This is a genomic window from Dietzia sp. IBK-p2-15D (assembly GCF_057773105.1).
Genome location: NZ_JBYMTK010000005.1, coordinates 55,549 through 224,833, shown reverse-complemented (window position 1 = coordinate 224,833; position 169,285 = coordinate 55,549). Strand labels below are relative to the sequence as shown.

Annotated in this window: 136 protein-coding genes, 3 tRNA genes and 2 pseudogenes (1 of these 141 cut by a window edge); 77 read left to right on the top strand and 64 right to left on the bottom strand. The window is 68.8% G+C overall.

All coding sequences use genetic code 11. The annotated features are described in order from the left end of the window. Positions 1 to 186 (top strand): annotated as a pseudogene (locus tag AC3DEV_RS09390) (hypothetical protein); the annotation flags it as partial. Between the two features lie 37 nt (positions 187 to 223). Here the strand turns inward: AC3DEV_RS09390 and AC3DEV_RS09385 are convergent. After that, positions 224 to 829 (bottom strand): nuclease-related domain-containing protein, encoded by a 606-nt coding sequence (locus tag AC3DEV_RS09385; RefSeq protein WP_488371926.1) that lies wholly within the window; start codon positions 827 to 829, stop codon positions 224 to 226. 759 nt (positions 830 to 1,588) lie between these two features. Here AC3DEV_RS09385 and AC3DEV_RS09380 point away from each other — a divergent pair. Beyond that, on the top strand, positions 1,589 to 2,839 hold the full coding sequence (locus AC3DEV_RS09380) for an LLM class flavin-dependent oxidoreductase (RefSeq protein WP_096905167.1): 1,251 nt from the start codon (positions 1,589 to 1,591) through the stop codon (positions 2,837 to 2,839). Beyond that, positions 2,836 to 3,537, top strand: a complete 702-nt coding sequence (locus AC3DEV_RS09375) for a CE1759 family FMN reductase (RefSeq protein WP_488371925.1) — start codon at positions 2,836 to 2,838, stop codon at positions 3,535 to 3,537. The genes AC3DEV_RS09380 and AC3DEV_RS09375 overlap by 4 nt, the downstream gene beginning before the upstream one ends. 57 nt (positions 3,538 to 3,594) lie before the next feature. Here the strand turns inward: AC3DEV_RS09375 and AC3DEV_RS09370 are convergent, their stop codons facing one another. Both AC3DEV_RS09370 and mca read right to left on the bottom strand, forming a co-directional pair. After that, on the bottom strand, positions 3,595 to 3,873 hold the full coding sequence (locus AC3DEV_RS09370) for a hypothetical protein (protein WP_488371934.1): 279 nt from the start codon (positions 3,871 to 3,873) through the stop codon (positions 3,595 to 3,597). A 44-nt stretch (positions 3,874 to 3,917) separates the two neighbouring features. Continuing rightward, positions 3,918 to 4,841: a mycothiol conjugate amidase Mca gene (gene mca / locus AC3DEV_RS09365; RefSeq protein WP_488371924.1), complete on the bottom strand. Its 924-nt coding sequence runs from the start codon at positions 4,839 to 4,841 to the stop codon at positions 3,918 to 3,920. A gap of 137 nt (positions 4,842 to 4,978) precedes the next feature. Between mca and AC3DEV_RS09360 the strand changes: the two genes are divergently transcribed. The 7 genes from AC3DEV_RS09360 to AC3DEV_RS09330 all read left to right on the top strand — a co-directional run bounded on the left by AC3DEV_RS09360 (position 4,979) and on the right by AC3DEV_RS09330 (position 13,668). Next, positions 4,979 to 5,437: a DUF4307 domain-containing protein gene (locus tag AC3DEV_RS09360; protein WP_488371923.1), complete on the top strand. Its 459-nt coding sequence runs from the start codon at positions 4,979 to 4,981 to the stop codon at positions 5,435 to 5,437. A gap of 147 nt (positions 5,438 to 5,584) precedes the next feature. Further along, positions 5,585 to 6,082, top strand: coding sequence for a transcription elongation factor GreA (gene greA, locus AC3DEV_RS09355; RefSeq protein WP_067715687.1), 498 nt, complete (start codon positions 5,585 to 5,587; stop codon positions 6,080 to 6,082). A gap of 94 nt (positions 6,083 to 6,176) precedes the next feature. Beyond that, positions 6,177 to 8,417 carry an AAA family ATPase gene (locus AC3DEV_RS09350; protein ID WP_488371922.1) on the top strand — a complete coding sequence of 747 codons (2,241 nt, stop codon included), beginning with the start codon at positions 6,177 to 6,179 and terminating at the stop codon, positions 8,415 to 8,417. 56 nt (positions 8,418 to 8,473) lie between these two features. Then, entirely contained in the window at positions 8,474 to 9,841 is a 1,368-nt protein-coding gene (locus tag AC3DEV_RS09345) for an McrC family protein (protein ID WP_488371921.1), read from the top strand. Further along, a complete protein-coding gene (locus AC3DEV_RS09340; protein WP_488371920.1) occupies positions 9,838 to 11,052 on the top strand; it encodes an SGNH/GDSL hydrolase family protein in 1,215 nt (404 codons plus the stop codon). Before AC3DEV_RS09345 ends, AC3DEV_RS09340 begins: the two co-directional genes overlap by 4 nt. A 41-nt stretch (positions 11,053 to 11,093) precedes the next feature. Continuing rightward, a complete protein-coding gene (locus AC3DEV_RS09335; protein WP_325767566.1) occupies positions 11,094 to 12,314 on the top strand; it encodes an acetyl-CoA C-acetyltransferase in 1,221 nt (406 codons plus the stop codon). Positions 12,315 to 12,495: 181 nt separating this feature from the next. Beyond that, positions 12,496 to 13,668 (top strand): alpha/beta hydrolase, encoded by a 1,173-nt coding sequence (locus AC3DEV_RS09330; protein WP_488371919.1) that lies wholly within the window; start codon positions 12,496 to 12,498, stop codon positions 13,666 to 13,668. A gap of 365 nt (positions 13,669 to 14,033) precedes the next feature. On the opposite strand, the gene AC3DEV_RS09325 is transcribed toward AC3DEV_RS09330, so the two are convergent. The 5 genes from AC3DEV_RS09325 to AC3DEV_RS09305 form a co-directional block, all read right to left on the bottom strand. After that, entirely contained in the window at positions 14,034 to 14,897 is an 864-nt protein-coding gene (locus AC3DEV_RS09325) for a Bax inhibitor-1/YccA family protein (protein ID WP_488371918.1), read from the bottom strand. A gap of 223 nt (positions 14,898 to 15,120) precedes the next feature. Next, entirely contained in the window at positions 15,121 to 15,945 is an 825-nt protein-coding gene (locus AC3DEV_RS09320) for an excalibur calcium-binding domain-containing protein (RefSeq protein ID WP_488371917.1), read from the bottom strand. A gap of 140 nt (positions 15,946 to 16,085) precedes the next feature. After that, a complete protein-coding gene (locus tag AC3DEV_RS09315; protein ID WP_488371916.1) occupies positions 16,086 to 16,919 on the bottom strand; it encodes a hypothetical protein in 834 nt (277 codons plus the stop codon). Beyond that, positions 16,916 to 17,647 (bottom strand): ABC transporter ATP-binding protein, encoded by a 732-nt coding sequence (locus AC3DEV_RS09310; RefSeq protein ID WP_488371915.1) that lies wholly within the window; start codon positions 17,645 to 17,647, stop codon positions 16,916 to 16,918. The genes AC3DEV_RS09315 and AC3DEV_RS09310 overlap by 4 nt, the downstream gene beginning before the upstream one ends. 1 nt (position 17,648) lies before the next feature. Continuing rightward, positions 17,649 to 18,044, bottom strand: a complete 396-nt coding sequence (locus AC3DEV_RS09305) for a GntR family transcriptional regulator (protein ID WP_069390092.1) — start codon at positions 18,042 to 18,044, stop codon at positions 17,649 to 17,651. 147 nt (positions 18,045 to 18,191) lie between these two features. Here AC3DEV_RS09305 and AC3DEV_RS09300 point away from each other — a divergent pair, with 147 nt between their 5' ends. Together AC3DEV_RS09300 and AC3DEV_RS09295 are read left to right on the top strand one after the other, a co-directional pair. Then, a complete protein-coding gene (locus AC3DEV_RS09300) occupies positions 18,192 to 18,812 on the top strand; it encodes a flavodoxin family protein (RefSeq protein ID WP_488371914.1) in 621 nt (206 codons plus the stop codon). A gap of 86 nt (positions 18,813 to 18,898) precedes the next feature. Beyond that, positions 18,899 to 19,069, top strand: coding sequence for a hypothetical protein (locus tag AC3DEV_RS09295; protein ID WP_096905156.1), 171 nt, complete (start codon positions 18,899 to 18,901; stop codon positions 19,067 to 19,069). 452 nt (positions 19,070 to 19,521) lie between these two features. Here the strand turns inward: AC3DEV_RS09295 and AC3DEV_RS09290 are convergent, their stop codons facing one another. Further along, positions 19,522 to 20,904 carry a family 1 glycosylhydrolase gene (locus AC3DEV_RS09290; RefSeq protein WP_488371913.1) on the bottom strand — a complete coding sequence of 461 codons (1,383 nt, stop codon included), beginning with the start codon at positions 20,902 to 20,904 and terminating at the stop codon, positions 19,522 to 19,524. 223 nt (positions 20,905 to 21,127) lie between these two features. On the opposite strand from AC3DEV_RS09290, the gene AC3DEV_RS09285 reads away from it, so the two are divergent. Beyond that, positions 21,128 to 22,759, top strand: a complete 1,632-nt coding sequence (locus AC3DEV_RS09285) for an MFS transporter (protein ID WP_488371912.1) — start codon at positions 21,128 to 21,130, stop codon at positions 22,757 to 22,759. After that, positions 22,752 to 23,369: a TetR/AcrR family transcriptional regulator gene (locus tag AC3DEV_RS09280; RefSeq protein ID WP_182642600.1), complete on the top strand. Its 618-nt coding sequence runs from the start codon at positions 22,752 to 22,754 to the stop codon at positions 23,367 to 23,369. Before AC3DEV_RS09285 ends, AC3DEV_RS09280 begins: the two co-directional genes overlap by 8 nt. A 73-nt stretch (positions 23,370 to 23,442) precedes the next feature. On the opposite strand, the gene AC3DEV_RS09275 is transcribed toward AC3DEV_RS09280, so the two are convergent. The 8 genes from AC3DEV_RS09275 to AC3DEV_RS09240 form a co-directional block, all read right to left on the bottom strand. Continuing rightward, positions 23,443 to 24,825: a hypothetical protein gene (locus AC3DEV_RS09275; RefSeq protein ID WP_488371911.1), complete on the bottom strand. Its 1,383-nt coding sequence runs from the start codon at positions 24,823 to 24,825 to the stop codon at positions 23,443 to 23,445. A gap of 130 nt (positions 24,826 to 24,955) precedes the next feature. After that, a complete protein-coding gene (locus tag AC3DEV_RS09270; protein WP_488371910.1) occupies positions 24,956 to 26,074 on the bottom strand; it encodes a sterol desaturase family protein in 1,119 nt (372 codons plus the stop codon). Between the two features lie 16 nt (positions 26,075 to 26,090). Continuing rightward, the gene (locus AC3DEV_RS09265; protein ID WP_488371909.1) at positions 26,091 to 27,119 is read right to left on the bottom strand and encodes an MsnO8 family LLM class oxidoreductase; all 1,029 of its coding nucleotides are present in this window, start codon (positions 27,117 to 27,119) and stop codon (positions 26,091 to 26,093) included. A gap of 95 nt (positions 27,120 to 27,214) precedes the next feature. After that, positions 27,215 to 27,922, bottom strand: coding sequence for a hypothetical protein (locus tag AC3DEV_RS09260; protein WP_488371908.1), 708 nt, complete (start codon positions 27,920 to 27,922; stop codon positions 27,215 to 27,217). A gap of 145 nt (positions 27,923 to 28,067) precedes the next feature. Continuing rightward, entirely contained in the window at positions 28,068 to 29,507 is a 1,440-nt protein-coding gene (locus tag AC3DEV_RS09255; protein ID WP_488371933.1) for an MDR family MFS transporter, read from the bottom strand. Positions 29,508 to 29,681: 174 nt separating this feature from the next. Next, positions 29,682 to 30,659 carry an arsenic resistance protein gene (locus AC3DEV_RS09250; protein WP_488371907.1) on the bottom strand — a complete coding sequence of 326 codons (978 nt, stop codon included), beginning with the start codon at positions 30,657 to 30,659 and terminating at the stop codon, positions 29,682 to 29,684. Between the two features lie 174 nt (positions 30,660 to 30,833). Next, positions 30,834 to 32,822, bottom strand: a complete 1,989-nt coding sequence (locus AC3DEV_RS09245) for a hypothetical protein (RefSeq protein WP_488371906.1) — start codon at positions 32,820 to 32,822, stop codon at positions 30,834 to 30,836. A 145-nt stretch (positions 32,823 to 32,967) separates the two neighbouring features. After that, complete coding sequence (locus AC3DEV_RS09240; RefSeq protein WP_396443679.1) at positions 32,968 to 34,266, bottom strand: ATP-grasp domain-containing protein; 1,299 nt, start codon at positions 34,264 to 34,266, stop codon at positions 32,968 to 32,970. Positions 34,267 to 34,474: 208 nt separating this feature from the next. Here AC3DEV_RS09240 and AC3DEV_RS09235 point away from each other — a divergent pair, with 208 nt between their 5' ends. Continuing rightward, a complete protein-coding gene (locus AC3DEV_RS09235; protein ID WP_488371905.1) occupies positions 34,475 to 34,864 on the top strand; it encodes a DUF1622 domain-containing protein in 390 nt (129 codons plus the stop codon). A 2-nt stretch (positions 34,865 to 34,866) separates the two neighbouring features. Here the strand turns inward: AC3DEV_RS09235 and AC3DEV_RS09230 are convergent, their stop codons facing one another. Beyond that, positions 34,867 to 36,219, bottom strand: coding sequence for a cytochrome P450 (locus tag AC3DEV_RS09230; RefSeq protein ID WP_488371904.1), 1,353 nt, complete (start codon positions 36,217 to 36,219; stop codon positions 34,867 to 34,869). Positions 36,220 to 36,391: 172 nt separating this feature from the next. Between AC3DEV_RS09230 and AC3DEV_RS09225 the strand changes: the two genes are divergently transcribed. Then, positions 36,392 to 36,688, top strand: a complete 297-nt coding sequence (locus tag AC3DEV_RS09225) for a hypothetical protein (protein ID WP_488371903.1) — start codon at positions 36,392 to 36,394, stop codon at positions 36,686 to 36,688. 26 nt (positions 36,689 to 36,714) lie between these two features. Here AC3DEV_RS09225 and AC3DEV_RS09220 read toward each other — a convergent pair whose 3' ends face one another. Next, positions 36,715 to 37,902: a methyltransferase gene (locus AC3DEV_RS09220; RefSeq protein WP_488371901.1), complete on the bottom strand. Its 1,188-nt coding sequence runs from the start codon at positions 37,900 to 37,902 to the stop codon at positions 36,715 to 36,717. A gap of 139 nt (positions 37,903 to 38,041) precedes the next feature. Continuing rightward, on the bottom strand, positions 38,042 to 38,362 hold the full coding sequence (locus AC3DEV_RS09215) for a hypothetical protein (RefSeq protein WP_488371900.1): 321 nt from the start codon (positions 38,360 to 38,362) through the stop codon (positions 38,042 to 38,044). 165 nt (positions 38,363 to 38,527) lie between these two features. Here AC3DEV_RS09215 and AC3DEV_RS09210 point away from each other — a divergent pair, with 165 nt between their 5' ends. After that, positions 38,528 to 39,376, top strand: a complete 849-nt coding sequence (locus tag AC3DEV_RS09210; RefSeq protein ID WP_404850292.1) for a class I SAM-dependent methyltransferase — start codon at positions 38,528 to 38,530, stop codon at positions 39,374 to 39,376. A gap of 23 nt (positions 39,377 to 39,399) precedes the next feature. Here the strand turns inward: AC3DEV_RS09210 and AC3DEV_RS09205 are convergent, their stop codons facing one another. Together AC3DEV_RS09205 and relB are read right to left on the bottom strand one after the other, a co-directional pair. Continuing rightward, on the bottom strand, positions 39,400 to 39,672 hold the full coding sequence (locus AC3DEV_RS09205) for a type II toxin-antitoxin system RelE family toxin (RefSeq protein WP_119192872.1): 273 nt from the start codon (positions 39,670 to 39,672) through the stop codon (positions 39,400 to 39,402). A gap of 1 nt (position 39,673) precedes the next feature. Beyond that, a complete protein-coding gene (relB, locus tag AC3DEV_RS09200; protein WP_488371899.1) occupies positions 39,674 to 39,895 on the bottom strand; it encodes a type II toxin-antitoxin system RelB family antitoxin in 222 nt (73 codons plus the stop codon). A 241-nt stretch (positions 39,896 to 40,136) separates the two neighbouring features. Here relB and helR point away from each other — a divergent pair, with 241 nt between their 5' ends. Beyond that, entirely contained in the window at positions 40,137 to 42,392 is a 2,256-nt protein-coding gene (gene helR / locus AC3DEV_RS09195; protein WP_488371898.1) for an RNA polymerase recycling motor ATPase HelR, read from the top strand. Positions 42,393 to 42,413: 21 nt separating this feature from the next. Here the strand turns inward: helR and AC3DEV_RS09190 are convergent, their stop codons facing one another. Together AC3DEV_RS09190 and AC3DEV_RS09185 are read right to left on the bottom strand one after the other, a co-directional pair. Further along, entirely contained in the window at positions 42,414 to 42,743 is a 330-nt protein-coding gene (locus tag AC3DEV_RS09190) for a nucleotidyltransferase family protein (RefSeq protein WP_132063367.1), read from the bottom strand. Positions 42,744 to 43,024: 281 nt separating this feature from the next. Next, positions 43,025 to 43,101, bottom strand: a tRNA-Met gene (locus tag AC3DEV_RS09185). A gap of 396 nt (positions 43,102 to 43,497) precedes the next feature. Between AC3DEV_RS09185 and AC3DEV_RS09180 the strand changes: the two genes are divergently transcribed. Continuing rightward, positions 43,498 to 44,409, top strand: coding sequence for a GIY-YIG nuclease family protein (locus AC3DEV_RS09180; protein ID WP_259821835.1), 912 nt, complete (start codon positions 43,498 to 43,500; stop codon positions 44,407 to 44,409). A gap of 2 nt (positions 44,410 to 44,411) precedes the next feature. Beyond that, the gene (locus AC3DEV_RS09175) at positions 44,412 to 48,221 is read left to right on the top strand and encodes an AAA family ATPase (RefSeq protein ID WP_488371897.1); all 3,810 of its coding nucleotides are present in this window, start codon (positions 44,412 to 44,414) and stop codon (positions 48,219 to 48,221) included. Positions 48,222 to 48,595: 374 nt separating this feature from the next. On the opposite strand, the gene AC3DEV_RS09170 is transcribed toward AC3DEV_RS09175, so the two are convergent. After that, complete coding sequence (locus tag AC3DEV_RS09170; protein ID WP_488371896.1) at positions 48,596 to 50,722, bottom strand: FAD-dependent oxidoreductase; 2,127 nt, start codon at positions 50,720 to 50,722, stop codon at positions 48,596 to 48,598. A 256-nt stretch (positions 50,723 to 50,978) separates the two neighbouring features. Here AC3DEV_RS09170 and AC3DEV_RS09165 point away from each other — a divergent pair, with 256 nt between their 5' ends. From AC3DEV_RS09165 to AC3DEV_RS09145, 5 genes are all read left to right on the top strand, one after another. Continuing rightward, on the top strand, positions 50,979 to 51,248 hold the full coding sequence (locus AC3DEV_RS09165) for a hypothetical protein (RefSeq protein WP_428202688.1): 270 nt from the start codon (positions 50,979 to 50,981) through the stop codon (positions 51,246 to 51,248). Positions 51,249 to 51,538: 290 nt separating this feature from the next. Further along, entirely contained in the window at positions 51,539 to 53,347 is a 1,809-nt protein-coding gene (locus AC3DEV_RS09160) for a lipase family protein (protein ID WP_488371895.1), read from the top strand. 244 nt (positions 53,348 to 53,591) lie between these two features. Continuing rightward, a complete protein-coding gene (locus tag AC3DEV_RS09155; protein ID WP_488371894.1) occupies positions 53,592 to 56,585 on the top strand; it encodes an AMP-binding protein in 2,994 nt (997 codons plus the stop codon). Between the two features lie 675 nt (positions 56,586 to 57,260). Next, positions 57,261 to 60,188 (top strand): hypothetical protein, encoded by a 2,928-nt coding sequence (locus AC3DEV_RS09150; protein ID WP_488371893.1) that lies wholly within the window; start codon positions 57,261 to 57,263, stop codon positions 60,186 to 60,188. A gap of 18 nt (positions 60,189 to 60,206) precedes the next feature. Further along, positions 60,207 to 65,480, top strand: a complete 5,274-nt coding sequence (locus AC3DEV_RS09145; protein ID WP_488371892.1) for a DEAD/DEAH box helicase — start codon at positions 60,207 to 60,209, stop codon at positions 65,478 to 65,480. A gap of 81 nt (positions 65,481 to 65,561) precedes the next feature. Here AC3DEV_RS09145 and AC3DEV_RS09140 read toward each other — a convergent pair whose 3' ends face one another. From AC3DEV_RS09140 to AC3DEV_RS09130, 3 genes are read right to left on the bottom strand one after another with little or no spacing between them, the layout of a single operon-like run. Further along, positions 65,562 to 68,990 carry an ATP-binding protein gene (locus AC3DEV_RS09140; RefSeq protein ID WP_488371891.1) on the bottom strand — a complete coding sequence of 1,143 codons (3,429 nt, stop codon included), beginning with the start codon at positions 68,988 to 68,990 and terminating at the stop codon, positions 65,562 to 65,564. Further along, positions 68,983 to 69,588: a DUF4194 domain-containing protein gene (locus AC3DEV_RS09135; protein ID WP_472983509.1), complete on the bottom strand. Its 606-nt coding sequence runs from the start codon at positions 69,586 to 69,588 to the stop codon at positions 68,983 to 68,985. The genes AC3DEV_RS09140 and AC3DEV_RS09135 overlap by 8 nt, the downstream gene beginning before the upstream one ends. Then, on the bottom strand, positions 69,585 to 71,018 hold the full coding sequence (locus tag AC3DEV_RS09130; protein WP_488371890.1) for a DUF3375 domain-containing protein: 1,434 nt from the start codon (positions 71,016 to 71,018) through the stop codon (positions 69,585 to 69,587). The genes AC3DEV_RS09135 and AC3DEV_RS09130 overlap by 4 nt, the downstream gene beginning before the upstream one ends. Positions 71,019 to 71,478: 460 nt before the next feature. On the opposite strand from AC3DEV_RS09130, the gene AC3DEV_RS09125 reads away from it, so the two are divergent. Then, entirely contained in the window at positions 71,479 to 72,483 is a 1,005-nt protein-coding gene (locus tag AC3DEV_RS09125) for a DUF4917 family protein (protein WP_488371889.1), read from the top strand. Between the two features lie 417 nt (positions 72,484 to 72,900). On the opposite strand, the gene AC3DEV_RS09120 is transcribed toward AC3DEV_RS09125, so the two are convergent. The 6 genes from AC3DEV_RS09120 to eno all read right to left on the bottom strand — a co-directional run bounded on the left by AC3DEV_RS09120 (position 72,901) and on the right by eno (position 79,814). Continuing rightward, positions 72,901 to 75,924 (bottom strand): HsdM family class I SAM-dependent methyltransferase, encoded by a 3,024-nt coding sequence (locus AC3DEV_RS09120; protein WP_488371888.1) that lies wholly within the window; start codon positions 75,922 to 75,924, stop codon positions 72,901 to 72,903. A 19-nt stretch (positions 75,925 to 75,943) separates the two neighbouring features. Next, positions 75,944 to 76,017, bottom strand: a tRNA-Leu gene (locus AC3DEV_RS09115). A 10-nt stretch (positions 76,018 to 76,027) separates the two neighbouring features. Then, positions 76,028 to 77,023, bottom strand: coding sequence for a Ppx/GppA phosphatase family protein (locus AC3DEV_RS09110; protein WP_488371887.1), 996 nt, complete (start codon positions 77,021 to 77,023; stop codon positions 76,028 to 76,030). Beyond that, positions 77,020 to 77,571, bottom strand: coding sequence for a DUF501 domain-containing protein (locus AC3DEV_RS09105; protein WP_206474989.1), 552 nt, complete (start codon positions 77,569 to 77,571; stop codon positions 77,020 to 77,022). Before AC3DEV_RS09105 ends, AC3DEV_RS09110 begins: the two co-directional genes overlap by 4 nt. Continuing rightward, positions 77,568 to 78,473, bottom strand: coding sequence for an FtsB family cell division protein (locus AC3DEV_RS09100; protein WP_488371886.1), 906 nt, complete (start codon positions 78,471 to 78,473; stop codon positions 77,568 to 77,570). Before AC3DEV_RS09100 ends, AC3DEV_RS09105 begins: the two co-directional genes overlap by 4 nt. A 63-nt stretch (positions 78,474 to 78,536) precedes the next feature. Further along, complete coding sequence (gene eno / locus AC3DEV_RS09095; protein ID WP_260488181.1) at positions 78,537 to 79,814, bottom strand: phosphopyruvate hydratase; 1,278 nt, start codon at positions 79,812 to 79,814, stop codon at positions 78,537 to 78,539. Positions 79,815 to 80,138: 324 nt separating this feature from the next. On the opposite strand from eno, the gene AC3DEV_RS09090 reads away from it, so the two are divergent. From AC3DEV_RS09090 to AC3DEV_RS09065, 6 genes are all read left to right on the top strand, one after another. Then, positions 80,139 to 80,399 (top strand): ribbon-helix-helix protein, CopG family, encoded by a 261-nt coding sequence (locus AC3DEV_RS09090; protein ID WP_154828144.1) that lies wholly within the window; start codon positions 80,139 to 80,141, stop codon positions 80,397 to 80,399. Then, a complete protein-coding gene (locus tag AC3DEV_RS09085) occupies positions 80,396 to 80,635 on the top strand; it encodes a hypothetical protein (RefSeq protein WP_488371885.1) in 240 nt (79 codons plus the stop codon). Before AC3DEV_RS09090 ends, AC3DEV_RS09085 begins: the two co-directional genes overlap by 4 nt. A gap of 299 nt (positions 80,636 to 80,934) precedes the next feature. Continuing rightward, complete coding sequence (locus AC3DEV_RS09080; RefSeq protein ID WP_488371884.1) at positions 80,935 to 82,722, top strand: DEAD/DEAH box helicase family protein; 1,788 nt, start codon at positions 80,935 to 80,937, stop codon at positions 82,720 to 82,722. A 108-nt stretch (positions 82,723 to 82,830) separates the two neighbouring features. Next, positions 82,831 to 82,980 (top strand): hypothetical protein, encoded by a 150-nt coding sequence (locus tag AC3DEV_RS09075; protein WP_488371883.1) that lies wholly within the window; start codon positions 82,831 to 82,833, stop codon positions 82,978 to 82,980. 140 nt (positions 82,981 to 83,120) lie between these two features. Beyond that, the gene (locus tag AC3DEV_RS09070; RefSeq protein WP_488371882.1) at positions 83,121 to 83,924 is read left to right on the top strand and encodes a MerR family transcriptional regulator; all 804 of its coding nucleotides are present in this window, start codon (positions 83,121 to 83,123) and stop codon (positions 83,922 to 83,924) included. After that, the gene (locus AC3DEV_RS09065) at positions 83,921 to 84,811 is read left to right on the top strand and encodes a hypothetical protein (RefSeq protein WP_488371881.1); all 891 of its coding nucleotides are present in this window, start codon (positions 83,921 to 83,923) and stop codon (positions 84,809 to 84,811) included. Before AC3DEV_RS09070 ends, AC3DEV_RS09065 begins: the two co-directional genes overlap by 4 nt. On the opposite strand, the gene AC3DEV_RS09060 is transcribed toward AC3DEV_RS09065, so the two are convergent. The 4 genes from AC3DEV_RS09060 to AC3DEV_RS09045 all read right to left on the bottom strand — a co-directional run bounded on the left by AC3DEV_RS09060 (position 84,783) and on the right by AC3DEV_RS09045 (position 90,154). After that, the gene (locus tag AC3DEV_RS09060) at positions 84,783 to 86,657 is read right to left on the bottom strand and encodes an ABC transporter ATP-binding protein (protein WP_488371880.1); all 1,875 of its coding nucleotides are present in this window, start codon (positions 86,655 to 86,657) and stop codon (positions 84,783 to 84,785) included. The genes AC3DEV_RS09065 and AC3DEV_RS09060 overlap by 29 nt on opposite strands. Beyond that, entirely contained in the window at positions 86,654 to 88,495 is a 1,842-nt protein-coding gene (locus tag AC3DEV_RS09055; RefSeq protein ID WP_488371879.1) for an ABC transporter ATP-binding protein, read from the bottom strand. Before AC3DEV_RS09055 ends, AC3DEV_RS09060 begins: the two co-directional genes overlap by 4 nt. A gap of 191 nt (positions 88,496 to 88,686) precedes the next feature. After that, on the bottom strand, positions 88,687 to 89,436 hold the full coding sequence (locus AC3DEV_RS09050; RefSeq protein WP_069388844.1) for a lytic transglycosylase domain-containing protein: 750 nt from the start codon (positions 89,434 to 89,436) through the stop codon (positions 88,687 to 88,689). A 124-nt stretch (positions 89,437 to 89,560) separates the two neighbouring features. Further along, positions 89,561 to 90,154, bottom strand: a complete 594-nt coding sequence (locus AC3DEV_RS09045; RefSeq protein WP_488371878.1) for a TetR/AcrR family transcriptional regulator — start codon at positions 90,152 to 90,154, stop codon at positions 89,561 to 89,563. A gap of 45 nt (positions 90,155 to 90,199) precedes the next feature. On the opposite strand from AC3DEV_RS09045, the gene AC3DEV_RS09040 reads away from it, so the two are divergent. The 9 genes from AC3DEV_RS09040 to AC3DEV_RS09000 all read left to right on the top strand — a co-directional run bounded on the left by AC3DEV_RS09040 (position 90,200) and on the right by AC3DEV_RS09000 (position 98,814). After that, positions 90,200 to 91,429, top strand: a complete 1,230-nt coding sequence (locus AC3DEV_RS09040; RefSeq protein WP_488371877.1) for an oxygenase MpaB family protein — start codon at positions 90,200 to 90,202, stop codon at positions 91,427 to 91,429. Positions 91,430 to 91,646: 217 nt separating this feature from the next. Continuing rightward, complete coding sequence (gene cmtR / locus AC3DEV_RS09035) at positions 91,647 to 92,045, top strand: Cd(II)/Pb(II)-sensing metalloregulatory transcriptional regulator CmtR (RefSeq protein WP_488371876.1); 399 nt, start codon at positions 91,647 to 91,649, stop codon at positions 92,043 to 92,045. Further along, positions 92,042 to 94,066 (top strand): heavy metal translocating P-type ATPase, encoded by a 2,025-nt coding sequence (locus AC3DEV_RS09030; RefSeq protein WP_488371875.1) that lies wholly within the window; start codon positions 92,042 to 92,044, stop codon positions 94,064 to 94,066. Before cmtR ends, AC3DEV_RS09030 begins: the two co-directional genes overlap by 4 nt. Before the next feature lie 53 nt (positions 94,067 to 94,119). Continuing rightward, the gene (locus tag AC3DEV_RS09025) at positions 94,120 to 94,860 is read left to right on the top strand and encodes a hypothetical protein (RefSeq protein WP_488371874.1); all 741 of its coding nucleotides are present in this window, start codon (positions 94,120 to 94,122) and stop codon (positions 94,858 to 94,860) included. After that, positions 94,857 to 95,297, top strand: a complete 441-nt coding sequence (locus AC3DEV_RS09020; protein ID WP_154828200.1) for a hypothetical protein — start codon at positions 94,857 to 94,859, stop codon at positions 95,295 to 95,297. Before AC3DEV_RS09025 ends, AC3DEV_RS09020 begins: the two co-directional genes overlap by 4 nt. A 35-nt stretch (positions 95,298 to 95,332) precedes the next feature. Beyond that, positions 95,333 to 96,022 (top strand): DUF305 domain-containing protein, encoded by a 690-nt coding sequence (locus tag AC3DEV_RS09015; protein WP_488371873.1) that lies wholly within the window; start codon positions 95,333 to 95,335, stop codon positions 96,020 to 96,022. A gap of 74 nt (positions 96,023 to 96,096) precedes the next feature. Continuing rightward, positions 96,097 to 96,744: a CueP family metal-binding protein gene (locus tag AC3DEV_RS09010; protein WP_488371872.1), complete on the top strand. Its 648-nt coding sequence runs from the start codon at positions 96,097 to 96,099 to the stop codon at positions 96,742 to 96,744. Positions 96,745 to 96,788: 44 nt separating this feature from the next. Further along, positions 96,789 to 97,427: a GNAT family N-acetyltransferase gene (locus tag AC3DEV_RS09005; protein WP_488371871.1), complete on the top strand. Its 639-nt coding sequence runs from the start codon at positions 96,789 to 96,791 to the stop codon at positions 97,425 to 97,427. 58 nt (positions 97,428 to 97,485) lie between these two features. Beyond that, the gene (locus AC3DEV_RS09000; protein ID WP_096907138.1) at positions 97,486 to 98,814 is read left to right on the top strand and encodes an alpha-hydroxy-acid oxidizing protein; all 1,329 of its coding nucleotides are present in this window, start codon (positions 97,486 to 97,488) and stop codon (positions 98,812 to 98,814) included. 120 nt (positions 98,815 to 98,934) lie between these two features. Here AC3DEV_RS09000 and AC3DEV_RS08995 read toward each other — a convergent pair whose 3' ends face one another. The 4 genes from AC3DEV_RS08995 to mfd all read right to left on the bottom strand — a co-directional run bounded on the left by AC3DEV_RS08995 (position 98,935) and on the right by mfd (position 105,892). Then, positions 98,935 to 99,066, bottom strand: coding sequence for a putative transporter small subunit (locus tag AC3DEV_RS08995; RefSeq protein WP_241729263.1), 132 nt, complete (start codon positions 99,064 to 99,066; stop codon positions 98,935 to 98,937). Positions 99,067 to 99,084: 18 nt separating this feature from the next. Then, positions 99,085 to 100,818: a sodium:solute symporter family protein gene (locus AC3DEV_RS08990; protein WP_488371870.1), complete on the bottom strand. Its 1,734-nt coding sequence runs from the start codon at positions 100,816 to 100,818 to the stop codon at positions 99,085 to 99,087. A gap of 479 nt (positions 100,819 to 101,297) precedes the next feature. Then, positions 101,298 to 102,221: a MazG nucleotide pyrophosphohydrolase domain-containing protein gene (locus AC3DEV_RS08985; protein ID WP_488371869.1), complete on the bottom strand. Its 924-nt coding sequence runs from the start codon at positions 102,219 to 102,221 to the stop codon at positions 101,298 to 101,300. Beyond that, entirely contained in the window at positions 102,218 to 105,892 is a 3,675-nt protein-coding gene (gene mfd / locus AC3DEV_RS08980) for a transcription-repair coupling factor (protein ID WP_488371868.1), read from the bottom strand. The genes AC3DEV_RS08985 and mfd overlap by 4 nt, the downstream gene beginning before the upstream one ends. A 129-nt stretch (positions 105,893 to 106,021) precedes the next feature. On the opposite strand from mfd, the gene AC3DEV_RS08975 reads away from it, so the two are divergent. From AC3DEV_RS08975 to AC3DEV_RS08955, 5 genes are read left to right on the top strand one after another with little or no spacing between them, the layout of a single operon-like run. After that, a complete protein-coding gene (locus AC3DEV_RS08975; protein ID WP_488371867.1) occupies positions 106,022 to 106,768 on the top strand; it encodes a vitamin K epoxide reductase family protein in 747 nt (248 codons plus the stop codon). A gap of 6 nt (positions 106,769 to 106,774) precedes the next feature. After that, on the top strand, positions 106,775 to 107,524 hold the full coding sequence (locus AC3DEV_RS08970; protein ID WP_488371866.1) for a glycosyltransferase family 2 protein: 750 nt from the start codon (positions 106,775 to 106,777) through the stop codon (positions 107,522 to 107,524). 27 nt (positions 107,525 to 107,551) lie between these two features. After that, positions 107,552 to 108,598, top strand: coding sequence for an acyl-CoA dehydrogenase (locus AC3DEV_RS08965; protein WP_488371865.1), 1,047 nt, complete (start codon positions 107,552 to 107,554; stop codon positions 108,596 to 108,598). Beyond that, the gene (locus tag AC3DEV_RS08960; protein WP_488371864.1) at positions 108,595 to 109,386 is read left to right on the top strand and encodes a PIG-L deacetylase family protein; all 792 of its coding nucleotides are present in this window, start codon (positions 108,595 to 108,597) and stop codon (positions 109,384 to 109,386) included. Before AC3DEV_RS08965 ends, AC3DEV_RS08960 begins: the two co-directional genes overlap by 4 nt. Next, a complete protein-coding gene (locus AC3DEV_RS08955; protein ID WP_488371863.1) occupies positions 109,383 to 109,955 on the top strand; it encodes a class I SAM-dependent methyltransferase in 573 nt (190 codons plus the stop codon). Before AC3DEV_RS08960 ends, AC3DEV_RS08955 begins: the two co-directional genes overlap by 4 nt. A gap of 28 nt (positions 109,956 to 109,983) precedes the next feature. On the opposite strand, the gene AC3DEV_RS08950 is transcribed toward AC3DEV_RS08955, so the two are convergent. Beyond that, positions 109,984 to 110,688, bottom strand: a complete 705-nt coding sequence (locus AC3DEV_RS08950; protein WP_488371862.1) for a TetR/AcrR family transcriptional regulator — start codon at positions 110,686 to 110,688, stop codon at positions 109,984 to 109,986. Between the two features lie 84 nt (positions 110,689 to 110,772). Between AC3DEV_RS08950 and AC3DEV_RS08945 the strand changes: the two genes are divergently transcribed. Further along, on the top strand, positions 110,773 to 111,339 hold the full coding sequence (locus AC3DEV_RS08945; RefSeq protein WP_488371861.1) for an HdeD family acid-resistance protein: 567 nt from the start codon (positions 110,773 to 110,775) through the stop codon (positions 111,337 to 111,339). 79 nt (positions 111,340 to 111,418) lie between these two features. On the opposite strand, the gene AC3DEV_RS08940 is transcribed toward AC3DEV_RS08945, so the two are convergent. After that, a complete protein-coding gene (locus AC3DEV_RS08940) occupies positions 111,419 to 112,090 on the bottom strand; it encodes a TetR/AcrR family transcriptional regulator (protein ID WP_067713378.1) in 672 nt (223 codons plus the stop codon). A 177-nt stretch (positions 112,091 to 112,267) separates the two neighbouring features. On the opposite strand from AC3DEV_RS08940, the gene AC3DEV_RS08935 reads away from it, so the two are divergent. Both AC3DEV_RS08935 and AC3DEV_RS08930 read left to right on the top strand, forming a co-directional pair. Then, positions 112,268 to 114,130, top strand: coding sequence for an FAD-dependent oxidoreductase (locus AC3DEV_RS08935; protein WP_488371860.1), 1,863 nt, complete (start codon positions 112,268 to 112,270; stop codon positions 114,128 to 114,130). 142 nt (positions 114,131 to 114,272) lie between these two features. Beyond that, positions 114,273 to 114,344, top strand: a tRNA-Gln gene (locus AC3DEV_RS08930). Here AC3DEV_RS08930 and AC3DEV_RS08925 read toward each other — a convergent pair. Both AC3DEV_RS08925 and AC3DEV_RS08920 read right to left on the bottom strand, forming a co-directional pair. Continuing rightward, positions 114,345 to 114,515: a hypothetical protein gene (locus tag AC3DEV_RS08925; RefSeq protein ID WP_488371859.1), complete on the bottom strand. Its 171-nt coding sequence runs from the start codon at positions 114,513 to 114,515 to the stop codon at positions 114,345 to 114,347. Continuing rightward, positions 114,512 to 116,317, bottom strand: a complete 1,806-nt coding sequence (locus AC3DEV_RS08920) for a thiamine pyrophosphate-requiring protein (RefSeq protein ID WP_488371858.1) — start codon at positions 116,315 to 116,317, stop codon at positions 114,512 to 114,514. Before AC3DEV_RS08920 ends, AC3DEV_RS08925 begins: the two co-directional genes overlap by 4 nt. Before the next feature lie 133 nt (positions 116,318 to 116,450). Here AC3DEV_RS08920 and AC3DEV_RS08915 point away from each other — a divergent pair, with 133 nt between their 5' ends. Further along, entirely contained in the window at positions 116,451 to 117,062 is a 612-nt protein-coding gene (locus tag AC3DEV_RS08915) for a flavodoxin family protein (RefSeq protein WP_269505174.1), read from the top strand. Here the strand turns inward: AC3DEV_RS08915 and AC3DEV_RS08910 are convergent. Continuing rightward, positions 117,059 to 118,342, bottom strand: a complete 1,284-nt coding sequence (locus tag AC3DEV_RS08910; protein WP_488371932.1) for an MFS transporter — start codon at positions 118,340 to 118,342, stop codon at positions 117,059 to 117,061. The two genes, AC3DEV_RS08915 and AC3DEV_RS08910, sit on opposite strands and share 4 nt — an antisense overlap. A gap of 163 nt (positions 118,343 to 118,505) precedes the next feature. Between AC3DEV_RS08910 and glmU the strand changes: the two genes are divergently transcribed. From glmU to AC3DEV_RS08890, 4 genes are all read left to right on the top strand, one after another. Next, the gene (gene glmU / locus AC3DEV_RS08905) at positions 118,506 to 120,002 is read left to right on the top strand and encodes a bifunctional UDP-N-acetylglucosamine diphosphorylase/glucosamine-1-phosphate N-acetyltransferase GlmU (RefSeq protein WP_488371857.1); all 1,497 of its coding nucleotides are present in this window, start codon (positions 118,506 to 118,508) and stop codon (positions 120,000 to 120,002) included. Next, on the top strand, positions 119,999 to 120,976 hold the full coding sequence (locus tag AC3DEV_RS08900) for a ribose-phosphate diphosphokinase (protein ID WP_067713365.1): 978 nt from the start codon (positions 119,999 to 120,001) through the stop codon (positions 120,974 to 120,976). Before glmU ends, AC3DEV_RS08900 begins: the two co-directional genes overlap by 4 nt. Before the next feature lies 1 nt (position 120,977). Further along, positions 120,978 to 121,337 (top strand): arsenate reductase (glutaredoxin), encoded by a 360-nt coding sequence (arsC, locus tag AC3DEV_RS08895; RefSeq protein ID WP_132061728.1) that lies wholly within the window; start codon positions 120,978 to 120,980, stop codon positions 121,335 to 121,337. Between the two features lie 277 nt (positions 121,338 to 121,614). Next, the gene (locus AC3DEV_RS08890) at positions 121,615 to 122,247 is read left to right on the top strand and encodes a 50S ribosomal protein L25/general stress protein Ctc (RefSeq protein ID WP_069389953.1); all 633 of its coding nucleotides are present in this window, start codon (positions 121,615 to 121,617) and stop codon (positions 122,245 to 122,247) included. A 296-nt stretch (positions 122,248 to 122,543) separates the two neighbouring features. Here AC3DEV_RS08890 and AC3DEV_RS08885 read toward each other — a convergent pair whose 3' ends face one another. Further along, entirely contained in the window at positions 122,544 to 123,161 is a 618-nt protein-coding gene (locus tag AC3DEV_RS08885; protein ID WP_488371856.1) for a LysE/ArgO family amino acid transporter, read from the bottom strand. Between the two features lie 68 nt (positions 123,162 to 123,229). On the opposite strand from AC3DEV_RS08885, the gene AC3DEV_RS08880 reads away from it, so the two are divergent. From AC3DEV_RS08880 to AC3DEV_RS08870, 3 genes are read left to right on the top strand one after another with little or no spacing between them, the layout of a single operon-like run. Then, complete coding sequence (locus tag AC3DEV_RS08880) at positions 123,230 to 124,126, top strand: LysR family transcriptional regulator ArgP (RefSeq protein WP_488371855.1); 897 nt, start codon at positions 123,230 to 123,232, stop codon at positions 124,124 to 124,126. 49 nt (positions 124,127 to 124,175) lie between these two features. Beyond that, entirely contained in the window at positions 124,176 to 124,775 is a 600-nt protein-coding gene (gene pth / locus AC3DEV_RS08875; protein WP_488371854.1) for an aminoacyl-tRNA hydrolase, read from the top strand. Further along, positions 124,772 to 125,230 (top strand): DUF1990 domain-containing protein, encoded by a 459-nt coding sequence (locus AC3DEV_RS08870; RefSeq protein WP_488371853.1) that lies wholly within the window; start codon positions 124,772 to 124,774, stop codon positions 125,228 to 125,230. The genes pth and AC3DEV_RS08870 overlap by 4 nt, the downstream gene beginning before the upstream one ends. A 33-nt stretch (positions 125,231 to 125,263) precedes the next feature. Here AC3DEV_RS08870 and AC3DEV_RS08865 read toward each other — a convergent pair whose 3' ends face one another. Beyond that, the gene (locus AC3DEV_RS08865) at positions 125,264 to 125,695 is read right to left on the bottom strand and encodes a DUF6508 domain-containing protein (RefSeq protein ID WP_185950235.1); all 432 of its coding nucleotides are present in this window, start codon (positions 125,693 to 125,695) and stop codon (positions 125,264 to 125,266) included. A 290-nt stretch (positions 125,696 to 125,985) separates the two neighbouring features. Here AC3DEV_RS08865 and AC3DEV_RS08860 point away from each other — a divergent pair, with 290 nt between their 5' ends. From AC3DEV_RS08860 to AC3DEV_RS08845, 4 genes are all read left to right on the top strand, one after another. Continuing rightward, positions 125,986 to 127,659: a peptide chain release factor 3 gene (locus AC3DEV_RS08860; RefSeq protein WP_269505154.1), complete on the top strand. Its 1,674-nt coding sequence runs from the start codon at positions 125,986 to 125,988 to the stop codon at positions 127,657 to 127,659. A 34-nt stretch (positions 127,660 to 127,693) separates the two neighbouring features. Continuing rightward, positions 127,694 to 128,677 carry an LLM class F420-dependent oxidoreductase gene (locus AC3DEV_RS08855; protein WP_488371852.1) on the top strand — a complete coding sequence of 328 codons (984 nt, stop codon included), beginning with the start codon at positions 127,694 to 127,696 and terminating at the stop codon, positions 128,675 to 128,677. Between the two features lie 148 nt (positions 128,678 to 128,825). After that, positions 128,826 to 130,418: a hypothetical protein gene (locus tag AC3DEV_RS08850; RefSeq protein ID WP_488371851.1), complete on the top strand. Its 1,593-nt coding sequence runs from the start codon at positions 128,826 to 128,828 to the stop codon at positions 130,416 to 130,418. Between the two features lie 60 nt (positions 130,419 to 130,478). Continuing rightward, positions 130,479 to 132,206 (top strand): serine hydrolase domain-containing protein, encoded by a 1,728-nt coding sequence (locus tag AC3DEV_RS08845; RefSeq protein ID WP_488371850.1) that lies wholly within the window; start codon positions 130,479 to 130,481, stop codon positions 132,204 to 132,206. A 14-nt stretch (positions 132,207 to 132,220) separates the two neighbouring features. Here the strand turns inward: AC3DEV_RS08845 and AC3DEV_RS08840 are convergent, their stop codons facing one another. After that, positions 132,221 to 133,387: an AI-2E family transporter gene (locus tag AC3DEV_RS08840; protein ID WP_488371849.1), complete on the bottom strand. Its 1,167-nt coding sequence runs from the start codon at positions 133,385 to 133,387 to the stop codon at positions 132,221 to 132,223. Positions 133,388 to 133,763: 376 nt separating this feature from the next. Here AC3DEV_RS08840 and AC3DEV_RS08835 point away from each other — a divergent pair, with 376 nt between their 5' ends. From AC3DEV_RS08835 to AC3DEV_RS08795, 9 genes are read left to right on the top strand one after another with little or no spacing between them, the layout of a single operon-like run. Then, complete coding sequence (locus AC3DEV_RS08835; RefSeq protein ID WP_488371848.1) at positions 133,764 to 135,326, top strand: sugar transferase; 1,563 nt, start codon at positions 133,764 to 133,766, stop codon at positions 135,324 to 135,326. A gap of 46 nt (positions 135,327 to 135,372) precedes the next feature. Next, positions 135,373 to 136,482, top strand: coding sequence for a Gfo/Idh/MocA family protein (locus tag AC3DEV_RS08830; RefSeq protein WP_396444616.1), 1,110 nt, complete (start codon positions 135,373 to 135,375; stop codon positions 136,480 to 136,482). Continuing rightward, positions 136,479 to 137,474 carry an SDR family NAD(P)-dependent oxidoreductase gene (locus AC3DEV_RS08825; protein WP_396444615.1) on the top strand — a complete coding sequence of 332 codons (996 nt, stop codon included), beginning with the start codon at positions 136,479 to 136,481 and terminating at the stop codon, positions 137,472 to 137,474. Before AC3DEV_RS08830 ends, AC3DEV_RS08825 begins: the two co-directional genes overlap by 4 nt. Then, entirely contained in the window at positions 137,471 to 138,610 is a 1,140-nt protein-coding gene (locus AC3DEV_RS08820) for a DegT/DnrJ/EryC1/StrS family aminotransferase (RefSeq protein WP_488371847.1), read from the top strand. The genes AC3DEV_RS08825 and AC3DEV_RS08820 overlap by 4 nt, the downstream gene beginning before the upstream one ends. Beyond that, positions 138,607 to 139,230 (top strand): NeuD/PglB/VioB family sugar acetyltransferase, encoded by a 624-nt coding sequence (locus AC3DEV_RS08815; RefSeq protein ID WP_260488263.1) that lies wholly within the window; start codon positions 138,607 to 138,609, stop codon positions 139,228 to 139,230. Before AC3DEV_RS08820 ends, AC3DEV_RS08815 begins: the two co-directional genes overlap by 4 nt. Continuing rightward, positions 139,230 to 140,357, top strand: a complete 1,128-nt coding sequence (locus AC3DEV_RS08810; protein WP_396444645.1) for a DegT/DnrJ/EryC1/StrS family aminotransferase — start codon at positions 139,230 to 139,232, stop codon at positions 140,355 to 140,357. The genes AC3DEV_RS08815 and AC3DEV_RS08810 overlap by 1 nt, the downstream gene beginning before the upstream one ends. Then, complete coding sequence (locus AC3DEV_RS08805; protein ID WP_488371846.1) at positions 140,350 to 141,792, top strand: oligosaccharide flippase family protein; 1,443 nt, start codon at positions 140,350 to 140,352, stop codon at positions 141,790 to 141,792. Before AC3DEV_RS08810 ends, AC3DEV_RS08805 begins: the two co-directional genes overlap by 8 nt. Further along, a complete protein-coding gene (locus AC3DEV_RS08800; protein ID WP_488371845.1) occupies positions 141,789 to 143,036 on the top strand; it encodes a glycosyltransferase in 1,248 nt (415 codons plus the stop codon). The genes AC3DEV_RS08805 and AC3DEV_RS08800 overlap by 4 nt, the downstream gene beginning before the upstream one ends. After that, positions 143,033 to 144,160, top strand: a complete 1,128-nt coding sequence (locus AC3DEV_RS08795) for a glycosyltransferase (protein WP_488371844.1) — start codon at positions 143,033 to 143,035, stop codon at positions 144,158 to 144,160. The genes AC3DEV_RS08800 and AC3DEV_RS08795 overlap by 4 nt, the downstream gene beginning before the upstream one ends. A 13-nt stretch (positions 144,161 to 144,173) precedes the next feature. Here the strand turns inward: AC3DEV_RS08795 and AC3DEV_RS08790 are convergent, their stop codons facing one another. Continuing rightward, on the bottom strand, positions 144,174 to 145,433 hold the full coding sequence (locus tag AC3DEV_RS08790) for a hypothetical protein (RefSeq protein WP_488371843.1): 1,260 nt from the start codon (positions 145,431 to 145,433) through the stop codon (positions 144,174 to 144,176). A gap of 151 nt (positions 145,434 to 145,584) precedes the next feature. On the opposite strand from AC3DEV_RS08790, the gene AC3DEV_RS08785 reads away from it, so the two are divergent. Both AC3DEV_RS08785 and AC3DEV_RS08780 read left to right on the top strand, forming a co-directional pair. Next, positions 145,585 to 146,508: a YveK family protein gene (locus AC3DEV_RS08785; RefSeq protein WP_488371842.1), complete on the top strand. Its 924-nt coding sequence runs from the start codon at positions 145,585 to 145,587 to the stop codon at positions 146,506 to 146,508. A gap of 2 nt (positions 146,509 to 146,510) precedes the next feature. Next, a complete protein-coding gene (locus AC3DEV_RS08780) occupies positions 146,511 to 147,890 on the top strand; it encodes an O-antigen ligase family protein (protein WP_488371841.1) in 1,380 nt (459 codons plus the stop codon). A gap of 23 nt (positions 147,891 to 147,913) precedes the next feature. Here AC3DEV_RS08780 and AC3DEV_RS08775 read toward each other — a convergent pair whose 3' ends face one another. From AC3DEV_RS08775 to ppk2, 5 genes are all read right to left on the bottom strand, one after another. Beyond that, entirely contained in the window at positions 147,914 to 149,677 is a 1,764-nt protein-coding gene (locus AC3DEV_RS08775; protein WP_488371840.1) for a glycosyltransferase, read from the bottom strand. Next, the gene (locus AC3DEV_RS08770) at positions 149,667 to 150,260 is read right to left on the bottom strand and encodes an acyltransferase (RefSeq protein WP_488371839.1); all 594 of its coding nucleotides are present in this window, start codon (positions 150,258 to 150,260) and stop codon (positions 149,667 to 149,669) included. Before AC3DEV_RS08770 ends, AC3DEV_RS08775 begins: the two co-directional genes overlap by 11 nt. A 78-nt stretch (positions 150,261 to 150,338) precedes the next feature. Beyond that, the gene (locus tag AC3DEV_RS08765; RefSeq protein ID WP_488371838.1) at positions 150,339 to 151,097 is read right to left on the bottom strand and encodes a WecB/TagA/CpsF family glycosyltransferase; all 759 of its coding nucleotides are present in this window, start codon (positions 151,095 to 151,097) and stop codon (positions 150,339 to 150,341) included. Between the two features lie 263 nt (positions 151,098 to 151,360). Beyond that, the gene (locus tag AC3DEV_RS08760; RefSeq protein ID WP_488371837.1) at positions 151,361 to 152,404 is read right to left on the bottom strand and encodes an enoyl-CoA hydratase/isomerase family protein; all 1,044 of its coding nucleotides are present in this window, start codon (positions 152,402 to 152,404) and stop codon (positions 151,361 to 151,363) included. Positions 152,405 to 152,489: 85 nt separating this feature from the next. Beyond that, the gene (gene ppk2 / locus AC3DEV_RS08755; protein WP_488371836.1) at positions 152,490 to 153,392 is read right to left on the bottom strand and encodes a polyphosphate kinase 2; all 903 of its coding nucleotides are present in this window, start codon (positions 153,390 to 153,392) and stop codon (positions 152,490 to 152,492) included. Positions 153,393 to 153,478: 86 nt separating this feature from the next. Between ppk2 and AC3DEV_RS08750 the strand changes: the two are divergent. The 4 genes and pseudogenes from AC3DEV_RS08750 to AC3DEV_RS08735 all read left to right on the top strand — a co-directional run bounded on the left by AC3DEV_RS08750 (position 153,479) and on the right by AC3DEV_RS08735 (position 158,246). Then, positions 153,479 to 155,094: pseudogene (locus tag AC3DEV_RS08750) on the top strand (GMC oxidoreductase). A gap of 77 nt (positions 155,095 to 155,171) precedes the next feature. Beyond that, positions 155,172 to 155,726 carry a TetR/AcrR family transcriptional regulator gene (locus tag AC3DEV_RS08745; RefSeq protein WP_488371835.1) on the top strand — a complete coding sequence of 185 codons (555 nt, stop codon included), beginning with the start codon at positions 155,172 to 155,174 and terminating at the stop codon, positions 155,724 to 155,726. Further along, positions 155,723 to 156,424, top strand: coding sequence for an HAD hydrolase-like protein (locus AC3DEV_RS08740; protein ID WP_488371834.1), 702 nt, complete (start codon positions 155,723 to 155,725; stop codon positions 156,422 to 156,424). Before AC3DEV_RS08745 ends, AC3DEV_RS08740 begins: the two co-directional genes overlap by 4 nt. Positions 156,425 to 156,869: 445 nt before the next feature. After that, on the top strand, positions 156,870 to 158,246 hold the full coding sequence (locus AC3DEV_RS08735; RefSeq protein ID WP_488371931.1) for an HNH endonuclease signature motif containing protein: 1,377 nt from the start codon (positions 156,870 to 156,872) through the stop codon (positions 158,244 to 158,246). Between the two features lie 18 nt (positions 158,247 to 158,264). On the opposite strand, the gene AC3DEV_RS08730 is transcribed toward AC3DEV_RS08735, so the two are convergent. The 7 genes from AC3DEV_RS08730 to AC3DEV_RS08700 all read right to left on the bottom strand — a co-directional run bounded on the left by AC3DEV_RS08730 (position 158,265) and on the right by AC3DEV_RS08700 (position 167,815). Beyond that, on the bottom strand, positions 158,265 to 160,127 hold the full coding sequence (locus AC3DEV_RS08730) for an ABC-F family ATP-binding cassette domain-containing protein (RefSeq protein WP_488371833.1): 1,863 nt from the start codon (positions 160,125 to 160,127) through the stop codon (positions 158,265 to 158,267). 2 nt (positions 160,128 to 160,129) lie between these two features. Beyond that, complete coding sequence (locus AC3DEV_RS08725) at positions 160,130 to 161,152, bottom strand: 4-(cytidine 5'-diphospho)-2-C-methyl-D-erythritol kinase (RefSeq protein ID WP_488371832.1); 1,023 nt, start codon at positions 161,150 to 161,152, stop codon at positions 160,130 to 160,132. Between the two features lie 10 nt (positions 161,153 to 161,162). After that, a complete protein-coding gene (rsmA, locus tag AC3DEV_RS08720) occupies positions 161,163 to 162,092 on the bottom strand; it encodes a 16S rRNA (adenine(1518)-N(6)/adenine(1519)-N(6))-dimethyltransferase RsmA (protein ID WP_488371930.1) in 930 nt (309 codons plus the stop codon). Next, complete coding sequence (locus AC3DEV_RS08715) at positions 162,089 to 163,279, bottom strand: resuscitation-promoting factor (RefSeq protein WP_488371831.1); 1,191 nt, start codon at positions 163,277 to 163,279, stop codon at positions 162,089 to 162,091. Before AC3DEV_RS08715 ends, rsmA begins: the two co-directional genes overlap by 4 nt. A 224-nt stretch (positions 163,280 to 163,503) precedes the next feature. Next, positions 163,504 to 164,370, bottom strand: coding sequence for a TatD family hydrolase (locus AC3DEV_RS08710; RefSeq protein ID WP_488371830.1), 867 nt, complete (start codon positions 164,368 to 164,370; stop codon positions 163,504 to 163,506). A 9-nt stretch (positions 164,371 to 164,379) separates the two neighbouring features. Then, positions 164,380 to 166,218 (bottom strand): methionine--tRNA ligase, encoded by a 1,839-nt coding sequence (metG, locus tag AC3DEV_RS08705; protein WP_488371829.1) that lies wholly within the window; start codon positions 166,216 to 166,218, stop codon positions 164,380 to 164,382. A 79-nt stretch (positions 166,219 to 166,297) separates the two neighbouring features. Continuing rightward, positions 166,298 to 167,815 carry a BCCT family transporter gene (locus AC3DEV_RS08700; RefSeq protein ID WP_488371828.1) on the bottom strand — a complete coding sequence of 506 codons (1,518 nt, stop codon included), beginning with the start codon at positions 167,813 to 167,815 and terminating at the stop codon, positions 166,298 to 166,300. 156 nt (positions 167,816 to 167,971) lie between these two features. Here AC3DEV_RS08700 and AC3DEV_RS08695 point away from each other — a divergent pair, with 156 nt between their 5' ends. Continuing rightward, positions 167,972 to 169,186: an aminodeoxychorismate synthase component I gene (locus AC3DEV_RS08695; RefSeq protein ID WP_488371827.1), complete on the top strand. Its 1,215-nt coding sequence runs from the start codon at positions 167,972 to 167,974 to the stop codon at positions 169,184 to 169,186. 14 nt (positions 169,187 to 169,200) lie between these two features. Here the strand turns inward: AC3DEV_RS08695 and rsmI are convergent, their stop codons facing one another. Then, positions 169,201 to 169,285, bottom strand: partial view of a 16S rRNA (cytidine(1402)-2'-O)-methyltransferase gene (gene rsmI, locus AC3DEV_RS08690; protein WP_488371826.1) — the 3' end only. The gene runs 755 nt beyond the window's last position; 85 of the gene's 840 nt are visible here — the last part of the coding sequence; its start codon lies off the right edge, out of view; its stop codon occupies positions 169,201 to 169,203.

The window sequence follows — 169,285 nt, the reverse complement described above, 5'->3', positions numbered from 1 at the left end:
CACACCAACCCCACCGGCCCCCTGGCCCAGGCACGCAACCACATCCTCGAACACCAATGGCGAGAACACCTCGACCGCCTCACCGCCGACGACGGCCACCTCACCAACCCGCCAGGCACCACCCGGCGCCGCTGCGAGCCGCCACGCCACGAACCACCGCCCCGCGACGCCTCCCACACGGCGTAGCGTCGCCGCCTCCTACAGACTGGCCGCCCTCTGGGGTTCAGCGCTGCCAGGTGCTCGATCGCCTGGCCACCTCGTGGATCGCGTCGATCTCGCGCAAACTCAGGCGTGGCGGTTGAGCCTTGAGAAATCGGCCGATCCCCCGCCGCGGGACAACGGCAACCGCACCGTCTGCAGGCTGGGCCCTCACCGTGAACCCTCGTCGCGCGCCCACGACCGCTATCAACCCGATCACCGGCACCGGGAACCCGACGTGCTCCGCGCGCATTCGTGACGCCCGCTTCCCCTCGAACCTGCTGTTACGGACATAGGGGACTCGTCGACCGTTCACCATGACGATGTCTCCGCCGACCCACACCGATGCCTTCGGGTGGTTCTTCGCATTCACGGTGAACACGCCACCCGGGCCGACCACCACGTGGTCGATATCCGCACCACGCTCGCCGACGCGAACGGCATGGAGCACCCTCCACTCCGCGCCGAGCCTGCCGAGCTGCTCGGCGATGGCGTGCTCGCCGTCCGCGCCGATCCGCCATGCCCGCTCGTCCGTCTTCGCGTCGAGCATCCGGGCGAACAGGTGCCGCATCAGCCCCTGCGCCTCGCGCTCCGCCAGCGCCCGCTCACGCGCTGCAGCCCCGGCTCGCACGTCCGCGAGATCGTGCCATCCGGATGGCACGGCCGGCACGGCTGGCTCGGCTGATGACGTTGATGGCGGCGCTACTGGCGCCGGGGCGGTCCGAGTCGAGCGCGACACTGGCTGTGGGTTCGACTCCCGGTCCGATACCTCGCACTCCGGCGCAGTCGACGCAGTGGGAGACGCCGACGCCAACGGAGACGACTCGTGTGCTGAAGCTGACTGCCGGGGCGCAGGCGAATTCCGGCAGGAAGACGGCTCGTTCGTGTCGAGATGTTCCTCGATCGCTCGGCGCAACAGAGGGAGGTTCGACAAGTCGTCGGAGTGGAATCTCCCGCTGGCCACGTCGAGGTACCCGAGGTCGGTGCCGCCGGGGGTGGATGCGTAGAGCCTGTCGTGCCCGAACCGCTTCCACCTGCGGACGATCCAATCGGTCACGAGCCCTCCGGTGGTCAGCCGAGTTGTGTACGTCGACGAATGGTCACACCTCGGCGTGCCGGGCCGCAGATGTTCGACCGAAGTCGTTCCGCGCGACGGGGGTCACCGGCGTCGCTCACAGGCGAGGCCGGGTGGGACGCGCGCTGCGGGCAGCCGGCAGCCGGCAGCGGGCAGGGGGCAGGGGGCAGGGGGCAGGGGGCAGCGGGCAGCGGTGCCCCGCCCGCTGCCCGCTGCCGTGCACCCGCCATGTGAGGGGGAATACCGCCCCACACCCTTTTGTTTGACATGTCAGCAAGTTAAGATGGGGACACCAACAGACGAGAGGCCACCATCATGCAGTTCGGAATCTTCAGCATCGCCGACATCACCCCGGACCCCACCACCGGGCGGATACCCACCGAGCACGAGCGGCTGGAGGCCGTCGTCGAGTACGCCACGCTGGCCGAGCAGGTGGGCCTCGACGTCTTCGCGCTGGGTGAACACCACAACCCGCCGTTCGTGACGTCCTCCCCCACCACGACGCTGGGCTACATCGCGGGCAGGACCTCCGAGATCATCCTGTCGACGGCCACCACCCTGATCACCACCAACGACCCGGTGAAGATCGCCGAGGATTACGCCATGCTGCAGCACCTGGCAGGCGGCCGGGTGGACCTGACGATGGGCCGTGGCAACACCGGCCCGGTCTACCCGTGGTTCGGGCAGGACATCCGGCAGGGCCTGCCGATCGCGATCGAGAACTACGAACTGCTCCACCGCCTGTGGCACGAGGACGTCGTGGACTGGGAGGGCAAGTTCCGCACGGCCCTGCAGCAGTTCACCTCGACCCCGCGCCCGCTGGACGGCGTCGCGCCCTTCGTGTGGCACGGCTCGATCCGCTCGCCGCAGATCGCCGAGCAGGCCGCGTTCTACGGAGACGGCTTCTTCCACAACAACATCTTCTGGCCGATCCACCACACCAAGCAGATGGTCGAGCTGTACCGCCGCCGCTACGAGCACTACGGCCACGGCTCGGCGGACCAGGCGATCGTCGGCCTGGGCGGGCAGTTCTTCGCCCGCACCAACAGTCAGGACGCGGTCGACGAGTTCCGCCCCTACTTCGACAACGCGCCGGTTTACGGCCACGGCCCGTCGCTGGAGGACTTCACTGCCCAGACCCCGCTGACCGTCGGCTCGCCGCAGCAGATCATCGACCGATACATGACCATGCGCGAGCACGTGGGCGACTACCAGCGTCAGCTGTTCCTCATCGACCACGCCGGCCTGCCCCGCAAGACCGTTCTCGAGCAGATCGAGATCCTGGGCACCGAGATCGTGCCGACCCTGCGACGGGAACTCGACGCACTGCGCCCGGCCCACGTCCCGGACGGGCCGACCCACGCCGGGCGAGTGGCCGCCCGCGACGCCGACCTGGCCGCCGCCGGCGATCCCACCTATTCCGACGCGTACCGCTTCGGCACCGGCGACAACTGGACGGGCCTCACCGCCGAGGGCGGTCAGCGCGCCCAGGAGCAGTCGCTGGCCCGCGCCCGCCGCAACCAGGCCCGCCTCGCCGAGGCGCCGGCCGGGAAGGACTCCAAGTGACCGACCCCCACAACAGCCACTCCGCCGGGCGGCCGCTCAACCTCGTCGTCGTCGCCGCCGGAACCTCGGTGCCCTCCAGCACCCGGATGCTCGCCGACCAGCTCACCGCCGCGACCCGCGACGCGCTCGCGCGGCACGGCCAGAGGGTCGACGTGACGGTCCTCGAGGCCCGCGAACTGGCGCACGAGGTCGTCGACGCCACCTTCACCAGGTTCCCCGGGGAAAAACTGGCCGCGGCGATCGACGAGATCGGCCGGGCGGATGGGCTGATCGCGGTGACGCCCATCTACAACCAGTCGTTCTCGGGCCTGTTCAAGTCGCTGTTCGACGTCATCCAACCCGGCACGATCGCCGGCGTGCCGGTGGCGTTGGGCGCGACCGGCGGAACCGCGCGTCACTCGCTGGCGGTCGACTACGCACTGCGGCCGATGTTCGCCTACCTCAAGGCCGACGTCGTGCCCACGACCGTGTTCGCGGCGTCCGAGGACTTCGGCGCCGTCGCCACCGACGGCGACGAGGACTCGCTGCGCGCACGTACCGCGCGGGTGGGCACCGAACTGTCGGACTACATGCTGCGGTTCGCCGGAGTCACCGCCGGCGCGGTGGCGCCGACGCGCGCGGACGCCGGTCGGGGACGGAAGACCGACGACGACGAGTTCAGCGACTTCGTCCCGATGGGCGACCTCTTGGGCCGCTGAACCGGCGGGCAGGTCCTGCCCCCGGCGGGGTGTGCGGCCCGGCCCCGACGCAGACCGTCAGCGGGGGTCGGGCTGCCCGTCGGTCTGCTCCAGGGGCGGGACGGCGCCGCGGTCGGTGCCCTCGTCGGCGAGCTGATCCGGCTCGGGATGCTCGGTGTCGAAGCTCTCCGGCAGGTTCTTGATGTGCTTGTTCATGTTGCGGATGAGCAGCACGGTGGCGATGAGCAGCAGCAGGATCACCGGGATACCGATCGGCGACGCCTTGCCGAACTCCGGTCCCACCGGGTTGTCGTTGTACCCGGGCGTACCGGGCGACTGGTTCTGCGCGAAGACCATCGCCGACTGATACGCCAGGATCTGGACGTCCGGTCCCAGGGTGATCATCGTGCGTCCTCACTCGTGCTCGGGCCGACGGGGAGCGCGACGTGCGGGTCGACCCCCTCGAACAGGTCTGTCTCGTATTCTCCCTCACCGAGCTCGGGAAAGCCCACCCGGCTGGCGGCGAGCTCGAACTCCTCGGTGGGCCACACCCGCTGCTGCATCTCCACGGGTGCGGCGAAGAACCAGCCGTTGGGGTCGATCTGGGTGGCGTGGGCCAGCAGTGCCGAGTTGCGCTGCTCGAAGTAGTCAGCGCACTCGACCCGCGTGGTGACCCGCTCCATGATGTCGGGGCGGTCCCCCCAGCGGGAGAGGAAATCCTCGAAGTGGCGCACCCCGTCGCGGGCGAACAGCTCGTCGTCCAGCAGCTGGAGGCGGCTCTTGGGGAATCCGTGGGTGTAGTAGACCTTGGCGATCGCCCACGGCTCACCGGCGTCCGGATACCGGTCGGGGTTGGCGGCGGCCTCGTACGCGGCCATCGACGCCGAGTGCACCTTCAGGTGATCCGGGTGGGGATATCCACCGTTCTCGTCGTAGGTGATCATCACGTGGGGACGGAACTCCCGGATCCTGCGGACCAGGGACTCGGTGACCTCGTCGTCGTCGGCCAGGGCGAAACATCCCTCCGGCAGGGGTGGCGTGGGGTCACCCTCCGGCAACCCCGAGTCCACATACCCCAGCCAGTGGTGGTCGACCCCCAGGATGTCGGCCGCGCGCGCCATCTCACGCACCCGGACGCCCGTCAGGTCCGCGACGATGTCGGGGCGGTCCATCGCGGGGTTGAGGATGTCGCCCCGCTCGCCCCCGGTGCACGTCTCCACCAGCACGTGGACGCCCTCGGCGACGTACCTGGCCATGGTTGCCGACCCCTTTGACGACTCGTCGTCGGGGTGGGCGTGGACCGCCATCAGCCGCAGACCGGCCATCGGGAGCACCTGCCGTTCTTCTCACGTGAGTGGATGACCGCACCATTCTATGGGCGTCGGCCCAGGCGCCGCCCCCGGCGGGGCCCGCCGGCGACCCCCGGCCGTCCCCGCCGGCGTGCCCCGATACCCTGGCTCCCATGAGTGAGCCGAGGTCGGACGCCCCGTCGCAGCCCCCCGTGGGCCCGCCCGCGGACCGGTACGCGACCGCCGACCGCGGCTCGAACCTGACCGGCAAGGTCGTCGCCGTCATCCTGGCGCTGCTCGTGGGCGGCCTGGTGATCGCCGGCGTCTACACGATGTGGCGACTCAACCAGACGCCGGACATCACCGGTGAGGCGATCGGGGTGGAGGTCGTCGACGAGTCGCGGGTCGACCTGACGTTCACCGTGACGCGCGAGGAGCCGGGCACGCCCGCCTACTGCATCATCCGGGCCCAGGATGAGTCCAAGGGCGAACTCGGTCGGCGCGAGGTGTACGTCCCACCGTCGGAGAACACCACGATCCAGATCGACGCGTCCATCTTCACCACCGCCCGCGCGTTCGCCGCGGACGTCTACGGGTGTGGCGACGACGTCCCCGACTACCTGCGCAGGTAGGGCCGCAGACGGCCACGCCGTCAGGGCCGCGCGTATCGGCCGGCGACCGACGGCGCCTGTGTTAGAATCGGCGCTTCAGCACGGCTCCCTTTTTCGCGGGGCCGTGTTTTTCTTACATCACGCACGCGAACAGATTGGAGTGCGCTCATGGCGAACGACACCCAGGTCCACTGGTTGACCCAGGAATCGTACGACCGCCTCATGGCCGAGAAGGAGGCGCTGATCGCCAACCGTCCGGTCATCGCCGCCGAGATCAACGAGCGGCGCGAGGAGGGCGACCTCAAGGAGAACGCCGGCTACCACGCCGCGCGTGAGCAGCAGGGCCAGGAGGAGGCCCGCATCCGGACCATCGACGACCTGCTGGCCAATGCCCAGGTCGGCGAGACGCCCACCGAGTCCGGTGTCGCGCTCATCGGCTCCGTCGTCCGCGCCTACTACAACGGCAACGAGGACACCAAGGAGACCTTCCTCATCGGTACCCGCGGCGAGGGCTCCGGAAAGGACGACCTCGAGATCTACTCCCCCGAGTCCCCGCTCGGCAAGGCCGTCCTGGGCGCCAAGAACGGGGAGAGCCGCGAGTACACCGCCCCCAACGGCAAGAAGGTCGCCGTCACCATCGTGACCGCGGAGCCGTACCACAGCTGACCGGCTGAAGACCGGGGCCGGTGGTAGGTTCTTCACGAATGTCGGGCCGCCTCCAGGCGGGCCCGAATCCGCCCCGGCGTAGCAGGAGTTCCACGTGTCAGACGGTTCCCAGGACAGGCCCCACGGCCCGGCCCCGACTATCGAAGCGGCGGCCGGGCGGGTCCTGGGACCGGCACTGCGGACGGGCCAGTCCCCCTTCGAGGACGACCTCTACACGTGGACTCCCGAGGTGGCCGAGGAGCTGGCCCGCCGTCTGGACTCCGACCCCGAGGAAGGGGCCGCCGGCGCGGCGCCCGGGGCGACCCGCTCCCCCGTGATGCAGGCGCTGCACGACCAGCTCGAGGGCGCACCGCGGCCCGTGGTCCTGCTCGCCGCCGAGCTGCTCTTCATCCAGCAGCTCCCCCTGTCCACGGTCACGGCCCGCCTCAAGCGCGGCCGCGTCCGCGATGTGCTCTCCTGGATCGAGGACGCGCCCGCGATACCCACCGATCTCGACGAGGTCCTCAGCGAGAAGGGCCCGCTCACCGGCGGCCTGGGGTTCAACGTGCAGATGCGCGAGCACCTGCGCTGGCTGTGCTCGTTCGTCATCCACTGGGCGGAGCTCGACGCGTCCGTCCGGGACGCCGCCCTGTCGGACCCGTGGGAGTTCCAGCGCGCGGCCCGCTCCACCCCCGGTGACTGGCGGGCCATCCGCTACAGCCTCCAGTACCTCGTGTGGCCCGGCTACTTCCAGCCGATCGTCAAGCACGAGCACAAGACCCGCATCCGCGACGCGTTCGCCGACCTCATCGGCGGCCCGTCCGGCATCGACGAGCTGGACATCGACCAGGACCTGCACCGCATCTCCGAGGTGCTCTCCGCGCAGCTCGGCCAGCCCGTCGACTGGTACCGCGGCTCCGTCGCCAACCAGTGGCAACGCCACCGCGACGACCACTCCCGGCGTGCCTGGCTCGTGCGGCCCGGCCGCGGCGGCGTCGGCCAGGCCGGCCAGTGGGTCGCCCAGAACCGCATCGCGCTGCCCGCCTCGCACCTGCCGCGGATCCCCGCGCACGCCAGCCGGCTCGAGGTGTCCCAGGCCGTCGAGCAGGGTTACCCGCACCTGGACTACCAGGCCCGGTTCCAGCTCACCGCCGAGCTGCACACCTTCCTGTCCCGGATGAACCCGCAGGACGTGGTGGCCACGGTCGCCGACGCCAAACTGCATCTGGGCACCCTCACCGACGACCTCGGCTACGTCGACGACGGCGGCCAGCAACTCGAGCGTTCGGTGCTGTGGAGCACCGTCACCCTCGACCTGGAGACTCTGCCCAGTCCCCTGTCCGAGTTGATCGGCGAGCCCGGCACGGTCGTCGACCTCACCGACGGCCTGGACGCGATGCTCTCGGCGATGCACCCCGGGCGCCACTCCGCGGAGTCGCAGGTCGCCGAGGCCCCCGCCGCCGGGGCGGTGCCGACCCTGCCCGAGGTCACCGACGAGCTGGCCGACGGACTGCACATGCCCCGCGAGGAGTTGCAGGAGATCGTCGACACCCTGCAGCAGCGTCAGCAGATCGTGTTCTACGGCCCGCCCGGCACCGGCAAGACCTACCTCGCCCAGGAACTGGCCCGCTTCCTCGCCGGCCCCGACGACCCCAGCCGGGTCCAGCTCGTGCAGTTCCACCCCAGCTACGCCTACGAGGACTTCTTCGAGGGCTACCGGCCCACGCTCACCGAGTCGGGGCAGCCCGGCTTCGCTCTCCAGGCCGGGCCGCTGCGGCGCCAGGCCGCGCGGGCGACCTCGGAGTCGGGTCGCGAACACCCGAGCTTCCTCATCATCGACGAGATGAACCGCGCCGACCTGGCCCGCGTGTTCGGCGAGATGTACTTCCTGCTGGAGTACCGGGACCGGACCGTGCTGCCGCAGTACTCCCCCGACACCTCGTTCCGGCTGCCGCGCAACCTGTTCATCATCGGCACCATGAACACCGCCGACCGGTCGATCGCCATGGTCGACGCCGCCATCCGCCGACGCTTCGCGTTCATGGAACTGCACCCCGACACCCCGCCGGTGGCCGGCGTGCTGCGACGCCACCTCGAGGCGCGCGGCGTGACGACCGAGCCCGCGGAGCTGCTCGAGGCGCTCAACTCCGAGATCGACGACTCCGACCGCGACCTGCGGATCGGGCCGTCGTACTTCATGAAGGACCAGGCCACCGAGCCGGGCGGCCTCGAGGCCATCTGGAGGTTCGACCTCCTCCCACTGCTCGAGGAGCACTACTACGGGCGGCTCACCCGCGCCGAGGTGCACGAGCGGTTCGGCCTCGCGGCACTGCGCCGCAAGATCGGGCGGGCGTGACCGCAACTCCGACTCGCGCCGGTGCGCCGGCGTCGGCACAGTCGCCGGCGTCGCCGGTGGCACTCGAGTTCGACGAGTTCGACCGCCGTGGCCGACTGGTCAACCTGAGCTGGGAGGGCGCGCAGCACCTGTCGCAGACCGGCCTCGTGGAGGTGCTGCCCGCCGGCCGCGACACGTGGCGGCTCATCCCCTGCGGCGCGGTCGGTTCGGTCCGCGTCGAAGGTCTGTCGGTGCGGGTCATGCCCGCCGCCAGCCTCGGCCTGACGCAGTTGTTCTTCCTGCTCGACCACGCGGCCGACGACCCCTTCCTGTCCTCATCGGTGCAGGCCAGGGACGACGACGAGCTGTGGACCTCCGTCGCCGAGTCCATGGCCCGGTTAGCGCACCGGGCCCTGTCCGCCGGACTGCTGCGCGGGTACCGCAGGGTCGACGAGGCGCTGACCACCGTGCGCGGGCGGATCCGACTGGGTGACCAGATCCGCCGCCACCCGGGCATGACCATCCCGCTCGAGGTCACCTACTCCGAGTTCACCCCGGACATCGCAGAGAACCGCATCCTGCGCACGGCCGCCCACCGCCTGCAGTTCCTTCCCGAGCTGCCCGATTCCACCCGCCGCCGGCTGGCGATGGTCGACGCCCGCCTGTCGGACGCCACGCTCATCGGCCAGGGCGCGCCCGTGCCGGCGTGGACGCCCAGCAGGCTCAACGCCCGCTACCAGGACGCGCTCGCGTTGGCGGACCGCATCGTGCGGCGGATCTCGGTGGAGGTCGAGGACGGTCACGCCGCGTCGGCCGCCTTCGTCACCGAGATGCCTGCACTGTTCGAACGCTTCGTGGAGGCCGAGCTGACCGCCGCCCTCGACGGCCGGGGGGGTCGGCTGCTGCAGAACCCCGTCGTCAATCTGGATTCCGGTGCCGAGGCGGACGACGCGCCGTCGGGTCGTCACAGCGCGCCGTCCGACGACGGTGACCACATCTCCGTGCGCACGGGGTTGGTGTACGAGGTCGACGGCGAGCCCGTCACCACGTTCGTCCCGACCTATCCCACGGACCGCCGGGCCCGCGCCGCCGAGCACTATCGACTGTTGGCCGCCTGCACCGCGCTCGGGGTGGACCGCGCGTACCTCGTCTACCCGGCCCAGCGGCGCGACGATTCCCCCCAGCCCCGACGGATCGTCCACACCGACATCTCGATCGTGGAGTACCCGATCGACCTCTCCCGCGGGCCGGCCGAGAGCAGGAGGGCTATCGTCGAGTTGGCCCAGCATGCCCGTGAGCTGGCCGCTCCGTCCGCCGCACGGCACCGGACGGGCTCACGCCACGACGCCGGGGCCCACCACAGCGCCGGGTCCCACCACAACGCAGAGTCCCGCGCACACCCAGAGTCCGGCGCAAACCCAGAGGGGAGACGACACGCCCGATGACGGACGCCGACGACGCCTCCCGACGCCTCTGGATGAGCCTCGGGCTGGCAGCCGTGGGCACGGTGGGGGCGTACCGCGGCGCGCAGGAGGTACTCACGCAGCAGGCCCGGATCGCGCGCCGGGTGATCCCCAAGCCGACGTCGCGGCCCTACTCCGGCGACGGGCTCTACCGGCCCGGGGCCCGGTCACCCGAACCGTGGAGACCCGGAATGACGTGCGACGTACACATGATGATCTTCGGCGACTCGCTCGCCGCCGGCCTCGGCGCCGACTCCCCTGACGAGCTGCCCGGCGTGCTGCTGGCGCGCGGCCTGGCCGAAGAGTCCGGCTGGGATGTACGGCTGAGCATCAAGGCGATCGTCGGCGCCACCTCCAAGGGACTGCCCGGGCAGATCGAGGCGATGCAGATCGCGCACGGCGACCCCGACATCTCGGTGATCCTCGTCGGCGGCAACGACATCACCTCCCGCAACGCGATCGGTCCCTCGGCGCGGCGAGTAGGTGACGCGGTGCGGGCGCTCCGGGAGAACGGTTCGCACGTCGTGGTGGGCACCTGCCCCGACCTGAGCATCATCAAGCCGGTCCCCCAGCCGTTGCGATCGGTCATGTCCGGCCTGAGCCGACGCCTGGCCGGCGCGCAAGCCGTGCAGGCCCGCAAGGCCGGCGGCGTCCCCGTCTCCCTGGCGGAGACCCTCGCGCCCGAGTTCCACCGTCGTGGCGAGAGCTTGTTCTCGCCCGACCGGTTCCATCCCAACTCGGCCGGGTACGAACTCGCCGCCGGCCTGCTGCTGCCCGCCGTGTGTGTGGCGCTGGGCGTGTGGGAGGACGTGCCCGAGGAGCAGCTACCGCACGACGCCGAGGAGGCCGCCGCCTCACTGGAGTCCGCCGAAAGCGCCGCCGACCTCGCCGACTCCGACGACACTGCCGAGGCCGGCGCGCCCGCCGACACTACCGACGCTGCCGACACCGGTACGCCCGCCGAGCACCGCGAGTCCGTGGTGGCCCGGCTGACCAAGCGCCTGACCGACTTCGTCCGCACTCACGAGGATGCGGACGACGGTGACCGGAACACGTTCCTGCATAATGAGGACGTGGACGGTGACCCCGAGAGCACGGGCGAGGCCCGTGAGGCCGCGGACACCCTCCGACGCCGTAGCCGGATCCTGACACCGACCCGCTCGACGCGGGACGACCCGGATCCCCAGGACTGACCCGACCACACCAGCACTCACCCGCAACGAAGGAGCTTTCCATGCCGGAAGCCGTGATCGTCTCGTACGCCCGTTCCCCCATCGGGCGCGCCAACAAGGGTTCCCTCGTGGGCATCCGCTCCGACGACCTCACCGCCCAGATGGTCAAGGCCGCGCTGGACAAGATCCCCGCGCTCGACCCCACCCAGATCGACGACCTCATGTTGGGGAACGGGCTGCCCGGCGGCCAGCAGGGGTTCAACATGGCCCGCGTCGTGTCGGTCCTCGCCGGACTGGACACCGTGCCCGGCACCACCGTCAACCGCTACTGCTCCTCCTCGCTGCAGACCACCCGCATGGCGCTGCACGCGATCAAGGCCGGGGAGGGTGACGTGTTCATCTCCGCCGGCGTGGAGACCGTCTCCAACTTCCAGTACGGCACCTCCGACCACATCCCGAACACCCACAACCCGATCTTCGCCGACGCCGAGGCCCGCACCGCCGCGCGCGCCGAGGGCGGGGCCCCTGTGTGGACCGACCCGCGCGCCGAGGGCCTGCTGCCCGACGTGTACATCCCGATGGGCCAGACCGCCGAGAACGTGGCCCAGATGACCGGCATCACCCGCGAGGAGCAGGACCGCTGGGGCGTGCGCTCGCAGGAGCGCGCCGTGGCCGCCGTCGACCGTGGCCACTTCGCCAATGAGATCACCCCGGTGACGATGCCCGACGGCACCGTCGTCTCCGCCGACGACGGCCCGCGGCCCGGCACCACCTACGAGAAGATCTCGCAGCTCAAGCCGGTCTTCCGTCCCGACGGCACCATCGCGGCCGGCAACTGCTGCCCGCTCAACGACGGTGCTGCCGCCCTGGTGATCATGTCCGATACCAAGGCCAAGGAGCTGGGCCTGACCCCGCTCGCGCGCGTCGTCTCCACCGGCGTGTCCGGCCTCTCGCCCGAGATCATGGGCCTGGGCCCGATCGAAGCCGTCAAGAACGCGCTGCGCATCGCCGGCAAGTCGATCTCCGACATCGACCTGTTCGAGATCAACGAGGCGTTCGCCGTGCAGGTGCTCGGCTCGGCCCGCGAGCTCGGCATCGAGGAGGACAAGCTCAACGTCAACGGCGGCGCCATCGCGCTCGGCCACCCCTTCGGCATGACGGGCGCCCGCATCACCGCGTCGCTCATCAACAACCTCCAGGCCGAGGACAAGCAGTTCGGCGTCGAGACCATGTGCGTCGGCGGCGGCCAGGGCATGGCGATGGTGCTCGAGCGCCTCAGCTGATCCCACCCGGCGCGGCAACGCGAAGAGCGTTCCGACCATGTGTCCCGAGTGGACGTGGTCGGGACGCTCTTCTTGTTGTGGCGGCGATAGGCGCCGATGGACGTCCGTTCAGGGCGGGGGGCGGGTTGTCGGGGGCGCGTCCTATCCTCTACTCAGCAGTCGCTGGTCAGATCGGAGTCCCATGTCCCCACGCTCATCCTTCCTCCGCCGCACCCTCGGCTTCGGCACGCTCGCGCTCGCGCTGGTCGCGGTCTCGATCACGCCGGCTTCGGCCGAGGAGGGGCAGGCCGGATCCTCGTCCTCCGTGGGCGAGGTGGCGTTCGACACGGTCGCCGGCAGCCTCGAGCACGTTCCGGTCGGTTCCACCGCCGGGCTGCTGGGCTCGGTCGGATCGTCGAACGTTCCGATCGTCCCCGCGTCAGTAGAGGAGGTCGGCGTCCCGACAAGAGTCGACCCGTCCATCAAGACGACGAAGTTCCTCGGCATCGATCGCTATGACGGCCCGGACAACGTGTACGAGTACTGGTCCGTCCAGTCCGCCGCCATGCAGCGCGTGGTCACCGTGGAGGTCGTCAGGTCCCGCGGCGAGGGGGCGGCGCCGGTCCTGTACCTGCTCGACGGCGTCGGGGCGCCCGAGTACAGCACGGGCTGGAACCACGTCGCGGACATCCACGAGGTGATGGCGGACGAGAACGTCCACATCGTCAACCCGGCGGGCGCGTTCGCCTCCTTCTACTCGGACTGGGAGAAGGAGGATCCGGTGTTGGGCAACCACAAGTGGGAAACGTTCCTCACCGAGGAGTTGCCGCCCATCGTCGCCCGGGAGTTGGACACCAACGGCAAGTCGGCCATCGCGGGAAACTCGATGGGTGCGCAGGCCGCGATGCATCTGGCGGCCCAGCATCCGGATCTGTACGCCGCGGTGATGGCGTTCAGCGGCAACTACTCGACCATGGACCCGCTCGGATACCAGACGGTCCGACTGAGCGTCGTGACCCGCGGCGGCGATCTCGACAACATGTGGGGTCCGCGCGGAAGTGAGCGGTGGCGGTACCACGACACCATCTCGCACCCGGAGAAATTGCGTGACACCGCTGTGTACATGTCGGCCGGCAACGGCGACATCGGTCCGGAGGATCCGGGCGAGTACGGCAGCAACAAGTACGCCATGTGGTTCGGCATCGTGCTCGAGCGCGGGGTTCACGAGGCCACCACAGCGTTCTCACGAGCGTTGACGGAGGCCGGGGTGCAGCACCGGGCCGACTACGGGGACAGCGGTCTGCACAACTGGGCGACCTTCATGCGGTACTTCGACGCCGGCTGGGAACACATCAAGCCCGCGCTCGAGAGCTAGGCCGGCTCAGGCCCAACCTGACCCGGTCCTATCCATCCTGAGCCGGCCCTGCCCATCCTGAGCCGGCCCGGCCCGGGCGTCCTGCCGGCCCGGACGCCCACGGGGTGCGCGTCCTCTTGGTACGCCTCAGGCCCACCTCTGTGCTGTGATTGGTCCATTCCGGGCGCGCACCCCGGAGCGGGAGGCCGCTCCCCCGTCCCACCCGTGCCCCGTACGCCGGTCGCCGCCGACGGGATCCGCCTAGCCCGGGCCCCGTCGCCCGCTCCCCAAATGCCGACGACCCCGGCTCCCCTCACGGGGGCCGGGGTCGCGGGATTCGCCGGGACCTGACCTGATCGGACAGGCAGCGCTACAGCTCGCGCCGGTCAGTCGCGGAAGTAGCTCATGAGGCGGAGGATCTCGACGTACAGCCACACCAGGGTGACCGTGAGGCCGAGCGCGACGCCCCACGCCATCTTGGACGGGGCACCGGCGCGCACGAGGCGGTCGGCGTTGTCGAAGTCCATCAGGAAGCTGAACGCGGCAAGGCCGATGCACAGGAGGCAGAAGCCGATAGCGATCGGGCCGCCGTCGTACAGCGGGTTGGTGCCGGTGAACAGGCTCAGCACGATGCTGCCCAGGGCCGCGAACAGCACACCGACGATCGCTGCGGACATGAAGCGGGTGAACTTGGGCGTCACGCGCACGGCGCCGGTCTTGTAGACGAACAGCATGCCCACGAAGACGCCGATGGTGCCGAGGATCGCGGCACCCACCGCGCCCAGGACGCCGCCGGTCCCCTGCAGGTCGATGGTGAACAGATACGTCGCCGCGCCGACGAACAGCCCCTCGAGGGCGCCGTAGGTCAGGGTGACGGGCGCGGAGTCCATCTTTCGCGCGAAGGTGGCGATCAGCACGGTGATCAGGCCGCCGATGCCGCCGACCAGGATGAACGGGAACAGCAGCCCCGGATTCATCGTGATCAGGTAGAAGGAGATCGTGCCGACGATGGCGAGCAGACCGAGCGTCATGCCGGTCTTCGCGACGACGTCATCGATCGTCATGGGCCGCGTGTCGGCGGCGAACTGCGGGTGCGCCTGCGGAGCACCGTAACCGGCCTGGGCACCGAAGCCCTGCTGGCCGTACTGGCCCTGCTGGAAGGCGCCACGGCCGGCACCACCGAGGTGGGTGGCGCCGCGGGCACTGTCCGTGGACAGTGAACTGAAGACCGGGTTGCTGCTGGTGCGCATCGAGGTCCCTTCGGAATTGTCGGGGAAGGTCGTTGGTCGAGAGTCCCCGCCGGGTCACCGACGAATCACTCGTACATGTGCAACGCGCGGGCTCACCTGTGTGTTCCCGGCGCCGATACACATCTTGCCTGATCCGTTCGCCCGGCCCGGAACGACTCACGGGAACGACGACGACGACGAGGATTTCAGCGCCGAGCGATCCTGCGGTCCCCGGCGCCGCGGATCATTCGCAGGCGACACCGTCGTTGTCGCGGTCCAGCTTCGAGGCGTACCCCGGCTGCCCGCGGTACAGCGGCGCGACGCCGGCGGCCCGGACCGCCGAACAGTTGGCGTAGTACGCCGCCTGCGGGACCGGCTCGGCGACCGGGGCGGGCGCGTAGGTCTGCGGCGGGGCGTACGTCTGGACCGGGGCGGGCGCGTACGTGGGCTCGGGGGCCACCGGCTGCCGGGGCGCGGACTCCGACTCGACGGCGGCCGGCGTGACCGGGGTCGCCGAGGTCGGTGAACTCGTGGGGGTCTGCGTCACGGTGGTCGTCGGCGCAGCGGCCCGGGCCGTGGTGGTGACGGTGCTGGTAGCGGCCACCGGGCTCGAGGCCGGGGTCGGCGAGGGCGCGGGCGTGGGCATCAGTGCCGCGCCGACGATGAACATGGCCACCGAGACGGAGCCGACCACCGGCCAGCGACGGGTGAACGGGCGCAACGGGGTATTCCAGGTCAGCGGGCTCAGCGCGTCCGGGGCGACGAAGCCGGACATCGATTGCGCGGCGAGAGCGGCCTGCCGGTCGAGTTGGAAGTCCTCCTCGGCGTGGGTGCGGTCCTCACGCTCGCAGAAGACCCACCACCCGCCCGCCACGGCCATGGCCAGACCGATGAGCGCCATCGCCACCGACTCGAGGACGCCGCTGCCGAGCGTTCCGAGCGCCCCCACCAGTATGATCCCGCCCATGACCAGGCCGGCCCAGGCGAGGACCGGCTTCCAGACGGGAGGCGTGAGGTAGGTGGGCTCGGTCAGGGTCGGACGGGCCATGGAGGGCAGGACGATCGGCATGCTCGCGGTCTTTCGAGGGAGGTGAGGGGCCCGCGGCGGCCAACGGACGACGCGCGGTGAGGATGTGAACACTACTCCACCGCGCGCCGCCCGCCAAAGAAATCCTTATCCAGACCGGGGCCGTGCCCGGGCAGGGACTACTAGCCCAGCGCCACCTTGTGATTCCACGATCGCGCGGTGCGCCAGAGGCAGAACGCCGCCACCGCGACCAGGGAGACCACGAACCCGACCGGCATGACCTCGCTGGTCGTGCGCCCCGCGGCGAGCTCGCCGACCAGGTCGAACCGGACGAGGCCCAGGGTCTCGCCGTCGGCCTCCCCCACCCCGAACGGGATCACGAGCATGCCGAGCAGGGCAAGGACCTGGCTGGCGATGTAGACGGCGACGAACACCACCACGGGCCCGCCGGCACCGAGTCCGGCCAGCCGCCGCTCGTGCCCCACCGAGACGGCAAAGTAGTAGTACACCGGCCACACCAGGAACCAGGCGAGCACCAGCGCCAACCCGCTTGCGATCATCCAGGCCGGGGTCACGGCGGTGACGGTGGACCACGCGTCGGTCAGCATCGACCACGACGGCGCGGAGCCCCCGGACCGCTGCGAGTTCGCCCACCACGCCAGCAGCGCCAGCACGAGGGTCAGGACGATCGCCGCCAGCGAGGCGAGCGTCGCCCACGCCAGCTTGGCCCGGAAGATGCGGGCCCCGCGGACCGGGATCGAGTGCGTGAAGTACCCCGTCCGGCCGTAACCGGAGCGCCAGTAGTCGGCGGCGAGGGCCAACTGGACGGCCGGGACCGCCACGACCGCGGCGAGCATGCCCGCGGCCAGCCCGAGCTCGGACAGGAGCGGCCATCCCGAGGCACCGAGCAGGCTGCCCAGCACACCTACCAGCGCGACCAACCCGAAGAGGGTCGCGAGCGGACCGCGCGTGCGCAGCCACTCGTGCTTGAGGAGTGTTGTCGTCGTCGCTCTCATCGGTAGGTCTCCCTGAAAATCTGGTCGAGGCTGGCGCCGCGGCTGCCGCGGAGGTCGTCGGCGTCGCCGGAGAGCAGGACGCGGCCGTGGCGCATCATGACGGCGGCGTCGAGGATCGGCTCGAGGTCGTGGACGAGGTGGGTGGTGATGAGCAGGAGCGAGTCCTCCGACAGGTTGCGCACGATCCCGTCGAGGATCACCTGACGCGCGGCCGGGTCGACGCCCGAGATGGGCTCATCGAGGAGGAACACGCGCGCGTCGCGGGACATGGCTAGTGCGATCTGGACCTTCTCACGCATGCCCTTGGACATCTGCTTGAGCCGCGCGGACTCGCTCAGGCCGAAGAAGCCGATGAGGTCGCGCGCCTTCTCGGGCTGGAAGTCAGCGAAGAAGTCCGTGTACAGCTCGAGGCAGTAGCTCACGCGCGCGGCGTCGGGCAGGAAGCTGGTGTCGGGTAGGTAGGACACCAGGGTCTTGGACTCCGGGCCGGGGGCGTGGCCGGCGATCCGCACGTCGCCGGAGTACCCGGCCAGGACGCCGGCGAGGATCTTGAGCAGCGTGGTCTTCCCGCAGCCGTTCTCGCCCAGCAGGCCGACGATCTGCCCCGGGGCCAGGGTCATGTCCAGGCCGTCGAGGGCGGTGGTGGCGCCGTACGTCATGCGGAGACCGGTGGCCTCGACGAGTGTAGTGGCGGGGCTCGCGGTGGCGGCGTGGTCGGTGGCGCTCATGTCAGGCACCTCCGTCGTGCTCATCGGTAGTGGTGTGTTCATGGGTGTCCCATCTGTGGTCGAGCAGCGTTCGGGCTTTGTCGTGCGCCATTCCCAGGCCGCGGACGCGCCGGATGAAGGCGTCGGCGGCGTCGGTGGCGAGGTCGGCGCGGACCTCGTCTATCCGTTCTTCGTCCTGCGTGACGAACCGCCCGGTGGCGCGCTCGGACCGGCACAGTTCGAGCCGTTCGAGCTCGGCGAGCGCGCGTTGGGCGGTGTTGGGGTTGACGCCGAGATCGGCCGCCAACTCCCGGACGCCGGGCATCTTCTCCCCGGCCGCCCACTCCCCGGTCACGATGCGCCGCGAGAACTCCCCGACGAGCTGCACCCAGATCGGGGACGAGTTGTCGAACTGCATCGCCGCCCCGCTTCCGTGTTGCTGTATTAGGTGCTTAATACAGTGGCACCAGGCGGGGCGCTTGTCAATGAGCGGATGCTGACGAGCCGTTGTGCGGGGCGGCCCAGAGACGCAGACTGAGGCAAGGACCTGCGGAAAGGGCCGGCCATGAACGCACTCGTCGTGTACGAATCCGCGTGGGGGAACACCAGGCTCGTCGCCGAGGCGATCAGCGACGGCCTGTCCCCTCACCTGACCGCCGAGGTGGTGGCCGCCCACCAAGCGCCGCCGCTCGCCGAACTCAAGGTGGACCTCCTCGTGGTGGGCGCGCCGACCCACGCGTTCGGGCTGCCCCGCGACGGCACCCGCGAGGACGCCCACGCCCGCGGCGGCGAGCTGATCCTGTCGGGAGTGCGCGAGTGGCTCGACGCCGCCGAGCCCGCCTCCCTCGCGGTGGCCACCTTCGACACCCACGTCCGCCATCCCGACCTTCCCGGCCATGCAGGCAAGAAGGCCGCCAAGAAGCTACGCAAGCTCGGCTGCCACCCGGTGACGGATCCCGAGACCTTCTACGTGGACGGCTACGAGGGCCCGCTCCTGCCCGGCGAGCTGGAGCGCGCGAGGGAATGGGGAGACGGCCTGACGCGCGGCGACTGGCGAGCCGGGCCGGACGCCGGCGGGGTGGGCTCCGAGGGAAACGACGACGACGAGGTCGACCACCCCGCCCACGCCGCAGGTGCAGGGCGTGCCGAACCGGCAGGGTTGACCGATACCCCTAGGGGTATGTAATCTCGGGGCATCAGCCAGTCGGATCATCGGCCGGCGGTCGGCGCGATTCACGCCGACGACAACCCCACCCCCTGAGGAGTCTCATCATGTGCCGTCCCGCCACCTGCAAGAAGTGCGGCAAGACCACCTGGGCCGGATGCGGAATGCACGTCGACCAGGTGATGGCCGGTGTGCCCAAGGCCGACCGCTGCCCGGGCCACGAGTCGGACGTCCCCGCCGTCAAGGACGGCTTCTTCGCCAAGATGTTCAGCAGGTAGTCCCGACCGCCGCCGTCGAGCCTGGCGGAGTTCGATCCGCATTCGATCCGCCCCTCGGATTTCGACCTGCATTCGATCCGCCCCTCGGATTTTGACTTGCGTTCGATCCGCCCCTCGGATTTCGATCCACGCTGCGGCCCCGGCGCGCAGAAGAAAATCCGACGGGCGGATCGGGGCGTTTCGGACAGGGGCTACCGGGAGTCGTCGGCCGGGGGCCGTCAGTCGGGGCTCGTCAGTCGGGGCTCGTCAGCTGGGGATACCGAAACGGGCCGCGAGGTACGGGATCAGGCCCATGCACTCCGGTGTGAGAGCGAGGCACGCGGGCTCATCCGGCCCGGGGCCGAACAGAAAACGCAGCGGATTCTCGATCGAGCCGGCGGGAAACATCTCATCGGTCCTCTCGTGGTCGACGGGCGGGTCCACTAGGGAAATCGCGTGTGAGGTCGATCCTGTTATCGCCCTGCCAGCGTCGTCAAGGGCCCTTCTGCCGACACCGGCCCGATGCAGCTGTCCGGGATCGTGGCCAGCGAACACCACGCAGTCGGCAGCACCGGACGGTATCCGTCGGGCACTCCCCCGCCCGCGATGATCTCGCGGTAGGCGTCGACGCCCGACGTGGGTTGGCGTGTCAGCGTCGGGTCGGTGAGCACGTTCACCCGATACAGCCCGAACCGCGCCGAGTAGTCGCCCCATTCGTAGTTGTCGACCAGTGACCAGTGGTTGTAGCCGATCACGGGGTAGCCGTCCGCCACGGCCCGCTGCAGCCAGAAGACCGTGTCGCGCAGGAAGTCGCCCCGCTCGATCCCGTCGGCGCGACCACCGTTGAGAGTCGGAATCCCGTTCTCGACGATGTAGATCGGCTTGCCCGGGTAGGCCTGCGCGTAGTGCGTGACCGCCTCGTAGATGCCCTCCGGCTGTGGCCGCACGGCCGCGAAGTCGTCCCACGCGGCGTTGATGGCAGTGAGGTTGTTCAGCGCGACGCCGTAGTAGTAGTCGATGCCGACGTAGTCCACGACGTCGGCCACCCTGTCCCCGATCAGCGTGTCGGTGAACTCGGTGGCCATGGGTAGATAGGCCTCGTTCATGGTGACCATCGCGGCCGGGTCGGCCCGGTGGGCGGCAGCGTAGCCGAGCCGGTGGGCGGCCTCGATGGTGTCGAGGAAGCGGGAGAAGTCGGTGAAGGCGACCCGGCCGATGGTCATCTCGTGTTTGAAGAACACCAGCGGCTCGTTGAACGTCACCCACATGGTGCCGGCGCCGGCCCACCGGTCGGTGATGAGGTCGGCGAAGCGGCCGAACGATTCCACCGCGTTGTCCGCGAGCATCCCGCCCCGGTCGGCCAGCCACCCGGGGTAGACGAAGTGCACCATCGTGATCATGGGGGTCATGCCATGTCGGCGGACCGTGTCGATGATCCGGTCGTAGTGTCTGAGGGCCTCGTCGTCGTACTCCCCCGGCGCGGGCTCGATCCGCGCCCACTCCACGCTCAGCCGGAAGGTGTTCACGCCCATCGCCGCGGCGTTGGCAATGTCCTCCTCATAGCGGTTCCAGAAGTCCACCGCCTCACCCACCGGGTCGGCCTGACCCGTCGGCGCGGTCGCGTCGACATACCGCTTCCAGTTGGAGTCCGGGTTCGAGCCCTCCACCTGGAAGCCCGACGTGGCGACGCCCCAGTGGAAGCCGGAGCCCGGTGCGGCCGGTCGCCCACCAGGCTGGGCCGCTGCACTCGGCTGCAGCTGCGGGGCCACCGCCACGGCGAGGACGAGCGCCAGCAGCAGCGGAAGCGCCCTCCGGACGATCGTCGAATGTCCGGCCCATCGCGCGCGTCCGCTCATGGGTGAACCCTAGGAAGCACCCTCGCGGACGGCAGCGGAATGACCCAAGTGCGCGAACCGCGAGCGTTCCCGACGGTGGCACTCCCCACAGTTCTGGCCACCTGGCCAAGACAGGTTGGCCAGGTGGCCAACTTCGTGTCAGGATGGTCTTCGCCGGGTGCGGATCTCCCCGGCATCGCTGCGTGCAGACCGCCCGCAGTCCGACCGCCCTGGAGAGGCACTCGTGTCCCCCGCACGCCGCTGGACGGCCCTGCTCGTCCTCGTCCTTCCCGTTCTGCTGATCTCGATCGACATGTCCGTGCTCGGCATCGCCGTGCCCGCGCTGTCCGCCGACCTGCAACCGACGTCGAACCAACTGCTCTGGATCATCGACCTCTACTCGTTCCTGCTCGCGGGCCTGCTGATCTTCACGGGCTCGCTCGGAGACCGGATCGGTCGCAAACGGATCCTCATGATCGGCGCACCCCTGTTCGGCGTCGCCTCCCTCCTCGCCGCGTTCTCCACCAGTCCGGAGATGCTGATCGTCGGCCGTGCGCTGCTCGGCATCGGCGGTGCGACCCTCATGCCCTCCACCCTCGGCCTGATCCGCGCGATCTTCCCGGACCGCACCGAGCGACGCACCGCCATCGCCGTATGGGCCACCGCGTTCTCCGGCGGCGCCGCACTGGGCCCCGTGGTCGGCGGGCTGCTGCTGGAGAATTTCTGGTGGGGTTCGGTCTTCCTCCTGAACGTCCCGGTCATCGCACTGTTCCTCCTGACCGCCCCGTTCCTGCTCCCCGAGGCGAAGGACCCCAACCCGGGCCCGTTCGACCCGACCTCCGTCATCCTCTCGATCGCGGGCATGATCTCGCTGGTCTACGCCCTCAAGACCGGCGTGAAGGGAATCGACGGGGCGGTGCTCGTCGCCTTCGTTCTGGGTGCTGCCGCGCTGGTCTGGTTCGTGTCCCGTCAGCGCCGCCGCGAGAACCCCATGATCGACGTGACCCTGTTCGGGAACTTCGCGTTCTCCTCGGCGGTGTCGATCAACGTGATCTCGGTGTTCGCTTTCATGGGGCTGATGTTCTTCCTCCCGCAATACCTCATGCTCGTGCGCGGCATGGGCTCGGCCGAGGCCGGTCTGTGGATGCTGCCGCTCGCGGTGGCCGCCGTCGTCGGCACCCTGCTGGCCCCGGTTCTGGCGCGGACGGTCTCGGTGCGCACCGTGATCATGACGGGTCTGTCGCTCGTGATCGTCGGGTTCGTCATCGGCACCCGGTTGGACACCGCCGAGACGATGCTCCTCTTCACGCTCCTGTCGGCCCTGTTCGGCATCGGCGTGGGTCTGGCCGAGACCCTCACGAACGACGTCATCCTCACTGCCGCCCCGAGTGACCGCGCCGGCGCCGCCGCGGCGATCTCCGAGACCGGCTACGAGTTCGGCGGAGCGATGGGCACCGCCGTACTCGGCACCGCGGGGATGGCCGTGTACTCGAGCCGCGTGGTCGAGACCGCTACCCTGCCCGGCATGGATGCCGACTCGGCGAACGCCGCCTCCCAGACCCTGGCCGGCGCCCACGAGGTCGCGGAGACGTTGCCCGGCGGCGGCGCTCGTCTGCTGGAGGTCGCCGATTCCGCCTTCCTGGCGGGCATGGACCTCGTGGCCGCGATCGGTATCGGGACGGCGGCGATCACCTTGGTGCTGGCCTGGCGCGGCCTGCGCTCGGAGTCGCGAGCGGCCGGAGCGGCCGGAGTGGCGCCGGTAGAGGATTACGACGCCGAGGCCGCCCACGCGACGGGAGGGCCGGAGGCGAACCTGCCGTACATGCCACCCGCCGCACGCGCGGACGCCGCCGATTCCGAGGTGACTCGTGGCTGACGCTCGCCGAGCACAGGTGCCGATCGAACAGCGCCGCCGGGAACTCACCGAGACCGCGGTGACGGTGATGGCTCGGGACGGGGCGTGGGCGCTCACCACGCGGGCCCTGGCCAAGGAGGCCGGGGTGCCCCACGGGTCCGTCCACTACGCGTTCTCATCGAAGGACGAGCTGATGCGTTCGGTGCTGCGTCTGGACCTGACGCACCTGTCGGACCTGGTCCAGACGCAGCAGGACCGGCCGGTACACGGACCCGACGACGTGACCGCCGCCGTGGCCGAACTCTTCGCGGCCTACGCGGATTCCGTCCTCGCCGATCCGATGACCGAGATCGCCTACTTCGAGTTGTCTCTGATGGCGGCCCGCGACGAGCAGCTGCGGGCTCTGGCCGCGCAGTCCCACCAGGAGTACCGACGGATCATCGTGACCCTGCTCAGCAGCCTGGCCGAGCGTGCGGGCCTGCGGTGGGACGCCGACGTGGTGCTGGTGGCCGAGCAGGCGATGACGCTGATGTTCGGGGCGGCGCTGGGTTGGTTCGAACTGCGCGACGACGCCCTGTTCCGGGCTGTGCTCGACGATGCCGCCGGGATGGTCGGTCGCCGACTCGTCTGAGTCGCCTGGTCCGCTCAGCTCAGCGCACCGTCTCCAGCCGGCTTGAGCTCGTCACGGAACGCATGCTCCGTCGTCAGTTTCCCCGGAGCGGATTGCCTCCGGGGTAGTGAGCGCTTGAGGCCGGTTCGGACATCTCTTTCGGGGTGTCCACCTTCACCTGGGTCTCAATAGAATCAGGACCGCCCTCGGACTCGGCCGACCCCCCTGTGTCGAGCCTGCGATCCGCGGCGCTCTGAAGCGCGCGACCCAGTGCACCGAGACGAGAGAAACTGCTATCGACCGCCCGGTCTCCGGCCGCATCGATTCTCTGCGCGGTCGCCTGAATCCGCTTGCCCAGCTCCCCGGCGGCGTCCCCCAGCGTCGGCCGCTCGGCGTCGTGCCATCCCACGGCCTGCAGCTGACGAGCCCGCGAGAATTCGTCGAGGGCGTTCTTCAGGACCTCTGCTGACTCCTCGAGCTTGTTCGTGGAGATCACCCGGTGGATCTCGAGCGGCCGGACGACTGACGCCGCGCTCAGGGTGGCGTTCACGGAGGTGTAGAGCTCTTCGTCGAGCCGGGCGGAGTCTGCCAAGATCTGCCGCGCGGAGAGGACCGTGGACTCCAGGAACTCCGGCTCCGTCCGCTGGACGTGCGCCACGCGCAACTGCTGGAACTTGAACATCGCGTCTTCAACCACTACGAGGAGGTTCAACGTCTCGTCGATACGATGCGAGTTCACCAGGGCGCTGACCGCGTCGGCGCGCTGATTGATCGGCGCGGAGACAACGACTTCGGCTAACGCGTTGGACACGTGCTTACGTAGCTGGTTCATCGTCACCGACAACTGGGAACCGACCGCAGCGACAGCATTCCAATCGGAGGTCGTCACGACTCCCGATTCGTCGAGTAGGTGGCAGTAGTGCGTGAGCATCTCGTGCAGCCCCAACACGTTGCCGACCTGGTCGGCTCGCGCGAGCTTGAGAAGAGCATCAACTTTGCCCTCCACGCGCTTGACGGCGCTCACGACCTCCGCGATGGCCATGCGGAGGGCGAACTGCACGGCGAGCATCTGCACGTTCACCAACTGGGCGGGATTCACCGGCTTGCCGGTGAATCGGACGTGGTGCGCGATCTTCGAGCCCGATCTCGTCATACCGAGGTACGTATGAGCACCGTTCTTGGCCGGGATGAGCCCTTCACGGGCGAGGTGCGGCAGGCTCTCTTTGGCGACCTGCATGTAGACGCCGCCCTGCGCGGCCCGCCGGACTCCGTCGGCGACGGCGAGTGCGGCCGCCGCGTCTGCAGCCCGTCGTCCGCTGAGCATCGAGGTCGACACCTGGGCGCCGGCGCCCCTCAGCTGCTCCACGTAGGCCAGGGCCGCTTCCGTGGGGCCCGCTATGACGACCTCACCGTCTTCGATGTAGAGATCGAGTCCTACATCACCGTCGACACTTCGTCGGCCAGCGTCATCAGTCACCGTGTTGCTCCCCGTCCGTCGGTACCCGCGAGATGCTACGGGAGCGGTACGACGAGATATCACTACTTGCCCGCATGGGGAGACGTTGCATGCGGACCCCGCCGAGCCGTCCCCGACATCACCGGCGGCCCTACGCCCTCCGCGCCCCGGCCCACCCCGGCCCGCGCACCAGGTACCCCGCGCGGTCGCGCCAGGTCTGCGCGCGGAAGATGTCGCGCCCGATCGCGACCCATTCATGCGTGGCGATCCGTAGCGGGTTGAACGTGTCGATGTTGGTGGTCAGCCCGTAGACCACGTCCTCGCGCTCGGGTTCGTAGGTACCGAACAGACGGTCCCAGATGATGAGGATGCTGCCGTGGTTGCGGTCGAGGTACCGCCGGTTGCTGCCGTGGTGCACGCGGTGGTGCGAGGGCGAGTTGAGCACTTTCTCCAGCGGCCCGATCGACCGCACCGCCTCGGTGTGGACCCAGAACTGGTAGATGAGGTTGATCGCGCGGGCGTCCATGACGATCGCCGGCCGCACCCCGAGCAGCGAGAGCAACCCGTACGGCACGTAGATCGTCAGCGCCTCGGCGACGGGCTGGCGCAGCGCCGTCGACAGGTTGTAGCGCTCGCTCGAGTGATGCACGACGTGCATGGCCCAGAGCCAGCGCGATTCGTGGGCGAGGCGGTGGTTGCAGTAGTAGATGAGGTCCCAACCGAGGATCCCTACCGCGTACGCCAGCGGCCCGGACCCCAGGTCGAGCGGGGACGTCCGGAAGAGCCGCGAGCTCGCGGTCTGCGCGCTCCACAGCGTGGAGACCATCACCACGGTGGAGGCCACCGCGGTGACCGCCGAGCCGCCAGTGATCCGACGGAGGGCGGGAGGAACCGCCGCGCCGGTGTCACCGTCTGCGTCGGGACCGGGGCCGGATGACGACGACGACAACGACCCCGCCTCACCCAGACCCGACCCACGATGGCGGCGCAGGACGTCTCCGGCGGTGGCCACGGCCGCCGCCCCGAGGGACAGGCCCATCACGGCTTTCGCGAATCGGCCTGTCCGCGGGGTGAGCGGCGAGAGCACCGTGGCGGAGATGTAGGGGGCGAGCAGACTTCCCACGCCCATCGAGAGGCTCGCCATGGTGTCGGCGAACTCGTAGTCCCCCGCCCGCTCCCCGATGGCCGGGTTGCGCTTCTGCCACGCGTATTCGGCCGCCATCGCCCCGACGAACGCCGGGATGGCCAGGACCGTCAGATCGACCTTCATGCCCTGAGGGTAGAGCTCACGGCGTGGCCAGGCCGAAATCTCGGGCGAGGAGTTCGCGTGAGCGCCGGCGGTCGGCGGGGTCGGCGATAAGGTCCTGGATCATGACCTCGTCGGCCCCGCTCTCGGCGATCATCTGCTCCAGGGTTGCGCGGACGTCGGCCGGGCCGCCCGCCACGAACCGGGGCCAGCGGCCGTCGGTGATGGTGACCGGTTCGTCCGTCTCCGCCGGGGACATCTCGGCGGCGGCCTCGTCCGGGGTGGGCACCATGACCGACCCTGCCTTGCGGCCGGCCCTGCCCAGGCGTGCGTAGAAGCCCTTGGGCGAACCCGCCAGGTGCAGTCCGTCGGCGGTCGTCTCGCCCACCGCCACGTTGACGGCGAGAATCGCCCTCGGCGACTCGAGCCCGAAGCCCTGCGGCGTGAAGGTCTCGCGGTAGTGGCGCAGCGCCGGCGCGGCGCCGGCGGGGTTGATGAAACCGGCGAAGGTGTAGCCGATCCCGAGCCCCGCCGCGAGGTTCGAGCCGTTGGGGCTGGAGCCCAGCAGCCAGGTCTGCGGGATGTCGGGGACGGTTGTCATGAGCGGGTGCTCGGCGAACGGGTGGTCCGCGGGGAAGCTCTCGTAGAGCCAGGCCAGGGTTTCCAGGATCTGCTGCTGGTGATCGGCCTGTGCCGGGTGCTGGCGGTTCTGCTGGAGCGCGGCGTCCAGCACCGGACCCGCGGTGGCTCGACCCATGCCGAGGTCGATGCGGCCGGGCGCCATCGCCTCCAGCTGCTTGAACATCTCGGCGACCTTGAACGGGCTGTAGTGGTTCATCAGCACCGCCCCGGATCCCAGCCGGATCCGGGAGGTGACGGCAGACGCCGCGGCGATGAGCAGCTCCGGATGGTGCGAGGCACCCGAGCGACTCAGGTGGTGTTCGGCAAACCAGATCCGGTGGTATCCCGCCGATTCGGCCTGCCGTGCGGCTTCCAGACTGTCGGCGAGCGCGTCCTTCTCGGTGGCGCCGGGCGCGACCGTGCCCAGGTCGACGATGGACAGCTTCACGTCGTGAACTCCTCGCGGTCGGTACTGTGGCGGCGATCGTACGTCCGAGGGAAGGCCGTCGTCGGTGGTCGGCACGCTCGACGGCCGTGCCCGGCTCACCGAGTGAGCTGCCCCTCCACCACATCGTCGCCGGCCGCGGGGCGGCGCACGGCGGTGACGGTGGTCGCGTCCTGGCGGGTCACGTACCAGGTTCCGCCCTGGTCGCAGGGCCCCGAGGTGATCGTCTCCTGGTAGACGCGGGCGCCGTCGACGTCCCCGGTCGGGCGGAGCGTGCCGGTGCACCCGAGCGTCGAATAGTCGACGTACGACCCCGCCGAGGTGAAGGTCATGATCACCGAGTAGTCCGTGTCGGGTCGCTGGGACCCGCGCTCGGTCACGACCCCGGCGTAGGTACCACCGTCCGGGGCTGCCTCGGACGCCGACCAGGGGCGGGGCGCCTCCGAGGTGACGGGGCGACCGGCCTGCTCGGGGCTCGACTCCCCCGGCGCCGGCGCGGTCATCTCTTCCGCCTCCGACGGCTGGGGCGGCGGGTCCGCCGCCTCTCCCCCTGCCCGGTCCGAGGCGGACGCGGTGGGCTCTACGGACGCGGTGGGCTCGGCGGATTTGGCGGGATCGTCGTGACCACCGAGGGCGGCGACACCTCCCAGGACGAGGAGCGCTACAACGACCGCGCCGGCGAGGGCACCCAGGAGGCCGAAGCCGATGCGCCTTCGCGACACCGGGGGCGGCGTGGGGCCGCCGGTCGACGCCTCCCGGGTCGAATCCACGCCTCCGTCGTCATCCCGGCCGCCCTGCTGCGTCATGGCACTCGCCTCCGTCGGTCGCCGATCCCCCGGAACTGAACGTCGGACCCCAGTCTGGCCGACCCGTGCCCCTCGGAGAGGCATACACGCGGGCGGCAGGTCGAGAAGGGGGCGCGATGGACGCCGCAGAGCAGGGGGGTCGCGCCTACGCCTCCGCCGCCACCTCGTCGGACGCCCGCGCCGCCGGCCCCTCGGTCTGCGCGCTGTTGCGGACGAACCACACGCCGAGGACGGTGATGAGCGAGATGCACGCGCCCAGCAGCAACGCGTTGTGGACGCCGGTCATCTGCGCGGCGACGTCGCCCAGGCCGGACTCGGCGCCGGAGACGATGCCCAGCGTCATGACGGTGATGAACAGCGCCGTGCCCGCGGCGGCGGCGACCTGCTGCAGGGTGTTGAGCAACGCCGAGCCGTGCGAGTACAGGTGCGGCGGCAGGGAGCCGAGCGCGGAGGTCATGAGCGGCGAGAAGAGGAACGCCAGGCCCACGCTGAGCACGATGTGCCAGAGGACGACCGTGACCAGGGAGCTGTCCGCGGAGAAGAACGTGTACATCCCCCACAGGCCGGCGGACGCGAGGATGGAGCCGGGGATGATGAGCGGCCGGGGGCCGATCCGGTCGAACGCGCGGCCGACGAACCAGCCGAGCACCCCCATGATCAGGCCGCCGGGCAGCAGCGCCAGCCCGGAGTTCAGGGTGCTGGTGCCCACGACCTGCTGCATGTAGAGCGGCAGCAGGATGAGGGTGCCGAACAGCGACATCATCGAGATGAGCATGAGGGCCAGGCTCACGGTGAAGGTCGGGAACGCGAACGCGCGCACGTCGAGCAGCGCGTAGTCCTTGAGGGCGAGCTGGCGCCAGACGAACACGGCCAGGGCGACCACGCCGATCGCCACGGGGATCCACGGCGAGATGAGGGCGTTGTCGCTGGCAGCCTCGCCGATGGAGCTGAGACCGAAGATGAGGCCGGCGAACCCGATCGCCGAGAGGACGCCGGAGAGGATGTCGAGCGGGATGCGCCGGGGCTCGGTGACGTTGCGGATCAGCACCGCTCCGGCCACGAGTGCCAGCACACCGATCGGCAGCACCGACCAGAACATCCAGCGCCAGCTGAGCACGTCCAGCACCAGGCCGCCCACCGTGGGGCCGACGGCCGGGGCGACGGCGATCACGATGGAGATGACGCCCATGGTGCGGCCGCGACGGTCGGCGGGCACCACATTGAGCACGGTGGTCATGAGCAGCGGGATCATGATGGCGGTGCCGACGGCCTGGACGACCCGGCCGGCGACGAGCATGGGGAACACCATGGCCAGCGACGCCAGCAGGGTGCCGGCGGTGAACGTGCTCATCGCGATGACGAACACGGACCGCAGCGGCAGGCGCACGAGCAGCCACCCGGTGAACGGGATGACCACGGCCATCGTGAGCATGAACGCGGTGGTGAGCCACTGCGCGGTGGCGGCGGTGACCGCGAACTCGCCCATGAGCTCGGGCAGTGCCACGGACATGATGGTCTCGTTGAGGATCACCACGAACGCGGCGCCGACGAGCAGGGCGATGAGCCGCACGGTGGCGGCGGGCATCGGCGGGGAGGCCTGCGGGGCCCGGGCCGCCTGTGTGGAATGGGGGGTGGCGGAGACTTCAGACGTCACGGTCGTCCTCTGGGATTGCGGTGTGAGCAGAGAGCAGAATCCGGCGCCGGCGGGGCCGCGCACGGGAACCCTATGAAGCTACCGGAACCACGCGCCCGACGCCCGTCAAGTGACCGGCGTTACCTCGGGGATGAGTCGCGGGACGAGCCGGACGAGGACGACCATGGCGACGAGCTCGACGAGGGTCTGGGTGACGACGACGAGGGCTGCCAGATCGAACATCGCAGGCAGTGCCAGGACCAGCGGGAGGACGACCAGGGAATTTCGGGTCGCGCCACTGAACGCGATCGCCCGCCTGCCCGGCACATCGAGTCCCGCCAGCCGCCCGGCCGCGATGCCCACCGGCACCATGACCATGACGAACGCCACGTACACCGGGACCACCTGCACCAGCGCGCCGAGCCGCTCGCCGACCGCGCTGATCTGGGAGGCGACCACGAGCGCGAGCGTAGCGACCATGAGCGGGACCATCGCCGCGGCCGCGCCCTGCTCCGCCGCCCGCGCGACCCGGGCACTGCGGCCGGCGACGAACTGCGTCAGCGCCGCAGCCGCGAGAGGCAGCGCGATGAGCAGCACGAACGCCTCGACGAATGGCTCAAGCTCCACCGCCGCAACGAATTCGGATCCGACGAACAGCCACAGGTACAGCGGCAGTAGCGCCATCTGGGCGAGCATGAGCAGCGGGGTCGTGGCCAGGAGCCGGTGCACGTCGGCCCCGGCGAGGCCGGCAAACACGAGGACGTAGTCGATACACGGGGTCAGCAGCACGAACAGCACGCCCACCAGGAGCACCCGGTCGTGGGCGACGATCCGCGTCAGCAGCCAGACTGTCGGCGGCACCAGCAGAAAGTTGACCGCGAGGATCGTGCCGAGGAAACGCCAGTCACGGAACGCCCCGCCGATGCGCGCGAACGGGATGCCGAGGAACGTCGCGTACAGCAGCAGCGCGAGCACGGGCTGGATCGCGAGCCCCGCCGGGCGGGCCACCGCGGGCGCGAGCCACCCGACGACCCCGCCCAGGACGAGCCCCGCCAGGTAGAGCGACACCTGGTGCCGCTCCATCCACTCCACGCTCGCGCGCATGCTCCCCCTCACGCCCATCTCTCAGGCTTGTGCGTCCTCTTTGCACGCCTTGTCGGCAGTGGTGCGCGCGGATTGGACCATTCCCGCAGCGCATCCAGTCGGCACCCCGGCGTCGGGCCGCCTCACGCCGCTCTCGGCGCACAAGTCGAATCAGCAGCCGCGCCGCGGCAGCCCTCAGAGCTCCGGTAGCCGGTCGGCGCCCCAACTGCCGTGGATCAGCCCGGTCACCCGGGCGATCTCCTCCGCGGAGACGGTCTCGGTCTCGCCGGGCTCGAGGGTGTCGAAGTGGAAGATGTACAGCCGGGAGGCGAATTCCTCGAACGGCAGCGACGACTCACCGAAGCGCTCGCCGTTGCCGGCCGTGCTCACCACCACGCCGTTGCCCCAGTCCTGCCCGCTGTCGTTGTTGGGGTTGAAGAAGTAGACGCGCATGGTCTCGTCCGGGTCCAGCGCGACCCGCAGGATGGTGATGGCGTGCCACCCGACGAACCGCGCTGAGGAATCGGTGACAGCGACGCCGGCGGGCTGCGGGTGGATGAGCGGCTGGTTGCCGTTGTGGAACGGGTGGTAGCTGCCGTAGAAGTGCCGCAGGAAGTCCTCGAGCCCGGTCAGCCTGCCGGACTCGACGTCCACATTGATGCTGAAGCCCCGGGCGGACCACCAGCCGTGGAACTCGGGGTTGACCCACCGGTGGGGGTCGCCCGGGCGGTCCGAGCACAGGCGGCCCATCTCGGCGTAGATCCGGTCCAGGTGCGGGACCACCAGGAGCGAGACCGGGTCGAGGTCCACCGGCAGCGTGGTGGCCAGGCCCGCGTCGAGTTCGCGGGAGGAGATCGGCCGGCCCTCGAAGTGCATGACCACCTCGTTGTCGCGGGCCGCCCACGCGATGATCTGCAGCAGGTAGTCGGGGTCGTTGTACGCCCACATCGACAGCGCGCGGGCGGACTGGCAGGTGGGGTTGTCGCCCTGCCCCACGCCTAGCGGCTGCCCGAGCATCGACAGCGTCCCTGCCAGCAGCCAGACGCGCCCCTCGTGGGCGGGGCCGCACGAGAGGGCGAGTCGCTCGGCCGCGTAGCCGGACAGCGGCAGCGCCAGTAGCCGCCACAGCGCGGGGGCGGCGGGCGGCTGGAAGAGGATCCCCCGCTCGAGCAGCAGCGCCAGCCCGTAGACGGACTGCGCGGTCTCGGGGTGCACGGCCGCGTCGATCAGGGCGTCGACCAGACCGTGGAAGCACAGCAGACTCTCCCGGCCGGTGCTCGACAGCCCGAGCGCCTCGCTGAGCAGGAAACTGCCCTTCTCCCGCAGGAACCGCACGAGCACCGGGTGGTACGGCGACACCAGGCCGGTGTCGTGCATCGACCGCGCGAATCCGGCCGCCTCGTACTGGAGGGTCCCCTCGTCCATGGACTCCAGTCGGGAGAGGTAGACGTCCACCCCGGGGTCCTCGCGGCTCGCCTCGGTGGTGCCGTAGATGCTGCTGATGAGCCGGTCGATGCCCACGCCGCCGCCGCTGGTGCCCAGCTGCGGGTCCTGGCGGGCGATCGAGATCTGGGTGATGGTCTGCTTGATCTGGTCCACCTGGATGGGGCGTTGGCGAAGGATGCGCCAGATCTCCTCGACCAGTTGGTCGAGCACGCCGTCGAGGCCGATCTCCGAGGCGATGTGCGCCAACGCCGCACGGGTGACGGTCGCCATCCGGCCCTGCTGTGTGCGCTCGGCCTCGGTGGCCACGGTGAACAGCAGTGAGGCGTTGTTGGCGAGCACCTCGGCGAGGTGTTGGCGCGCCTGTTCGGCCGTCACCTCGGGGTGCTCGTACTGTCCCTGCGCCACGGCCGTCAGCCGCAGGTCGCTGACGATCTCGGTGACGACCTTGTCGGAGTCGGAGCTGCGGAGGGTGCCGACGCTCAGGGCCGGGATGAGGGCCGCCGGCGAGTCCCAGTCGGTGCCCTCGAAGATCCCGGCGGCCTCGAGCTCCCGGGCCATCGCCTGCACGGCCCCGGCTCCCCCGTCCTGGAGCAGCACCAACCGGGCCCCGTCCAGCACGCGCCGCAGACGCGACGACTTGGTCACGTCACCGGCCTCGGCGAGCGCTCTGGTGGCGTCGGCCAGGGAGGCGACCCGTTTGTCCAGGACCCGCGTCGCGCCGGGCTCGTCGTTTCCCACTTCGATCCACTCTCCGTCTCTCGCCGCTGAGTCGTGCCGCGTCGTGCCAGGTCGCCCCAGGCCGTCCCAGGCCGTGCCTGGTCATCCCACGTCGTTCCACGTCCACCCGCCGGTACCGTACCCGCGGGCCGGTACCGGCAGAGGGTCACACGTAGAAGTCGAGGTCCTCCTGGGCGCGCAGGACCGATCGCATCTCGTAGGCGTCGTCGCCGAAGAAGTAGACCAGGCCCCAGTGGGTGCCGAAGGCGGTGCGCTTGGTGACGGTCTCCTCGACCGGTGCGGTGAGCTCGTGGGACTCGAAGTACTCGTGGTCCTCGGTCGCCTCCGGGATCTCGAGCGTGGACACGACCCGGCGACGCGGGTAGACGCCGAAGCAGCCGGCGTGGCCCTTGGCGTCGACCACCTCGCGCGGGAAGAACGCGGCGATCTCCTCCTCGGTGGTCTTGGGGTCGAACGCCAGCACCAGGCCCTGGTAGGCGTTAAACCCGTAGGTGCGCTCGAGCAGCTCGAAGACCTTGAACCCCGGCGGCCGGTAGGCCACCTCGCCGAAGTACATCTCGCCGTCGCTGGTGACGAAGTACTCGGGGTGGACGAACCCGAACTTGATGTCGAAGGTCTTGATGAGCTTCTCGATCTGGCGGGTGATCTCGGGCCGGTACTTCTCCAGCTCCGGTGAGGCCGGCACGAACACCGAGTAGCCGAGCGTGACGTACTCGGAGATGTTGAGGAAGACGATCTTCCCGTTGTGCACCCAGGCTTCCACGGCGAACTCCCAGCCGTCGAGGTGGGACTCCATGAGGACGGGGAACTCCTCCTCGGGGATCGTGTCGACCTCGTCGGGCGTGCGGATGACGCGGTGGCCCAGGCAGCCGGCCTTGTCGAACGCCTTGAGGTGGATGGGGTCGTTGGGGTCGCCGTCGAGCTTGAGCAGGGTCTGGTTGACGCGCTTGAGGAACCGGATCACGTCGTCCCGCTCGTGCGCCTCCTCGAAGATGCCCACGCGGATCCCGCCGAGCTGCGCGCGCCGCTTCATCAGCGCCTTGTCCCGCAGCAGCAGCGACTGCCCGTACAGGGTGGGGTTGTCGAGCAGCATCGAGTTGATGGCGCCCGCCCACTCGACGGTCTCCTCGAACAGCGGGATCGCCACGTCGACGCCCATGTCCCGCAGCGTCTCGGCGATCTCCATGGACCGGTCGTTGAGCCGCTCGAAGTCCCACGGGACGTACGGGATCTGGTGCTGGCTGCAGTATTCCTCGGCCCAGGGCGGTGCCACCACGACGTAGCGGCGGTCGAACTTGTCGAGCGCGTCGATGGCGTTGGGCACCCAGCCCAGCAGTGCGACGTAGCCCTTGTCGGGATCGCGCAGGTGCTCGTTGGGGTCGTGGGTCGGGTTCGGACGAAGGTCCGTGGCTCCGGAGGTCGATTCTGCGGTAGGCGTCTGCAAGTGCGGTGCCTCCTCGAGTTGGCGCGGGTTCGATCTGCGTGGGCCGATCAATCCAGGGCGGTGGGCCACAAACGTACCCAAGACCCGTCTCAGTGCAACTGGTTACGGGATCGGCGAACGCCCGGGCGCGCGGCGGGAGGCCCCCTAGGCTCGTCGGACAACGCCGTCCGGGTCGCCCCGGTGCGGATCCGGGTGAGAGGAGTCCAGGGTGCCTTCCAAGGAGTACATCGAGGCGGTCGGCGAGGTGATCGACGCGCTCGGTGTGGCGGCGATCGTCATCGGCATCGTGGCGGCCACGGTCATCGCGGGGTGGCGCCTGTTCAGCCGGCAGCCGGACACCTATCGGCACTTCCGCCGGTTCCTCGGTCGGTCGATCCTGTTGGGGCTGGAGATCCTGGTGGCGGCGGACATCATCAAGACGGTCGCGGTGACTCCGACGCTGGAGAGCGTGGCGGTGCTGGCGGCGATCGTCGTGATCAGGACCTTCCTCAGTTGGTCGTTGGAGCTGGAGATCTCGGGCCGGTGGCCGTGGCAGAAGTCGAAGACCCCGGAGGCCAAGCCGCGGGACGCCGCCACCTCACCGGTGCCGTCCGACTAGGGTCACCGACGCCGGACGGTGATCCGCCCGCCGCGACGGGGTGCGAACGCGACCCCCCGCGAATGCCATTTCTCGTCAGGCTCGGTCGTGGGGACGATCTCGTACATGCTCAGCACGGTGCGCAACACGACATCCATCTCCATGGCCGCGAACGCCGCCCCGATGCACCGCCGGGTCCCGCCGCCGAACGGCAGCCACGCCGGCGGTGGCGTGGTGCCGAGGAAGCGGGTCGGGTCGAAGCGTTCGGGTTCGGCGAAGTGCGTGCTGTCGTCGTGCAGTAGCGAGATCGCGACCAGCACGTTGTACCCGCGTGGGATCCGCCACGGGCCCAGGTCGAGGTGCGGGACCTGCACGTTGCGTCCGGCGAGATCGATCACCGGCCGGCTGCGCTGGACCTCGAGGATCGTGGCGCTGCGGTAGTCGGTTCCCCCCGCATCGACCTCGGCGACCAGCTCGCGTAGCACCGCGGGGGTGCGGCTGAGCCGCTCCAGCGCCCAGGCGAGTGTCGTCGCCGTGGTCTCGTGCCCGGCCACGAGGAGTGCGGTGAGCTCGTCGCGGATCTCGTCATCCGTCATGGACGATCCGTCGTCGTAGGTGCTCTGCAGCATCATCGCGAGGATGTCGTCGCGCTCGTCGAGCCGGTCGTCGCGGCGACCCCGGGTGATGAGGGCGCCGATCGCCTCGTCGTACTCCTTCTTGTAGCGGGCGAACCGGGCGCGCGGGCCCACCGTGCCGAGCCGTGCCGGCAGCTCCGGGGTGATCACCACCGCCGAGCCTGCCTCGACCATGGGCGGGATGACGCGGCGCAGGGTGTCGAGCTCGTCGTCCCGGGCGCCGAACACGGTCCGGAGGATGACGTCCAACGTGATGCGGGTCATCGAGGGCATGGAGGCGAACGGACGGCCGGCGACCCACGAGTCGAGCTCGCGACGGGTCTCCTCCTCGACGATCGCCTCGTAGGCCTTGATGCGTCTGCCGTGCAGTGGCGGCGTGAGCAGTTTCCGGCGCCGGCGGTGGTCGGTGCCCTCGAGCGCGAACATCGAGTTCTCCCCCAGGACCCGGCCCAGGTTGGGGTCGACGTTGGTCAGCGACTCCTGCGGGGCGGTGAACAGTTCTTTGGCCAGCGCGGGGTCGGAGATCACCACCGCGCGACCGTAGATGGGGAGGTGCACGGTGAACGCGGTGCCGTACCGCCGGTGCAGAAGTCGGAGAGTCTCCCGCCGGGCGATCCCGAAGCCCACGCCCTGGACCGGCCTGGGCAGCCGGGGCCCGGGTGGGAGCTGGGGTGCGCGCTCGTCCTCGGTGGGATGTCCGTCGCCAGCGGCGGGAGCCGACCTGTCCGTCATGCTGTCCATGGCATCCTCGGCCTCGGGTGGGGTGCGGGCGCCGCCAGCCTACGTTCCGGGATCGCCGTGGTGGCGGGGTAAGTGCGACGACGACGAGGTGCACTACTGCCGCCGGAGACCCGCCGTCTCCCCGCTCGGCCGAACCGGCCATCCGGGCTCCCCGGGGTAACGAACCCCTGTCATGCACTCCGCCTCGCAGTCCCCTCGGCCCGCCGACTTCCCACTGGCGGCGAACAGCTCTGACGTTGAAGGGCTGTGGGCGGGCTCTTCACACGACGACCCCGAGCTCGCCGCCCCCGGGCACGGCGCACCCGAACAGACTGATCCCGAGCGCGGTGACTTCCTCGCCGCCATGCGCGCGTCGTGGGACGGCTGGGTGCCCGTCGCCACCACGGGCTCGGGCGCGGTGGTGCTCATCGCCCCGTTGCTCGTGGTGCACGCGCTGGTCTGGGCGTTCGGTGGGCGCCGCCCCCGTTAGGTGATTCGCCTTCAGGTGTCCCGCCTCTAGGTGTCCCGCCTCGCCCCCACCCGCCACAGGATGGTCCGCTCGCGCGACCGGGCAGCGTGGAGGGGATCGGCACCATCGGCGGCGCGTGGGTGGCGAGGCGTCGTCTCGTGCGTACCCAGAACCATCAGCCCGGCGTCGGCGATGCGGGTCAGGAGCTCGTCGCGAGTGCGTAGGCCGAGATGCTCGGCGAGGTCGGACAGGATCAGCCACCCTTCGCCCTGCGGCGTGAGGTGCTGCGCGAGCCCGTCCAGGAAGCGGCCCAGCACGTCCGAGCCCGGGTCGTAGATCCCCTGCTCCAGTGCCGAGGTCGGATGACCGGGAATCCACGGCGGGTTGCACACCACCACGTCGGCCCGCCGGGAGTCGCCCACCTCGTCGTCGTCGTCATAAGGCCACAGGTCGGCCTCCACCACGTCCACCCGGTCCGCCAACCCCAGCCGACCCACGTTGTCGCGCGCGCACTTCACCGCGCGCGGGTTGATGTCGGACGCCACGACCTGCCGGGCCCCGCGCCGGGCCAGGACGGCCGCGAGCACGCCGGTTCCGGTGCCGATGTCCCACACGATCGGATCCTCGACGCCCTGCGGCCAGGGGGCGTCGGCGACCAGGTCGATGTACTCGTCACGGGTCGGCGCGAACACGCCGTAGGCGGGATGGATCCGAGCCCCCAACGCGGCCACCTCGATGCCGCCCAGGTGCCACTCGTAGGCACTGATGACGCCGATGAGCTCGGGTAGGGAGACCAGCGTCTCCCGACCGGTGGAGTCGTTGCCGTTGTGGGTCGGCGGCCCGTAGGCGTGGGTGCAGGCATCGCGCACGTCGGGCGCTCGGCGCAGTCTGACCGAGTAATCCTGCTCGAGTGGGATGAGGACCCTTCCCAGCGTCTCCGCCCGCTGCGCGCGTGCCTTCCGGTTGGCGAGGAAGACCTCGCCGGGGTCGGAGCTCTGTGGAGCCCGGGACGCCCGCTTCTGCAGACGCCGGTCGAGGGCGCGCATGAGCTGGCGGGCGTTGTGGAAGTCGCCTCGCCACAACAGACCGGTGCCCCGACGGATCATCCGAAGCGCCTTGTCCGCGGCGATGTCGTCGTGGATCACCACGATGTCCCGCGGCGGCGACGCGCCGTTCTCCGAGCGCCACCCGGCAGTGCGGTCCTCGCCCTTCTCGCGCCAACTGACGGTGGTCACAGGCGACCCGGGGGCGGCAGGAGAAGACACGTGAGTCCTTCGGACGGGCGCGCCCTCGACCGTAGGGAGGAATGACGCGCGAGAGCAAGCTACCCGCGAACCGGGCCGCACCCAGTGTCTCAGCTCCGCCGCCGACCGGTCACGGCCAGTCGATCTCATACGGCTCGGCCCGGGCCGAGTGCATCCGTCCCCCGCTGATGAAGTAGCCGTCGGTGTAGGTGGCCGTGTCGGACGGGATGCCGTGGGCGAGTGCGTAGAGCTGGGCCGCCAGATCATCGGCATCGAATGCGCCGGAGGTGTTGCGGTGCGGGGTGATGATCGCGGTCCTGTCGGCGAAGACCCCGGGCGCTCCCCTCAGGGTGATTCGGCGAGCGCGGTAGTCCCCGGCGCGAACGTAGGCGAGGGCCTGGCGGAGCACGGTGTCGTAGCGAGTGCCAGAGATGGGTGTGGCGATGTGCATGGCCGACAGCGTCACACCTCTCGACGGCTTCCTCGCCCGCGTCACGGTCCCCGGCACCGCAGCCTGTGGAGAGTCGCGTGCCCTGTGAGTGTGGTGCCGCTGCCTTGAGGGTTCCGGTCGCCTCTCCCCGGTTCTACGATGGGAGTCGAGGCATTGGAGCTCATCATGAGTGCATCGCAGGCCGACCTCTGGAGTGGTCCCGTGGGGCAGTCGTGGGTGCGCAATGCGCTCGCGTACGACACGATTCTCGAGCCGCTCGGTCGCGCGGCCCTCGACCGCCTGGACCTCGGCCCACCGCAGCGGGTGCTGGACATCGGGTGCGGGACCGGGACCACGACGTTGGAGATCGGACGCCGGGTGCGCCCGGACGGGTCGGCGGTCGGCGTGGACGTGTCCCGACCGATGGTCGAGTGCGCGCAGGCTCGCCTGGTGGACGAGGCCGATGCGGAGAACGTCGAGTTCCTCACCCTCGACGTGGAGAGCGAGCCGTTGCCCGGCCTGTTCGACGCCGCGTTCTCGCGGATGGGCGTGATGTTCTTCGACCGACCCGAGGTGGCGTTCTCCGCCGTCCGGGCGGCCCTCCGACCGGGCGGCCGGCTCGCGTTCGTCTGCTTTGCCGCGCCCGCCGCGAACCCGTTTATCACGGTCCCCACCGGCGCCGCGTTGGCCCGGCTCGGCGGTGCCCCTGTGCCTCCGCCGGGCGCGCCGGGACCGTTCTCGTTCGCTGACCCGGACCGCGTGCGCAGCGTGTTGGAGACCGCCGGCTTCCAGTCCGTCGAGGTGAACCCCGGCCCCGACGAGGTCACCCTCGGCCCCGCCGACCGCCTCGAACAACTCGCCCGGCAGGCGCTGGAACAGAACCCCCAGGCCATGATGGCGATGGCCGCCAACCCCGATGCCCGCGACTCCGCTGTCGCCGCGGCCGCGGCCGCGCTGGGTGAACATGTCACCGACGGCGAGGTCCGTCTGGGCGCCGGAACCTGGGTCGTAGAAGCCCGTGCCCCCGGGGCGTGACAGGGCAGAAGCACCAAGGGCCGCTATCGATAGACCTCGCGCCGATGGGCAATATCGACAACGAGGACGGTCACCCGTTGATCCTCGATCGAGCAGATGATCCGGTAGTCGCCCACGCGGTACCGCCAGAGGTGCTGGTCGCCGCGAAGTGCCTTCCCGAGATACCTGGGGTCTTCGCACCCGTGTATTCGCTCCTCGAGGAATGCCCGGATTCTCTGCTGCGCAGTCCTATCCTGTCGACCGAGTTTGGTGATGACCTTCTGGACGTGCGGCGTGACCTCGACCAGATACGCCACCTCAGGACCAGTCCACCTGGTCCAACGGGATCGCGGAATCGTCTGACTGCCTGAATTCCTCCAGACGGTGCCGGGCCAAGTACCAGTCCTCCATCTCGTCGAGTCCGCTGCGGATGAACTCGCTCGCGTAGAACGACTTGGACCTGCCGGTGATTCGAGCCAGATGGTCCAGACGGGCGATGGTTTCGTCGTCCAACTTGGTGTTCAGCTGTTTGGCCGCCATGACACCCCTTCCGCCGCTATACGAGTATAGACCCAGTGACCACCCTGAGACCGTGACCATCCGGCCGGTCGATGTCGAGAGCGTCATTGACGACAAGCGTGGGGGCGAGCCACTGCGAGGCGCAGCGTCGATCTGGCAGCCTCCAGGCAACTAGATTCCTGCCGGAAACCCCTCCCCTTCTCAAGTTATAGCTGGTAGGGGGCCTTGCGGCAAGACCCCGGTGGGGGCGCACACTGTCGCCATGTCCCCCGAGGCACCCGGCATCTTCGCCCTCCCCGATCACCTCGCCCACAAGGCTGACCCGGCGCACATCGCCGCCGACGAGCGCCACCTCGCCGCCATCTCCCACGCCCTCGACCAGAAGGTCGCCTCCCTGTCCGCCCGTCTGGACGCCCGCCGCCGCGACCCCGCAGGCCGCGGCGCGCAGACCATCGAGCGCGACGCCGACATCCGCCGCCTCGTCGCCGAGCTCGCCACGCTGCGCCGCTTCGGGCTGGACGTGTGCATCGGCCACTACGCCACCGCCGCCGCCTCCCGCGCCCCTCAATTCGACTCCAGCCCCACAGCACCCGCGACCGCGCCGGTGTACGTGGGCCGCATCGGCCTCACCGATGCGGCCGGCACTCCCCTCCTCGTGGATTGGCGCACCCCGGCCGCCGAGCCGTTCTTCGCCGCGACGCTCGCCGATCCGAGGGGCGTGACGTATCGCCGTCGGTACCGGTGGTCGGGCCGGCGCATCGTGGACTACTGGGATGAGGTCTTTGGCGACGACGACGAGGTCTTCGCTCACGTCAGCCCCGACGACCTCTCGGCGTTCGTCTCGAGCTTGTCCGAGGCGCGGACCGGCCGAATGCGGGATGTGCTCACCACGATCCAGGCCGATCAGGACGCCATCATCCGCGCGGACTCCCGGGGAGCCCTCATCGTGGACGGCGGACCCGGCACCGGCAAGACCGTCGTGGCCCTGCACCGGGCGGCCTACCTGCTCCACGAACAGTCGCGTACCGGGCTGCGGCGCGGCAACCTGCTCCTCGTCGGGCCGCACCGGCCGTATCTGGACTACGTGGCGGATGTACTCCCCTCCCTCGGTGAGCACAGCGTGCAGACGGCGACCGTGGCCGATCTCGGCGTCGCCGCGCTCGGCGGGACGATCGCGGCACCGCCCGGCGGACTGCCCGACGAACCCGATCCCGAGGTCGCCCGACTGAAGTCAGAGCTCCGCATGGTCGAGACGATCGAGGCCGCGGTGCGCTTCTACGAGCAGCCGCCCGAGCAGTCGATGGTGATGCAGACCGAGTGGCTGGACCTGCGCCTGACGCCGGCCGACTGGGCCGAGGCGTTCGGCTCGGTCGAGGACGGCACTCCCCACAACGAGGCTCACCCGCAGATCCGCGAGACGGTCGCCGAGATCCTCGTTGACCGGGCCCTCCATAACAGCGCCGGAGGCGTGCCCGAGGAGGTCCTCCGCGCTGAGCTCGCAGCGCACCCGGACCTGCACCGCGCCCTGTACCGGGTATGGCCGATGATCAGCGCCACCGATCTTGTCGGGGACCTGTGGACCGTCCCGGCGTACCTGCGCCTGTGCGCACCGTGGCTGACCACCGAGCAGCTCCGGCTCCTTCAGCGACCCGCGGCCGGCGCGTGGACGACCGTGGACCTGCCGCTTCTGGACGCGGCCCACCACCGGCTGGGCGACGCCGACAGGGCGCGCAGGACTCAGCGCCGCCGGGCCGATCGATCCGCAGAACTCGCGAGGCGCCAACGGGTGATCGACGACCTCATCGCCGCCGACGACGACCCCGAGGGCGTCTCCCCCATGCTCCGCCACGCCGATCTCCAGGAGGCACTGCTCGACCCTTCGACCGACGACGAGCCGACTGCTGGCGCGGCCCGCCTTTCGGGCGTGTTCGGGCACATCATCTTCGACGAGGCGCAGGAACTCACCGACTCAGAGTGGGCGATGATTCTGCGCCGCTGCCCCTCGGGCAGCCTCACCGTGGTCGGCGATCGCGCGCAGTCCCGTCGCGACTTCGACGAATCCTGGCCCGAGCGACTGGAACGCATCGGCCTCTCCCCCGCCCGCATCACTTCCGTGCACTTGAGCATCAATTACCGCACCCCCGCCGAGGTCATGGAGGCCGCCGCTCCGGTGATCCGGTCAGTGCGGCCCGACGCCAACGTGCCCGAGTCGGTGCGCCGCAGCGGGATCCCCGTCCAGTACGACCGCATCGACGAGCTCCAGCACGTGATCGACGGGTGGCTCGCCACCCACTCCGAGGGCACGGTCGGCATCATCTGCGCGACCGGCGCTACCGTCCCCGACTTCAACGAATCCGACCGCGTCCGCTCGCTGACCCCCGCGCAGGCCAAGGGCCTCGAGTTCGACTTGGTTGTTCTGGTCGACCCGGATTCGTTTGGGTCGGGCGTCACCGGTGCAGTTGACCGCTACGTGGCGATGACGCGAGCGACGCAGCAGTTGGTCGTTCTCAGCTCGTAGGTTCTCGCCGGGCGCGCAGCGTCACAACGCCGACGCCTGCCTCAGCGCTACGTCCGCGATAGGTCGCTTGAGCAACTGCTCGGGGAAGATGTCGATGTCCTCGCGGCCGAAGAGCGTACGAACTTCCTCCAACAAGCCGGAGGCTCGCATGAGGAGGTTGCCGTCGGCTGGGTCCATATCGACCACGATGTCCACGTCGCTCCCGTCATTCGCAGTACCACGGGCGACTGATCCGAACAGCATCGGATTCGTCGCAGCGTACTTGGCAAGGAGGGCTCGGAACTCGTCTCGACGCGCCTCGATGAGCTCACGCAAGGCGAGCGATTCGGGAGTCGGGGCGGTGCTCGTCATAGCCTCAGAGTATCGGCTGCATTAGCTGACGGAAGACCCATGCGCTCTACCGCCTGTGCCGCCGTCGCCGGTACAGCGCGGGGCCGGTGACCAGGGGCGCCCTGGAAGCACCGTTCAGGGCATCCCTGGTCAGAGGCGGTTTCCAGCTTTCCTCGGTAGCACGCGCGCCGCAGTCGTCTCTCTTTGCCCCGCGCTGACTGCCTCTGCCCATTGGTGGATCGGGGCCCTGGGCGCGGAAAGCACTCAGGCCCGGCTCCCTCTCGGGAACCGAGCCTGGTGCGTGGTAGCGGGGACAGGATTTGAACCTGCGACCTCTGGGTTATGAGCCCAGCGAGCTACCGAGCTGCTCCACCCCGCGTCGATTGCTTCACCGACAGTACGTGCGACCGTCCCAAGTTACAAATGGCGGGGCTCATGCACGAGTAGGTGGCTTGGTACTACCACGAACACAAGCGCTGCGGGATTGCCCTGTTCTCACCCACCCAAGTCGGTGACGGCACCAAGAAAAGCACTTGCAGCACCCGCGACCAGGCCATGCAGCGCTACTACGACAAACACCCAGAACGCTTTCAGACCCGGCCGCGGACACTGACTCCTGGCACGTTGTAGGAATTGACATGGCCAACGAAAAACACCCCCGGCAAATAGCCCCACTGACTCACGGCAGGTTGACACCGAGCGATTCTCGGAGAGTTCGTCCACAAACCTCGCGAACCTCGCCGATTCATCGGCCTTGGCTGCGAGGATCGAATGCATGAGCGGCAGGCACATCGAACTCTTCCTCGTCGACGGCACCCCGGGCGGCCTGACGACCGCCGAAATTCTGAACTGGACAGGGCAGGTCCTGAGTGCGCCTCGCGCGGAAATGAGCGCACTCGTTCGCCGAGCCGAGTTGTCAGGCACCTGCGTCTACTTCCTGCTCGGTCCCGATGAACAGGGCGGCACCCGCTGTTACATCGGTGAAACGGACGACTTCAAAGAACGACTCCGTTACCACGACGCAAACAAGGAGTTCTGGCGCAGGGCCGCGGTGGTCACCTCTAAGGACGCCAACCTGACGAAGGCCCACGGTCGCTATCTGGAGTCCCGCCTGATCTCGCTCGCGATCCAAGCCGGCCGTGTCGTGCTCGACAACGGAACGACGCCACCGCCGCAAGCGCTGCCAGAAGCCCATGCTTCCGACATGGACTACTTCATTGAGCAGCTCCAGATTGTCTTGCCGGTCCTTGGAATTGACGCAATCCGCGGTAGGGAGACGGTCGCCGTGCCGGAGACACGTCAGGAGCAGCTGGTGTCGCCGATTTTCCACCTCGCGAACAGGAAGCTTGGCGTCGCGGCTACGGCCCAGCAGCTAGATGGCGAGTTCACGATGCTGGCGGGATCTACAGTCGTCGCCGACTGGCAGGGCGTGGGGAAAGCCGAGAGCACGATTAGAGCGTACGAGTCGTACCGAGCCCAGCACCTAAAGCTCGTCGCCGACGGCTCAATCGTCGTCGAGAATGGTGTTGGTCGGGTAGCAAAGGACATCGTCTTCGGCTCCCCGTCGACGGCGGGCGCGATCGCCCAAGGACGCTCCTGCAACGGTCGGACCTCCTGGATGACGGAGGAAGGCAGCACATTCGGCGCCTGGGAGAGTCGCGGCGTTGACACAACGGAGGGCTTCTGAAGATGACTGGGATCCAGCACTTATCCATGCGCGTCCCGTGGCGTGACCGCCCGTGGGATCAGTTCGTGTGTCACGATCCGCTCGGAAATTCCTCGTGCACGCTGCTTGCCAACATCGGGACGAAGCGCGACGACAAGTATGAGGTTGAAAGCGCTAACATCGCGATCGACACCCTCGATCACGACCGCCTTCCGTGCCTGAGCGAGCGCGCCACATTCATGTCCCCACTGGGATACACGGTGATGAAGCACCATCCCTATTCCCACAACCCAGCGCTGAAGGGGCACCTGCATGACACGCCAGTTTCCCTTCCGGGTTATGCCTTCGAGGCGGTGCCTTTCCGATGGCTGAATCGCGACTCCCTGGCCCAGGAGATCGGGCGCGATCGCGTGCCGCGCTTCAACCAGTCCGCGGAGGACGCCGCCGACGCCGCACTGCGCTATAACCCTCCGTGGGTGATGAACGGCGAAAACCAGCGCGCCGTTCTCGATGCTTTCTTCGAAGCGGTAATACCCGGGCAGTCGCTGGTGTTCATCTATCTCAAGCACTCTCCGCTTCAGGAGGAGCGAACCGATCGACTCATCGTGGGAGCCGCCCGCGTCTCACGGGTAACTTCGCCGCCTATGTGGAATCAGTCGGGCAATCCGCCGTTCAACTCGTCAATGTGGGAGACCATCGTCGAACACTCCCTACGCCCCGATATGACCGAGGGCCTCTTGCTGCCATACCAAGAACTGATACCTCTCCTCGACGAGGGGGTCGATGTCGGCGGGGCGCTGGCGTGGGCACCTGAAGGGCGCAAGGCCGAGTTCTCGTACGTGACCGAACACCTCTCCGACGACGCCGCGATCGAGGCGCTCAGCTCGTTGGAGTCTGCCGCCGAGGCCATGCGCGAACTCGGGATCGATGTGCCAGGTGCGGGTGTGAACTGGGTCGGTGCTGAGATCGAGCGACTGTGGCAACTTCGCGGACCGGTTCCCGGTCTTCCGGGTGTACTTAAGGTGCTCGGGGTGCAACAGCCGTACGTCGCGGCTCGGGCGGTCCTTGGCGAGTGTCCCGAAGACACGGACCCCTGGGACTTACTGCTAACTTGCTTTGCCGACCCCACGTCCGCTCCCAGCGAGGTCGGTGCACACATTGGATCGCTGCAGGCACGGGTGTGGAGCAAGGTGCCTCCCGCGAGGCAAGCGGTGTTGCGCCTGCTGTCTGGGTTCGACGTCACCCCCGCGCAGGTCCAGATCCTGCTCGACGGGTCGACCGAGGTCGAGTTGGCGGCAGAGGAGCTCCTAGACAACCCCTATTACGCCAGCATCTGCACCTACGGGATGGTCGACCACATCCCCTTCACGACGATTGACCGGGCACTCTTCCCTCCCGCCTTCGTGACCTGGAAGCCCTCGATCCCGGATGCGGTCACGCTCGACGGGCACATCGATCGTCGTCGCATCGAGGCGCTCCTGACCGACGTCCTAGAACGCCAGGGAGCCGACGGCGACACGGTGGTACCGGAGGGCGAGGCAATCGAACTCGCCAACGCTATGCCCCTGGCGCAGCCACCGAACCTCTCCAGAACCATCCTCACCGGTCTCGACCTGGATCACGACGGGATCGCGAGTTGGAAGGACTGGTCACCCTTAACGAGTCGTGCGCTGGCGGACGGAACTCCTGGCTACAAGCTCACCCGGTTCGAGGAGACCTCCCAGGCGATTCGCGAGTGGATAGCGGCGCAGGAATCCCGGAGCCGCTTCGGCGAGGTCACGGATGCTCGCTATGTTCTCGACCGTGCGCTGGATCGTAACCAGGCAGTCGTGATCGCGAGCGTGGACCAGCAGGAGGAACGCGCGCGGGCCGAGAAGTCCGCGGGCCTCTCGTCACTGCACGACTCCCCGCTTTCACTGCTGATTGGCCCTGCCGGCACCGGCAAGACGACCCTCTTGCGAGCTCTCGTCGAATACCCCGGCGTGGCCGCCGGCAATGTGCTCCTTCTCGCACCGACCGGAAAAGCCAAGGTCCAACTCGAGACAAAAGTCGGACTCCCGGCCAAGACCCTCGCCTCTCATCTCATTCCGACCAAGCGGTACGACCCGGACACCGGGCGCTACGTTGTTTGGGGCGATCAACAGCCCCGTGGCAACTACTCCCTCGTCGTCGTCGATGAGGCCTCCATGCTGACCGAGGAGATGCTTGCTGCGACCCTCGACTCGCTCGCGGGTGCAAAGCGTCTCATCCTTGTCGGCGACCCCAGGCAACTCCCGCCCATCGGGGCGGGGCGCCCGTTCGTCGACCTCGTCAACAAACTGAGACCAGAGTCCTTCGTTGACTGGATTCGGGTGGCACCCGGCTACGTGGAACTCCAAGTCCCCCGTAGGCAGCTGCCTGACGGGAGCCATGGCGCGCGGCATGACCTTGAACTTGCCGCCTGGTACGGCGACAACACCCGTGGCGCAGGCGACGAGTCAATCTGGGCAGAACTCTCAGACAATCCGGACCTGCCCACCGTCAAGTACGTGCCATGGGAAAGCCGATCAGCGGTGGAAGCACTCACCGACGAGTTGGACGGCCATCTCGACCTCGAGAAAGCCGAAGATCAGGTGCGGGCATTTGCAACGTCTTACGGGGCAGTCGTCAGTGGTCGCTACCTGAACTGGCAGGTCGGTGCTGGCAAGCACGCTGAGGCCTGGCAGATCCTGTCGCCAACTCGTTCACGCTCCTTCGGCACGGGCGAGCTCAACCGCCACATCAAGCGAACCTTTCGTGTCAACGACACACGTTGGGCCCAGCGCAACACGCCCAAGGGAAACATCCCGAAGCCAATCGGTCCTGAGCTCATCGTCCGCGGCGACAAGGTGATGCAGACGATCAACCGACATCTCCGTGCCTGGCCGAAACAGGACGCCCTCCATTACGTGGCGAACGGCGAGATCGGGGTGGCGATCGGATACGTCACCCCCGCGACAAAGCGGTCCAAGAACTCACTGCAGCTGAACGTCGAGTTCTCCTCCCAACCGGGATTTCAGTATTCGTACTGGCCATCTGACTCCGACGATTCGCTGCTCGAACTCGCCTGGGCCGTTACGGTTCACAAGTCCCAGGGTTCCGAGTTCGGCACGACGTTCCTTATCTTGCCCGCTCGCGCAAACGTGTCACGCGAACTCATGTACACCGCTCTGACGAGACACAAGGATAGGGTCGTCATCCTCCATGAAGGGACCCTGTCCGATTTGCGTGAGCTCGCTCAGCCATGGCGATCTGAGACCGCACGACGGCTCACGGATCTGTTTTCTCCGCCGCAGCCGATCGCGCTGACCGTCCGAGGCGAGGCACGGCGGTATGACCGCAAGTTGCTACACGTGTCTGCGAACGGGGTACCGATGGCCTCCAAGAACGAGGTAATCATCGCCGGGCTCCTCGATCAGCTTGCCCCGGGACGTTGGCAGTACGAAGAACCATTTACCGGCACCGATGGACGAACCGTGCACCCCGACTTCACCATCGCTGCTCCTGATGGCCGGACGATCTACTGGGAACACGCCGGCATGCTCGATCTGCCGGAATACGCTCGGAAGTGGGAACTAAAGAAGGAGTGGTACGCAGACAATCAAGTCCTGCCTTTCAAAGACGGCGGCGGGGCTAACGGCACCCTGATCTGGACCGATGACCTCAACGGAGCCCATGCGAAGGCTTGGTTGGAGTTCGCTGCTGACGTTCTCGGCGTGACGCCATCCATGCGTGGCGCCGCTAACCTGGGGTCGTCCTCGCCCGTGCGTCGGCCTGCGAAGAAGACGCCCGCCAAGCCGCCGCCAAGAGAGTGACGCTCGCCCCCGCGGCGCAGGGCTAACTGCGGCGTGATCCTCCGGGCGAACGGAACCGGTCGCATCGGCAATGTCCTGATCGGATCCGTTCGCAAGGTCCGTACGCTCGTCGCCTCGACTCGACTCGGCTCGGCGGATCGCGGCGACGGCGCAGGCATGGCCGAGGCGCTGACTGTCGGTGGCGCGCGTCGAACTAGGTTCGGTAAGGGTCTGGCGTGGCCCGGGGCCAGTGGCTGAACGGGAGAGCGCAGAGTGCGTCCTTCGAACGTGCGCACTCTCGCCTCGACATCTGGCAAGTGTCTGAGCGACAACAAGGGCTGGAGAGTCGTTCCCTCCGCAGGGCTACCTCCGCGGCTGCGCCTGCCCTCCACGTCTCAGCCCTGCACAGCAACCTTCCACGCCGAGTGGATGGCGCCGTGGATGTAGCCCACCTCGCCGGCGTCGCCGATGACCTCGCAGTCGATGCCCGCGGTGCGCAGGTCATCGGCCAGAGGCGCGGCGGCGGTCGTGCCGTCGGCGTAGATGACCATGTCGGCAGCGGCGGACTGGGCGCGACCCTTGGCATCGGTCCAGGCCACCGTCGACTCGGTGATGTGGCTGACCTTCACCCGGCGCTGGATGTCGACGCCGTGCTCCTTGGCGTGCCGAACCGCGGTCCACCGACGCGGCATCGCCAGCGGCAGACCCAACTGCTGCTCTTCGTGGAGCAGGGTGACCTTGCGGCCGCGCTCGGCGAGGAACTCCGCGAGCTCCAGACCCACCAGCGAGCCGCCGATCACCACGACGTTCTTGCCCATCGGCAGTGCGATCTTGGTCAGGCGACGAATCCACGCCGGGCGCTTGGTGATGGTCGACAGCCGACCCAGCTTGCCCACCGTCCGGAGGAAGACCCCGGCCTCGTCGGCGGTGGCAGTGCCCAGCATGGTGGCGCGCAGCGAGTCGCCCGTGTGGACGTGCGGGAGGTCGCCGCCCGGGATGGTCGGGGCCGGACGCTTGGCGCCGGTCGCCACGATCACGCGGTCGGCGCCGAGGGCGCGGATCGACTCCACCGTGGCTTCGGTGTTCAATCGCACGTCGATGCCGAGCCGCTTAACCTCGGCGTCGAAGAAGCGGATGAGCGGCTCATTGTCGGGAGTGGTGAGGGTGGAGAACCACATGGTGCCGCCAAGACGGTCGGCCTTGTCCAGCACGGTGACGCGGTGCCCACGCTCGGTCAGGACCAGGGCCGACTCGAGGCCGGCGGGTCCGGCGCCCACCACCACAACGTGCTCGCGCGTGGGTGCGGGCGTCAGCGGCAGCAGTGTCTCGTTGCCCAGCGCCGGGTTGACCGCGCAGAACGGGGTGTCGTCGAAGAAGTTCTCTGCCACGCAGAGGTAGCAGTTGATGCACGGGCGCACGCGCTCCGGCGTGCCGGCGGCCAACTTGTTGGGCAGGTTCGGATCGGCGAGCAACTGCCGGCCCATGGCGGCGAAGTCGACCTTGTCGTCGTCGATCGCCTTTTCCGCCACCTCCGGCAACATGCGGCCCACGGCGATGACGGGGATCGACACGGCCTTCTTGATGGCCGCGGCGTTGTCCACGTACGCCCCGATCGTGTCCGGGAGGGGGCCGTCGGTGAAGTTGTCGAAGGGGTTGCGGCCCCAGCCGGTCACGTGGATGGCGTCGGCGCCCGCGCGCTCGAACAGCGCCGCGGCCTCGGTCGCCTCGGGCAGGGTCAGCCCGCCCTCCTGGCCGTACTCCTCGCCGGACACGCGCACCAGCACGGCGAGCGTGTCGCCCACCCGCGCCTTGACCGCGGCGATGACCTCGCACGTCAGCCGCGCCCGGTTGGCCAGCGACCCGCCGTACTCATCGGTGCGCAGGTTGTCGCGGCGGTTGAGGAACACGCCCAGGATGTAGCCGTGGGCCACGTGGATCTCGATCGCGTCCGCGCCGGCCTTGGCGATCCGCTCGGCGGCGTCGGCCCACGTCTCGATGAGCCAAGAGATGTCGTCGTGGTCCATCTCCTTGTAGACCGTCTTCTTGCCGCCGGTGGCCGCGCCCATCCGACCCAACTCCTCGCCGGTGCTGTCGGCCAGGGCGGAGTAGTCGTAGTCGTAGTCCGGGGTGCTCGGCGCGATGAGGGGGCGGTCGTTGGCGATGTCCACGCGCGCGACCTTGCCGTGGTGCGTGGACTGCACGCACAGCTTGGACCCGGCCGCGTGCACCGCGTCGGCCAGCGCTTTGAGGCCCGGGATGTACTTGTCATCCGACAGGCCCGGCTCCTTCAACGACGCCGCGCCCACCGGGAACGCGATCGCGCACGCGCCGGTGATGATCAGCCCGGCGCCGCCGGCGGCGCGGGCGACGTAGTGGTCGATCTCCCGCTGCTCGATCTCGCCGTCCTCGGACACGTTCATGTCCATGGCGGGCAGGACGATGCGGTTGGGCGTCTCCATGGGGCCGATGCGGCCGGGAGACATGAGGCGAGGGAATGAGGTGAGGGTCGTCACGTCAATCATGATACGCCCGAGTTGACGGGTGTCGAGAACAGGTTCCAGTTTTTGGGGGCGGTGCGTGGTGGTCGCCGGGGTGGAAGGGACGACGACGACGAGGTGGGGCGGTTGCGCGGCGTAGTCCAGACGACCGGAGCGCTTCAGAACGCGTAGTTCCGCCTACGTGGCGTGGTTCATCGCTAGTCTCAATTAGATCGGTCCCTACCGTCACCCGATAGCATCGCTCAACTGACAGACCGGACCATTCCATTCGGAGCCCACCATGCGCCTGATTCTGAACGTCATTCTTCTTCTACTCGCAGTCCTGGCCGCCGGGGTAATCAGTCTTTACTTGGCAACGGTGCTGGCATTCGGTGTGGCTCTCGGCGTGTTTCTGCTGGCCTTCGGAGCGGGCGTATTCATGGTCATCCTGGGCTCGAGTGACGAGTCCTTGAGTCTGCAGATTATCGGGGGGCTCGTCGCCCTCTCCGCCGTCTTCGGAGCGAGGCGTCTTTGGACCCGGCCACGCCTCGATTCCGGCCGCCGCTCGTGAACCGAACAGAACGCAGACGAGACCGACGTCCACGTTATGGGACGTAAGGGGACGCAGTGATGGGTTCCCGCGGAGTCCACCTGCCTTCGCGAATGCACGCTGTTCTTGCCGATCCCTGACCGGTCGCGACTGCGATGGCGCTCTCGAAAGCACTACCCATGCTGCCCACAACCGAACACCGATGAAGCTCACATGGACTGCCGTTCACACGATCCGCCCCAATCGACCCCTGGCGAATTTCGTCGCCACTATGCTTTCCCCGTTTCACTTCAATTACCAAGGAGCCTCTCGTGCCGCCCAAGATCCTCTTCCTCCATGGCGTCGGTAGCGGCGAGGCGGAGCGGAGGTGGCTAGACGGCCTGAACCGGGGATTAGCGACTCTGAACGTGGATCCGGTCGCAGCGGATCAGGTTATCGCCCCGGAGTACGCCTGGTTGCTCTCCGCCGACATCGACAGGGTCAAGTCGCCGGAGAACACATACAAGGTGAAGAAGGACACCGCCGAGCGACGGCTCTTCTTCCGACGTCAATCGCGAATCGAGCGGCTTCTCACCCCGAAGAACCTCGCCGACAAGGCAGGCCTGGGGACGTGGCCGGATGCCGTAGTTGAGCCACTTCAGAACGCGGCGATCGTCTCGAAGCTCGGGATGCTCAAGCAGGTGAGCAACTACATGAGGCAGGAGGCCCTGCGGTCGGCGATTCTCCGACAGGTGCTGAAGGACGTCCCGAAGTCTGGTGAGTTGATCCTCATCGGGCATAGCTTGGGGAGCATCGTCGCGATCGACCTCATCGACCACCTTCCGCCGGACCTGAAGGTGTCGCGATTCCTCACCATCGGAAGCCCGGCTGGTTCCGAGGTCGTGCACCGGGGACACGAAAAGCTGCTGAAGCGGTTTCCTTACGCACGGGTCAATGACTGGTCCAACATCTACTCGACCAACGATCCGGTGACCGCAGGCCGCGGGTTGGCGTCGACGTTCAAGGCCGCCCAGGATTTCCGGATCCGCATCCCCAGGACCACGGACAACATTCTCGCGCACAAGGCGGAGCACTATTTGGAGCATCCGGCGGTGACAACGCTCATCGCCGACGCACTGTATCCACCGGTCGAGGCAGCGACCACCGACATCGACTTCTGTGTTCGGCTGGACGACACCGACTTCGACGCCCTTCTTGCGCTGCGTTTCGCCGACCGGGTCAGAAAGCGGATTCCGGATACCAAGGGGTTGAACAATGCAGACGAGGTGGCGACCCGTTTCGAGGACGCCTTGGACGTCCTCAAGGATCAACTCGTTGAGTCGGCGATAGAGCGTCGAGGTGGGGTTGCCGGCCTCCCGCCAGAGATTGCGTCTGTGCAGCGCGGTGAGGTCCCCTCGATCGCGCGGTGCCTCGAGATCGGCGACGCGGTGCGCCGCACGGTCACGCTGGCCTACTCCAACCTCGTCGACCCGTTCGAGATCGAGGTGGGGGGTGCGGTCATCGAGGCGATTCCCGACTTTTTCGCCGACCTCGGGTTCACCACGGGACAAGGTCGCAAGGTCGAAGACGCGATCGAAGATGTCACCAGGACCATCGCGGAGGCGACCAAGCCGCCGCCCGGGCCGTGGGCGGGACGCACTGCGGTGGCCGCAGCGGGCGTGGCCGTCGTTGCGATGGGTCCGATCGGGATCGTTGCCGGTGGCTCCGCCTACGCGGGAGCTGCGGCGGTCACAGCCGGCCTCGCGGCCTTTGGCCCTGGTGGCATGATGGGCGGGCTGGCGATGCTCGCGGGGCTGGCCGGGACCGGATCGGCAGTGGCAGCGACTGCAGCGACGTTGCGACCGGGCACGCCCGCGCGGATGGACGACCCGCGGGATCTTGCGATGCGCGTTGCGATCTCCGCCGCGCTGCACCGCCTTGAGGAGCCGGCAGACCCGGACCTGTGGAACATGCTGACGGATGCGGAGACCCTCGCCTCCGACTCAATCAACCGCCTCGTCGAATTCAGTGATCCAACGTCGCTCCGTCTGAAGCAGCAGCAGCATCTCCTCACCACGATCGGGGCACTGATCTCTTTTGCGCAGGAGTACGGGTTGGTGACCGACGCGGTCGAAAAGTGACGACGACGAGGTCCGCATTTCCAATGTGCAGTCCCAGTCTTGCCGCGTGATGCGTCAGTGATCGGCGGAGCTTCAGAGCAGTTCTCCCCCACCGTCGCTACTGCCGACCCCCGAGCACAATTAGCTTCGGCGCGGGTGCTCTCGAGATCTACGCGGCAACATCCCCACGGGCAGCTACTCATCTCGGACCGATCCGTTGGACTGCCCCGATCCTCGTGGAGCACCCTCTACCCTCGGAACCACCATGCCGCCCAACCCTGACATCATCTCGGCCGCGCTCAAGACAGCGACGTCGTTCGTCCTCAACGCGGTCGAGGTCGTGCGCTTCGGCGGCCTTCAGACAGACGAAGAGCAGTCTCCGTTCGAGATCGTCGCACGGCGCCCGATGTTCCGGCTGCGCCGCTACTACCCGCCGACGGCGGGGGACGCTGGCCAAAGTGGGGTCCACATCGAGGAGGAGCCGCCGCGGCCGCCGATCGTGCTCGTTCCGCCGATGATGATCTCCGCGGAGGTCTGGGACGTGTCCCCCTCGACCAGCGCAGTGGCCGCACTGCACGAGGCAGGCATGGACCCGTGGGTGATCGACTTCGGCGCCCCGGACCTCGAGACCGGCGGTCTCGAGCGCACTCTCACCGACCACGTGGTGGCGGTGAGCGACGCCGTCGACCTCGTCACCGCGGCCACCGGCCGCTCGGTGCATCTCGGTGGGTACAGCCAGGGCGGCATGTTCTGCTACCAGGCTGCGGCCTACCGGCGCTCACGCGACCTCGAGAGCATCGTGACGTTCGGTGCGCCAGTCGACTGGCGCGGCAATGCCCCGCTCGGCATTCCCGAGCAGGTGGTCGTCACCATCGCGCGCCTTGTCGCCGACTACGTCTTCAACGAACGCCCACTGCCCGGGTGGTTGGCCTCGACGGCATTCCGCCTGCTCGACCCGATCAAGACCGCTCGTTCCCAGGTGGATTTTCTGCGCCAACTCCATGACCGCGACGCGCTTCTCGGCCACGAGCGACAGCGCCGCTTCATCGGGGGCGAGGGATTCGTGGCCTGGTCCGGCCCGGCGCTCGTCGACATGTTGCAGCAGGTGATCGTCCAGAACCGGATGATGGTCGGCGGCTTCGTCGTCGGCGACCACGTCGTCTCGCTCGCCGACATCACCTGTCCCGTCCTCGCCGTCTTCGGCGAGGTCGACGAGATCGGCGTCCCGGCCGGCGTCCGCAAAATCGCGTCCGTCGCTCCCTCGGCCGATGTCTACGATTTTTCGGTCCGCGCCGGGCACTTCGGCCTCGTCGTGGGCTCGACCGCCGCCTCGCTGACGTGGCCCACCGTCGTTCACTGGATCGACTGGATCGAAGACCGAGGGGCTCGACCGGACGGGATCACCGAGGTCGACCCCGACGCCGTCATCGACTCCTCCCCCACCAAAGCGATCATGCTCGCGGCGGACGGGGCGTTCCAGGCCGCTGGACTCGGGGTCGGCGTGATGCGCGGTGCGGGGCAGCTCGCCTTGGGCGCCCTGCGGACGACGCGAGCTGTCGGATACGAGGCGGTGCGCGCGGCACCGCGTCTCATCCGGCTGGGGCAGATCCAGCCCGCGACCCGGGTCTCGTTCGCCAAGATCATCGCCGAACGCGCCCGGAACCAGCCGAACGACGCGTGCTTCCTCTTTTCCGACCGCGTCCACACGTACTCGGCCGTCGACACCCGGATCACGAACGTGGTCAGGGGTCTCATCACGGTCGGCGTGCGCCAGGGCGACCACGTCGGCGTGGTCATGGAGACGCGGCCCTCGGCGCTGGTCGCGATCGCCGCGCTGTCGCGTCTCGGTGCCGTGGCCGTGCTGCTGCCCCCGTCCCAGTCACTGCCGGAACTTCTCCAGCTGAGTTCCGTGACCGACGTGGTCGCCGACCCCGAGCACGCGTCCAAGGTCACCGATGCCGGAGCGCGGGCGCTCGTGCTCGGCGGTGGTGGCGGTGAGCGCGACCTGCCCGCGGCCCTCGGCGAGGACGTCGTCGACCTCGAGCGCATCGACCCCGAGGCGGTCGAGTTGCCCCGCTGGTACCGGCCGAATCCCGGCCGAGGGGGCGACCTCGCCTTTGTGTTCTTCACCCGCTCCACGGGCACGTGGCAGACCAAGCTCGTCACCAACCACCGGTGGGCGGCGTCCGCGTTCGGCACCGCCAGCGCCGCGCGTCTCACCACCGAGTCCACCGTCTACTGCCTCAGCCCTCTCCACCACCCATCGGGGCTGCTCACCACCGTCGGCGGCGCCGTGGCGGGAGGAGCTCGGATCGCGCTGTCCCGCGGTTTCGATCCGGCGACCTTCGACGAGGAGATCCGCCGCTACGGGGTGACGGTGGTGTCCTACACCTGGGCGATGATGCGCGAATTGGTGCGCGAGCCAGTGCATCCGCGCGAAACGCTCCCGACACTCTCACTCTTCATGGGGTCAGGAATGCCCCGTGGGTTGTGGCGGCGGGTCCTGGACCGCTACCCGGGCACGCGGGTCCTTGAGTTCTATGCCGGTACCGAGTCCGATGTGGTCCTGGCCAACCTCACCACCTCCAAGCCGGGCGCGCGCGGACGTCCACTGCCCGGCACCGCCGACGTGCGTCTAGTCGAGGTCGATCCCGACACCGGCGCGATCCTCGCCGGCCCCGACGGCTTCGCCATACCCAGTGAGGTCGATGCACCCGGCGTACTTCTCGCCCGGCCCAGGCTCGGATTGGACGCTTCCGTGCGCCAACTCCGTGGGGTGTTCCGCCCCGGCGACACGTGGGTGTCGACCAATGACATCTTCGAGCGTGACAGGGACGGCGACTTCTGGCTGCTCGGCTCAGCGAGCTCGGTCGTCCACACCGAGCATGGTCCCGTCTACCCGATCCAGGTCGCCGACGCACTCGGCGATCTGCCCGAGGTAGACCTAGCCGTGCTGTACGAGGTGGATGGCGCAATGGGCCCGGTCGCCGTCGCCGCGGTGAACCTATGGGGCTCAGATCCCATTACCGCGGCCGACATCGGTGGCGCGCTGGCCTCGGTCCCGCCCGCCGGGCAACCGGACATCGTCCACGTCGTCAAAGACATCCGGGTGACCAACTGGTACCGGCCGGACCCCAGGACGCTCGCAGCCCGGGGGCTGCCGAAGGCCGGCCCGCGTACCTGGATCCGCGATCCCGACACGGGTGAGTACGTGCGGTTGACCAAGGCGGTGCGGGAGGGGCTTGGCCCCTCGAGCTAGTACGTCCGTCACTTCTATCATTCAGCGACGCAAGCGCCACACCCTCAAGAACAACCGGCAACCCGAACACCAGGCAAGTCGCCCGCGATGATCAGTCCCGTTCCGCGGGCGCGAAGGCGATGTAGTCGTCGATCCTCGCCGCTCGATCACGCCGTCCTCGGACATGTTCATGCCCATGGCCGGCAAGTCGATGCGGATAGTCGTCTCAATTGAGCTGAGCCGACCGCGAGACATAAGGCGAGGGAAGGAGCTGAGGGTCTTCAGCGGGATGAGAATGCGCCTGGGAAGACGGGTGCCGGGGTCAGGTTCTGGTCACGGTGCCGGTGGGCAGTGGGTCAACGGGACGGGAGACGACGACGAGGTGGTCGGCCGCGACTGAGCTGCGATAGCCCGAGTCTGCTCGAGTGCCGCGAACCGCCCCGCCCCCTGGCGATCAAGTGCATTTCCTTCGCTGAACTAGGAATCCGCACAGCGGATTTGACCGACAAACCAGTTGGTGTCAGATCCTCGTGATGTTATTACGTGCAACAACCTCGACACCAAACAAGGATCCGCGTGCTCCCACGTCTAACCAATTGGGACTCGTACCGCGCATGGAACGAAGCGCTGACCCACGAGTACTTCAACGATCAGTTCGCTGGCTCACCGGTTTACGTTTACCCGGATGACACTCGTATGGCACTTGTCGCCAGGAAGTTGGGCATCAACACCGCTGACCCTGTCTCGGAACTCGCCGGCGCCGTCCGCGCTACGCTGCGTCTGGTCGAGCCGGATCCCCTTCGCGAGCACGCCAAACTGACCGAGCGGTGGTGGCGCGCGAGACGCCGCAAAACGGCCGCTGACACCCCGACTCCTCCTCCCTTCATCGCTCTACTCACTCTGTTCAGTGCAGCTGCGGAGCGCATGGGGGGAGACAAGAACATTGCGGCCAACGCCTACTACCCGCACCTGTTCGCCCTTCTGGGCGCAAAGAAGCAAGCAGACAAAGACAGACTCCAGAAGTCGTTCATGGCCCACTCGGAGGAGATCTGGACGGCCCTCAACGGCTGGCTCAACTCCTATGACGGGGCTATCGGTCTTCCCACCGCCTACGCGCTGGGGCCCCGCTACGTGGGTCTTCCCATCTCGCAGGCCATTATCCGAGAAGCCGACAGGAGCGCCCTCCGGTCGTTCTTCAACGAATTCGGCCTTCCACCCGGAACCGACCTCCCTGCAGGCGACCTCAGGCCACTGCTGCAGACGTGGGTAGACCATCCACATTCGTCTGCGACCAGTCGACTCCGGTCGATGTGGGCCAACAAGAGTAGCCACTCGCGCCTTGCGGACGTTGTGGCTACAGAACTCTCGCAGTGGGACGGCTCGGGAGCCAGCAACGCCGTCGGCGGCGCGGCGGTGGGGCGCACATCCCTATGTGTGAACGTCAATTCCTTCCCCTCCCCGAGGCTGGAATCCACGGTCGTCGCGACTTTCCCCGGAGTGGAGAGCGCGGACACGATCTGTATCGAGGGCACCAAGGGCTCAGTGGAGATGGAAGCCATACAGCTCATGGGCGATCGCATCCGCCCGCGGCAACCAGTCCCCGTAGACCTGAGTTCGTTGCTCGTCGGACTCCTGACGCTCCGTGTCCCGGAAGCGGAGAGTCCAAGTATTCGCCTGCCCAGGCGGATCGTCACCCTGAGACGCGACCAGCTCCTCGGATACTTCGTGGAAAGCGACCAGGTGTCATTGGGTGAGGACTACCTGCTCCTCGTGCGAAACGACCGCTCGCTGCCGGAAAAAGTGTGCGCCCTCCTTGAGAACCATGCGCGCCCGGGCTGGAAAGCCATCGATCACAAGCTACGAGGGGTCCCGGAAGGTTGGCTCCTGTACCGAAACGTGCAGCTGTTGTCGGCCCCGGCCACGCCGGGCCACTCGGACCTGACTCCCCTGGTCCCGCTTATCCGCACAAAGCTCACCATCGACGGCGGTTTCCGCTTCCCTGGCCGCGTCACACGCTGGTCAACTGCAGTCCCGCCGGAGATACGTGCGCTCGCCGATATTGACCAGATCTCAGTCGCTCTGACTTCCAAATGGACGCTCGACGACAAGGCCGTCGACGCTGAGTGGGTATCGGACACTGGGGTGCTCCTCGTAGATCTGAACGCCCTCAAACTCACCGAAGGCGACTACGAGGTACTTCTCAAGTGCGGCGATACCGAGATACAGAGCATGCAGCTTCGTCTCCGCTCTGGTGCGACCCCGGACAACGCCGCATGGCAGCGTGCTCCCCGTCTCTCGCACGACCTGGCCCAACCGCTCGACGCACTGACCGCCAGGGACCACTCCCAGGCTGAAGTCGACTGGGCAGTTGACGGTGCATGGGCTACTCCGATCAGCAACGAAGCTGAAGCTGTCTCCATCGCCGGTACCCCCTGGTGGTCGAAGGTGCGGTCGGACAAGGAGTCCGGCATGAAGCTCGCGATCCCACCGCTAGACGACAAGTCCTGTGTCTTCACCGGGCGACATCGATTTGTCATGCCACCGACCCCGGCTCGCCAGCAGACGAAACGAGAGTTGAGAAATCAGTTCATCATCGGGCGGTGTGAGGGTTGTGGGCTCATCCGCCGCTACCCCGGCTTCCCTCTTCAACGGAGGGAAAGTCTGTTCCCGGACTCAGGCGTTCACCGTGTCGAGAGGGCCGCGATGCCCAACGCGACGGCAGTCTCACTCCCCGACATCTCTTGGGATGTCGCCCTCGACGGACTAGTCCATGCCGGCGGCGGATCAGTGACTGCCCTCCGATCCATGGCCTCCCAGGTGGAGGGAACCGCGCTTTTCGTGGACAACTTCACGCGTGGACTCGAAGCGCTGGCACATATCGAAGTCGAGCGAGACGAACGGTTCGAAGTAGCGAGGTGGGAAGTCGGGCTCAAGACTCTGGCGGAGCTTCCCGACAGAAGATACCTCGTGTGCGGAGGCTGGAACGCTGTGGAGCTACATGCTCTGGAGGCAGCAGTGAACGCTGCTGGCGGCACACTCTCGACGGAAACGAGAAAGGGCCTGACAACACGGATCATCTCCGGGCTATCCGTTCACGATATCGACGAGATTCCGGACGTCGCCTGTGGTGAGGTCTTTCTGGCGCAGGACGCTGCGCTATCCATGGCTAAGCTCTTGCCCAGTCTCTCCGACGTAGAGGCGGCATTACCACGGATTCCTCTGCCCGAAACCAAAAGTGTCAAATGGTTCGACATCGAGCGCTCTCGGTGGCAATCGGTGAAAAACGCGGAAACGCCCGGGGCCTACCGATTGTTGTCGCGCTTCACCACGATCGATGTATTCAGAACCGAGACTGACATCAATGACCGAACTGCCGCGCGCGGATCTGTCCAATTAAACAAACACCTGGCTGCTCAAGCGGGTGGTCGTCCGCTCCTCAGCTACGACCGCGCCACCTCGACGGTGAGCGTTCCACTCGGTTGCGATCTCCCGGGCCTGTTCGGCCGTGCAGCCGTACTCTGTTCGGGTTCGCTCCCCGAAGCACAAACCGCTCGGTCTTTGCTCTCATACCGCGATGTTCCCGCGACGGTTGCCGGCGTGCTCAGCCACCGTCTCTCGACCTAGGTAGAAGGACGATCTGCGATGCACGCACAAGACCCCTTGGACACTTACGACGGTCTCAAAGACGCGTACCTGCGGTATTACGAGACCACCTACTGGCTCCGGGACCCGGACTTGAGGAAAGAACGTCGCGCACTCCTCGAGCGGCCCGGCAAGCTGTTCACCGAACCCCTCATCGAACCGGTTCTTCCCTATCCTTCTACCGACGAACTGCTTGAGATTGCGCAGAGTGTCGGCATCGCAGACCGCGTTGCCGACGCCGTCGGACGAGCGCTTTTCGGCGGGTTTGTCGACCCTGATTCCCCCATCACGCTTCGCGCCCACCAGGCAGAAGCGATCCGCCATTCCTTCCGACCGGGCATTGAGCCGGGCCGCAATGTCATCGTCACCTCGGGGACAGGCTCCGGAAAGACTGAGAGCTTCTTGCTTCCGCTGCTGCTGCGCCTTGCTACAGAAGCTGATCGGTGGCCGTCCCAACCGCCCGCGAATCAATGGTGGGCACAACGATCGGGAAGCAATTGGTTACCTCTCAGGGCCGGAGAGAGTCGTCCTGCAGCAATGCGCTCCATCGTGCTGTATCCGACCAATGCTCTGGTGGAAGACCAAGTGGTCCGTCTGAGGCGCTCCACCAGAGCTCTCGCGGCGTCTTTCCCCGGTGCGCCAATCTGGTTTGGGAGATACACAGGGGTAACGCCCGGCGGAACCAGAATGCCCGACAAGAATCCTCGAGCGCTCCGTGAAGTCGCGGCTTCTATCCGAACTGCGGCATCCGAGATGGACGATCTGATCGCTGCGGGCCTCCCTGCTGCCGATCTCGAGCAGTTCGCGGACCCCCGGCAGAACGAGATGATGACCCGTTGGGACATGATCGCGTCCCCGCCGGACGTCATGGTCACCAACTACTCGATGCTCAACGTGATGCTGATGCGCGAGTTCGAACAACCCATCTTCGAACAGACACGGCAGTGGCTGGAAAGCGATCCGGCCCGAGTCTTCACGCTCGTCGTAGATGAGCTTCACCTATATCGCGGTACGCAAGGTAGCGAAGTCGCGATGATTCTTCGGAACTTCCTGCACCGACTGGGGTTGGCACCGGACAGTCCGCAACTCCGGTGTATCGGCACATCCGCGTCACTCGACCCCGGAGACGGTGGAAGGACTTATCTCGAGCGATTCTTCGGTGTTTCCGGTGACTCGTTCCACGTAACCGCCGGGCGACCGACCGAACTCGAAGTGGACTCCATCGACCCTGCCACGAGAATTGCCAACGCGTGCGTCGACGAGGGTGGACGTGTCAGAGCCACACCCGGGTCACAAATTGCGCAGCGGGTCGGTGGTGAACCCGAACTCGACCAGTTGCTCCAGACGATCGCATCCAGCTCGAATGCGACGACGATTCCACTACGAATCCACATGTTCGCTCGGCTCTCCAAGGGCTTGTGGGCGTGCGTTGATGCCGAGTGTTCGGGTGTGGCTGAAGTTGAGAGCGACCGTCGAATCGGACGTCTCCTCGATGTTCCCGCTACCAGTTGCCCGGACTGCGGATCCCGGGTTATGGAACTCCTTTATTGCTGGGAGTGCGGAGATGTGAGCCTCGGCGGATGGGTCGCAAGCCACATCGAAGATTCGGTGATGCTCGGGGCGTCACCGCCCCACTACCCTTTCGAGGAGTCGACCCGCGTATCCCATCGCACGTCCGATACGTATCGTTGGTACTGGCCGGGCGCTAAACCTGTTTCCATGTCATGGGATAGGAAAGGCCCCAAGGGATCAGCAGGGGGATCAAAGTTCCACTTCATTCCTGTGGAGCTACAACCCTCCGTCGGTTTGATGGGGCCAGCGGTGGAGTCGACTACCGGCTGGACCTTCGCATACGATTCCGGCAACAAAGCGGTACACCCAGCCCTCCCGGAGATGTGCCCGCATTGCGGCCAGAAGGGCCACAACAGGTCTTCCGAAAGATTCTGGGCTGGCGCTGTTCGATCGCCGATCCGCAATCACTCCACCGGCAACTCGCGATCGACCCAGGTGTACCTTTCGCAGCTCGTCCGTGAGATGGGCGATTCGTCCAACGAATCGCGGTCGATCGTCTTCACCGACAGCCGTGACGATGCCGCACGGACCGCAGCAGGAGTCAGCCGCAACCACTACCGAGACACCGTCCGGCAGGTCATCGCACAGGTGCTCGATGAGGGTGAACCTGACCAATTGGACATCCTCAAACGGGGCGCCGATGACATGAGCTCTCTTTCCGCCGAGGAAGCAATCGCCTTCCGGGCACTGTCTGCGGCGCAACCCGAAATCTGGAACCTGGTCCAGAAGCAACGGTTTACTGCCCTGACGGACGATGAGGCGGAAAAGTTGGCTGCGTTCGGCAACGATGAACGCACTGAAACCACCTGGGCGCGCCTTCGGGAACTCGTCATGCGGCGGCTGGTGGACATGGGTATCCCACCCGGAGGCACGGGCCCCTCTATGGCGAAAACCGTGAACGGAGCTCTGTGGTTCCAAGCGTTCGAGCCACCGATCAGCGGAGCGTGGGAGCCACTGGAACCGACGCTGCAAGCTACTGCAGTTCAACGATTCAGCCAGGAGCTAGGCAAGCAGATGGCTGCGGCGGTTTTCGACCGCACCGGCCGCGATATCGAAGCATCGGGGATCGGGTTCGTTGAGGTCAGCGGTAGCCGAGTGTCGTCCTCGCCCCTCTCCCCCGAGACCTCGCGCGAGGTACTCCGCTCGGTGGTCAGGATTCTGGGCGGCGCCAAGCGCATCCCCTTCAGTAGTCGCGAGCCACAGCAGGGTGTTCCCCAGGTCGTGAACGGTTACGTCAAACAGGTTGCCCACCGCCATTCAATCGACGCTGAGGACCTCCTCCAGTGGCTCACCGCCGAAGCCGAGGGTGGTTTCGCTCCGGGGTGGCTCCTGGCCGTCAATCTCGCAGAACCCCCATTCGAATTCGTTCCCCAAAATCAGCGCAGGTGGACGTGTGCTCGGTGCGGTTTCCAGCACCTGCACCCGTCGGCAGGAATATGTGCAAACCGGCGATGCAATTCGCCTGAGCTCATCGAGTCGGCTCTATCCGCTTCTGACATCGACTACTACGCGTGGTTGGCGACACTTCCACCGCGCCGTCTCGCCGTTGCCGAATTGACCGGCCAAACACGCCCGTTGGAGGAACAGCGTCGCCGCCAGCGACATTTCAAGGGCGTCCTTCTGCCGAGTCCACGGGAGTCGCAGATCACTCACGAACTTGATGTTCTGGTCGCCACCACCACCATGGAGGTCGGGGTGGATATCGGTTCGCTCAAGTCGACCCTGATGGCCAACATGCCCCCTCAACGGTTCAACTACCAGCAGCGCGTCGGCCGCGCCGGTCGCGCCGGCCAGCCGTTCTCGTACGCCCTGACCGTCTGCAAAGGTCGCAGTCATGATGATTACTACTTCAATCATCCGGAACGGATCACAGGCGATATGCCTCCTCAACCGTTCCTCGATACCAACCGAGATCGCATCTCGAGGCGCGTTGTTGCATCAGAAGTCCTCCGACTAGCCTTCAGATCTCTTCCCAACCCTCCGAAGTGGACCACGGAGAGCTTGCATGGCACCTTCGGCACTGTCGAACAGCTCGCGGACAACCTGCCGCGTATCCGCAAATGGTTGGAGAAGTCGCCCTCTGTCGACGCCGTGATCGAGAGGCTCACCTCCCACACCGGAATCACTGCGCAAGATCGCAGCAGCATGGAGCAGTGGGTCCGTCACGAACTCGCCGAGGAGGTCGCGGCGGCCGTTGCCGACGTCTCAGACCCCCAGACTGAATTGAGTAAGGAACTCGCCAGCGTTGGGGTGCTTCCCATGTTTGGATTCCCCACCCGGGTACGTCCGGTGTACCGAAGGTCCGTTCGGAAGACGACAGAACTCCAGGACGCCGTCCTTGTTGATCGCCCTCTCGATATGGCGATCAGCGCTTTCACTCCCGGCTCCAAGATCGTGCGGGACGGCGAGGTGAGGACCGTCATCGGATTCGCCGCCTACAGCATGGCATCAGGAAAAGTGACGCCGGCCGACCCGCTCGGGCGGCCACGGCTCGTAACTCGCTGCGAGGAGTGCGGTGCCATCAACCTCGATGAGGAGCTTGCCAGTTGCGCGATCTGCGGTGAGTCCACGACAACCGTCACCATGTATGAGCCTTTGGGATGGCGGACGGACTACGCCTCCGCCACAGACTTCGATGATGACTTTGACATCACGGAGTCGGTAGCCCCTCCCGCCGTCGGTGTGGCAGAGAACCCGACTGTCTCCTTCACATCGGGAGCCGTTGGCGTGCACGCCTACTCCCAGGCCAAACTGGTGACCCTCAACGACAACTCGGGCCGGTTGTTCGACCTGCGTCGTCGCATGGACAAATCCGTCGTTGTCGCGAATACCGACCTGTACGACGACGTCGACGAGTCGAACCTCATCGGCGAACGCATCGCTCATGCTGCGATCGGCGCCATCAGAACTACTGACATCGTCACAATCGCGTTTGCCACTCCGAAGACGGTCGGGAGTCAACTCCCGGCTGATGGCCGACGAATGCCCTCGGCGCAGTCGGCGTTCTTGTCCTTTGGCGAAGCAATTCGGCGGGCCTGCCAGATCGAGCTGGATATCGATCCCGATGAGATCATTGCCGGTCTGCAGCCGGCAACGATCAATGGGACTCCTTCCTTCAGGATCTTCCTCGCGGACCGTCTGGAGAACGGCGCCGGATACGCCACCGAGATCGCCCAGCCCCAGCGCTTGAGTAACCTACTCCACACTGCTCGGAATGACCTCGAGCTCACCTGGACCTCCGCGGCCCATTCAGACTGCGACAGTTCCTGCCCAGACTGCCTACGTTCATACAACAACCGGTTGTTGCACGGCAGCTTGGACTGGCGACTCGCGCTGGACATGTTCGATCTAGCTGTTGGCAGAGACCTCGACCTCCAGCGGTGGCTGGCACATAGCGCCTCAGCTGCCGCGAACATTGCGGCCGCCGGGCAAGGAGCCTACGAAGTCATCGACCTAGCGGGGTTGAAGGCGCTACACAACGGGTTCGAGGGCAGGATCTCCATCCTCGGACATCCCTTGTGGCGGCGCGATTCCGACGGATGGAACCCTCTGCAGAAGGAGGCCCACTCTGCAGCAACGCGGATGTACCCGCGCAGCCATGCCGAGTTCTCGGACGTTCGCGAGGCACTGCAACGACCTTTCGGCACTATCAGTCAGCTGATCTCTGCTGATGCTCTCGGGCAAGTCCTGGCAAGCCAGTAGTCACCGCTGACTCTTCCTGGGCGGCGTCGATGAGGGCCGACGCCGTCCACCGGAGGAGATACCAGACCTCGTCTCTTACCCTTATTGCCCCCCGCGCAGCTCGTGATACTCCTCGGTGGTCATCTGCACCAGCCGCGAACAGCGGCCGTCCACGTTGTCCACGTAGCCGATCGACCGCACGTAGGGCGCGATCACCTGCACCTTCTGCAGCGGGGTGACGATCAGCAGCTGGATGCCGAGTTTGGCGAACAGCTCCAGCGCGTAGCGGGTCGAGGAGTCGGAGCCGCGGCCAAAGGCCTCGTCGATCACGGCGAAGCGGAAGTCGCGGGCCTTGTCGGCCCCCCATTCCAGCCCGAACTGGTACGCCAGCGACGCGGCCAGGATGGTGTAGGCCAGCTTCTCCTTCTGCCCGCCGGACTTGCCGTCGGAGTCCCGGTAGTGCTCCCATTCCTGATCGGTCTCGCGGTCCCGCTCGGAGGCGGAGAAGGTATACCAGTTGCGCACGTCGGTGACGCGCGAGCGCCAGGCGCGGTCCCCGTCGCTGTGGCCCTCGCGGCCCCGCAGCCGCTCGAGGATGGCCCGGACCTGCTCGTACCGCTCCTCGGAGTACTGCCCCTCGCCGCCGAACGCCTGGTCGGTGACCCCCCGCAGGTCGGCGCGGAACTGGCGGACCTCCTGGTTGACCGTGTTCTCCCGGTCCAGGCGCACGTACCGGCCGGGGTTGAAGTCGATCGCCCCCAGCGCCTCGTTGGTCTTCTCGATCTTCTGACCGATGTCATCCGCCTGGCGCAGCAGCCAGTTGTGGAAGCCGGCCAGCTCCCGGATCGTGTTCTTGCGCAGCTGCTCCTCGAACTCGCCCACGAACCGCGGGAGGTCGTCGTCGGCCAGGCGGGCGTGGAACCGCACGAACTCGTCCCGCGCGGCGATCGAGGCGTCCATCTCTTTGGTCTGGTCCGGCCACCGCCGGCAGATCTCGGCCATGGCCTGCTGGATACGGGTGGTCAGGGCGTTGAGTTCCCGCTGCGCCCGCTCCACGTCGGCGTCCACGGCGTCGCCCAGCGCCTGCTCGGCGGTGTGGGCCTCGTCCGCCGTCTGGGCGTACTCGGCGCCCTTGTCCTCGGTGTAACCCAGCCGCTCGCGCAGCTGCGGGTACACCTCCCGGGCGGCGTAGAGCAGCTCGTCGTCCAGCTCGGCCAGGGCGCGCTGGTCCCGCGCCATCTGCCGCGCCTCGTGGTCAATGCTGCTCTGCCACCGGCTGCGGTGATCGGCCAGTTCCCGCTCGTCCTCCGCCAGCGCGGCCCTACGGCTGTCGAGGTCGGCCAGCCGCCGGTCGATCTCGGCCATCTCGCTGCTGCCCTCGACCAGCCGGCGCCGCTCCGCCTCGGCGGACTCGGCGCGCGCCTTGGCCTCGGCCCAGTCCAGGTCCCGCCACGTGGTGTACTCCGCCAGGCGGATCAGCGCGGTGCGCGCCTCCCCCAGCGTGGCCTGGTCGCGTACCGCGGCGTCGAGCCGGGTGGCCCGCTCGGCGACCTCGCCCTCCAGCTGCGCGCGGCGGGCCCGCAGCGCGGTCACCTTGTCCTCGGTCCGCCAGCCCAGCACCCAGCCGCGGGCGTCGGTCGCGGACTGCCGGTCGTCCTTGACGTGCCGGCCGCGGGACCGGATCTGCCCCTGGATGGTCACAGCGCGGTCGGCGGCGCGGAACTCCTCCATGGTGTCCGCGCACCGGTGGTCGGCGCGGGCGTAGAGCTCCTTGGCCAGGTAGCCCCGCAGCGGGGAGTCGGCGATCTCGATGGTGTCGGCCAGCAGCAACCCCGCCGCCTGCGGCCGCTGCAGCGGCACGTGCCGCTCGGGCACCCGCTCGTAGACCAGCCGGACGCCCACCTCGCGCCCGTCGGAGCGGCGGGCGGTGAGCCGGCGCGAGTTCACCCACTCGGACACGCCCGCGTACAGGCTCTCCGGCACCAGCAGGGACAGGGCGAACCCACGCAGCACCCGCTCGGCCGCGCCGCGCCACTGCGCGTGCTCCTGGGCCACGTCCATCAGCTCGCCCGCGAAAGGCAGGTCGGCGGCGTCCACGCCGAGCTCGGTGCACAGCTGGTCGCGGACCTGCAGCTGCTCGGCGGGGATGTTGCTCGAGCGCCCGGACACGCTCTCCAGCTCCTGGGTCACCTCGCGCAGCAGCCGCCGGCGCTCGCCGTGGTCCATCACCAGGGCGTCGTGCCGGGTCTTGAGGTCGGCGGCCAGGGCGTCGAGCTCGGCCTGGCGGGCGGCGACGTGCTCGGCCAGGCGCGCGAACCCCGCCTCGTCGGTCACCGGATCCAGTCCGGCGCGGTGGAGGGCGTCGGTGAACCGGTCGCGACGACGACGACGCTCCTCGAACTGCTCCCGCGCCGCGGCGGCGTCCCGCTCCAGGTCCCCCACCCGGTTGCCGCCGGACTCGGCCCGCACGGTCACCAGGCCGTCGCGCTCGGTGGCCAGCTCCTGCGCCCGCCCGCGCATGCGGGCCAGCTCGGCGGAGGCGGTGGCGACCTCGTGACCCAGGGTGTCGATCTCGGACTGGCGCAGGGCCAGCCGCAGTTCGGCGAAGTAGGGCCGGATCGCCATCCGCTCGTCCCGCAGGCGCTCTCGGCGCCGGAGGGCGGCGTCGTAGGTCTCGATGGACTCGACCAGCGGCTCCAGCGCGTCGAGCTGGGTGCGGGCGCGCTTGACGGCGTCGTGGGCGCGGGTGAGGTCCTCGAAGTGCCGGAGGATGCCCTCGATCCGCGCCGAGGCGTCGGCGGGTTCGAGCATGTGGGTGCGGACGAACTCGTTGAGATCGCCGACCGACTTCATGGAGATGGTCTGGTGGAACAGCTCCATGGCCTGCTCGGACCGGATCCCCAGCAGCCGGCGCATCGCCCGGCCGTAGGTCGGGAAGTCCTTCTCCACCGCGGCGCCGGCGTCCTTGAGCCGGGTGAGCAGCGCGGACAGGTCGGTGCCGAAGTCGGTGAAGTCGCCCTCGATCGACAGCGCCCGGTCGGCGGTGACGAACCGGCGCCACGGCTGGCCGGTGGCGTCCTGCTGCTGGAAGACCTGCGCGAGGGTCACCTCGTCGCCGTAGCCCTCGTTGCGGAACACGCCCAGGATCACGGAGTACGAGCGCGCGTCCCGCAGCCCCACGGGCCGGACGGTGCCGGTGGCCTCGTTGCGCTCGGTCTTGTGGTGGCCCTCGACATAGGACCGCAGGGTGCGCTCCTTACGGGCGGCGCCGGCGGCCTTGTTGTAGTCGATCCGGTGCGAGGGCAGCATCAGCGTGCTCACCGCGTCCACGAGGGTGGACTTGCCGCTGCCGATGTCGCCGGTGAGCAGGAGCGTCTCCCCCGCCGGGTCCAGGTGCCACACCCGGGAGTCGAAAGTTCCCCAGTTGAGGACCTCCAGCCGGGCCAGGCGGAACCCGGGCCGGCCCTTGACCCCCAGCTCGACCGGGGAGAACAGGCCGCTGGCGGTGCCGCTTGTCAGGCCGCTAGTCATTCTGTGCCCCCGCTTCGGCGTACTCGGCGAGCTTGGCCGAGAAATCGGACAGGGTCTCGGCGTCGACGTACGCCTTGAGGATCCGGCGGACCTCCCACGTGCCCTTGCGGTCCTTGAGCTGGCGCAGGAACCCCATCCCGACGAGCCGGTTGATTGAGGCGTCCACCTGGTGGGCCTCGCGGGCCTCGTCGGTGCTGCGGGCCAGGAAGAGCTGGATCATCTCCACGATCTCGTCGTGGGTGAGCACCAGCTGACCGGGATCGCCCGCGGACTCGAACTCGGCGAGCCGCTTCCGAAGGAGGACCAGCAGCAGGCTGTCGGCGTAGGTCAGACTGCGGCGGCGGATCACCCGGGGAAGCGCGTCCTCGCCCTCCGGGGTGTCGGCGGTGCGCAGGTAGGCGTACCCCTCGTCGTCGTCGATCACCACCTCCAGGCCGACCACCGCAAAGTGGTCGCGGACGGCGCCCTGGTGGCGCACGAGGTCATCCCAGGCGTCGGTCTCCTGGTAGACCACGCCCTGCATGAGGCGGATGGCGCTGACGGCCACGGCTCGTTCGGGGGCGGCGCGGTCGGGCGTGGGGAGGTCGTGTGCGCTCATCGGCGCCGGACCTCCACCCGCGGCATCACCGCACGCATGGACCTGCCGGCCTCGTGGTACTGGATCACGGTCTCCTCGTGCTCGTTGGTGGTCACCTCGAGGTCGTCGTCCTTGAGCGCCAGGTAGCCGACGATCTCGGCCGCCCCGTGCTGTAGGGGGTACATGGTGACGATGTCCTCCAGGCGGGCGGTGCCGCGGACCGAGATCAGCGCCCGGATGCGGGAGGCCAGGCGTGCGGGGTCGACGACGACCTGGTCGGTCAGCACCGAGGTGTCGACCTCCTCGGCGTCAACAGGATCGAGCAGGCTGTTGACCTCCGCGGCGGGCCGGGCGGTAAACAGCGGACGATCGGTGGGCAGGGCGACGTCGACGGCAGTCTCCTCCAGCTCCAGCCCGATCTCCGGCAGCTCGCCCTCGCGGACCTGCAGCGCGGAGGTCTCAATCTGGCGCACCAGGTCCAGCACCCGCCGGTTCTCCAGCCAGACCTGGTCGTCGGTGAAGCGGCGCAGCTGCTCGGAGATGTTGCGGACCGTCTGCTGGGTGCGCTCGGCGGCCTCCGCCCAGCCGTGGTGGACGGTGCGCAGGCGCCGGTCCGCGCCGAGCTCGTCGATGCCGGTGAGGCGCTCGAGCAGCATGGACAGCTCCTCCTGGCCCGAGGTGGACAGCAGCAGGTCGTAGAAGGCCTGGAAGCTGCGGCCCTGGTCGGAGGAGTCGATCATGCTGCGACCGTGGACCAGCTCGGCCAGCAGCTCACCCTTGCTGCCCTGCCACATGGCAATGCGCTCGCGCGCCGAACGGTCCAGGGCGCGGAAGTTCTCCTCCACCTGGCGGAAGTCGGCCAGCAGCTCGCGGGCTGTGGTGGCGAACTGCTGGTAGCGCTCGCGGACCGCGGTGCGGTCCAGCAGGCCGGAGTCCGGGTCCTGGCGGAGCTGGTCGATCTCCCGCTCGATGTCCTGCTTGCGGCGGTCGAGCTGGTCCAGGCGCTTGGCGGGGTCGGACTCGGTGCCCTGGGCGATCTGGCGCAGCAGGTCCACCGCGGTCTGCAGGCGCGACTCGGTGCCGACGAAGGACGTTTCGGCGAGTCCCTGCACCCAGGCGTAGGCCTTCTCCAGCGCCGGGGTGGCGTCGTAGTGGATCTCGTCGGCGCCCAGGGGGTAGAAGCGGCGCAGGAAGCCCGCCTCCGGGCCGGCCCAGTCCGCCAGGTACTCGGCGGCCGTGCGCAGGAACCGCGGGTTCTCCGGATCCTGCGCGTTGATGGCGTACAGCTGATCGTCCAGCGCCGCCACCAGCTCCCCCTCCGAGCTCGCGCCGCGGCCCTCCTCCACGAAGAACCGGCCCAGCACCGTGAGCAGCAGCGGCGCGTGCGTGGCGCGCAGCATCCGCCAGGCGGGATGCCGCTCGCGCAGCGCCTCGATCTGCGCGTACTCCACGTGGGGCTCCTCGGGGCTGCGTGCTCGCTTGCATCGGAAGGGGCGCGTGGCCCATCGCCATGTGCGCCGGGAGGACAGCTTATGCCGGAGGTATGAGTTGGCCAGAATCGAGTGACGGCCCCAAGCGCTGGGACCGAGCGGAGGATAGGCCTCAAGCTGCCCGGCACCCCGCCGAGCAAGAATCTCCGAAAGTTGTCCGCAAAACGGCCAGACGACTGGTCAGATCTCGTTGTCGCTTTAGCTAAACAACACACCTGATCACGAGACGGTTTCCGCCCCTTACCTAGAGGGGCCTGTCAAGATTCTTGTGTCTGTGCACGCCCACGCTCTAGCTTCTACGCCCGCAGAAGGGGAAGTTAGCGCAGTACGAAGCTAACAACTAAACTACATCCAGATCCCGGGAGGCGAACGCTTGCGGCGAATTCGCGGGCCCAATTAAGCCAGAGGAAGATGAGCAGAGATGACACCGCCTAAAGCAGTAGACTCCACGCTTCGACCTTGGAGTAGCCTCGAAGAGAAAGGCTGGAAAACGGCAGTTATTGGAAACGGCTTGAGTATCAACCTCTGGGAGAAATTCAGTTACCATAGCCTATTTGACGAATCCAACCTTGAGCCTGAGGCGCGCGCAATTTTTGACCAGCTCGAGACAGCCAACTTCGAGTTATGTCTCGAGTGTCTCCAGCACGCTAATATTTCCCTTCGCGCACTGGGGGAATCCACGCACCCCGTAGACTTAGCATACATTAAGGTGCGCGATGCCTTGTTCAACACAGTCAGCAAGGTGCACGCCCCCTGGGATAGATTCCCCAAATCAACACTTGAACACCTCGCTTCGGAATTGAACAAGTACAGTAACGTCTTTACGCTAAATTATGATCTCATTCCGTACTGGAGCCAGTTCTCGAGCGAAGCGGCCGTCCCGACCATCGCCGATTACTTCTGGTCGAATGGCACATTATTCGACCCATTAGATACCAAGCTTTACAATCCAGCACGCACCTCTATATTCTATTTACATGGCGCCATACACTTGTGGCAAGAGACCCGTTCGGGCCAAAACGGTAAGTGGACGCGCGACGAGAGTCGGCTTCTAGAAATCAAAGGCAAGTATCACGCGTCGAAGACTAGACGCCCCCTCTTCGTCAGCGAAGGCAGTTGGAAACGTAAGCGTCAGTCTATCCGTCAGTCGCCGTACCTCGCGTTTTGCTACGAGCAACTACGCATGGACGAAAACCCCACCGTGATTTTCGGGAGTGCCCTGGGTTCGCAAGACGAGCACATAGTGAAGGCCCTGAATCTCGGAGAACCAAAGCCCATTGCTGTATCGGTTTTCCCGACTGACGAACCGACTATCATGGCCGAAAAGGCAACGATTGTGCGCTCACTCCCGAAGCATGAAGTGCTGTTTTTCGACTCAACTACTCATCCGCTGGGGCTGCCAACCTTACGGATCCCTACAGTGTGAACCCAAAGGATAGCTCTGGTAGCGCGCACGTCCGCAACAAATCCGCCCTGCCCTAGATGAGTATTGGCTCTTCTGCGGGCCAGACGTATTGGGCCTAGGAACTGGCAGCTGCTTGACGGCTAGGACGTCGTCGGAGCCACGGTTATTCGCGTTCAGAGCCACCTTCTTAGGCTCCTCCCCCTGGGTGTAACGGGCACCCGGCAGAAAGGAGCAATTGCGAGTGCTAACGGAGATCAAGGCGAAACTCGTCTTGCCGCTACGGTTTGCCGGAACGCAATCATCCGCAGCTATTCGTTCCAGCTCATCAATTCTCGACTAGGTTAAGCAACTCAACGTGTCACTACAGACGAATATACGAACGTGCCGTTATAAGATCGTACCTTCCCGGCAGGATGACCTAGCACCTCATCATCAGGCTCAATCGCGCCCTTGACCAAATCCTTCGAGCTTTTCGCCTAAACGGAGAAGCAGGTCGATACTAGACCGTTCTTCAAAAATTCTAGCTTCGAGTTCCGCCACCTTCTCCCTCTTATTCGAGATCTCACCGACGAGCTGATCAAAACCTGAAGCGTCGGGAAAACACACTCTCAGCTCCAAAAGCTCCTTCGGATCGAGCCTCGCGTGGCGTTTTCCGCTCTGCAGCCTTCGATAAGCCTCGCACATGTCAGACGTCATGAGAAAGTATCCTAGAACGAGCGGAGGAACACCGTCCTTTACCTTGAGCCCCACCCACTCAGTGGAGCCGATAGCTGCAGGGTCCGGATCTATGATGACTTTCCCGAGGTAGGGCTCAAGCTTAGAAAAGGCCACATCGCACCCTTGAAATCGAACCCTCTGACTCCCAATCTCATCTACGACTGGCGCCTCTGAACTGACCACCGCTTGCCTAGGCTTCACCATCTCGAGGTCAATCAGCCGCGTAGGCTCCTTGAGTTCGCCCTTTTCAACTGTCGAGAGTTTCACCAACTCAACAAATGTTGAAAGCTGCTCGCCCCCCTCGCCTACATCACCCACTGCCCCGCCTTGGTAGTCCCACAACCACCGGTACTTTGGATCCAGACGGATACCCGGCCTATGAGCGACAGCTTCGAGGGTCGTCCAGAAGCCGAGTGTCGCGGATTCTTCCGCCCCTGGGCCGCTCCGCCAGCTGCCCAGAACGGTGGCCGAGTCCGCCACCGCTGCATGATCGACCGCACCCTCGTCGTCCTCTGAATACAGATAATTAGTCGCCGCGAGGTCAGGTAGATTCTTGCGTCGCTTATAACCGACGGAAGCGGGTTCTGCCATGAAAATTGCCTCGTCGACCCAACCCAACTCACTAATTACAGCTTCGAAGACGGCTTCGTCGGAAAGCTTTTTCCCGCGACGATGAACGGCCAATTCGGCAAGCCTGTACGCCTCAACCTCTTCGGGCATCCGTTTCTCAGCTAGGACTATGCAGCACTTAGTACTCGTGAATGGCCTGAAAGCGTCGTATGGCAGAGACACTACAGCGCGAACCTTAAAGTGCTTGATCAGGAATGACCGCATTCCCTTTCCAGTAGAGGTATCGACAACAGCCTCTGGAAGAACACAGCAGAACGTGCCTCCGGGACGAAGCAGTTGGAACCATCGCTCGATGAAAATCGCCTCGCTTTGTGCGCGCCTCATCAAGTCGAAAGAATTCGCGATCTTGCGTTTCTCGTCGTCGGACACCTTAAGTGAGAAAGGAGGATTCGATAAGACCAAATCGAACTGCTCATTGACAGGTGCGCCGTAGCCTCCTTTAGCGGGCTTACTGGCAATCTCGGTTCCAAGTACGTTGTGCCGTCCATCGATCCAATAGTCGGAAAACGGCAACAAACCACTACTGATCCACGTATTAGCGCTCCCATCGCCGTGCATCACCATGTTGACCTTCGAGGAGAGCCCTAGGTCGTAATTGTTCTCAATTCCGAACAAGAACTCTTTCGCCCAGGCGTTACCATTTGTACCCGAAAACCACGTCTGATGGAATTCTTGGGTTCGCCGCGATAGGGCCGCAGCCGTGGAGGGCGAACCCACCTGGTCGTGGATCAGTTTCATGTACTCAATCAAGAAGCTGCCCGACCCGGCCGACGGGTCTATCACGAATGGCAAGCGCGGTCGACCATGTTGATCCTTCTTGGTTTCCATTGTTTCACGCGCACTGTCGGCTGCAGAACAGAGCTCAAGCATGAATCTTATTACTTTAACGGGAGTGAAGAACTGCCCCCTTGTTTGGGTGAAGTCCGAAGCCACAATCTGCTCGAAGAACTCTCCGAGAAGATCCCCTCGATGCGTGTTCTCGGTGACAGAGAGGCCCTCTAAGCGGCCCACTACGTAAGCAATTTTCTCGGGAGCGATTCTTGATATGTCAAATGCTGGCCCCATACTAGGACTGGGTAACGACAGATACGCGGTCTCAGCCTCGCGGTAGAGTTCGTTCAAACGATCAACTAGCTCTAAGGCTGGCTCCGGCGTAAGCGCGTCTCCCTTACGCTGAAATCTGTAAGCTGCGCCGGGCACCGTGGTGTTCTCGTCGTATATCTTGGCGAGAATCAGGCGAGTGATGAGAACGAAGACCTCGTTATTATTTGTGCCCCCTCCGCCCCAGATAACGTCATGAATCTCGTTCCTAACGCGGTTGAACTGCTGCGCCGAGGCGCCCTTGTTAAGCGGCCGCAACTTCCCGTCGTCAGCGGGCACGAATCCATAGAGGCTCTTTTCTGCGACCCCATAATTCCGTGGGAGTACGTCCGCGATCGGCTGGCCCGCTTCGTTCCAGGCCTCGTAAGAACTAAACGCTTCTGTATCGATGAGCATTATTCGCTCGGCGATACCATCTGCGTGGGGCTCAGCGGTGTAATATACGAGATATCGTGGCCTAGGAGCTTCGAGCATACTTAAACGAAAGAGCTGGCCATCGATTAACTTCAGGTCGGCGTCGAACTTGTCCGGAGCTTTACACTCAATGAACATGAAGGCATCTTGCGAGAGCTTTTCCTCCGCCCTTCCACGCACAAGGACATCAACTCTCCCGCCCTTGCCAGGTCGACCGACGGGCTTGTATACCCTCTCGATCTCGATTGTTTTTCCATTTGCTTTATACTCGAGCGAGCCCGAGAGTCGAAGCACCAAATATGCTCGAACCAGCTCCTCATTTGAGGCCTTTGCGCTACCACCGCTGAATCCGGGTGCGATCGGGTCCCGCCATACTCGTGTAAGATCATATTCGACGCTGCCGCTGGAATGGCTGTCCAACGAAAGACGGAGGACCTTGCCGTAACCGTCTTGAGCTTTGATCGCCGCGATTATTGCAGGCCGAAAGTCCGAATTCATCGTTTGTACGATTCCTATCTCGAAGTTGCTGCCTTCAGCGGCAACCCTAGCGCTCAACGGGACGCCCCCTAGTGCTGAGCATGCCCAGCTCTCCTCTGGCACCCAATAGCCTTGGAAGCCGTGCCCCCAGTCGGACTCGAACCGACACTGAAACGGTTTTAAGCCGTCTGCCTCTGCCAATTGGGCTATGGGGGCTAAACCGGCGTTAGCCAGCCAGGCGGGTTAGCACCGACATCGCGATACCATCCAGGATGTCCTTCTCACTCACCGTGATCTCAGTGATACCAGCCCGGTCCGACATTGCGTCACACAGGGCCTGGACCACGATCGCGCCCCCGCCAATCACGTCTGCACGGCCCGGGTGCATCGCCCCCAGCGCCCGGCGGTCGGCCACCGTGGAGGCCACCAGCTGGTCGCACACCTCGCGCATCCGGTCCAGCGGGATGACGCTGCCGTGGATCCGCTCGGGGTCGTACTCCCCCAGCCCCTGCGCCAACGCGGAAAGAGTGGTGAAGGTGCCGGCCACGCCCACCCAGCGCGCGGCGCGACCGACGGTGACGTCGCCGGCCTCGGCCAGCGCCTGAGCCACCACCAAACGGGCTTCGGCGAGTTCGTCGGCAGTGGGCGGGTCCGAGTGGAGTACCCGCTCGGTGATCCGCACACAGCCGATGTCCAAACTGCGAGCGCCCAACAACCGCACCTCGCCGCCGATGAGCTCGCCCACCACGATCTCCGTGGACCCACCGCCGAGGTCGGTCACTACGAACGGCCCGTCTCCAGGCCGCAGGTCCGACACCCCGCCGGCGAAGGTCAGCTCGGCCTCGGTCTGCCCCGAGATCACCTCAGCTTGCGCCCCCGCGAAGTGCCGACCGAGCACCTCGGCGGTCATCCCGAAAAACTCGTCCTTGTTACGAGCATCGCGGGTGGCGGAGGTGGCGACCATCCGCACCGACTGCACGCCGAGCTCCGCCATCGTGGCGGTGTAGCCCGTCAGAGCGGTACGGCACCGGGAGAGGGCACCGTCCGAGAGCCGACCGGTCGCGTCGACGCCCTCGCCGAGCCGGATGATCCGCATCTCGCGCGTGACGTCGGTGAGCCCGGCCTCGCCGGGGCCACCCTCGGCGACCAGCAGGCGGATCGAGTTGGTGCCGCAGTCGACCGCGCCTACACGAACTGAATCAACACCGCCGGGCGTGGTCACTGCTCGTCCATCGCGAGGTAGTCGGGCACGCCCAGCTCCTCGGGCGTCGGCCAATCCTCCGGCAGCGCTGTGCCGCGCAGCCCGGCCTCGCAGGCCAGCGCCACGGACTCGTCGCCCAGCCACACCACGCCCGGCCCCTCGGCCAGTGCGTACGCCATGAGCACGTGCAGGCACTTGACGCGCTCGGGCATACCGCCACCGCTGAAGTCCGTGCCCAGGTCCTCGATCTCGTTGCGCTTGGCGAGGAACCGTTCGTGCGCCTGCAGGTAGTTGGCGGCCAGCTCGGGCTCCTGGGCCAACCTCGTCGTCATCCCCCTCATGATCCCCGCGGACTCCTGCCGACTCGCCTCGGCGGTGAGCCGCGGATCGGTGAGGTAGTACAGCGTGGGGAACGGGGTGCCGTCCTCCAGCCGCGGCGCGGTCTTGACCACCCCGGGCTGGCCGTCGGGGCTGCGGTAGGACACCTCCAGCACGCCCCGCGGCGGCCGACCCAGCTGAGCCTGGATCGCGTCGAGGTCTTCGCTGGACACGCTCTGCTCGGCGCTCACGCTGGGGGGTCCTCCTGTGATTGATCTTGGACGCCGCCCGGGATGGGGGCGGCGGGGTCGTCGGCGCCGGGCACGCCGGGCACGACCGGCACCGGCGGCGTGTCGGGGCCGCCGGGGATGGACGTGCCCTCGAGCACCGTCGAATCCTCCGGCATGATCGGCTCGGCGGGCTCGGCGATGGAGTTCCACACGCGCGTCTGCCACGGCTGCGCCGCCAGCTCGGCGGCCTTCTGCTCGGCTACGGCCTGCTCGATCGGGTCGACCATGGACACGCGGTACGGGGTCTCCCCCGGCTTCACTGCGCCAAAGCGGATGCGCGCCTGCTGCTCGATGTACGCCGGGTCCGAGAGCATCTGCTCCTCGGCCTCGAGCTCGGCGATCGTCGCCTCCAGCGCGGCCCGCTCCTGCGCCACGGTCTTCTCGTCGCGCAGGAACTGATAGTGATTGCGCAGCGGGAACGACACGGTGACCAGCAGGATGATGGCGACGACGGCGAGGAGTCCGATCCGCCGCGGGGTGTAGTTCCGCGGGCCCAGCAGGGTGTCGGACAGGTCCGTGCGCGTGGTGAGGCGATGGGCCTCCGGATGCGCGGTGGTGCCGACCCGGCCGGAGCGGGCAGAGGCCGGGACGGGCCGGTCCCGTTCGCGGCTCGGCGTCCGCCGGCGGGTCGGCTCCCGGCGGGTGGGGTCGGCGGGCTGGTCGGCCCCGCTCTGCCCGTCGACCCCGTCGCGGCCGACGGCACCCGGGCCGCGGCCGGTGCTGCTCCCCCGATCGGCGGCGGTCCCACGGCCCGTCCCGTTCGCACGGCGACGAATGGCACCCGACGCCTCCCCGGGCCGCCGGGACGACGCGCGATCGCGTGCGTCTCCCCGGCGGTCCGAGGGGCGGGGCGGGCGGGCCATGCGCCTTCCTTTCCGACTACGTGCCCGTCAGCGGTGAACTGCCGACGGGCGGTGTTGGTGCCGTCAGGCGTTGAAGCGCGGGAACGCCTCGGCGCCGGCGTACCGGGCGGCGTCGCCGAGCATCTCCTCGATGCGCAGCAGCTGGTTGTACTTGGCCACGCGCTCCGAGCGGGCCGGGGCGCCGGTCTTGATCTGGCCACAGTTGCAGGCCACGGCGAGGTCGGCGATGGTCGTGTCCTCGGTCTCGCCGGAGCGGTGCGACATCATCGAGGCGTAGCGGTTGCGGTGGGCCAGGTCCACGGCGTCCAGCGTCTCGGTGAGGGTGCCGATCTGGTTGACCTTGACCAGCAGGGCGTTGGCCAGGCCCTTCTCGATGCCCTCGGCCAGGCGCTGCGGGTTGGTGACAAAGAGGTCGTCGCCGACCAGCTGGACCTTGTCGCCGATCATGTCGGTCAGGGTCTTCCAGCCGTCCCAGTCGTCCTCGTCGAGCGGGTCCTCGATGGAGACCAGCGCGTACTTGTTGACGAGCTCGGCGTAGACGTCGGCCATCTCGGCGGCGGAGAGCTGCTTGCCCTCGAAGTGGTACTTGCCGCCGGAGTAGAACTCGGTGGCGGCGACGTCCAGCGCGAGGGCGACGTCGGTGCCGAGCGAGTATCCGGCCTTCTCGATGGCCTCGGCGATGAGGTCGAGCGCGGCGGTGGTGGACTCGACGGAGGGGGCGAACCCGCCCTCGTCGCCCAGACCGGTCGAGAGGCCGCGGTCCTTGATGACGGTCTTGAGGTGGTGGTACACCTCGGTGCCCATGCGCAGGGCCTCACGGAAGGTGGGCGCGCCGATGGGGGCGATCATGAACTCCTGAACGTCGACGCCCGAGTCGGCGTGGGCGCCACCGTTGAGGATGTTCATCATCGGCACGGGCAGCACGTGGGCGTTGGCGCCGCCGATGAAGCGGTACAGCTCGAGGCCCGAGGACTCGGCGGCGGCGCGGGCCACGGCCAGCGAGACGCCGAGGACGGCGTTGGCGCCAACGGTTGACTTGTTGGGGGTGCCGTCGGCGTCGAGGAGGGCCTCGTCCACGACGCGCTGGTCCTCGGCGGGGATGCCGATGACGGCGGGGGCGAGGACGTCCAGTACGGCCTCGACGGCCTTGGTGACGCCCTTGCCCATGTAGCGGTCGTCCTCATCGCGCAGCTCCACGGCCTCGTGGGCGCCGGTGGACGCACCGGACGGCACGGCGGCGCGGCCGAACGAGCCGTCGTCCAGAAGCACCTCCACCTCGACGGTGGGGTTGCCTCGCGAATCGAGGATCTCCCGGGCTCCGACCTGCTCGATAAGCGCCATCTGTGCTCCTTGGGGGAAGTTCGTGGGTTCGTGTGCGTGGCCGGCGCCGCTAGGCGGGCGCAGTCCGCTGGCCATTGTTCCACGTCGGTCCAGAGGGCGGGACGAGGCTGGGCCGGGGGCGCTCACCCCGCCCCCTCCCGGCCGGCCTTCGCCCCCTCCGGGGTTGCGCGTCCCCTGTGTACGTCGCCTGCCCGGGTACGCGTCCGGTGTGGTCCATTCCGGGCGCGTACCTGCGCTCAGGTCGCAGCAGCGCCCGCCCGACCCGCGGCCGGACCGCGAACTGCCGCCTTCCAGCACCGGTTGATTCGTATTACGATACTGCCTATGGAACGGAAGATTCAGGGCAAGCCCGTCTCGGAGGAACAGCTCGACGCCTGGGTTGCCGAGGCCGAGGAGGGGTACGACCCCGCCTGGCTGAAGAAGCGGAAGGGTCGCCCGGCCCGAGCAGAACACGCGGCCCAAGTAGTTCCGGTCCGATTGACAGAAGCCGAACTCAAGGCGGTGATGGCCCGAGCGGATCGGGAGCACCTCAATCGATCAGAGGCGATCCGAAGGGCCCTCGCAGAGTGGGCCGCCGCCTCGTGATCATTCGTCGATCCGCGCGAAAGCACGGCATCGCTGACGACGACATCGTGACTGCTGCGGAGTCAGCCCTATTCGCCGCGCCGCTAGACGACGATCACCCCCAGCGAGTTCTCGTGCTGGGGTTCGACTCACAGGCCCGCGTCCTGGAATTGGTTGTACTGCGCTACGACGACGGGACCCGTGAGGTCATTCATGCAATGAAGGCGCGCCGAACCTATCTCGACTTGATCGACTAGTTGTTGGGGTGCTGGGTGTGCCCGGATGCCAACGGGCCCCGGCCAGAGTTCCGGCCGCGGCGGGTCGTTGTCGTCGTCGTCATCGGACCCAAGCGCCGTCCACGCCACGCGGACTCACGCCGGCTCCCCACGCTCACCTCTGCGGCCCGGCGTCTCGGCAGCTGGGCCGGATGCGCGCCATCCGACGCCGTCGGTGACGTACCCGGCCCCTAGAGTGAGCCCGACCCCGCCGGGACCACCCAGGAGAACACCGTGGACTCACCTGCCCTCGCTGCCGCCCGCAACCGGGGCGGCATCTGATGGCGGCCCGGTCCGCGCGCAAGGCAACCACCAAGCGCAAGACGAGCTCGCGCAAGGCCACGACCAGGAGCAAGCCCACCTCCCCCCGGGCCAAGCCTGCCAAGAGGCCCAGCGCGGCGCTGGCGGTTCCGTTGATCCCTGCCGGCCAGCGAGTGTGGCTGCTGGAGCTCCCGTGGGGAGGATTCGGCGGCGGGACACCGGCCGGGGTGACCTACTACAAGTCGCTCACCGCGCACGCCTACGTCGGCACCACCCTGCCGAGCGCACTGGAGCCCTACGCCAGCAAGCCCTACTCCTACCTGCGGTGGCTGGAGGACGAGCTCAACGGCAGCGAGGGCCCGGGCGCGACCGCCGCGCCGTTGACGCTGCGCCCGGAGCAGCACGCGGACGTGGACGCGATCGTCGCCGCCGCCGAGCAGCAGTTCCGGCAGGTCCACCTGGCCAACGACGTGGGCACCGGCAAGACCCTCATCGCGGTGGCGGCGGCGAAGTCCATCGCTAAGTTGCGCGGCGCACACACGGTCCTCGTGACGGTGGACCGGCCGGCCCGCATCACCATCCCGTCGTGGCGGCGCACCATCGCCGCCCTGGGGGATGGCGACCTGCGGTGGATCATCATGTCCTCCGACAGCCTGGGCAAACTCATGGCCCGGAACGGGCGCCCGCGGCTCAAGGTGGACGTCGCGGTGATCGACGAAGCCCACCAGTTCCGGCACGCTAGCAAGCGCACCAGCTACATGCGGCGGCTGACCCGCATGGACGGCCCGCACGACAAGGCCCCGTTCGTGCTGTCGATCACCGCGACCCCGGGCCATCACCCTGGGGAATGGGGATACCTGTCGTCGCTGTACGCGCAGGTGCACGGCGATCCACCAGCCGCGTGGTCGGACTTCGGCCGGGCCCTGGCCGAGCGGGGCGTGCCCCTGGAGACCTCGTACGGCAAGTGGACGTGGACAGCGGAGTCCAAGGAGTCGCTGCAGACCCAGCAAGCTGCGATCAGCGACGTTCGAGACATCCTGCTGCGACACGATCCGCCGCTGATGCTCACCCGGTCGGCGCCGTGGGGCCCGCCGCCGTTCGACGTGGACCTGGTGGAGCTGACCCCCGACCAGTGGCGGGCCTACGAGCTGGAGTGGGGCGACTTCCAGAGAGAGATGCAGCTCGCCAGGACGGGCAACAACGTCGCCCGCGGGCTTGCTGCGTTGGTGCGGCTGCGGCAGAAGGCGTCGATGATCCGAGTCGAGCACACGGTCGCGGCGGCCAAGGCCGAACTGGAGCGCGGCTACCAGGTGTTGATCGCCACCGAGATGGTGTCCACGGCCGCGCACCCGGTGGCCGAGCTGCTCGAGGCCGACGGGATTCCGGTCGCACGGATCTACGGCTCGAACCCGCAGGCCGAGTCCGAGCGGATGCGGTTCCAGCGGGGCGAGGCGCCGGTGGTGGTGTTCAACACGCCCACCGCGATCAACCTGCAGGCCCGCGAGCAGTTCGCCGACGGCTCGTCCGCGACCGCGACCCCGCGCAGGGGCTTCTTTCACCAGGCCCGTTACTCGGGGCTCCTGGCCGAGCAGACGATGGGCCGCGCACACCGGAATCATCAGGTGTGCGCCTGGTCGCTCTTGGCGGCGGCCGGCACGATCGAGGAGAAGGCAGGGACGGTGATGCTGTCCCGCCTCATCGCCTCGGCGACCAGCACCGATGCAGATGCCTCCACCTTCTCCGAGGTGGCCCGGGTGTTCGGGATCGACTGGATCCCCGCCGTCCGACTGGCGGAGGAACTCGGTTAGGGCAATGTGCAGCAATTCTTGACCATTGACCGCCCGCAGGCCGAGTCATAGCGTGAGTTAGTAACCCAGCTGCACCGCTCTGGTACGGCACGAAGAAAGGTGCCCGTCATGGACTCGATCGGAAGCGTCATCATCGGCGTGGGAGGCGTCATCAACATGCTGCTCGCCGCCGTCGGCTCGGGAGGGCTCGCCGGCTCGCTCACCGAAACCGTCTACATCCCACTGCTCGGTTCGGTCGCGCCCGACTTCACCTTCTGACTCCGGAACCGCCGGCCATCGCGAAGATCGCCATTCTCCCGGTGGTGACGATCCCCTTCGCCGCGTGCAGACGCGGCACCCGGCGCTGAACCGCGACCGGATATTGACCTTGTCACAGTGTCAAGGTTCAAGATCGGGGTATGAGAATCGGACAGGTCGCCCGGATCGTCGGGATCAGCGCGCGCAGCATCCGGCACTACCACCGGGTGGGCGTGCTCCCCGAGCCCGAGCGCACCACCGGCGGGTACCGCGAATACAACGTCGCCGACCTTGCGCGGATCGCTCGCATCGCGTTCCTCTCTGACTCGGGCGTGCCGCTGAAGGACATCCGGGCAATGCTCGAGCCCGCCGGCCGAGACCACACCGGTGGCGCACATCAAGGCGACGCGGACCTGCGAGCTGACCTCGACGCCCTCCGCGCCGGGATCGACCGGCAGATCGAGGCGCTGGTTCGCAAGCGGAAGCGGCTGGACGCGATCGCCGAGCGGGCCGCCGCCGGCCTGACGCCCGGGTTGGTGCCGGAGTCCGTGGCGCACGCGCTCGACCTCTGCATCGCCGAGTCGGCCGGCGATCCGCAGCTGGCCATGCTCGTCGAGCGCGAACGCGACATGCTCGATCTCGCCGCACTGAGCGGGGCGTTCCCCGCCGAGCTCGCCGTCGCCTACACGGCTGTGGCGACCGACCCGGCCCGCCGTCGCGGTTACCTGGACCTGCTCACCGGGTTCCAGCGACTCGAGGGCCGTCGCCCCGCCGACGTCGAGCCGGAGATCTCCCAGTTGGTCCACACGCTGCTCGCCGACGACGCGATCCGCGGGATCATCACCGGCGCCCCTGCCGACGTGCACGCCCTGTCCACCGGGCCCACGCTCGAGCAGCTGCTGCCCGACCCTGCCCAGCGCGAGGTCCTGCGGCGCACGTTCACCGCCTTGGGAGTGCACTCATGATGAGAAGACTCGTGCCGGCGATCGCTCTCCTCGTCGTCGTCTCCGACGCGGTCCTCCTCGCCACCGGGGTGATCGGACCCACGGTCGCGCTCGCCCTGTTCCTCGCCGTCGAAGTCCCGCTCGGGGCGCTGGCCGTGGCCGGCTACGTGCGTCGCTACCGCGCCCTCCGCGCCAGCGCCGACACCCGCCGAGCGGCACTACGCGCCCTCGCCGCCGACGACCCCTACCTCCGCCTGGCCGCCACCGAGGGCCGCTCACTCGCGTCGCTGGCCCGCTGGGTGACACGACGGCCGGACGTCCCCGCCGGCGCGGTGGCGATCGGCTACGCCCGCGGCACGCTCGGCATCCCGATAGCGCTGGCGATCGCGGCGACCATCGAGCTGGTAGCCCTGCACCTGCTGGTGCCCTGGCCCGCCGTTCGGCTGGTGCTGGACCTGCTCGGTGTCTACGGTCTGGTGATCGTGCTGGGCTGGCTCGCCGGGCGGATCGTGCGGCCGCACCTCATCGACGAGGTCGAGCTGATCCTGCGTAATGGGCCGCACGTCTGTGCGCGGGTCCCGCTCACCGCGGTGGCCGGCGTGCGGCGCGAGCGGCGGCTCTCCCCCACCGACACCGGGATCACGGACGAGGCGGGCGGCGGTGCGTCGCTCACGCTACCCGGGCCCGATGGGACGAACCTGGGCATCCAGATCGCGCAGCCCGTGACGGCGTCCGTCCCCGGTCGTCCCTGGAGCGCGCCCGTGCCGCACGAAGTGTCCGTGCTGAGACTGCAGGTCGACGACGCCGAAGCGGCAGAAACGGCGATCGCCGCGGCCGCGCGGGTGATCCCGGCTTGCAGCCCCCGGGGCGGCGCGCCGGTTACGCGCCGCCGAACCACGCCCGGCTGAGCTCGGCGTACCGTCCATCCGCCGCCAGAAGCTCGTCGTGCGTGCCGGACTCCACCACGCGACCGCGGTCCATCACCAGGATCCGGTCGGCGGCCGCAGCCTGACTCAACCGGTGCGCCACCACCAGACCTGCCCGGCCCGTGAGCACCGCGGCGGCGGCCGCGTCGAGGCGGCGGGCACCCGCGGACCCGGCCTCGGCCGTGGCCTCATCGAGGATCACCACGTCCGGGTCGGCCAGTTCGACGCGGGCCAAGGCGATCATCTGAGCCTGCATGGGGTCGAGCGCATGTCCGCCCTCACCAATGATGGTGTCGACCCCGTGCGGTAGGTCGTCGACCCACTCCGCACCGACGGTCTCCAGCGCGGCGCGCACCTCGGCGAGGCCGGCCTCGGGCCGGGGCGCGCGGACGTTCTCGACCACAGTGGCGGCAAAAGTGTGCACCTCCTGCGACACCATCGTGACGTGCTGCCGCAGGGCGACCGGATCCACGTCGGACAGCGGGACCCCACCCAGTCGCGCACTCCCCCGCGTCGGGACCACCGACCCCGCGGCGACCAACGCCAGGGTGCTCTTGCCGGCGCCCGTGGATCCGACAACAGCGACCACCTCGCCCGGCGCGAGAGTCAGGTCCACGTCGATCAGAGCCGGAGCGCCCCCGCCATAGGTGTGGGTGACGTCAGACAGCTCGAGCGGGCCGGGCCCGGCGGCGCTGGCGGCGGCCACCGTGGTGGCGGACGGTGTGGCGGTCCCCAGTCTGGCGGTGCGCTCGGGCACGGGCATGGTGATGACTCCGACCATCCGCACCAGCGAGGCACCGGCGGACTGGACCTGATCGACCATGCCCACCAGCGCGCCGATCGGGTTGAACAGCCGATGGAACAGCAACGCGGCGGTCGTCACGGCACCGGCGGTGATGGCGCCGGAGTCCACGAGGAAGAACCCCACGACCAGCAGCAGCCCGAGGACGGTGACCTCGGCGCGGTTGTTGCGGCTGAAGGCGCGGGTGACGAAGTGGAACACCTGGATGGACAGGTCCCGGGCGCGGGCGGAGGCGGCGGTGATCCGTTCCAGCTCGGAGTCCTGGGCGTCGTAGGCGTGCAGGGTCCGGGACCCGGAGATCCCGCCGAGGAGACGGCTGGCCCGGGTGCCGAACGCGGCGCGCTCGGCGGCATAGATGGGGCCGGACCGGGGCAGGTACCAGCGCAGGGTCGTCCAGTACATGGGCAGGGCGAGCAGCCCCACCAGCCCGAGCCGCCAGTCGACCGTCGCGAGCCCGACCCCGGAGACGATCACGGTGAACGCCGACTGCACGACCAGCGGGATCACGGCGGTGGCGGCCTGGCTGATCTCGCGGGCGTCCTCGGCGACGCGCGAGACGAGGTCGCCGGTCTCGGTCGTCTCCATCTGCGCCGCGCCCAGGCGCAGGGAGCGGTCCATCACCATCTCGCGCAGGCGCGCGACGGTCGGTTCGGTGAGCCGAGCGAGCCACGCCTGGCCGGCCCAGGTGCAGCCGGCGCCCACGACGCCGGCCACGGCGATCGCGCCCGCGCCGATCCACACGGCGGTGTAGTCCTCGCTGCCAGGCAGGTCGTCGACGAGCTGGCCGATCACCCACGGCGCGACGAGGCCCGCCACGGATCCGATCAGCCCGGCCAGGCACACCAGCGCCAGGTATCCGCGCCGCTGCCGGAGCAGCGGCCACAGGACGGCCAGGGACTCGCGGCCCGTCGCCAGCGGCAGCGTGCCGGAGGCGATCAGCGCGTCATCGCCGTGTGTCAGCCCGACGGTCTTCGCCGTCTCGCCGGTCGTCATCTCGCGGGTCGTCCCCGTCTCGGTGGTGCTCATCGGTCGACCGCCGTCCGGTAGGAGGCCGACGCCTCGCGCAGTTCGAGGTGGGTGCCCGAGCGCGCCTCGCCGCTGCGGGGCAGGTGGACCACCCGATCGGCGGTCGCGAGGAACGGCGGCGACGACGTGACGATCAGCGTGGCCTGCCGCGGCCGACTCGTCCGCAGTCGGCGGACGGCCTGGGCGATCTCCCACTCGGTGACGGCGTCGACCGCACTGGTCGGTTCGTGGAGCACCAGCACGTCCGGGTCCGCGTGGAGGGCGCGGGCGAGCACGATCCGCTGGCGCTGACCGCCGGAGAGGTTCCGCCCGCCTTCCTGCACCGCGTGGTCGAGCCCGTCGGGCAGGTGCTCGATGATCTCCGCGACGGCCGAGGCGCGCAGAACCTCACGGGTAATCGGGGTGGCGGCCTCGCCACCGGCACCGGGCTCACCGAGCTCGTCGTCGTCCCCCGGGCCGCCATGTCCCGAACCGCCGACCCCCGGGCCACCGAGCTCGTCGTCGTCCCCCGGGCCGTCGTGCCGCATCGCGATGTTCGAACGGATGGTGCCGACGAACAGATCCACTCGGTGCGGCGCGGCGACGAGATGCTCGGCGATGGCGGGTGCCAGGTGACTGCGTCGGTGCCCGCCCACCAGGACGGCGTCGGCCCCGTCGCCGTGCCCGGCGATCGCCAGGGTGACGGCGTTCGCGGCGGCGGGCTGATCGGCCACGAGCGCGACGACCTCCCCCTCGGCGACCTCCAAGTCGAGGGAGCGACCATCGGGCAGCGCCAGCCCCCGCACCTCCAACCGCGCCCCCGCGGGGACTTCGTCGCCGGAGTCGTCGACCGGTGCCGACCCCAGCAGGTCGACCAGCCGCTGCGCCGCGCCGTGGGACCGGGCGGAGATCGACACCATCTGGGTGATCATCCGCACCGGCTCCTCGAAGAACACGGCCACGCCCACCACGGAGACGAGCGTGCCGATCTCCATCTCCCCGGCCAGGACGCGGTAGCCAGCGGCCAGCAGGACCAGCGCCAGGACCACGGCCATCCCGAGCGAGCCGATCCCCTGGACCCGCCCTGTCCGCTCGGCGGTGACGATCCCCGCCGCGGCCGCCTCCTCGGACGCCGTGCGGTACTGCTCTGCGGCCCAGCGCTCCCCGCCGCCGGCCTTGAGCACGCGCAGGCCCGCCATGATGTCGGTCGCGCGGCTGCTCGCCCGCCCGATCGCGGCCTGCTGGGCGGTGCTGTGCCGGGAGATGGTGCGGCTGGGCAGGGCCACCAACACCAGGCTGAGCGGGACGCCGATGAGCACGATGAGCCCGACCAGCCAGTCGGTCCACAACAGGTAGACCGAGATCCCCACGATGCTGATCACCGCGGACCCGCCCAGCGCGATCTGCCGGAAGACCAACGCGGCCACGTCGGCGTCGGCCGAGCACACCGAGAGCACGTCACCGGAGCTCGCACCGTCCATCGCGCGGCGCCGGGTCAGCGGCACCCGCGTCACCTCGACCCGCAGGTCGTGCGCCTCCTCCTGCAGGGCCCGATTGCTCATCCGGGCGCCGAACCGGTAGCCGAGGCTGAGCACGGTGAACAGCGCGATGAGCCCGACGACCGACCACAGCAGGGCCCACCGGTCGAGCGGGATGATCGCGACGTCGACGATCACGCCGATCGCGATGGGCACCAGCGCCTCGCACAGCTGCCACAGGGTCATGAGCACCAGGCCGGGGACCACCAGGTGCCGGCGGCGCCGGACCGCGCGGAGCAGGAGTCCGTTGGCGGTGGTCGGCGCATTCGCCGGGGTCGGGGCGCCCGCGGACTGCCGGCGCGTCGACGTCGGTGCTGACATGGGTGTGGGACTCCCGCCGTTGGTGATCTCGCCTGCAAACTCGGCCGACTCAGCAGCGTAGTTCGCGGCGCCCACGCAGCGGCGCCCACACCTCACCTGTCGGATTGCGCCTCACCTGCGGGGCCCCGTAGGTAAGTCGCATCCCGATGGGTGAGGCAGTCCCCAGCGTGGCGTCCCCCTACTGCGCCCGCTTACGGCGCGGTCGTCCCCACCGAGTAGGCGGCCGCCGCGTCGCGCACGTCCATGACGTATTCGCGCGACGCGTTGTAGGCGAGCACGGCCCGCTGCCAGTTCTCGGCCTGCGAGAGGTCTCCCCCGTTCGTGCACAGCAGGCGCGCGGCGGACACGGCGGCGTCGTCGATCTGGTTCGGATCGGCGCGCCCGTCGCCGTCGGCGTCGACGCCGTACTTGCGCCACGATTCGGGGATGAACTGCATCGGCCCGACGGCCCGGTCGTTCTCGGTGTCGCCGTCCAGCTCGCCGCCGTCGGTGTCGGGGATGTCGGCGAAGCCGGGCGAGCCGTCGAGTTTGATGCCGATGATCGGCGGGAGCGCGTAGCCGTCGTCACTCAATGACGCCCCGCGGTACCGACCGTGCCGCGTCTCCACGTGCCCGATCCCGGCGAGCGTCGTCCAGGCGAGGTTGCACTCGGGACGGGTCTGCCGCATGGTCTCGGCGGCGTTGCCGTAGGCGGCGAGCGCGGCGACGGGGATGTTCATCGGCTCGTTGAGGCCCGCCGCCCACTCGCGCAGCTGGTCGGAGGTGCGACCGGGCGCGTTGATGTCGACGCTCGGCACCGGGGCCCCGGCGGCGGGCGGAATGCCCGGGGGGATGGGGGTCGGCGCCTCGCGGGTGGGCCCGTAGGAACACGACGACGACAACACGGCAACGGCGACCAGGCCCGCGAGACTCGCGGTGGCGCGGGGGGTCAGGGTGGGCATCGCGCTCAAGTCTGCCCGAGCGGGGCCCGGCAGCGCGTCGGGGTATCCCCCGATTCCAGGCGGGCCGGCACCTCGCGCGTCCGGGCAGCCGCGGGCGCCGAGGTAAGCGGCGGGCCCGCCGCGGTCAGCCGCCGGCGCCGAAGCCCCCGGCCAGCGCGGTGAGCTCGTCGAGCAGCGCGTCCCGGCTGATGGCGGGACGGTCCAGCACCCACCGCACGGCGATGTTCTCCACCGCCATGACGATCACCCACGCCCGGGCCGCCGGGTCCCCGCTCGTGGCGCCGGCGGCCGCGAGGTAGACCGCCAGGAGTTCGCGGACCCGCTGCTCGAGGGCGTGCTGCGCCGCCCGGTGTCGTACCGCGGGCAGTTCCTCCCACATGATGCGCAGCAGTCCGGCGTCGGCCTCGAGCGCGGTGAGCAGGGCGTCGGCGATCGACCGGGCCGTCGCCGGGCTCTTCACGTCGACTGGGCCCGTGGCCGAGAGCGATGCCGCGACCCGGTCGGAGATCTCCGCCGACCACCGGTCCATGACCACCGCGACCAGCGCGGACTTGTCCGGAAAGTACTGGTACAGCGAGCCGGGGCTGACCTCCGCCTCGTCGGCGACGCGGTTGGTGGTGAACGACTCGTAGCCGTCGCGCACGAGCACAACGCGAGCAGCCTCCACGATCCGCTCCACCATCGCGCGGGATCTCGCCTGCTTAGGCACCCTTCTCATGAACGCGAATTGTATGCGAGTAAAAACTCGCGTCATAGTCATGTCATGACCGTGACGCCCGAGAAGACAGCCGCCGTGATGCCGTACCCCCAGCGCTTCCGGGAGGGTGAGGAGCGTGGCCGTCGCCTCGGACGCGCCCTCAAGCCCATCGCCGGCGTGGGCCACCTCGACGAGAAGCTCATGGACCGGATCGGTCGCGATTACTTCGAGCGCGACGATCTGGGCGATCAGCTCGCCCGCGCCATGCGGCTGCGGTCCGGCGAGCCCGGCGCGGTGACCCGCCGCCAGCTCGACGAGGCGCTGCACTCCGGCTCGGCCGGCCTGCCCGACGACGCGCCTCAGATCCTGCGGGACTACATCGCGCACCTCGAGGACACCCCGGACTGGGTCGACTGGGACAAGGTCGAACGGGGACAGAAGGCCTACCTGCGCTTCGGCCAGAACGCCGCCGACATCCTGCTGCAGCTGTCCCTCATCGGCGGCTACCGGTTCGGCGGCCCCACCGACCTGCTGGTGGCGACCGGCGGCCTGACCGGCGAGACCACGCTGCGCCGCCTGGCCGAGACCAGCCACTGGACCATGTCCCTGTCCATCCCCGACGGGTTGCGGCCGGGCGGTGAGGCGTGGCGCCTGACCGGCCACGTGCGGGCCATGCACGCGGTGGTCAACAACGCCATGGAGCCGCGCTGGGACAGCCAGCGTTGGGGCCTGCCCATCAACCAGAGCGACCTGGCCTCGACCCTCGGCCTCTTCGACGCCGTGGTCCTGCTCGGGGTGCGCACCCTCGGTGTGCCGGTGAGCCGCAAGGACTCGGACGCGGTGATGCACATGTGGCGCTACGTCGGCTGGCTCATGGGCGTGGCCGACCACTACCTGGTCGAGGGTGAGCGCGAACGCCACCGCGTCAACTACCACATCCTGCTGTCGCAGGCCGGAATCTCCGAGGCCGGGCCGAAACTCACGCAGGCACTGGTGGAGTCGCAGCGACGCCGCCACCGCAGCGGGCCGCTGCCCCGCCTGCGCGCCCGGGTGGGGCACGAGCGGCTGTTGAGCATGCTCACCGTGCTGCTCGGCCCGGAATCGATGCGGGAGTTCGGCCTGCCGGTCCGCCCGCCGTGGGCGCACGCCTACCTCGTCCCGCTCAACACCCTGCGCTACCGCACGCCGTGGGGCCGGGCCCGGCTCGAGTCGTGGGGCGAGAAGGTCCGGGCCCGCGAGCGCAAGGAGACCTTCGGCGACTCCCGGCCCGACATCGGCCGCCCCGCCACCACCTGACGCCGGACTCCCCCGAGGGGCCCGCCCCGACCCGCGCCCGGCTGCCCTCCCGCCTGCCTGCTGCCTGCCTGCCTGCCTGCCGAGCAGAGGATTTCGCGCGTATCGCCCGAGAGACGGGTGCACGAATTCCTCTTGTCGGCGGGCTATGGCGGCGAGGAGGCCAGACAGCCGCCTGGTGGCTCAACGTCAGTTCAGCGTGCGCTGTACAGTTCAGCGCATGCTGACACGTGCCACCCGCCTCGACGTGATGCATCGGCTCGGCCGGGCGATGGCCGACCCCACCCGATCCCGGATCCTGCTGTGCCTGCTCGACGGGCCGCGGTACCCGGCCGACCTCGCGCGCGAACTCGAACTGACCCGGCCCAACGTCTCCAACCACCTCGGGTGCCTGCGGGACTGTGGGATCGCCGTGGCCGTGCCCGAGGGACGGCAGATGCGCTACGAGATCGCCGACCCGCACCTCGAGGCCGCACTCACCGCGCTGCTCGACGTCACGCTCGCAGTGGACGGCAACGCGGAATGCGTCGTCTCCGACTGTCCCACCTGCGGTGGCGCGGCCGCCGCCCCGCCCGAGGCTAGGCCGGCGGCGGGCACCGCGGCGGGGAGGGCGTCATGACGTCCGCGTGCGGCTGCGAGGCACCGACGCCCGGCGAGCCCGAGGACCGGGACCGGCCGTGGTGGCGGGACCCGGCGGTCCTCATCCCGGCCGCGTCCGGCGTCGCGTTCGTCGCAGGCCTGGCCGCAGAGTGGTGGGGGGCAGAGTGGTCGGGGGCAGAGTGGTCGGGAGCCGGACCGGCCGGCCAGGCCCTCTTCTGGATCGGCCTGCTGCTCGGCGGCTCGACGTTCGCCCCGGCAGCGATCCGCGGGCTGCTCACCAGCGGCCGGCTCGGCATCGGGTTGCTCATGACCATCAGCGCCGTGGGCGCCGTGATCCTCGGCTACGTCGAGGAGGCCGCAGCCCTGGCCTTCCTCTACTCGATCGCCGAGGCGCTCGAGGACAAGGCGATGGACCGCGCCCGCTCCGGCCTGCGCTCCCTGCTGACGCTGGTCCCGGACACCGCCACCGTCCGCCGGGGTGCCCGCACCATCGAGATCCCCACCGCCGAGCTTCGTGTCGACGAGACGCTCGTCGTGGCCCCGGGCGAGCGCGTCGCCACCGACGGGATCGTGGCCCGCGGCCGCAGCAGCGTCGACGCCTCCGCGGTCACGGGCGAGTCGATCCCCGTCGAGGTCGCACCGGGCGACCGCGTCCTCGCCGGTTCGATCAACACCTCCGGCCTCCTCGACCTCACCACCACCGCCCCGGGCACCGACAACACGCTCACCACGATCGTCGGCCTCGTCGAGCGCGCCCAGACCGAGAAGGGCGACCGGGCCCGCCTCGCCGACCGGATCGCCCGCCCGCTGATCCCCGGGGTGCTCGTGCTGGCCCTACTCGTCGCGGGCCTCGGTTCGCTGCTCGGCGACCCGGAGCTGTGGATCACCCGCGCCCTGATCGTCCTGGTCGCAGCCTCGCCCTGCGCCCTGGCGATCTCGGTGCCCGTCACCGTCGTCTCCGCGATCGGCGCGGCGAGCCGGTTCGGCGTCGTCGTGAAGTCCGGGGCGGCGTTCGAACGGCTCGGCACCATCCGCCACCTCGCGATGGACAAGACCGGGACCCTCACCCGCAACGAGCCGTCGGTCGTCCGCGTCCTCACCACCCCGGGCACCGGCGAGTCCGAGGTGCTGTCCCTGGCCGCGGCCGTCGAGCGCCACAGCACCCACCCGCTGGCGGCCGCCATCACCTCCGCCGCCCTCGCCGGAGCCGCCCGGCAGGACCCGGCAGACCCGCGGGTCTCCGGGCCGGGAATCGCGGACGCCGAGCACGTCGAGGAGTCCGCCGGGCACGGGATCTGCGGCACCGTCGACGGCCACCTCGTCACCGTGGGCTCACCACGCCGGCTCGCCGCCGGACAGCTCACCGGACAGATCACGGCCCTGGAGCACGAGGGCATGACCGTGGTGGTGGTCCACCGCGACGGCCGCCCGATCGGCGCCATCGGCATCCGCGACGAACTGCGGCCGGAGGTCCTCGTCGTCGTCGCCACCCTGGCCGACCACCACATCGGCGTGAGCATGCTGACCGGCGACAACCCGCGCACGGCGGCGGCCCTCGGCGCGCAGGTCGGCATCGGTGACATCCGCGCCGACCTCTCGCCCGCGGACAAGGCCGACGCGATCGCCGGACTGGCCCGGTCCCGGCCCACGGCGATGATCGGCGACGGCATCAACGACGCCCCGGCACTGGCCACCGCGGACGTCGGCATCGCGATGGGCGCGACCGGATCCGACGCCGCCATCGAGTCCGCGGACGTGGCCTTCACCGGCACCGACCTGCGCCTCCTCCCCCGGGCCCTCGCGCATGCCCGCCGGGGCAGCCGGATCATCAACCAGAACATCGTCCTCTCACTGATCCTCATCACGACCCTGGTCCCACTGGCGATCACCGGCGCCCTCGGGCTCGCCGCGGTGGTCCTCGTCCACGAGATCGCCGAGGTCATCGTGATCCTCAACGGGCTGCGGGCGGCGCGGACGCCGTCGACACCTGCGGCGACGGCGCCCATTCGTGAGCCCCGAACGCCTCAGATCGTCAAATGAGCCGATAACGGCTAATTTGCCGGTTTTAGGTGTTTTAACCTTATGTCGGCGGGATGTGGCACGATCGCCTCATGTACGTGGTGACCATCGACCAACGCCGCAGCCGCAGCAGCGCCGACCGGGTACCCGCCCTGATCGACGCATTGGCGGACATCCCGACCGCGGCCGCGTTCGAGCGCACGGCCGGAGACGAGGTCCAGGGCCTGCTCGACGACCCTGCCGCGGTGCGGTCGGCGCTGCTCGTCGCCCTGCGCGAAGGTGACTGGCACTGCGGTGTCGGGGCGGGAGAGGTCGACGACGAGTCCTACTCCTCCGGGACCAGAGCCGGTCGCGGGGACGCCTACCTCGCCGCCCGCGACGCCGTCGACGCCGCGAAGGGCCTCCCCGGCTCGGTGGCCATACGGGTACCGGGCGGCCCCGGATCGCGGGACGACCGCGGCTCGGCGACGGCGTGGGCCGCCGACTGCGAGGCGGTGTGGGCACTGGTCGCGCCGCTCGTGCTCGGACGCACCGAGGCGCAGTGGCGAGTGGTGGACGCCGTCGACCGCTCCCCCACCCAGGTGGCGGCCGCCGAGGAGCTGGGCATCACGCCCGCCTCGGTCACCGGGGCGCTGCGGCTGTCGGAAATCCGCGAGGAGCGCGCCGCGTACCCGGTGCTCGACCGGCTGCTCGCCGGCGCGCACGACGCGGCCGTGGGCGAGTCCGGCAGCCCGGCGAGCGGCCAGCGCGGGAAGGCCGCGGACGGCGGGCGCGGGAAGGCCGCGGACGGCGGGCGTGGGAAGGCCGACCGATGAGCAGCTGGCCCGACTGGATCCTCGTCGCGATCGTCGTGGCGCTGAGCCTGATCGCCTCCGCCGCACTCGGCTCGCCCATCGCGTCGCTCGTCCTGCGCTCGGCGCGGGTGCCAGAACCCCCGACCGTCGAGGTCAGCGGCGACGCGCGGACCCCGGTGATGCGCCGACGCGACGACCCCGCCCCCGCGGTCCGCGAGGTCCTGCGCGGCGGGATGTGGATCGGCATCCTCGAACGCGTCGGCCTCACCGCCGCCATCCTCGCCGGACGCTTCGAACTCGCCGCGGTGGTCGTGGCCATCAAGGCCCTCGGCCGCTACCCCGAGATCCGCGAGAACCCGGCGGTGAGCGAGCGGTTCATCATCGGCACGCTCGCCTCCCTGCTCGTCGCCGCCGCGTGCGGGGCGCTCGGACTCGCGGTTCTGCATACCCTGGGCTGAGCACGGTCCCGATCCCCGAGGAGAGGACACCCGCCATGACCCGCACGAAGCTCCTGGTCTCCGCCGCCGTGATCGCGTCCGCGCTGGCGTTGACCGCCTGCGCCGGGGGCGGGGTCGGGGGCGATACCGCGACTGCGCCGGCCAGCACCTCCGCCGACGCCAGCGCGGAGTCCGGCACGAACGCCCCGCCCGAGCCCGGCGCCGACGCTCCCGCCGATGAGGGTGAGCGCTCGGCCGCCGACGTCATGTTCGTGCGGATGATGATCCCGCACCACGAGCAGGCGATCGAGATGAGCGACATCATGCTCGCCAAGCCCGACGTGCCCGCCGACGTCACCGCCCTCGCCGAGAAGATCAAGGCCGGACAGAACCCCGAGATCGATCAGATGGAGGCGTGGCTCGATCAATGGGGCCAGCCGCCCGGACCGCGCGACGGCCATCGGGGTCACGGCGGCGGCGGCATGCCCGTGATGGGCAACGACATGTCGATGATGGACGGCATGCTCTCCGCCGACGAGCTCCAGCAGTTGTTCGACGCCGAGGGCACCGACGCCGCGCGGTTGTACTTGGAGCAGATGATCGCCCACCACGAGGGCGCCATCGACATGGCACAGGGGGAGGTAGCGGACGGCACCTATCAGCCGACCATCGACCTGGCCCGGTCGATCATCGACACCCAGCAGCAGGAACTGGCGCGCATGCGTGAGATGCTCGCCGCGATGTAAGGCCTGACAGGCCACGTGGCACCCGGCAGCGTGATACCCGACAGCGTGATACCCGGCAAGGAGCCCGCCCAGCAATGACCACCACCCCTCGACTGCGTCGCCGGGCCCTGGCCGCGGCCCTCACCGCGAGCTGGCTCACCCTCACCGCCTGCGGCGCCACCCAACCCGGCCAGGCGGACCAGAGCCTCAGCGGGCAAAACCAGAGCGGGCAGAACCAGAGCGAGTCGAGACAGGCCGCGGCGACCGAGGTCCTCGACCGGTACGGGCTGGCCGATATGGACGCCCGCGGGGTGATCGAGCACCTCGACACCATGCCCGTCGCCGAGCGCCCCGCCACCCTCCTCGCCTCGGTCCAGCCGACCGAGCTCGTCCTCACCGACACCGCCGGCGGCTCCATCGCGACCCTGCCGATGCCGGACGAGCACTTCTACCTCGCCGTCGCGCCCTACGAGGACCAGACCCACGACTGTCTCTTCCACAGTCTGACCACCTGCCTCGGCGAGATGGCCGGCGAGCCCGTCGACATCACCGTGACCGACGAGGCGGGGCAGACGGTCGTCGACGAGACCCGCACGGCCTACGACAACGGGTTCGTCGGCCTGTGGCTCCCCCGCGACCTCACCGGCACCCTCACAGTCGAGCACGACGGGAAGTCCTCGACAGTGCCGATCGCCACCGGCGACGACGACCTCACCTGTCTGACCACGGCGCACCTGACGTAAGAGCCCGACGCCGCACCCGACCCGCACCCGCCAGGAGCCCGCCCATGGTCACCGTCCGAACCGCCACACGCGCCGACGCGCCCGCGATCGCCCGCATCCTCAGCGAGGCGTTCCGCGACGACCCCGCATGGTCGGTCACGCTGCCCGAGGACGAGACCCGGCACACAAAACTCACCTCGTACTACCTCCGCCGGGTGCGGCGACACCCCCAGTGGGTCGACGTCGCGATGGACGACGGCCGCGTCGTCGGCGCGGTCCTGTGGCAGCCCCCTGCCGCGCCCGGCGCTCTCGGCACCGCCCGGAGAGCGATCTCCGGTGCGGCCCTGTGGACGCTGGGCCGGCTCCCCCTGGGCCGCGGCGCACGGCACACCCTCCAGATCGAGGCCTACCGGCCCACCGAACCGCACTGGTACATCCGCGACATCGGCACCGGTCCCCAGGCCCGCGGCAAGGGCGTCGGATCGGCACTGCTGGCGCACCGCCTGAGGGTCGTCGACCACTCCGCGAACCCGCTGGCGTTCCTCGAATCCACCACCCCGGCGAGCCGTCGCCTCTACGAGCGGTTCGGGTTCGAGGCAGTGGGCTCCGTGCCGACGCTTCCCGGACAGTCCTCGACCGCCATGGTCCGTCGGCTCGTCGACAGCGCGGACCAGTCCGACCGGCCCGACGGAAGCGCGGAGTAGACCCGCCGGGCGGCACCTCCTCCGCGCACGCGATGAAGGCCTCAGTACGCTCACGGCTATGACGGCAGACTTCGTGACCCCCATCACAGGCACCCTCGGCCGCGCGCGCCAGAACATCATCTACCGCTCCGGCGTCTCCGGGATCACCCCCGCGGTACCGACCGGCGCCGAGAAGCTCGAAGCCGCCGCCCGCCGCGCGCTCCTGCGACGACCCGGCGGCAAGAAGGCCTGGGCCTACGTCTACGGAGGCGCCGGCTCGGGGCAGACGATGGCCGCCAACCGCGAGGCCTTCGACCGCCGGCGACTGGTGCCGCGCATGCTCCGCAACACCTCCCGGCGCGACATCTCCACCACGGTGCTCGGGCAGACGCTCCCCGCGCCCGTCCTGGTGGCTCCGATCGGCGCCGCCGGACTCATCCGTCGCGACGCCGACGTCATGGTCGGCCGGGCCGCCGCCAGGCGCGGACTTCCGTACATCTTCTCCTCGCAGGGTTCCTCGCCCATGGAGGCCACGGCCGCGGCGATGCAGGACAGCCCCCGCTGGTTCCAGCTGTACTGGAGCAGCGACGAGCAGCTGGTCGACAGCTTCATCGCCCGCGCCGAGGCGATCGACGCCGGGGCCCTGGTCGTCACGCTCGACACCACCACCCTCGGCTGGCGGCCGTGGGACCTCGACCTCGGTTCGCTGCCGTTCACCCGCGGCGTCGGGATAGCGCAGTACACCTCGGACCCGCGTTTCCGGCAGTTGGTCGCGGAGCGGGTCGAGCGCGAGGCCGCGGCGGGCGCCGATGCCGATGCCGATGCCGCTGCCGTCAAGGTCACCCCGCAGGCGGCGCTGACGCTGCTCGAGATGGCGCGCAACCACCCGGGCTCGACGCGGGAGAACCTGCGCGCCCCCGAGACCCGCGCCGCCGTGCAGACGTTCCTCGACACGTTCTCCAACCCGGCACTGAGCTGGGACCACCTGGCGACCCTGCGGGACCGGACGAGGCTGCCGATCGTCCTCAAGGGCGTCCTGCACCCCGATGACGCCCGGCAGGCGTTCGATGCCGGTGTCGACGCGGTCATGGTGTCCAACCACGGCGGCCGCCAGGTCGACGGGTCGATCGGCACCCTCGACTCCCTCGTGGCGATCCGCGAGGCGGTCGGCCCGGAGCCGACACTGCTGCTCGACTCCGGCATCCGCAACGGCACCGACGTCGTCAAGGCCATGGCGTGCGGCGCGAACGCGGTGACGATCGGCCGGCCCCACGTCTACGGCCTGGCCATCGCCGGCGAACACGGCGTCGGCGAGGTGCTCGACAACCTGCTCGCCGAGATCGACCTCACCATGTCGCTGAGCGGCGCCAGCTCGTGGGACGAGGTCGACGCCTCACTCCTGGCCTGAGACTCGCGCCCGGTCCGGGGCTCGCACTCGGCGTGGTCGTGGTTCGGTCATGAGCAGAGCCCCCGGTCGGCGACTGCCTACCGGGGGCTCTGCTCTGCAACGGGCCAGCTCTGTGGCGACCTAGATGATCGGGTCGCCTTCGCGCCTGGCCTCGGCGGCCTCCTTGACGAAGCCATGTACGAGGACGGCGAGGACGCCGGCCACGATGACGGGCCAGATCAGGACGTAGATCGTGAGAAGGATCGGTGTCATTGTCAGCTGCCTTCCTTCCTAGACGCGGACGAGGTCGTCGTCGTCGTCATCGGTTCGGACGTTCTGGTCGCGGCCGTCGTCGTCGGACTGCGCCTCGAGGGCCTCCGCCGATTCCGCCGTGTCGTAGTCGGCGGTGCGGGCGGCGATCTTGGCGAAGTCGAAGTCCATCGAGCTACGGAAGGACATCGCGGCACAGACGATCGTGCTCACGGCGTACGCCACGAGCGAAGCGGTCAGGGTGTCGTAGTCACGCAGGAATCCGAAGATGAACGGCGCACTGCCCAGGGCCGCGATCGCGCCGACGACCAGCGCCGGGCGCAGGCCGAAGAACCCGAAGACCATCAGCCCGAGCACCACGCCCACGCCGACCACCGCCAGCGCCTCGATGCCGTACGCGAGCACGCCGCTGTCCGGGATGGCACCGAAACGGGTCGGGAGGAACACCGCGAGCGCCGCGAGCACGGACACGGTGAAGGCCATGTTGGTGACCTTCTTCCAGTAGAAGCTCGCGATCACCGGGAACACCAGGGCACCCCACAGGGCACCCACGAAGACCAGCAGGTCCAGGATGTTGAACCGGATGTTGGCGAACACCAGCGCCGCAGCGGTGGCGACGACCATCGTGAGCCGGCCCACGATGAGCATCGTGCGCGGGTTGGGCACCTTGCCCTTGCTGCGCAGACTCTGCCCGTAGACGTCGGTCATGGCGATCGACGACATGGCCGACAGGTCGGAGTCCGCGGTCGACGACAGCGAACCGATGATCATGATGAAGAACACCGCGACCAGGACGCCCGGCAGGTACTCGGCAGCCACCTGCGGCAGGATGTTGTTGGGGTCGCCGTCCACCGGATCGATACCCGCGTACAGGGCGAGCACGCCCACCATGCCGATGCCGATGATCGTGGCGCCGTAGCCGATCGTCGCCGTGATGAACGTCGGCTTGATCAGGTCCTCGCGCACCGCGAACAAGCGCTGGGCGATGGTCTGGTTGCCGATCGCGTAGGCCAGCACGGCCGCGATGTACGGCGCGCCCTGGTTGAGGAACGCGTCCGAGGAGAAGAAGTTGCTCTGCTGCGGGGTCAGGTTGGCCGCACCCATGGAGAACACCTCGACACCGCCGAGGAAGAAGAACATCGACGGCACGATGATGATGACCGCGCCGAGCATGGCCAGCACCTGGGCGAAGTCCGTGAGCACCGAGGCGCGGAAGCCGGACCACAGCGTGTAGAGCAGCACACCGGCGGCGATCACGATGATGCCCTGCATGAAGCTGAACGGGCTGAGCATGGCGATCAGGGCGCCACCGGCGATGAAGTTCGACGTCAGCGAGATGACCGAGCCCAGGATGTTGGAGCCGGCCAGCATCAGCTGGGAGGAGCGCCCGTGGCGCGCGAACATGACCTCGGCCAGGGTGTGAGCCTGGGGCGCGACCTTTCGGATGCGCCGGCCGAAGGGGTAGATGAACAGGATCATCAGGGCACCCCAGAGCCCGTAGTGGATCGGTCCCGACACACCGTAGAGGTAGCCGGAGTTGACCGAGGCGTACATCGACGAGGCCCAGATCCAGGTGGCCGTCATCGACGCGGCCGAGATGCCGAATCCGATCCGGTGACCGGCCGTCATGTAGTTGTCAGCGTTCTCGTCCTTGCGAGCGATCCGCATGGACATGACCATGGTGCCGCCGTAGAACAGCAGCAGTAGCAATACAAGCGCAGTCGCACTCAGCGCGGGAGAGCCGAGCAAATCCATATCTGCCTTTCTCTCTTTTATTGTCAGAACAACGGGCCCAGCATAGAGAACCCTGACGGGAAACTGAGAATCGCCAAGGTGAGAGGCATTGTCGGGAGGTCCAAAATGGAGTCCGCTCCTCACCGTTCGACGGCCTGCGACCCGGTCACAGGATGGAGGAAAACCCCAAACGGACCTCGGTGCCGAGGCCGATGCTCAGGGAATGTTGTGGATGAACGTTGCCAGATCACCGACCCCAGATAGTTGCGGACGGATGCAAACATTGCGGGTCCTGCCTGCGCCGATGGCCCAAGATCAAGCGGCAGCGGTCGACCCCGGCGAGTGTGCGCTCCGCGAACGGAGTGCCGTCAACTTAAGAGTGGGCTCACATCCCTCAGCAGGTGACTGCGAGGACCACCCCTCGGCCGGGCGCACCCGTGGGCGGGTCGGCGGCGGGCTGGTCGGCGGCGTGCGGGAGGCGGGTGTTCCCGAGGTGTGGATCAGTGCCGGTCGGTGCGGCGGTGCCACGCGGCACGCCACTCATCCGCGCCGGCCTCGGCCGCGGGCACGGGCAGCCGCGACTCCGCGGCCCTGACGGTCTCGGCGAACTCGCGGACCACCCGTCGGTACTCGACCTCCGCCGAGCCGGAGCCGTCGGCGTCGGAGGCCTCGTCGGCGGCGTGGGCGGCGGCGTGGAACAACCCCCCGGCACCGACGTGGACGACCCGCATCCGATCGGGCACGAGATCGTCGGGGATCCCGGCCGACCGGGCGCGCTCGAGAACCTTCTGCCCCAGCGCCAGCGCGGGCATGTCCCAGGAGATCCCCTCGACCACACCGCGCGGCGGGCGGTCGGCACGCTCGGCGGCCTTGGCCTCCTGCCACAGTCGGTCCTGCTCGACGGCATCGAGGGCCCCGTGCCCACGACCGGGCCCGTCGGTGAACCAGTACGGCGCCCGGCGTCGGAGCTTGTCGAGCAGCGCCCCGGCCACGTCCTGCACGTCGAACGGCGACTCGTCCCGCTCGGCTCCGATCGCGGCATGGAACAGCACCTGGAGCAGCAGGTCGCCGAGCTCGGAGACCAGCTCGTCGCGGTCACCGTCGGCCACCGCGTCGACCAGCTCCCACGACTCCTCGAGCAGGTACGGCAGGAGCGAGGCGTGGGTCTGGGCGGACTCCCACTCGCCGTCGCGGCGGATGCGGGCCATCACCTCGATGGCTTCGGCCAGCCGGTCCCCGGCGCCCGTCGAGAAGAGGGTTTCGCCCGTATCGGTCGAGTGGACTCGTGCGAAATCCTCTTCTCGGCGGGGATCGCGGGCGCCGCCGGGGCCGCCGGGGCCGCCGGGGCCGCCGGGGCCACTGTGGCCGCGCGCCGCGCCGCCGGGGTCCGCGTCGGAGGCGGGCCGCCCGCCGCCCGGGCTCATCGCGCGGGCACCGTCTCCGGCTGGATCACCGGGTTCGACCCCTCCGGATCCCCGGCCATCGCCGTGAGGAAGTCGGCGGCGTACTGCAGCATCTCGTCGTCGCGCGCCTTCTCCCCACCCGCACCGGCGCGGGCGCCGGCCGCCTTGGGCAGCGGGAGCAGCACGGTCTTCTGCGTGGCCCGGTACTGCGCGGCCGGGTACATGCGCTTGAGCCGCATCTGCTGCGAGTCCAGCAGGTCGAGCGGGCCGACGCGCAGGCGCGATCCGGCCAGGACGATCTCACGGACCCGGTACTTCTGCGCGACCAGCCGCAGCCGCGAGACGGACACCACGCGGCGGGCCTCGGCGGGTAGCGGCCCGTAGCGGTCGAGCAGCTCCTCGACCACGGCGTCGATGTCGGCGGCCTCCCGCGCCTGCGACAGCTTGCGGTACGCCTCGAGCCGGAGCCGGTCGCCGTCGACGTACTCCACGGGGATGTACGCGTCGACGGGCAGCTCGATGCGGATCTCGCCGACCTCCTCCTCGACCTCCACCTTCTCCCCGTCGGCGATCGCGCGGTACGCCTCCACCGCCTCGCCCACGAGACGGATGTAGAGGTCGAACCCGACGCCCGCGATGTGCCCCGACTGCTCGGCACCCAGAACGTTGCCGGCGCCGCGCAGCTCGAGGTCCTTCATCGCCACGGCCATGCCGGCGCCGAGGTCGTTGTTCTGCGCGATCGTCGCGAGCCGGTCGTACGCGGTCTCGGTGAGCGGCTTCTCCGGGTCGTACAGGAAGTAGGCGTACCCACGCTCACGTGACCGGCCCACGCGGCCTCGCAGCTGGTGCATCTGCGACAGGCCAAGCTGGTCGGAGCGGTCCACGATGAGCGTGTTGGCGTTGGAGATGTCCAGGCCCGTCTCGACGATGGTCGTACACACCAGCACGTCATAGTCGCGGTTCCAGAAGCCGCCGACCGTCTGCTCGAGCTGCTCCTCCCCCATCTGCCCGTGCGCCACCACGACGCGCGCCTCGGGCACCAGGTCGCGGATCTTCGCGGCGGTGGAGTCGATGGTCCGCACGCGGTTGTGGACGTAGAAGATCTGCCCCTCGCGCAGCAGCTCGCGCCGGATGGCGGCGGCGACGTGCTTGTCCGAGTGCGCGCCCACGTACGTCAGGACCGGCAGGCGCTCCTCGGGCGGGGTGAGGATCTGGCTCATCTCGCGGATGCCCGCCAGCGACATCTCCAGGGTTCGCGGGATCGGGGTGGCGGACATGGTGAGCACGTCCACGTGGGTGCGCAGGGACGTGATGTGCTCTTTGTGCTCCACGCCGAAGCGCTGCTCCTCGTCCACGATCACCAGGCCGAGGTTCTTCCACCGCACGCCCGTGGCGAGCAGCCGGTGCGTGCCGATCACCACGTCCACTGTCCCGTCCGCCAACCCGGCGAGGATCTTCTTGGCCTCGGCGTCGGAGGTGAAGCGGCTCAGTCCACGGATCGTCACGGGGAAGCCGGTCATGCGCTCGGCGAACGTGGCCAGGTGCTGCTGCGCGAGCAGCGTGGTCGGCACCAGCACCGCGACCTGGGTGCCGTCCTGCACGGCCTTGAACGCGGCGCGCACGGCGACCTCGGTCTTGCCGTAGCCGACGTCGCCCACCACCACGCGGTCCATGGGGGCGGTCTTCTCCATGTCGTGCTTGACGTCCTCGATCGCCGTGAGCTGGTCGACGGTCTCCGTGAAGGGGAACGCGTCCTCCATTTCGCGCTGCCACGGGGTGTCGGGGCCGAAGGCGCGCCCGGGCGCGGACTGCCGCTTGGCGTACAGCTGGACCAGCTCGGTCGCGATCTCGCGGACGGCCTTGCGGGCCTTGCGCTTGGTGTTCTGCCAGTCGGCGCCGCCCATCTTGGACAGCGTCGGGGCCTCGCCGCCGACGTAGCGGCTGAGCTGCCCGAGCGACTCCATGGGCACGTAGAGCCGATCCCCGGCCGCGCCGCGCTTGCCGGGCGCGTACTCGATGACCAGGTATTCGCGCCGTGAGGAGCCGTCGCCACCGCGCACCTGCCGTTCGACCATCTCCACGAACTTGCCGATGCCGTGCTGGTCGTGCACCACCCAGTCGCCGGCCTTCAGTGCCAGCGGGTCGACCTGGTTGCGGCGCTTGGAGTGGCGGGCCTTGGGGCGGGTGGTGGAGCCGAGGCGGTTGCCGGTGAGGTCCGTTTCGGAGACGACGACGAGGTCATCGGCCACCCCGGCGGCGCCAGCGCCGGTGGTGAGCGAGAACCCGCCGTGCAGGACCGCCTCGTAGACCGACACCAGTCCGGAGGCGGGCTCGGATCCCGCCGTCGCGGCCGTGGCGGGGACCTCGGCCTCGGACAGGCGTTCCAGGATGCGGGCGACGGTGCCGTGACCGGGCACGACCATCGCGGCCCGTCCGCCGCCGCCGACGAGGGCGCGGAGCCGGACGAACATGGCCTCCATCTCGGAGTCCTTGCCGCGCGGGGCGGGCGGGTCGCCGGCGGGGACGGTGATGACCGCGCCGTCCTCGGGGTCGGTGAGGAACCCGGGCGGGACGAGCTGCCACCACGCGCGGCCCGCCTCGGTGGCCTCGGAGCGGACGGCGGAGAAGGTGCGGTAGCCCGAGCCGGACAGGTCCAGCGTCTCGCTGTCCACGGGGGCGTCGCCGCCCATGGTGGCCGCGGTCCACGAGGCCTCGAGGAACTCCCGACCGGCGGAGGCCAGGTCGGCGGCGCGGCGGCGGACCTTGTCCGGATCGCACACCACCACGCGGGTGTCGGCGGGCATGAGCATCGGCAGGGTCGTCATGTCCTCCGGCACGAGCACCGAGGTCAGGGCCTCCATGCCGTCGCGCGGGATGCCCTCGGCCAGCGAATCGAGCAGCTCGGCGAGCGTCGGGTTGGCGCGGTGCTCGGCGGCCAGCTCCCCCGCCCTGGCCCGCACGGCGTCGTCGAGCAGGAGCTCGCGGCACGGGAACAGCACCGCGGACTCCACCTCGCCGTCGGGCAGGGAGCGCTGGTCGGCCACGGAGAACTCGCGGATCTCGGCGATCGTGTCGCCGTCGAACTCGATGCGCAGCGGGTGGTCGGCGGTGGTCGGGAAGACGTCCACGATGCCGCCGCGCACCGCCACGTCCCCGCGCCGGGCGACCATGTCCTCACGCAGGTACGCGAACTCGGCCAGCCGAACCATGAGGTCGGTGGGGTCCAGCTCGGCGCCCTTCGCCAGCCGCACCGGCTCCCGGCGGGCCGCGCCGGGCGAGATCGGCTGCACCACCGACCGCGCCGCCGCCACGACGATCCCCGGGGGCCGCCCCGACAACACCGAGTTCAGCACCTCGAGCCGGCGACCGATCGTGTCCGCCGCCGGCGAGAGACGCTCGTGCGGCAAGGTCTCCCAGCTCGGGAACTGCGCCACCTCGTCGTCGTACAGCCCCGACAGCTCGTCGGCCAGTTCCTCGCACTCGCGTTCCGTGGCCGTCACCACCAACAACGGGGCGCGCTGCGCCACGGCGGCGACGAGGAACGGCCGCAGCGCCTCGGGCGCCCGGACCACCGCCGCGTCGCGGTCCAGACCCTCGCGCAGGTCGGCCAGCGCCGAGTTGGCCAGGACCGCACCCGCCAGACCGGACAGTGCGGCGGTCGCGGGAGTGGTGGCGGGGGCGGTGGTGGTCACGCGTGTGGATCCTCCGGGTAGGGGGTTCGTCGAGCGGGGGTGTGCGGGTCGCACGGGTGGTGGGACGCACACCTGAATGGCCGCAGATCCACCACTCTAACCGCGCACCCGCCCCGGTAGCCTGTGCGTATGCGCGAGACCACAGACGCCGAGCACGTCGACCCCCGGCCCGTCGACCCCCGGCCCGTCGACCCCGGGCACGGCGACACCCAGGGCGCCCCCGCCGGCCCGGTGACGATCTCCCCCGCCGCGGCCACCGCCGACGACGCCGCCCCCGACACGATCGGCGCGCGCGTGTTCACCGACCGGTGGATCGGCGTGCTCCTGACACTCGGCTCGGCCCTCGCGTTGGTCGCGTCGTTCCAGCTCAGCCTGGACAAGATCCGGCTGCTGGAGAACCCGGACTACACGCCGGCGTGCAACTTCTCCATCCTCATGAGCTGCAAGAGCGTCATCAACTCCGAGCAGGGGGCGGCGTTCGGGTTCCCCAACCCGTTCATCGGGCTGATCGGGTTCGGCATCGTGATCGCGATCGGCGTCGCCGCCGCCACGGGGGTGCGGTTCCCGCGCTGGTACTGGGTGGGTGCGCTGCTCGGGCTGACGTTCGCCGCCGGTTTCGTCCACTGGTTGGCCTACCAGTCGATCTTCCAGATCCAGGTCCTGTGCCCGTGGTGCATGGTCGTGTGGGCGGCCACCATCCCCATGTTCTGGTACACGTTGCTGCACGTGCTGGCCAAGCTCACCCGGGCTCGGTGGGTGCGCGCACTGCAGCGGTGGCACCTGGTGCCCGTGGTGGTCTGGTACCTCGCGGTGGCCGGGGTCATCCTGTGGGCGTTCTGGGACTTCTACTGGGCCGACTTCTTCGCCAACCTCTGACCGGCCGTGGAGTACACCGGGGTCGACGTCGTGATCCCCGCCCACGATGAGCAGGACCTACTGGCGGGCTGCCTCGACGCGCTCGAGGACTGCATCGCCGCCACCCCGGTCCCGGTGACCGTGACGGTCGTGCTGGACTCCTGCCGCGATGCCACCGAGGAGATCGCGCGGGGCCGGGCCCGGATCGTGCGGACGAGCGCCCGCAACGTCGGCATCGCCCGCGCGCGCGGGTTCGACTCGCTGCGGCGGCCCTCGTCGTCGTCGCCCGGCTCCGTGCCGTCCCCCTCGCGGCGCTGGTACGCGACCACCGACGCCGACTCCCGCGTGCCCCGCACGTGGCTCACCGACCAGCTGGCGGTCGCCCGCTCCGGCGCCGACGTGGTGGCGGGCCTGATCGCGGTCGACGACTGGTCGGACTGGACCCCCGCCACCCGGCTGAGCTACCTCGAGGGCTACCACCCGGGTCCCGGCCACCGGCACATCCACGGCGCCAACATCGGCATCTCCGCCCGCGCCTACCGGCGGCTCGGCGGCTTCGACCCGCTCCCCGTGCACGAGGACGTCCAGCTGGTCCGGCGCGCGCAGGCGGCCGGGCTGACGGTCGCGTGGTCCACCGCCGCGCCGGTGATGACCTCGGCCCGCCGGACCGCGCGCGCTCCCGGTGGCTTCGCCGGTCACCTCGCCGCCACGGAATGCGCCGCCACCGAACGCGCTGCCAACGAACGCACCGCCAGCGCAGGGACCACCGCGTCATGACCGCGTGTCCGCGAGCAAGGAGGCCCCGTGAGCAACACTGACGTGCCCCCCGGCGGCTCCCCGGACGCCGCTTCGTCCGCCGACCTGGCCCGCGAATGGGTCCGCGCCGGCCGCGCCGACCTGCCCCTGCCCGCCCGCGGCGACACCCGCACGAGATGGTCCGAGCTCACCGCGATGTGCACCCGGGACGTCTCCGCCGGCCGCCTGGTCGAGGCCCACGCCGACGCCGACGCGATCCTCGCCGAGATCTCCGGCACCCGCGTGGGGCGCGACGAACTGTGGGGCGTGTGGGCGGCCGAACCGCCGATGCCCGTGCTCCGCGCCCGGCGCGTGGGCGGGGGCTCGGGCTCGGGATCGGGCTCGGGCTCGGGCGGGGACTCGGCCGGCGGGTGGGTACTCGACGGGGTCAAGGCCTGGTGCTCCGGCGGCGACGTGTGCACGAACGCCCTGGTCACCGCGTTCGACGACGACGAGCCGCGCCTCTTCGCCGTCGACCTGCGCCAGCCCGGTGTCGCGCCCCGGGCGGGCGGCTGGGCGCACCCGGGGATGGCGGGCAGCCGCACCACCGCCGTCGAGTTCACCGACGTGCCGGCCCGCGCCGTCGGCGACCATCGCTCCTACCTCGAGCGGCCCGGGTTCTGGCACGGTGGGATCGGGGTGGCCGCCTGCTGGCTGGGCGCCGGGATCGCCGTGGCCCGGCCCCTGCTCGCACGGTCGACCCGGCCCGACATCGACTCCCACGCGCTGGCCCACCTCGGCGCCGTGGACGTGGCCCTGGGCGGGGCGTCGTGGGCGCTGGACGCCGCCGCCGCGGAAGTCGATCGCGACGGACCCGGCGCCGACCTCACCGTCGCGCGCCACCGGGCCGTGCGCGTGCGGGCGATGGTCGAGGCCGCGGTGGACGAGACCATCCGGCGCGTCGGCCGGGCGCTCGGCCCGGGACCGCTCGCGATGGACCCGCGTCACGGGCAGAACGTCCTCGACGCCGAGGTGTACATCCGGCAGTTCCACGCCGAGCGTGACCTCGCCGGGCTGGGCGCCACCGCCCGCACCCACGGCGGGTGGGCGCGATGACCACCGATCCCGCCGAGGGCGGTTCCACCCACTGGACCGGCATCGGGCTCGACGACCGCGGCACTCCCCACGCCGACTGGGATGCCTGGTTCGGCGGGCGTACTGCCGACCCGGAGCTGACCGTACCGTCCGGGATCCGGCGGGTGGTCGTGGTCGCGCCGCATCCCGACGACGAGATCCTCGGCGTGGGCATCACCGCCGCCCGGTTCGCCGCAGCCGGGGTGGAGGTGGTGATCGTGGCCGTCACCGACGGCGACGCTTCGCACCCCGACTCCCCCACGGTGACGCCCGCGCGGCTCGCCGCGCTGCGGATCTCCGAGAGCCGGCGCGCCTGCGCGGCGCTGGGCCTTCCGGAGCCGGTGCGGGTCGGCCTGCCAGACGGCGGCGTTCACGGGCACGAGACGCGTCTGGCCGACGCGATCGCCGAGGCGATCGGTGACGTCCCCGGTGAGGACTGCGTGGTGCTCAGCACGTGGCGCGGAGACGGCCACCCCGATCACGAGGCCTCCGGACGCGCGGCCGCCCGGGCCTGCGCCGCCATCGGAGCGCGACTGGCGGAGTACCCGGTGTGGACCTGGCACTGGGCCGAGCCCGGCGATCGGCGCGTGCCCTGGGACCGGCGGCGCCGCGTCGTACTCACCGACACCGAGCTCGCCGCCAAGCAGGCGGCGGTCGCGGAGTTCGTCACCCAGGTCGCTCCGCTGTCCGATCGGCCGGGGGACGAGGCGATCCTGCCCGACTGGATCCTCGACCGCCTGGTCACGCGCTCCGAGACGGTGTTCTGGTGAGCACCCCGGGCCACTACTTCGAGGAGATGTACTCCGGGTCGGCAGACCCCTGGGACTTCGCCGGCTCCTGGTACGAACTGCGGCGCTACGGGCTCCTCGTCGCCTCTCTCCCCGAGCAGCGGTACCGCGTGTGTTTCGAGCCCGCCTGCTCGGTGGGGGTGCTCACCGAGATGCTCGCCGGGCGGTGCGACGAGGTGCACGCAGTGGATGTCGTCGACTCCGCCGCCGGGCAGGCCCGCGCGCGCATCGACCGCGCGGGGTTGGATCACGTGCACGTGCGCACCGCCGACGCGTTGGACCCGTGGCCCAGGCGGTCCTGCGACCTGTTGGTGCTCTCGGAGTTCCTCTACTACACGCCGGCCGACGGGCTCGACGACCTGCTCTCGGCACTGCTGCGGCTGGCCGAACCCGGCGGCACCGTCGCGGCCTGCCACTGGCTGGGGCGGTCGGACGACCACGCCTGCCACGGCGAGGACGTCCACGCCGCACTGGCACGCCGCCCCGACCTCACGCGGCTCGTCCACCACCGCGAGGAGCACTTCCTCCTCGAGGTCTTCCGCCGCACCTGATTCCCGGCTGCAGCTAGTCCGGCTGCAGCTAGTTCGGCTCCGCCTCCGGCTGCGGTTCCGGCTCCGAAGCCGGCGCCTCGGCCTCCGCCTCGGCTCGAGTGACGAGGTGCACTATCGCCTCGGTGTGGAGACGGAACAGCTCGGTGACGTCGGCGTCCCCGGTCAGGGACGCGAGGAAGATCCCGTCGCCTCCGGCGAGGGCGTAGGTGGCGAGCACCCGGGCATCCGCCTCGGGTAGCCGCGGACGGACCCGCCGGAACTCCGCCGCGATGCGCTCCAGGGCGTCCCCGCGCAGGCGCAAATAGATTCCCCGGGCGGCCGGCTCCACGGGACGCCGCTCCAGCGCCAGCATCAGGCCCAGCCGGAGGAAATCGGGAGACTCGCGGAACGTCCGGGCCACGCCCAGGCAGAAGGCGGTCACGCGCTCCCGCAGGGCTTCGCCCTCCCCGCGGGTGACCTGGCCCAGCCACAACTCGACGCTCTCCTCGACAACCGCCGCCAGCAGTGCGTCCTTGTCCGCGAAATGCCAGTAGATCGAGCTCGCCGGGAGCCCGCTCGCCTTACTGACCTGCGCGATCGAGGTCCCCTCGTACCCGCGTTCACCGGCCACCGCGGCGGCCGCCTCGATGATCCGACGCCGGGACTCCCGGCCCTTGGCACGGGTGCGCCTGCCCGTGGACCCCGTCGGCTTCTCCGCCATCCGCTCCCCCGCTCCCTGTGTCCGGCGACTCATTGCGAATCTCCCCGGATCAGACTTACCGTAGTGATCACTACAGTACCGCGCGGCGGCAGACGTCAGCGCAGGAAAGGTGGAGAAATGATCGAATCACTGACCCGGAACTGGTGGGTCCAACTCATCCGCGGAGCACTGGCGATCGCCCTGGGCGCGACCGCACTGGCCTCCCCCGCCACGGGCATGACGCTCGCGGTGTTCCTCGTGGCGGCCTTCGCCATCGGTGACGGCGCCATGACCATGACGACCGGAGTGGCACTCCCGGACCGGACCCCCGGCCGCGGCGGCCTCATCCTCGCCGGCACCGGTTTCATGATCCTCGGGCTGATCGTCCTGTTCTGGCCCGGCATCTCGGCCACCGCGTTGGTTCTGCTGTTCGCCACCTGGCTGGTGGCCTCCGGCGCCCTCATCGCCTACGGCGCCCAGACCCTGCGCTCCGAGATCCGCGACTCGTGGGCCATGGTGACACTCGGCGTCGTCTTGGCGGTGGTGGGTCTCGGGCTGGGCGTCGTGGGCCCGGCGGCGGTCGACACGTTCGTCACCTTCGCCGGCTGGTTCGGCCTCGCCGTCGGCGGGGTCATGGCCGCCGTAGCGTTCCGTCTCCGCGCCGACTCCGACCGGCTCGAGCACCGGGTGGCCGTCGCAGCCTGAACCGCGCCACCCTCATCCACCGGCAGAGTCCGTCGCCCGACCGTGCTGGGCCCGGCCTCGCGCGACGGGGAGCGACCTACTACGGGCTTCCGGGCCCCGGGCGCATGTCGCGACCCTGCGGCGTGCCGCCGGGGTGGCTCGGCCCGCTGTACTTCTCGAGGACGTCGACCTCCAGCGTCGGCGAGGGATCGAGGTGCGAGAGCCCGTTGAAACAGAGGTTGACGATGTGCGCGGCGACCTCTTCCTTGGGGGGCGTGCGGGCGTCGAGCCACCACTGGGCGGTCCCGGAGACCATCCCGACCAGGGCCTGCGCGTACACGCTGGTGGTGATGGGGTCGAACCCGCGGGCGACGAACTCCTCCTCGAGGATGTAGGTCACGCTCGCGGTGGCGTCGTTGAGCAGGGTCGAATACGAGCCCCCACCCACCGGGGACGATTCGCGCACGAGAATGCGGAAGCCGTCCGTGCGTTCCTCGACGTAGCGCAGCAGCGCCATCGCCGCGCGCTCGATGCGCCGCCGCGAGCCCTCACCCTGCAGCGCCTCGGTGATCTCCGCGCCGAGGTAGGCGAGCTCGCGGTCGCACACGACCGCGTAGAGCCCCTCCTTGCCTCCGAAGTGTTCGTAGACCACCGGCTTGGACACGCCCGCCGCGGCGGCGATGTCCTCCACCGTCGCGGCGTCGTAGCCGTTCTCGGCGAAGATCCGTCGGCCGACCTCCACCAGCTGCTGTCGCCGCTTGGCGGCGGACATCCTGGTCCTCGGTGTCGGTACGCCCACGCCCGTCATGCCCCACCCCTTTTTCTGATACCCCGAGGATAGCCACGCGCGGATTCCGCTCCCCCCGTTCGGCGGCTCCCCGACCCCGACGGCGACCGAACGCACGTACCATTGTTGATGCATCATCAACTTGAGGCAAAGGAGCGAACAATGGCTATCAGTCAGTCCGAACAACGCGGGACGATCGGCACGGTCACCGAGCGCGGGGTGCCCTCAACCACCGATATCGTCGTGATCGGATCCGGCGGTGCCGGCCTCACCGCCGCGCTGACCGCCGCGAAGGACGGTGCAAGCGTGCTGGTCGTGGAGTCCCTCGAGATCGTCGGCGGCGCCACCGGCGTCTCGGCCGGTGCCGCCTGGATTCCTGCTCACGGGTACTCGACCAAGGCGCTCGGGGTCGACGATTCCCTCGACGACGCCCGCACCTACATCTACGGCGAAGGCCGCAGCGAAACCCTTGATCCTGAGATCGTCGAGACATTCCTGCAAGAAGGCCCGAAGGTCGCCCGCTACATCGAGGACAACACCAAGTTCGGGTGGATCCCGGTGATCTGGCCCGACTACCGGTCGGACATCCCCGGCGCCTCGGTCGGCCGCGCACTGTTCCCCGGGCCCTACAACGCCGAAGGGCTCGGCGACGCCGCTCGGTACGTGCGCCCCGAACTGACCTCCGGCATGGCCAAGAACCCCATGCCGTTCTGGGCGCTCGCCGGACTCAAGAAGGAGTCCTCCTGGATGGCCGGACCGGCCCTGGTGGGCGCCCTGCTCGAGGCTGCACTCGACGCGGGCGTCGACGTCCGCGTCGAGGCCCCGGCCGAGCGGCTCCTGGTGGAGAACGGGACCGTGACGGGTCTGGTGGTCTCCTCCGGCGACGGTGAACACACGGTGCGCGCCACCCACGGGGTCATCATCGCCTCGGGCGGCTTCGAGACCTCCGACGAGCTGGCCACCGAGTACCTCGACGGCCCGCTCGGCACCCACGTCTCTCCGAAGGGGCACAAGGGTATCGCCGTGCAGTTGGCCGAGGAGGTCGGCGCGAAGCTCACCTCGATGAACGCCGCATGGTGGATGCCTGGTGTCCAACTGCCCGGCGAGACGCTCGACGGCGTTCCCTTCGCCCGGCTTCTGCTCGGTGAGCGATCCCTGCCCCACTCGATCGTCGTGAACCGGGCCGGGAAGCGGTTCGCCAACGAGGCACTGCCGTACGACCAGTTCGGCGGCGCCATGCGTGCGGCCAACGAGGAGGCCGGCGGCGCCAACGATCCGGCGTACTTCGTCTTCGACCAGAACTTCTGGGACAAGTACGGTCTGTTTGGCTCACTGCCCGGCGGGGAGGTCCCCGAGTACATCCACCAGGCCGGTTCGCTCGCGACACTGGCACGGGAGATCGGGGTCGACGAGGTCGGCCTGCTCACCACGGTCGACGAGTTCAACCCCGCGGCCGCGGCGGGTCGTGATCCCTGGTTCGGCCGCGGCGATACCCTCTTCGACCGCTACTTCGGCGACTTCAAGCCGTTCCTGGGGCGCTTCTCCTCCGGCGCCCGCTTCCCCGCGGCAACGATGAAGGCGCAGTTCGCGCTGGCCAAGGCCATCGCCCCGATCGTCAACGGCGCCGCCGAGAAGGTCGCCAAGCGCAACGACGCCGAAGCCATCCGCAGGGCCATCGTGGGTCCGCTGGCGACGATCATGCGCCCGGTACTCAAGTCGCCGCGCTCGTCCACGCTCGGGCCGATCGAGCGAGGCCCGTTCTACGCGGTGGAGGTCCGAGCCTCGGCGCTGGGCACGGTCGGTGGGCCCGCCACCGACGCCCGGGGTCGGGTGCTCACCGAGGACGGCGAGGTCGTTCCGGGGCTGTACTCCGCCGGCAATGCCGGCGGCGCCCCGACCCAGGGGTTCTACGCCGGAGCGGGCGGCACCATCGCGCTCGGTCTGGTCTTCGGCCACCTCGCCGGCCGCGAGGCGGCGGCCCACGCGTCGACCCGCGACGCGGCCGACGGTTCACTGACGGCGTGAAGGCAGCAACGTAAAGGCAGCGACGTAGAGGCAGCGACGCCAACTCCGCTGCTCACGGCGGGTCGGGCCCATCGGTGCGCAGGTGCGCATCGGTGGGCCCGATCTCATGTGCCAGACTGGTGACGGCCCGTTCGCGGGCCGTTCCCCCGTGGTGTAATCGGCAACACTCCTGATTTTGGTTCAGGCATTTCAGGTTCGAGTCCTGGCGGGGGAGCTAGAAGATCCCGCCGAAGATCCCCACGGCCAGCACCAGCAGCAGGATCGCGATGATCGCGAACACCGCCAACGCCGGTTGCCGTGCGCGCCGCGGCTTCTCCTCCACCTCGGCATCGGGCTGGAAGGCCGGGTCCTGCCCGGGCTGCCCGGGTACGTTCATTCCGGTCACGTGAATCGCTCCTCTTCCATCCGGGCGTAGGCCTCCAGCAGCTCGAGGGCGTGCTCTCCGGCAGCACCCTCCGCTAGCAGGCCCGTACGCATCGACTCCACCATCTCCCTACCGTGCGGGAACGGCGGCAGCAACGGCATGTCCGGGTCGGTGATCGCATCGATCACGGTCGGCCGGTCCGCGAGGAACGCCTCCTCCAGGGCGGGAACGAGCTGGTCGGGGTCGTCCACGCGCACCCCGCGCAGCCCGAGCAGCTCGGCGTAACCGGCCACGTCGAACGGCGGCACGTCCTGCGACCGGGCGAACCGCGGCTGGGCCTCGCTCTCGCGCTGCTCCCAGCTCACCTCCGCCAGGTCCCGGTTGCTGAGCACCACGATCACCATCGTCGGGTCCTCCCAGCTCGGCCATGCCTCGGAGACGGTGATGAGCTCGTTGATCCCGAGCATCTGGATGGCCCCGTCGCCGGCCAGGACCGCGACGGGCTTGGCGGGCGCGGTGGCCTTGGCGGCGATCGCGTACGGGATCCCGCAGCCCATCGACGCCAGCGTGCTCGACAGGTGCGCAGGGACGGTCGTCGGCAGGCTGACCTGTCGGACGTAGTGGTAGACGCTGCTGCCCACGTCCACGGCGAGGCGCGCATCGTGAGGCAGGCGCTCGCCCAGTCGCCGCGCGACCAGCTCGGGATTGAGCCCTCGGGCAGGCACCTCGGAGCGCATCCGGGAGATCTCCCACCACTGCCCCACCCATTTCTCCACGTCGCCGCGCCAGGCGGAGCGGTCGCGATCGGCCACGCGTCCGGTGAGCTCGCGCAGCGCTGCCGCGGCGTCGCCCACCATGCCGACCTCGATCGGATACCGGTTGGCCAGGTGCACCGGGTCGAGGTCGATCTGGACGGCCCGCGCCCGCCCGGGCTCCGGGTAGAACTCGGTCCAGGGGTCGTTCGATCCGACGATGAGGAGGGTGTCGCAGTTCTGGAGGATGCGCGCGCTCGCCGTCGTCCCCAGATGGCCCATGGTCCCGCCCACCAACGGCGAGGACTCGTCCACGTAGGGCTTACCCAACAGGCTCATCGTCACGCCGGCGTCCAGGCGCTCGGCGAGCTCCATCAGTTCCGCCTGCGCACCGGCGACGCCGCGCCCGGCCAGGATCGCGATCCGCTCCCCCGCGTCGAGCACCTCCACGGCGCGCGCCACGTCGTCGTCGCGGGGGGTGGTGACCCCGTGGGTCCATTCGGGGGCGGTGACCACCACCCCGTGCTCCTGGTCGAGGTCCTCGCCCAGCTCCGGGGCCTCGGCGTTCTGCACGTCGTGGGGAAGGATGACGACGACGGGGGTCCGGTGCGTCAGCGCGGAGCGGAACGCCCGGTCGATCACCATGGGCGCCTGCTCGGCCGACGACACCGTCTGCAGGTACGGCCCGGCCACGTCCGCGAAGACGTTGCCGAGGTTGATCTCCTGCTGGTAGCCCGACCCGAGCACGCTGGTGTGCTGCTGCGCGACGAGCGCCACCACGGGCACGCTGTCGAGTTTGGCGTCGTACAGGCCGTTGAGCAGGTGCATCGCGCCGGGGCCCTGCGTGGAGGTCACCACCCCGACCGCGCCCGAATATTTGGCGTCGGCCACCGCCATGAACGCCGCCGACTCCTCGTGGCGGGCCCGCCCGAACGTCGGGGCGATCTCGGCGCGCTGCAACGCGCCGAGCAGCGGGTTGTTGCCGTCCCCGGCGTAGCCGTAGATCCGTTCGACGTCCCAGGCCACCAGTCGTTCGACGACGAGGTCGGCCACCGTCCTGTCCGTGGTCATACGCGTGCCCCTTCCGCTCGTCAGCCGTAGTGGCCCCACCGTAGGGGGCGCACCCGCGGCCCTCCACCGGTCATGGTGGCGCGGGCCCGCGGAACCGGTTGTCCGGCGGGTGGGGTGGACCTATCGTCCGGGCATGGACACCGATCTCAAGGCACTCGCCCTGGTGTGCTCGCTCAAGGCCTCGCCCGCCGAGTCGAGCAGCGACCTCATCGCCCGGCAGGTCCTCGACGAACTCGCCGGTCACGGCGTGACCGGGGAGACCGTCCGGGTCGCGGACTTCGACGTCCGTCCGGGGGTCGACGACGACATGGGCGACGGTGACGAGTGGCCCGCCATCCTCGAGAAGGTCCGAACCGCCGACGTCCTCGTGTTGTCCACGCCGACGTGGCTCGGCAATCCGTCCAGCATCGCGCAGCGGGTGCTGGAGCGTCTCGACGCGCAACTGTCGGCCACCGACGACGAGGGCCGTCCCGCGATGTTCGGCAAGGTCGCCGTGGTCGCGGTGGTGGGCAACGAGGACGGCGCGCACAAGATCGTCGCCGACATGTTCCAGGGCCTGAACGACATCGGGTTCACGATCCCGGCGCAGGGCTGCACCTACTGGAACAACGAGGCCATGAACCCGGTGGACTACAAGGACCTCGACTCCACGCCGTCGGCCGTGGCCTCGACCATCACCACGCTGTCGTCCAACGCGGTGCACCTGGCGCGGTTCCTGCGCCGTGAGCAGTACCCGGCGGTCTAACCCTTGGTGCTCCGCTCGACCGCGCTGCGGACGGTGTAGCGCAGGAACGCCGGGAAGGCGATCGCGCAGATCACCACGCCGATCACCACCAGCACGCCACCACCCGACGCGGCGACCGCCGTGCCGACCGAGGCCGCGGCCACGCCGTGCGCGACGTCGCCGATTCGCGGACCGCCGGCCACCACCACGATGAACACGCCCTGCAGCCGGCCGCGCATCTCGTCGGTGGCCGAATCCAGCAGGATCGCCTGGCGGAACGCGGCCGAGATCATGTCGACGGCTCCGCCGAACGCCAGCGCGGCGAGCGCCAGCCATAGCCACCACGCGGAGCCGCCGGGCGAGGACGCGCCCACGAACACCCCGAACGCGACCATCGCCGCGCCCCACAGCGCCACGCACACCAGCACCGCCAGGCCCTGCCTGCGCACGCGCGGGATCCACCCGGAGAACACCCCGCCGGCCACGGCGCCCACGCTCATCGCGGCGAACAACAGACCGAGGGCGGTCCCGCCGGTCGCGGGGTCGCCGAAGGACTCGGTGGCGATCTGCGGGAACAGTGCCCGCGGCATGCCGAAGACCATCGCGATGATGTCCACGAGGAACGAGGCCAGGAGGATGCGGCGGGTGGCCAGGTAGGCGAACCCGTCGATCACCGACCGCAGCCCCACCGACCCGCGCTCCCCCTCGACCGGCTGCGGCGGGAGCCGGAACACCGCGTACAGGGTGGCCAACAGCGCGACGGCGGTGAACAGGTACATCGTCGACAGGCCCAGGACCGGGATGAGGATGCCCGCGGACAGGGGCCCGACGATCGCCCCGAACTGCATCACGGTCATGTTCAGGGCCGAGGCGGAGGCAAGCTGGTCGGAGGGGACGATCCGGGGGATGATCGCCGAGCGGGTGGGCTGGTTGACCGCGAAGAACGCCTGCTGCACCGACAGCAGCACCATCACCACCCAGACGTTCCGGTTGCCCGCCGCGGCCTGCGCCCAGAACAGCAGTGAAGTGACGATCAGCCCGGTGGTGGTGACCATGAGCAGGCGACGCCGGTCGAGGGCATCGGCCAGCGCGCCGCCCCACAGGCCGAACACCACGAGGGGCACCAGCGCGAACACGCCGGTGAGCCCCACATACGCAGAGCTCCGCGTGATCTCGAAGACCTGCTGCGGCACCGCGACGATCGACAACTGCGCCCCGATCACCGTGACGATATTGGCGAGCCACAACCTGCAAAAGTCCGGCTGCCGCAGTGGTCGGGTATCCGCCAACTGGCGCCTCAGGACTGACACGCGGGGCAGGCTACTCCGCCTCAAGACGGTTCGAATCGTCGGAGTCACCCTCTATCCTTGGGGCTCTGTCCGCCTTGGGACCCTGTCCGCTCGCCGGACGTACCCGGACCCATCCATCACCACCACCGTGCGCGCGGCGCGCCGAGGAGACTTGATGACCACACCCGAGACCGACCGTTCAGCGCCCGACCGCCCACAGACCGCGGTCATCGTCCTGGCCGCCGGATCCGGCACCCGGATGAAGAGCGCCACCCCCAAGATGCTGCACCGGGTGTGCGGGCGGACGATGCTCGGTCACGCACTGCACGCCGCGGCGGGGCTCGAGCCGGACGCGATCGTCGTGGTCGTCGGCCATCAGCGCGACCAGGTCTCGGCGGCGGTCGACGAGTTGTCGGCCGAGCTCGGCGTGCCGGTCTCCACCGCGGTGCAGGCGGAGCAGAACGGGACGGGCGACGCCGTCGCGGCCGGGATGAAGGGACTGCCCGCCGACTTCTCGGGCACCGTGCTCGTCACCACCTCGGACATCCCCCTGCTCGACGCCGACACCCTGCGCGAGGTCGTGACGCGCCACGACCTGCGACCGCGCGCCGCGGTCACCGTCCTGACGTCGACGGCACCCGACCCCACGGGGTACGGCCGCATCGTGAGGAACGACGACGGCGAGGTGCTGCGGATCGTCGAGCACAAGGACGCCTCGGAGGACGAGCGGGCGATCGACGAGGTCAACTCCGGCATCTACGCCTTCGACGCCCTCGTCCTGCGGGACAAGCTCGGGCAGCTGGGCACGGACAACTCGCAGGGCGAGCTGTACCTCACCGACGTCATCCAGCTCGCGCGGCGCGACAACGGCCTCATCCGCGGGCACCGTGTCGAGGACCCCGATCTGGTCGCGGGCGTCAATGATCGCGTGCAGCTCGCGGCCCTGGCCGGCGAGATGAACCGTCGCCTCTGCGAGTCGGCGATGCGGGGCGGCGCGACGATCGTCGACCCGTCCAGCACGTGGCTCGACGTCGGCGTCCTCACGGGTCGCGACGTGACGATCCTGCCGGGCACCCATCTGACGGGCGCCACCGAGATCGGCGACGGTGCGACCGTCGGACCGGACACCACGCTGCAGGACACCGTGGTTGGCGAGGGCGCCACGGTCGTGCGTTCACATGCGGTGCGCGCCACAATCGGGGCTGGCGCGGAGGTGGGCCCGTTCGCCTACCTGCGGCCCGAGGCGGACCTGGGCGAGCGGAGCAAGATCGGCACGTTCGTCGAGGTCAAGAAGTCGACGATCGGGGCGAACACCAAGGTGCCGCACCTGACCTACGTGGGCGACGCGACGATCGGCGAGCACACCAACATCGGGGCGTCGAGCGTGTTCGTCAATTACGACGGGGTGAACAAGAACCGTACAGTGATCGGCGATCACTGCCGCACCGGTTCGGACACCATGTTCGTCGCACCTGTGACCGTCGGAGACGGGGCCTATTCGGGCGCGGGTACCGTGATCAAGGACGACGTCCCACCCGGAGCCCTCGCGGTCTCGGGCGGACGACAGAGGAACATCGACGACTGGGTGATCGAGAACCGGCCCGATTCCGGTTCGGCAGAGGCCGCCCGTCGTGCCCGGAACGACTCCCAGAAGGACGGACTCACGCAGTGAGCGAGTGGATCGACAACCAGAAGAACCTGATGTTTTTCGCGGGGCGCGCGCACCCCGAACTCTCCGACCAGGTCGCCGCCGAACTGGGCGTCGAGGTCACCCCCCAGACCGCCAGGGACTTCGCCAACGGCGAGATCTTCGTCCGCTTCGAGGAGTCCGTCCGCGGCTGTGACGCGTTCGTGCTGCAGAGTGCCCCGGCGCCGCTGAACAAGTGGATCATGGAGCAGCTCATCATGATCGACGCGCTCAAGCGGGGAAGCGCCAAGCGGATCACCGCTGTCCTGCCGTTCTACCCGTACGCGCGGCAGGACAAGAAGCACCGCGGCCGCGAGCCGATCTCGGCCCGTCTCATCGCGGACCTGCTCAAGGCCGCCGGCGCGGACCGCATCATCACGGTCGACCTGCACACCGACCAGATCCAGGGCTTCTTCGACGGTCCCGTGGACCACATGCACGCCCAGGGCCAGCTCTCGGACTACGTCCGGCAGCACTACGGGACCGACAACATCGTCGTGGTCTCCCCCGACGCCGGCCGCGTCAAGGTGGGCGAGAAGTGGGCCGATGCCCTCGACGGCGCGCCGCTCGCGTTCGTCCACAAGACCCGCGATCCCAACGTGCCCAACCAGGTGAAGTCCAACCGCGTGGTCGGTGACGTGGAGGGCAAGACCTGCGTGCTGATGGACGACATGATCGACACCGGTGGCACCATCGCCGGCGCCGTCAAGGTCCTCAAGGACGCCGGTGCCGGCGACGTCATCATCGCCACCACCCACGGCATCTTCTCCGATCCGGCCGCCGAGCGTCTCGCCAACTGCGGGGCCAAGGAGGTCATCACCACCGACACGCTGCCGATCCCGCCGGAGAAGCGGTTCGAGAACCTCACCGTGCTGTCCATCGCGCCGCTGCTGGCCCGGACCATCCACGAGGTCTTCGAGAACGGGTCGGTGACCAGCCTCTTCAACGGGAACGCCTGACATGACCGCGGACCCGGCGGGGCGCGCCACGATCTACCACAACCCCCGCTGCTCCAAGTCCCGGCAGGCGCTGGAGCTGCTCCGCGAGCGGGGTGTGGAGCCGACGGTCATCAAGTATCTCGACACTCCCCCGGACGTCGAGCAGCTGCGCACCCTCATCGCCGACGCCGGCCTGACGGTGCGGGAGGCGGTGCGGGTCAAGGAAGCCGAGTTCACTGAGCTCGGCCTCATCGACGCCTCGGATGACGACCTGCTCGCGGCGATGGTCGCCCATCCCCGGCTCATCGAGCGGCCCTTCGTCGTCACCGACAAGGGCACCCGCCTCGCGCGTCCCACGGCGGCGGTCGAGGAGATCCTCTGACGTCCCATCGCTGACGGTGCGCCGTCGCCGCGTCCGAACCCGCCGCACCCTTGTCCGGGAGCGGCGGGTTCGCTGCGATTTTGGGCCCCGCACCCCTCGGCGCTAGGCTGGTCGGGTCATCTCGGCGAGGGAGGACCCGCATCAACCCGGGTCACTCCGTTATCGACGCGATCATTGTCGGCGTGGTCCCGGTGGACCGGCCCGGCGATCGTCTCGATCGCCGAGGAGGTCATCACCCGCAGAGCGTCCCGCTCTCCCACCCGACGAAAAGGCGATCATGGCCAAGGAAATCAACAACCTCAAGACCTCCACCCGCACCGAGTTCGGCAAGGGCTCCGCCCGCCGCGCCCGTCGTGAGGGCAAGGTCCCCGCGGTGCTCTACGGCCACCACACCGAGCCCCGCCACCTCCTGCTCGACGCGCTCGAGTTCGCCGCCGTGCTCCGCGCGCACGGCACCAACTCCCTGCTCACCCTCGACATCGAGGGCGAGGAGCAGCTCGCGCTGCCCAAGCAGATCGACGTGCACCCGCTGACCCGCATCATCGAGCACACCGACCTGCTCGTCGTGCGCAAGGGCGAGAAGGTCGTCGTCGAGGTCTACGTCGTCCTCGAGGGTGAGGCCGCCCCCGGCACCCTGGTCACGACGGACGCCGACTACATCGAGATCGAGGTCGAGGCCACCGACATCCCCGAGGAGTTCACGCTCTCGGTGGAGGACGTCGAGGCCGGCACCCAGTTCACCGCCGCCGACATCACGCTGCCCGCCGGCGCCACCCTGGTCTCCGACCCGGAGACCCTGCTGGTCAACGTCATCGAGGCCCCGTCCGAGTCCGACCTCGAGGAAGACGAGGAGGCTGCGCCCCAGGGCGAGGCCGCCGAGGACGCCGCGAAGGCCGCCGAGGAGGGCTGATCCTCCCCCGCGTGAATCACGCGGACGCCGCCTGACCGGCGGCACCCGGTCACGGGCCCGGCACGACTGAAGCGTCGTGCCGGGCCCGTCCCTGTTCGCGCGTCGAGCGACTGCCCGCCCCTACTACTCTTGCCCCCCACGACGGCGTCTGGCCTGCCCAGCGGGTCACGCGAGACGCCAGGCCGGCGGGCGACTGCACCCGAACGGCATTCCCGGGCGCCTGCCACCGGGGACATCAGCGATACGACTCCACCCGGCGGGCCGTCACCGGGCGGGAAGTACACAACACCGGTGGATCAGCCGCGAATGAGCCCGAGCGCCAGCACCAGCATCATCACGGCGATGCCGGCGTCGAGCACCCGCCACGCCCCCGGCCTGGCGAACAGCCCACGCAACGCCTTGCCACCGAACCCGATGAGCGAGAACCACAGCACGCCCGCGATGAAGGCCCCGGCCGCGAACACCCAGCGCAGGTCGCCCCCCTGTTGGTTGGCGAGCGTGCCGAGGAACACCACGCAGTCGAGGTAGGCGTGCGGGTTGAGCCAGGTGAACGCCGCGCACGCCGCCACCGCCCCGAGCGTCGACGGGACCCGCGCGTTGCCGTCGACCTGCAACCCGTCGCCGGGCCGGATCGCGCGGGACGCGGCGAACGCCCCGTAGGCCAGCAGGAACACGACCCCGATCCACTTCATGACCGTGATCACCGCCGGCGCCGATTCGATGAGCACCCCCACGCCCGCCACCCCGAGCAGGATGAGCGCGGCCTCGGACACCACGCAGAAGGCGACGATGGGGACCATCGCCACATCGCCACGGATCGAACGCTGGAGGACGTAGGCGTTCTGTGCGCCGACGGCGGCGATGAGCCCGAGGCCCATGCCGACGCCCATGAGAAGTGTGGAGGTAGCGGTCACGATGCCACGGTAGGCCCGGTTTCATCAGTAGTGCCACTGCACTTTCTGCACTAGCATTAGCTGTGCTTATGAACACTCTGCAGCTCGATCACCTCCGCACCCTCGCCGCCGTCGTGGATCTCGGCTCGTTCGAGGCCGCCGCCTCCCACCTGCACATCACCCAGTCGGCGGTGTCCCAGCGGGTCCGCGCACTCGAGGAGTCCGCGGGACGGATCCTCGTCCGTCGCGAGCGCCCGATCTCCGCCACCGCCTCCGGTGAGATCGTGCTGCGCACGGCGCGGCAGATGCTCCACCTCGAAGAATCCCTCGCCGGCGAACTCGACGACCCGGCGTCGGCCCAGGAGCACGTGGTCCTGGCCGTGGCGTGCAACTCCGACTCGCTGGCCACCTGGTTCCTCGATGCCATGACCGAGGTCCACGCGGCCGGCCGCGTGGTCTTCGACATCCGCCGCGAGGACGAGTCCCTGTCCAGCGAGTTGCTGCGGCGCGGCGAGGTGATGGCCGCGGTGACCAGCCAGTCCCGGCCGGTCCAGGGTTGCCGCTCGCAGCCCCTGGGATCCATGCGGTACCTGGCCTGCGCGAGCCCCGGGTTCGTCGCCCGGCACCTGCGTGACGGCTCGACCACCGCCGCGCTCGGCCGGGCGCCCATCGTCGACTTCGACCGCAGCGACGGCCACCAGAACAACCACTATCGCCGCCTGGCCCGCCGGGAACCCACCGGGCCGCGGCACTTCATCCCCAGCTCGCACGATCACGTCCGGGCGATCGTCGCCGGGCTGGGCTGGGGCCTGATCCCCGAGCACCTCGCCACCCCGTGGCTGGTCTCTGGCGAGATCGTCGACGTCTCCCCCGACCACTTCCTCGACGTCCCCCTGTTCTGGCAGCACTGGAAACTGCAGTCACCCGACCTCGACGCCCTCTCCGCCGCCGTCCTCGACACCGCCCGCACCGAGCTGCGGAACTGATCGGACAGGTGCGCCCGGGCGGGCCGGCGCCGTCTGGGATCATGGCCCCGTGACTACCGCCTCCACGCCCGGTCCCACGCTCATCGTGGGTCTGGCCAACCCCGGACCCGACTACGAGGGCACCCGCCACAACATCGGCTGGGACGTCCTGCAGGAGTTGGCGTCCCGCGCCCTGCCCATGCCGGCGAGCTTCTCCACCCACAAGCGGACGAACTGCGAGATCGCCCAGACCCGGCTCGCCGACAAGCCCGTGGTCCTGGCCCGCCCCCGCAGCTACATGAACCTCTCGGGCGGGCCGGTCGCCGCGGTCGCCAAGTACTACTCGGTCACGCCCACCGACATCATCGTGATCCACGACGAGATCGACATCGACTTCGGACAGGTCCGCCTCAAGCGCGGCGGCGGCGAGGGCGGCCACAACGGCCTGCGCTCGCTGTCCGGCTCCCTCGGCACCCGCGACTACATCCGCGTCCGCGCCGGGGTGGGCCGCCCGCCGGGCCGCATGGCGGTGGCCGACTTCGTACTCAAGCGCTTCTCCAAGCTCGAGCAGCCCGATGTGCCGTTCCTCATCCAGGACGCCGCCGACGCCGTGGAACTCCTCCTCAAGCACGGGCTGGAGACGGCCCAGAACCAGGTCCACTCCGCGTGACGCGCTTTCGGCGGTTCGAGCGCGAGGCCCACCTGGGCTTCGGTGCCGACCTCTTCCGCCGCGCGAGTGCAGCACTCGTCACCTGGGACCTGCACCGGCGGGCGGACTTCGTCGTCGTCGCCACCGGGCCCGCCACCCCCGGCCGCACCGTCATCCTCCGGCCGCGATCGGGCCCCGGCGCGTGGCTGCACCTGGCCGCCCCCTGCGAGGTCACGGAGGTCGTCGACCGCCCCGACGCGCGGGGGTTCACCTATCGCGCCCTACCCGGCCACCCCGAGCGCGGATGGGAGACGTTCCTCGTCCGGCACGATCCCGTCACCGACGCCGTCGCGCTCACTATCACCGGTGAATCCGCGCACGCCACCCTGCTCGCCCGGCTGGGCGCACCCATCGCCCGACTCGAACAGGAGCGGATCACCCGCCGCTACCTCGCCGCCCTGCGCGACCGGCCCTGACCCGACGGCGCCCGACATCACCGTTCAGCGACATCACAATTCATAGAGCTCCTGCAGCCGGTCGAGAAGCGCCACGAGCGATCCCTCCGTCAGCGACTCCGCGATCGCTCCGTCGACGAACCGCTCGGACCGGACCACCCAGGTGAGCAGCGCGCGGGTCAGGTCCTCGTCCGACCGCTCGGCCAGCCCGGTGAGGTCGGTCAGCGAGCCGTCCGACAATCCGCGCCGCTCCAACTCGTCGAGGTACCCGTGCCGGGTGAGCACGCCCCCGCCGAACGCCTCCATCACGGCCAGGGTGTCCTCGTCGTAGGTCGGGTAGCGCACCAGGTACGCGCCGTTGCGGTGTCGCTGCCCGCCCGCCCACGTCACGCCATCGAGCCCCCGCAAACGCTCGACCACGGGCAGCAGCCGCCGGAGCGCGGCCCTGCGCTCCTCCAGCTCGTGCCGGTCACTGCCCTCGCCCATTCCAGTCCCCGCCTCTGCGCGTCGTCCGACGCGGCTCGTGCGCACCGTAGCGACCGGGTACGACACCCGGCCGCGCGTAGCGTCGTTCACGGTTCATCGGTCGGGGCACGCGCACTCGTTACGAAAGCTATCGACTGGCGTGCTCGATCCACGCAGGCGCCGCGCCTGACCTCGCCTTTCACGCACCACACCGACCTCGTGGGTCGCACCGCCGGATTGTGTGCTCACCCGTGGGCGGACGTACGCTGGATGACGACGACGAGGGCCGTCGACTGCCAGAAGGAGTGCGCGTGACCGAGACCGCCGAGGACACCGGAACGGGCGGGCACGCCACGGGTGCGGACGCCGCCGGGGACGTCACATCCGAAGTCGCGCGCCGCAGGACCTTCGCGGTGATCGCCCATCCGGACGCCGGCAAGTCCACGCTCACGGAGGCGCTCGCGCTGCACGCCCGGGTGATCACCGAGGCCGGCGCGGTCCACGGCAAGTCGGGCCGCCGCTCGACCGTGTCGGACTGGATGGAGATGGAGAAGGCCCGCGGCATCTCCGTCAGCTCCACCGCGCTGCAGTTCACCTACGCACCGGAGGGCTCGAGTCCCGGCGACGACCCGTACGTCATCAACCTGGTCGACACCCCCGGCCACGCCGACTTCTCCGAGGACACCTACCGCGTCCTCACCGCGGTCGACGCGGCGGTCATGCTCATCGACGCCGCCAAGGGCCTCGAGCCGCAGACCCTCAAGCTCTTCCAGGTGTGCAAGCACAACGGTCTGCCGATCATCACGGTGATCAACAAGTGGGACCGGCCCGGCCGGGCGCCGCTCGAGCTGCTCGACGAGATCACCGAGCAGATCGGCCTCGTGCCCACCCCCCTGTTCATGCCCGTGGGCATCGCCGGCGACTACCGCGGCCTGCTGCGCCGCGGCGACGACGGCGCCCCCGAGGAATACGTGCACTTCACCCGCACCGCCGGCGGGTCGACGATCGCCCCCGAGGAGCACTACGACCCGGACACCGCCGCCGAGCGCGAGGGCGACGTGTGGGAGACCGCGGTCGAGGAGTCCGAGCTGCTCTCGGCGATGGGTCAGGACCACGACCAGGAGCTGTACCTGGCCGGCGAGACCAGCCCGGTGATCTTCGCCTCCGCGATGCTCAACTTCGGCGTCCACCAGATCCTCGACGCGCTGGTCGAGCTGGCCCCGCCGCCGCGCGAGTGGCCGACCGTCTCCGGCGAGCCCCGCAAGACCTCGGAACCGTTCTCCGCCATGGTGTTCAAGGTGCAGGCCGGCATGGACGCCGCGCACCGCGACCGCCTGGCGTTCATGCGCGTGGTCTCCGGCGAGTTCGAGCGCGGCATGGTGGTCCAGCACGCCCAGACGGGCAAGCCCTTCACCACCAAGTACGCGCTGACGGTGTTCGGCCGCGACCGCACCACCGTGGAGACCGCCTACCCCGGCGACGTGGTGGGCCTGGTCAACGCCACGGCCCTCGCCCCCGGCGACACCCTCTACAGCGGTAGGAAGGTGCAGTTCCCGCCGATCCCGCAGTTCGCCCCCGAGCACTTCGCAGTGGTCCGCGCCCAGTCGCTGGGCAAGTACAAGCAGTTCCGCAAGGCCATCGACCAGCTGGCCGCCGAGGGCGTGGTGCAGATCCTGCGCAACGACACCCGCGGCGACGCCAACCCGGTCATGGCCGCGGTCGGCCCCATGCAGTTCGAGGTGGTCACGGCCCGGATGAAGGCCGAGTTCAACGTCGAGGTCGTGGTGGACAACCTGCCGTACACGATCGCCCGCCGCACCGACGCCGAGTCGGCCGGCGAACTCGGCCGCCAGCGCGGGGTCGAGGTCTTCCAACGCACCGACGGCGAACTGCTGGCCCTGTTCGGTGACAAGTGGCGGCTGCAGTACATCACCAAGGAAATGGAGCACCTCACCATCGAGCCGCTGGTCGCCGACACCAACTAGCCCGCCCGCCCACCGGACGGGCATCCTGGGAGTCATGCCAGCAGATCCCGCAGCCAGCGCAGCCACGCCCTCTCCCGGCGCCGACCCCTCGGTCAGCCTCCGCGTCTTCGTCGAACCACAGCAGGGTGCGACCTACGCCGACCAGCTCGCCGTCGCCCGCGCGGCCGAGGACCTCGGCTACGAGGCATTCTTCCGGTCGGACCACTACCTCAAGATGGGCGACATCAGCGGACTGCCCGGCCCCACCGACGCGTGGCTGACCCTCGCCGCCCTGGCCCGCGAGACCTCGACCATCCGGCTCGGCACCCTGCTCACCTCGGTGACGTTCCGCCACCCGGGCCCGCTGGCGATCTCGATGGCCCAGGTCGACGAGATGTCCGGCGGCCGCCTCGACGTGGGACTCGGCGCCGGCTGGTACGCCGACGAGCACACCGCCTACGGCATCCCCTTCCCGCCGCTGGGCGAGCGGTTCGACCTGCTGGAGGACACCCTCGGGGCGCTGGAGACCTTCTGGTCCACGCCCGCCGGCGAGACGGTCTCCGTCCGCGGGAAGCGTATGGACATGCTGGACTCCCCCGGCCTGCCCAAGCCCGTGCAGCAGCGCCCGCCGGTGATCGTCGGTGGCCACGGCAAGAAGCGGACCCCGGCGCTGGCCGCCCGGTTCGCCGACGAGTTCAACGTGCCGTTCGCCGACCTCGACACCGTGGCCACGCAGTACCGTCGCGTCGACGAGGCGTGCGCCGAACGTGGCCGGGCCCCCGAGGAGATCATCCGCTCGGCCGCGCTCGTCCTGTGCTGCGGACGCGACGAGGCGCAGATCGCCCGGCGGGCGGACGCCATCGGCCGCGAGGTCGACGAGCTGCGGGCCAACGGCGCCGCCGGGACCCCGGACGAGATCGTGGACACGATCGGCCGGTACGCGGCGATCGGTGCCCGGCGCATCTACCTGCAGGTGCTCGACATGTCCGACCTGGACCACCTCGACCTGGTCGCCTCCGAGGTCGCGCGCCAGCTCTGACGCGAGCCCTGCCCGGCCGGCCGGTCGCCCCGCCGGCCGGGCGAAACCCCCTCCCCTGCCCGAGGAGTGGGATTAGTGTCACGCCATGGTGGCACAAGGGACGACGACAACGAGGTCCGCACATCCCGGAGGCTGTGCGTGGGCCGCGATGGCACTCCTCGTCGTCGTCGCCCTACTCGCCCCCCTGAACGCCGCACCGTCCCGGGCGGCGACGCCAGCCGGCGGCTCCCCCATCAGCGGCATGGTCGACGCCCACGCGCACCTCGCGGCGTCGCAGGCGTTCGGCGGCGCCCTGCGCTGCGGCGAGCCGTTCTCCCCCGGCGGCCTCGGCGAGGCGCTGGCGGACTGCCCGAGCCACTCGGGCACCGGGCACTTCGCGCTGCTCGAATCGGTCCTCGGGGGCACCGCCCTGCCCGGCGGGACCCAGGGCTTCCCCACCTTCGCGCAGTGGCCGTCGCACGACTCCCAACTCCACGAGCAGGCCTACTACACCGGTATAGAGCGGGCGTGGCGCGGTGGACTGCGGGTGCTCACCAACCATCTGGTGGCCAACCGCGTGCTCTGCGAGGCGCTCGCCGGGATCGGGGTGCCCGCGCGCTACCCGTGCGACGAGATGGCGCAGCTGCGCCGGCAGGTGGACTACCTCGAGCGGATGGAGGCCCACATCGACGCCGAGCACGGCGGTCCCGGGCGGGGCTGGTTCCGGATCGCCCGCTCGCCGGAGGACGTCCGCGCTATCGCGGGGGACGGGAAACTCGCCGTCACGCTGGGCGTCGAGGCATCCGAGCCGTTCGGGTGCCGGGTGGTCGACGACGTGCCGATGTGCACGACCGAGGACATCGACCGGGGGCTCGACGAGTTCGCCTCGTGGGGCGTGTCGACCGTGTTCCCGGTGCACAAGTTCGACAACGCCCTCGGCGGCGCCCGCATGGACGAGGAACTGGCCGGCCTCGCGGTCAACATCGGCAACAAACTGGGCACCCAGCGGTTCTGGGAGACCGAGCCGTGCACCGGTCCCGACGCCGACCACGCCCAACCCCTGGCCTCCACGCCCGTCGCCGAGGGCCTGGCGGCGGCCTCCTCGGGCGCACCCGCGGGCGCGGCACTGCCCGTCTACCCCGAGGCCCCGCTGTGCAACGTGCGCGGCCTGACGCCGCTCGGTGAGCACGCGATCCGCGGGATGATGGCCCGCGGCATGGTGATCAACATCGACCACATGGGCGTCAAGACCGCCCACCGCACCCTCGACATCGCCGCCGGGGCGGGGTACACCGGCCTGGTCGTGGACCACGCCTGGGCCACGCGGGGCAACACTCGCCGGGTCCACGAGCAGGGCGGGTTCGTGGCCGCGTTCGCCTGGCCCGCCGACGCCACCGAGAACTTCGAGACCGGCTTCCTCGAGCAGTGGCGCACGAACACCGCCAGCGCCACCCGGCCGTTCACCGGCTACGGCTTCGGCTCCGACGTCAACGGCCTGGCCGCCCTCGCCGAGCCCCGGCCGAGCGCGGCGAGCGACCCGCTCGTGTACCCGTTCACCGCGCCCAGCGGCGAGGTGATGGACCGGTGGCGGTTCGGCGACCGCGTGTACGACCTCAACACCGACGGGGTCGCCCAGTACGGCCTCTACGCCGATTGGGCCGCCGACGTGCTGCACCGCGCCGGGCCCGACCGGGCCGAACTCGAGCGTCAGCTCATGGGCGGCGCCGAGGCGTGGACGGCCAACTGGGAACGGGCGCGCTGACCACCGGTTCGTCCTGCGCTGCTGCGGCGATTCGCGGCGCCGGACGACTAACCTGAGGCAATGACCCCGGACCCGTCCCCTCCCCGTCGCTCGCGCCGCCCGCGGATCGCCGGAGCAGCGGCGCTCGGGCTCACCGTGGCCCTGTCCGCCTCGGCGTGCGGCACCCCGGTCCCCGACCCGGAGCCCGGCCAGAGTCCCGCGGCCTACTCCGGACTCGAGGTCTCGGACGACCGGGTCGAGTACGCGATCGGCAAGGTGACCGACATCGTCGAGGAGGAGCTCGAGGCCTCGGGCATCCCGGGCGTCGCAGTGGCGGTGGTGCACGGTGGCGAGGTGGCGTTGGCCGAGGGGTTCGGCGTGCGCAGCACCGAGACCGGCGAGGAGGTGGACGCGCGGACGGTCTTCCCCATGGCGTCGGTCTCCAAGCCGGTCAGCGCCACCGTCGTGGCCGCGGAGACCGCCGAGAGCGAGATCGACTGGTCGACTCCCGTGCGCGAGCACCTCCCATGGTTCGCCCTGTCCGATCCGGGCGTGACCGCCGACGTGACGGTGGGCGACCTGTTCGCGCACCGCTCCGGGTTGCCCGAGCACGCGGGCGACGACCTGGAGGACCTCGGGTACGACCGCCCGGCGATCCTGCACGGGCTGCGCCACCTGCCGCTGGAGCCGTTCCGCGCCTCGTACGCGTACACCAACTTCGGGCTCACCGCCGGAGCCGAAGCCGTGGCCGTCGCGGCCGGCACCCCGTGGCCGGAGCTGGCCCGCGAGCGGCTCTTCGACCCCCTCGACATGGACGACACCTCCTACTCCTACGAGGACCTCCTCGACCGCGACAACCGCGTCGTCGGCCACGTCCGCGCCGCCGCCGACGAGTCGGGCGAGTCGTCCGGCGACTGGGTCCCGGCCGATCCCGCGCGCGATCCGGACGCCCAGTCCCCCGCGGGGGGCCTGAGCTCGTCGGTCACGGACATGGCGCGGTGGATGTCGATGGTGCTCGACGACGGCGCCGGGCCCGGCGGCTCGCAGGTCGTCCCGTCCGACGCACTCCGACAGGCTCTGACCCCGCAGGCCGTGTCCTCACCCCCGCAGTCCGCGGCGGACCGGACCGGGACCTACGGCTACGGGTTCAACATCTCCACCAGCTCCTCCGGCCGCGTCGAGTGGAGCCACTCCGGTGCGTTCGCGCTCGGTGCCGGAACGGCGATGCTCATGATGCCGTCGCTGGACCTCGGCATCATCACCCTGACCAACGCCTCGCCCGTCGGGGTGGCGGAGACGATCAATTCGCGCTTCGCGGACTACGCGCAGTTCGGCGACCCGACCCTGAAGTGGCGGGAGCTCTACGGCGAGGCGTTCGGCCCGCTCCTGGCCCCGGTGGGCGACCTGGTCTCCACGCGGCAACCCTCTGCCCCCGCACCGCCGCGCCCGGCCGACGAGCTGGTGGGTGTCTACCGCAACGACTACTTCGGCGAGATCGAGATCCGCCGCGTCGCCTCACAGTCTGACCGGGGATCGGACGGGGATCCGGACGATCCGCCGGACGCCGGCCCCGCACTCGCGCTGGACGTGGGCCCGGGGCCGCAGGTCTGGCCGCTCGACCACTGGGACGGCGACACCTTCGCCGTGAGCCCGGTCGGTGAGAACTGGCCGCCCGGCTCCCGCGGTAGCGTCACCGTCGACGGCGACACGGTGACCGTGGAGCTCCTCGACGGCAACGGACTGGGCACCTTCACCCGCGTCGGGGAGGACCCTGCCGAGCCCACCGGACCCGCCGAGCCCGCCGCCTGACCGTCCGGCCGGGACTACGCCGACCGGGCCGCCTCCAGCTGCGCCGCGCGCCGCCGGTCCCGCTTGGCATCCGCGTCCGGGGTCGTGAGGAACGTGGAGAGCCAGGCCATCCGGGGATCGGCGTCCACGAGGAACGCCTTGACCGCCAGCGTCAGCGGGACGGCGAGGATCGCGCCCAGCGCACCGGCGATCGCCGACCAGAACACCAACGACAGGAACGTCACGGTGGGGGTCAGCCCCACGGCGTCGCCCGTGAACTTGGGCTGGATGAAGCTCTGCATGACCAGGTTGACGACGCTGTAGATCACCACCACCCAGATGGCCTCGACCGGCCCCCCGGTGAGCAGCGCGAACAGTGCCGGCGGCACCAGCCCCAGCACGAAGCCGATGTTGGGGATGTAGTTGGTGACGAACGCGAGCACGCCCCACACCAGCGCCAGCGGCACGCCGAGGATCATCAGGGCCACCGTGTCGATCACGGCCACGATGAGGCCGAAGACCGTGGAGACGATCCAGTACGACTTCACGCCGTCGGTGAACGACCCGAGGGCGTCGGCGAGCCGGGGCCGCTGCCGGGCGATCACCGCGCGGCGCCTCGTGATGCCGGGGACGTCGAACACGAGGAACGTCAGCGCGATGACCAGGACGGTGAGCTGACCGCCGGCCGAGGACAACTGACCGGCGACGTTCTGCAGGGTGCCGACGATCGTGGTGGGGTCCACGCCCTGGAGGCTCGAAGTGACCTGATCCTCGCTCACGCCGAAGGTGCCGAGGAACGCGATCGTCTGCTCGTACAGTTCGACGAACTTGTCCTGGTATTGCGGGATCTCTTCGGCCGCGACCCACAACGCCCACACCAGCATCCCGACCAGCGCGGCCAGCAGCAGGTAGAGCACCAGAAGAACGATGATCATCGCCCCCCAGCGGGGCAGCCCGGCCCGCTGCAGCAGCCGCTGCAGGGGCTGGGCGGCGATGACCAGGTTCAGCGCCAGGAACGCCGGCATCAGCAGGCTGGCGTGCTCGGACAGTCCCCACACCACCACGAACAGGGCCGCGAGGGACACCGCCGTGACGCCTGCGATGCCCCAGCCCTTGGGTTCCTCATGGGGGGCGGGGGCGTCCGTCGGACCGGATGGGTCCGGTTCCGAGGTGTGGTCGCCGGTCAAGTCAATGCGGGACATCGCCGCCTCCTGTTGACACCGTCCTCGGAGTAGGACTGCACCGAGAGTACGTGGATCGTCTGGGCCTGACCACGTAGGCCGTTCCCATCCGCGGAGCGGATCTGACGATAGTGGGGAGGCCCTTCGCGCTTCACATCGCTGTCCAGTTCACCCCAATCGCATCCACAGACTTTTCTCAGCATCGCCTGGCCGATGTCGATTAAACCCACAGAACATCCACTTCAAGCGCGTTTAAGATGTCGATATACTCGCTGCTCTCAGCTTCAGTTTATCTCGAATAAGTAACTGTTTACCCACATGCTTGACGTTTCAGCTCGATGGGAAGACGCTTATCTCGGCTCGGTAGTAGCCATCGCCTCTCCTAAGGGCTCATCCCATGACATCGACACCTCTCCGACGAACGGAAGCCCCCCACCCGGGGCCTGCGCTCCTCCCAGATGGACTGTGCCCGACGTCCGCCGCAGAAAGTCCAGTCACGACCAGACCGAGACTGTTCCGCCACCACGATGCCGGCTGGGCCTCCCCCTATAGCCACAAGCTGTGGTGTTCGGACGCGATTGTCGTGGGCGTGGCTCTGACCGTCGCGCACTTCCTACGGTTCGGTATCGAGCCCCGGGAGATCGCGGTCATGCATCAGACGGTGCCCTACGTGCTGGTCGCAGTCGCTCTCGCCGCGGTCTGGGTGGGATGCCTGCGTCTGACCAACAGTTATGACCCACGAGTGTTCGGCGCAGGGGCGGACGAATACAGTCGGGTCGTCAGGGCGTCGTTCTGGCTCTTCGGCGGGCTGGCCATATTCGAGGTGGTGTTCCGGCCGGACGTCGCCCGAGGGTTCGAGGCGATAGCTCTACCGCTCGGGAGTGCCGGCCTGCTGGTGACCCGCTGGTACTGGCGTCATCGCCTTTCGGCTCGACGCTCGAGGGGCGAAGCCCTCGAACGCCTCCTCATAGTGGGATCAGTCGAGTCATCCTCAGCGCTGGCCGAACGTCTGTCGGCAACGCCTGCATTCGGCTACGCGGTGGTGGGTCTCTGCGCGCGCCCGGAACGAGCTCTCGGCCAGGCTGAAAGTGACCCAACCAACAAGCTGGGCGTACCGATCGTCGGTGACTGGGATTCTGTCGGCGAAGCCGTGAAGATGTCCGGCGCGACCACCGTGGCGGTCACGGCCGCGAACATGTTGGGGCCCAGCATGATGCAGTCCCTGTGCTGGGAGCTCGACGAGTTGGATGTCCGTCTCTTCGTCGCTCCGGGCCTGGTCGATGTCTCCGGTCCACGCGTACTCATGCGACCGCTGGCGGGTCTGCCGTTGCTGCACATCAGCCGGCCTCAGTACAAGAGCGCAGTTCGGCTCTGGAAAGGCATTTCGGACAAGCTGGGCGCAGCAGCGCTCCTTCTCGCTCTGTCGCCGGTACTTCTGACGGTCGCCGTCGCCATCAAGTTCGACTCCCGTGGCCCGGTCTTCTATCGCGCGGCTCGGGTGGGATATCAGAATGAGCCGTTCCGCATGTGGAAATTCCGGTCGATGGTGATCGACGCCGATGCCCGACGTGCAGCTCTGACCGGTACGGACGACGGTAACGGCGTCCTGTTCAAGATGAAGGACGATCCCCGTGTAACCCGCGTCGGGAAGTGGATCCGGCGGTACAGCCTTGACGAGATTCCGCAGTTGTTCAACGTCCTGGCAGGCGACATGAGCATCGTCGGCCCGCGGCCACCGCTGACGGAAGAGGTCGAGAAGTACGACGGACGCATCTCCCGGCGAATGCTGGTCAAGCCCGGGATGACAGGTCTGTGGCAGGTATCGGGACGATCAGACCTCACATGGGAGGAGTCCGTCCGCCTGGATCTCTACTACGTGGAGAACTGGTCACTGATGCAGGACCTCGTGATCCTGTGGCGGACGGCTCGGGCGGTTCTTTCCAGCGACGGAGCCTACTGATGCCTCACTGCCGGTGGGCATGTCGGCCACGCGACGGGGCAGCAACGTGAATCCGATCACCACCACTCAAGTCAACGTAAAGAGGGACGAGATGCCTGCTGAAAGACTTCGGATCGCTGTAATCGGCGCCGGGTACTGGGGACCGAACTTGGCCCGGAACTTCGCCCAGAGCCCCGACTGGGATCTTGCTGCCGTATGCGACCTCGATGTGGAGCGAGCGCGAGCAGTGGCTGACCGGGTCGGGGCCCCTTTCACATCGTCGCTGGACGAGGTACTGGATGATCCCACGATCCACGCCATCGCGATCGCGACGCCCGCCCGAGCTCACGGGGAGATCGCCACCGCCGCCCTCGGGAAGGGCAAACACGTCGTGGTCGAGAAGCCGCTGGCCGACTCACGCGGTATCGGCGTGGAGATGTGTGACGCCGCCGAACGCAACGGGTTGGTGCTGATGGCTGATCACACCTACTGCTACACGCCGGCCGTACTGAAGATTCGCGAACTCATCGAGTTGGGTGAAATCGGCGAAATCCTTTATATCGATAGCGTCCGGATCAATCTTGGCCTGATCCAGCCGGACGTGGATGTCCTGTGGGATCTTGCGCCACACGATCTGTCGATCCTCGACTTCATCCTGCCCGACGGGCTCGATATGTCCGAGGTCTGCGCAGTGGGTTCAGACCCCCTGAATACCGGCAAGGCCTGCGTGGGCTACCTGACGTTGCCTCTAGGAAGCGGCGGGATCGCTCACGTCCACGTGAACTGGCTGAGCCCCACCAAGATCCGGAGGATGGTGATCGCTGGCTCCCTGCGAACCATCGTCTGGGATGATCTCAATCCCCAACAGCGCATCAGCATCTACGACCGTGGCATCGACCTCGACACGCAATCGCGCACCGAGGCGAACGTGACGCCGGCGACCGTCTCGTACCGGCTCGGCAGCATGTGGGCGCCCGCGCTGGCCGAGCAAGAAGCTCTAGCCAACATGGCGACGGAGTTCGCGTCCGCTATCCGGGGTAGGCGCGCTGCTCGCACGAGCGGCGGGTCAGGTCTCCGGGTCCTCTCCGTTCTGGAAGCAGCCGCTCAAAGCCTTGCCAGGGGTGGGATGCCGGTGGCCGTCGAGCACGAAGTTCCCGAGTTGGAGACGGTCCTATGACAAAGCTCGAAGGTGCGGAAGTCCTGGTCACGGGTGGCGCGGGGACTATCGGATCAACACTCGTCGATCAGCTTCTCGAAGCCGGGGTCACCCGGGTCGATGTTCTCGACAATCTGGTGCGTGGGCGGCTCGCCAATCTCGAGGCCGCCCTCGAGAGCGGGCGGGTCCACTTCACCGAGGGTGATATCCGCGACGCCGAACTCGTGGACGAGGTGACTGCGGGGAAGGACGTCGTATTCCACCAAGCGGCTATCCGCATCACGCAATGTGCGGAAGAGCCGCGCCTGGCCCTGGAGGTCATGGTCGACGGAACGTTCAATGTGGTCGAGGCCGCAGCCAGGCACCACGTCGGCAAAGTAGTGGCCGCATCCAGCGCGTCCGTCTATGGAATGGCGGAGATCTTCCCGACCGATGAGCGACATCATCATGGGAACAACGACACCCTGTACGGTGCGGCGAAGACATTCAACGAGGGTCTGCTCAAGAGCTTTCGAGCGATGAGCGGATTGGACTATGTGGCGCTCCGGTACTTCAACGTCTACGGACCTCGCATGGACGTGCACGGCGTCTACACAGAGGTGCTGGTGCGGTGGATGGAACGGATCGCAGACGGCGAACCGCCGCTGATCTTTGGCGACGGCCACCAGACCATGGACTTCGTCTGCGTCCCGGATATCGCACGAGCCAATATTCTTGCTGCTACGAGTGGAATAGCGGCCGGAACCTACAATGTCGCGAGCGGAACCGAGACGAGTCTCCGCGAACTCGCGAGCATGCTCCTCAGGGTCATGGAATCCGATCTGGACATCGAGTTCGGTCCGGAGCGCGCCGTGAACGGGGTCGCACGACGGCTGGCCGACACCGCCGCCGCCCGGCGTGACCTGGGGTTCGAGGCCGCGATCGGGTTGGAGGACGGCCTACGCCGGCTTGTGGAGTGGTGGACTCCGTTGCGAGACGAAGTCGCCGCGGGCCGGAAGACAGGTGCGCTGTGAGAGAGCGCATCAACGTCATGAAGCCCTGGCTCGGCCGGGAGGAAATCGACGCGGTCGCAGAGGCGATCGATAGCGGCTGGATTGCGCAAGGCCCGCGCGTCATCGCCTTCGAGAACGAGTTCGCGATCGCGATGCAGGCGGATTTCGCGGTCGCCACCTCAAGTTGCACCACCGCCCTGCATCTGGCGTTGGTGGTTGCAGGGATAGGTCCTGGCGACGACGTCGTGGTTCCGTCGCTCTCATTCATCGCCACAACTAACGCAGTTCGCTATGTCGGCGCGGAACCGGTCTTCGCTGACGTCGAACCGGAAGGCGGCAACGTCACCGCCGCAACCGTCACGAAGGCGCTGACGCCGCGGACTCGCGCGGTGATCGTGGTCGACCAGGGCGGAGTTCCCGTCGATCTCGATGCCATTCGAGCGGTTACTGATCCTCTGGACATCGTGGTGGTGGAGGATGCCGCGTGCGGTGCTGGCTCCACCTACAAGGGCTCGCCTGTGGGTGTCCGCGCGGCGCTGACGACATGGTCGTTCCACCCTCGCAAGTTATTGACCACCGGCGAAGGCGGAATGCTCACCACCAACAACCGGGAGTGGGCGGAACGAGCGCGCCGGTTGCGCGAGCATTCCATGTCGGTGTCGGCAGCCGAGCGTCACAACTCGACATTGCCGGCAGCCGAGTCGTACCCCGAGGTCGGGTTCAACTTTCGTATGACAGACGTGCAGGCGGCCATCGGGCGAGTTCAGCTCGGGAGGTTGCCCGCTATCGTGGCCCGGCGTCGGGAAGTCGCCGCCCGCTACTCCGCGGCGATCTCCGACATCCGCGGGCTACGCGCCGTCTCCGATCCGGAACACGGGACGACAAACTTCCAGTCTTTCTGGGTGGAGGTCTCCGACCCCTACCCCACCGATCGCGAGGGGCTGCTCGGCGCGTTGGCGGCGGAGGACATCTCGGCGCGCCGCGGAATCATGGCGGCCCATCGCGAAGAGCCGTATCGCGATCTCATCCCGGATGGCGGCCTGCCAGCGACAGAACGACTTCACGACAGAACGCTGATTCTGCCGGTGTATCACCAGATGACCGACACCGAACAGGATCGTGTCATAGACGTCCTCCACTCTCCGGCAGCGACATGACAGGGGGACTGCTACTGGTCGGTGCCAGCGGCCTCGCACGTGAAGTGCTCGCCGCAGGCCTCGGGGTCGTCGGGGTCCTCGATGACGATCCGGGCCTGGCTGGGAGGAGTCTCTCGGGCACTCCCGTCCTGGGGGCGGTGGCGGCCGCGGTCGATCGACCCGAACAGCTGCTGATCACGATAGGTCCGAGTATGGCCAGGCAACGTGTCGTCAACGGGCTTGAACGCATGGGCGTCGGCCCGGACCGGTATGCCACGTTCATCGCCGGGTCGGCAGTGGTGGGATCAACCAGCACGGTCGGCGTCGGTTCGATCCTGCTCGATGGCGTCGTCGTCACTGCAGACGTCGAGATCGGCAGCCATGTGGTGATCATGCCGAACTGCACGATCACGCACGACGATCGTCTGGCTGATTTCGCAACCCTAGCCGCCGGCGCCTCACTCGGTGGTGGCGTTCACATCGGGGAAGCCGCGTACGTCGGGATGAACGCGTGCGTGTATCCCCGATGCTCAATCGGGCAACACTCAACTGTCGGTATGGGGGCAGTGGTGATCGGAGATCTGCCGAGGGACCAGACCTGGGCCGGGGTACCCGCACGTCGCTTGAAAGGCGGAAGGTGATGGGGGACGTTCCTTTTCTGGACCTGACGGCGCAATCGGCTGAGATCGCCGATGAGGTACTGCCGGTGTGGCAGCAGCAGCTCGCCACCGGAGCCTTCATCGGCGGCGAGGAAGTCACAGCGTTCGAATTGGAGTTCGCGGCTTACATAGGGGTCCCACATGTCGTCGGAGTCTCGAACGGCACCGACGCCCTTGAACTCGCGTTCCGCGCGTCCGGGGTTGTCCGGGGCGACGAGGTCATCATGCCGGCCAACACCTTCATCGCGACGGCGGAGGCGGTGTCTCGGATCGGTGCGGTGCCGGTGTTCGTTGATGTGGATAAAGACCATCTCCTCATCGATCCGAAGCACGTCGAAGCCGCGATCACCGAGCGAACCCGCGCGGTCGCTCCGGTCCATTTGTTCGGGCAGACCGCGCCCGTAGAAGCGCTCGTGCCTATCGCTTACAAGTACGGATTGACAATCGTCGAAGATGCAGCTCAGGCTCAGGGCGCATCAGGCCCGGCCGGTCGAGCCGGCGCCATTGCTTCGATCTCTGCTACCAGCTTCTATCCCGGGAAGAATCTCGGTGCGGCAGGCGATGCGGGCGCAGTGATGACCAAGGATCCGGAGGCCGCCGCCCTCGTCCGCAACCTGGGCGCCCATGGCAGTTCAAGGAAGTATTTGCACGACCATGTCGGGATGAACGCGCGACTGGACGCCGTTCAGGCGACTGTGTTGCGAGCCAAACTCCGCCGCCTGGAGAGATGGAACGAGGCGCGCCGCGCCGCCGCCGAGCGTTACCAGATGCTTCTCGCGGATACCGCCGGGGTCCGGCTCCCGCGGACGCGGACGGGCAATATCGACGTCTGGCACCTGTACGTGGTGCAGGTCGAGGGGCGCGAACAAGTCATGGCCGGTCTCGCTACCGCCGGTATCTCCACCGCGATCCACTACCCGACTATCGTGCCCCTCACCGAGGCGTACGCGTCGCTGGGATACCGACCAGGCCAATTCCCGGTAGCAGAGCGCGCGGCCACGCGAATTCTGTCGCTACCGATGTTCCCGCATCTGACAGTCGAACAGCAGGAGCGCACTGCCGAGGCCTTGGCCTCAGCAGTGTGGAGCTATTGGGCCGGAGATGACTAACACTGGTGAGCCCGGAGCACGCCGGGCGCTGATGTGGAGTTTCACCAATACAGCCGTCGGGAAGTTCGGGACGCTCTTCATCTCTATAGTCATCGCCCGACTCCTCGGGCCGGAGGAGTTCGGCACCTACGCGGTGGCCCTTGTTGCGCTCGCCGCGGTGCTGAGCTTCAACGAGTTGGGTGTCAGTCTCGCGATCGTGCGTTGGGAGGGAGATCCGTACCGGATCGCTCCCACAGTCACGACGATATCTGTGGTCGCCAGCGTCGCAGTGTTTGGAGCCGGCTGGTTCGCGACCCCGACGTTCGCCGCAGCAATGGGCGACTCGGATGCGACAGATGTGGTGCGCTTGATGCTCGTGTGCGTGCCCCTGAACGGCGTGGCCGCCACACCGGCGGCCCTTCTCCAGCGCGAATACCAACAGGGGCGACGCACAGCCGCCGATCAAGTCAACATCTGGCTCGGGGCGGTGATCTCCGTGACGTTGGCCGCCGCGGGCTGGGGGGCAATGAGCCTCGCGGTCGGCCGGGTGGTGGCGGCAGTCGTGTTCACCGGCATGCTCATTCGGCTGTCGCCGGCTCGACTGAATTGTGGTTGGAACCGGGAGGTGGTGCGACCGCTGTTGAATTTCGGTCTTCCGCTGGCCGGGTCCAGCCTGGTCGTCTTCGCGGTCGGGTATGCAGATCAACTCGTGGTGGGCAACCGACTCGGCGCTCAAGCGCTGGGCTTCTATCTGCTCGCGTTCAATCTCGCCAGTTGGCCCGTGAACATTTTCTCCCAGCCGATCAGGGCCGTAGCGCCGGCCGCCTTCGCCCGCATCCAGAACGATGCTGCGCGAATGGACCAGAGTTTCAGGGCGGCGTTCCGCCTCGTACTTGTCATCGCTCTGCCCGCCTGTGCGTTATTGGCCGGCGCAGCGGTGCCCATCGTCACTGTCGTGTACGGGGAGGTCTGGGCTCCGGCGGCGCTGGCGTTGCAGTGGCTCGCGTTGCAGGCCGCAGTCCGCATCGTTTTTGAATTGTCCTACGACTTTCTCGCGGTCAAGCGCCGATCTGTCACCTTGATGATCGTTCAGGTGTGTTGGCTCGCCGCGTTGATACCCGCACTCATCATTGGCGCTCGGTATGGCATCGCCGGCGTCGCCATAGCGCAATTTGCGGTCGCGCTTCTGGTCCTGATCGGCGGATACACGTGGGCGCTGAGCCGTACAGGTATCGGATTGGTTGCTCTGATACGCACCGCCCTCGTCCCGTGCACAGGTGGAACGCTCGTGTGGGCGGTGGGATACGCGGCTACACAGGGTCTGGAACATCCGTTCGCCGCGGTGTTGGTCGCAGGCGGAGTGACCCTGGCGGTCACCGCTGCGCTGGCACGGCTGTCGCGCGACAGTCTTCACCTGCTCCGGAAGATCGATGTCCTCGAGGAGGTCGCATCATGAGGGTGATCGTCTACCCGCACGACCTGGGCATCGGCGGAAGTCAGCTCAACGCGATCGAACTCGCCGCAGCTGTTCGCGACCGGGGTCACGACGTACTCGTGTTCGGTCGGTCCGGTCCACTCCGCGCGCGGATCGACGAACTAGGTCTGCCATTCGTCGAGGCACCCCCGCAGGGGAAGCGCCCATCGCTTCCCACCGCGCGAGCCCTGGCCGAGTTGTCGAAGCAACGCAGTATCGACGTGATCCACGGTTACGAGTGGCCGCCGATCCTGGACGGGGTCCTCGCCGCGGCGAGGCGCCGATCACCGACGGTGGTAGGGACGGTGATGTCGATGTCTGTGCCGCCTTTCATACCGCACAGCGTCCCCCTGGCCGTCGGGACAGCCGAGATGCGGGACTACGAAGAGGCTGCGGGTCGCCTCCGCCTTCATCTGCTCGAACCACCGGTGGATCTCGAGTTCAACGACCCGCAGAGCGTTGACGGTGTCGCGGAATTCCGACAGCAGCACGGCATAGACGAGACCAGACTGAACATCGTGAGCGTGGGCCGCCTCTCTCGCGAACTGAAGCTCGAGGGGATCTTGACCGCCATCGACGTCGTGGGCGAATTAGCGGCCACGCACGCGGTGCGGTTGGTCCTGGTGGGAGACGGTCCTGCACGCGAAGAAGTCGACTGTGTGGCCGATGCCGTCAATCGGCGATGTGGCTCCGGCACGGTGATCCAGACCGGACAGATGGACGACCCGCGGCCTGCTTACGCGGTAGCAGACATTTCACTGGGCATGGGTGGCTCGGCGCTACGGGCGCTCGCATACGGGAAACCGCTCGTGGTCCAGGGGGAGAAAGGGTTCTGGCAGACCATGACGGCAGCGTCGGTCGAGCAGTTCTTGTGGACCGGCTGGTACGGAATCGGCGAAGGCTCCGCCGTGGGAGCCGCGCGTCTGAGGAGCGAGCTCGAAAGTCTGCTCTCCGATCCGCATCTGCGGACCGAGCTCGGGCTGTTCGGTCAGCAACTCGTTAACACGCGCTTCTCGCTGACCAGAGCTGCGGCAATTCAGGACCAGATCTACCGAGAAGCGATCGCACACCCTTGCCCACGACCGCGACGTGATGAGGCCACCGCGCTCTTCCGTTATTCGTCGTACTACCTGCGAAAGCGGATCCAGCGGCTTCGCGGCACCACCACAGAGGACGACTTCAACTCGCGGCCGGTCACCGCTATCAGGAAGGAGGCCATGTCATGACTGATTCGTCCGAGGTGGTCGTCTGGATTGCCGGTGTCGGGTGGGATGACTTGACCGGTACTGATAAGCGTATCGTCCTTGAACTTGGACGCCGGGCCGAAGTCCTCTGGGTCGACCCTCCGCGGCGAGGTGGTTGGGTGCAATGGCGCGCCGGCAACAGGAGTGGGGAATACGTGGCTCCGGGAGTTCGCCGAGTCAGGATTCCGGGACTGCCGGGATTCTCGCGCTGGCCGATCCGTGTGCTGACGAGGTTCACGACAAGCGTGACTGTCCGACATGCGCTCAGCGGGAGCCTCCGGACTCGCGCCATCGTCGTTGCCAATCCCACGGGCTATTTCCCGCCCGGGGTGACCGGTAAGCGTGTTCTCTACGTGACCGATGACTGGATAGCCGGAGCGAAGCTCATGGGCCTGTCGCCTCGATTCGTCACGCGCACCCTATCTAGGGCGGCTCGGGAGTCAAACCTCATTGCGACAGTCAGCCCGGGGCTTATTGAACGGATGAAATCGCTGGGGTTGACAGGAATCCCCTCTGCGTTCGTACTGCCCAACGGTGCGCCGCCTGTGTACCCCCCACAGCATTCCCGCCGAGCGCCGGTAGCAGGACTTGTCGGAACACTGAACGAACGATTGGATCTGGCACTTCTGGAAGGAGTGGTAGATGCCGGCATTAGAGTGCACCTGATCGGTCCCCGGACAGACCGCGATCCGGAATTCGGTCAACGGCTGGACCGGCTTATCTCGAGAAGTCTTGTCGAATGGACGGACCGCGTTCCTGCCGATGAACTGTCTCCGAGGATCGGAGTCCTCGCAGTGGGACTCACACCGTACACGGACAGCGCATTTAATCGCGCTAGCTTCCCGCTCAAGACTTTCGACTATCTTGCCGCTGGCGTCCCGGTGATCTCTTCTGATCTTCCGGCATCCAGGTGGATCGGTTCCGAGTGTGTTCAGACGACCGAGAACACCACCGAATTTGTTTCGGCTGTGAAATTACATGTCGAAGTGGTGCGGCGGGGTGGACCCACGGTTGAGCTATCGAACCTCTGCCGCGAGTTGGCCAGCCGGCACTCGTGGGAGCACCGTGCGCAGGAACTGCTTGATTCAATCGACGGCACCGGCTAACCACAGATGAAATCTATCCCGTCAAATCGATACGGTAGATATGGTAGGTGGACTCGGAGGGGAATTCGTCGGTCAGCCGGCCGTCGATGATCCCCACAGTGCGGCCCTCATGGACGAGTGTCGCCGTGTCACCTAGACCATCGGGCAGAACGAACGACCTGCGGCCGGTGCCGCCGTCGGTCATGGCGAAGAGGTAAGCCTGCCCGTCGTGCACTTTCAACATCGTCTGAGATTCATCTGCGGCATGCCAACGGAGTGACTGAGTATTCAGGACCGGGGCCAGCTCGAGTATTTGATTGTTCACCTGCGTCATAGCTTCGACCTGGCGAAAACCGCAGAAGGCCTCACCTAGTTCCTGCGCCTGCCGCACCGGTTGGGTGCTCTTACACGGACCGCCGAGTGACTGCTGAAACCACACGATGCCCCGCGCCTCGTTAATGAGAGAGGACATCGCTGCGCCCCGAATTTCCTCAGGCTCCATGTACCGAGTGAACGCCCCGTCGTCGTTGGCCCCGCTCATCACCTCGACAAAATTCCAGATCGGCATGAGATTGTCGTCCCGCGCGTCAAGATTCCGCAGTGCCTTCACGAACTTGCCATAGCTTGATGCAGTGCGGCAGGTCGATTCAGGTATCCGTCCGTCGTAGAGATGGCCCCGGTATGCGTCCCCGGCATCGCAGAAGGGCACCGTGTAGAAGTACATGTCCAGACTGACGACGTCGGCGAAGGTGTTCACATATCGAAGTCGGTCTGCGTACGACAATTCGGGCCCTACTACCATGTTGGTGAAGTTGGCATACAAGAACTGCCTCCCCGTAGCCATCGAATTCTTGAGCCCCTCAAGGTGCGCGAATCCTTCAGCTGGCGGGGTGAAACGCCCGTCGACCTCATCGTCGAGAAGAATGCCGGGCCAATACCGGGATCTGTCGTCAAAGGACGCATTCACCCGCCCACCTACCCAGTACATCTCAGACTCCTGCAGAGCCGCGAAGTCTGTTTCCTCCCACAGCCCGCCGGTGTAAAAAGTGAGTCCGGCGGCTTTGTCAGACCGGGCGTGATCTGCATTCGAGACCTCGCCGTACCAGAGTCCGATCGGGAAGAACCGAGGATCCGTCCAATTGCTTGCATTGGCGAACCGCGCCCAGTACCCAGGCCCCCCCTCCCACGCAATTCGAGGGAGGGTCTGAATGTCGTCGCCAGGCGAATAACTGCCTGGGGTGGGCGAGCTACACCCGCTCGTTATGAGCGACACGGTCAGGACCGCGGCGACCACAAGTCTCCATCTCGGTGATACCATCCATGTTAGAGTAGTTTCACCGTCGGCGGCGGGGGGGATTTCCGCCAGAGCCAGCATTTTCAGAGCCGGCAGTTGAGGTCGGCCCACTATCGAGTCGGTTGACACGTCCGCGGATTGGGGACACGACATGGATCTATTTGATGTGGCGCAGGCCTGTCGTCGACGCTGGTACGTCACTGTCCCACTTGCGCTGCTCACGTTGGCCATGGCGGGTCTGGCATATTACGCCGTCCCCGTCGTCTACCGAGCATCCGCTGTCGTCGGCCTCGCCCCCTCGCCTCTCACTGGTGGCGAAGGAAACGGGATCATTAATAACGGCGGAACCATCATGCTGGCGAATCTCACTGCTGCGGGTATCGATTCCGCCAGCGTTGCCCAGGACATCAAGGACTCGTCGGGCGCAACCGATTTCGCTGCAGCTGTGGTCGCGGTCCCCGGTGGCCAGATGCCGATGTTGAATCTCGTTGCTTCTGCTCGCGACCGCGACACGGCCGTTTCTGCAGTGACGATCGCGCAACAACGCGCCCAGGATGAATTGGACCGGATTCAGGCCAACGCCGGCATCTCCGAACGTGCATACGGTGTGATCTATCAAGTCAGCGGGACTCCGAACGTCGAAGAATTACGCCCGGGTCGAAAGAAACTGGTGGCGGGCATAGTAGGGCTGGGCGTGATTGTCAGTGTTCTCGCGGGACTGCTCTGGGATCTGAGAAAGTCGAGAGAGCCCAAAGAGGACGGAGCCGTCAGCAATGAGTCCGCCGCGAGGGGTACCGACGGTGGTGAAGACGGCGATGGCGACCCGATAGCCGATGGCCCGGATGGACAGACGCACGACCACGTCAATGATTCGACGAGGTACCTGCTCGACCACGAGTCAGCGATGTTCCACTCACCGGCCGGGGGGCGAAACACGGGAGAACCCGGCAGGGCTGATCCCGCGGGTCGAGGGCTTGTTGATAGCGGTGAAGCCGGCGATGCCGGGCCATCCGAGCCACGGTCCCCCGCGGAAACCGAGCGCGGCGGTAATGCGACCAGCCGTCACCGGCGATAGCGATGTCGGCCGCGGTGCGCTTGCGTGGTTGGTGGCGCTCGGAACGGCTCCGCACCGACCGCATCCCCCTCCTGGGAGCGCTGTTCTGCCTGGTCGTTCCTCTCATCCCCGCGTCGGCCGTCTTGCCGGGACCGCTCAGGGGGCAAGGCTCGCCGGCGCGGCTACTTGCAATCGCGATGCTGCTGGTGGTGCTCTGGCACTTCGTAGGGCGCCGACGATCCGGGCCACCACAATCGCTGAAACCAGGGGCGGTTCTCCTGGTGTTGTTCCTGGTTCTCCAACTGTTCACGTACTTCATGGGGGCGTTCTCCCCCGGAAACGCCGAGATCGAAGCGAATAAGGACCGTATCGCGGTAGCAACCGTCATGTACGCGTTCGTAGCGCTGTACATCATCACCAGAGTCACGCATTCGCGGCAACAGCGCTATCTGATCGGGGCGCTCCTCACCGGGCTCACGTGGGCGATGTGCGTCGGCGTCCTGCAGGGTGTCGTCGGGCTCGACATCCGCAATTTATTCGTACCACCGGGTCTCATCAGTAGCGTTCCGGATACCGAGATCATCGCCCGCGGTGCGGCGGTTCGTGTAGTGGGAACGTCGTCGCACGCGATTGAGTTCGTCGTGCTGTCCGCAGCGACCATTCCGCTCGCACTGCACATGTCCCGCTTCGCGCGCACCACGCGTCGGCGGCGGTGGGCGATCTTCTCGGTTGCGGTGGCCTGTCTCGCCCTACCTCTGGCGGTGTCCCGGACCGGACTGTTAGCGCTGCTAGCCGCATTCGCTGTGTACTGCGTCGGCCAATCTGTGAGATTTCTGCTCAACGCGGTGGTTATCGGAGGAGTAGTAGCGGCTACCTACCGTCTCGTTTATCCCGGCCCCATTGCATCGTTGATCTCCTCGGTACTCGACGCGGGTCAGGACGATAGTATTACCACTCGCACCGATGACTATTCGTGGGTAGGCAGGATGTTCGCCGAGCGCCCTTGGGTCGGGATGGGCCTCGGAGGCAACCCCTATCCGGAATATCAGATCTTGGACAACCAGTGGCTGCAGGCCGTGGTCCAGGGTGGAGTAGTCGGAGTCGCGGCGTTGACATTGTTCGTCTTCGCCGGGTTCGCAGGTCTCGCAGTTGCCCTTCATCGCAGCACGAGTCCCAGGGCGCGGGACGAGGCCTACGCATTGGGCGCTTCATTTGCGGCGGTGACGGTGTCGATGGTGACGTTTGATCTCCTGGTATTCCAACAAGTGAGCGCGCTTCTCTTCATTCTTTACGGGCTCTTGTGGACCCGAGTCGCACCCGTCAGATCCGACCCACCGAGTCCGAGGCACGAGGGAAGTGCTCGGCTTGGTGTGAGCACTCGACGGAAAGCACGTGAATACTGACACCGGCTGGTGGACTACACGAATCATCTGCTCGATTCGTCGCGCTCCCATCGCTCGGCCGTGTCCAGCCCGCTCCTGAGGCGAGCAACACCCGCGATCGACAGATAGACGAGCGCGTCCAGCGCTGAAACGGGCCCACGAATCGTGCGGAGTACCGCCACCAAGGTAGAGGGTGACGACCAGTTCGCCTCTGCTACCTCGCGATTCGTACGGTAGATCCGCTTCAGGGTATGTGTGAGGTGCGGGACGCCGACCGGCGTGGTGACGATCGCCGGGTCGGTCCGAACCACTCGATACTCGGCCGGCGAGAACTGCAGATCGAGCCAGAGATCGTCGGCGGTGAGATCCGGGAACCTCCCGATCCGTTCGAGGCCCCCGCTGTTGAGAGCATAGATGCCAGCGCCCCAGATCGAGGTGTTCAGCATGGGTACTCGACGGCGGCAACGGTAGTAGCGTCTGACCAGAAAAGTGGACGTGGAGAAGTCGTACTTTCGATCGGGTCGAGCAGCAAGAACACCCGGTTCGCGAAGCACCCTCACCAAGTCGAAGACCGTCTTCTCGGTCACGGTGATATCCGCATCGAGGAAGATACACGGGGCAACTGATGCTGCTCGGAGCCCCGCATTGAGTGCTTCAGCCTTGTTCCCGTCAGCGAGTTCGAGCGCCCTGACCCCGGGGTACGATTGCGCGATCCGGGCGGTGTCGTCTGTGCAACCATTCGCCACGACGATGACATCGAGGGCACCCCTGGCTGCGGCGTCAGCCAGAGGGGCCATGGTTCGCGAAAGGACTGTCGCCTCGTTGTGTGCGGGAATGACGACCGAAGCGGACCGCGGTTCTAGAACGTGGGCCGGACTCTCCTCTGCCTTCGGGAGCTCGTCCCATCGGGCCGGGTCCAGCAGCGCGGTCCGTGTGTGGCGAGAGCCCGGTCGATTACCCCGCAGCAGTGTGGCGAGAACAAGAATGCTACGTACGACTTCCGCGTACGCGTCACTGTGCCACTTGGCCGCGTAGCGAACCTTGTTCACGGCGAGCAATGTGTCGAGTTCTCGTGATGTGCCGGAACCGGCACCGTGATGAATGACCGTCACATCGGGATCGAACAGGATCTCGTGACCGAGCTCTCGGATTCGTCGGCAGTAATCGGTCTCTTCCGAGTACAGGAAAAAGCGCTCATCCCACGGCCCGACCGCCTCCACGACATCTTGCCGGAGCAACAACGCCGCGCCGGTCACCCACTCGGCCTTGCCCGGGCGCGAATAATCCCGCGGATCGGACACGCGCTCGGTGAATGCCGCTGGCCGGCCGAGAATATGGTCCCCGAGGAGCGAGTCCCCCAACGTGCGGAAGACGGTGGGCTCTCGATGGAGCGACCGGTGCAGAGTGCCGTCCGAATGGACCATCGCGGGTGCCACAGCAGCAGCACCAGCCCGGCGGGCAGATTCCACCCACTTGCTCAGTGCGCCGTCGGGTAGACGGAGGTCGGGATTGATCACCGCCTGAAAATCACAGGAACCGGCGCAACGCGTGGCGGCGTTGACTCCCCCGGCGTAGCCGATATTGCGTTCTTCGACGAGGCCGATGTCGGTTCCCGCGGACCGGACGATGTCCCGGGTTCCGTCGGCGGAGCCGTTGTCGACGACGATCACACGGATTGCGAGGTCGGCCGCTGCCCGCCGTAGATCGCCGAGTAGCAACCCGATGTCATCGGCGCTGTTGTAGGTGACGATGACGACGCAGACGTCGGCGTGTTCGTCATCCGCTCGAAAAGAGCGGTCAACGCCCATCCTGGACCTCCTCCAGACCAGCCGGATCAGAGGCCGGATCCACGCGCCGATAGCTGCGACCGCATCGACAACGGAGGTCAGCCTCGAGTCGCTCGCCGCACCGGCAGACCCAGCCCCTGAGACGGGCAGGGTTCCCGACATAGAACCCGTGCGGCGCGAGATCCGTTGCGACGACACTCCCAGCCCCGGTGAAGCTGTACTCGCCCACGGTGTGACCCGCGACGACGACACTGCCGGCGCCGAGGGTGGCGCCCCGGCGAACGAGCGTTCGGGTCAGTGCGTCACCGCTCTTCTTGATCTCGGCCCGCGGCCTGAGGTCATTGGTGAACACGACGGCCGGTCCCAGGAACACGTCGTCCTCGACGGTCACACCGTCGAAGATCATCACCCGGTTCTTCACCGTCACCCGATCGCCGACCACTGCACCAGTCTCGATGAACGCGTGATCGCATACGTTGCAGTCGGCGCCGACAGCTGCGCCGGGAAGGATGTGTGCGAACGCCCATACGCGGGTGCGTGGACCAACGTCATCGCTCTCGCACAGGGCGTGTGAATGGGTGAAGAAATCAGGTGCATCTGACATCTGCGACCCTCCCTGAGATGGGCGGTTCCCCGCTGCTTCCTGTGTCACTTCAGACTAGGGCACCGAATGAAGAAGAAGTCACGCATCGAGAGTTGCCCCTCGCAGCTTCTTGAATTGCTGCGGGCCCTCGATCAGGTATCGGCGCGCAAGTCGTCGTGGTTCGCGATAAAGCCGGTAGAGCCATTCCGCTCCGGTTTTCTGCATCCACTGCGGTGCTCGCGCCACTCTGCCCGCCAGGAAGTCTCCCGATGCTCCGAAAGCGAGCAGTACCCGAGCTCCGGAAAGTGCGCCATAGGTGTCGATCCACTGCTCCTGGCGCGGCTTTCCCAATGCGACCACCAGAATGTCCACCTGTGCGGCGGCGATGTCCCGGACGATCGCTCGCGCTCTGTCCGGGTCATCGAGCTCCTCTCGGCTCGGAGCCCAGACCGATCCCGCGTCGAGTCGCGGCCAGCGCTGCGCCATCACCTCGGCGAGGTCGTCGTGCATGGATCGCGTCCCACCCAGCCACCCGACCCGGGCGTCGGAGTTCTCCGCCGAGCTGAGGATTGCCGGTAACAAGTCCGCGCCGGTCACTCGGGGCCAGGCCAGCCCCGTGAGGGTTCTCCCCCTCCACGCGATCGGCATCCCGTCCGCCAGCCACAGCCACTCGACCGGGTGAGTGACCGAATGGACTCCCGTACCGTCCGGGAAGTGGTGGAGGTGGTCGAGGTTCACCGAGCCGACGGCGAGCGCCACTGACGGGCGTTGCCTGATCGAGTTGCCGATTCGTGTGACGACGTCGTCCTGCGTGGCACGAGTAACGGTGACTCCGGCGAGGTTCATCCCATTGGCCATACGACTAATCCCGACCTGCGAGTCGGACCCGATTCAAACCTCTCGGGCCTACGCATCTGCGAGTGCTCACCGCATCCGGCACCCACACCTGGTGGTCGTCCATTGCCCGATAATACGCGCTGCAGGTGACCTTGTACGGGCAAAGTGAACAGCGTCCCCGCCGGGCGGCCAGCCCAGGACCAGACCCGACCGGACGCACGTGCCCCTCCGACCGGAGATCCGGCCGAGGGGCACGCGCGTCGTCCCGCCGCGCAGGTGCCCGATCAGCTCCCGGCGAGCGCCGAGCGGATGGCGTCGACGTCCACGGAGTCGAGGTCCGCCGGGTCCCAGGTGGGGTTGCGGTCCTTGTCGATCACCACGGCCCGCACACCCTCGACGAAGTCCGGGCGGGCGGTGATCCAGGCGCCCAGGGCCAGCTCGTTGTCCAGGCACGCCCGCAGGTCCCCCGCCTTCGCGCCGGCACGCAGCAGTTCGATGGTGGCGACGATCGACGTGGGGCAGTGCGACCGCAGCATCTCGAGCGTGGTGGTGGCCCACTCGTCCTGCTCACCGGACTCCAGCGCCGCGATCATCTCCTGCGCGGTGTCGCGGGAGAAGACGTCCTCGATGCGCTCGATACGGGCCTCGACGGCGGACTCCCCCGCCTCGGAGCGCTCGAGACCGAACCTCTTCAGCGCGTCGGCCAAGCCGATGGCGGCGACGGCGTCGACGAAGGCGTTGCGCTCGTCGTCGTCGATCAGGTGGGTGGCCAGGCCGGTGAAGAGGGCGTCGGCGGAGTTCATCCGCACGCCCGTCGTACCGAGGTAGATCGCCACGGCCAGGCCGCGCTCGCCGCCGCCGCACAGGCGCGGCAGGAAGTGGCTGGCGCCGACGTCCGGGATGAAGCCGATCGCCGTCTCCGGCATGGCCATCATGACCTTCTTGGTCACCACGCGGTGCGAGCCGTTGATCGAGACTCCCAGGCCTCCGCCCATGGCCACCCCGTGGATCACGGCGACCGTGGGGACGCGATGCGTGTGGTACGCCAGATCCATCGCGTACTCCTCGGAGAAGAACTCGTGGTTCCTCTCGTGCTCACCGGCGGCCGCGGCGTCGCGCAGCGCGCGGATGTCGCCACCCGCACAGAACGCCTTCTCCGAGGTGCTCGTGGTGATGACGGCCTCGACGTCCTCGTCCTTGGCCGCCTCGTCCAGCGCCGTGTGCAGGGCCCGGCACATGGACAGGTCCAGCGAGTTCAGGGCCTTGGGGCGATCCAGGACGATGTGCTGTATCCGGCCATCACGCCGGCTGCTGACGAATTCGCTCATGACCCCATAGTGTCAGGCCGCCCACCGACCGTCGCACGGATACTAGGAATTCCTACTTCGCTGCCCCCGATGCGGGCCCGCCGCCTCAGCCCTCCAGCAACTGCGAGGCCACGTCCGGCACGTACCTGAACTCCTCGCGCGGCGGGCGGTCGTAGTTCGAGTCCGCGCCCTTCGGCCGCTCGGGGATCTCCAGCGCCGGCGGGTCGAGCTTCTCCCACGGCACGGTCGACAGCAGGTGCGAGATGACGTTGATCCGCGAACGTTTCTTGTCCTCGGACTCGACCGTGAACCACGGCGCCTCGGGGATGTCGGTGTGGACGAACATCTCGTCCTTGGCCCGGCTGTAGTCCTCCCACCGGGTGATGGACTCCAGATCCATCGGCGAGAGCTTCCAGCGGCGCATCGGGTCATCGTGGCGCGACCGGAACCGCCGCTCCTGCTCCTCGTCGGACACGGAGAACCAGTACTTGCGGAGCATGATCCCGTCCTCCACCAGCAGACGCTCGAAGATCGGAGCCTGGTGCAGGAACCGCCGGTACTCGTCGGGGGTGCAGAAGCCCATCACCCGCTCCACGCCGGCGCGGTTGTACCAGGACCGGTCGAAGATCACGATCTCCCCGGCCGCCGGCAGGTGCTCGATGTAGCGCTGGAAGTACCACTGCGTCTTGTGCACCTCCGTCGGGGCGGGCAATGCCACGATCCGGGCGTGCCTCGGGTTGAGGTACTGCGTGATCCGCTTGATGGCCGAGCCCTTGCCCGCAGCATCGCGCCCCTCGAAGACCACCACCATCCGGTTGCCGGTCTCCCGGAGCCACGCCTGCATCTCGACCAGCTCCGCCTGCAGCCGCTCGAGCTCGGCCTCGTAGGCCTTCTTCGGCAGCTTCTCCAGACCGCTGGGTAGGAGGTCCTTCTTCTTCACACCGCTCTTGGCACTGCTCTTGGACGCGCTCTTGCTGTCGCTCTTACCAGAGGCCTTCTTGCTGCTCATGGCCCGAGCCTACGGACCCGACCCGGTCTCCTCGGCCGGGACGATGATGTTGACAGTTTTCGTCAACACTGTCTAGTTTCACGCCCATGCCGCACATCTCCCGCCGGGGCTTCCTCGGAACCGTCGCCGCCGCCGGGATCGCCGCCCTGGCCACCGACCCCGCGGCCGCCGCCCGGCCGAGCGACTCCGCCGGCACCGCGACCGACGCCCCCGCACCCAGGCGGATACCCCACGAGGTGCAGGACCACCGGTGCATCGTGGTCGGGAGCGGATTCGGCGGCGGCATCTCGGCGCTTCGTCTCGCCGAGTCGGGAGTCGCCGTCGTCGTCGTCGAACGAGGCCGCCGCTGGCCCGCCGGACCGGACTCCACCACCTTCCCCAGCGCCACCTCCCCCGACGAGCGCGCCCTGTGGTTCCACCCGCCCGCCCAGGTGTTCGGCCGCCCCGTGGACCTGCCGCGCCACACCGGCCTACTCGAGGCGTCCGTCGGCGAGAACATGACGTCCGTCTGCGCCACCGGCGTCGGCGGCGGCTCCCTCATCTACCAGGGCATGGCGCTACAACCCACCGAGGAGCTGTTCCACACGTGGTTCCCCGGCGCGATCGACTGGCGCGAGATGGAACGCGAGTACTACCCACGCGTCTCCCGGGTGCTGCGCCTCGCCGAGGCCCCCGACGAGCTCGTCGCCGCACCCCAGTACGCCGCCTCTCGGATCTTCGCCCAGCGCGTCCGCGACGCGGGGCTCCCCCTGCGCAAGATCCCCATGCCGATCGACTGGGACTACGCCCTGGCGGAACTGCGCGGCGAGATGCGCCCGTCGTACACCAACGGCGACAGCTCCCTGGGCGTCAACAACGGCGGCAAACACTCCGTCGACGTCACCTACCTCGCCCGCGCCGAGGCCACGGGCCTGGTCGAGGTCCGGCCACTGCACGACGTGCGCGCGATGCGCCGCCTGCCCGACGGCCGCTGGGAGCTGGACGTGGAGGTCCTCGACACCGCCGGACGGCTCGTCCGGACGCTGTCGATGCGGGCCCCGGCCCTGATCATGGCCGCCGGCTCGGTGGGCACCTCCACCCTACTCACCCGCGCCGCCGCCACCGACGCCGTCACCGACCTGCCCGACGGCATCGGCAGCGGCTGGGGCACCAACGCCGACCGCATCTACCTGTGGACCGATCCCACCGCCGGGTTCGGCGCCGTCCTGGGCGGACCGGTGGTCTACGGCAGCCTCAACTGGTCCGACCCCGCCACCGCTCACACCGTCATCAGGCCTCGCTCCCACCGTTCGGACCGGACCCCCACACCACGGTGATGGTCGGCTACGGCGTCAGCGCGGACCGCGGTCGGGTCGTCTACGACTCGGCGCAGGACCGCGGGATCATCCGCTGGCCGGCCGACGGCGACTCCGGCATCCTCACCCACGTCGATCGCACCGCACGCGCCATCGCCGGCCCGACCGGCCACCTCACGGACACCAACCGCATGCTCAACTCCACCTGGCACCCGCTCGGCGGCGCCGTCATAGGACAGGTCTGCGACCTCGACGGCCGCGTCCTGGGCCAGCGCGGGCTGTACGTCGTCGACGGCGCGCTCATCCCCGGCACGACCGCCGCGTGCAACCCGTCGCTGACCATCGCCGCGATCGCCGAGCGCGCGCTGGACAGGATCGTGCGGCAGGACGTGGGCGTCGTTTTTTAGGGGCGCCGACTTCTAGGGGCACCGTTTTTCGGGCACGGCGTCCGGCGGCGTCCGGCGGCGTCCGGGATACTGGCGGGGTGCGCTCCCGCGACTCCATCCTCGACGCCACCCGAGCGGTCATCGGGCGCGCCGGTTTCGGGGGCGTCACGATCGCCGCGGTCGCCAAGCAGGCCGAGGTCAGCCGCCAGACCGTCTACTCCATCTTCGGCAGCCGCGAGGACCTGGTCTCGCAGGCCGTCTCCGAGCGACTCACCATGCTCACCGGCGCGTTCACCGATGTGCTCGACGCCGCGACGACGCCCCTCGAGCTGATCGTGGAGATCGTGGTGGTGGGCCGCCACTGCATCCTCGACGATCCCCTCCTGCGCGCGCTCATGCTCGGCGGCGGCTCGAACCCCATCTTCGACCCCGGCTCCGCCGAACGGGCCCGCCAGTACGCGGTCGCGCTCCTCGTCCCCGCCGCCGAGCGGTTCCCGCAACTGGCCGACCGCCTGGACCTGGTCGCGGAGGTGGGCGTGCACGTGGGCTGGTCGGTATTGTGCCTGGACTCGCCCGACGCCCGCTCCGACGACGACCTCCGCACCTTCCTCACCGCCTGGCTGGCCCCGCTGCTGGAGACGTTCGGGACGTGAGCGACGTACTCGTCCTGTGGGACCTCGACCTCACCCTCCTCGACCCCGCCGGCTTCGGCATCCGCATGATCGCCCCGGCGCTCGCCGACCTCCTCGGCCGCGACCCCGTCATGGGCGCGTCTTTCGCCGGTCGGACCGACCGTGCGATCCTCACCGATCTGCTCGAGATCAACGGGATAGGTGTCGACGACGACGAGGTCGTCCTTTCCCTCATGGACGCCGTGGCCCGGCGCTGCGAAACGTTCGGGGACGATCTCCTGGCCGGTGGTGGCGGTCCCCTGCCCGGCGCCCACGAGGCTGTCGCCGCCCTGGCCGCGGACCCGCGACTGCACCAGGGGATCGTCACGGGCAACATGCGGCGGACGGCACTGCTCAAGCTGCGGCTCTGTGGCTTCGACGGGCTGCCCGACCCCGGACTCGGCGCGTTCGGTGATCACCACGCGGACCGCGCCCACCTCGTCCGCGACGCCCTCGCCGCCGCCCGGGCCCACGGTGTGGACGTGACCCCCGGACGGTCGGTGGTCGTGGGCGATCACGTGCACGATGTCCGCGGGGCGCGCGCCGCGGGTGCCGTCTGCGTGGCTGTCGCCACCGGCAGGGTATCCGCCGACGACCTCCGCGCCGCCGGCGCCCACACCGTCCTGCCGGACCTCACGGACCCCGACGCGCTACTGGCTGCCGTCCACGCCTCCGTCTGACCCGCGGTGCCGTCTGAGCCGCGGTGCCGTCTGAGCCGCGGTGCCGTCTGAGCCGCGGTGCCGTCTGACCTGCGGCGCCCTGGACGGGGCATCCAGGGCACCGCAGGTCACGAGGCTGCAGACGCCGCCCGGGCCCACGGGCTGCCGGTATCCATCGAGCGCCCGGGCGCGGTGGCACGCCGTACCGCCATGCCTCACCTACGCCGCCGCGCTGCCTGCTGCCGTCAACGCCTTCGCCTGAACCGCAGTGCCGTCTGAACCGCAGTGCCATCTGAACCGCAGTGCCGTCTGACCTGCGGCGCCCTGAACGGGGCATCCAGGGCACCGCAGGTCACGACCGCGCCAGCTTTTTCTCCCGACCATGTCGTACCTCGAACATACAGTCGAACCATGAACACAACAGACACCGCCCAGACAGCGACGCGGCTATCTCGCGCAGCGGGCGATCAACGCTGCCGAAGGCCGCACTGTGGCCTATGCGTACGACTGCGTATCCAGGTCAACCCAGAACGACCAGCGACGCGATCCCCTGGACACGGCGGCGACCATGGTGAGCGCCTCGATGGCTTTGTCCCGCCGCGGGGCATTTCGGCTGGTGGCCACCGCCATAGAACTGACCGAGCGGCTGCCTCTCACCGCGACACTGCTGACGACTGGGTGGATCGGAGTCGACGCGGCCCACGCCATCGCCGAGGAGACCGCCCTGGTGGAGGACCGTCTCATGCCGGAACTCGACCGCCGCATCAGCGAGGGACTCGCACCGACGAGGCGCCGAACCCACCCTCCCAGGATCGGGCCACTGCGCAAGATGCTCAGCAAGCACGTCGCGAGCTGCGACCCCGTGGGAGCGGACGCCCGCGCACAACAGGCTCGGCGAGAGCAGAACGTGAAGATGACGCCGGTCACCGGCGATCTCGCGCTGCTCACCGCGACCCTCTCAGCCGTCGACGGCCTGGAGATCACCGAGCGGATCGAAGGTCTGGTCCGCACCGCCGCAACAGACGACCCCCGGTCGATCGGGCAACTCAGGGCCGCCGGCCTCCTCGCCCTGAGCCGCGGCTGGACCTGTCTGCCCGCGCCCGACGGAGACCACCTCACGGACCCGGACGCGATGGCCGCGGCCCGCCGGGTCGTGATCCACGCCTACGACGACGGGGACGCGGACTTCCGGGGCCTGTTCGTGGCAGGTTACGGCCCCGTCAGTCGCTTCACGTCCGATGAACTGCAGCGATTCGCCAGGCGCAGACTCGACGCGATCGACACGCTCGCGGACCCGGACAGTGAGGCCTCCCGCCGGTACAGCCCCTCGGAGGCACTGGCCCGCTTCTGTCGGGGTCGCGACGGCACCTGCGTTTTCCCCGGCTGCCAGACCCCGGCGGACAAGACGGACCTCGACCACATCATCCCCTTCGACCACGACGATCCCCAACGCGGCGGATACACCACCAGCGACGACCTCGGCAGCATCTGCCGCACCCACCATCGCCTCAAGACCGATGGCATCTGGGCCTACTACCGGAGTACTGACGGGGACTACGTGTGGATACATGGTCCGAACCATCCCGACAAGGACCCCGGGACACGCGTCATCACCACCCCCACCGGCCCATTGGCGGAGTTCGGCGCACCGCGACACCCCGAACGCTCCCGGCTACAGAAGGAGGCCGCCGAAGCCGGCAGAACGGGAGACGGCATCCCCGGATCGCAGCGCCAATCACACGCCCGGCACCGTCGCGCCACCGAAAGGAGGTACTTGCGCGCTCAGGCGGAACAGCGACTACACGCTGCAGAGCGCGAACCGGGGTCGCAGTCGGCTGCCTAGGTTGGATGGCCGGGCGACTCAGCCCTCGATCTGCTCGCCCAGTTCCATCCAGCGCTCCTCGAGCGTGTCCTTCTCCGCGGAGACGTCCTTGAGCTCGCGGTCCAGGGCGGCCAGCTTCTCGGTGTCCATCGCCCCTTCCGACACGTCGGCCATGGCCTTGTGGAGCTCGGCCTCGCGCTTGTCGAGCTTGCCCATCTGCCGCTCGATCTTCGACATCTCCTTGGTGAGTGCCCGCTCGTCGGCGGCGGAGAGGGCGGGAGCCGTGGCACTACCACCCGCGGCGCCGGCCGCAGAACCGCCATCCGCCGAGCCGCCAGCCGAAGCAGACCCGGCGCCCGGCGCGGAGCGCGACACCTTGCCCGAGTCGCCCGCCGCCCCGGCGACACGACGGCGCTCCAGGTATTCGTCGATGCCGCGCGGCAGGTTGGTGAGCTGGCCGTCGCCGAACAGCGCCCACACCGAGTCACAGATGCGCTCGACGAGATAGCGGTCGTGTGAGATGACGACCATCGTGCCGGGCCAGCCGTCGAGCAGGTCCTCGAGTTGGCGCAGCGTGTCGATGTCGAGGTCGTTGGTGGGCTCGTCGAGCAGCAGGACGTTGGGCTCGGCCATGAGCACGCGCGTGAGCTGCAGGCGTCGTCGCTCGCCACCGGACAGGTCGCCGACGGGCGTGCGCTGACGGGCCGGGGAGAAGCCGAGCCGCTCGGCCAGCTGGGAGGCGGTGAGCTCGTCCTTGCCGAACGCCACCCGGGCGGCGACGTCCTCGATCGCCTCGAGCACCCGCTGATCCAGCGGCAGGTCGTCGAGTTCCTGACGCAGCCACCCGATCCGGATGGTCTTGCCCTCCTTGCGGCTACCCGCGGCGAGGGGGGCCTCACCGGCGAGCGCGCGCAGGAGCGTGGTCTTGCCGGAACCGTTGACGCCGACCAGGCCCACACGCTCGCCGGGGGCCAGTCGCCAGGTGAGGTCGTCGACGAGGGTGCGGCCGTCGGGGGCATCGAGGCGCGCGTCCTCGAGCTCGATCACGACCTTACCGAGGCGCCGCGCGGCGAAGCTCGACAGCTGTAGCGAGTCGCGGGGCGGCGGCACGTCCTTGATCAGTGCCTCGGCCGCCTCGATGCGATAGCGCGGCTTGGACGTCCGCGCCGGGGCGCCGCGGCGCAGCCACGCGAGTTCCTTGCGCATGAGGTTCTGACGACGCGACTCGGTGGCCGCGGCCTGGCGGTCGCGCTCGGCGCGCGCGAACACCCAGTCGTTGTAGCCACCCTCGTACTGCTCGACGTGGCCGTCGACCACCTCCCAGGTGTGGGTGGCGATGGTGTCGAGGAACCACCGGTCGTGGGTGACGACGACGAGCGCACTCGATCGCGCGACCAGGTGGTCCGCCAACCACTGGACCCCCTCGACGTCGAGATGGTTGGTCGGCTCGTCCAGCACGAGCAGGTCCAAATCCTGCACGAGCGCCGCGGCGAGCGATACCCGGCGCCGCTCACCGCCGGACAGATCCGCGACGGGCGTGTCCAATCCCAGGTCGTGGATGCCGATGCCGTCGAGCACCGCGCGGACACGGGCGTCACCGGCCCACTCGTGGACCGCGAGGCCGAGCCTGCCGACCACGGCCTGGCCCACGGTGTCGGCGGCGAGCTCCGTGCGCTGGGTGACCACGGCGATCCGCAGACCGCTGACCTGCGAGACGCGCCCGGAGTCGGGCTCGGCCACGCCGGTGAGGATCTCCAGCAGGGTGGTTTTGCCGCCCCCGTTGAGGCCGACGACGCCGATGCGGTCGCCGGCATTGACGCCCAGTGAGACGTTGTCGAGCACCTGCCGGATCCCGAAGGAGACCGAGCACTGCTCGAGGTTGATGAGGTTGGTGGGGGCCATCTCTACTTTCCTGTGGGGTCGTCGACGATGTGCGCACCGCCGACCGGGCCGCGGGTCACGCGGACTTCGCGGGCGACGCCGTGCTCGCTGATCTCGGCGGCGACGGCGATCGCGTGGTCACGGTCGGTGCAGAAGAACAGGCAGGTGGGGCCGGAGCCGGAGACCATGCCGTGCAGGGCCCCGGCCTCCCGGCCGACGCGCAGGGTCCGGCGGAGGGCGGGCATGAGCGAGAGCGCGGCGGCCTCCATGTCGTTGGCGAGCAGCCCGGCCACGGCGGCGGGATCGTCGCCGGCGAGGGCCGCCACGAGCGGGTCGACCCCGCCCGCGCGCGGCAGGCCCCGCTCGGGATCAGCCGGGTCGCGCCCGGGATCAGCAGGGTCGCGCTCCGCGCGCAGCCGGTCGCGCTCGGCGCGCAGCCGGTCGAACTCGGCGAACACCGTCGGGGTGGACAGTCCCCCGTCGGCCAGGGCCACCACGATGTGCTGCTCGGCGCGGGCGTGCAGCAGCGTGGCGAGTTTCTCGCCGCGGCCGGTGCCCAACGCCGTGCCGCCGCGGATGCAGAAGGGCACGTCGCTGCCCAGCCGCGCGGCCCGCTCCTCCAGCGCCGCTCGGCCGAGTCCCAGACCGAGCAGCCGGTCCGTGGCCACGAGCGCGGCGGCGGCGTCCGCGCTGCCGCCTGCCATCCCGCCGGCCACGGGGACGCCCTTGTGGATCCGGATGGCGATCCGGGCGTCCGATCCCGCCTCCTCGCGGAGCAGGTCGACGGCCCGGGCGGCGAGATTGGTCCGGTCCGTCGGCACCTGCGGGGCCCCGGGCCCGGTGACGACGACCTCGTCGTCGTCGTCGGCGGCGTCCACCAGCGACACGGTGACCCGCTCCCACAGGTCCACGGCCCGGTACACGGTGAGCAGGTCGTGGTAGCCGTCGGCGCGGACGTCACCGACACCCAGGTGGAGGTTGATCTTGGCGGGGGCGACGGCCGTCACGGCGCGCGCGCCAGCGGGGGTGGAGGCGTCGCGGGGCATGACCACCAGCCTACGGCTCGCGGTGCGCCGGTCCGATCCCGAGCCGCACCGCCGCCTCGGCGATCCGGACGAAGTCGGCGGTGGTGAGTTGTTCGCCGCGGGCCTTGGGGTCGACGTCGGCCTCGGTCAGCGCGAGTTCGGCGTTCGCGCCGGAGCCCGCCCACCCGGACAGGGCGGCGCGCAGGGTCTTGCGACGCTGGGCGAACGCGGCGTCGGCCACCGCGAACACCCGCTTCCGGTGTGCCTCGCCCAGGTCCCACGGGGCCTCGGGGTAGGCGTCGATCCGCACCAGGCCCGACTCGACGTTGGGGACGGGCCAGAAGACGTTGCGGCCGACGGTGCCGGTCCGGCGGACGGTGCCGAAGAACCCGGCCTTGACGCTCGGCACGCCGTAGACGCGGGAGCCGGGGGCGGCGGCGAGGCGGTCGGCCACCTCGAGCTGCACCATCACCAGCGCGGTCCGCAGGGTCGGCACCTCGGCGAGCATGTGCAGGAGCACGGGCACCGAGACGTTGTAGGGCAGGTTGGCCACCAGCGCGGTCGGCGGCGGGATCCCCGGGCCGCCCAGGTCGGCGCCGGAGACCGCGAGCGCGTCGGCGCCCACGACGGTCAGTGCGTCGACGAGCTGCGGGGCCCGCTCTGCGACGGTCCGGGGCAGGCGCGTGGCCAGCACGGGGTCGATCTCCACGGCCACCACGTGGCCGGCGGCGTCGAGGAGCGGCAGCGTCAGCGACCCGAGGCCGGGCCCGACCTCGATGACGGTGTCGTCGCGGCCCACGCCGGAGGCCGTGACGATCTTGCGGACCGTGTTGGCGTCGTGGACGAAGTTCTGTCCGAGGGTCTTGGTGGGTTTGATGCCCAGTTCCTCGGCGAGCGCGCGCACCTCCTGCGGGCCGAGTGGCTCGGCCTGCCCGCGGAAGGTCGCGTCCGGGGCGGTCAGCGCAGGCCCAGCTTGGAGGTGCAGGCGGGCCAGGCGCCCCAGCCCTGCGAGGCCCGGACCTTCTCGGCGATCGCGATCTGCTGCTCGCGCGTGGCGAGGTGCGCGCTGGGCGCGTACTGGCCGCCGCCGTGGCCGGTCCAGGTGCCGGCGGCGAACTGCAGTCCGCCGGAGTACCCGTTGCCGGTGTTGATGCTCCAGTTCCCGCCCGACTCGCACTGGGCGATCGAGTCCCACACGCCGCCGTTCGAGACGGCCGGCGCGGAGGGCTTCGGCTTGGTGCCCACGCGGACGACGGCGGGGCGGGCCTCGGTGAGGACCTTCTCCGCGCCGCGGGCGCGCTCGGTCTCGACGCCGTTGACGCGGGTGATCGTGTAGACGACCTCGCGCTCGCCGGGAGCACCGGGATCGACGACCGTGCGCTCGCCCTCGGTGGCCTCGGGGTCCTCGGTGGTCTGTTCGGGGGCCTTGAACTGCTCGACCGCGGTCTCCTCGGCGACGGCCACGCGGGTGATGGTGACCGCGGTGCCGGGCTCGACGGGGGCGTCCGGGGCGGGGGTGACGGTGTCCAGCGGGCCGAGGGTGATGCCGGCGCGCTCGAGGAACTGCCCGACCGTCTCACCGGGTGAGGCCATCGGGGTGGCGGGGCCGCCGTGGTCGGACAGCAGCGCCTCGCGCGGGGTCACCACGGAGACGGTGGTGCCGTCGAGCGGGACGTCGGCGTCGATGCGGGGGCTGACGTAGCTGCGGGGCGGGACGTCGTCGCGCTCGGCCACGAGGTCGGCGACGGTGGTGGCGGTGGTCCACACCTGCTCGCTGCGACCGTCGACCTCGACGGTGACCGGCCGGGCGCGCAGGAGGGTGACGGTGTCGCCGTCGTCGATGCGGTCGCCGGGCGCGATCACCACGTCCCGGTCGTCGACGCTGTAGCCGGCGTCAGCGAGCGCGGCGCGCACGTCGGAGCTGAAGGTGACCAGTTCGACCTGCTCGCCGTCGACCTCGAGGGTGTACTGCGTGCGCTGGTCGAGCGCCGCCACGCCACCCACCACGAGGGTGGTGAGCATCCCGGCGACGGACAGCCGCAGCATCGTGGAGCGGGACTCGTGGAGTCGCTTGACGGGGGCGAGCATGCCCCGGGTCGCGGCGGGTCGGGCGCCCGTGGGGGTGTCGGTCCGTGCGTCGTCAACCACTTGTCGGTTCTCTCCTCGGGTAGCTCCGCGAACTGCCGTACGGCCGTTCGCGTTTCATCACGATAGCGTAACGAGCGGACCGCGCCGGGGCAACGTGACCCTCGTGACATGCGGGAACGAGTCGACGGCGACGAGGTATTCAGGTCACGTTTCGTTACATTCGCCCCTCGGACCTCACGAGTACCACGCGCCACACCGGTCGTCGGCCCGGGCGGACCCGCCCGTCAGACGGTCAGGCCGAACACCGCGCGGGCGGTGTCCGCGACCTCTGCCACGAAGTCCTCCGGCGTCTGCCCCCGGACCTCCGCGATCGCCCGGGCGGTGTAACCCACCAGGCCGGGCTCGTTGCGGGCGCCCCGGAACGGCTCGGGAGCCATGTACGGGGCGTCGGTCTCCACGAGCAACTGCCCGGCCGGGGCCAGGCGGGCCGCCTCGCGCAGGTGGTCGTTGGCCTTGAACGTGACGTTGCCGGTGAACGACAGCACGTATCCGCGGTCCAGCGCCTCTCGCGCCACCTCCAGCGGCGAGGAGAAGCAGTGGAGCATCACGTGCGGGATGCCCGAGCCCGGGCCGGCGACCTCCGCGAGCACACGCAGCAGGTCGTCATCGGCCTTGCGATTGTGGATCATCAGGCATTTGCCGAGGTCGGCGGCGAGCCCGGCGTGCCAGCGCAGCGACTCCTCCTGCTCGGCCGGGTCGGCGCAGCCGTCCATCTTCCCCACCCAGTAGTGGTCGAGGCCGGTCTCCCCCACCGCGACGACCCGCGGGTGGGCGGCGAGCTCGCGCAGGCGCGCCCGCACCTGCTCGCCGCGCTCGGGGTCGGTGATCTCGGCGGCCCGGGTGGGGTGCACGGCCACGGCGGCGTACACCCGCTCGTCGGCTTCGGCGGCGGCCACGACGGCCTCGGACTCGGCCAGGTCGTCGCCCACCGTGACCAGGGCCGCGACCCCGGCGAGTGCGGCGCGGTCGGCGGCGGCGCGCACCTCGTCGGCGGTGCGGTGTCCGCAGGAGTAGAGGTGCGTGTGCGCGTCGACGAGCCCGGGTAGCGGCTCGGGCAGGACGGGAGTGGGGCGGGGTTTGCGCTTACCCATACGGTCGCCTCAGTCCTCCTGCTGGATCGGCGCCCAGCTCGGCCCGGTCTCGGCCAACTCGGGGTCGACCTTGGCGAACAGCGGGCTGGGCTTGGCCAGCGGGGTGCCCGGGGTGATCTCGGTGCGCTCCCACCGCGCCTGCTCGGCGGCGTAGTCACCCATGATCACCGGGTAACTGCGGCCCGCGTCGGGCAGCCCGACTCCGACGAGCTCGACCGGCATGTCGTCGGTGACCTCGTGCACCTGCGGGGCGGCGGCCCACACACCCTGCCCGCCGATCGCGCCGTGGATCTGCTGCGCGGCGGACGGCAGGTACGGGGTGAGCAGCGTGTTGGCGTCGGAGACGACCTGCAGCGCGGTGTGCAGGACGGTGCCCAGGCGCTCGCGCTGGTCGGGTTCCTTGGCCAGCTTCCACGGCTCGGTGGCGGCGATGTAGCGGTTGGCGGCGCCGACGATGCGCATGGCCTCGGTGGCGCCGGCCTTGAACCGCGAGCGCTCGAGGTGCGCGCCGACGGTGGCGAAGGCCGACTCCGCCTCGCGCAGCAGCTCGGCGTCGATGTCGGACAGGGTGCCGGGCCGCGGGATCTCGCCGAAGTTCTTGTGTGCCATCGACACGGTGCGGTTGACGAGGTTGCCCCAGCCGCCGACCAGCTCGGAGTTGGTGCGGCGCACGTACTCGTCCCAGGTGAAGTCGGTGTCGTGGTTCTCCGGCCCCGCGACCGAGATGAAGTAGCGCAGCGCGTCGGGGCCGAACTCGGCCAGGAAGTCGCGCACGTAGATCACCACGCCGCGCGAGGACGAGAACTTGGACCCGGACATGGTGAGGAACTCGGATGAGACCACCTCGGTGGGCAGGTTCAGCGCGCCCAGCGCCCCCGGCTCGCCGCCGTGGGCGCCCCGGCCGTCGTAGCCGATGAGCTCGGCCGGCCAGATCTGCGAGTGGAAGGTGATGTTGTCCTTGCCCATGAAGTAGTGGGACACGGCCTCGGGGTCGGTCCACCAGCGCCGCCACGCCTCGGGCTCCCCCGAGCGCCACGCCCACTCGATGGAGGCGGACAGGTAGCCGACCACCGCGTCGAACCACACGTAGAGCTTCTTGTCGCCGCGGTCCTGCCAACCCTCCACCGGGATGGGGATCCCCCAGTCGATGTCGCGACTCATAGCACGCGGGCGCAGGTCCTCGAGCAGGTTGAGCGAGAACTTGAGGACGTTGGGTCGCCAGTCCTTGCGTCCCTTGAGCCAGTCCCCCAGCGAGTCCGCGAGGGCGGGCAGGTCGAGGAACCAGTGTTCGGTCTCGATGAACTTCGGGGTCTCGCCGTTGATCTTGGAGACCGGGTTCTTCAGGTCGGCCGGGTCGAGCTGGTTGCCACAGTTGTCGCACTGGTCGCCGCGGGCGCCGTCGTCACCGCAGATGGGACACGTGCCCTCGATGTAGCGGTCCGGCAGGGTCCGCCCGGTGGACGGGCTCACCGCACCGGTGGTGGTCTTGGCGACCATGTAGCCGTTGGCGTGCAGGCCGCGGAACAGCTCCTGCACCACCGCGTAGTGGTTGCGCGTGGTGGTGCGGGTGAACAGGTCGTAGCTCAGCCCCAGGCCGGCGAGGTCGTCCACGATCACCCGGTTGTAGCGGTCCGCGAGCTCCTGGACCGGCACGCCCTCCTTCTCGGCCTGCACGAGCAGCGGCGTGCCGTGCTCGTCCGTGCCCGAGACCATGAGGACGTCGTTGCCTGCCATCCGCTGGTAGCGCGAGAAGACGTCCGACGGCACCCCGAACCCCGAGACGTGTCCGATGTGCCGGGGGCCGTTCGCGTACGGCCATGCGACCGCGGTCAGGACTGTCTTCGCCATGGGTTACAGACTAGTGGTCACGTCCGCGGGGGCCGTGCCGGGCGTACACCCGCACGCCCGGCGCGCCCCCGGGGTCGCGTCAGGCCGCCTCGGCCGCGGGATCTCGCGAGAGCGATTTGTGGATGGACACGCACAGCGCGATCAGCACCAGTACGAACGGCGAGGCGGCGATGATCGTCATGTTCTGCAGGCTCGACAGGGCGTCGCCGCCACCGTCACCGGCCACCAACATGATGATCGCCACGGCGGCGGTGAACGATCCCATGAGCATGACGAGCCAGCGGGTCGGCTCCTCCACGCCGCGCTGGGCCATTCCGCCCATGACGATCGACGCCGAGTCCGCGGAGGTGATGAAGAAGATGGCGATGAGGACCATCGCCACCACCATGAGCACGGGCGCGAGCGGCAGCTCGCGGAGCAGGTTGAACAGCTGCGGCTCGAGTGCCCCGTCGCCGAAGACGCTGCGTCCGGCCTCCTCGAGATAAAGCGCGAAGCCTCCGAAGATGGAGAACCAGATCACCGACAGGGTGCTGGGGATCAGGACCACGCCGATGATGAACTCGCGCACGGTGCGCCCACGGCTGATGCGGGCCAGGAACATGCCCACGAACGGCGACCAGGAGATCCACCACGCCCAGTAGAAGACCGTCCACCCGGAGAGCCATTCGGCGGCCTCACCGTTCTCGCTCACCGCGGTGCGCGAGGCCATGTCGAAGAAGTTCGAGAAGTAGGTGCCGATCGTGGTGGGGATGAGGTCGAGCATGAAGAACAGGGCGCCGGAGAAGATCGCCACGAACAGCGCGAGCGACACCGCCAGGATGAGGTTGATGTTCGACAGCAGTTGGACGCCGCGGCTGATTCCGGAGGCAGCCGAGGCGAGGAACACCAGGCCTAGGACCACGATGACGCCCACGACCAGGGCGATGCCGCCACCGCTGACCGCGCCGGTCTCGTTGAGCCCGGCGCGGATCTGCAGGGCGCCCAGGCCGAGCGAGGCGGCGGTGCCGAAGATCGTCGCGAGGATGGTCGCGATGTCGAGGACTCTCCCCATCCACCCCGCGGCCCGCTTCTCGCCGATGAGCGGGACGAAGGCCTGGGAGATGAGGTGGCCGCGCTTGAAGCGGTAGGCGGCCAACGCGAGCGCGAGCCCGACGATCGCGTACATCGACCACGGGTGCAGGGTCCAGTGGAACGTCGTCGTGGCCATGGCCACGTCGTACTGCTGCTCCTGCCCCGGCGGCGGCTCCTGGAAGTGGGTGAGCGGCTCGGACACGCCGTAGAACATCAGCCCGATGCCCATACCCGCGGCGAACATCATGGCGATCCACGACCGCGTGGAGAATTCCGGCTTCTCGTCGTCACCGCCCAGGCGGATGCCGCCGAACCGGGACAGGGCCAGGTAGATCGCGTAGACCACGACTGTGGTCGAGACGAGGATGAACAGCCATCCCACCGTGTCCACCACCAACGAGAACGCCTCACCGGCGGCGTTCTCGAACGAATTCGTGTAGAACGAGCCCCAGAGCACCACGATGAGCGCGATGATCGTGGTGGGCACGAGGACCGTGAAGTCGACGCCCGGACGGGGCCCGCGCACAGGGTCCTCTGGGCCGTCATTCGACGCGTCGAAAGCTTTCTCTCGTGACTTTGGCATACGTCGAACCCTGTCAACAATCCAAGGTGAGCGCAAGATAATAACGCGCTTATCGGACCCTGGCGTGGGTTCGACGCCCCGGGGTGGCACGATCGGACGGTGCCCGATTCCACCCCCACCGTGCCGGCGCTCCTCCGCGCCCTCCACGAGCGGTCGCGGGCCCTCGGGATCGGTCCCCCGGCGGCGTTCCTCGGCGACTGGCGTGACTCCCCGGCGGTGATCATCCCGTCCGTGGACCTGCGGCCGAACCGGCCGGAGCAGGTCTTCTCGGTGGCCGGCGACCTCGTCGTCGTCGGGTTCCGCTCCTTCCCCGACCACGTGCCGGGCGACGCCCCCCTCCTGCCCGCGGCGGTCCGCGGCACGGCAACGGGCATGCTCACGCTCGCCCCGGACGGCCGGTGGCGCGGCGACGGCACCGCCCCCGACCCGCACGAGGTGGTCCGACGGTACGGACCGCCGTCATCCGGGGGCACCGGTGACGACGAGGACGATGGCGACGACGAGGTCGGCGTCCCCCTCACCTGGGCCGCCCCCGACCGTCGCGCGCACAGACGGGCCGTGGTCGACTGCCTCGAGGCGATCCGCGCCGGCGAGGTCTACCAGACCTGTCTGAGCACCCGCCTCGACGGCAGGCTCCGCGCGGACCCGCTCGAGACCTTCCTCTCCCTGGCCCGCCGCGCCCCCGCCGCGCGGTCGGCGTACCTCGAGGGCGAGTGGGGCGCGGTGCTGGCCTTCTCCCCCGAGGAGTTCCTCGTGCGCACCGGCGACGACGTCCGCACCAGCCCCATCAAGGGCACGGTGCCCGCCGACCGCGACCCCGCCGAGCTCCTCGCCTCCGCCAAGGACGTCGCGGAGAACATCATGATCGTCGACCTCGCGCGCAACGACCTCGGACGTGTGGCGGACGTGGGTTCGGTGAGGGTGTCCGACCTGCTCGCCGTCCGTCCCGCGCCCGGCGTCCACCATCTGGTCTCCACCGTCACGGCGCGCACCTCGGTGGACCACGACGCCCTCGTGGCCGCGACCTTCCCGCCCGCCTCGGTCACCGGGACCCCCAAGCAGCGTGCCCGGGAACTCATCGCCGGCTGGGAGCCGCGGTCCCGCGGCCTGCACTGCGGCACCTACGGGTTCGCGACCGCCGACACCCTCGACCTGGCGGTGGCCATCCGCACCCTCGAGGTGGCGCCGGACGGCCGCTGCGAACTCGGGGTGGGCGGCGGGATCACCATCGACTCCGACCCGGACGCCGAATGGGACGAATGCGTGCACAAGGCGGCGTTCACCTGGGGCGGCGGGCCCGCGCCCTGGCTCTGAGCCGCCCCGCCGCCTCAGTCGCGTGAGTCGAGCACGGCCTGGTAGAGGTCCCGCTTGGTCACCGCCGACCCCTCGGCCACGGCGGCGCAGGCGTCCTTG

Bases quoted from the DNA above. Each gene is read 5' to 3' on its own strand.
- AC3DEV_RS09380 (WP_096905167.1), top strand. From the start codon at position 1,589: ATGCAGTTCGGAATCTTCAGCATCGCCGACATCACCCCGGACCCCACC.
- AC3DEV_RS09370 (WP_488371934.1), bottom strand. From the start codon at position 3,873: ATGGTCTTCGCGCAGAACCAGTCGCCCGGTACGCCCGGGTACAACGAC.
- mca (WP_488371924.1), bottom strand. From the start codon at position 4,841: ATGGCCGGTCTGCGGCTGATGGCGGTCCACGCCCACCCCGACGACGAG.
- AC3DEV_RS09360 (WP_488371923.1), top strand. From the start codon at position 4,979: ATGAGTGAGCCGAGGTCGGACGCCCCGTCGCAGCCCCCCGTGGGCCCG.
- greA (WP_067715687.1), top strand. From the start codon at position 5,585: ATGGCGAACGACACCCAGGTCCACTGGTTGACCCAGGAATCGTACGAC.
- AC3DEV_RS09340 (WP_488371920.1), top strand. From the start codon at position 9,838: ATGACGGACGCCGACGACGCCTCCCGACGCCTCTGGATGAGCCTCGGG.
- AC3DEV_RS09335 (WP_325767566.1), top strand. From the start codon at position 11,094: ATGCCGGAAGCCGTGATCGTCTCGTACGCCCGTTCCCCCATCGGGCGC.
- AC3DEV_RS09330 (WP_488371919.1), top strand. From the start codon at position 12,496: ATGTCCCCACGCTCATCCTTCCTCCGCCGCACCCTCGGCTTCGGCACG.
- AC3DEV_RS09325 (WP_488371918.1), bottom strand. From the start codon at position 14,897: ATGCGCACCAGCAGCAACCCGGTCTTCAGTTCACTGTCCACGGACAGT.
- AC3DEV_RS09320 (WP_488371917.1), bottom strand. From the start codon at position 15,945: ATGCCGATCGTCCTGCCCTCCATGGCCCGTCCGACCCTGACCGAGCCC.
- AC3DEV_RS09315 (WP_488371916.1), bottom strand. From the start codon at position 16,919: ATGAGAGCGACGACGACAACACTCCTCAAGCACGAGTGGCTGCGCACG.
- AC3DEV_RS09310 (WP_488371915.1), bottom strand. From the start codon at position 17,647: ATGAGCGCCACCGACCACGCCGCCACCGCGAGCCCCGCCACTACACTC.
- AC3DEV_RS09305 (WP_069390092.1), bottom strand. From the start codon at position 18,044: ATGCAGTTCGACAACTCGTCCCCGATCTGGGTGCAGCTCGTCGGGGAG.
- AC3DEV_RS09300 (WP_488371914.1), top strand. From the start codon at position 18,192: ATGAACGCACTCGTCGTGTACGAATCCGCGTGGGGGAACACCAGGCTC.
- AC3DEV_RS09295 (WP_096905156.1), top strand. From the start codon at position 18,899: ATGTGCCGTCCCGCCACCTGCAAGAAGTGCGGCAAGACCACCTGGGCC.
- AC3DEV_RS09290 (WP_488371913.1), bottom strand. From the start codon at position 20,904: ATGAGCGGACGCGCGCGATGGGCCGGACATTCGACGATCGTCCGGAGG.
- AC3DEV_RS09270 (WP_488371910.1), bottom strand. From the start codon at position 26,074: ATGAAGGTCGATCTGACGGTCCTGGCCATCCCGGCGTTCGTCGGGGCG.
- AC3DEV_RS09260 (WP_488371908.1), bottom strand. From the start codon at position 27,922: ATGACGCAGCAGGGCGGCCGGGATGACGACGGAGGCGTGGATTCGACC.
- AC3DEV_RS09255 (WP_488371933.1), bottom strand. From the start codon at position 29,507: ATGCCCGCCGCCACCGTGCGGCTCATCGCCCTGCTCGTCGGCGCCGCG.
- AC3DEV_RS09250 (WP_488371907.1), bottom strand. From the start codon at position 30,659: ATGCGCGCGAGCGTGGAGTGGATGGAGCGGCACCAGGTGTCGCTCTAC.
- AC3DEV_RS09230 (WP_488371904.1), bottom strand. From the start codon at position 36,219: ATGGACAGCATGACGGACAGGTCGGCTCCCGCCGCTGGCGACGGACAT.
- AC3DEV_RS09225 (WP_488371903.1), top strand. From the start codon at position 36,392: ATGCACTCCGCCTCGCAGTCCCCTCGGCCCGCCGACTTCCCACTGGCG.
- AC3DEV_RS09215 (WP_488371900.1), bottom strand. From the start codon at position 38,362: ATGCACATCGCCACACCCATCTCTGGCACTCGCTACGACACCGTGCTC.
- AC3DEV_RS09210 (WP_404850292.1), top strand. From the start codon at position 38,528: ATGAGTGCATCGCAGGCCGACCTCTGGAGTGGTCCCGTGGGGCAGTCG.
- relB (WP_488371899.1), bottom strand. From the start codon at position 39,895: ATGGCGGCCAAACAGCTGAACACCAAGTTGGACGACGAAACCATCGCC.
- helR (WP_488371898.1), top strand. From the start codon at position 40,137: ATGTCCCCCGAGGCACCCGGCATCTTCGCCCTCCCCGATCACCTCGCC.
- AC3DEV_RS09190 (WP_132063367.1), bottom strand. From the start codon at position 42,743: ATGACGAGCACCGCCCCGACTCCCGAATCGCTCGCCTTGCGTGAGCTC.
- AC3DEV_RS09180 (WP_259821835.1), top strand. From the start codon at position 43,498: ATGAGCGGCAGGCACATCGAACTCTTCCTCGTCGACGGCACCCCGGGC.
- AC3DEV_RS09175 (WP_488371897.1), top strand. From the start codon at position 44,412: ATGACTGGGATCCAGCACTTATCCATGCGCGTCCCGTGGCGTGACCGC.
- AC3DEV_RS09170 (WP_488371896.1), bottom strand. From the start codon at position 50,722: ATGATTGACGTGACGACCCTCACCTCATTCCCTCGCCTCATGTCTCCC.
- AC3DEV_RS09165 (WP_428202688.1), top strand. From the start codon at position 50,979: ATGCGCCTGATTCTGAACGTCATTCTTCTTCTACTCGCAGTCCTGGCC.
- AC3DEV_RS09155 (WP_488371894.1), top strand. From the start codon at position 53,592: ATGCCGCCCAACCCTGACATCATCTCGGCCGCGCTCAAGACAGCGACG.
- AC3DEV_RS09150 (WP_488371893.1), top strand. From the start codon at position 57,261: ATGGCACTTGTCGCCAGGAAGTTGGGCATCAACACCGCTGACCCTGTC.
- AC3DEV_RS09145 (WP_488371892.1), top strand. From the start codon at position 60,207: ATGCACGCACAAGACCCCTTGGACACTTACGACGGTCTCAAAGACGCG.
- AC3DEV_RS09140 (WP_488371891.1), bottom strand. From the start codon at position 68,990: ATGACTAGCGGCCTGACAAGCGGCACCGCCAGCGGCCTGTTCTCCCCG.
- AC3DEV_RS09135 (WP_472983509.1), bottom strand. From the start codon at position 69,588: ATGAGCGCACACGACCTCCCCACGCCCGACCGCGCCGCCCCCGAACGA.
- AC3DEV_RS09125 (WP_488371889.1), top strand. From the start codon at position 71,479: ATGACACCGCCTAAAGCAGTAGACTCCACGCTTCGACCTTGGAGTAGC.
- AC3DEV_RS09100 (WP_488371886.1), bottom strand. From the start codon at position 78,473: ATGGCCCGCCCGCCCCGCCCCTCGGACCGCCGGGGAGACGCACGCGAT.
- eno (WP_260488181.1), bottom strand. From the start codon at position 79,814: ATGGCGCTTATCGAGCAGGTCGGAGCCCGGGAGATCCTCGATTCGCGA.
- AC3DEV_RS09090 (WP_154828144.1), top strand. From the start codon at position 80,139: ATGGAACGGAAGATTCAGGGCAAGCCCGTCTCGGAGGAACAGCTCGAC.
- AC3DEV_RS09080 (WP_488371884.1), top strand. From the start codon at position 80,935: ATGGCGGCCCGGTCCGCGCGCAAGGCAACCACCAAGCGCAAGACGAGC.
- AC3DEV_RS09075 (WP_488371883.1), top strand. From the start codon at position 82,831: ATGGACTCGATCGGAAGCGTCATCATCGGCGTGGGAGGCGTCATCAAC.
- AC3DEV_RS09070 (WP_488371882.1), top strand. From the start codon at position 83,121: ATGAGAATCGGACAGGTCGCCCGGATCGTCGGGATCAGCGCGCGCAGC.
- AC3DEV_RS09065 (WP_488371881.1), top strand. From the start codon at position 83,921: ATGATGAGAAGACTCGTGCCGGCGATCGCTCTCCTCGTCGTCGTCTCC.
- AC3DEV_RS09060 (WP_488371880.1), bottom strand. From the start codon at position 86,657: ATGAGCACCACCGAGACGGGGACGACCCGCGAGATGACGACCGGCGAG.
- AC3DEV_RS09055 (WP_488371879.1), bottom strand. From the start codon at position 88,495: ATGTCAGCACCGACGTCGACGCGCCGGCAGTCCGCGGGCGCCCCGACC.
- AC3DEV_RS09050 (WP_069388844.1), bottom strand. From the start codon at position 89,436: ATGCCCACCCTGACCCCCCGCGCCACCGCGAGTCTCGCGGGCCTGGTC.
- AC3DEV_RS09045 (WP_488371878.1), bottom strand. From the start codon at position 90,154: ATGAGAAGGGTGCCTAAGCAGGCGAGATCCCGCGCGATGGTGGAGCGG.
- AC3DEV_RS09040 (WP_488371877.1), top strand. From the start codon at position 90,200: ATGACCGTGACGCCCGAGAAGACAGCCGCCGTGATGCCGTACCCCCAG.
- cmtR (WP_488371876.1), top strand. From the start codon at position 91,647: ATGCTGACACGTGCCACCCGCCTCGACGTGATGCATCGGCTCGGCCGG.
- AC3DEV_RS09030 (WP_488371875.1), top strand. From the start codon at position 92,042: ATGACGTCCGCGTGCGGCTGCGAGGCACCGACGCCCGGCGAGCCCGAG.
- AC3DEV_RS09025 (WP_488371874.1), top strand. From the start codon at position 94,120: ATGTGGCACGATCGCCTCATGTACGTGGTGACCATCGACCAACGCCGC.
- AC3DEV_RS09020 (WP_154828200.1), top strand. From the start codon at position 94,857: ATGAGCAGCTGGCCCGACTGGATCCTCGTCGCGATCGTCGTGGCGCTG.
- AC3DEV_RS09015 (WP_488371873.1), top strand. From the start codon at position 95,333: ATGACCCGCACGAAGCTCCTGGTCTCCGCCGCCGTGATCGCGTCCGCG.
- AC3DEV_RS09010 (WP_488371872.1), top strand. From the start codon at position 96,097: ATGACCACCACCCCTCGACTGCGTCGCCGGGCCCTGGCCGCGGCCCTC.
- AC3DEV_RS09005 (WP_488371871.1), top strand. From the start codon at position 96,789: ATGGTCACCGTCCGAACCGCCACACGCGCCGACGCGCCCGCGATCGCC.
- AC3DEV_RS09000 (WP_096907138.1), top strand. From the start codon at position 97,486: ATGACGGCAGACTTCGTGACCCCCATCACAGGCACCCTCGGCCGCGCG.
- AC3DEV_RS08995 (WP_241729263.1), bottom strand. From the start codon at position 99,066: ATGACACCGATCCTTCTCACGATCTACGTCCTGATCTGGCCCGTCATC.
- AC3DEV_RS08990 (WP_488371870.1), bottom strand. From the start codon at position 100,818: ATGGATTTGCTCGGCTCTCCCGCGCTGAGTGCGACTGCGCTTGTATTG.
- AC3DEV_RS08985 (WP_488371869.1), bottom strand. From the start codon at position 102,221: ATGAGCCCGGGCGGCGGGCGGCCCGCCTCCGACGCGGACCCCGGCGGC.
- AC3DEV_RS08975 (WP_488371867.1), top strand. From the start codon at position 106,022: ATGCGCGAGACCACAGACGCCGAGCACGTCGACCCCCGGCCCGTCGAC.
- AC3DEV_RS08960 (WP_488371864.1), top strand. From the start codon at position 108,595: ATGACCACCGATCCCGCCGAGGGCGGTTCCACCCACTGGACCGGCATC.
- AC3DEV_RS08950 (WP_488371862.1), bottom strand. From the start codon at position 110,688: ATGAGTCGCCGGACACAGGGAGCGGGGGAGCGGATGGCGGAGAAGCCG.
- AC3DEV_RS08945 (WP_488371861.1), top strand. From the start codon at position 110,773: ATGATCGAATCACTGACCCGGAACTGGTGGGTCCAACTCATCCGCGGA.
- AC3DEV_RS08940 (WP_067713378.1), bottom strand. From the start codon at position 112,090: ATGTCCGCCGCCAAGCGGCGACAGCAGCTGGTGGAGGTCGGCCGACGG.
- AC3DEV_RS08935 (WP_488371860.1), top strand. From the start codon at position 112,268: ATGGCTATCAGTCAGTCCGAACAACGCGGGACGATCGGCACGGTCACC.
- AC3DEV_RS08920 (WP_488371858.1), bottom strand. From the start codon at position 116,317: ATGACCACGGACAGGACGGTGGCCGACCTCGTCGTCGAACGACTGGTG.
- AC3DEV_RS08915 (WP_269505174.1), top strand. From the start codon at position 116,451: ATGGACACCGATCTCAAGGCACTCGCCCTGGTGTGCTCGCTCAAGGCC.
- glmU (WP_488371857.1), top strand. From the start codon at position 118,506: ATGACCACACCCGAGACCGACCGTTCAGCGCCCGACCGCCCACAGACC.
- arsC (WP_132061728.1), top strand. From the start codon at position 120,978: ATGACCGCGGACCCGGCGGGGCGCGCCACGATCTACCACAACCCCCGC.
- AC3DEV_RS08890 (WP_069389953.1), top strand. From the start codon at position 121,615: ATGGCCAAGGAAATCAACAACCTCAAGACCTCCACCCGCACCGAGTTC.
- AC3DEV_RS08880 (WP_488371855.1), top strand. From the start codon at position 123,230: ATGAACACTCTGCAGCTCGATCACCTCCGCACCCTCGCCGCCGTCGTG.
- AC3DEV_RS08865 (WP_185950235.1), bottom strand. From the start codon at position 125,695: ATGGGCGAGGGCAGTGACCGGCACGAGCTGGAGGAGCGCAGGGCCGCG.
- AC3DEV_RS08855 (WP_488371852.1), top strand. From the start codon at position 127,694: ATGCCAGCAGATCCCGCAGCCAGCGCAGCCACGCCCTCTCCCGGCGCC.
- AC3DEV_RS08850 (WP_488371851.1), top strand. From the start codon at position 128,826: ATGGCACTCCTCGTCGTCGTCGCCCTACTCGCCCCCCTGAACGCCGCA.
- AC3DEV_RS08845 (WP_488371850.1), top strand. From the start codon at position 130,479: ATGACCCCGGACCCGTCCCCTCCCCGTCGCTCGCGCCGCCCGCGGATC.
- AC3DEV_RS08840 (WP_488371849.1), bottom strand. From the start codon at position 133,387: ATGTCCCGCATTGACTTGACCGGCGACCACACCTCGGAACCGGACCCA.
- AC3DEV_RS08835 (WP_488371848.1), top strand. From the start codon at position 133,764: ATGACATCGACACCTCTCCGACGAACGGAAGCCCCCCACCCGGGGCCT.
- AC3DEV_RS08825 (WP_396444615.1), top strand. From the start codon at position 136,479: ATGACAAAGCTCGAAGGTGCGGAAGTCCTGGTCACGGGTGGCGCGGGG.
- AC3DEV_RS08815 (WP_260488263.1), top strand. From the start codon at position 138,607: ATGACAGGGGGACTGCTACTGGTCGGTGCCAGCGGCCTCGCACGTGAA.
- AC3DEV_RS08810 (WP_396444645.1), top strand. From the start codon at position 139,230: ATGGGGGACGTTCCTTTTCTGGACCTGACGGCGCAATCGGCTGAGATC.
- AC3DEV_RS08805 (WP_488371846.1), top strand. From the start codon at position 140,350: ATGACTAACACTGGTGAGCCCGGAGCACGCCGGGCGCTGATGTGGAGT.
- AC3DEV_RS08800 (WP_488371845.1), top strand. From the start codon at position 141,789: ATGAGGGTGATCGTCTACCCGCACGACCTGGGCATCGGCGGAAGTCAG.
- AC3DEV_RS08795 (WP_488371844.1), top strand. From the start codon at position 143,033: ATGACTGATTCGTCCGAGGTGGTCGTCTGGATTGCCGGTGTCGGGTGG.
- AC3DEV_RS08785 (WP_488371842.1), top strand. From the start codon at position 145,585: ATGGATCTATTTGATGTGGCGCAGGCCTGTCGTCGACGCTGGTACGTC.
- AC3DEV_RS08780 (WP_488371841.1), top strand. From the start codon at position 146,511: ATGTCGGCCGCGGTGCGCTTGCGTGGTTGGTGGCGCTCGGAACGGCTC.
- AC3DEV_RS08775 (WP_488371840.1), bottom strand. From the start codon at position 149,677: ATGGGCGTTGACCGCTCTTTTCGAGCGGATGACGAACACGCCGACGTC.
- AC3DEV_RS08770 (WP_488371839.1), bottom strand. From the start codon at position 150,260: ATGTCAGATGCACCTGATTTCTTCACCCATTCACACGCCCTGTGCGAG.
- AC3DEV_RS08765 (WP_488371838.1), bottom strand. From the start codon at position 151,097: ATGGCCAATGGGATGAACCTCGCCGGAGTCACCGTTACTCGTGCCACG.
- AC3DEV_RS08760 (WP_488371837.1), bottom strand. From the start codon at position 152,404: ATGAGCGAATTCGTCAGCAGCCGGCGTGATGGCCGGATACAGCACATC.
- ppk2 (WP_488371836.1), bottom strand. From the start codon at position 153,392: ATGAGCAGCAAGAAGGCCTCTGGTAAGAGCGACAGCAAGAGCGCGTCC.
- AC3DEV_RS08730 (WP_488371833.1), bottom strand. From the start codon at position 160,127: ATGGCCCCCACCAACCTCATCAACCTCGAGCAGTGCTCGGTCTCCTTC.
- AC3DEV_RS08725 (WP_488371832.1), bottom strand. From the start codon at position 161,152: ATGCCCCGCGACGCCTCCACCCCCGCTGGCGCGCGCGCCGTGACGGCC.
- AC3DEV_RS08710 (WP_488371830.1), bottom strand. From the start codon at position 164,370: ATGGGTAAGCGCAAACCCCGCCCCACTCCCGTCCTGCCCGAGCCGCTA.
- metG (WP_488371829.1), bottom strand. From the start codon at position 166,218: ATGGCGAAGACAGTCCTGACCGCGGTCGCATGGCCGTACGCGAACGGC.